This is a genomic window from Streptomyces sp. NBC_01390 (assembly GCF_045040105.1).
Lineage (GTDB): Bacteria > Actinomycetota > Actinomycetes > Streptomycetales > Streptomycetaceae > Streptomyces.
The window spans coordinates 9983938-10214623 of the sequence record NZ_CP109551.1 but is presented as its reverse complement, the minus strand read 5'-3'; the positions used below and the strand labels follow the sequence as shown (position 1 = coordinate 10214623).

Below are 230686 nucleotides of genomic sequence, written 5' to 3'. Positions count from 1 at the left end.
CGATGTGGACGGCGAACGCGAAGTACGGCGAGGGGGTGAACTTGTCCATCTTCTTGCGCAGCAGCATGGCGTTGGTGCAGAGGAAGACGTACTTCTTCTTCGCCACCAACTGCCGCACGATCTCGTCGATATGAGGGTGCATCAGGGGTTCGCCGCCCGCGATGGACACCATCGGGGCCCCGGATTCGAGCACCGCCCCGACGGCCTGGGCGACCGGCATGCGCTGCTTGAGCACACCGGCCGGGTGCTGGATCTTGCCGCAGCCCTCGCACTTGAGGTTGCAGGCGTAGAGCGGTTCGAGTTCGACGATCAGCGGGAACTTGTCCCGCTTGCGGATCTTCTGTTCAGCCAAATACGTAGCGATCTTGATGGTCTGGCGGAGCGGCATGGCCATCTGACTCACCTCCTGGGGAGCAGCAAGGAACGGTGCCATTCGACAAAAGCGGGAAGGATCGAACGAAGGACGCGGAAGGCCGATATTCCACCGCGAAGTGTGCCGATCCGGACGAGTTCATGTTCTGGAGCGTCCACGACCACCCGTACGGCCGCAACGGGGCGCACGCCTGTGCGTACGGCGCTGTGGAGCGTGGCCGCCGACTCCATGTCGACCGCGATTGCGCCGGTCGCGAGCAGCTGCGACCGTTCGTGACCACGCACGACGTGATCGGAGCCGGTGAGCGGGCCGGTGTGCACCGTCCGCCCGGGTACGGCGCGCACCAGTTCCTTGACGAGCAGTTCGGTGCCGACACAGGGCGTGACGCCGCCCGGGCCCCGGGTCTCCTCGGCGACCACCAGGTCACCGGGGTGCATACCGGGGGCCAGCCCCGCGCAGAATCCGGTGGCCAGCACGGCGGCGTCGCGCAGCGCCGGGCCGGCGAGGGCCCGGGTGACGGCCTCCGAGGCCGCCTCGGGACCCATTCCCGTGCGCAGCACGGTCACGGCCGCGTCGCCGCGCCCGCCCCGGCGCAGGGCGAGCCGTTCGATGCCGAGCGCGCAGGCGATCAGCAGCGGGGCCGGCTCGGGCTGAGCGTCCATCAGTCCCCCTTGACGTCTGCGAAGGGCTCTCCGTTGACGTACCGGCCGAGGGCGGTGAGCGGGAAGACCAGGCGGTAGAGGTGGTAGTTGATGGAGAAGTCCCAGGGGAAGCCGGTGCCGGTGAAGTACGGCTCGTCCCAGGAGCCGTCCGGCAGCTGGGTCGCGGCCAGCCACTCGACACCTCGCTCGACGGCCTTCGAGTCGTGCTCCCCCGCTGCCAGCAGGGCGAGCAGGGCCCAGGCCGTCTGGGACGGGGTCGAGGCGCCCCGACCGCTCCAGCCCGCACTGTCCTGGTAGGAGCGCAGATCCTCGCCCCAGCCGCCGTCGTCGTTCTGGACCTTCTCCAGCCAGCCCACCGCGCGCCGGATCGCCGGGTGCGCGGCGGGCAGGCCGGCGGCGGTCAGCGCGGGCACCACCGAGCCGGTGCCGTAGACGTAGTTGACGCCCCAGCGGCCGAACCACGCGCCGCCCGGCTCCTGTTCGGCGAGCAGCCACTCGATGCCGCGCCGGGTGCGCGGATCGTGGGACATGCCCTCGACGGCGAGCATCTCCACGACATGCGCGGTGACGTCGGCGGACGGCGGGTCGATGACCTCCCCGAAGTCGCAGAACGGCAGCTTGTTGGGGAGCGTGCTGGTGTTGTCGACGTCGAAGGCGCCCCACGCGCCGTTCTTCGACTGCATTCCGAGGTTCCAGCGCACCCCGCGACCGATGGCCTTCTCGACCCGCTCCGGATCGTGGTGCCGGACGCGGCGCAGGGCCAGGACGACCTCGGCGGTGTCGTCGATGTCGGGGTAGTTGTCGTTGTGGAACTCGAACGCCCAGCCGCCCGGGGGCAGTTCGGGCCGGCGTACGGACCAGTCGCCGGGCCGGACCACCTGCTCGCCGAGCATCCAGTCGGCCGCCTTGACGAGTTGGGGGTGGTCGGCGGGCAGGCCCGCGTCGGCGAGGGCGATGACGGCGAGGCAGGTGTCCCACACCGGCGACTGGCAGGCCTCGATCATCCGGGCGCCGTCCTCACGCCACACCGTGAAGCGGTCCAGGGACTCCAACCCCGCCCGCATGACCGGGTGTTCGAGGTCGTAGCCGAGCAGGTGAAGGGCGATCACCGAGTAGACGGCGGGCGGCTGGATGCCTCCCCAGCACCCGTCGTTCTCCTGGCGCTCGATGATCCAGCGGGCGGCGGCGTTCATGGCCGCCTTGCGCAGCCGGCGCACCGCGACCTTGCGGTAGCCGTGCAGGACCCTGTCGAGACGCTGGAACGCGCCGTCCCAACTGGCCAGCGGCGCAAAGGACTTGCCGGGGTTCGGCAGGTCGGGGTCGGTGTGCAGCTCGTCGAGCGGGAACGGCGCCGGGCGGACCGGCCGCTTCGCGCTGACGATGGTGAGCGGCACGATGGTCTGCCGGGCCCAGCAGCCGAAGTCGTAGATGTTGAGCGGCATCCACTTCGGGAAGTAGATGAGTTCCGGCGGGAGTTCGGGGAGGTCGTCCCACTTCCACCAGCCGAACAGGGCCAGCCAGATCCGGGTGAAGACCCGAGCGGCGGCGATGCCACCCCGGTCACGGATCCAGGCGGACGCCCTCGCCATGTGCGGCGCCTCGGGTGCGTCCCCGGCCAGCCGCAGGGCGACGTACGCCTCGACGGTGGCGGAGAGGTCGGCGGGTCCCCCGTGGAAGGTGGCCCAGGTGCCGTCGTCGCTCTGCTCGCCGCGGATGAACAACGCGGCCGCCCGGGTGGTCTGTTCGTCGCGGATGCCCAGGAACTGACGGAGCAGCAGATCCTCCGCGTCCATCGTCACGTTGGTCTGGAGGTCGCCCTTCCACCAGCCCTGGGCGTCCTGCCGCGCGAGCAGGGAATCCGTGGCGCGCCTCATGGCACGCTCGGCGGCATCCTGAACCCCTGCCGCCACTGGGGTGTTGGTGTCGGTGTCGCTGGCCGAGGCAGCGCGAGGCGGCAGTGCCCCGGTGCTTCCGTCGGTCGTCGCTGTCATGGCTTCCCCTTCGTGCAGTGAGTGTCAATGTCTCTGCTGATTGGGTCCGCCGTCGGCCGGTGCGCCACTGAACGCGACGCCGGCCGGCGACTACGCGAGGCTTATTCGACCGATAGTGATCATCTCTTTCGTACGACGACGAAGTCGGCGAGCGCCGTGAACTGCGCGCGCACCCGGTCGGGCATGTCGATGGCGCTCAGTGCGTCGACGGCGATGGTGTGCTGCCGGCGCGCCTCCCCGGCGGTCCATTCCCGGCCGCCCGCCTGCTCGATCAGGGCGGCGCGAGCGGCGAACTCCTCCTCGGAGAAGTTCTCGAAGTCGCTGCTCTTCGCGTCGGCGGCGAGCAGTTCACCGAGCCGCTCGGCGGCCGGGCCGCTCGCCGCGAGAGCGGCGACCACGGGCAGGGACTTCTTGCGCTGACGCAGATCGCTCCACGTCTGCTTGCCGGTGGCCTCCGGGTCGCCCCAGATGCCGAGGAGGTCGTCGACGGCCTGGAAGGCCAGGCCGAGGTGGTAGCCGTACTTCTCGAGGGTGTCGGCGGTGCGGTCGTCCGCGCCGCCGAGGACCGCGCCGATGGAGCTGGCGCAGGCGAGCAGGGCGCCGGTCTTGTTGCCCTCCATCTCCAGGCACTCCTCGACGCTCACGCGGTCGCGGTGCTCGTAGGAGATGTCCTGCGCCTGGCCGTCGATGAGGGCCCGGGTCGCGGTGGTCAGCCGGCGGGTGGCGCGGCCGGCCTCGACGGTGCCCAGTTCCAGGAGGATCTCGTTGGCCAGCGCGAACAGGGCGTCGCCGACCAGGATGGCCTGGGCGGGACCGTGCACCTTCCAGACGGTGTCGCGGTGGCGGCGCTGTTCGTCGCCGTCCATCAGGTCGTCGTGCAGCAGCGAGAAGTTGTGCACGAGTTCGACGGCGACCGCGCCGGGGATGCCGACCTCGGGTGCGGCGCCGGTGACCTCGGCGGACAGCACGGCGAGCGCGGGACGTACTGCCTTGCCGCCGTCGCCCTCCGCAGGCCTGCCCTGGGCGTCGATCCAGCCGAAGTGGTAGGCGGAGACGGTGTCCATGGGTGCCGCGAGACGGTTGATCGCCGCCCGCAGTACCGGGGTGGCCAGGGTCCGGCCGCGCTCCAGAAGCACGGTCACATCCACGGCGTCGGCGGCTTTCGGGGCCGGGGGCACAGTGGGCACAGTCTCTCCTCTTGTTGCGGTGCTGGGGGTGCGGGGACCTGCCGTGTGCCGATGGTCGAGCATCAGGCCGCCTCCTCGACATCGAAGAGATGGTGGCGGGGCCGGCCCAGGGCACTCAGCGCGGCACCTGCCGCACCGACTCCGCTGCGGACCGCACTCTCCATGGTCGCGGGCCACCCGGTGGCGGTCCACGAGCCGGCCAGGTACAGGCCGGGGGCGTTGGTGCGGGCGCCCGGCCGCAGCCGACCGACGCCGGGGGTGGGGGCGAACGTCGCTGTCCGCTCCCGGGTGACGAAGAAGTCCCGTACGGCGGCGCCCCGCGCGCGGGGCAACAGCCGCTCCAGCTCCGGCAGATACCGCTCGCGCAGCGCCGCCACGGGCTCGTCGATCTCGTCGTGCGCGGCCGACTGCGACAGCGCCAGATACTGGCCGTCGCCATCGAGTCCGGACGCCTCGGTCCGGTCGAAGACCCACTGCACCGGACTGCCGAGCGCCGCGACGAACGGCGTGTTCAGCACCTTCCGGTCGTACACCACATGCACGTTGAGGATGGGCGCGGTGCCGATCTCCAGCAGCCGTTCGGGGGCGTCCAGCGCACCCTCCGGCAGCAGTTCGTGGGCCTCGCGCTGGGCCACGGCGAGGACGACGGCGTCCACGTCGAGGGTCTCGCCGGGAACCGATACGGTCCAGCGGCCGTTCTCGTTGTGTCGGACGGAGGTGACGCGTGTACGGACTTCGGTACGCACGCCCGCGGAGTCGAGCGCCTTGCGGGCCAGAGTGTCGTGCAGTTCGCCCAGCGGGACACGCGCCCAGCCGATGTCGGCCGCGCCCGGGTCGGACAGCAGACCGGTCTTGAACACCATCGCGGCGAGCCCCAGGGACGAGTCCCCGGCCACCGCGTTGAGGGTGGCGACCCCCACCAGGTCCCACAGTGCCTCGACGGCACGCGGCGACTGACCGTGCGCGGCCAGCCAGCTGCCGAAGTTCTGCGCGTCCAGCGCCGGGTCGGCGAGGTCCAGCGCCTTGAGCGCGAGCGCGGCGCGTCCCACTGAGGCGCGCTCTGCGAGCGAGAGATGCGGATAGGTGGCCAGGCTGCGCCCGAGATGCAGGGGTACGGGCAGCGCGTCGCGCCGGAGTCTGCCCAGGCGCCGGCCGGCCGGCCTCGCCACGTCGACGACAGGTACGTCGAGACGGGCCTGCACGGGTGCGAGCGCGGCGGCGTCGATGCGGTCGAGGAACCAGCGGTAGGCGGTGCAGCAGCGCAGGTACACGTGCTGCCCGTTGTCGACGGTCAGTCCGCCGCGCTGGAAGGAGAAGGCGAGGCCGCCGAGACGTGGCCGGCCTTCGAGCAGCGTGACACGGACACCGGCGTCGGCGAGCGAGAGTGCCGCGGTGATACCTGCCAGCCCACCGCCGACCACCACTGCGCTCTTCTCACCGCGGTGTCCCGGATGTTCCCCGGGCCGGGTGCTCCCGCTCATCGCGCACTCCCCCCTGCACACCCGTCGCGCCGGACGAACGCCGCGCGGCAGGCCGTTGAAGTCAGGGACGCCGTCCCCGACCGGAGGGTTGCGCGCCGGTTCGCCGCGGGCGCGTCACGTTGGACCGAATCGTCCATCAGGCCCGCCTCCTGACGGTCCGCCGGGAGACGTGCCGGGCGTCCAGGCCGGACAGACCGCGCACCGCGACGTACGCCTTCTCGCGTCCGGGCAGGGAGACCCGGCCGCGCAGCACGGCCTCCGGCTCGCGCTCGATGCGGTCGAGGAGCCGTCGGTAGATGCCGGCCATGGCGGCGACACAGGCGCCGCTGCGCCGGTCGAGCATGGGCAGCAGACGGTAGCCCTCGGCGAACAGGGTGCGGGCGCGCCGTACTTCGAAGTGGACGAGGCCCGCGAAGTCGGAGCCCTCCGGCGGGTTCGGACCGCTGAACCCGGCCGAGCAGCCGAACTTGGCGAGGTCGTCGGCGGGCAGATAGGTCCGCCCGCTGTCGGCGTCCTCGCGGATGTCCCGCAGGATGTTGGTGAGCTGGAGGGCGAGCCCCAGCGTGTCGGCGTACTCGAAGGCGCGTTCAGAGCCGCGCGCGCCCCGTTCCGTACCGAACACGCCCAGGGACAGCCGTCCGATGGCCCCGGCCACACAGCGGCAGTAGACCTTCAGGTCGTCCCAGGTCTCGTACGTCTCGCCGTGGACGTCCATCACGACGCCGTCGATGAGTTCGTCGAGGCCGCCGAGCGGGATCGGGAACTGTGTCCCCGCGTGGCTGAGGGCGACCGCGACCGGGTCGGTGTCGTCCTCGTCGACCGCGCCCTCACGCACCCGGGCGAGCAGGGCTCTGGTGTCCTCCAGCCGTGCCGCCTTGACCTCGGGGGCCAGCGGGCCGTCACCGATGTCGTCGACGCGGCGCGAGAACGCGTACAGGGCCGACATCGCGCGCCGCTTCGACGTCGGCAGCAGTCTGATGCCGTAGGCGAAGTTGCGGGCCTGCTGCCCGGTGATGGACTCGCAGTAGCTGTAGGCGGCGAGTACCGGTGCGGACACGTGTGGTTCCGACTCCACGCTCCGGATCACCCCTCTCCTCGCAGGGTTGTGCCCACCTCACGCAGCAGCTGGATCCTGCCGGGCTTGGGCGGGCCGGGAAGTACGTCGTATTCGGCGGCGGCGATCGCCTGGATCGCCGCCTTTCCCCCCGCCACGAAACCCGCGAGCAGCAGCTTCAGCCTGCCGTGGACGCTACCCACGAGGGGGGTGCCTTCATTCAGGAGGCGGCGCGCGCGTTCCGCTTCGTATGCGATCAGTGCGCGCACCGACGCGCCCGCGGTGGGGGCGGCGAGGTCCGTCTCCTGGACATCGAAGCGCTTCAGGTCCTGGGCGGGCAGATAGATCCGGTCGCGGCCGAGGTCCTCGGCGACGTCCTGGAGGTGCTCGACGATCTGGAGGGCGGTGCACACGGCGTCGGAGCGGCGGATCCGCTCGGGCGTCGCGGTGCCGGTGACGGCGAGGACGAGGCGGCCGACGGGATTGGCGGACAGCTCGCAGTAGGCGACGAGGTCGTCGTACGTCTTGTACCGCTTGACCAGCTGGTCCTGGCGGTTGGCGGCGATCAGGCCGAGGAAAGGTTCGGGGGTGAGCGAACGGCCTCGGACGGTCGGCTGCAGCCGGCGCAGCAGGGGGTGGCGCGGGGTGCCGTCGAAGACCCTGCGCAGGTCGGCCTCGAACGCGTCGAGGAGGACGAGCCGGTCGTCGGCCTCCGCGGGGGCGACGCCCAGCAGACGGGCGTCGGCGCCACCGGGGGCCAGATCGCCGTCGCCGATGTCGTCGACCAGGCGGGCGAAGCCGTAGACGGCCATGAGATCGGTGCGCCAGGCCTTGGGCAGGAAGAACGGTGCCACGGGGAAGTTCTCGTCCGCGGCCTTGTCGAGTGTGCCGCGCGCCGGATCGTCGGTCCGCGTGGGACCGGTTGCCGTCACTGTTCGCTGCCCGGGGCGGGGACGGCGCACGCTGTGGGGAGCTGGGGAGTTTCCGTAGCCATCGCCGTCACATCTCCCGTTCTACACTGCGGACCCAATGGGCACTATTTCGGACACGCCGCCCAGCCGTCCACGCGGCGGTCCTATGCCGGGTGTCGCGTGTTATCGCCCCACTTGCCGCGATTCAGCACTGGTACAGCTTACGTTGTACAACGCGCCATGGTCCGTCGGGGTGTCCCGCGCATCACAAGAACGCACCGATTGGCGTCAAGATTCCTAGGACGCCTCGGAGTTGACGTTTCCTTTGCAGACGCGGGGCCCCGCCGGAACAGTTCCGGCGGGGCCCCGATTCGCCCGGTTGATCACCGGTTCACCGCCCGGCTACTTGCCGGTGAACTTCTCGTACTCCTTGAGGACCTCGTCCGTCGGCCCGTCCATGCGCAGTTCGCCGCGTTCCAGCCACAGGACGCGGTCGCAGGTGTCGCGGATGGACTTGTTGTTGTGACTGACGAGGAACACCGTGCCGGCGTGCTTGCGCAGCTCGCGGATCCGGTCCTCGGAACGCTTCTGGAAGGACCGGTCGCCGGTGGCCAGGGCCTCGTCGATCATCAGTACGTCATGGTCCTTGGCGGCGGCGATGGAGAACCGCAGCCGCGCCGCCATACCCGAGGAGTAGGTGCGCATCGGCAGGGTGATGAAGTCGCCCTTCTCGTTGATGCCGGAGAAGTCGACGATCTGCTGGTAGCGCTCCTTGATCTCCTCGCGGGACATACCCATCGCGAGGCCACCCAATATGACGTTCCGTTCGCCCGTGAGGTCGTTCATCAGGGCGGCGTTGACGCCGAGGAGGGAGGGCTGCCCGTCCGTGTACACGTAGCCGCTCTCGGCGGGGAGCAGACCGGCGATGGCGCGCAGCAGGGTCGACTTGCCGGAGCCGTTGGAGCCGATCAGACCGACGGCCTCACCCCGGTAGGAGACGAACGAGACGCCCCGTACGGCGTGCACCTTGCGCACGCCCGGGGAGTCGCCGCGCTTGATGATGCGGCTGAGGGCGGAAGTGGCGCTGCCCTTGCCGGTCTTGGCGCCGTTGACGCGGTAGACGATGTGGAGTTCGTCCGCGATGACTGTGGGGATCTTGGCCCCGGGAATCGGGTCAGCCACGGCCGTACCTCTCCTCCGACTGCCAGAAGTACACGAATCCGCCGACGGCGAAGAGCGCGGCCCAGGCGCCGGCGACCGCCCAGACGTGCGGCGGCAGGTTCTCCGGGCCGTAGCCGTCGATGAGCGCGAAGCGCATCAGGTCCATGTAGATGGCGGCCGGGTTCCACTGCAGGGCGTCGGCGACCCACTGGGGTTTGTCGGCGAGCATGACCGGGATGGAGAACATCACGCCGGACGCGTACATCCACGTACGCATCACGAACGGCATCAGCTGGGCGAGGTCCGGGGTCGCCGAGCCCCACCGGGCCATGATCAGCGCGAGGCCGGTGTTGAACAGGAACTGGAGTGCCAGCGCCGGGACGATCAGCAGCCAGGACGCCTTGGGGTAGCTGCCGAAGCCGATCGAGACCACGAACAGCACGAGCATCGAGAAGAGCAGCTGCTGGAGCTGTTGCAGCGCGAAGGAGACCGGCAGGGCGGCGCGCGGGAAGTGCAGGGCGCGCACCAGACCGAGGTTCCCGGAGATCGCGCGGACGCCCGCCATCACCGAGCTCTGCGTGAAGGTGAACACGAAGACGCCCGTGACGAGGAAGGGGATGTACACCTCGCGGGGCATGCCTCGGTCGGCTTTGAGGATCACGCCGAAGATGAAGAAGTACACGGCCGCGTTCAGCAGCGGTGTGGCCACCTGCCACAGCTGGCCGAGTTTGGCCTGGCTGTACTGGGCGGTCAGTTTCGCCTGCGAGAAGGCCAGGATGAAGTGACGCCGTCCCCAGAGCTGGCGGACGTACTCGACGAGTCGGGGGCGGGCGCCGCTCACGGCGAGCCCGTACTTCGCGGCGAGTTCGGCCGCGGAGAGGCCGTCGTCGGGTGACGGTCGGTCGCTCACAGCGACACCGCCGTCATGCGTTGTCTCACTCACAAATGGAAACTTTCGTCTTCAATATGCGCAGCTGAACGGGACAGAGCGCGAGCCGGGTCCATGGTCCGACCGGCCCGCGGGGCTCTCATGGAGAGCTTGTCAGATCACTGGGGGGCGGCCCAGTCGGGTCAGCCGCCACACCGTACGCCACCGGATGGGCCGGCGGGGTCCGCACGGGGTGGTCAGCCCCTCCTTGAACCCGCCCCACCAGGCTCTGAGCGCCGGGCGGGAGGGTCGGCGGAGAAGTGTGAGGAGCAGCCAGTCCCCCAGGTAGACCGGAACCAGGGGGGCGGGGAGGTTGCGGCGGGCCAGCCAGACGCGGTTGCGGGCGACCATGCGGTGGTAGACCGCGTGCCGCGAGGGCGCGGTCGCCGGATGGTAGAGCAGCATGTCGGCCCGGTAGTCGATCATCCAGCCCGCGTCGAGGGCCCGCCAGGCGAGGTCGGTCTCCTCATGGGCGTAGAAGAACTCCTCGGGGAGGATGCCCACTTGGGCGAAGACCTTCGTGCGGACGGCGTTGGCGCCGCCGAGGAAGCTGGTGACGCGGGAGCTGCGCATCGGGTCCGTGGTGCCCGGGCGGGGCACGTGGCGGCGCTGGGTGAGGCCGGTGTCGGGGTCGGCGATGCGGAAGCTGATGATGCCCAGGCGGGGGTCGGCGGTGAAGGCCCGGCGGCACAGTTCGGCGGTGTCCTGGTGGCCGAGGAGGCCGTCGTCGTCCAGGAACATCAGGATGTCGACGTCTCGGCCGGCCGGGCCGAACGCCTCGATGCCGACGTTGCGTCCGCCGGGGATGCCGAGGTTCTCGGGCAGCTCGATGCTCCGTACGCCCTCGGGGAGGTCCGGGACGGGTGCGCCGTTGCCGACCACGACGACCTGGACCGGGTCGCCCTCCTGCTTGACGATCGAGTCGACGAGGGCGCGCAGTTCGTCGGGGCGGTTGCCCATGGTGATGATCACCGCGCCGACTCTCATCCCGGTACTCACCGCAACCTGCTCGACGCGAGGATGGACACGAGGTGCAGCACGGTCTGCAGGATCGCGATGCCGGCCAGGACCGCGATGCCCAGGCGGGTCCAGAACAGGTCGCCGCCGAAGGCGTCGAGGACCGCCACGAAGAGGATGAACAGGCTCGCCTCGATGCCGCCGATCAGCCGGTGGAACTTGAGCGCGGCGGCGGCCTTGCGGGCCAGGGCGAGCCCCTCGGAGCGCGGCACCGACAGCTCCTCCTTGGCGGCGGCCAGACCGCTGCGGGACCGGGCCACGTCCACCAGGTCGGTCTCCGCCTTGATCAGGATCGCGCCGAGCGCGGCCAGGGTGCCGAGGAACGCCCACAGCCACTCGGGGCTCCCCGAACCGTCCCACAGGTCGGCGCCGCGCAGCCCGAATCCGATCAGCAGGGCCGCCTCGGAGAGGTAGTGGCCGACGCGGTCGAGGTACACGCCGGTGATCGAGGTCTGGTTGCGCCAGCGGGCGAGTTCCCCGTCGACGCAGTCGAGGAGCAGGTACAGCTGCATCAGTACGGCGGCCAGGACCGCGCCGGTGAGGCCCGGCACCAGGAGTGCCGCGCCCGCCATGGCGCCCGCGACGACCATCAGGTACGTGAGCTGGTTGGGCGTGATCCTGGTGTCCACCAGGTAGCGGTCGACCCGCAGGGACACCTCGCGCATGTAGAGGCGTCCCGCCCAGTGCTCGCCGCTGCGCCGGTCCTTCACCCCTTCGGGGTGGACGACGGGGCGTAGTTCAGCTACCGATGGCCTTGACATAGTCCGCGTACGTGTCCTTGATCTGGTCGTTCGTGAGGTCGAGGTGTTCCAGGATCGTGTAGCGACCGGGTCTGGTCTGCGGGGCGTACTCGACGACCCGTACGAACTCGTCCGTGGTGAAGCCGATCTCCTCCGGCAGCACCGGCAGCCCGTGCCGGCGCAGCACCTCGGCCATGTACGCGGCCTCCTCGTGCGCGCCCCGCAGGTACATGGCGAAGGCGGCGCCGAGGCCGCACTGTTCGCCGTGGCTGGCGGCACGCTTGGGGTACAGCAGGTCGAAGGCGTGGTTGATCTCGTGACAGGCGCCGGAGGACGGGCGGGAGTCGCCCGACACCGACATGGCGATACCGGTGAGGACGAGGGCCTCGGCCAGTACCTGGAGGAACGCGTTGTCGCCGACCCCGCCGGGGTGGCGCAGGACGGCTTCTCCGGCCTGGCGGGCCATCGCGGCGGCGAGACCGTCGATCTTCTCGCCGTTGACCCGGCAGGCCAGCTCCCAGTCAGCGACCGCGGAGATGTTCGACATGGCGTCGCCGATGCCGGAGCGCACGAACCGTGCCGGGGCCTCGCGGATCACATCGAGGTCGATGACGACGGCGATCGGGTTGGGTACGCCGTACGAGCCGCGCCCCGCGTCGTTGTCGAGGGTGGCGACCGGGGAGCAGAGACCGTCGTGCGCGAGGTTGGTGGCGACCGCGACGAGGGGCAGCCCGACGCGGGCGGCGGCGAACTTGGCGCAGTCGATGATCCGGCCGCCGCCGAGGCCGACCACGGCGTCGTAGTGGCCGGACTTGATGGCGTCGGCCAGCCGGATCGCGTCGTCGATGGTTCCGCCGGCGACCTCGTACCAGGTGGCACCCGGCAGCGCCGGGGTGAGCCGGGCGCGCAGCTTGGCGCCGGAACCGGCGCTGACCGCGACGGCGATCTTCCCGGAGTGGGAGATCCGCTGGTCGAACAGCACGTCCGACAGGTGGTCCAGGGCCCCCCGGCGGATGTCGACGACGACCGGCGAGGGGATCAGCCTCGTCAGTACCGGCACGCGATCTCCCGTCCTCGGGCGAGATCGTCGTGGTTGTCTATCTCCACCCACGGGACCTCGCCGATGGGTGCCACGTCGATGCGGAAACCACGGTCGACCAGTTCCTGGTAACCGTGCTCGTAGAACTGCTGGGGGTCGGTCTCCCACACGGTCTTCAGGGCGTCGGCCAGGTCGGCCGCGGCGGCGCCCTCGATGAGGGTGACGCCGATGTACTCGCCGGTGGCCTCGGCCGGATCCATCAGCTTGGTGATCTTCCGCACGCCCAGCTCCGGGTCCACGATCACCTTCATCTCCTCGTCGGCGAGATCCTTCACCGTGTCGAGGGCCAGGATGATGCGCTTCCCGTCGCCGCGCGCGGCGAGCAGCGTCCGCTCGACGGAGACGGGGTGCACGGTGTCGCCGTTGGCGAGGATGACCCCGTCGGCGAGGACGTCCCGGCCGCACCAGAGGGAGTAGGCGTTGTTCCACTCCTCGGCGCGGTCGTTGTCGATGAGGGTGAGCTTCACCCCGTACTTCTTCTCCAGGTCCGTCTGCCGCTCGTACACGGCTTCCTTGCGGTAGCCGACGATGACCGCTGCCTCGGTGAGGCCGATCTCGGCGAAGTTGGCGAGGGTGAGGTCGAGGACGGTGGGGCCGTCCTCGTCGCCCGCGGGGCCGACCGGCACGAGAGCCTTGGGCAGGCTGTCGGTGTAGGGGCGCAGACGCCTTCCGGCGCCGGCCGCCAGCACGAGGCCGATCATGCGGGTACTCCTTCGTCGTGTACGGCGGGGGCGCCGCCCTTGTGGGCGGTCACCCAGTAGCCGATGCTCTCGACGAGCACCAGCAGGGCCACGGCCACGGCGAGGACCGTGAGCGCGACCACGAACTGCGAGGCGGTGAGCAGCGCGGCCAGTACGACGACCAGTAGTGTCCGGCCCTCGTGCCCTCCGCTCGCCCGTACCAGCCAGTGCGGGGGCGCTCCGGCGTTGCCACGGATGCGGTACACCGTGTCGTAGTGATGGTAGGCGACGGCGGCCACGAGGCCGAAAGCTGCGGGAAGTGCTCCGTTTACCTCCGCTTTGCCCGCGAGAAGGAGAACTGTGCCGTATTCGGCTGCCCGGAAGAGCGGGGGGACGAGCCAGTCGAGGCGGCCGGAGAGGGGTGCGGCGACCGCGCTGCCCGCGCAGAGCACGTACAGCACGGTGAGGACGGCGGGGATCGGGCTGCCGTAGGAGCACACCGATACGGCGAAGGTCAGCACCGCCGTGCCTTCCAGCGCGACGAGGAGGCGCGAACCGCCGGGATTGCGCCCGGGAATACGTGCCACGAGCTCGGCGAGGGGCCCGCTGTCCGCGAGGTCCGCCAGGGCCTGCGTCGCCCGTCCCGTCCGCTGGGCCCTTCGGGTGAGTGAGCGCAGGACGCGGCCCGCCGTGGTGTACGTGGCCGCGAAGGCGCAGCCGACGAGCAGCACGGTGAAGGTGGCCCGAGGGGTGGTGAGGGCCGTGAGGACGGCGATCAGGGCCCAGCGCTCGCCGATCGGCAGGACGATCATCCGTCGCACCCAGACCGTCCAGCCGACGCCGTCGAGACGGTCGGAGAGGGCGGCCGTCGGACTGGTGTTCGCCGTCGCGGCCGGGTCTCCGGCGTTCGCCTCGTTGAAGGCGAAGTCGACGACGTGCCGGCAGCTCTGGAGGACCATCGCACCGAGGGCCAGTGCCCATACGTCGTCGCCGCCGCGTGCCGCCCCGAGTGCGAGGCCCGCGTAGAAGGCGTACTCCTTGGCGCGGTCGAAGGTGGCGTCCAGCCAGGCGCCGAGCGTCGAGTACTGGAGGGAGTAGCGGGCGAGCTGGCCGTCCGTGCAGTCCAGGACGAAAGAGACCAGGAGGAGCACGCCTGCCACGACATAGCCGCCGCGGGTGCCGGTGGCCGCGGAGCCGGCCGCGATCAGCGCGGTGAGCAGCGAGGCGGTGGTGACCTGGTTCGGGGTGAGTCCGCGGCGGGCGCACCAGCGGGCCAGATAGCGGGAGTAGGGGCTGACGCAGAAGGTGGTGAAGAAGCCGTCCCGGGACTTCACGGCCGACTTCAGGCGTACGGCCTCGTCGTCGACGGCGGCGACAGCCTGCCGTGCCTCGTCGCGGGCCTCGGGGCCGGCGGGGACGGTGGCGGTCAGACTGCCCAGAGCGGGGCGGTGGACGCCGGGGCCGTCCGTGTCCAGAGCGAGGGCGATGCGGTCGGCGAGGCTGTCCACGGCGACGGCGGGGCCGGCCGTGCCGGGGTTCGCCGGGGCGTCGCCGCTCGTGGAGATCTCCCGGGCCAGTACGCGGGTCAGGGCGGTGCGGCCGGGGCCGGGCTGTGCCGTCAGGGCGCCCGGTACCGCGGCGAGCGGGAAGCGGGGGTCGGTGAGGCCGAGGCGCAGCGCGTGGAGGTGGCCGACGAAGCGGGCGTCCACGACGGCGACCCGTTCGTCACAGGGTGACTCGGCGAGGAGGGTCTCGGTGTCGGCGACGTCGGTCGCGCTCCGCACGTCGAAGCCGAGGGACCGCAGATCGCCCTCGATCGACGATCCGGGAACCGGCTGACCCGTGAGGATGGCGGTCGGCAACCGAACTCACTCCCTGGACACCGACGCGTGCACGCCGGTCCTGTACATGATGGTGGGGGAACCCTGACCCACGGTGGCCGGGCAGCATGTCGGCAGAGGCTATCGGATGGGGCCTCGCCCGTGCTCACCGGCTGTTCAAGGTCCGATTCCGGCGGACCGGCGGCCACCGGCGACCCGGTCGTCATGGGCGAGCCCACCCGCCGCGCACAAACCGTCGGCCCGGCGAGCGGCCAGGGTCTCCGCACCTCTTGACCAGGGTTTCGTTTCCGCAGGTCAGGGCACATGACAACGGTGTTCAGTGCCGCGTTGCCACATACCCCCCACCCGTAGTTCACTGATCCCGGGACGGGGCTCGGCACGAACACCAGGAGGCGGCTTCCATGGGGGCTGGGCACGACCACGGACACGCGCACGGCGCGCCGACCACGGGTACGGCGGCAGCGGCGTACCGCGGGCGGCTGCGTTTCGCGCTGGCCATCACGCTCACCGTCATGGTCGTCGAGATCGTCGGCGGGCTCGTCGCCGACTCGCTCGCGCTCATCGCGGACGCGGCGCACATGGCGACGGACGCGCTGGGTCTCGGCATGGCGCTCCTCGCGATCCACTTCGCGAACCGCCCGCCGAGCGGCAACCGCACCTTCGGGTACGCCCGCGCCGAGATCCTCGCCGCGCTCGCCAACTGTCTGCTGCTGCTCGGCGTCGGTGGCTACGTCCTGTACGAGGCGATCCAGCGGTTCGTCACGCCCGCGGAGACCGAGGGCGGGGTGACCGTCGTCTTCGGTCTGATCGGCCTGGTGGCGAACATGATCTCGCTGGCGATGCTGATGCGCGGCCAGAAGGAGAGCCTGAACGTGCGGGGCGCCTTCCTGGAGGTCGCCGCGGACGCGCTGGGCTCGGTGGCGGTGCTGATCTCGGCGGCGGTCATCATGGCGACGGGCTGGCAGCGGGCCGACCCCATCGCCTCGGTCGTCATCGGTGTGATGATCGTCCCACGCACCTGGAAGTTGCTGCGCGAGACGCTGAACGTGCTCCTGGAGGCGGCGCCCCGGGACGTCGACATGGCGGACGTGCGGGCCCACATACTGGCGCTGCCCGGCGTGGAGGACGTACACGATCTGCACGCCTGGACGATCACCTCGGGGATGCCGGTGCTGTCGGCGCACGTGGTCGTCAGTTCGGAGGTGCTGAGCGGGATCGGGCACGAGAAGATGCTGCACGAGCTCCAGGGCTGTCTGGGCGACCACTTCGACGTGGAGCACTGCACCTTCCAGCTGGAGCCCGGCGGGCACGCCGAGCACGAGTCGAAACTCTGCCTCTGAGCCCGTCCGACGTGCGCCGTCGACGGAACACAGCCGTCCGGCGCGCGCCCGCATGCCCTCCTTCGAGCCCCCCTCGCGGGCGGTTCCCCGACCGGGCAACTGGGCACGATGGACAATCACGTCACCGTCGGGCCGCTTTCGCGCCGGGCATGCGGGGGGCGCCGCGAAGTGCCGGGAGTGCCGGATTCGTACGGCAGACTTGGGGCTCGAAGACCGAGGCGAAGGATGGGTATGCCGATCACACCTGCCACCGCGACGCACAACAGTTCGTCGAACGGCACAGCAGAAGCGATCTTGCTCGAACTGGTCGACGAGAACGGCACGACGATCGGCACCGCCGAGAAGCTCTCCGCCCACCAGCCACCAGGCCTGCTGCACCGGGCGTTCTCCGTCTTCCTCTTCGACGAGCAGGGCCGACTGCTCCTCCAGCAGCGTGCGCTGGGCAAGTACCACTCCCCCGGCGTCTGGTCCAACACCTGCTGCGGCCACCCCTACCCGGGCGAGGCGCCCTTCGCGGCGGCGGCACGGCGGACTTACGAGGAGTTGGGCATCTCCCCGACGCTGCTCGCCGAGGCGGGCACGGTCCGCTACAACCACCCCGACCCGGAGTCGGGTCTGGTGGAGCAGGAGTACAACCACCTGTTCGTCGGCATGGCGCAGTCGGCGCTCGCGCCGGATCCGGAGGAGGTCGGGGACACGGCCTACGTCACCGCGGCCGAGCTGGCCGAGCGGCATGCGAAGGACCCGTTCTCGGCCTGGTTCATGACGGTGCTGGACGCGGCGCGCCCGGCGGTCCGGGAGCTGACGGGTCCGTCGGCCGGCTGGTGAGGGCCGCGGCTACGGCCGCACCTGTACGGGGGTGAGCGGCAGGGCCGCCCAGACGACCTTGCCGCCGCTCGCCGTGTGCTCGATGTCGCAGACCCCGCCCGCCTCCCTGGTGATCTCACGGACCAGAAGCAGCCCGCGACCGCCGGTCCGGCCGTGGTCGGTCTCCAGGGCGCTGGGGCGGTAGGGGTGGTTGTCCTCCACCGACACCCGGACCCACTCGGCGCCGACGGCGACCTCCACGGCGAGGGTCGGGGAGAGGAGCGCCGCGTGCCGGACGGCGTTCGTCGCCAGTTCCGAGACGATCAGCAGCAGCCCGTGCACCACGTCCGGTGCGGCCGGCACTCCCTGCCGGTACAGCAGGTCCCGGACGGCGTGCCGCGCCTGCGGGACGGAGGCGTCGACGGCGGGCGCGGTGAACCTCCATACCCCTTCGTAGGGAAGCGGGTCCGGGGGTCTGCGCTCCGCCTCCGTCGGCCCACCGTCGTCCGCTGGGCGTGAGCCGGACTCGCGCCCATGGTCATCCATCGTTCGGTCGCCGCCCTCGCGCTCGATTGTCACCACGGGACGAGTGTTGGTAACGAAGGGTCGCCACCGGTGAACTGAACAGAAGTCAGCACGTATCGAACGCTTCCGACTGATCCAGCACGCCATGAGCCCGCATACGACCGAACCTGGTCATGCGGTGTCGACTTCGTGAACTATTCGGGTTGTACGGGTTTGCTGCCGCCGCCGTCAGGGCGCCCGGATCCGGCGGATACCATCCGGCCCATGGAGCCGCAGCTGACACACAGTGCCGCCGACGGGATCGCCACCGTCGTCATCCGCCACCCGGCCAAGCGCAACGCCATGACGGCCGGCATGTGGCGCGCGCTGCCGCCGCTGCTCGCCGGCCTGGCCGCCGACCCGGACGTCCGCGTCCTGGTGCTCACGGGAGCGGACGGGACGTTCTGCGCGGGCGCGGACATCTCGACACTCAAGGGTTCGCCGGAGGAGGCGCAGCGGCTGGCCGTACGGGCGGAGGACGCCCTCGCGGCATTTCCGAAGCCGGTCCTCGCGTCGATTCGCGGGCACTGTGTGGGCGGCGGCGCACAGCTCGCGGCGGCCTGCGATCTGCGGTTCGCGGAGGAGGGCGCGCTGTTCGGGGTGACTCCGGCGAAGCTGGGTCTCGTCTACCCGGCGTCGTCCACCCGGCGCCTGGCGGCCCTGGTGGGTCCGGCGACCGCCAAGTACCTGCTGTTCTCGGGCGAGTTGATCGACTCGGAGCGCGCGTTGCGCACCGGGTTCCTCGACGAGGTGCTGCCCACGGGTGAACTCGACAAGCGGGTCACGGAGTTCGCCCGCATCCTCACCTCACGCTCGCGGCTCACCCAGGCGGCGGCGAAGGAGTTCACGGCCGGCCGCACCGACCGGGACGCGTACTGGGCCGAGCAGGCGCGGGAGAGCGCCGAGGCAGCAGAGGGGGTCGCCGCGTTCCTGGAGCGCCGTCCCGCGGACTTCTCCTGGACGGGGTCGACGTCGCCTACCGCACGGTGAACCGGCTGCGGGAGCGCAGGAGTTCGACCAGGCGGGCGGGTGCCTTGTGCGGGGCGCCGGCGTCGTAGGGCGGCTGCGGGTCGTACTCCGTCGCGAGCTGTACGGTCCGGGCGTGCTCGTCGCCCGCGATCCGACCGGTCAGAGTGAGGGCCATGTCGATGCCGGAGGAGACCCCGGCCGAGGTGACGTACTTGCCGTCGGTCACGACCCGCTCCCCCGTGGGTTCGGCGCCGTACTGCCGGAGTTCGTCCAGGGCCAGCCAGTGCGAGGTCGCGCGGCGCCCGGCGAGCAGGCCGGCTCCGGCCAGGAGCAGCGAGCCGGTGCACACGGAGGTCGTCCAGGTGCTGGTGGTGTCGACGGCACGCAACCAGCCGAACAGCGCCTCGTTCTCCATCTGCGCGGACTGCCCCGGCCCGCCGGGAACGACCACGATGTCGGGATGCGTCACGTCGGCCAGGGCGCGGTCGGCGGTGAGCGCGAGGGTGCCGTCGTCGTTGCGGACGGGCCCGGCCGCCTCGGCGACAAAGACGGTCTCCGCGTCCGGGAGCCGGCTGAGGATCTCGTACGGGCCGACGACGTCCAGGGCGGTGAAGCGGGCGAAGAGCAGCAGGGCGATCTGCAAGGCGGGCCTTTCGGTGCGGTGCGTGCGGGTCAGCCGGTGGGTGCGGGGTGGAAGCGGCGCCGGTACTCCGCCGGGGCCGTGCCGAGGCTTCTGACGAAGGCGCGGCGCATGGCCTCCGGGGTGCCGTAGCCGCTGGCGCGCGAGATCCTCTCGACGCCGTCGGAGGTGTCCTCCAGGAGTCGCCGGGCGTGTTCGAGGTGGACCCGGTCGACGAACCGGCCGGGGGTCATGCCGGTCTCGGTGCGGAAGGCTCGGGCGAAGTGGCGGGGTGAGAGACGGGCGCGGGCGGCGAGGGACTCGACGCTCAGATCGTCGTCCGGGTGTTCGGATATCCAGTGCTGGACCTCGCGCAGCGGCTCCCGCCGGGCGGTCTGTACGGTGAGCTGGGCGCTGAACTGGGCCTGGTTTCCCGGTCGGCGCAGAAAGACGACCAGATGGCGGGCGACGGCCAGCGCGGTGTCGCGGCCGAGGTCCTCCTCCACGAGTGCGAGGGCGAGATCGATCCCGGCGGTGACACCGGCGGACGTCATCACCCGGCCGTCGCGCACGTAGATGGGCTCAGGGTCGACCTCGACGGCCGGATGGTCGCGGGCGAGTCTGTCGCAGTACGCCCAGTGGGTGGTCGCGCGCAGCCCGTCCAGGAGACCGGCGGCGGCCAGCAGGATCGCTCCCGTGCAGACGCTCACCAGCCGTTCGGGGCGCGGCCCGTGCTCGCGAAGCCAGTCGACCAGGCGCGGGTCGGCGGCGCGGGAGCCGGGGCCGCCCGGGACCAGGAGGGTGTGCGGTTCGGGTGCGTCGGCGAGCGGCCCGTCCGGTACGACGGTGAGGCCGCTGGAGGTGCGTGTCGGCGCTCCGGTCAGTGAGGCCGTATGGATGCGATAGCTGCCCGGGTGCCGGGTGGAGGCCTGTGCGAGCACCTCGACAAGGCCGGTGACATCGAGGCTCTGGACGCCGTCGAAGAGGACGACGAGGACGGTTCGCTGCGCCATGCCCCGATTCTTGACGGGTGCCCGGATGGCTGCAAGGACAAGTTCCCCACCTTTCCTGCCATCCCCGGTGTGAGGCGGCCCGATGGCCGGTGAGCGGTGGGGTGTGTGGCGCCCTGCTCCCCGGATGTCGGTGCCACCTGCCACAATTGCCGCGCAACCTCAGTGGAGAAGGCGGTACGGGATCGTGACGACACCCCTCGTAGGGTCCATCGAAGGCAGGATCGCCGAGGAACTCGGCGTACGGGAGCGGCAGGTGCGGGCCGCCGTCGAGTTGCTCGACGGCGGGTCGACGGTGCCCTTCATCGCCCGCTACCGCAAGGAAGCGACCGAGATGCTCGACGATGCGCAGCTGCGCACGTTGGAGGAGCGGCTGCGCTATCTGCGGGAGCTGGAGGAGCGGCGGGCCGCGATCCTCGAGTCGGTGCGCGAGCAGGGCAAGCTGACGCCCGAGGTCGAGGCGCAGATCCGCGGCGCCGAGACGAAGGCGCGCCTGGAGGACATCTACCTGCCGTTCAAGCCGAAGCGGCGGACGAAGGCCCAGATCGCGCGCGAGGCGGGCCTCGAACCGCTGGCCGAGGGGCTGCTCGGGGACCCGTCCGTGGATCCGCTCGCCGCGGCCGCGGCCTTTGTCGACGCCGACAAGGGCGTCGCCGATCCGCAGGCCGCGCTGGACGGCGCGCGCTCGATCCTCACCGAGCGGTTCTCCGAGGACGCCGACCTGATCGGTGAGGTGCGTGAGCGCATGTGGGTGCGCGGGCGGCTGGCGGCCAAGGTCAAGGAGGGCAAGGAGGAGGCGGGCGCCAAGTTCGCCGACTACTTCGACTTCGCCGAGCCCTTCACCGCCCTGCCCTCGCACCGCATTCTCGCGATGCTGCGCGGCGAGAAGGAGGACGTGCTCGACCTGGTCCTGGAGCCGGAGGAGCCGACGGAGGGTCCTTCCTCGTACGAGGGGATCATCGCCCACCGGTTCGGGATCGCCGAGCGCGGCCGTCCCGGCGACAAGTGGCTCAAGGAAACGGTGCGTTGGGCCTGGCGGACCCGGATCCTGGTGCACCTCGGCATCGACGTGCGCCTTCGGCTGCGTACGGTCGCCGAGGACGAGGCGGTCAACGTGTTCGCGGCGAACCTGCGCGACCTGCTGCTTGCCGCCCCGGCCGGCACGCGCTCGACGCTGGGGCTGGACCCCGGTTTCCGGACGGGCGTCAAGGTGGCCGTGGTGGACGCGACGGGCAAGGCTGTCGCCACGGACGTGATCTATCCGCACGTACCGGCGAACAAGTGGGACGAGGCGCTGGCCAAACTGGCCCGGCTCGCCAAGGAGCACTCGGTCGACCTGATCGCCATCGGCAACGGTACGGCGTCCCGTGAGACGGACAAGCTCGCCGGTGAACTCATCGCCAAGCACCCGGAGTTGAAGCTCACCAAGGTGATGGTGTCCGAGGCGGGCGCCTCGGTGTACTCGGCGTCGGCGTTCGCCTCGCAGGAGCTGCCGGGCATGGATGTGTCGCTGCGCGGGGCGGTGTCGATCGCCCGGCGGCTGCAGGACCCGCTGGCCGAGCTGGTGAAGATCGACCCGAAGTCGATCGGGGTGGGGCAGTACCAGCACGACCTGTCCGAGGTGAAGCTGTCGCGGTCGCTGGACGCGGTGGTCGAGGACTGTGTGAACGGTGTCGGTGTCGACGTCAACACGGCGTCCACGCCGCTGCTCTCCCGGGTCTCCGGCATCTCCTCCGGGCTCGCGGAGAACATCGTGGCGCACCGTGACGCGAACGGGCCGTTCACGTCACGGTCCCAGCTGAAGAGTGTCGCGCGGCTCGGGCCGAAGGCGTACGAGCAGTGTGCGGGCTTCCTGCGGATCCGGGGCGGGGACGATCCGCTGGACGCGTCCAGTGTGCACCCGGAGGCGTATCCGGTGGTGCGGCGGATGGTGAAGTCGGCGGGGGGCGCGGTAACTTCGCTGGTCGGGAACACGGCGGTGCTGCGGTCGCTGCGGCCCGACGACTTCGTCGACGAGAAGTTCGGTCTGCCGACGGTGACGGACATTCTGCGCGAGCTGGAGAAGCCCGGGCGCGACCCGCGGCCCGCCTTCGCGACGGCCACGTTCAAGGAGGGGGTCGAGAAGATCGGCGACCTGGCCTCCGGGATGGTGCTGGAGGGTGTGGTCACGAACGTGGCGGCGTTCGGGGCGTTCGTGGATGTCGGCGTCCACCAGGACGGACTGGTGCATGTGTCGGCGATCTCGAAGACGTTCGTCAAGGACCCGCACGACGTCGTGAAGTCCGGTGACATCGTCAAGGTGAAGGTGCTCGACGTCGACATTCCCCGGAAGCGGATCTCACTGACGCTGCGGCTGGACGACGAGGCGGTGGCCTCCGGCGAGGGGCAGCAGCAGACGGGCGGGGGGCGGCCTCAGCGTGGGGGACGGCCGCCTCAGCCCCGGCAGCGGCAGGGTCAGGGCCAAGGGAGTGGAGCGGCTCGGCAGGCGGCGCCCGCGCCGGGGAACAGTGCGATGGCGGATGCGCTGCGGAAGGCGGGGCTGGTGGATCCCAAGCGGCGGTGAGTTCTGGTGCCGGGTGCCCCCTGCTGTGAGGGCACCCGGTGCTGGTGCTGACGGCGGGCGGGGTCGCGCAGCCCGGCGCTGACGGGGTGCCGCCTGCGCCCACCCGTGGCGCCCCCAGCGGCACGCATGCCCGCAGGCTGGGCGGGTTGGACGGGTTGGACGGGCGCGGAGCGCCCTCCCAGGGGCGCGGGGAACTGCGCGGCCAGCCCCCACTGGGCCGCAGCCCTGCCTGCTACCCCAGCTCCGACACCTTGCCGTCCGCCACCTCGAAGCTCCGCGTAACCCGTACCGCGTCCAGCATTCTGCGGTCGTGGGTCACCAGGAGCAGCGTGCCCTCGTAGGAGTCGAGGGCCTGTTCCAGTTGTTCGATGGCCGGGAGGTCGAGGTGGTTGGTCGGCTCGTCCAGGACCAGGAGGTTCACGCCCCGGCCCTGGAGCAGCGCCAGGGCGGAACGGGTGCGCTCGCCCGGGGACAGGGTCGCCGCCGGTCGTAGCACGTGCTCCGCCTTCAGGCCGAACTTGGCCAGGAGCGTGCGGACCTCCGCAGGTTCCGTGTCGGGTACCGCCTCGCAGAACGCGTCCAGCAGCGCCTCGGGGCCGTGGAAGAGCTTGCGGGCCTGGTCCACCTCACCGACCACCACACCCGAGCCGAGCGTGGCGTGCCCCTCGTCCAGCGGGATCCGGCCCAGCAGCGCGGCCAGGAACGTTGACTTGCCGGCGCCGTTCGCGCCCGTGACCGCGATGCGGTCCGCCCAGTCGATCTGTACGGTCACCGGGCCAAGGGTGAAGCCCGCGCGGCGCACCTCCGCGTCCCGGAGGGTCGCGACCACCGAGCCGGATCGCGGCGCCGCCGCGATCTCCATGCGCAGTTCCCACTCCTTGCGCGGTTCCTCGACCACATCGAGGCGCTCGATCATGCGCTGCGTCTGGCGGGCCTTCGCCGCCTGCTTCTCACTGGCCTCGCTGCGGAACTTGCGGCCGATCTTGTCGTTGTCGTTGTTCGCCTTGCGCCGGGCGTTCTTCACGCCCTTGTCCATCCACCCGCGCTGCATCTGGGCCCGGTCCTGGAGCGCGGAGCGTTTGTCGGCGTACTCCTCGAAGTCGTCGCGGGCGTGCCTGCGCGCGACGTCCCGCTCTTCGAGATAGGCCGCGTAGCCGCCGCCGTACAGCTTGATCTGCTGCTGGGCGAGATCCAGTTCGAGGACCTTGGTGACCGTGCGGGTGAGGAACTCGCGGTCGTGGCTGACGACGAGCGTGCCGGCGCGCAGGCCCTTGACGAAGCGCTCCAGGCGTTCTAGGCCGTCGAGGTCCAGGTCGTTCGTCGGCTCGTCGAGGAGGAAGACGTCGTAGCGGGACAGGAGCAGGGAGGCGAGGCCCGCCCTCGCCGCCTGGCCGCCCGACAGGGACGTCATCGGCTGGTCCAGGTCCACAGTCAGGGCGAGGGAGCCGGCGACCTCCTCCGCCCGCTCGTCCAGGTCGGCGCCGCCGAGGTCGAGCCAGCGTTCCAGGCTCACCGAGTACGCGTCGTCCGCGCCCGGCGCTCCGTCCACGAGCGCCTGCGTCGCCTCGTCCATCACACGCTGCGCCTCGGCCACGCCGGTGCGGCGGGCCAGGAAATCGCGGACGGTCTCGCCCTCCCGGCGCTCCGGCTCCTGCGGGAGATGGCCCACGCTCGCGCTCGGCGGGGAGAGGCGCAGTTCGCCCTCCTCGGGCGGCAGCAGCCCGGCCAGCATCCTGAGCAGGGTGGACTTGCCCGCGCCGTTGGCACCGACGAGCCCGATCACGTCTCCGGGCGCGACGACGAGGTCGAGCCCGGCGAAGAGGGAGCGGTCGCCGTGGCCGGCGGCGAGGTTCTTGGCGACGAGGGTGGCAGTCATCAGAACGCCGATCCTAGCTGCCGTCCACAGTGCCCCGCGTCCGGGATTTCACCGGGCCACCGGCTCCACCAGCACGGTTCCCGACGTACGCGCCACGATGAACGACTCCCCCTTCACCGCCCTCGCCTCCAGCGGGATGCGGTGCCGGCCGGGTTCGAGGATGCCGTCGAAGACCTCCAGTTCATGGGTGCGGGACAGACGGTCCAGCCGGTACGCGGTGAGATGGACGCGGCAGGTGGAGGTGACCTCTATGCCCGCCTCGCCGGCGGCGGCGACCAGGCGGGTGAGCCGGCGCTGCACCGGCGGGCTGCGGTCCAGGGCGTGCTCGATCTGGGCGACGAGGAGCGGGACGATCGGGGCGAGACCGTCGACGTACGCCACTTCGACGCCCGCACGTTCGAAGGAACGGCGTACGGCGGCGCGTTCCTCCTCGTCGATCGCGCGGCCGAAGGCGACGGCGCCGTAGCCGCGCAGTTCGTCGGCGGGGACGTCCGTGGCGTCCCGGGTGATGTCCGCGCCGATGCCGATGGTGCGCAGCGCGGCGGCGAGCTTGGCGAGCACCGCGACCCGGGCGCCGATCAGCAGGACCCGTCGACGGGCCGGAGCGGAGTCGACGGAGCCCACCGCCTCGGCGGCTCCCGCGGTGTCGAGGAGGGAACCGAGGGTGTCCCGGTATCCGGCGCCCGGGAAACGGAAGGGCCCGATGCCGTGGTAGCCGTTGAACTCCAGGTCGGCGTGGGTGTCCGTCTGCCAGGCGAAGTCGCGCCACACGTAGTCGTCGCCGTCCCGCTCGATGGCCGCCGTCACGGCGCCGCACGCCAGGTCGGCGCACTCGGGACAGCCGTAGATGATGTACCGGCCGCCCGCCAGGGGTGCGTCGGCCTCCAGGAGCAGACTGCGGACCTGCGCGGTGAAGATCGCGGGCGGGACGTCGGAGGCGAGCGGGGAGACCGCGTCGAGGTCGGAGAGCTGGTGGAGGAGGGGGCGCCCGTCGACGATGAAGTCGAGGAAGTCCCGGTGGACCTGGTAGTCACCGTTGGCCAGGACTCCACCGGCACGTATCGCCGGTGCCAGGCCGAAGGTCGCATACTCGGCAGACATGCTGTGAGTATCCCCAGACCGGGACCGATCTGAGCACGGCATGACATATTCCGCTACGGTCCCCGCGTGGAGACGCGACAGAGTGGTGAAGTGATCGTGGTCGGTGGCGGGGTCATCGGCCTGACGACGGCGGTGGTGCTGGCCGAGCGCGGCAGGCGGGTCCGGGTCTGGACGCGGGAGCCCGCCGAGCTGACGACCTCGGCGGTTGCGGGTGCGCTGTGGTGGCCGTACCGGATCGAGCCGGAGGCGTCGGCCGGGGAGTGGGCGCTCGCGTCGCTGTCCGTGTACGAGGAGTTGGCGAAGCGGCCCGGCGCGACGGGCGTACGCATGGTCGAGGGTGTACAGGCCGGGTTGCGGCTGGACGAGCTGGGGCCGTGGGCGGCTCGGGTACCGGAGTTGCGGGAGACGGCTGAAGGTCTTCGGGCGCGGCTGCCGTTGATCGACATGCCGGTCCATCTGGGGTGGCTGCGGGAGCGGTTCCTCGCGGCGGGCGGGGTCGTGGAGGAACGATCCGTCAGGGATCTTGCCGAAGCCGTCGAGTCCGACGCGGTGGATGCGGTCGTCAACTGCACGGGGATCGGTGCGCGCGAGCTGGTGCCCGATCCGGCGGTGCGTCCCGTGCGGGGGCAATTGGTCGTCGTGGAGAACCCGGGGATCACCACGTGGTTCACGGCGGCGGGGCACGCCGACGCGAAGACCACGTACTTCTTTCCGCAGCCGGGCGGGCTGATCCTGGGTGGCACGGCCGAGGAGGACGAGTGGTCACTCGTGCCCGATCCGGCGGTGGCGGAGGAGATCGTGCGGCGCTGTGCGGAGGTACGGCCGGAGATCGCCGGGGCACGGGTGCTCGGCCATCGCGTCGGGCTGCGACCCACCCGCGACTCGGTGCGTCTGGACCGTGAACTTCTGCCGGGTGGGCAGGTGTTGGTGCACAACTACGGGCACGGCGGCGCCGGCGTCACGGTCGCGTGGGGGTGCGCGGAGGACGCTGCGCGGCTTGGCGGGGGCTAGGACCTGTCCGGCCGATCATGCCGCGGACGCGGGGTGTGGCACGCACTCCCCCGGAGGGGGGACCCCCAGCCGCGTTGTCGTCAGTTGCCGACTCCCCCAGTCTCGACTGCGCTCGACCGGGGGGACCCCCATCGCGTCGACGCCTTCCTCCGCCTTGCAGCTGCACGCACCACACCCCGCTCACCGGCGCTGAACAGGCACCGTCGTTTTCCCGCGACTTGATCGGCCGGACAGGTCCTAGGCGCTGCGTCGGTCGGACAGTTCGTTCGCCGCGGGCCGGTGGGGGCTGGTCGCGCGGTTCCCCGCGCCCCTGACGGGGCGCAGGGCGCGCCCGGCTTCGATCACGACCGCCCGACCGACAGGGGGGCGGGGCCGGTCGGCCCGGCCTGTTCAGCAGGCCGTGACCGGCTCCCCCGCCGTCAGGTGGTACGGCGCCCGTTCGTCGAGCAGCAGCGGTACGAGGGCGCGCAGCGACTGGCGCAGGGGAACGTAGGCCCCGGCCCCTGTCCCGTCCACGTCGGTGGTTCGCCGTACCCGCACTCCGTGCAGCGCCAGTTCGTCGGCCACCTCCGCGTACTGGTCGCCGGTGAGCCGGTAGCCGCATGCCGGGTTCTCGATCACCTCGGCGGGTTCGGCGGGGTCGTTGTCGGCGCCGCCGAGGTAGACCGGCCCGGTGTCCCGGTACCCGGCCAGCCGCGCGGCGCCGGTGGCCGCGTCGACCTGTCGGCCCCGCTCTCCGGCGAAGCTGAACAGCCCCTTCAGTGCGGCGAGTTGGGAGTTCACCCGGCGCCGGTTGTTGTCCGGCTCCGGGGTTCCTGCCGTCAGCGGCTCGACCCGGCTCTCGATCAGCAGCCCGACCGAGTGCTTCACCCCGGACATGTTCCGCAGGATGCGCTCCTGACCGTCCCCGGCGACCTGCCGGATCGGGTCGCCGGTGACGGGGTCGGTCCAGATGCCGTACGTGCCGGTCGTGAACCCGGCGCTCCGGGCGGCCGGCCGTACGTACGTCTGCGACAGGGTCTGTGCCTCGTTGTGCACGGCCGCGTCGGTGTTGAGGTTGCGCGGCCAGAGGTCGAACAGGTCCTTGTCGTAGTACGGGGGTGTGGCCCCGTATTCGTGCAGGTCGTAGACGACGTCGGGCTTGCGGTCGCGCAGTACCGCCGCCATCGCCCGCGCCTCCGCCGTCCGCAGGGCCAGATGGTCGCGGTTGATGTCGACGCCGTCGCTGTTGCCCCGGGTGTCGGCGGCCCGCCCGTCGGGGTTGGCGGTGGGGACGACGAGCAGGGTGGTGTGCGACAGGAACGCCTTTGTCCGCGCGTCCTTCGCGTACGCCAGGTCACGGATCGTGGTGAGACAGGCCTCGCGGCCGGACGGCTCGTCGCCGTGCTGGCTGCAGATGAGCAGCACAGCGCGGGTGGTGGGGCGTTCGCCGACGCGTACGAGTTGCAGCGGGCGGTTCTGCTGGGTGGTGCCGATGCGGGTGAGCGTCACACGGGCGCTCCCCCGGTCGACGGCCGCCAGGAAGTCCTGTTCCTCGGGCTGACTGGTCCAGCGGGCGCCGTTCGTCTGCTCGAATCCCGTGCGTGGAGGCCCGCTTGGGCCCTCGGCCGCGTAGGCGGGAGCCGACAGCAGGGGCGCGGCGAGGGCAGCGGCGAGCACCGCGGTCAGGCGCGGTTTCATACGGCCCCCGGTATCCGGCGGGCGGCACGCGGGTCGCGGACACCGTCCAGGAGGGACGCGCCCGGGGTGGCCGCGACGGCGCCCGCCGTGGCCCGCGCGAACGCGCCCGCACCGCCGACGAGCGGGACCCTGGCCGTCGTACGGGACAGGTCGAGCGTCAGGGTCGGGGTGGTCGACGGGGGGTCGATGAGGTCCTTGTCCGTGCCCGCGACGATCAGGGCGAGGCGGTGGCCCGCCGGGATCACGTGGTCGCCGGCGTGCAGGGCGAGGGTGATCGTGTAGGGCTTGCCCGGGGTGAGCGGGACGCCCTTGGTGGCGGAGGCGTGGTTGCCCAGGTCGGCCCAGCCTCGGCTGAAGATCGTGTAGTCGACGGCCGTCGTCTTGGCCTGCGTCGAGCGGAAGCAGGAGCTGTCGCCGGTGGTGCTCGGGCCCCAGCAGGTGCGGTCGGTGAGCGTGGTGATGCCCTCGGCGCCGTCGGCGTAGTCCCGGATGGTGTCGGGGCCGAGGTCGACCAGGACGGCGGTGAGGTGGGCCGTGGTGGTGCTCGGGGTGGCCGTCACGGTCACCGTGGACGAGCCGGACACGCGCAGGCCCTTGGTGAGGGGCTTGGTGATGAAGCCGGCCTTGCCGGGTGTCGGGCTGTCGATCTGCGCGGACCAGTCGGTCTCGCTCAGGCTCGGGTCGTCGGTGAACGTCGCCGTGCCGGACTGCCCCCGCAGGCCCAGGGTGCCGACGCCGGGCTGTGCGCCGGTGCCGGGGCGCAGGCTCACTGTTTGCGTGGAGCGGGGCGGCCAGGTGGTCGAGGTGACCCACTGGTCGGGGTGGCGTTCGATGTCGGCCATGGGCTCACGGTCGATGCCGTTGTCGTAGCCGAGGAGTTCGTGGTCGAACCAGCGGTGCAGGGTGTCGACCCAGGAGGCGCGGCGGAAGTCGAAGGGGTCGACGTGGCCGGTCTGGGAGAGCCAGATCTTGCGCTCGACGCCGTGCTTCGCGAGGGCGTCCCACCACTGACCGAAGTGCTTGGGGCGGACGTTGAGGTCCTGCTGACCGTGGACGACGAAGACGCTGGCCCTGACCTTCCGGGCGTCCTTCGCGTAGTCGCGCTCGGTCCAGAAGGAGGTCAGGTCGCCGGTACGCGGAGCCCCGTCGACGATCTTCTGCTGCACGGCGGCGCACTTGGCGCGGGCGGCGGGGCTCTCCACGTAGTCGGACAGCCAGTCGGGGCCGGAGTCGTAGAGGGGGGCGCCCTGGGCGAAGTAGTAGTCGTACCAGGAGGAGATGGCGCTGATCGGGACGACCGTCTTCAGGCCCTTGACCCCGGTGGCGGCGACACCGTTGGCGATCGTGCCGTCGTAGCTCTTGCCGATCATGCCCGTTCTGCCGTTGGTCCAGGACGCCTTGGCGCGGCTGGTGCCCGTGCGGCTGGTGTAGCCCTTGGCGCGGCCGTTCAGCCAGTCGACGACGGCCTTCGCGGACTGGACGTCGGAGCGTCCGCCGACGTCGACACAGCCGTCGGAGCGATTGGTTCCGGCCAGGTCCACGCCGACGAAGGCGTAGCCGCGGGGCACGAAGTAGTTGTCGTAGAACAGCGGCATCTGGACAACGTTGCCGCTCGCGTCGTAGGTCTTGCGCTGGCTCTCGTTGCCGCGTCCGCAGCAGGAGTAGTAGGGGCTGGCGTCCATGATCACGGGTATTTTGCGGCCCTGCGCGGCGGGTTCGCGCGGCCGGACGATGTCGACGGCCACCCGGTCGGTCTTCCCGTCGCTGTCACCGTCGAGTCCGGTGTCCACCCAGACGGCCTCGCGGATCGCGTTGTCGTAGGAGTAGACGGGTCTGCTCTCCCGTGGGGCGCTGTGTGCGACGGCCGGGGTGAGCAGGGCGGCCGTGAGGGCGACGGTGGCCGCCGTGGCGAGCGTTCTCCAGGCCGTGAGGCGCGTGCGTATCGGCATGCGCCGGACGGTACCTCGGTCAACTCCCGTACAGAAGAGGGCAGCTGAGGGGCGCGAGGGTGTGAAGGGGCCATGGGGTGGCTGTAAATCGCCTGTGCGGAGGGTGGTTCGTGGCGGCCGAATGGCGATCGTGTGACACCGGTGACCATGGACACGCGTGGGGGCACAGCGAATGAATAGGCTCGGGACAGCTTCGCCTTCCCCCACGACTACGACTGTCTCTACGACTTGGAGCTCTCGTGCACCGCAGACTCATCGCCCCCGGCGCCCTCACCGCCTCCCTGCTGCTCGCGATCCCCGCGTCGGCCGCGAGCTACGTCCCTGGGGCGCCGGGCATCGGCGACCCCTACTACCCGGCGTACGGCAACGGCGGATACGACGTCTCGCACTACGACCTGCGGCTCAAGTACCAGCCGGCGACGGACGAGTTGGAGGGTACGGCGACCCTCCTCGCGACCACGACTCAGGATCTGTCACGGTTCGACCTGGACTTCCTGCTGGACGTCAGCGAGGTCCGTGTCAACGGCGCTCAGGCGGCCTTCGCCACCTCCGGCGAGCACGAACTGGAGATCACTCCGCGCACTCCCCTGGCCAAGGGCACGGCGGTCACCGTCGTCGTGCGGTACAGCGGAGTGCCCTCGTCGAAGCAGGCCTACGGCTTCACCAGTTGGCATCGCACCCCGGACGGCGGCGTCGGGGCCAATGAGCCCGAGTCCGCGTGGTGGTGGTTCCCGAGCAACGACCACCCGCTCGACAAGGCCACGTACGACATCTCGGTGCTCGTCCCGGACGGCTCGCAGGCGATCTCCAACGGCACACTCCAGTCGACGAGTTCACGCCTCGGCTGGACCCGCTACAACTGGCGCTCCAACAAGCCGCAGGCCACGTATCTCGCCACACTCGCGGTCGGGAGGTTCGACCTCACGACCGGCACGACCGAGAGCGGCATCCCGGTGATCAACGCCTACAGCAAGGACCTGGGCGACAACTACGGGGCCGCGCGGGCGAGTGTCGAGCGGACCGGGGAGGTCGCCGACTGGCTGGCGGGGTACTTCGGCCCCTACCCCTTCAACGCGCTCGGCGGGTACGTCCCGAACACGAACACCGGCTACGCGCTGGAGACGCAGACGCGCCCCTTCTACAGCCCCCGCCAGTTCGCGAACGGCACGAACGTCTCCGTCGTCGTCCATGAGCTGGCCCACCAGTGGTACGGCGACGAGGTGTCCGTCGCCGGCTGGAAGGACATCTGGATCAACGAGGGGTTCGCGCGGTACGCCCAGTGGCTGTGGTCCGAGCACGAGGACGAGGGCACGGCACAGGAACTCGCCGACTACGTGTACGCCGTCCACCCGGCCGACGACCCGTTCTGGACCGTGAAGCCGGGCGACCCCGGACCCGAGAACCAGTTCGACCTGGCCGTCTACGACCGGGGCGCGCTGGCCCTTCAGGCACTGCGCAACGAGATCGGCGACGCCGACTTCTTCGCGGTCCTGAAGGGGTGGCCCACGCGGTTCGCGTACGGCAACGCGTCCGTCGCGGACTTCCAGGCGTACGCCGAGCAGGTGTCCGGGGAGTCGCTGGGGGCGCTGTTCGACACCTGGCTGTTCCAGGCGTCGAAGCCGGGTGCGCCGGCGGTGCGGGCGTCGGCGGTTCCGGTGCCGCCGAAGTCGTGGAGGGAGATCGCGGCGACCAATTCCGTGCACGCCGGGTGAGAGTGGGCGTCCCCGCAGCCCGGGCCGTGTTTCCCACCCACCCGTTTCCGGCCCGACTACTGGGCACCGTCGAACTTCCCAGCGCCAGGCCGGCCTCCAACGGTCTCCCCACCCCCACAGCCCTTCCAGCGCCGGCCCGCATATCCAGCCCGTCTGGGGGTCCCCCCTCTGGGGGAGCTTGAGGACAAGGCCCCTTCAGGGCCGATGCGGGGGTCTGGGGGCGGCAGCCCCCAGGCACCGGGGCCGGGAAACCTACCCGTCCCCGAACCCCTCCCCCTTCGCCGCCTTCTCCACCAGCAGCGCCGGCGGAGCAAACCGCTCCCCGTACCGCTCCGCCAGCTCACGCGCCCGCGCCACGAAGCCCGGCAGGCCGCCCTCGTAGCCATTGACGTACTGCAGGACACCCCCCGTCCACCCCGGGAACCCGATCCCGAAGATCGAGCCGATGTTGGCGTCGGCGACCGACGTCAGCACGCCCTCCTCCAGCAGCCTCACCGTGTCCAGCGCCTCCGAGAACAGCATGCGTTCCTGCATGTCCTTGAAGGGGATCCGCGCACTCTCCGCGCCCTGACGCGTGAAGTGCTCCCGCAGGCCCGGCCACAGCCCGGCCCGCTTGCCGTCCTCCCCGTACTCGTAGAAGCCCCCGCCGCCGCTCCGCCCGGTGCGGCCGAACTCGTCCACCATGCGGTCGATCACCGCCTCCGCGGGGTGCGTCGTCCACGTACCGCCGGCCTCTTCCACCGCCCGCCTGGACTCCGCCCGGATCCTGCGCGGCAGCGTCAGCGTCAGTTCGTCCATCAGGGACAGCACCTTCGCGGGGTAACCGGCCTGCGCCGCCGCCTGTTCGATCGACGCGGGCTCGATGCCCTCGCCGACCATCGCCACGCCCTCGTTGATGAAGTGCCCGATCACCCGTGAGGTGAAGAAGCCGCGCGAGTCGTTGACGACGATCGGGGTCTTCCTGATCTGGCGGACCAGGTCGAAGGCCCGCGCCAGCGCCTCGTCCCCCGTCCGCTCGCCCTTGATGATCTCGACGAGCGGCATCTTGTCGACCGGCGAGAAGAAGTGCAGTCCGACGAAGTCTGCCTGGCGTTCGACGCCTTCGGCGAGGGCGGAGATGGGCAGCGTCGAGGTGTTGGAGCACAGCAGGGCGTCCGGTTCGACGAGGTGCTGGATCTCCTGGAACACCTTGTGCTTCAGGGCCGGGTCCTCGAAGACCGCCTCGATGACCGCGTCGCAGCCGGCCACGTCCTGCGGATCCGCGGTCGGCGTGATGCGCGCAAGCAGCGCGTCCGCCTTCTCCTGGGTCGTACGTCCCCTGGAGACGGCCTTCGCGCACAGCTTCTCGGAGTAGTTCTTCCCCCGGGCCGCCGCTTCGGCCGACACGTCCTTGAGGACGACGTCGATGCCCGCGCGGGCGCACGAGTACGCGATGCCCGCGCCCATCATCCCCGCGCCGAGGACCGCCACCCTGCGAACCGGACGCGGCTCGACGCCCTTGGGGCGGTTCGCGCCCGAGTTGACGGCCTGGAGGTCGAAGAAGAACGCCTGGATCATGTTCTTCGACGTCTGTCCGGCGGCCAGCTCCACGAAGTAGCGGGCCTCGATGACCTGCGCGGTCTCGAAGTCGACCTGGGCGCCCTCGACGGCCGCCGCGAGGATGGCGCGCGGAGCGGGGTAGGGCGCGCCGTTCGTCTGCTTGCGCAGGTTGGCGGGGAAGGCGGGCAGGTTCGCCGCGAACCTGGGGTTGGCCGGGGTGCCGCCCGGAATGCGGTGGCCGGGCTTGTCCCACGGCTGCTGCGACTCGGGGTTGGCGTCGATGAAGGCGACGGCCTTGGCCATCAACTCGTCCTGGGTGGCGGCCACTTCGTCGATCAGGCCGTTCTTCAAGGCGCGCTGAGGGCTGTACTGGGTGCCCTGGAGGAGCACCTTCAGCAGCGCGTCGGCGATGCCCAGCAGACGTACCGTACGGACGACCCCGCCGCCTCCGGGGAGCAGACCGAGGGTGACCTCGGGGCAGCCGATCTTCGTACCCGGCGCGTCGAGTGCGACCCGGTGGTGGCAGGCCAGCGCGAGCTCGTAACCGCCGCCCAGGGCCGCGCCGTTCATCGCCGCGACCACCGGCTTGCCCAGGGTCTCGATGCGGCGCAGGTCGCGCTTGATGGCGAGGCCGGCCTCGAACAGCTCCTGGGCCGTTTCGGGGGTGACCCGGATCAGGTCGCGCAGGTCGCCGCCGGCGAAGAACGTCTTCTTGGCGGAGGTGAGGATGATGCCGCGGATGGTGTCCTTCTCGGCCTCCAGGCGGTCGGTGACCACCGCGAGTGAGTCGCGGAACGCCTGGTTCATGGTGTTCGCGGACTGGTTCGGGTCGTCGAGGACGAGGGTGACGAGACCGGTGCGGTCCTGTTCCCAGCGGATGGTGGTGCTCTGTGTCATGACGGGGATCTCCGTAGAAGCTCAGAAGTCTCTTGGTGCCGTCGAAGCCGGGGCGGTCAACGACTCGCCCGATTCGGCCGACTCACCCGGTTCGGCCGACTCTGCTGATTCCGCCGGGAGGTCAGAGCCGCTCGACGATCGTCGCGATGCCCATCCCGCCGCCCACGCACAGCGTGGCGAGGCCGTACCGCTTGTCCTGGCGCTCCAGTTCGTCCACGAGTGTGCCGAGGATCATCGCGCCGGTGGCGCCCAGCGGGTGGCCGAGCGCGATGGCTCCGCCATTGACGTTGATCTTGTCGAGGGACAGGCCCATGTCGCGTGCGAAGCGCAGGACGACGGCTGCGAACGCCTCGTTGATCTCGACGAGGTCGATGTCGTCGATGGTCAGCCCGGCCTTGGCGAGCGCCTTGCGGGTGGCGGGCGCCGGGCCGGTGAGCATGATGGTGGGCTCGGAGCCGGAGACCGCGGCGGAGACGATCCGCGCGCGCGGACGCAGCCCGTAGCGCTCGCCGACCTCCTTGGAGCCGATGGCGACCAGCGAGGCTCCGTCGACGATGCCGGAGGAGTTGCCCGCGTGGTGGACATGGTCGATCTTCTCGACCCAGTGGTACGTCTGGAGCGCCACGGCGTCGAAGCCGCCCAGGTCGCCGATGTCCGCGAACGACGGCTTCAGCCGGGCCAGGGAGTCGGCCGTGGTGCCGGGGCGCAGGTGTTCGTCGTGGTCGAGGACGACCAGGCCGTTCCTGTCCTTCACCGGGACGAGGGACCGCTCGAAGCGACCCTCCTTCGTCGCCGTCGCGGCGCGCTCCTGGGAGAGGGCCGCGTACTCGTCGACGTCGCGCCGTGAGAAGCCCTCGATGGTGGCGATGAGGTCGGCGCCGATGCCCTGCGGCACGAAGTTGACGGCGAGGTTGGTCATCGGGTCGTTGAACCAGGCGCCGCCGTCCGAGGCCATCGGCACCCGTGACATCGATTCGACGCCGCCCGCGAGGACGAGGTCCTCCCAGCCCGAACGCACCTTGGCGGCGGCCATGTTGACGGCCTCCAGACCCGACGCACAGAAGCGGTTCTCCTGGACGCCGGCCACGGTGTCGGGCAGCCCGGCGACGACCGCGGCGACCCGCGCGATGTCGGAGCCCTGGTCGCCGACCGGTCCGACGACACCGAGCACGACGTCGTCGATCGCGGCCGGGTCGAGGTCCGGGAAACGGTTCCTGATCTCGTGGATGAGGCCGACGACGAGGTCGACGGGCTTGGTGCCGTGCAGGGATCCGTTCGCCTTGCCGCGTCCGCGCGGGGTGCGGATCGCGTCGTACACGTACGCTTCGGTGCTCACTGGTGGACCTTTCGGGGAGGGTGGGCGAGCGGGCGGCGACCGAGGTCAGCCACCATCCTTCAGGAGTCGGGGCACGTCCCAGTCGCGCGCCACGTCGGCCGTGTCGGCGCCCGGCCGGGCCGGGCCGCTGTGGATCGACGTGTGGCTCACGGAGAAACGGGGCGCGGGGGCGGGCTGGGTGATGCCGCCGTGGTCGGTGAAGGTGCCGCGGGCGGCCAGGTGCGGGTGGTGCGGGGCCTCGCGCAGGGTGAGGACGGGCGCCACACAGGCGTCGGAACCCTCGAAGACGGCCGTCCACTCGTCCCTCGTACGGGTGGCGAAACGGGCGGTGACGGCCTCGCGCAGGTCGTTCCAGCGGGTGATGTCCTTGCGGGCGGCGGCGTGTTCCGGGAGGCCGAGCAGATCGAGGAACTCCTCGTAGAACTGCGGTTCCAGCGCGCCGACCGCCATGTAGCGGCCGTCGGCGGTCTCGTACGTCCCGTAGTACGGGCAGCCCCCGTCGAGGAGGTTGGCGGCGCGCCGGTCCTGCCAGCCGCCCGCCGCGAGCATGCCGTGGATCATCGTGGCGAGGTGGGCGGCACCGTCGACGATCGCGGCGTCCACGACCTGGCCGACACCCGTCGCGCGCGCGTGGTGGAGGGCGGCGAGCACACCGACGACGAGGTAGAGGGAGCCGCCCGCGAAGTCACCGAGGAGGTTGGCCGGGACGGGCGGCGGTTCCTGAGGCCTGCCGATCATGCCGAGAATGCCCGTCGGGGCGAGGTAGGCGATGTCGTGCCCGGCGCGGCGGGCCAGCGGTCCTTCCTGGCCCCAGCCCGTCATCCGGCCGTAGACGAGCCTCGGGTTGCGGGCGTGACAGCTCCCGGGGCCGATACCGAGGCGCTCGGCGACGCCGGGGCGGTAGCCCTCGACCAGGATGTCGGCGCGGGCGGCCAGGTCGAGGACCCGGGAGGGGCCGTCGGCTGCCTTGAGGTCGACGATCACCGACCGTTTGTTGCGGTTGGTGACGTCGTACTCGGGGTCGATGGCGAGTCCGGTACCGCCCGGGCGGTCCACCCGGACCACGTCGGCGCCCAGGTCGGCGAGGAGCATCGCGGCGAACGGTCCGGGCCCGATGCCCGCCAGCTCGACCACGCGCACTCCGGTGAGCGGACCGCTTCCCGCCGTCCCCGCCACTGACATCGCGCCCCCGTTCCCGTGACCCAACCGATGCGACACTCGCGATGCTAGGAACGCGTTCCACTCCGCACAAGGCTTTGCCGGGCAGAGATTAAGCAAGCGCTTGGCCAAGCAGCCCGTTCCGGACACCGCCCGGCCGCGAGACTCCACTCCCCCTCACGCTAGCCTCGACCACCGACAACGGCGTGGGACGCGCGATGAGGGGTGTCATGAGCAGGTCGAGCAGGGTGGAACGTCCGTACGACATCGTGCTGTTCGGAGCCACGGGCTTCGTCGGCACACTCACCGCCGAATACCTCGCCGCGCACGCGCCCGAGGGTCTGCGCTGGGCGGTCGCCGGCCGCAGCACGGACAAGCTGGAGCGGCTGCGCGAGCGCCTCGCGGGCGTGGGCGGGGCGGCCGAGATCGGGGTGCTGCGGGCGGACGTGTCCGACCCGGACTCGCTGCGCGCCCTCGCGGGGCACACGCGCGTGCTGGCCACGACGGTGGGCCCCTATCTGACGTACGGCGAGGAACTCGTCGCCGCCTGCGCGGACGCCGGCACCGACTACCTCGACCTCAGCGGTGAGCCCGAGTTCGTCGACCTGATGTACGTCCGGCACGACACGCGCGCGCGGGAGACCGGCGCCCGACTGGTGCACGCCTGCGGATTCGACTCGATCCCCCACGACCTGGGCGCGTACTTCACCGTGGCCCAGCTGCCCGAGGGGGTGCCACTGACCGTGGACGGCTTCGTGCGCTCCGACGCGATGTTCTCGGGCGGTACCTTCGCCTCGGCACTCAACCAGTTCTCCCGGGGACCCCGGATGCTGGCCGCCGCACGCGACCGGCGGCGCCATGAGCCGCGGTTGCTGGGCCGCCGGGCGACCGCCCCCGCGGGTGCGCCCCGGTTCGCCGGGGAGGTCGATGCCTGGGCGTTGCCGCTGCCCACCATCGACCCGCAGGTCGTGGTGCGTTCGGCACGTGCGCTGGAACGCTACGGCCCCGATTTCCGTTACCGCCATTACGCGGCGGTACGGCGGCTGCCCTTCGCGGTGGGCGGGGTCGCCGCCGTCGGCGCGGTGTTCGCGGCGGCCCAGGTGCCGCCCGCGCGGCGCTGGCTGTCGGGGCGACTGCAGCCGGGTGACGGGCCGAGCGCGCAGCGGCGGGCGAAGAGCTGGTTCTCCGTGCGGTTCGTGGGCGAGGGCGGCGGACAGCGGGTGTTCACGGAGGTCGCGGGCGGCGACCCCGGCTACGACGAGACGGCGAAGATGTTCGCCGAGTCGGCGCTCTCCCTGGCCTTCGACGACCTCCCGGAGACGGCCGGGCAGGTCACCACCGCCGTGGCGATGGGCGACGCGCTGATCGAACGCCTGCGCAAGGCGGGGATCACGTTCCGGGTCGCGGCCGCCAGGTGACCCCGGGTCCCCGGCAGGCTCGGCACGCCCGGAGTGCTCCCGGGGCTTACTGGGCCCAGCCCGTGACCGTGTAGATCATGCCGGCGATCCAGGCGAGTCCCGCCAGTACGGCAACGACCAGTGCGGCCGTGACGGCGCGCTCGACGGGCTGGGCGGGGCTGGTGAGGGGCTTCGGGGCTCTGTGCGTGGTCATGGGCACAGCCTGCCGACAGCTCGGGCCCGCCGACATCCGTACAAGTACTCAGATCGCATACTCAGATGATCATTTGATCCCGTCGGACGAGTCCTGCTTCCAGGCGGTCGGCACCTTCAGGCGTTCGACACCTTCAGGCAGTCGCTTCCTTCAAGGCACGTCTGCACAGGGCGTCCGCCTGGCGAGTCGTCTCCGGAAGGCGGTAATCCGGGGTGAGCGCGAGGGTATGGGCGCACGCCGTGTCGAGGGAGGTGCGGTGACCGACCGAGACGAACACCGGTTTGACCGCGTCCCGGGTGCGTAGGGCGCGGCCCACCTCCTCCGCGCCCGCCAGGAGCGGTGCCGCCGAGCCGCGCCGGGCACCCGGCTCCTCGTAAGTGAAGGTGAACGGGTTCTTCGCGACGCCGATCGTGGGGAGCCCGGTGAGGACGCCCAGATGGGCGGCGAGGCCGAAGCGGCGGGGGTGGGCCAGGCCGTAGCCGTCGCAGACGACGAGGCCGGGCGGGACGGGCAGCGCCTCCAGGGCGGCCAGGACGGCCGGGATCTCCCGGAACGCGAGCAGACCGGGCACGTACGGGAACGGGACGCGCCCGGCGGCCGTCGCCTCGGCGACGACATCCAGGCTCGCCGCGTCGAGGACGACCGCGGCGGCCACGACGAGGTCGCGCTCGTCGTCGTAGGCGACGTCGACACCCGTGACGTGCCCGGTCTCGGGCGGCGGGCCCGGCTCGTCCAGGACCACCCGCGACCGCAGCTCGTCCTGGACCGCGCGGGCCCGCTCCTCGGTCGTGGGCCAGCCCGCCGGAACGGATACGTTCGTCGTCATCGCCATGGTGACGACGAGCGTACGGGCCCGCCGGTTCGGGTCTCGCACAGCCTCACTTGTCGCCGAGGGCCCTCTTCAGCTGTGCCTTGTTCATGTCCGAGCGGCCCTGGACGTTCCGCTTCCTGGCCTCCTGGTAGAGCTGGTCGTACGTCGGCCCCTGGGCGCCCTTGTGCGAGTGCTGCCCGCCGCGCCTGCCGGACGACATGTCCTGGGTGGACGTACGACTGGCCGTCTTGGACTCGCCGGAGCGGGCGCGTTCCTTGTTGACGGTCCGCGCGGCGATCTCCTCGGCGCGCTTCTCGCTCTCGCCCCGGTCCAGCGCGCTGTCCTTGATGTGCTCGTACTGACGTTCCCGCTTGGGGCTGGCGCCGCGTGGCATGACCGTTCACTTCCTTCGCTCGTGCGTCCTCTCGTTCCGTGCCGTGAACGGGTACCCACGCCTCACGATTCGAGCCGTGCCACCCGCCCCTTCTCACCGGCGGCCCAGCAGCCGAGGTCGGGGGCGCAGTCCACGGTGTCGTACGAACCCGTGTCGACGGTCTTCCAGGTGCGCCCCGCGTCCGTGGTGAGGTCGGTGCCCGTGGGGCCGACCGCGAGAGCCACTGTGCGGCTGTACGGGAGCCAGGCGACGCCGGAGCGGTAGGCGGGCGGGGAGGTGGCGGCCGTCGTCCAGGTGCGGCCTGCGTCCACGGTGACCGCCCCCGCGCGCGGTGAGGTCTGGTCGGCGCGGTAGTCACCGCCGACGGCGAGTCCGTGCGTCCGGTCGCGGAAGGCGAGCGCGAAGACACCGCGGGCCGGGTCGCCCGCCGGTATCGGCGTGTCGGAGGCCGTCCAGGTGAGCCCGCGGTCGGCGGAGTGCAGCACACGCGCGCGTGCACCCCCGCCGGTGGCCAGCCACACATCACGCGGACCCGAACTCACCAGGCACTGCCCGCTCGCCGCGAAGCCCGCCTCGCCCTCCAGGGCGGCCGGCATACCGGCGCTGGGCAGCACGGTCCAGGAGCGTCCGCCGTCGCCGGTGGAGAGGATGCGGAACTTACCGTCCACCGGGTCGCTCATCGCCAGGCCGTGGCGGCTGTCGAAGAAGGTGAGGCAGTCGTAGAACGCCCTGGCGTCGGTGTTGCGGAAGGACTCGGTCCAGGTCTCGCCGCCGTCGTCGGTGCGGTAGACGCGGGAGTCCTCTCCCTCTCCGATGGCCAGGACCACGGCGCGCCGCGCGTCGAACGCCTCGATGTCCCGGAACTGGAGTTCGGCCGCGCCCGGCGGAGAGACGTTTCGCCAGCTCCTGCCGCCGTCGGTGGTACGCAGAACGGTGCCCTGGGTACCGGCGAGCCAGGCGGTGCCCCGGCTGACGGCGGACAGTCCGCGGAAGCGGACGTCGGTGGTGCCGCTGTCCTTCGGCGCCCAGTGCGGCGCCCGGTGTCCGGCGCCCGAACCCGCGCCCTCGAAGGCCGGTGCGGCCTGCGCCGGGGCCGCCAGTCCGGCGGCGACGGCGGCGAGTGCGGCCCCGCAGGCCCCGGTCATCATCGCTCGCCGCATCCGACTCGCACGCCTGTTCTGTCGCTGCATCCCCATGATCCTCATGGCGGGCGACCGTAGCAGTGAATGAACTCGGTGACAGAGGTCACTAGAAATTCAGGTGCACTGATTGGCTCATTCCAGCGTCTCTCTCAGTGTGCGGACCGTTCCATCCCGGAGTCCGGCCAACCGTCACAAGGGAGCAAGGCGTTGTTCACCGTCATCGAGCAGCTCGTAGATGCCCGTCTCGTCGCCGCAGCACCGCGGGTGACGAGCATTCCCGCGACACTCACCTACGACCGGAGCGACCCGTTCGCGGTCCGGATGACCTTCCCCGCGCCGGCCACGCTGGAAGGCGTGGAGGTCTGCTGGACCTTCGCCCGCGAACTCCTCGCCGACGGCCTGCGGGAGCCGCAGGGCCATGGTGACGTGAGGGTGCGGCCCTACGGCTACGACCGCACGGTCCTGGAGTTCCACGCCCCCGAGGGCACCGCGGTCGTGCATGTCCGCTCGGGCGAGCTGCGGCGCTTCCTGGCGGCCACCACCGAGCTGGTGCCCGTCGGCCTCGAGCATCTCCAGACCGACCTGGACCGCGACCTCGCGGAGCTGATGCGCGACGCCCTGTGAGAGCCCTGTGAGGGGTGTTCCCTCCGCCACAGCGGTGGGCCGGCCCTAAATGCTCTAAATGCTTTGACAGCCTGAAACGCCTCTTCCTACGCTTGCAGCGGTCCTGTTGCCGTCGAATGGAGAAGGACGTTGCTCTACTGAGGTCTTGAGACACCGCGCCGCACACCCTCCAGTGGTGTGTCCGCGCAGCGTGCGACCTCGGTGTTCGAGCCGTCCGTTCCTCCCTCCGGAACAGGGCCTTTCTCGTGCCTCCAAGATTCCCCCGCCTGCCGTCGGTGTCTCGACACGCGTTTGCCCCCACCGAATCAAGCAACCGCGAGGCCACATGTCAGCCACCACTTCCGTCGCCGTCACCTCCCTGTCCTTCGCCTGGCCCGACGGCACCGTCGTCTTCGACGGTCTCGACGTCGCCGTGGGCCCCGGCCGCACCGGGCTCGTCGGTGTCAACGGATCAGGGAAATCAACCCTGTTGAAGCTGATCGCCGGACAGCTCCGGCCCGCCAACGGCACCGTCCGCGTCGCGGGCGACGTCGGCTACCTCCCACAGTCCGTCACCCTCGACACCGCGCTGCGCGTCGAGGACGTCCTCGGCATCTCCGCCAAGCGAGCCGCGCTGCACGCCATCGAGACGGGCGACGTGGCCGAGGAGCACTTCGAGACGATCGGCGACGACTGGGACGTGGAGGAACGCGCCCTGGTCACACTCGGCGAACTCGGGCTCGGCCACATCGACCTGGACCGCACGGTCGGCGAGGTCTCGGGCGGCGAGGCGGTCCTCCTGCGACTGGCCGCGCTGCTCCTCGACCGCCCGGACGTGCTCCTGCTCGACGAACCGACCAACAACCTGGACCTGTACGCGCGCCGACGCCTTTACACGGCCGTCTCCGCCTGGCCCGGCGTGATGATCGTGGTCAGCCATGACCGCGAACTCCTGGACCTGGTCGACCAGATCGCCGATCTGCGCTCCGGAGAGGTCACCTGGTACGGCGGCAACTTCTCGGCGTACGAGGAGGCTCTGGCCACCGAACAGGAGGCGGCCACGCGCATGGTGCGCGTCGCCGAGGCCGACCTGAAGCGGCAGAAACGCGAACTGGCCGACGCCCAGCTCAAGTTGGCGCGCCGTAAGAAGTACGGGCAGAAGATGTTCGAGCAGAAGCGTGAGCCGAAGATCGTCATGGGGGCGCGCAGGCGGGCCGCCCAGGAGTCGGCGGGCAAGCACCGCATCATGCACGAGGAACGGCTCGCCGACGCGAGGGAGCGGCTCGACGAGGCGGTGGACGCCGTACGGGACGACGACGAGATCCGCGTCGACCTGCCGTACACGGCCGTACCGCCCGGGCGCACCGTACTCACGCTCCTGGACCTGGAGTTGGCGTACGGGGCGAGCGCCGGCTCCTTCGATCTGCGCGGGCCGGAGCGGATCGCGCTGGTCGGGCGCAACGGGGCGGGAAAGACGACCCTGTTGCGGACGATCGCCGGGCAACTGGCGCCGGTCTCCGGGGAGGTGAGGGCGCATGTGCCGCCGCGATTTCTGCCGCAGCGGCTCGATGTGCTCGACGACGAGCTGACGGTCGCGCAGAACGTGGCCCGGTTCGCCCCGGGCGCCACCAACAACCGGGTCCGCGCCCGGCTGGCCCGCTTCCTTTTCCGGGGTGCCCGCGCCGACCAGCGGGCGGCGACCCTGTCGGGCGGCGAGCGTTTCCGCGCCGCCCTGGCCGCCCTGATGCTGGCGGAGCCCGCGCCCCAGCTCCTGATGCTGGACGAGCCGACGAACAATCTGGACATGGCGAGCGCGCGCCAGCTCACCACGGCTCTGGACTCGTACGAGGGCGCACTGATCGTGGCCAGCCACGACCTGCCGTTCCTGGAGTCGATCGGGATCACCCGGTGGCTGCTGCTGGACGGGGAGCTGAGGGAGATCGATCCGGAGGAGGTGGGGTGATCGACGAAGGGGTGCGGACCCCGGTCTGACCTCCGGGGCTTTTGTCCGCACAGGCCCGCCCTGCATGATGTGCGCGGACGCCCCCTTCCGATACGGAGTTCCCCTCGTGCCCAGCAAGAAGGCCCTGATACGTCGCCCCAGCCCTCGCCTGGCCGAGGGCCTCGTCACGCACATCGAGCGCGAGGCGATCGACGCCGACCTCGCCGGCCGGCAGTGGGAGGCGTACGCGGAGGCGCTGCGCACGCACGGCTGGGAGACCGTCGAGGTGGATCCGGAGGACGACTGCCCGGACTCGGTGTTCGTCGAGGACGCGGTGGTCGTCTACCGGAACGTCGCGCTGATCGCGCGGCCCGGCGCCGAGTCCCGGCGCGGTGAGACCGGCGGTGTCGAGGAGGCGGTGGCCCGCCTCGGCTGTTCGGTGAACTGGGTCTGGGAGCCGGGCACCCTGGAGGGCGGCGACGTCCTCAAGGTCGGCGACACCCTCTACGTCGGCCGGGGCGGGCGGACCAACGCCGCCGGGGTGCAGCAGCTCAGGGCCGTGTTCGAACCGCTCGGCGCCCGGGTCGTCGCCGTGCCCGTGAGCAAGGTGCTGCACCTGAAGTCGGCGGTCACCGCGCTGCCGGACGGGACCGTCATCGGGTACGCGCCCCTGGTGGACACCCCGTCCCTCTTCCCGCGCTTCCTGCCGGTGCCGGAGGAGTCCGGGGCGCACGTGGTCCTGCTGGACGGCGGGAAGCTGCTGATGGCGGCGAGCGCGCCGAAGACCGCCGAACTGCTCGCCGACCTCGGGCACGAGCCGGTGCTCGTCGACATCAGCGAGTTCGAGAAGCTCGAAGGCTGTGTGACATGCCTCTCGGTGCGACTGAGGGAGCTGTACGCCTGACAGGTGACGGCGATACTCGTTCAGCCCTTGACCTGCGGGTCCGGAGACCCCCCTTGCCCTGGCATGAACCCGCTGATCAGGGATCTTTACAACGGTCTTAACCTACGGTGGCGTAACCTACGGGAACGTAGCCTACGATGCCGTAGGTCCAGTCACCCGCAGTCCGCGTACCCCGCTCGCACGTCATTCTGGAGCATTCATGACGATCACTTCTCCGCACCTCGGCAGCCCGTCCAGCGCCTGGACCGACGCTCGACTGCTGTACGCCCTGGAAGAAGTGGTCGAGACGGAACTCAACCGTCACCTGAAGGTCGCCAAGGACTGGATGCCGCACGAGTACGTGCCGTGGAGCGACGCCCGCAACTTCCCCGGCATCTTCGAGGACGGCGAGGCCTGGGACAAGGAGCAGTCCAAGGTCACCGAGCTCGGCCGGATCGCCCTGGTCGTCAACCTCCTCACCGAGGACAACCTCCCCAGCTACCACCACGAGATCGCCAGCCTGTTCGGCCGCGACGGCGCCTGGGGCACCTGGGTGCACCGCTGGACGGCCGAGGAGGGCCGCCACGGCATCGTGATGCGCGACTACCTGCTCGCCTCCCGCGCAGTCGACCCCGACAAGCTCGAAGCGTTCCGTATGCAGCACATGGCCGAGGGCTTCGAGTCGGACAACCGGCACTCCATGCTGCACTCGGTGGCGTACGTCGCCTTCCAGGAGCTGGCCACCCGCGTCTCGCACCGCAACACCGGTCACCAGTCCGGCGACCCGGTCTGCGACCGCATGCTGGCCCGCATCGCGACCGACGAGAACCTGCACATGGTCTTCTACCGGAACCTGCTGAAGGCCGCCTTCGAACTCGCGCCCGACCTGACCATGCAGGCCGTACGGGACGTGATCGTCAACTTCCGGATGCCCGGTCACGGCATGCCCGGCTTCGAGCGGGCCGCCGCGCAGATGGCGATCGGCGAGGTCTACAACATGCGCATCCACCACGACGACGTGCTCCAGCCCGTCCTGCGCCACCTGAAGGTCATGGACATGGGCGACCTGGGTCCCGAGGGTCTTCAGGCCCAGGAGGAACTGGGCATGTACATGGGGGGCCTGGACGCGGAGGCCTCCAAGTTCGACGCCAAGCTCGCGGCCCGCAAGGCTCGCATGGCGGCCCGCGCCGCCGGCTGACCCACCGCCCCCGGAACACCACTCACCGGTCTCACTCGTACGCCGTCACCTCGGCCCGCACCGCGTCCCGCACGCCGGCCCCGGGTGGCGGCGTGGCGCTGTCCCCTCCCCGCGCCGGACGTCAGTGCGTGGTGTCCGAGGTGCGTCGGAGGTGGAGCCGCTCCTTCTCGGAGAGGCCGCCCCAGACGCCGAACCGTTCGTCGTTGCTGAGCGCGTACTCCAGGCAGGCGGGACGCATCTCGCACATCCCGCAGATGCGCTTGGCCTCACGGACCGAGCTGCCCGGCTCGGGGAAGAAGAAGTCGGCCCCGGTCTGCGCGCACAGGGCCTGCGCCTGCCAGGCGCTGTCCATCGGGCTGATCGTCTCGTAGTACATGCACGAGAGCGTGTCGGACGGTGAAAAACGTTCGCTCAACGTCCGATCAACGGCGACCACCGGGCCGCCGGGCGAACGGCCCGCGATCTCCCGGCGGTTCGCCCGATGATGCTCCCGCCGTAGGCACGAGCGCACGGCGGCGCGCGGAGCGTCCTGGAACCAGGCGCGGCTGCTCCCTCACTCACGGTGACCACAGGCGGCGCCCGGCCGCCAGAAGCGCTACGGCAGCGATTGTCAGTGGGCGGTGCGAGACTCGGCAGAGCAGGCAACGGGTCCCTCGCAGAGGGCGGGGCCCACGAAGGAGGGCAATGATGCTCACCACCCGTTTCGTGACCGGCGCTCCGAACTGGATCGATCTCGGCACCCCCGACATCGAGGGCGCCACCACCTTCTACCGGGCGCTCTTCGGCTGGGACTTCCGGTCGGCGGGCCCCGAGGCCGGCGGGTACGGCTTCTTCCAACTGGACGGGCGGACCGCCGCGGGCGGCATGCAGATGGCCGAGGGCCAGGGTCCCCCGTCCTGGACGGTGTCCTTCCAGACCCCGGACGCCGACGCCACCGCCAAGGCCGCCGCGCAGGCCGGGGGCGGCACACCGGCGCCGCCCATGGACGTCATGGACGCGGGCCGGATGGCCATCCTCACCGACACCACCGGCGCCGTCTTCGGCCTCTGGCAGCCCGGCAGGATCAAGGGGCTCGAGGTGGCCGGCGACCCCGGTTCCCTGTGCTGGGTGGAGCTCTACACGACGGACGTGCCCAAGGTCGCCGCGTTCTACGCCGCGGTGCTGGGCCTGGAGACCTCGGCGGTGCCGTTCCCCGGCGGCACGTACACGTGCGTGAATCCGGCGGGTGCGGGGGACGACGGGATGTTCGGTGGCGTCGTCGACGTGGACGAGGACCCGACGGGCATCGAGACCACGCCGTACTGGCTGCCGTACTTCGAGGTCGCCGACACCGACGCGACGGTGGCGACGGCCCAGGAACGCGGCGGGCAGGTCCGGCTGCCGGCCACGGACATCGAGGGCGTCGGCCGCGTCGCCAGACTGACGGACCCGTACGGTGCACGGTTCGCGGTGATCAGGAGCGCGTCGGCACAGACGTGAGGGGCGCCCCCTCAGGGACGTGGGGGCGCGCGACCAGCCGTCTCGGACCGCGCGACCAACCTGCCTTCTGCGGCTCGCGGCACTCGCTACGACCGAACGTGAACCGCCCGTCCCGCGAGCGCTACGCCGAGGCGCGGCGGACCAGGGTCGTCGGCAGGACCAGCCCGGGCGGCGCGTCCGCCGGGGCGGCCCTGCCCGCGGGGCCGAGGTCACGCAGCAGCAGACGGGCCATCAGCCTGCCCATCTCCTCGATGTCCTGGCGGACCGTGGTGAGCGGCGGGTCGGTCTGCTCGGCGATCGGCAGCATGTCGTCGAAGCCGACGACGGCGACGTCCTCGGGCACGCGCCGTCCGCGTTCGCGCAGGACTCGCAGGGCGCCCGAGGCGGTGAGGTCGTTGGCGGCGAACACGGCGTCCAGGTCCGGGCACCGGTCCAGGAGTTCGCGCATCGCCCGTTCCCCGCCCGCCGGCGTGAAGTCGCCTTCGGCGATCAGTCGCGGGTCGGCGTCGGGCACGACGTCCCGGAACCCGTCGAGCCGGTCCGCCGCCGAGGTCTGGTCGAGGGCGCCGGTGATGTGCGCGATCCGGGTCCGCCCCAGGTCGACGAGATGCCGTACGGCCGTCCGGGCACCGCCCCGGTTGTCGCTGTCGACGTACACGGCGTCGCGGGTGCCGTCGCTCCAGCCGGGCCGGCCACCGAACACGGTGGGCACGCCCGCGCCCCGGACCAGATCGGGCAGCGGGTCGTCGAGGTGCAGGGAGAAGACGAGGGCGCCGTCGACATGTCCACCGGCGAGATATCGGCCGACACGGGTGTGGTCGTCGCGGCCTTCGGTGAGCAGCAGTACGAGTTGGGAGTCGTGGGCGGTCAGTTCCTTGCTGATGCCCCGGAGCTGGAGGGCGAAGAAGGGGTCGGCGAAGACCCGGGTCTCCGGTTCGGCGATGACGACGGCGATGGCGTCGTGCCGTCTCGTCACCAGGGAGCGGGCGGCCTGGTTGGGCACGTAGCCGAGTTCCTCGACGGCCTGTCTGACTCGTTCGACGAGGGGTTCGCGCACACCGTCCCCGCCGTTCACGACGCGTGACGCGGTGGCCCGGGAGACTCCGGCCCTCGCGGCCACGGCCTCCAGGGTGGGACGCGACGCGGTCTCGGTCACTTCGGGGCTCCTCATCCGGCGGTTGCCGATCAGGATAGTCCCGGCCCGGCACCCGATGAGAGCGCTCTCCGATCCCGTCAGTGCCCGTGCGACGACTGCGCCTCTCCCGTCCCGCTCACACCGTGCGGCTCGTAGCCCGGAATCGTCCCGTCCGCCCTGCGCACCAGGAAGAGACCCGCCATTCCCATGTCCGAGTGGCTCTGGACATGGCAGTGGTACATCCACGCGCCCGCGCCGACCCCCTCTCCCGCGATCACCTGGAAACCGAAGGAGTCCGCCGGACCCACGATCTTGTTGTCGAGGACCTGGCTCGGATCGTCGGGGCCGGTGAGCAGGCCGGTGCGGTTGTCCGCCCAGCGGTGACCGTGCATGTGGAAGGTGTGGTAGTACTCGCCGTGCGTGATCATCACGAACTCGACGCGATCGCCCACCGTGGCCTCGAAGTTCGGGCTCTGGTGGCCGGGCCGGTTGTTTATCGTCATGTCGTTGAAGACGATCGTGTACGTGGTGTCCGGGAGGATGTCCCCCTTGCGCCGGACGATCACCGGCCCGTAGAGCCCCTTGCGGATGCCGCCGGTGCCGTGTTCGGTGCCGACGACATGGTCGTGGTAGTGCCAGTAACCGGCGCTCCCGGCCCGCCAGGTGCCGTCCGCGCGGCGGCCCGGGGCGTGGGTGCGCCAGGTGTACGTGCGGGTGCCGCCGGGTTCGACCTCGCTGCGGCTCAGTTTGGTGCCGTCGCTGGAGATCTCGTAGTCCAGGCCGTGGACGTGCAGGCTCACGGCCACGTCCGTCGTGTTCTCCAGGGTGATGTGCGCCGTGTCGCCCTCGTTCAGCTCGATCAGCGGGCCGGGAACCGATGCCGTGCCCCTCGCGAAGCCGTAGCCCATCTGCCCGTCGGGGAGTCGCTCGGCGTACAGCTGGAGGTGGCGCACCTCGCCGCCGGCCGGGGCGGTCTTCGGGGGCGCGGCGGTGGCGGCGGTCGCGCCCCCGGCCTCCGGGGCCATGGACAACGATGTCGCGACGACCGCGCCGCCCAGCAGCACCCGCCGGTTGAAGTCACGCCTGTCCATGCCGAACTCCCCAGTCTGGTACGGAAGATGCGCAGCGGGAACGAGAGGAACCGGTGAGACGGTAGCGGCACGGAGCCCGTTTATCCACACCCAGGACAAAGTTCGTACCATCCCGGTCATACCTCTTGGCGAGCCACCCAAAGGGGTCTAACTTCCTTTGCGTTTGCTGTGACCGAGGAGGGGTGGGTGGCCACGTGCGGTTCACATCGCATCAGGAGTCCAGGCGTTTACGGGAGTTGAGCGCGAGGAGCAGAGGAAGGAACGGGAGCGGACGGAGACGGGCCTGGGCGGCCACGGTCGCCGCGTCGGTCGTCACCGCCGGGTTGCTGTCGGGGCCCGCCGCGAACGCCCGGCCGGCACCCGACCCATCCGCGACAACGATGTCCGTCACATCCCCACCCGGTGGCAGCGGTGTGCGCGTCCTGGTCTTCCACGGTTCGGCGGCGGCCGGGGACGAGTCGCCGGTCGTCAATGCCGGGATCGAGGCGATCGAGCGGATCGGGCTGTCCGGTCCGGTGGAACAGCGCTTCGACGTCGAGGCGACGGACGACGCCGCCGTGTTCACGGACGGGCCCCGGCTCGGGACCTACAACGCGATCGTCTTCCTGACGGGGGGCGGTGACGTCCTCGATCCGGAGCAGGAGGCCGGGCTGGAGACGTACATGGAGGCCGGCGGCGGCTTCCTCGGGATCCATGACGCTGCCCGGGCGGAACCGTACTCCGACTGGTTCACCGGTCTGGTGGGCGCCCGGCCTGCGGCCACCAGCCCGACGGCCGTACAGCGGGCCACCGTTGAGGTCGGCGACCGGCGGCACCCGGCCACCAGGGAGCTGCCCGTCCAGTGGAAGCGGCCGGACCAGTGGCTGAACTGGGTGAAGAACCCCTCCGGCGACGTACACACCGTGGCCCGGGTGCGCGAGTCGACGTACAAGCCCGGTGCGAGCGCCAACGGCTGGGACCACCCGGTGAGTTGGTGCCGCGACTACGACGGCGGACGTTCGTTCTACACCGGCATGGGCGGCACGGTGTCGTCGTACGACGAGACGGACTTCCGCGCTCATCTGCGCGGGGCGCTGCTGTGGACGACCCGGCTGGCGCAGGCCGACTGCAAAGCCACCATCAACGCCAGTTACCAGGCGGAGCGGCTGACCCTGCCCAACCAGCCGGGGCGGAGCGACCAGATCGGTGAGCCGCACGGGCTGGTGACCGCGCCCGACGGGCGGGTGTTCTACATCGGGCGGGGCGGCGCCGACTCCTCCCAGCCGGTGGTCACGGACTGGAACAACCCGGCCGTCGGCAAGGGCACGGGCCAGATCCACGTCTACGACCCGAGGACCAGGAAGGTCACTCTGGCGGGCGAGTTGACCGTCTTCGGCAACAAGGGCGGCGGGGACGAGCTGATCAAGGTCGAGGAGGGGCTGCTCGGCATCGAGCTGGATCCGTCCTTCGAGCGCAACGGCTGGGTGTATCTCCACTACACGCCCCACTCGCGGATCAACCGCGACACGCGAATGGCCGAGCGGTACGTCTCGCGCTTCACGCTCGACCTCGCCACCAACCGGCTCGACCTGAACAGCGAGAAGGTGCTGCTCAAGTGGCCGGTGCAGATCCACAGTTGCTGTCATGCGGGCGGTGGGATGGCCTGGGACTCCAAGGGCAACCTGTACATCGCGACCGGTGACAACAACTCCAGCCAGTTCAGCGACGGTTACTCCGGCAACAACCCCCAACCCGCCTACAAGGGCGTGTCGTTCGCGGACGCACGGCGCACCGCAGGCAACACCAACAACCTCAACGGCAAGATCCTGCGCATCCACCCGGAGTCCGACGGAACGTACACGCTTCCCGAGGGCAACCTCTTCACGGGCCGGGAGACCGACGAGGGCGGCGGCAAGACGCGCGGCGAGATCTATGTGATGGGGGTCAGGAACCCGGCCCGTATCTCCGTCGACAGGGCGACCGACACCCTGTACGCGGGCTGGGTCGGACCGGACGCGAGCGCGCCCTCGACGACCTGGGGGCCGGCGAAGTACGACACGTTCGCCGTCATCACCCGGGCGAGCAACCGGGGTTGGCCGTACTGCATGGGCAACAAGCAGCCCTATCGGGACCGCAATCTGCCCGATCCCACGAAGCCGCTGGGCTGGTACGACTGCGACCACCCGAAGAACGAGTCGCCGAACAACGACGGTCTGGTCAACCTGCCGCCCGTCACCGGCAACAACATCTGGTACTCGCCCCAGGGCGGCGCCCCGGACTTCCCTCGCGACGCGAACGGCATCCCGTCCTACAAGCAGGCCGAGAGCACCTATCTGCTGCCGTGGCTGAAGGGCGGCGGTCAGGCCGCGATGAACGGGCCGGTGTACCGCTACGACGCCGCGAGCGCGAGCACCACCAAGTGGCCGGCCTACTGGGACGGCAAGTGGTTCGTCGGCGACTTCTACGACGCCGACCAGCCTCGCAACGCGGTGCTCACCGACCCGAAGACCCAGGGCGACGGCGGACTGCCCATCCACTCCGAGTCGTTGAAGAAGATCGTGCCGATCGGCAACGACGGCATCAAGAACCTCATGGACTGGAAGTTCGGCCCCGACGGCGCGCTCTACGTCCTCGACTACGGCCGGGGCTTCTTCACCTCGGACGCCAAGTCGGCACTGTGGCGGATCACTTACACCGGCGGCGGCCCCACGCCCGCGGCCGGCGACCTCGCGAGGGGAGCGAAGTAGTGCGCAGACGCAGGCAGCTCTGGACGGCCCTGTTGGCGTCCCTGTTCATGGTCCTCGGACTGACGTCGGCGGCAGGGGCGCGCGGCTCCGCCGAACCCAGCGCCGAGCCCGCCGCCGCGCCGGCCGCCGCTCAGGTGCTCACCTGGACGGCGGGTGACGACATCACCAAGTACGCCTCCGTACCGGCCACGGCGGTGGCGGGCGCGACGACGATCGTCTTCGAGAACAGTGCGGCGACCGGCAACACCATGGGAATGCCCCACACGTTGACGTTCGACGTCTCCGACCCGGAGTACAACAACGACGTTCCGCTCAACATCCTCGCCAACCCGAACGACGACCAGGGCGGCCGGCACACCGCCGAGGTCACGCTCGCTCCCGGCCGCTACCGCTACCACTGCACGATTCCGGGCCACGGCCAGATGCAGGGCATCCTCGTGGTGACCGAGGGCGGCGGCGCGGACACCACGGCCCCGGAGACCTCGGCGACCGTCACCGGTGCGCAGAACTCGCAGGGTGCGTACGTCGGTTCGGCGAGCGTGGCAATCGGCGCGAGTGACGAGGGTTCCGGCGTCGACCGGGTCGAGTACGCGATCGGCACGGACGGCGCCTGGCAGCCGTTCACCGCACCGGTGGTGATCGACCAGGTCGGCAGTCATTCGGTGCGCTACCGGGCGTTCGACAAGGCGGGCAACGCGGCTGCCGAGAAGAGCGTCACGTTCACGGTCGTCGCGCCGCCGACGGACGACACCGCGCCGCCGGAGACCTCGGCGACGGTGAGCGGCGAGCAGAATCCGGCCGGGGCGTATCTCGACATGGCGACGGTCACCGTCTCCGCGTCGGACACCGGGTCCGGGGTCAACACGGTCGAGTACGCGGTGAACAGCGGGAGTTGGCAGCCGTACAGCGGGCCGGTGATGGTGCATCAGGTCGGCAGTCACAGCGTCCGCTACCGTGCCACCGACAAGGCGGGCAACGTCTCCCCGGAGAAGAGCGTCGCGTTCACCGTGGTGGCACAGCCCGCCGAGGACACCGTTCCGCCCGTGACTGGGGTGACCGTCGAGGGCACCCGGAACGCGAACGGCGCCTATGTCAACAGCGCCAGGGTGACCGTCAGCGCGACGGATCACGGCGGCTCGGGTGTCGCCACGGTCGAGTACTCGCTCGACGGCGGGCCCTATCTGGCGTACACCGCGCCAGTGGTCGTCGACCGGGCGGGGGCGCACACCCTGACCTACCGGGCGAGCGACAAGGCCGGCAACAGCAGCGACGCGCGTTCGGTGAGCCTCACGGTCGTGGCGGGTGGCGGGGTTCCGGCGCCCAACTGCCCGGAGTACGACGAGCGGTTGACGGTGATCGTCGGCACGGTCGACTCGGGCGTCGCCAACCGGGTCACCAACAACCGTTGCCGGATAGGCGAGTTGATCGAGGACGAGCGGGAGTGGACGTCCCACGCCCTGTTCCTCAAGCATGTCCGGACCGTCCTCGACCGGCTCTTCAAGGACGGCGCCGTCGACGAACGGGAGGACGCGGCGATCGAGGAGGCGGCCCGAGCGTCCGGTATCGGCAGGCCGGGCCAGACCGAGGGCTACCGCACGATCCTCGACGGTACGGCCGCGTCCTTCGCCAAGTGGCAGCAGGTGGGCGGCGGTTCGTTCACGCCGAACGGCGACGGGTCGATCACCAGCAGCACGACGGTCGCGGGGATGGGCATGCTGTGGTTCCCGGAGCGGAAGTACGGCGACTTCTCGCTGAAGCTCCAGTGGCGTGACGACGCGCCGGGCACGGGCAACGCCAACGCCGGTGTGTTCGTGCGGTTCCCATGGGTCCACGACCACCCGGAGGAGACGCGGCCGGAGTGGGTCGCCATCAAGTACGGGCACGAGGTGCAGGTGCTCGACCGGCCCGACGGCGACATGTACAAGACGGGCTCGGTCTACGGCTTCGACCGGGTGGGACTCGCCGGGGCCGGCGTCACCCAGAAGGGCACCTGGAACGACTACGAGATCCGCGTGGTCGACCAGCACTACTCGGTGTTCCGCAACGGCGTGCTGATCAACGAGTTCGACAACACCGGCGGCCAGGACTTCACCCCGCCGCGCTCGGACGACCCGGGCACGGACGGGCGGCGGTTCGCGTCCGGCTACCTCGGGCTCCAGGTGCACGGCACGACCGATGTGGTCTCGTACCGGGACGTCCGGATCAAGGAACTGTCCTGAACAGGGGGTCACCTCCCGTCCGGTGGATCAACCGCGCCGAACGGGAGGTGACCCCACCGGGTCGGTCAAGTCACTCCTTGCGGGCCCGACTTGGCTGTACACGCTTGGGCTCGCCAGGCATCTTCGGGTACTCGGGGGGATACGGCAGATCACCGAGTCCGTGCTCGTGTTCGTCACGGCGGGCGAGTTCCAGGAGGGTGTCGAGGGAGAACGCGTGGTCGTCCATGTCCGCGTGGACGTCGCCGAGTTCGGCGAAACGGCCGGGCATGGTCGCGAGGTCGAAGTCGAGTGGCCGCGCGTCCGCGACCTCCTCCCACGTCAGCGGCGCCGAGACGGGGGCGTGCGGCCGGGGCCGGACGGAGTAGGCGGAGGCGATGGTGCGGTCGCGGGCGGTCTGGTTGTAGTCGACGAAGATCCGCTCCCCGCGTTCCTCCTTCCACCACTTGGTGGTCACCTGCTCCGGCATCCGCCGTTCCAGTTCCCGCCCGACGGCGATCGCCGCCCGCCGGACCTGAGTGAACGTCCATCGCGGTTCGATCGGCACGAAGACGTGCAGCCCCCGCCCTCCGGAGGTCTTGGGCCAGCCGCGCAGACCGCCGAACTCGTCGAGCACGGCGCGCAGTTCGTGGGCGGCGCGCACCGCGTCGGCGTAGTCCGTGCCGGGTTGCGGGTCGAGGTCGATGCGCAGTTCGTCGGGGTGGTCGACGTCGGCGCGGCGCACCGGCCAAGGATGAAAGGTGAGGGTGCCGAACTGGGCGGCCCACAGCACGGCGGCGACCTCGGTCGGACACATCTCGTCGGCACTGCGACCGCTGGGAAAGGTGATGTGGGCCGTCGGGATCCAGTCGGGCATGTTCTTGGGCGCCCGCTTCTGGAAGAAGTTCTCGCCGGTCACCCCGTCCGGACAGCGCTCCAGGGTGGTAGGCCGGTCGCGCAGCGCACGCAGGATGCCGGGGCCGACGGCGAGGTAGTACTGGGCGAGGTCGAGCTTGGTGAAACCGCGCTCCGGAAAGAAGACCTTGTCCGGACTGGACAGCCGCACCGTCCGGCCGAACGCTTCCAGCTCCACCGCTTCGCCCATGCGAGCCACGGTAGGCGTATCGCGCGAAGCTCGCACACCGGGCGATCACGGTCATGGACGCGCAGAATCGAACCATGGATCTCCCGGTCATGCCCCCCGTGAAGCCCATGCTCGCCAAGTCCGTGGCGCGGATCCCCCCGGACATGCAGTACGAGGCGAAGTGGGACGGTTTTCGGGCGATCGTGTTCCGTGACGGGGCCGAGGTCGAGGTCGGCAGCCGGACCGGTAAGTCGTTGACCAGGTACTTTCCCGAGCTGGTGGCGGCGCTCCGGGAGCGGTTGCCCGAGCGGTGTGTGGTGGACGGCGAGATCGTGATCGCGCTCGGCGGGCGCCTCGACTTCGACGCGCTGACGGAGCGCATCCACCCCGCCGAGTCCCGGGTGCGGACGCTGGCCGAGCGGAACCCGGCCTCGTTCGTCGCCTTCGACGTACTGGCGCTGGCCGACGAGTCGCTCGTCGACGTCCCGCTGGCTGACCGGCGCGCGCTGCTCACCATGGCCCTGTCCGGCGTAACCCCGCCTGTTCATGTGGCGCCGGCGACCACCGACATCGAGGTGGCGCGGCGATGGTTCGAGCAGTACGAGGGGGCGGGCCTCGACGGTGTCATCGCCAAGCCGCTCACCCTGCGTTACCGGCAGGACGAGCGGGTGATGTTCAAGGTCAAGCACGAGCGGACGGCGGATGTCGTGGTCGCCGGGTACCGCCTGCACAAGAGCGGGCCGGTCGTGGGCTCACTGCTGCTCGGGCTGTACGACGCCCGGGGCACCCTCCAGCATGTCGGGGTGAGCGCGGCGTTTCCGATGAGGCGGCGGGCCGAACTCGTCGAGGAACTGGAGCCGCTACGGCTGGCGGACGTGGGCGAGCATCCGTGGGCCGCCTGGACGGACGAGACGGCGCATGAGTCGGCGCGGCTGCCGGGGGCGCCGAGCCGCTGGTCCACGAAGAAGGACTTCTCGTGGATCCCGCTGCGGCCCGAACTGGTGGCCGAGGTGGCATACGACCACATGGAGAACGGGGCGCGCTTCCGGCACACGGCCCGTTTCCGCCGCTGGCGCCCGGACCGCACGGCCGACAGCTGCACGTACGACCAGCTGGAGGAGCCGGTGGGGTACGACCTCGCGGAGATTCTCGGGCCGCAGAACTGAGGTCACCCTTGGACCACCTCCTCCGTGGGCCGTTCGGCCCCTGGTCCGCGCGCGATCAGAACCGATCGGGTATGGCCACCAATGACCCGATAAGCGCACAATCGTTGACACGGACTTGGTGGCGACGGTGGGTATGCGACGGATGACGCGAACGACACGGACGTGGCGGCACGGAACGGCCGCGGCGGCACTGGTGACCGCCACCGTGACGGCCTCTCTGATGGCCGGCTGTACGAGCGGTGACCGCCCCTCCGACGACGGACGCGGACAGACCCACAGCGAACCCGGCCACCCCGAGTCGCCCAACCCGACGAGCTCCGGCCCGGTCCTCGCCGTGAAGATCGACAACGTCCCGGCGGCCCGCCCCCAGACCGGCCTGGAGGCGGCGGACCTCGTGTACGCCGAGCAGGTCGAGGGCGGTCTGAGCCGGCTGATGGCGATCTACGCGACCCGGCTGCCGGAGGCCGTCGGGCCGGTGCGCAGCGCACGCGAGTCCGATCTGGAGCTGCTGGGTCAGTTCCACGAGCCGACGCTCGCCTTCTCCGGGGCCCAGCGCAAACTGCTGCCGCTGATCGACCGGGCACCGCTGACGGCCGAGCCCCCTCCGTCGGCGGCCGGCGCCTACTACCGGGCTACGGACAAGGCGGCGCCGCACAACCTGTACCTGCGGCCGCGGAAGCTGGTCGCCGCCGCCCCGGGAGCGGACGCGCTGACCACCGGCTTCCGCTACGGCGCCGCGCCCGGGGGCGGCACACCGGAGAAGTCGCGCACCGTCCGCTTCCCGTCGGCGCACTTCACCTTCACCTGGTCCGCCGACCGGCACGGCTGGCTGGTGTCGATGGACGGCACCCCGACCGTCGCGGGCGACGGCAGGCGGATCGCCGCCGCGACGGTCGTCGTGCAGTACGTGAAGGTGCGCGAGTCGCGCTTCCACGACGTGCTCGGCAACAACTCGCCGTACACCCAGTCCGTGGGGTCGGGCCGGGCCCAAGTACTGCGCGACGGGCGCGCGTTCGACGTCAGGTGGAGCCGCGCGGCGGCCACGGACGGAACGGCCTTCACGACGGCGGACGGTACGCCCGTGAACTTCGCGAAGGGGCAGGTGTGGGTGCTGTTCGCGAAGGCCTGACGAGGCAGCCTGTCGCCCCGTGCACGAAGCGGCGCCCGGACCGGCCGACCCACCGGAGTCCCTTACATCGCCCGACGGCACCGAGCACGCCACCAGAACGTCCACGACGCCCGACGGGCAGCGGCACACCACCATGCCCGCGCGGGCGCGACCCCCTCCAGTGGACCCCGGGTCGAACAATGCGGCCGGTGGAGCCCTCCTCATGCCTCGAACGGCAGCCCGGCCCGTGCCAGTTCCCCCGCCGCCTCGCGCAGCGCCTCCGCGAACCGCGTCACCCGCTCGGGGGTGAACCGCGTACTCGGCCCGCCGAAGGACAGCGCGGCCAGCACCGTCCCGCCCCCGCTCCGCACCGGCACGGCCACCGCCGACAGCCCCTCCTCGCGTTCGCCGTGACTCACCGCGTACCCGTGGTCCCGGGCCTCCTCGATCCAGGTCCGGAGGGTCGCCAGATGTCCGGCCCCGTACGGTGAGGCCTGCGCGACCCGCAGCAGCAGCCCGTCCGGGGCGTCCAGCAGCAGCGCCTTGGCCACGCCGCCCGCCCACAGCGGGAGTTCGTCGCCCACCCGCACGACCTGGCGCAACGCCTGCGGACCCTCCTCCTGCGCGATGCAGACGCGGTGGATGTCCCGGCGCACATACAGGTGCACGGTCTCCTTGTGCTCGGCGGCGAGGTCGCGCAGCAGCGCCCGGGCGGCGGCCGGCAGCCGCCAGGCCTGCTCGGCGAGCCGGGACCAGCGCAGCAGGGCGGGGCCCGCGAGGTAGCGGCCGTGCTCGTCGACCCAGAGCAGCCCGTTGAGCCGCAGGGTCTGGACCAGTCGCAGCACCGTGGTCTTGGGCAGCCCGGATGTGCTGACGATCTCGCGGAGGGACAGCGCGGGCCGGAGCTCGTCGAAGAGCCCCAGGATGTCGATGGCCCGCTGGACGGTACGCATCCCCGCGGGTTCGGACTCGGCCGGGCCTCCTGCCCCGGATCCGCCGGCTGCCATCCCTGTTCCTCCTCGGCTCCGGACCGCCCCACCGTCCGGGCTACGGTCTCGCCCCGCACGGTATCCGCTCCGGGTCCGCTGAGCGGACCCGGCCTGCCGCGGAAGTGCGGTCAGCGCGGAGAGCTGGGGGAAGTGAGGGGTTCCACCGGGTTGCGCAGCCCTTCCGCCGCGTCGGCCACCCGCTGGATGAGGTCGAGGAAGACGGTCTGTTCGCCGGCGGAGAGCGGGGCCAGGAAGACCTGGTTCATCCTGGCTGTCCGTACGGTCAGCTTGCGGTGTGTGCGCACCCCTTCGCCGGTGGGGCGCAGCAGGGAGCGGCGACCGTCCTCCGGGTCGCGCACCTTGTCGATGAGGTCGCGGCGGCCGAGCCTGCTGACGACCTCGGCGACCGTGGACCGGTCGAGGCCGACCCGCTCCCCGACGGTGCGCTGATCGAGGCCGGGTTCGGCGACCAGGGCGTTCAGGACCGCGAACTGCGGTGAGGTGATCTCCTCGGAGACCATCGTGTTCCACAGCAGGTAGTGCGCCTGCTGCAGGCGCCGGGCGAGGTGCCCGGGGTGGGTGGAGAGGTCCGCCGCGGCCATGTCCGCTCCCGGTGTCGTCTGCTTCGCGTCGAAGTATCGAATATTTCGTGACCGCATTATTCGTCTGTGTACTGAGGATACCGGCCCGACGTCACCCTGTCTCCCGTCCGGACGCATCGCCTCCACCTCACAATTCCTGCCACCTATTGACGACATGACCGGCTAGTGGCAGCGTGAGGGAAACCTTGCTGAAATACTCAGTGCCCTGAGTAATAGCGCGTCGGCATCGGCAGAGATGGGGCTACACGGATGGACAAGGTGGTCGCCACAGCCTTGGAGGCGGTGGCCGATGTGCCGGACGGTGCGTCGCTCGCGGTGGGTGGTTTCGGGCTCAGTGGAGTTCCGAACGTGCTGATCGGGGCGTTGTACGAGCGTGCGGTCTCGGGGCTGTCGGTGGTGTCCAACAACTGCGGCGCCATGGAGTCGGGCCTCGCGGTGCTGCTGGCGGCCGGCCGGGTCGCCCGCGTCACCGGCTCGTACATCGGAGGGAACAAGGAGTTCGCCCGCCAGTATCTGGGTGGTGAGCTGGAGGTCGAGATGATCCCGCAGGGCACGCTCGCCGAGCGGCTGCGCGCCGGCGGGGCCGGTATCCCCGCCTTCTACACGCCTGCCGGGGTCGGCACCCAGGTCGCGGAGGGCGGTCTGCCCTGGCGGTACGACGGCTCGGGCGGTGTGGCTCTGGCGTCGCCGCCGAAGGAGGTGCGGGAGTTCGACGGCACGCAGTACGTGCTGGAGCGGGCCATCCGTACCGACTTCGCGCTGGTGCGGGCCGCCAGGGGCGACCGGCACGGCAACCTCGTCTTCAACAAGTCCACCCGGAACTTCAACCCCCTCGCGGCCATGGCCGGCCGGATCACGATCGCCGAGGTCGAGGAGCTGGTCGAGCCCGGCGAGATCGACCCGGACGCGGTGCATCTGCCGGGCATCTTCGTGCAGCGGGTGATCGCACTGACGCCCGAGCAGGCGGCCGACAAGCGGATCGAGCAGCGGACGGTGAGCAGCTGATGGCCTGGACCAGGGAAGAGATGGCCGCCCGGGCCGCGCGTGAGCTGCGCGACGGGCAGTACGTGAACCTGGGCATCGGTCTGCCGACGCTGATCCCCAACTACCTCCCCGCCGACGTCGAGGTGATCCTGGAGTCGGAGAACGGCATCCTGGGCACCGGCCCCTATCCGACAGAGGACCAGGTCGACCCCGATCTGATCAACGCGGGCAAGGAGACGGTGACCGTCCTGCCGGGCGCCTCCTTCTTCGACTCGGCGATGTCCTTCGGGATGATCCGGGGCGGGCACATCGACGTCGCCGTGCTGGGCGCGATGCAGGTGTCCGCCGGGGGCGACCTGGCGAACTGGGCGATCCCGGGCAAGCTGATCACCGGGATCGGCGGTGCCATGGACCTGGTGCACGGCGCCCGTACGGTCATCGTGGTCATGACGCACACCGCGAAGGACGGCTCCCCGAAGATCCTGGAGCAGTGTGAACTGCCGCTCACCGGCAAGGCATGTGTGAACCGGGTCATCACCGACCTGGGTGTTCTCGATGTCACCGACGACGGGCTGGTGCTGGTGGAGACCGCGCCGGGCGTCACCGTCGAGGAGATCGTGGCGAAGACCGCCGCGAAGGTCCGTACCCCCGAGGAGATCCAGCCGTGAGCCGTCTCAAGGACGTCTACATCGTCGACGCCGTACGTACCCCGATCGGCCGCTACAACGGCGCCCTGGCCGGGGTCCGCCCGGACGACCTCGCCGCCCACGCCATCCGCGAGCTCCTCGCCCGTACGCCCGGCCTGGACCCCTCCCGCATCGAGGACGTCTACTTCGGCAACGCCAACGGCGCCGGTGAGGACAACCGCAACGTCGCCCGTATGGCAGGTCTCCTCGCCGGACTGCCGACCTCGGTACCCGGCGTCACCGTCAACCGGCTGTGCGCCTCGGGGCTGGAGGCGGTGATCCAGGCCGCCCGTGCCATCGCGGTCGGCGACGCCTCCATCGCCCTCGCGGGCGGTGTGGAGTCCATGACCCGCGCCCCCTACGTCCTGCCCAAGAACGACCGGCCCTTCCCCGCCGGGCACACCGAGCTGTACTCGACGACGCTCGGCTGGCGCATGACCAATCCGAGGATGGACCCGCAGTGGACCATCCCGCTGGGCGAGTCCGCCGAACTCATCGCCGACAAGCACAAGATCACCCGCGAGCAGCAGGACGAGTTCGCCCTCACCAGCCACCGCAAGGCCGCCGCCGCCCAGCAGGCGGGCCTGTTCGACGCCGAACTCGCCCCCGTCCCCGTCCCCCAGCGCAAGGGCGAGCCGGTCGCCTTCGCCGCCGACGAGTCCGTACGCGCCGACGCCTCCCTGGCAGCGATGGCCAAGCTCAAGCCGTCCTTCCGCACGGACGGCGGCACCGTGACGGCCGGAAACGCCTCCCCCCTCAACGACGGCGCCGCCGCTCTCCTCCTGGTCGACGAGGAAGGCCTGAAGGCCACCGGCCGCGAGCCCCTCGCCCGTGTGTCCGCCACCGGCGTCTCCGCGATCGACCCCGACTACTTCGGTCTCGCCCCCGTCGAAGCCGTCAACCGGGCACTCGCAAAGGCGGGCAAGGGATTTGACGACCTGTCGACTCTCGAACTGAACGAGGCGTTCGCCGCCCAGGTCCTCGGCTGCGTCGCCGAATGGCCCGAGTTCGACCCGGCGGTCCTCAACCCGCAGGGCGGTGCGATCGCCCTCGGCCACCCGCTCGGCGCCTCCGGCGCCCGGCTCGCCGGGACCGTAGCCCACCAACTCGCCCGCAAGGGCACGGGAGTCGGCGTCGCCACCCTCTGCATCGGCGTGGGCCAGGGCCTCGCCCTCGTCCTCGAACGCTAGGAACTCCCCATGTCTCTCTCCCAGTCGGACATCGACATCGAGGTCAGTGACCTCCAGGACGCCTACGACAAGGCGGTCGCCGAAGGCGCCCCCGTACAGAACCATCCGCCGCGCGACTACGCCCCCTACCGCAGCTCGGTGCTGCGGTACCCGAAGCAGCCGCTGGTCGCGGTGAGCGGTGGGGACCCGGAGACGGTCGAGCTGTCGGGACCGGTGTTCGGGGTCACCGACATCACCGAGATCGACAGCGATCTCACGATCCAGCACCAGGGCGAGCCGCTCGGCGAGCGCATCACCGTCTCCGGCCGGCTCCTCGACCGGAACGGGCGCCCCGTGCGCGGTCAGCTGATCGAGCTGTGGCAGGCCAACGCCTCCGGCCGGTACGCGCATCTGCGGGACCAGCACCCGGCGCCGCTCGACCCCAACTTCACCGGTGTGGGACGCCTTCTGACGGATGATCAGGGACGGTACCGGTTCACCACGATCAAGCCGGGCGCGTACCCGTGGCGCAACCACACCAACGCCTGGCGCCCCGCGCACATCCATTTCTCCGTCTTCGGCACGGCCTTCACCCAGCGCCTCGTGACCCAGATGTACTTCCCGAACGACCCGCTGTTCCGCTACGACCCGATCCTGCGCTCGGTGACCGACGAGGCCGCCCGGGCCCGTCTGGTCGCCGCATACAACCACGACCTGTCCCAGCCCGAGTTCTCACTCGGCTACGAGTGGGACATCGTCCTCGACGGTCCCTCCGCCACCTGGATCGAAGAAGGCCGCGACTGATGAGCGTCTCCCCCGCCTCGCCCCTCTCCCCGGCGAACCTTCTCCCCACCCCGTCCCACACCGTGGGCCCCTTCTACGGCTACGCCCTCCCCTTTCCCGAGGGTGAGCAGGTGGCGCCCAAGGGGCACCCGGACACGATCACCCTCCACGGTCACGTCCTGGACGGCGAGGGGAACCCGATCCCCGACGCCCTGCTGGAGTTCTGGCAGGCCGCGCCCGACGGCTCCCTCACCGGTGCCCCCGGTTCCCTGCGCCGCGACCCGGTGACGGGCGGCTTCCTGGGCCGCAACGGCACCGACTTCACGGGCTTCGGGCGGGTCGCCACCGACGCCGACGGGCACTACGCGCTGTACACGCTGCCGCCGGGCAACTCCGGGCTGCCGTACATCAGCGTGTGCGTGTTCGCGCGCGGCCTGCTGACCCACCTGTACACGCGCGCGTATCTCGCGGACGGCGCAGACGCACTGCTCGACTCCCTGCCGGCCGAACGGCGCGCCACGCTGGTCGCCGCCGAGGGCGAGCGGCGCACGTACCGTTTCGACATCCGCCTTCAGGGCGAGGGCGAAACGGTCTTCCTGGAGTTCGAGTGACACCACCTGCCGATGCCGAGTCCGATGCCGACACCGGCCTGCTCTCCCCCGGGTGGGCCGGTTCCCCGGCGGCCTTCGCGACGAGCGACACCGCCTATCTGCGGGCGCTGCTCGACGCGGAGGCCGCGCTGACCCGTGCGCAGGCCGGGCTGGGGCTGGTGCCGGAGGAAGCGGCCACGGCGGTCGGCTCGGCAGCGGGTGACGACTCCGGCTTCGACGTCCGGTCGATCGCGCTGCGCGCCCGGTCCGGCGGCAATCCGGTGATCCCGCTGGTCGCGGACCTGACGACTGCGGTGGGCGCGCGGTACGGGCCGTACGTCCACCGGGGTGCCACCAGCCAGGACATCCTGGACACGGCGACGATGCTGGTCGCCTCCCGCACCCTGGACCTGATCCGTACGGACCTCGACCGCACCGCACGGGCGCTCTCCCGCGCGGCAGCCGTCCACCGCGACACCCCGATGCCGGGCCGCACGCTCACCCAGCACGCCGTACCGACGACCTTCGGACTGAAGGTGGCCGGCTGGCGCTCCCTGGTCCTGGACGCCCGGGACCGTGTGACAGCCGTACGCCACAGCCTCCCGGCCCAACTCGGAGGCGCCGCCGGGACCTTGGCCGCATTCACCGTGTTCGGCGCGGGTGATGCTCCGGTCGACACCCGGGCCCTGGTCGCCGCCTACTCCCGTGAACTCGGGCTCGCCGAACCCCTGTTGCCCTGGCACACCCTGCGCACCCCGGTCGCGGATCTCGCCGGAGCGCTCGCCTTCACGGCCGGCGCCCTCGGGAAACTCGCCGCCGATGTGCTGACGCTGGCCCGGACGGAGATCGCCGAGGTCTCCGAGGGCAGCGGCGGGGGTTCGTCGGCGATGCCGCACAAGGCCAATCCCGTACGGTCGACGCTGATCGCCGCCGCGGCCCGGCGGGCACCGCAGCTCGCGGCCACCCTGTACGGCGCGCTCGTTGCCGAGGACGAGCGTCCGGCGGGTGCCTGGCACGCCGAGTGGGAGACGCTCAGGGAGCTGCTCCGGATCGCCGGGGGCGCGGCCCGGGACGCCGTGGAGCTGGCAGAGGGGCTGCGCGTGCACCCGGATGTCATGCGTCAACACCTGGGCATCACACACGGGTTGATCGTCTCCGAGCGGCTGGCCGCCGAACTCTCGCCCGTACTGGGCCGCGCCCGTGCGAAGGAGCTGCTCACCCAGGTGGCCGCCCGAACCCACGCCGAGGGCCGGACACTCGCCGAACTCCTGGCCGAGGAGCCGGAGTTGCGAGACCTGCCCCTCAACGACCTGACCGAACCCGCCCGTTACACCGGCTCCGCCGGAGCCCTCACCGACCGTGCTCTGGAGCGACCGTGACCGACAGACTGCCGCACCACCGTGTCGAGGGCTCCGCCACCGCTCCCCCGCTGCTGCTCGGGCCCTCGCTCGGAACGTCGTACGCCCTGTGGGACAAGGTGGCACCCGAGCTGTCCGTCACCCACCGGGTGGTCCGCTGGGACCTGCCCGGGCACGGGGGTTCGGCGCCCGGGCTGATCGGGCCGGGGGCCACCGTCGGTGATCTGGCGGCGCTCGTGCTGGCGCTCGCCGACTCGCTCGGCATCGACCGATTCGCCTACGCGGGCGTGTCGTTGGGCGGTGCGGTCGGCCTGTATCTCGCCGTCCACCACCCGGAGCGGGTGTCGTCGCTCGCCGTCCTGTGCTCCTCGGCCCACTTCAACGGCAGCAAGCCGTGGGAGGAACGGGCCGCGCTGGTACGGAGCGAGGGGCTTGCCGGGCTCGCGGAGAGTGCCGACGCCCGCTGGTTCACGCCCGGGTTCACCGTGCCGGAGCTGGTCGCGGATCACCGGAGCGCCGACCCGGACGCGTACGCCGCCTGCTGCGACGCGCTCGCCGCCTTCGACCTGCGTGACCGGCTGGCCGAGATCGGCGTGCCCACACTGCTCGTCGCCGGACGACGGGACCCGGCCACTCCCCCGGCCCACCTGCGGGAGATCGCGGACGCCGTGCCGGGTGCCACGCTCGTCGAACTGCCGGGCGCCTCGCACCTGGCCGTCGCACAGTGCCCGGAGGCAGTGCTGGCCGCGCTGCGCCCGCACTTCGGGGTGGCTCCCCGGCGGGGCATGGAGGTGCGCCGGCAGGTGCTCGGCGACACGCACGTGGACCGGGCGCAGGCACGGCAGACGCCCTTCACGGCCCGCTTCCAGGACTTCATCTCGCGCTATGCGTGGGGCGAGATCTGGACCGACCCGACGCTCACCCGGCGTGAGCGCAGCATGATCACGCTCACCGCGCTGGTCGCCCACGGCCACTACGACGAGCTGGCGATGCACGTCCGCGCGGCCCGCCGTAACGGGCTGACCCCCGAGGAGATCGGCGCGGTACTGCTCCAGACGGCCGTGTACTGCGGAGTCCCGGCGGCCAACTCGGCGTTCGCCGCGGCGCAACGCGTCCTCGCGGAAGAGGACGACACGGCGGAGTGACCCCGGTGGTCGTAGGTACGACGACCGGGCGCCCCGCCGGTCAGCGCAGTCCCCGTCCGCCCTCCAGGACGTCCCGCGCCTGGGCGACCAGGCCGTCCGCGCCGCACGACTTGGCGAGCGTCAGGCCGCGTTGGATCTCGGCGATCGAGCGGGCAGCGATGCCGTACTCGACACGGGCCGCGGCGTGTTCGTACTGGCAGGGTGAGGACTCCAGGTAGGCGACCGCCTGGTGGGCCAGGCGTACCGCCCGCTGGCCGGTCTCCAGGGCCGCCGCGCAGCGCAGGGCCTCGCCGATGGCGGTGTCCGTGCCGAAGCGTTCGGCGTACCGGCGGGCGTCGGCCGCCAGCACGGCGGCCCGGAGCGGGTCCTCCGTGGCCAGCGCCCGGGCGAGGTCGACAGCCCAGGTGGCGAGCACCGGGTTGTGGAACCCGCGCCCGGTGGCCGCCTTCTCCGCGGCCTCCAGTTCGTTGATGCCCTCCTTCTTGCGGCCGACGGCGATGAGCAGCCTGCCGCGTACGGCACGGGGTTCGGGCAGCACGATGGTGGAGGGGTAGGGCGGGGCGAACCCGTACTGCTCGGCGACCGTCCAGGCCTCCTGGACATGGCCGCGGGCGAGCAGCGTGTCGACGAGGTTGCAGGTCGCCGACCAGTACAGGGGCAGGCCGCGCCCGACGCGTTCGGCCAGCCGCAGGGACTCGCGCAGCGATGTCTCGGCCTCTCTGAGCCGGCCCCGCCTGCGGTGTCCCAGACCGACGTACGCATGGGCGAGGGAGAGGTGGCCGCCGCTCCAGCCCGCCGTCTCGTAGGCCCGCAAGGCGTCCATGTAGAGCGCCTCGGCGCGGTCGAGCCGGTCGGTGTAGGCGTAAGCGCAGGCCAGCATCATCGGCAGCTCGATGCCCCACTCGGGGTCGGTCCAGCCGAGTCCGGGAGCGAGACGGCCGTTGACGAGGGCGCGGTCGCACACCTCGACGACCTCCTCCGCGTTCTCGCCGCGCGACATGGCGTCGAAGCCGCGCAGCATGAGCAGCGCGCGCTCGGAGTTGTCCCGGCCGGTGCAGGGGCGGGCGAGGTCGGCGAGGCGCTCGGAGCGGCCCGGCACCGTCACATCGCCGCCGAGGAGGCCCTCCATCATGAACTGCACGCCCTGCAGACGCATCCGGGCGGGGCCAGGCTGATGCCGTGCGGCCTCCGCCTCGACCGTACGGACGGCGTCCTCCGACTGGCCGTTGTGCAGCAGGGCCTGCGAGAGCCGGACAATCGCGTCGACGCGCAGGTCACCCTCCAGGCCGGGCATCGAGAGAGCGGTCTGGAGGTGCCGGATCGTGGTGGCGGGCGCGGTGAGGAGGGTCGCGCAGCCCAGTTCGAAGAGCACGTGCGCGTGGCTCTCGGGCCGGGGCGGTTCCAGTAGGGCCCGCTCCAGACAGCGACGGGCCGCGTCCGGGGCGCCGACCGCCTGGTGCTCGCGGGCCGCCTCGCGCAGCTGGTCGACGAGTTCCTCGTCGTCGTCCGGATAGACGTGGAGCAGATGGTGGGAGGCCGCGGCGGCGCCGAGCCCCGACTCGGTGACGACCTGGGCGGCGATGCCGTGCATGGCGGTGCGCATGCCGTCCGGGATGGAGTCGTAGACGGCGGTGGCGATCAGGGGGTGGACGAACTCCAGCTCGCTGTCGGTGACCTGACCGGCCATCAGATGGGGCTCGGTGAGGATGCGGGCGCCGCACAGGAGGTTGGCGCAGCGGTAGGCCTCGTTGGAACTGAGGGTGGCGAGCCGGGCCACGAGGTCCACGGAGATGCCCGTGCCGAGAATGGCCGCCGCCCAGGCAAAGCGGGTGGCTTCGACGCCGAGGTCCTCCAGGCGAGCGACGAGGCCACCGCCGCGTGCCGCGTTGTTGAGTTCGCGCAGCCGGCCGCAGGATGCCTCGACCGGGGCGAGCCGGGCGTCCTGGACCTTGGCGAGGAGTTCGACGGTCTCGTACGGGTTGCCACCGGTGACCGCCCACACCTCGCGGCAGAACGGGGCGTCCGCGTGTGGGCCGAGGGTGGTGCGGGTGAGACCGGCGGCGGCTGTCGGGGTGAGCGCGTCGAGCGTGGCGACGGGTCCTGCCGCCCGGGCGATCGCTGCCAGGTGGTCGGCGCGGGCGCCGGTGGCCTCGCCTGGCCTGCGGGCGACCACGACGAGGACGGACAGGTCGTCGAGCCGCTCGGCGAACGCGGACAGCCAGCGCAGGGTCTCCTGGTCGACCCAGTGCGCGTCGTCGATGAGCAGGACGAGCGGCCAGTCCCGCTTGGCGAGCCGTCGTACGGCCGCGACCAGGCCGTCGATCACACCCTGCGGGTCGGCCTGCCGGTCGCCGGGTTCCGTGATGCCGAGGGCGGGGCCGGCGATGTCGTACCAGTCGCCGAGGTACTCGCGGGCCTCCTCCGGCATCAGGGACACCAGAGCGGGCTGGAGCAGCTGCCGTACGACGTTGAAGGGGACAGACTTGAGTGTCTCGCCGCCGCGTGCCGACCACACCGTGCAGTTGCGCCGCTCGGCGATGCGCCGGGTCTCGGCCATCAGCGCGGTCTTGCCGAGGCCCGCCTCGGCGGTGAAGAGCAGCAGATTGCCCGAGGAGGCGCTGTCGGCGCGCAGGGCGTCGATCGCCCGGTCGACGGCGGCGACTTGTGTGTCGCGCTCCCACAGGGCGGCAGAGCCGGCCGTCCCGGGCCGTTCCTCCGTCATCCCGCTACCTCCCCAAGTCGCCTGAACGACGTACAGAACCCGAGAGTAGCCGTCCGACTGTCGCGGTGGAGGCGGGTCCGTCCAGGTAGTGCCGGGACGAGTGACAAGGAGGGCGGCAGGGCGACGCGGCGGGCCCGCCACCAGCCGTCGTCGAGGTGATGGACCGTCAACATCCTTTGATACGGGGCTGGTTTGCCATCCCCGGGCAAGTGCGCCTTCGAGGGGCTGTGCCTCTGCGGGCCGCCCTGTCCGCACCCCTGGAGAGGATCACCGGGATGCTCCCCTCTTCACCCCGACGGGGGCGGCGCGACGGAGAGGCCGACGCGGACGCCACCATCATTCGCACTGGCATTCCCCTTCGGTCCGCGTGGCAGAGGGCGTAGGGCCCTGACCTCTCGTATCCCGCTTTCTCGGCATCTCGGCCCGCCATTCCGCGCCTTTCCCGGCGGAAAGGCCACTCCTCTCATCCGCCTTTCACTCTGGCCTCATACGGTGGGGGCATGACGCAGGAGACTCCCCCCGGCTGGTATCCCGACCCCGGGCAGACAAGTGACAGCCCCGCCACCGAGCGCTGGTGGGACGGCAGGACATGGACGGAACAGACCCGTCCCGAGGGCTCGGCCCCCGCCTGGGGTCCACCGGTGCTGGCCACCGGCGGGGCCTATCCGGCGTACCCGGAGCATCCGCCGACGGGCGCCCGGCGCGGGTTGCGTACCGGCATAGCCGTCGCGGTGGCGATCGCCGTCCTCGCCGGCATAGGCGGCGGCGTGTACGCGCTGACCAAGGACGACGGCGGCAGCGATGTGAGCTCACAGGTGCCGGGCGGCCCGGGCGGCACCGGCGGACAGAACGGCGGGGGCCAGAACGGCGGCGGTCAGAACAGCGGCGGCCAGGGCGGTCCCGGTGGTGGCACCGGCGGCGGCCCGGGCGGCCAGACGCCGGATCCGCAGCAGTCCGAGCCCTCGGAGAGCCCGAAGATCGACAGCGGTTCCGTGCCCGACGCGACCAACGGGATCAGCATCCCGATCCCCGACGGCTGGTACGGCCAGCAGATCGCCGTGGGCGGCCAGGTCACCTCGGACAGCTCCTACAAGTGCCCGGGCGACACGACGAAGTCGTGCACCAAGGGCGGGGCGTACTCGGCGCCCGCGCTGGCGCTGGGCACCTCGGGCAGCACGGCCGAGGCGGTCGCCAAGGCGGACATCTCGGCGAACGCCGAGGAGTCCTACGGCGGCACCACCTACGGGAAGATCACCTCGCACGACGTCCTGGCCTCCAAGGCGGTGACCGTGGCCGGGCAGAAGGGCTATCTGGTCCGCTGGAAAGCGGTCACCAGCAAGGGCGCCGACGGCATCGTCGAGTCGCTGGCCTTCCCCGCGCCGGCGAACCCCCGGCAGATCGTCGTCGTCCGCTTCGGCGTCGACGCCGACCAGAAGGAGGCGGTGATCGACCAGATCACCGCCGGTATCAAGGTCTCGACGGGCGGCGGCAGCGGGACGAACGTCTGATCCGCCGGTCCGCGCTCCGGACAGCCGTCCGGACGGCCACGAGGTGCGGGTGGAGGTGGATCGGCCGGGTGGGGCGCCTCTCCGCTCAAGAGGAACCCCACCCGGCCGGGGGGTGCGCGCCGCCCCCGTCCCCACGGGTCGGCGCGGACAGGTCACCGTCCGGGCGTGCCACGGACGGCGGCCTGCGTCTCAGGTGACGCCGAGTGCGGGGAGCACCGCGGCCTCCACGAATCCGACGAGGTACTCCGGGTCCGCGTACCGGCCCTCCAGGACCGGGCGGACCCGCAGGACGCCTATCATCTGCGCCGGTACGTACTCCAGCGCCGGATGGTCGGCGGCGACCTCGCCCCGCTCGACCGCGCGGCGGATCATCTCGCGGTACGCGGCCAGCTCCGGTTCGACGATCGCCTCGCGCAACGCCTGCTGGAGCTCGGGGTCCTGCATGGCGGCGTGGCCGAGAGCCTGCATCAGCTGGGTGTCGCTGCCCGAGGACGCGCCGGTGGCCCGCGCCGCCGCCCGCAGGTCCCCACCGAGGGACCCGGTGTCGACGGCGAAGCGGGCGCGCCGGTTGGCGCGCAGCGCCGCGGCCACGAACTGCGGTTTGGTCTTCCACTGCCGGTAGAGCGTCGACTTGCTGCACCGCGCGCTGGCGGCGACGCCCTCCATGGTCAGCGCGTCGTATCCGCACTCGCGGATCTGGACGAGCACGGCGTCGAAGTACTCCTGCTCACGCTCGGGCGTGATCCTGGAGCGGCGGGAGGCGACGACCGGTTCCGGTCCCTCCGCGGCCTGCGACGTCATGACTGCGCTCCCTTTCCCTGGCGGTGCTGTCGTTGTTGTCGGGGTTGTCTGATTGTCGGGCTGCTCTGTGGCTTATTCCCGATTCCAGTGTGTCGTAAGTCCATCGATACGCCAGTGTACCGGTACGGATTCGTTTCGGTACACTCTCGTATCGGTACACCAACGTATCGATGAGACGAGCGCCCGTACAGACGAGTTCCCGCCCATCACGCAACACGTGCGCAGACGCGCCACTCAGGGAAAGGGCCGGGGGATGAAAGCCAGCACCGAGCCTGCCAAGGCGGAGCCCACCGGCATACGACGGCCGCCGCTCGTCCGTGAACTCCTGCTGGTCGCAGGGCTGTTCCTCGTCTACAAACTCGGCCGGCAGCTGGCGACCGGGCACACCGCCGAGGCCTTCCACAACGCGCACCGCGTCTGGGACTGGGAGCGGGCGCTGCATCTCCCCGGCGAGGGCGCCGTGCAGTCGGCGCTGCTGCACAACGACACCGCTGTGCACGTCGCGAACACCTACTACGCGACCGTGCACTTCCCGGCCACCGTCGCCTTCCTGGTCTGGCTCTATCTGCGGCGCCCCGCGCACTACGTCTGGGCCCGCCGGGTCCTCGCCGCGGTCACCGGGGCTGCCCTGGTGATCCATCTCACCTTCCCGCTGGCCCCGCCGCGACTGCTCGGCGAGGCGGGCCTCGTCGACACCGGCCAGGCCTTCGGACCGACGGTCTACGGCGCCTCACCCGAGGCCGACACCCTGTCCAACCAGTTCGCGGCCATGCCGTCGCTGCACTTCGGCTGGGCCCTGATGGTGGCGATCGGCCTGATCGTCGCGACCCGCTCACGCTGGCGCTGGCTGTGGCTGCTGCATCCACTGGTGACGCTGCTGGTGATCGTCGGCACGGCGAACCACTACTGGCTCGACGCGATCGTGGCCTCGGCCCTGCTGGGCATCGCCCTCGCCGTCGTCCACCTGCCCCACCGCACCCGGTCGACCGCCAGCCACAGCAGCAGGCTCACCCCGGTCGACGAGCCCGTCCTCGTGGGAGCGGGACGATGAACGCCGCCACGCTCGCCGCCGTCGCCCTCTCCCTGTTCTCCGCCGTCGCCTACGCCGCCGCGGCCGTCGCCCAGGAACGGCTCGCCTCACGCAATGCCGACGCGGGGATCGGCCGGTTGCTGGCGTCCGGTGCCTGGTGGGGCTCGGTGCTGCTCAACGCGGGGGGCGCGCTGCTGCACGTGGTCGCGCTCAAGTACGGGCCGCTCACGGTGGTCCAGCCGCTGGGCGCGCTCACGCTGGTCGCCGCGGTGCCGCTGGGCGCGCGGGTCGCCGGCCGGCGGGTCACCGCGGTGGAGTGGCGCGGTACCGCGCTGACGCTGCTCGGCCTCGCGGCCATCCTGGTCACGGCGTCCGGTCCGGCGCCGGACCACATCCTGAGCCTCCCGGAGGCCCTCGCGGTCGCCGGTACGACGATGGCCCTGATCGGGGTGCTGGCCCGCCCCGGCGCCCGGCCCGGCCTGCGGCACGCGAGCGCGTCCGGGATCGCGTCCGGGGTTGCCTCGGCGCTCACCCAGACCGTCACGGTCGCGGCGACGGACAGCTCGGGTCCGCTGCTCGGCTGGCAGGTGATCGGGGTGGCACTGCTGGTCGCGGCGTTCGCGGCGGGCGGCCTGATCCTGTCCCAGACCGCCTACCGGGGCGGCCTCGGCGGTCCGCTGGCCCTGGTGACGCTGGCCAACCCGGTCGCGGCGGCGGTGATCGGCCTGACGCTGCTCGGCGAGCGGCTCCAGGGCGGCGCGGCCGGTCTGCTCCTGGCGCTGGTCGGCGCGGGGCTCGCGGGGTGGGGTGTGGTGACCCTGTCGCGGGCGACCCCGGCCCCGGTCACGGAGCCGGTCCCGGACACGGCGGTCGCAGTGTCTCCGGAGCGCATCGTGATTCCGTCATCGGCATCGGCGGCGGCATCGGCACAGGCATCGGCGGCTTCGGTCCTGGACGACGAGGAGCATCCGGTGGTGTCGGTCCTCGCACTGGAGGCCCACCCGGCGCCCGTCGAACCGTCGTTGATGCCCCGGCAGCCGGGACACCTCACGTCACTGTGAACCGCGTGAACCGCCCGGCCCCTGTGAACACACCTGTGAACAGGGGCTTCGGCCGGTCTCTGTGAACCGACCCGCCCACTGTGAACCGACCGGTCAGCCCAGGCCTCGTGAATCCTGCTTCAGCGCCGTGTCGACGGTCAGCGCCGTCGCCACCACAAGGCTCAGCAGGGGCTCGGGCAGCTGGTAGTGGATCTGCAGGACGTAGTTGTCCGCGGTCGTGAACATCGTCTTCGCCAGACCTTCCCAGGTCTTGGTGATGCGGGCGACCTCGTTCTCCGCGTGGTCGACGATGCTGAAGTTCCAGGCCCGCCAGTTCTCCGCCTTGATGGCGCCGACCTGCTGCCCACCCGCGTTGATCGCGAAGTTGATCTTCCCGATCATGTTCTGCTGGACGATCTCACCGACCGGCGAACCGTCCGGACGCTGCACGATCACCTTCGACTTGATGAACTTCCGGGGGCGCGTCAGCAGCAGCACCGGCTGACCGTGGGCGTCCCGGATCTCCAGCTTGTGCGTCATGTACTGGTCGAGGCTGGAGACCACGCGCAGGATCTTCTTCAGGACGCTCTGTCCGACCTGGACGACCGAGCCGAGGTCCCGGCCCTGCTGGTCCATGACCTTGTACTCGTTGGTCACCTCGATCAGCTTGGCCTTCTGGTTCACCACCAGCACCGGCTCGGTGAACAGCGTGCCGCCGCCCGCCCCGCCCCCAGCGACCCCGGCCTGCTGCTGAACCTGCTGCTGCACCCGCGCATCGGCACCGGGAGCCGCCGGCTGCGGAGCGCCGAAGCCCTTCTGGAGCTGGCCCTGAGGCTGACCGAATCCCTGCTGCGGCAGCTGAACCGGCGCCGCCTGCGGCTGCTGGGCCTGGGGCTGCTGCGCCTGCTGCTGGTCGGTGTTGGTGTGGTCGGTCCACTGGGAACCGTCCCAGTACCGGAGCGTCTGGGGCGCTCCGTGCGGATCCGCGTACCAACCTGCAGGTATGTTCGATTGCGTGGTCACCGGGGCACACTACCGTGACGTGGCTGGATGACAACCATGTACCGGTCAAGGTGTACCCCGGGCCCCGTACCGCCCGTCAGCAGGTCACGATCGCCGGATCACTCACACCCGCCCGGCCGTTCTCCACGTGCCCGGCGAACCGGCGCAGGAACGACGCGTCGCCCTCGGAGGTGACCGTCAGGTCGTACCACCGCTTGCTGGCACCCAGGTCCACCCGGTGCTTCACGACCGCGCCGGCCCGCACCCGGATCGTGCGCGCGTGTCCCCCGTACCCGCTGCTCAGCTTCAACTCGACTGCCTTGGCACCCTTGTTGGTGAGGGTCAGTTCAAGGTCGTCGCCGACGTGCCGTGCGGTCACCTCGGGTCCGGCGGCGCCCTTTCCGTGCCCCTTGAAGACGCGCAGGAAGCCGTTCGGGCCGTGCACCGTCAGGTCGTAGGCGTCCTTGGAGTACGCCGAGTTCCAGGTGTCGGAGAGGGTCTTGCCGGCTCCGGTGGTGTACGCCCACGGACCGTCGGTGCGGTTGCCGGAGGTCACCAGGAAGGAGGCGCCGGCGTGGGCGCCGGAGGCGAAGGACAGCGTGAACTTTCCGGCCGCCAGGTCTGCCGAACCGTCCACGTACGGGGCGTACTTGAGCGGGCGGGCCGGGCGTAGGCCGCGTTCCTGCCGGGGCAGGACCGGGTTGGCGGGCGGCGTCGGGACGTAGTCCGGGTGGCGGTTCTTGTCCGGCGGCAGGTAACCGTCGGTGCCGGGCAGGGCGACGGGCTTGACGTCCTTGCGGGAGAAGTCGAAGGCGGCCGTCAGATCGCCGCAGACCGCGCGCCGCCAGGGCGAGATGTTGGGCTCGTGTACCCCGAAGCGGCTCTCCATGAACCGGATGATCGACGTGTGGTCGAGCGTCTCCGAGCAGACGAACCCGCCCTTGCTCCAGGGGGAGACGACCAGCATCGGCACCCGCTGCCCGAGCCCGTAGGCACCGGCCGCGTGCTTGCTGTCACCCTTGAAGAGGTCCGGGCCGACGTCGACCGTCGACCTGCCCTGTGCGGCGGAGCCGGGCGGGAACGGCGGCACGAGGTGGTCGAAGAAACCGTCGTTCTCGTCGTACGTGATGAACAGCGCCGTCTTCGCCCACACCTCGGGGTCGGAGGTGAGCGCGTCCAGGACCTGGGCGATGTACCAGGCGCCGTAGTTCGCGGGCCAGTTGGGGTGCTCGGTGAAGGCCTCGGGGGCGACGATCCAGGAGACCTGCGGCAGCTTGCCCCCTGACACGTCGGCCTTGAGCTGGTCGAAGAAGCCCTCGCCCTTGCGCGCGTCGGTGCCGGTGCGGGCCTTGTCGTAGAGGGGGTCGCCGGGCTTGGCGTCGCGGTACTGGTTGAAGTAGAGCAGCGAGTTGTCGCCGTAGTTGCCCCGGTAGGCGTCCTGGATCCAGCCCCAGGAACCGGCCGCGTCGAGCCCGTCACCGACGTCCTGGTAGACCTTCCAGGACACGCCCGCCTTCTCGAGGCGCTCCGGGTACGTCGTCCAGCCGTATCCCACCTCGTCGTTGCCGAGTACGGGGCCGCCGCCCAGCTCGTCGTTGCCCGTGTAGCCCGTCCACATGTAGTAGCGGTTCGGGTCGGTGGAGCCGATGAACGAGCAGTGGTAGGCGTCGCAGACGGTGAAGGAGTCGGCCAGCGCGTAGTGGAACGGAATGTCCTCGCGGTTCAGATAGGCCATCGTCGTCGACGACTTGGCCTCGATCCACTTGTCGTACTTGCCGTTGTTGAACGCGACGTGCCCGTCGCTCCAACTGTGCGGGAGGTCCTGGATGAAGGCCAGTCCGAGGTTGTCGGCGTCCGGGTGGAAGGGGAGCACGTCCTTGGTGCCGTCCGACTGGTGCCAGACCGACTTGCCGTTCGCCTGCGTCACCGGATGCGGGTCGCCGAAGCCCCGGACGCCGCGCAGGGAGCCGAAGTAGTGGTCGAAGGACCGATTCTCCTGCATGAGGACGACGACGTGCTCGACGTCTTTGATCGTCCCGGTGCGATGGTTCGCGGGGAGGGCGGCGGCACGCTCGATGCTGTTGGAGAGCGCGGTGAACGCCGTGGTCGCGCCCGCGAGTTGGAGGAAGCGGCGCCGGTTGACTTCGGGCATGGGGGAATGGCCTCTCGTCCTGATGACGGCATTGGGTGGAACGTGACGGAATGCGCGCCTGGAGTTTCCCAGGGGTACCGAACGGCACGGAAGGGTCCGGTGGCATCCGTGTGAAGGTCGTCGGTACGTGAGATGAGGGATGGGCCAAGGCCGGCCCAAGAGCTCCCCACGGTCTCTCCCCCGCCGCGCCCACCGTCGGACGGCGTCCCGGGTCGCCGGAGGAGAGCCTCCGGCGACCCGGGACGGGACGTCCGTGCGTCAGCAGGTCGGGACGCCGTCCAGCCAGGCACCGCCCTTGATGTAGATGTTCGTCATCCAGGAACCGTTCGTCAGCTTGGCCCAGGCGTCGTTGGTGTAGCCCTCGGCCGTCACCGTCTGGGCGTGCGCCTGGCAGACCACGTTGACCGTGGTGGGCTGCGCGAAGTAGTCGACCACCCCGGCGTTGACGTTCGGCTCGCTGTGCGTACGCACCCCGGTGCCCCAGGTCTGGAACGGCTTGCTGCCGCTCGACGGCGGCGGGGTGCTGCTGCCGCCGCAGTCCGGGATGCCGGGCAGCGACGCCGGGCCCTTGATGTAGATGTTCGTCATCCAGGAACCGTCGGCCAGCTTGGACCAGATGTCGTTGGTGTAGCCCTCGGCGGTCACGCTCTCCGCGTGCTGCTGGCACTGGACCGACACCTGGGTCGGTCCGGCGAAGGTGTCGACGACCGCGCCGCCCACGCTCGGCGTGCGGTGGGTGCGCACCCCCGTGCCCCAGGTCTCGAAGGTCGTACCGCCGTTCGCGGGCGGCGGAGTGGGAGTGCCCGAACCGTTGATCCGGATCGCGCCCGCGTAGTCGCCGCCGGTGCGCACGGGCGCGACCCTGATGTGAGTGCCCGACTCGTACGCCTCGACCATCTGCCCGCCGCCCAGGTACATGGCGACGTGGTGAATATGCCCGCTGCCCCAGAACATCAGGTCGCCCGGCAGCAGCGGGGCGCTGCCCTGCGAGGCGGAGAAGCGGGCCGAGGCCTGCGAGCTGTTGAACTGGTCGTTCGCCGTACCGTTGAGCAGGTCCCTGCCGGTGGCCTGGGCGTACGCGTAGCGCACCAGGCCGGAGCAGTCGAAGCCCTTGCGCTCGTTGTCGTGGAGGCTGTCCGGGTCCGAGCCGTCGTAGTAGCCGTAGCTGGCCCCCGGCGACGCTCCGTGCCCGCCGCCCCAGCTGTACCAGACGCCGATCTGCGAACAGGCGGCGTTCACGGCTGCCTGCGCGGTGGCCGAGGCGCCCGGAGCGAGGACGCCGCAGGTGGCGTCCTGCGCGGCGTGGGCCGGCGCGGAGAAGAACGCGGACAGGGCGAGGACCGAGGCCCCCAGGAGCGCGCCGCTGGTCCGGCGGCGCGTGCTGCTGATCATCAAGGAACTCTTCCTTCTAAAGAGGTGCCGTCACCGGCCGGGCCGGAGACGTCGGTGGTGTGGGTACGTGCCGCTCCCCCACCCCCGTGGAGGGAGCGGCACGAGTCAGCTGCCGAGCGCGTCGCGCATCTTGGCCAGGCCCCGCATCCGGTTGCGCTGGACCGTTCCGCGGTGCGCGCCGAGCCGTTCTCCGGCCGTGTCGTGGCTGAGTCCCTCCAGGTCCACGAGGATCACCGCCGCGGCCTCCTTCTCGGAGAGCACACCCAGCAACGCCAGCGTGGTCTCGGAAGCCTCGTAGGAGGCCAGCCCGCCGTCCCAGCCGGTCTCGGGCAGCCGGTCGGTGGACTGTTCGCGGCGCGAGGGACGCTGCCAGGAGTCACGGAGCAGGTTCAGGGCGACGGTGCAGGTGTAGGCGTACGGGTGCTGCTGGTGCGTCAGGTTCTGGGCGCGGGCCCTTCTGAAAAGCCGTAGATAGGTCTCCTGCACCAGGTCGTCGGCGTCGTGCGGGTTGCCCGTCAGGGCCAGCAGCCGTCGGCGCAGGCGTGGCATGTCCGCCGCGAAGGAGGCGTCGAAGTCCTTCGGGCTCATCCGGTCGCCGTCCTCGCGAGGCGGTGGCGGACAGGCGTAGGTGCTGGTGTTCACAACTGTTCCCCTCGTTCGTACGCGCGGTCGTACGGTCGTGTCGCGTCGTGTCGTGTGCGCCAGGCGGCTGGTCAGGCCGTCGGGTTGGGCGGGGCGGCGGGGCCGTAGCGGGCGGCCGGTGCCTGACGCAGCAGCGCCCAGTACCGGTCGCCGTACGACCAGTGCCACCATTCGGTCGGGTAGTTGACGAAGCCGGTCGCGCCGAGGGCCCAGCCCATCAGGGCCCGGTTGGCACGCGCCTCGGCGCTGATCCCGGGCGCCTCGGTGCGGCAGGCGCCCTCGCTCTCCTCCGGGGTCGCGTTGACCTCCGTGCCCAGTGCCAGCTCCCGGCCGTCCTGGTCGCACAGCGTCAGGTCGACGGCTCCGCCGCTGACGTGCGGTGCCACCTCCGGCGGGGAGATGTACGCGCTCGCCAGTTCGCGGATCCGTTCCGGCGAAGCGTCCGGGTGGGCCAGGCGCATGGTTCGCGCGTACTGCTCGAAGTAGCGGCGCTGCAGGTCGGGCGGCCGGTACCCCTCCACCACCAGGAACCTGACCCCGGCCGGCAGCAGGCGCTGGGCCCGCACCAGCCGGCGCAGCGCCCCGGACCGGAGGTGGGCGTAGTGGCCGTCGTCGTCGGCCTGCCGGTGGTCGAGCCACAGGTGGCCCGTCCCGCGCAGGTCGACCAGCGACTCACCGCAGTCCTTCTGCGCGACCGCGGCGACCCGGGCGTCCGAGAGCGTGATGATCTCTGTCACGCTCAAAGAGTCCCGGACGGCGCTGCAGATCCTCTGCAAGTTGTCTGCAAGCGGCCCACAGGGATGCCTGCAGACGCCCACCAGGATGGTCCGCGGACGGTGCGGACTACTCGGCGTCCGCCGCCGGCTCTGCCGTCCCGCAGCCCAACTCCCGGAAGACCGCGTGTGCTTCGGCCCGGGCCGAGCGCGCCGCCGCCGGGTCGCCCTGCGCCTCCCACACCTCGGCCAGATCCCGGACGGTACGTGCCCGCCACAGCGGCAGCCGCAGGGTCTGCCAGGCCGACAGCGCCTGCTCCAGGGGGTCCCGGGCGCCGTCCGGATCACCGGCCGCCAGATGCCACTCGCCCAGGGTGCGCAGGACGAGGGCCTCACCGAACCTGTCCTGGCGTTCGCGGGCGATCTCCAGGCACCGGCCGAGCCGCTCGCGTGCCTCGTCGAGACGCCCCAGCCGCAACTCCGTCTTGGCCAGCGACTGTTCGGTGTACATCACGCCGAAGGTGTCCCGCAGACCGGCGAAGATCCGCAGCGCCTCGTGCAACAGCCGCTCGGCGTCCGCGAGTCGGCCCTCGGCCCGGTGGCACAGGGCCAGCGATCGCAGGGTCAGCGCCTCACCGTTGCGGTCGCCCTCCGCGCGGTACAGCTCCAGCGCCCGCGCGAGCACCTGCCGGGCCTGCTCGCCCCGTCCCTGCTCCCGGTGCACATAGCCGATGCCGTACAGCACCCGGGCCCGGGCGCCCCGCTCGCCCGACTCCCCGTACAGGCCGAGTGACGCGTTCAGCAGCTCCAACGCCTCGGCGTACCCGGCCTGTTCGCGCCGGGCCGTCCCCATCCCGGCCAGCGCGAGAGCCGCGCCCTCCGGTACGTCGCCGCGTGCCTCGAACAAGCGCAGGGCCTTGCAGAAGTAGGAGTACGACTCCTCGAACTCGTCCTGTTCGTAGCGCAGTTGGCCCAGCCCCGCGAGCAGCCACGCCTCGCCCTCGCCGTCCCCGCTGCGGTGTACGGCGGCCATGGCCGCGGCGTGCGAGCGGGTCCAGGCGTCGAACTGGTTGTACAGCGCGGCCGAGCTCGCGATCAACGCGCCGGCCAGGTCGCGGGCGGCACGGTCCATACCGTTGTCCGCGCAGTACTCCACCGCCGCGAGCAGACAGGCCTGTTCGGCGGCGAACCAGGACGCGGGGCGCCCGAGCAGCTCTTCCTCCGTCTCCGCGTCGAGGGCCCGTACGGCGGCCGGCTCGGGGAAGTACCGGCCGGCCGCGCCCGGGCCCAGGGCCGCCGCCTTCCTGGCCAGCCCCAGCCAGGACGCCACCAGCCGCAGCACGGCCGCCCTGCGCTCCTCGGCGCTCTCCTCGGACAGACAGTGTTCCCGCGCGTGTTCCCGGGCCAGGTCATGGATGCGATACCGGCTGCGCCCCGTGTCGTCGACGCCGATCACGTCGATGAAGTGGCAGTCCACCAGCCGCTCCACCGCCTCCTCGGCCTCCAGCGTGCCGATGTCCAACAGAGGGGCGGCGATCCAGGACGCGAAGTCCGGCAGGTCGAACAGGGCCAGCCGACGCAGCGCCTGACGCTCCGACAGATCCAGGTCGGCGTATCCGAGCTCAAGGCTGGTGCGCAACTCCAGGTCTCCGGCGCGCAGTTCGTTGAGCCGGCTGCGCTGGTCGCGCAGTCGTCGGGCGAGTCGGCCGGGCGCCCAGTGCGGACGGGCGGCCAGCCGGGCGCCGGCGATGCGCACGGCCAGCGGCAGCCGCCCGCACAGCGAGACGATCTCGGCGGCCCGCTCCGGTTCGGCGTCCGTACGGTCGGGGCCGGCGACCCTGCGCAGCAGTTCGAGCGCCTCCGCCTGGTCGGGCACGGCCAGGTCCAGATGGGCGGCGCCCTCCAGCGCCACCAGCCGGCGTCTGCTGGTGACGAGCACCGCGCAGCCGGGGCCCGGGGGCAGCAGAGGCCGTACATGCGCCTCGCCGGCCGCGTTGTCCAGGATCAGCAGGACGCGCCGGTTCCCGATGAGCGTGCGGTACAGCCCCGTCAGCTCCTCGACCGAGGTCGGCAGGTTCTCGGGGTCGGCTCCCATGGCGCGCAGCAGCCTGGCCAGGGCGTCGGCGGGCTGCAGCGGGGCGGTGTCCCCGGCGCGCAGGTCCACGAACAGACGGCCGTCCGGGAAGAGCGCGGACATCCGGTGGCCGACGTGTACGGCGAGCGCGGTCTTGCCTGTTCCGGAACGGCCGGAGAGCACGCCGATCGGTGAGGCGGTGCGGCCGGTCTCGTCGACCTTGCTCAGCAGCGCGGAGGCCCAGTCGATCTGCTCGGAGCGGCCCACGAAGTCGGCTATGTCCGGCGGGAGATGTGACGGCGCGGGTCTCGGCGGGGCGCTGGACGCGCCGCGCGCCGCGCCCGGCGACGGCTTCGGGAGCCTCGGCTGCTCCCGCCCGGTGCGCTGCGGCCCCGGGTCGCCCGACAGCTTCGCGTCGTTGGTCAGTACCGCCTGGTGCAGGGCCCGCAGTTGAGGCCCGGGATCGATGCCCAGTTCCTCGCGGAGGATCGCGCGGCCCTCCTGGTACGTGCGCAGGGCGTCGGAGACCCGGCCGGTGCGGAACAGCGCGGTCATCAGCTGGCCGCGTGGCCGCTCCCGCAGTGGGTTGGCGGCGACGTGCGCGAGCAGGGGGGCGATCGTCCGGTCCGCGCCGCCCAGGTCGAGGCGCAGGGCGAAGGACTCCTCCTGGGCGATGAGCCGCAGTTCCGCCAGCCGGGCGGCCTCGATCCGGGCGAACGACTGGGCGAGCCCTTCCAGTGCCTCCGGGCCGCGCCACAGCCCCAGCGCCTCGGACAGCAGGTCGGCGGCCTCCTCGGGTCGGCCGTCCGCGGCCGAGGCCCGGCCCGAGGCGAGGAGATCCTCGAAACGGCGGGCGTCGATCTGCGACGGTTCGAGCTCGGCGACATAGCCGGGCGGTCGTGTGCGGACGACCGCGGCCGGGGTGACCTGGGCCAGTGCGCGACGCACGGCGGAGACATGCGTGGCCACGAGAGCGCCCGCGGTGGCCGGTGCCCGCTCGTCCCAGACGCAGTCCACGAGCCGCTCGGTGGAGAGCACCTCACCGAGGTGGACGACCAGCGCCGACAGGACCGCGAGGGGTCTGACACCGCCGAGCGGAGCCCGCCGGTCGCCCTCCCACACCTCCACCGGACCGAGCAGCCGCACTTCGAACATCGCTCCCCGATCGCCGTACCGTCCGCCCCGCGGAACAGGGTAAAAGATATCGGCGATCACGCGTTCGGCACGGCGGCGGCCGGACCGCCGTGACCGGATCCGGTCGCTGCGGCCAACCGGTTCCGTTCCCCAGCGATCACGCGGCGGACAGAGCGTGTCGGCGGTGCCGCCGACAGAGTCGACGCGCCTCCCTTCTGCCATCAGTTGGCTGGATTCCGACGCTCGGTGAGGCGCGTGGCGTGCAGGAAGGACGGCTCGCCCGACGTCGCCGTATGACCGTCGGAGAAAGATCGCCGAAAGAAAAGAAACCCGAGTTTCGAGCGCATACGGATGGGGCCCGTGAGGCGTCAACGGGTCGAGAAGAACACGTTCGTTCGACAGGAGCCCCGGGAGGCGCCGCATGCACCGCTGGACCTTGGCCCTGCTGACCGCCGGTCTGCTGGCCGCGACGGCCACCGGCTGCGCGGGTGGCACCGCGGCGGTCCCCGGTGCCGCCGATCCCAGTACGGCAGTTCCCAGTACGGCCGTTCCCGGTGCCGCCGACGCCGGCCCGCGCCGGACCACGGGCGACCCTCGGGAGACGCTGGCGCTCGCCGAGCAGCTCCTCATCAAGGAGTGCATGGAGAAGCAGGGGCACGAGTACTGGGTCGAGCCGTCCAGGCCCGACGACGTCTCGACCCGGTTCCCCTACGTCGTGGACGACCCGGCATGGGCCAGGGCCCACGGCTACGGCACCGACCTGCGGCGCGACCGGGAGGCCGAGGCCCGGCGCAACCCGAACCAGCGGTACTTCCACTCCAGGCCGGCGAAGGACCGGGCCGTCCTGGTGAGCGCCCTCAACGGGGCGCGGCCACAAGGGCTTTCGGCGCGGCTGCCGGGCGGCATGCAGGTCTCCCACAGTGACCAGGGCTGCCAGGCCACCGCCGAACGCAAGCTGTACACCGACCTCCAGGCCTGGTTCCGGGCCACCCGGGTCACCGACAGCCTGGCCGGGATGCGCGTCGGCCTCGTGACGAACGACAAGCGCTACCGGGCAGCCGTCGAACCGTGGGCCCGCTGTATGCGCGACCAGGGGTACGCGTACCCGGGCCCCGCGGAGGCCCGCGCCGCGGCCACCCAGCCGGCCGATCCGTGGCCGCACACCAAGGAAGTACGGCTGGCCTCGGCCGAGGCGGCCTGTGCCGCCTCCAGCGGCCTGTCGACCGTGGCGAAGTCCCTGGACACCGAGTACCGGGACAAGCTGCGGCGGCGCTACCCCGAGGAGACGGCCGATCTCGCGCGTCTCAGGCGCGAGGCACTGCCCCGGGCCCGCGGGATCGTCGCCCGCGGCGACTGAGCCGGCCCGCTCCCCCAACAGACCCCCCACGGCCGCCGAGCCGTGGGCGAACCACCCCGCTCACCACAGAACAACTAACCAACGAACCAACAAGCCAACGAAATTGAGGAACACCATGTCCGTCAAGCGTCTCTTCACCGTCGCGGCCTCCGCCGCCGCCGTCGCCGCCCTCTTCTCCCCGTTCTCCAGCGCCAGCGCACTGGACGCGGGATCGCAGGGCACCAAGTCCGCCCAGCTCGCCTCCTCGGACGGCTTCCTGCACGTCTACACCCAGCCCAACGGCCGCGGCCGGGAGTGCAAGTGGGACGGCAACTCCGACAACTGGGGCAGCTGCCGCAACCTGACCTCCGACATCTGGAACAACGGCTACGCGGGCTTCCTGGACGCGGTCGACCTGTACACCGCCCCCAACGCCGGCGGCGCACACGCCTGCATCAGCCAGGGTGACCGCTGGTCGGACACCACCACCGGCAACTACCGCTTCACCTACGGCGCGGGCCTGTCCCAGTTCGGCGCCAGCGTCAACAACAACATCTCCTCGCACCGCTGGGTCGACTACTGCAGCCAGGGCTGAGGATCGACGAGCGCGCCCCGGTACTCCCGTTGACGGGCGTACCGGGGCGCTCGGACGTCCACTGACCAGCCCGGTCACACCGGCGCCTACGCCTGGCAGAAGCCGCCTCGGGCGGTGATGGCGTCGCCCAGGGCCAGGAACCGGTGGTCCAGCCGGCGCACCTGTCCGACCTGCCCCAGCCTGCGGATCTCGTCCGGCAGCGAGTTGAGGCCGACGTTCACCGTGGTGTGCCGTATCCGTGGATCCCCGGGATGACGAGCTCTCCTCCCGTCTGTCCGGCCTGGTCGATGTCGGCGTCGTCCAGGGTGAGCTGCAGCTTGAGGCCGAGTTTCCCGACCGTGTCGAGGAGCCACTCCGGCACGGTGTCGGGGGTGAGGTGCAGTCGCAGGACGGACGGCACGGGAAGGCCTTCGACACCGGAGACCGTGCCCGTCAGGCTTTCGACGTACATGGTGATGCGGTCACCTTTCAACGTGGACGTCGAGCCGGGCCCACCGTCGATGTGCTGAACCTCCGGGCCGACGGGCACCGCCATCTTCAGGTCCCGGATCGTGACGTCCGCCGCGGAGAACTTGAGCACCCGCTTGGGACCTGCGGCCGTGTCCACGGTCACCACACCGCCGAAGACGACGTCGTACAGGGCGACACGGCTCCCCTTCATGTTCCACGACTCGGCGGCGAACGGACCGGCAGCGTTGTCCTCGGGGGCCTCGAGATCACCGATGTCACAGGTGCGGTCGGCTTCCCCGGTGGACTCCGGCCGGGGCGGGCCGGGCGAGGGCTCGGCGGGCCGGTGGCCTGTGGCAGGCGATGCGTGGGGCGAGGGCAGCAGTGGGTCGGACGGTGCCGTGGCCTCCGACGTCGGAGAGGTCGGGCTCGGAGAGGTCGGGCTCGGCGAGGGGCTCGCGTGGGGTTCCGACGTCGGCGAGGGGCTCGCGTCCGGTGCCGGGCTCCGCTGCGCGCTGTTGTCGCCGAAGAGGGTGCCGATGATGCCCGCGAGACCGGAGGCGGTGGAACTCGCGCTCGGAGAGAGAGTGGGGGTGGGAGTGGGGGCGGCGGCCGGAGCCTCGACCGGCCCCGTTCTTTCCTCGGCCACGGGCTCCGACGGCTTGACGGGCTCGTCGCCCTTGGGAGCGCTGGACGCGCGGCGGGCGGCCGTCGGAGTGGGGCTCACGGAAGCCGCCGCGGCAGAGGCTGACGAGTCGTCGGGACGGGCGCAGTCGACACCGGCCCCCGCCTCCTCCTCGGAAACGGAGTGAGCCACGGTGGCGGTCGTGTCGGCGGCGGGCAGACCTCTGCTTCCGAGCACGAGTGCGGTCGGCAGTGCGGTCAGCGCGAGAGCCTTCCCGAGCGGCAGGCGCAGGCGCGTCAGCGCGGGCGTACGGGGAAAGGCGTGTCGGCCTCTCGACGGCTGGACGGAGCGAGGCTCTACGGCCTCGCCGCGGAGGTCGGGCGAGTGGTCAGGCATTCTCCGGCTCTCCCTCCGAGCCGTCGGTGCCGGCGGGTATGTCCTCGTCCACCGGACCCCACGCCAGGGCGAGGAGCCCGCCCGTGGCCGCGAACAGCGTGCCGAAGAAGAACCCGCCGAAGTTGGAGATGGGAAGCGAGAGCACACCGAGGAAGATGGCGACGCAGCCGGCGAAGAACCTGATGACCGGCTGGGACCAGAGAAGTCCGGCGAGGACGATCAGCGTCAGGCCGATGACCAGGGACCCGGCCCCCGCGGTGGTGGACATCGCCACCGACAGGCCACCCAGGGAGAGGTTGAAGTAGGGGAAGTAGATGATCGGCCCGGCGGCGAGCAGGACCAGCAGGCCGGCCCAGAACGGGCGGGTGCGCCGCCAGGCCCGGAAGTCCCGGCGAGTGCGGGCGAAGCCGCTGTCACTGTAGGGGTGCGCGGATGCGCCTGCACTCGTCATGTGGAAGTTCCCAAATCGTGAGCGGGGTGGGGGGAAGCGAGGTCAGAAGCAGTCGTGGCGGCCGGCCGAGATGCCCATGTGCAGGCCCGCCAGTTCGAACGTCCCCGCGGTCGAGGCCCAGACCGTCTGGCGGGCGTCGATGATCTTGACCGTGTCCGCCTCCTGGGCGTAGCCGTTGGGGTCGACATGGTCCTTGGGGTTGACCTGACCCTTGGTCATGGAACCGGTGGCGACGCCGATGTCGATGTTGGTGAAGGTGCCGGACTTGGCCTGGAGGTCGGTCATGTCGAGGTACAGGTCCTTGGCCCTGACCGGCGTGCCCTCCCCGCCGGCCTTGAGGGTCATCGTGTACGTCCCGAGCACGGGAATGTCCACCGGGACGGACTGGCACATGTCGACGACCTTGGCGTTCTTGATCGACGAGACGGCCACGGGTACGTGCTTGCCGTTCTTGGTGACGTCCACCGTGGCGTAGTTGCCGAATCCGGTGCCGCTCAGGGAGGCGGCCGAGACCTTGAAGTCGGAACCGGAGATGCTGAACGAAGCGGCCAGTGCGCCCTGGGCCATGGAGACGGCGACAGCCGCCGTGGCGGCCACCGTCGGCACCACGCCGATGGCGAAACGCTTCCAGTGGGTTTTACCGATTCGCTGGGACATGGTGGGGTTCTCCGTTGTCGAGGCGTACGGGACGACCGGGCCGAGGACCGACTGGCCGGCCCGGACCCGGGCGGGGGGAAGAGCTACGGCCGGGTGCGAAAGCGGGCACACCGAGGACGCGCTCGATATCTCAACTATCGAGTGGCTGATAGTGGCACTATCGAACCCACGGGGGCAACCCCCGGTAACGCGATACTGGTGGGACAGTTGAGCGTGAGGGAGCGCATGAGGATTTCAGAGCTCGGCCGACGGTCCGGGGTGCCCGTGGCGACCATCAAGTACTACCGAAGGGAAGGACTGCTCCCCGAGGGCCGCGCACTGAACCCGACCACGGTCGAATACGGCGAGGAGCACATCCAGCGGCTCCGTCTGATCCGTTCGCTCATCCAGCTCGGCGGGTTGTCCGTCGCGCGCACCCGCGAGGTACTCGAAGCCGTCGACCGTCCACTGGACGCGTTCGAGACGCTGGGCGTCGTCCACCACGCACTGCCCGCCCCCTCCGCAGAGGCGAAGGTGAAGAACAGCGGCGCAGGCGACGGACCGGACAGCGCAGCCGATGAGGCGGTGTCAGGTGCTGCCGCCGCGAGGGTCGAGGCGCTCATCGAAGACATGGGCTGGGAGATCTCCGAGGCGTCACCGCACCGCCCGGCACTCGCCGAGAGTCTCGCGGCGCTGAGCCGCCTCGGCACCGACTACACGGCCGAGGACCTGCTCCCGTACGCACAGCTGGCCACCTCCACCGCGAACCTGGATTTCGCGCAGTTCGACGGGATCGAGGACCGCATCGCCCTCGCCGAACGGGCGGTCACCCTCACCGTGCTGTTCGAGCCGGTCGTCATGCTCCTGCGGCGACTGGCCCAGGAGGACGCGAACCACCGCCGTCATGATCGCCGCGCGTGTACGCGGGAGGCGCATCCGGCCGAGTGAGTCCCGCGCGGGGTGCCGACGCGTCACGCGCCGAGCAGAAGCAACCCGCCAGTGGGACTTGCATGCGAAAACCGATCGGTTTACAGTGGCGAAACTGACCGGTTTCTCGCTGTCGGGGCGAGCCTCGAACCCGCATCCCTAGGAGCATCGGATGACTGGCGCGCGCGACACCGAGGGGCAGGTGACCGAGGGGCGATCGGCGGAACCCAGGCTCCCTGCGAAACTGGCGGCCCACCCCTCGGTACAGGCCGTACTCGCCCGGCAGAGGGCCGCCGACGCGACGAGCCCGCCGCCGTTGATCGACGCGACCTGGCTGCGCGAGCTGTGTCTGGCGGCCGGTGCGGACGACGCGGCCGCGGTCAGCCTGGACCACCCCGATCTGGCCGGCGAGCGCGAGTACGCACAGTCCGCGCTGCCCGGCACCCGCACCCTGATCGCGATGGCGGTCCGGATGAACCGCGACAACTGCCGCTCCCCCGCCCGCAGCGTGGCCAACCAGGAGTACCACCAGACCGACGAGCAGGCCAACCATGCCGCCCGCACTGTCACTCGGGCCCTGCAGGACGCCGGCTACCGCGCGCTCAATCCGTCGGTCGGCTTCCCCCAGGAGATGGACCGTTTCCCCAGTGAGCGGATCTGGGTGGTGGCGCACAAGACGGTCGCCGTGGCCGCGGGGCTCGGCGTGATGGGCCTGCACCGCAACGTCATCCACCCGAAGTTCGGCAGCTTCGTGCTGCTGGTCACCGTCCTGGTGGACGCGGAGGTGAGCGAGTACGGGCAGGCGCTGGCCTACAACCCCTGCATCGACTGCAAGTTGTGCGTCGCCGCCTGCCCGGTCGGCGCCATCGCCAAGGACGGGGCCTTCGACGCGCTGGCCTGCACCACGCACAACTACCGCGAGTTCATGAGCGGGTTCACCGACTGGGCCCAGACCGTGGCCGACAGCGAGGACGCCACCGACTACCGCTCCCGCGTCACCGATTCCGAGAGCGCCTCCATGTGGCAGAGCCTCAGCTCACCCCCGGGCTACAAGTCCGGCTACTGCCTCGCCGTCTGCCCCGCCGGCGAGGACGTCCTCGGCCCCTACCTGGACGACCGCAAGACTTTCATGGACACCGTGCTGCGACCGCTCCAGGACAAGAAGGAAACCCTCTATGTCCTGCCGGGCTCCCACGCGCAGGAGTACGCGCGGCGCCGCTTCCCGCACAAGCCCGTGAAGGAAGTCACCGGCGGCTGGCATCCCCCGGCGAAACGCTCCGAACCCCACTGACGCCGTCCGCCCCCCTTCCCTTCACCCTGCACCTTTGTTGTCAAGACCGGAGTAAGTCATGACCCGGAGTAAGCCATGAGTGCCATTCCTCCCTTCCGCGTACTGCGCGCGAAACCCTTGTGGATCGCCAACGGCCTCATCACAGGCGTACTCGCGCTGCTGTTCACCGTGTTCTACGTCGGCGCCAACATCGATCCGGCCGGTCACCTGGAGAAACTGCCCGTCGGCCTGGTCAACGCCGACAAGGGAGCCGCTGTCGACGGCAAGCAGGTCAACCTCGGGGCTCGGATCACCGGTGCGATCAGGAAGTCCGCCGCAGGCGGGGACAAGATCGACTGGAAGGTGATGAACGAGAGGGAGATGAAGGAGGAGCTCGGCAAGGGCAAGCTGTTCGGCGCACTCGTCGTGCCCGCCGACTTCACCTCCGCCACCACCGCGCTGACCGGCACCGCAACCACCCAGACCCCGGGCCGCCCAACGCTGACGGTGCTGACCAACCAGTCCGCCGGCAGCATCGGTTCCAGCATGGCCCGGACGGCCACGACACAGGCCGCCGAGAACGCCTCGCTCCAGCTGGGCAAGGAACTGACCGCGCAGACCTCGGCCCAGCAGGCGAAACTCCCCGCCGCGGCACGCGTTCTCCTGGCCGATCCGGCCGCCGTCACGGTCGAGGACGGCCATCCGCTCGGCTCCCACAGCGGCCTGGGCATGACGGCGTTCTACTACGCCCTCGCCCTCGTGGTCTGCGGCATGCTCTCCGCCAACGTCATCACCGGTCAGGTCGACCACGCCCTGGGCTACACCCACAACGACATGGGCCCACTGCGCCTGCACCGCCCGCTGATCAGGGCGACCCGCGTGCAGACCCTCGCCATCAGCAGCACGCTCATGGCCGGTCTGTCCGTGCTGATGGGAACCCTGGTCATGGCGGGCGCCGTCGGCATCATGGGCATGGACGCCTCCCACCTTCCGCTGCTGTGGCTGTACTCGGTGTGCGCCATCGCGGTGGCCGGAATCGGTGCGCTCTCCCTCCTCGCCGTCTTCGGCACCCCCGGCATGCTGCTGGTCACCCTGTTCTTCATCGGGATGTCCGTGCCGACGGCCGGCGCCACCACCCCGCTCGAGGCGCTGCCCGGCTTCTACCGCTTCCTCGCGGAGTTCGAGCCCCTGCGCCAGATCACCGGCGGTATCCGCTCGATCCTCTACTACGACGCCCAGAGCGACGCGGGCCTGACCCGGGGCTGGGTGATGCTGGCCGTCGGCCTCGCGGTGGCCGTGCTCTTCGGCTTCGGCGTGCTGAGGTGGTACGACCGCAAGGGACTGCACCGCATCCCGGTCGAGACGAAGCCCGAGAAGACCGCCGTCCCTGCCTAGCGGAATTAGCAGGAGCAGACCGTCGACCGCGTCATGGCAACGCCCGTCAGGAACGGCGACGCCCCCGCCGCCGTCGCCAAGGCGATCGGCTCGGCAGCCACCGCTGCCGAGCCGAAGCTGCGCTACCCCGCCGGTCCCCTGGCCGGACGCGCGCACGTACTGCGCCGCGTCGCCCCGGCCGGGGCCTTCGGCAAGCAGATCCGCACGCTGTTCGCGGCGGTGACAGACCTGCCCGGCGCCTCTTTCGTGGGCCCAGATGGTCCGGGTGAACGACGTGGCAACCCCACTCTGATCGGCCGTTCCGCCCGCGCCAGTGACACGGACGCAGCCGTGCGCTTGTGGACCGCCTCCGAGGAACTCACCGGTGTCGCCTTCCCCGAGCAACTGAAGGCAGCGGCCGGCCACCGATGAGCGGGGCCGCGGAAAGGGTGCGTACGAATCCCCCAGACAGAACAGGGGTCTGACCAGCTACTTCACAGAAGCCCTTCCGCCTGGCAGAAGCTCCCTTGCCGAGCCGATGCGAGCCTCACGACCCTGGTTCCAACCACGGCACGCGGGGCGACGGCGCCCCGCCGACAGGGACGGGAACGCCATGCCTCACACCACCGCCTTCGCCAGGAACCAGTGGTACGTCGCCGCCTACAGCCACGAGGTGGGGCGGGACCTGCTCGGCCGGACCATTCTCGGTGAGCCGCTCGTCTTCTACCGCACCGAGGACGAGGGAACGCCCGTCGCCCTGGCCGACCGGTGTGTGCACCGGCGCTACCCGCTCTCCGAGAGCGGACTCGACGGCGACCGGATCGTGTGCGGCTACCACGGCTTCACCTACGACACCACAGGCGCGTGCGTGTACGTACCCGGGCAGAAACGCATTCCGCGCACCGCTCGCGTCGCCTCCTACCCGGTGGTCGAGCAGGACGCCCTGATCTGGGTGTGGATCGGTGACCCGGCCCTCGCCGACGCCGACACGATTCCGCGGGCCCGGCACCTCGACTCCCCCGGCTGGGTCACCGTCAAGGGCATGGAGCCGATCGACGCCGACTACGGTCTGCTCGTCGACAACCTCCTCGACCTCTCCCACGAGACCTATCTGCACGGCGGCTACATCGGCACCCCCGAGGTCGCCGAGACGCCGATCAACACGGAGGTCGACGAGGGCGCGGGCATCGTACGGGTGAGCCGGCACATGGACGACGCCGAGTGCCCGCCGTTCTACGCCAGGTCGACCGGCATCGAGGGGCGGATCACGCGCTGGCAGGACATCGAGTACCACGCGCCGTGCCTGTATCTGCTGCACAGCCGGATCGCGCCGGTGGGTGTTGTGCCCGAGGCCGACGGCAGTGACCCGAACGGGTTCCACACCGAGATCACGTACGCCATCACACCGTCTGCCGACGGCAAGGTGTACGACTTCTGGATGGTCTCCCGCGACTGGGCCACGGACGACGACGAGGTCACTGAGTTCCTGCGGGGCAACAACCACACCGTGGTCATGCAGGACGTCGACGCGCTCAACCTCCTTCAGCGGACGCTGGGTTCGGAACGCTCCGGGTACCAGGAGCTGAGCATCAACATCGACACCGGCGGTCTCGCCGCCCGCCGGATCCTCGCCCGGCTGGTCGAGGAGGGCGACAAGCCGGTGGAGAAGGTCCTGTGAGCGGCAGCCCCACGGGGGAGATCTACCGCATCGCCTGGCTGCCGGGCACGGACGTCCTGCACGGCACCTGCCACTGCGGCCGTGAACACAGCTCGCAGGACCCGATCGAGATGTGGGAGTGGATGCTCGCCCACCCGCAGGGACACGAACCTCAGCCGGACCAGGCACAGGGAAGCGGCTCATGAGCGTCTACGAAGCCGAACTCGTCGTGGCACAGCGGGAGTCGGCGGCGGACGGGGTGCTCGCGCTCACGCTGCGGCATCCGCTGGGCGAGGAGCTGCCGGGCTGGGAGCCGGGCGCCCACATCGACGTCGTGCTCGGGCCCGGCCTTGAGCGGCAGTACTCGCTGTGCGGCGACCCCGCCGACCGGTCGACCTGGCGGATCGCGGTGCTGCGCGAGCCGGACGGTCGCGGTGGATCGGCGTACGTGCACGGGCAGTTGGGGCTGGGCGACAAGGTGCGGGTACGCGGGCCCAGGAACCACTTCGCCCTCAAGCCGGCCCCCCGGTACCGCTTTGTCGCGGGCGGCATCGGCATCACACCGATCCTCCCGATGCTCGCCGCCGCCGAGGCGTCGGGCGCCGAGTGGACGCTGCTGTACGGCGGGCGCACCCGTGACTCCATGGCGTTCACCGAGGAGTTGGGGCGCTACGGGGACAGGGTCACGTTCGCTCCGCAGGACGAGACCGGGCTTCTGGACCTCGAAGCGGAGGTCGGGCGGCTGCCGGAGGGCACCCTGGTCTACTGCTGTGGCCCCGGGGCCCTTCTCGACGCGATCGAGACGGTCTGCCCCGCCGGTGCGCTGCACGTCGAGCGGTTCGCGCCCAAGACCGGGCAGGGCGGCGCCGACAGTGAGTTCGAGGTGGTCCTGCAGCGCAGCGGTCGTACGCTGACCGTGCCCGTCGAGGTGTCCGTGCTGGACGTCGTGCGCGGCGCGGGGGTCGAGGTGCTCTTCTCGTGCACCGAGGGCACCTGCGGGACCTGTGAGACGGACGTACTCGAAGGCACTCCGGACCACCGGGACTCGGTGCTCTCGGACGAGGAGCGGGAGACGGGCGAGACGATGCTCATCTGTGTGTCCCGCTGCCGTGGCCCACGGCTCGTCCTCGATCTCTGAGACCTCTGAGCCACCACTACGGACAGGGCGGTGGCCCCGGTGCCGTCGACGACCTGAACGCCGACGGTTCCGGGGCCAGGTCCCGTCTCACGCCTCCGGGGCCGGCACCACGCTCAGGTGGCTCGCCGAGCGCCGCGGGCGGCGTGGTCCGCGTGAGGTGTCCGCCGGGCGCCGCGTCTCGCGGAGCACCAGCGTCAGCCTCGTATAGCCCAGGTCCGCAAGAGACCTGGGGGTCTCGCCCACGACCCGGCACTCGGTGGCGCCCCAGCGCGGATCGGGGTGCAGCAGCGGGCGCAGTGCCCCGTCGTGCTGGACGGCCTCCGCACCGACCGCCCGGATCCAGTGCGGCAGGCCCTGCCGGTAGGCGGCCTCCATGAGCGGGTCCTGGGCGATGTCGCGGCGGATGGCCTGGAGACCGCGGTCCTGGGCGTGCCGCTCCATCGCGGCGGCGAAGTGCGCCAGCATCGGCAGACACCAGCTCGACTCGTGCTCGCCGAGGACCGTGCCCGCGTCCGGATGGAAGAGGACGAAACGGAGGAAGTTGTCGCCGGGCATGGCCGTGGGATGCGGGCCGACGGCGCGGAAAAGTGTCTCGAACGCGGTGTTGGAGAGGACCACGTCCCAGCGGTGGTCGAGGACGACGGACGGAAAGGTCACGGCCTCGACGAGTGCGGCGTAGTCCCGCAGATACGCCTGGGCCTCGGGACTCTCGGGGACGGGCCGCGGCGCCGGCCGCTGCCCTCCTGCCTGAAATGCCATCGGGAGGTCACCCCTCTTGCCTATGCGGCCTTCACGCGGCGCCCTGATCCTGCTGCCCTGGCAGGAGCCGTGTCAACTATCGTGGCATTTCATGCCTGTTGACGGCTGAATCTGGCCACAGATGTGGCGAGCGCTGGATGTGAGTTCGAACAACCCGCTACTCTCTCCGGGCAGTTCACGGCGACCGACGAAGTCGCGGCAGAGGTACGTAGACGTACGGGGACGCGAAGACCTGCGCGACCCACATACACAGAAGACGGTAGGAGATCTGTCGGTGACGGATGGCTACGAGGTTCCGGGCGCCACGGCGACGGTTCTGCTGTCCGCCGTCGTGGCCCGGGTCACCGCGCTCGCGGACCGGCTCGGAGTGGCGCACGCCGAGGTCTTCCGGACCGGGCGGCTCTCCGCCGCGTCCGGCGTCCCGGAGAGCGTCGTCAAGGCCCTGCTGAGCGGGCAGAGCGCCGGCGAGCCCGATCTCCAGGCCCGTTTCCTTCAGCGGCTGGGCCTGCTGCGCCGCACCCGGCTGAAACCGAACGGCCGCAAGTACACCCAGCAGGAGATCGCCGACGGCGCCGGCATGTCGCGCCAGCAGGCGGGCGCGCTCATCAACGGCGACCGGCGCCCCACCATGGAGCACTGCGACGCCATCCAGCGCTTCTTCAGAGTGCACGCCGGTTTTCTCACCGCGGAGGATCCCGAGGCACTCGCGGGCGCCCTCCAGGCTTGTGAACAGGAGCTTCTCCAGCAGCTCGCCGACCGGGAGCGCGAAGCGGCGAAGGCCGCCGACGACCCGCTGCAGCGGCTGCTGCAGGACCACGGCGTCCGCGGCATCGCCTGGCGAGCCGCGCAGCTGCCCTCCGACCAGCATCGCGACAAGGTCGCCGAGTGGCTGGACATGCTTCTGGAGAGCGTCAAGCGGCCGGAGTCGTGATCCGAGGGATGACTGTGAACATCGGCAAGGAAATGCGCCGCCTGTGCGGCGAGCTGGTGACCGAGCTGAAGCTCCCGGCACCGGCCGAACCCGCCGACCTCTACGCGGCGCTGTGCGACGCCATGAGCAGGCGCCGGGGCCGTCCCGTCGTGTTCCGAGCCGCCCCCTTCCCACCCGGCACGGCCAGCGGGCTGTGGCTCGACATGGCCGACCAGGACCTCATCGTGGTCGAGGAACGCACCGCGCCCGACCACCAGTTGGTGATCCTGGGCCACGAGCTGTGGCACATGCAGGCCGGGCACTGCGGCCACCATGTCGAGGGCGCGGTGGTCGCCGCCCGGCTGCTCAGCGACACCGCGGACCTCCAGGCGACGGTGCGCAAGGTGGCCGCCCGCACCCGCTCCGACCTCGCCGACGAGCAGGCCGCCGAGAGCTTCGGTCTGCTGCTGGCCAGCAAGTGCCGTACGTGGCTCGCCGGTTCGGCGCGCCGGCCGGTGCGGCGCGACCAGCTCGCGGGCCGTATCGAGGCCTCCCTCGGCTATCGCGGGCCGCAGAGCTGAGGCGGCGCCCGCCGTGAACGACTCCAGTTACTACGTGCCGTCGGCCGCGATGGTGATCGTCCTCCTCCTCAAGGGCCGGGCGGTGCTGCGCGCCTGGCGCGACCCGCTGCTGCGGTCGGTGTACGCGCTGCTCCTGCTGTCCGTGCTGGTGTTCCTCTTCGCGGCCCCGCCGACCATCGCCCGGGTCAACCGGATCACCGCTGTCCCGAACTTCTCGGCGCCGCTGGTGTACTGCCTGCTGAGCGCCTTCAGCGCCTCCTGCCTGGTACTGATCATCAACTGGCGCGGCGGCCCGCCCGAGGCCACCCGGCGCGCCTCGCACCGCTGGATCGCCGGGTACGCCGTCGTGATCGTGGCGACGGCGGCCCTGTTCGCCCTCGGGGACACGCCCGAGCAGCGTCTGCGCGACTTCGACACGTACTACGCGAACACCCCGTTCGTCCGCGAGATGATCGTGCTGTACCTCGTCGCGCTGACGGTCGCGAACATCGCGATGAACATGGTCTGCTGGCCGTGGGCGCTGAGGGTGCACGGCTGGCTGCGGGTGGGGCTGCTCGTCATCGTGGCCGGTTTCTTCTGCAACATCGCCTTCGCGGCCACCAAGCTGACGGCCGTCGTCGCCCGCTGGAACGGCGGAGACCTCGACTACCTGAGCACCTATGTCGCCCCCGCGCTGGCCGCCGCCGCGGAGGTCGTCACCGCGGCCGGCTTCTGCATCCCGCTGGCCTGCCAGCGCGTCGAGGACGTGTGGAGCACCTGGTCGACGTACCGCCGGCTCAGCCCGCTGTGGCGCGAGCTCGCCCCGCTGTCGGACCACGGCGACCACGCGGTCCGTATCGCCTGGTGGTCGTCTGCCGAACTCCAGGTCACCCGACGGGAGTCCGACATCCACGACGGCATGCTCAGTCTCTACCCGTACTTCGACGCGACCGTCCGGACCCGGGCCTACGAGGCCGCCCGCGCCGCGGGTTCCTCCCCCGACGTCGCCCGCGCCGAGGCGGACGCGGCCATGGTGACGGCGGCCTTACGGGCCCGGTCGGCGGACCCGGACGGCAGAATCATCACTGCGGCGACGCCGGAGAACGGCGGCCCGCCATCGGCCACGGAGACCCCCCGCGACCTGGTAGCCATGTCCCACGCCCTGCGCCGGTCCCCGGTGGTCGCAGCGGTGCGAGAAGAAGCGGCGGCTTGGCGGTAGGCGCTGATGCTTTCAGGGGCGCGGGGAACTGCGCGACCAGCCACAGCGAGCCCGCAGCCGAGACACTACGTAGCGCTACGTTCGCTGACCTCACGCAAGTCCCGTTCCACCGCCCGCCCATGGACATCGCAGGGCCGCCCGTCGATCAACAGCTCCCGCCAGTGCTCCCGACTCCAGTCGGCCGGCGCACTCCCCCCGGTGAACTCCTCGACCAGCGCCACGAACCGCGCCGGATCACCGTGGAACGGAAAATGCCCCGCCCCCTCGAAGATCTCCAGCCGGCTGCCCGGCATCGCCTCGTGCGCCCGGTACGCGTGCCGCACCGGCACCACGCTGTCCCGGTCCCCCCACAGCAGCATCGTCGGCATGCCCTCGGTGAGATAGCACCGGTCGAGCATCGTCACGACCTGCCCGCGCCAGTCGACGACCGCGCGCAGGGTGCGGATGAAGGCGTTGCGGGAGGTCTCGTCGGGCAGCGCGTCGACGAGGGTGAGCAGTTCCTGCGCGTCCTGGCCCAGATCGGTGTCCAGGAGCTTCATCAGCCGTACGGCGAGCCCCACTTGGAGCCGCATCCCGGGCAACCGCAGCGCGGAGAGCGCGAGATGGGCGCCGGGCACCGACACCGCGCGCAGGACCGGGTTGACCTCGCGGCCCACACCGCCCGCGCTGACCAGGATGAGCCGCTCGGTGCGCTCGGGGAACTGGTAGGCGAACTGCATGGCCACCCCGCCGCCGAGCGAGTGTCCGACGAGCGTCGCGGACTCGATGCCGAGGCTGGTGAGCAGATCGCGCACACCGTTGGCGTAGGCGGCCACCGAGTAGTCGGCGCGCGGCTTGTCGGAGGCGCCGTGACCGAGCAGGTCGGGGGCGATCACGGTGTGGTTGCGGGCGAGGTCGGGGATCAGCTCGGCCCAGGTCTCCGAGGAGTCCCCGATGCCGTGGATCAGGACGAGGGCCGGGCCCTCGCCGGCCATCCGGAAGGCCCGGCGGTAGCCGTGCACGACGCGGTACCGCAGCTCCAGCTCACCGTCGCCGACCGGTCGCAGCCGTACCGCGCGCGCCGGTCCGTGACGCGGGATGTCCGCCACACCGCTCACCTCCCCGCTTCCTGTGCCCGAACCCCTGAACCTCTTGCCGAAAACCCTTTCCATCCAGCGTAGAACCCCATTCTCACGAGGCGTTTCGAGAAGGTTTCGCCTCCGCTAAGCGAGCGAACCGACGTGTACGGAACCGGGATTGTCAGTGGTGGGCGGCAAGCTGGGAGGTGCACCACTGAACAGAGATGACGCAGAGATGACGCCGACATGGGGAGAGCCGTCCGATGCCGACCGCCGTACTGACCGACCGTGAGCGCACCGCCGTACAGGCCTACTTGCGGCTGCTGCACACCGTCCGCGCCGCCTTCGACGTGCCGCAGGGCAGCCACCGGCCACCCGTGGTGCCACCGGCCGTCCTCGCGGAGGCGGAGGCAGCCCTGGCGCAGGCGGGGCTGACGGGCAACGAGGAGAGATTCTTCCGGTTGCTCAGGCAGGCTGGTGCGGCACACTGACCGCCGTCGCCAACAGCCCTCGCCGCACGGTCCAGCGCCCGTCGAAGTACCCGAGTTCCCGGCCGCCGACGACCGGTCCGGGCACCAGCAGACGGGCCCTGAAGGTGCCGTACGGGTGCGGGCCGGGCACCGCCGTGAACTCGATGTCGGCCTCGCTGAAGTCGAGCCACCTGCCGGTGAGGGGGAACCACGCCTTGTAGACCGACTCCTTGGCGCTGAACAGCAGCCGGTCCCAGTGCACGGGGTCTCCGGACGCGTTCGCCGTCAGTGCGCGCAGGTGTACCCGCTCGGCGGGCAGGGACACGGAGTCCAGGACGCCCTCGGGCAGTGGCTGGTGGGGTTCGGCGTCGATGCCGACGGAGGCTAGGTCGTCCGCGCGGACCAGTGCGGCGGCGCAGTAGCCCTCGCAGTGGGTCATGCTGCCGACCAGGCCGGCCGGCCACTGCGGGGCGCCCCGCTCACCGGGGAGCACGGGCTGCGGCGGCACGCCGAGCTTCTCCATGGCCCGGCGGGCGCACGCGCGTACGAGGGTGAACTCGCGGACGCGCTTGGGCACCGCCCGAGCCACGAGCGCCGCCTCCTCGGGATACAGCGTCGCGCCCCCGGGCCCGCCGGCCCCGTAGGCGCTGTCGGCCCACTCGTCACCGTGCGTCTCCACGGCCACCACCGTGGCCGGAAGCAGCTCCTCGATCACCGGATCCGACCTCCATCGGCAGTATGCGGCGCAGCCGTCCCGGGTCTCCCGGGCGCTTCTGCCATTCGCGGGGGTAGCCCACGGACACTTCTTCGAAGCGGACGCCCTCGTGCCAGGTGGTCCGAGGGATGTGCAGATGGCCGTAGACCATGGTCGCGACGCGGAACCGGCGGTGCCAGTCGGCGGTCAGCGTGGTGCCGCACCACATGGCGAACTCGGGGTGCCACAGCACGTCCGTCGGATGCCGGTCCAGCGGATAGTGGTTGACGAGCACCGTCGGCAGGTCCTCGGGCAGTTCGGCGAGCCGCCGCTCGGTCTCCGCGACGCGGGCCCGGCACCAGGCCTCGCGGGTCGGGTAGGGGTCGGGGTGCAGGAGGTACTCGTCGGTGCAGACGATGCCGGTGCCGTGCGCGTACGCCAGTCCCTCCTCCTTGGTCGCGGAGCCCCGCGGCAGGAAGGAGTAGTCGTAGAGGAGGAAGAGCGGCGCGACGACCACGGGGCCGCCGGGGCCCTCCCACACGGGGTACGGGTCCTCTGGCGTCGTCACACCCAGCTCGCGGCACAGCTCGACCAGGTGTTCGTAGCGGGCGACCCCACGGAGAGTGACCGGGTCCTTGGGGTGTGTCCACAGCTCGTGGTTGCCGGGGGCCCAGACGACCTTGCGGAAGCGGCCGGCGAGGGTTTCGAGGACCCAGCGGATGTCGGCCACCGACTCCGACACGTCGCCGGCGACGAGCAGCCAGTCGTCGTCCGTCTCGGGGCGCATCTGTTCGACCAGGGCGCGGTTCTCCGGGTAACCGATGTGCAGATCACTGATCGCCAGCAGCTGTCCGGCACCACCGGCCGTCGTCTCCACCCCAGCCCCTTCCGCATCCGAACTCCGCCCCCGCGGGCGCACGTTCGGACCCACAAGAACACATCACCGGCAGCCGGACAAGTACGGCTCCCCGCCGTCCGGCACCCCTCCCGGCGCAGCTCACCGGACGGGCCGAAGATCATTACAGGGGACCACTGTTGGTACACAAGGAAACACACGGGGTACTGCTGTCAATTCCGTAACACGCGCGTAGCAGGAACAGGGTCTGCGGAGCCTTATGATCGCCTCAACACTTCCGCCGAAAATCCGGTTCGCACCCGGGTGGCTTGTCGTGTTCCCAACTCTCCCCTGGCCGGGCTCGGCCTTGTTTTGACGTGTCGCCGCGCCCGTGAACCTTGAAAGGTGGCCCTGCATGGTCTCTCGCGTACGCGTCTGGCTGAACCGCACGTACGCGGAGAACGTGTTCTTCATGGAACAGCTGAGGAGAAATCCCAGCGACCGCGCCGTCGAGATCCACGCCACCCACGGGGACGCCGACTCCCCCGTCCTGGCCGCCGCCGACACCGCCGCCATGGAGCCCGAGGGCCTGTCCCCCGCCGCGTACGTCGAGTACGCGCTCGACCAGTGCGACCGTCGCGAGATCGACGTGTTCGTACCGCGGCTGCACCAGGACGCGATCGTCGGGCACCGCGCGGACTTCGAGGCCGTCGGCACCAAGCTGCTCGCGCCGACGCCGGAGGCCGTGGCCGTCTTCCAGGACAAGGCGACCGCCTACCAGGCCGTCGAGGCCGTCGGCGTCCCTGTGCCGCCCTGGTGGCGGGTGCGCAGCGCCGACGAACTCGTCGTCGCCGTCGAACAGTTGGAGGCGGACGGCCACAAGGCGTGCTTCAAGCCGGCGGCGGGCGCGGGTGGAGTGGGCTTCCGCATGATCACGCGCGCCCCCTTCTCGATGTCGCACCTCAACGGGTTCCCCAGCCCCTACGTCCAGTTGGACATGGTCCTCGACGTGCTGCGGAACACCGACGAGGACATCGACTGGCTGGTGATGCCCCGTCTGGAGCAGCCGGAGGTGTCCGTCGACTGCCTCACCGGCCCCGACTCGCGCATCCGGATGGCGATCGGCCGCACCAAGAACGGCCGGCGGCGCGGCTTCACCCTCGACGAGGCCTGGCTGGAGCCTGCGCGGCTCATCGCCGAGGGCTTCGGACTGCACCACCTGAGCAACATCCAGTTCCGGATGTACGAGGACCGGCCGGTCCTGATGGACGTCAACACCCGGCCGGCCGGCGGTCTGCACCAGCTCTCACTGTGCGGCATCAACGCCCCTTGGGCGGCAGTGCAGTTGGCGCTCGGCGAGGACCCGGGCGACCTGGTGCCGCCGTTCCTCGGGCAGGACTACGCGGTGATCTCCGCGCCGCGTCTGGTGCGTACCGTGTCGGCGACCGCGGACGAGGTTCCGGAGCCCACGTCCCAGCTTGCCGCCGTACCGGCGACGGCGCCCGCCGAGGAGCCGGTCTCGGCGGCGGACGCGTCCGCGGGAGCACCGGCGGCGGCCACCGCGTAACCCCCTCGTCAACCGGACACACCCACCGGACTCACCCTCATCGGTCTGGACCAATCGGCGCTCAGTCTCTTGACAGCCCGACTGGTCCAGACCAACTTTGTTGCGCACCCCTCTGCATCTTCGTGCAGAGCTCTGCACTCCCGAACACCCCCACCGCTTCAGGGAGATCGCGTGCGCTTCACACTCACCAGACACCGACTGCTCGCCCTGCTCGGCTCCGCCACCCTGGCCCTGGCCGGGGCGGTAGCCCTGCCCGGCACCGCCCAGGCGGCCAACGTCCTGGCCAACCCCGGCTTCGAGTCGGGTTCCCTCTCCCCCTGGTCCTGCACCGGCAACCTCGGTCAGATCACCTCCTCCCCCGTCCACGGCGGCACCAAGTCCCTTGCCGGGGCGGCCAGTTCGAGCGACAACGCCCAGTGCACCCAGACCGTCACCGTCCGCCCCAACACCGCCTACACACTCAGCGGCTGGGTGCGCGGCTCATACGTCTACCTGGGCGTCGACAGCGGCGCCTCGACCTGGACGACGTCCCCCTCGGCGTACGCCCAGCTCTCCGTCTCCTTCACCACGGGAGCCGCGCAGACCACCGCCACGGTCTACACCCATGGCTGGTACGGCCAGGGCACCTACTACGCCGACGACATCAGCCTCGACGGCCCGGGCGGTGGCGGCTCGGACACCCAGGCACCGACCGCGCCCGGCACCCTCCGCTCCACGGCCAAGTCCTCCTCGACGGTCTCCCTGGCCTGGAACGCCTCGACGGACAACGTCGGCGTCACGGGGTACGACATCTACCGCGGCGCGAACCAGGTGCAGAGCGTGTCCGGCACGACGGCCACGGTGAGCGGGCTCTCGCCGAGCACCGCGTACTCCTTCTCGGTGAAGGCGCGCGACGCGGCGGGCAACGTCTCGGCGGCCTCCAACTCCGTGAGCGTCACGACGGACGCGGGCGGGAGCACCACCGGGTTCAAGCAGGCGGCGCCCTATCTCTACCTCGGCTGGGGCGACCCGCCGAGCGCGACCTCGGTGATGAGCGCGACGGGCGTCAAGTGGTTCACGCTGGCGTTCATCCTGTCCTCCGGCGGCTGCAACCCGGCCTGGGACGGCACCCGGGCGCTGACCGGCGGCAACGACCAGAGCGTCATCAACTCCATCCGTGCGGCGGGCGGTGACATCGTCCCGTCGATCGGCGGCTGGAGCGGCAACAAGCTCGGCCCGAACTGCTCGACGCCCGAGGCACTCGCGGGCGCCTACCAGAAGGTGATCGACGCGTACGGGCTCAAGGCGATCGACGTCGACATCGAGAACTCGGACGAATTCGAGAGCGAGGTGGTGCAGGACCGCATCCTGGGCGCCCTGAAGATCGTCAAGGCGAACAACCCGGGCCTGCGCACGATCCTCACCTTCGGCACGTCGACCACCGGCCCGACCTACTGGGGCAACCGCCTCATCGAGCGCGCGTCGGCCCTGGGCGCCAACATCGACGTGTTCACGATCATGCCGTTCGACTTCGGCGGCGGCGCCGACATGTACACCAGCACCGTGAACGCCACGGAGGGGCTCAAGACGAAACTGCGGTCCACGTTCGGCTGGGACGACGCGACGGCGTACGCCCACATCGGGATCTCCGGCATGAACGGTCTGTCCGACCAGCAGGAACTGACCAGCCCGACGACCTGGACGCAGATCCGCGACTGGTCCAACTCCCACCACATCGCCCGCCTCGCCTACTGGGCGGTCAACCGCGACCGCCCGTGCCCCGGCGGCGGAGTGGTCAGCAACTGCTCGGGCATCAGCCAGAACACCTGGCAGTTCACCTCGATCACGGCCGGCTTCACCGGCTGAGCAGCCGTTGAAAAAGGGGCGACCCGGCCCGCGAAGAGAGGCGGGCCGGGTCGCATCGACAGGAACGGGCGGGGCCGCAAGAACACGGCCCCGCCCGTCCCACCCAAGGGGCGCGGGGAACTGCGCGACCAGCCCCCCACCGGCCCGCAGCCAAACAACCGCCTGACCGGCGGAGCCGTCAGCCGACAGCCAGTCGCAACGTCAGCACCTCGAACGGCCGCAACGACACCGCCACCGAGTCACCTTCCACCGCAGCCTCCGACAACGGCCGTTCCAACAGGTCGGTGACCTTGGCCCCCGCCAACGGGAACCCCGTGCACAACACACCCTCCGCCCGACCACCACGCGACTCGTACAGACGCACGACGACATCGCCGGACGCGTCATCGGCAAGCTTCACCGCCTCGATGGTCACCCCGTCGCCGTCGGCCCAGACAACCGGCTCCGACGTACCCGCCGCGTCCGCGACACGCAACGGCAGATTCAGCGAGTACCCCTCGGCGACCGCGTCCTCGATGCTCGCGCCGGGCAGCAGCGAGTACGTGAAGCGGTGCTTGCCCTGGTCGGCCCCGGGATCGGGGATGCGCGGGGCGCGCACCAGCGACAGCCGGACCGTGGTCGTCGTACCGCCGTCCTCGCGGACCGTGCGGGAGACGTCGTGGCCGTACGTCGAGTCGTTGAGGACCGCGACGCCGTAGCCGGGCTCGGCGATGTGCACCCAGCGGTGGCCGGAGACCTCGAAGCGGGCCGACTCCCACGTGGTGTTGGTGTGCGTGGGCCGCTGGACGTGGCCGAACTGGATCTCCGCGCTGGAGTGCGCCGCGCGGACGTCCACCGGGAAGGCCGCCTTGAGGATCTTCTCGGCCTCGTGCCAGTCGATCTCCGTCTCGAAGTCGATCCGGGGACTCCCGGCCCGCACGGTGATCGTCTGGACGATCTTCGAGCCCTTGCCGAAGTCGCGCTCCACCCGGATGGCGCTGAGGAGCGGGTCCTCGTCGGTCACCGTGACGGAGGTCGTCTCCAGCAGGTCCGTGTAGCGGTTCTGGTAGTGCTTGTCGATGTCCCAGGCGTCCCAGTAGTTCGGGAGGTCGGTGTGCAGGCGGAGCAGGTTGCCCTTGTCTGCCAGGACTTCGCGGTTCGCCTTCAGGTCGCGGACCGAGGCCAGCGTGCCGTCCTCGGCCAACTCCACCCGGACCAGGCCGTTGTCGAGGATCCGCCCGTCGGTGACCGTCACCGGCCGCGGGGGCTCCGCGACGGCCAGCGGGGCGCTGCCGCTCGCCGGGACCTCCACGTACATGGGGACGCCCGTCGAGGTGCGGACCACCTCGGCCCGGTCGTACGGGCTGGTGTTGAAGGCGCGGGACTCGCCGCCGCCGAGCGCGGCCACCGCCTCGGCGGTGAGCGCCTCCAGCTCCTCGGCCACGCGGGCGTATTCGGCCTCCGCCTCGCGGTGCACCCAGGCGATGGACGAGCCCGGCAGGATGTCGTGGAACTGGTGGAGCAGGACCGTCTTCCAGAGGCGGTCCAGGTGCTCGTACGGGTAGGCGTAGCCCGGCGCGTGCAGCGCGGCCGTCGTCGCCCACAACTCGGCCTCGCGCAGCCGGTGTTCGCTGCGCCGGTTGCCCTGCTTGGTGCGGGCCTGGGAGGTGTACGTGGCCCGGTGGAGCTCCAGGTAGAGCTCGCCGACCCAGACCGGGGCCTCGGGGTACTCCTCGCGGGCCTTGGCGAAGAAGTCGTCGGGGTGTTCGATCTCGACGGTCGCCGAGCCCTCCAGGTCGGCGAGCCTGCGCGCCCGTTCCATGATCTCGCGGGTGGGGCCGCCGCCGCCGTCGCCCCAGCCGAAGGGGGCCAGCGAACGCGAAGCGGCGCCCTTCTCCTGGTAGTTGCGCGACGCGCGGGACATCTCCTCGCCGCTGAAGCGGGCGTTGTAGGTGTCGACCGGCGGGAAGTGCGTGAAGATACGGGTGCCGTCGATGCCCTCCCACCAGAAGGTGTGGTGGGGGAACTTGTTGGTCTGGTTCCAGGAGATCTTCTGGGTGAGGAACCACTCGTTGCCGGCGAGCTTGGCGAGCTGCGGGTAGGCCGCGGTGTAGCCGAAGGAGTCCGGCAGCCAGACGCCCTTGGTCTCGACGCCGAAGTGCTCGATGAAGAACCGCTTGCCGTGGATGAGCTGGCGGGCCATCGCCTCGCCGCCGGGCAGGTTGCCGTCGGCCTCGACCCACATGCCGCCGACCGGCGCCCACTGGCCCTTCTTCACCGATTCCTGGATGCGGGCCCACACCTTGGGGTAGTTGTCGCGCACCCACTCGTACTGCTGGGCCTGCGAGCAGGCGAAGATGAAGTCCTCGTACTCGTCGGCCAGCGAAGTGACGTTCGAGAAGGTGCGGGACGTCTTGCGCTTGGTCTCACGGATCGGCCACAGCCACGCCGAGTCGATGTGCGCATGGCCGACGCCCGAGATCTTGTGGGCGCTGGCGTTGGCCGGCTTGGCCAGCGCGGGCGCCAGGGCCGCTCGTACCGCCGCCGCCGAACCGGCCACGTCGTCCAGGTCGAGGAGGTCGAGGGCGCGGTCCAGGGTGTGCGCGATCTCGTGGCGGCGCGGGTCGTGGTCGTCCAGCTCCAGCATCAGCTCGCGCAGTACCTGGACGTCGAGGTCGAGGTGGAAGACCTCCTCGTCGAGGATGGCGAGGTCGGCGCGCTGGAAGGTGTAGATCGGCTTGTCGCCGGCGGTGAGGATGTCACCCATGGGGGTGATCTTGGAGAAGTTGTCGGCGAGGATGTCGGGGTTCGAGGCCGCCTCGACGAGGTAGTCGATCTCCTCGCCGCCCAGGGCCGGGTTGGCGATCGGCACGTACTGGTTGAGGGGGTTGACCGCCTTCAGCGGGGTCCCGTCGGTGAGGTGGACCAGGGCCTCGGCCTGGTTGCCGGGCCAGTCGCCGACGAAGCCGAGGTCGATGACCGCCTCGACGCGCCGCCCGGCCCACTCGGCGGGCACCCGGCCGCGCATCCGGAACCAGGTGGTGCCCCAGGGCGGGCCCCAGAGGGTGTCCATGGCGAAGGGCGCGTACTTCGCTGCCGCCGCCTCCTCGAAGGAGACCGGCTCGCCCGGCGCCTGCCAGGCCTCGACCTCGAACGGAACCGTGGCAGCGTAGATCGCCGCCTTGATGCGCTGGTCGTGGAGGCGCTGGACGCGCTCCTCGATCCGCCGGCGTTCGTCGTGCATGAGAAGTCTCCAGACCAGATACGAGCAGACCAGATGTGAGCAGACCGGGGTGAGCGACCCCGGACACAAGCAGACCGGACAAGGCCGGGAAAGCGCTTACTTAAGGTACGCCAGGCCAGGGTGGACCGAGGTGTACCCGTCGACCAGTCTGCGGGCCACGTTCACGGAGTCGACGAGCGGGTGCAGGGCGAACGCCTTGACCGCCGTCGCACGGGAGCCGGACTCGGCGGCGGCGAGCACCTCGCGTTCGACCGCCTTGACCGAGCAGACCAGGCCGGAGGCGTGGTCGGGCAGCGGGTCGACGGCGACGGGGTGGGCGCCGTTGGCGTCGACCAGGCAGGGCACCTCGATGACGGCCTCGGAGTCGAGGACCGAGAGCGTCCCGCGATTGCGGACGTTCAGGATCAGCGTGGTGCGCTCGTCGCGGGCGATGGCCCGCATCAGGGCGAGGGCGACCTTCTCGTAGCCCCCGGACAGGTCGTCGGCGTCGCGTTCGCCCGCGCCCGCCGTCTCGCGGGCCTCGGCCATGTAGGTCGCCTCGCGCTCGGCGCGGGTACGGTCCCAGGCGGTGAGGGCGGCGGCGTCCGGCCGCTTCATCTCGTCGTAGAAGCCGGCCTGCTGGTCGCGCAGGAAGGCGCCGCGGGTCTTCTCGGCCTCGCTGTAGGCGCGTACGGCCTCGCGGTTGAAGTAGTAGTAGTGCAGGTACTCGTTCGGGATGGCGCCCAGGGACTGCAGCCAGTCGGTGCCGAAGAGCTTGCCCTCCTCGAAGGAGCCGAGGAGGTCGGGGTCGGCGAGCAGTCGCGGCAGTTCGTCGCGGCCGTTGATCCGCAGCCCGCGCACCCAGCCCAGGTGGTTGAGGCCGACGTAGTCGATCCACGCCTCGCCGGGGTTGGCGCCGAGCACCCGGGCGATCCGGCGGCCGAGGCCCACCGGGGAGTCGCAGATGCCGATGACGCGGTCGCCGAGGTGGCGGGACATGGCCTCGGTGACCAGGCCGGCCGGGTTGGTGAAGTTGATGACCCAGGCGTCGGGGGCGACCCGCGCGACGCGACGCGCGATGTCCTCGGCCACCGGGACCGTGCGCAGGCCGTAGGCGATACCGCCCGCGCCGACGGTCTCCTGGCCGAGGACTCCCTCGGCCAGTGCCACCCGCTCGTCCTCGGCCCGGCCCTCGAGACCGCCGACGCGGATCGCGGAGAAGACGAAGTCGGCGCCGGTCAGCGCCTCGTCGAGGTCGGTCGTGGCGCTCACCTCGGGGGCGTCGGGCACCCCCGCCGCCTGTTCGGCCAGGACCCGGGTGACCGCGGAGAGGCGGCCGGCGTCCAGGTCGTGCAGGACGACATGCGTCACCCTGCCTTCGGCGTGGTCGCCCAGGAGCGCCCCGTACACGAGCGGGACGCGGAATCCGCCGCCGCCCAGAATGGTCAGCTTCAAGGTTGCACCTTTCCTGCCGTGATGATCTGCACCCCGGCCTCCTGCAGAGCGGACTGCGTCGCCGGGTCCACCGGCGCGTTCGTCACCACCATGTCCAAGTCTCCCGGGCCACAGACCTTCGCCATGCCCGTGCCCGGGAACTTGGCGCGGTCGGCGAGCAGCACGACCCGGTCGGCGGCCTTGATCATGGCGCGCTTGACCGGCACCTCGACCACCGTGGTGTCCATCACCTGGCCGCCGGGCCGGACGCCGCTGGTGCCCAGGAAGACCCAGTCGGCGTGCAGCTGGCGCAGGTTGTCCTCGGTGAGGAAGCCGACCAGGGAGCGGTACTCGCGCCGGACCATGCCGCCGAGGAGCACCAGTTCGATGCCCTCGTCGTCCACCAGCTCCTCGAAGACCACCAGGTTGCTGGTGATCACGGTGAGCCGGCGGCCGTGCAGCTGCCGGGCGAGCCGGTAGGCGGTGGTGCCGATGTCGAGCAGCACGGACTGCCCGTCCTCGACGAGGGAGGCGGCCTTGGCGGCTATCGCGTCCTTCTCGGCCACGCGCACCTCGGCCACCTCGGCGAAGGGCTGGTCGCCCTCGTCCGCCACGGCGCCGCCGTGTACACGTGTGAGCAGGCCTTCCTCCTCCAGTCTGACCAGGTCTCGCCGGACCGTGGCGGGGCTCACGCCCAGCTGCTCGGAGAGATCGGTCACGGCTGCGGGACCCCCGGAGCGCAGGGCCCGCAGGATGAGTTGATGTCGTCGTTCTGCCAGCACGCGACGAACAGTACTCGTCATCTTCAATCATTTCTATGCTTGCTTCTGCTCGACTCTTGCCAAATCCCCGGAAGGCGCGCACGATTCCGGTCATCAAATGACGAGTTTTGACGAGAGGATGCACGCGTGGACGACGAACGGCCCGATGTGCTGCTGACCGGGCTGCTCTTCTTCGACCTCGTCCTCACCGGCCTGGGCCAGCCCCCGACGCCCGGCGAGGAGATCTGGACGTCGGGGATGGGCACCAGCCCCGGCGGGATCGCGAACCTCGCCGTGGCCGCCGCCCGGTACGGTCTGAAGACCTCCCTGGCCACCGTCTTCGGCGACGACGCGTACGGCGCTCACTGCCGTGCCGTCCTCGCCGGCCAGGAGAACGTCGACCTCTCGCTCTCACGCACCGCGGACGGCTGGCACACCCCCGTCACCGTCTCGCTCGCCTACGACGGCGACCGCGCCCTGATCACCCACGGGCAGCCGCCCCCGTACTCCCAGGAAACCCTGCTGGGCGACCCGCCCGAGGCGCGTACCGCGCTGGTGCACCTGGAGGCCGAGCCCCACCGCTGGCTGGCCAAGGCGGCGGCGAACGGCACGCAGATCTACGCGGACGTCGGCTGGGACCCCACCCAGGTGTGGTCCTCCGACCTTCTCGACCAGCTCGCCCTGTGCCACGCCTTCCTCCCCAACGAGACCGAGGCGATGGCCTACACCCGCACGGACACCGCGGTCGCCGCGCTGGGCACACTCAGCGAGCTGGTCCCGGTGGCCGTCGTCACCCGGGGCGGCGACGGCGCGATCGCCGTGGACCAGACGACCGGCGAGTACGCGGAGGTGCCGGCCCTGCCGGTGGACGTCGTGGACTCCACCGGCGCCGGGGACGTGTTCGGCGCCAGTTTCGTCGCCGCCTCGCTCGGCGGCTGGCCGCTGGAGGAGCGGCTGCGGTTCGCCGTACTGGCCGCCTCCCTCTCCGTACGGCACCACGGCGGGGCGCTCGCCGCACCCGGCTGGTACCACATCCACCGCTGGTGGCACTCACTCCACGACCCCGAACTGCGGCGCACCTACGGCTTCCTGGCCGACCGGCTGCCGGCCGACCCGGGACCGCCGGTGCGGTTCGCACCTGTCACACCCTGAGACCTGTCACCCCCGAGCCCCCACTTGAGACCTGCCTCCCTCTGAGACCCGCCCTCCCCCACTGCCCTGTCCCCCTTACTCGCCCCCCACTGGCGTTTCCCCTTACGCACGCACCGAACATCCGAAAGGCGGTGGGAGCTGTGCAGCTCTCACGAAGAGGCCTGCTGCGCGCGGGTCTGGCCGGCACGGCCGCCACAGCGCTCGGCGGCCTGGCGACCGGCTGCGCCGTTCCGACCGGCTCCACCGGGCGCAACATGGTCCTGTGGTACTGGAGCGGCGGGCTGAGCGACACCGTCGTCAAGAACGCGAAGGCCCGGTACGACAGCTCCGTCGACCTCCGGGCCATCCAGATCGGCGGCCAGTACCGCTCCAAGCTCATCACCACCATCACCGGCCAGGCCCACATCCCCGACATCGCGGGGCTCAAGGGCGAGGACATGGCCGCCTATCTGCCGAACGCCGACCAGTTCATCGATCTGCGGACGCTGGGCGCGGAGAAGTACAGGAGCCAGTACCTGCCCTGGAAGTGGGACCAGGGCATCGCCGACGACGGCACGATGGTCGGCTTCCCGATCGACTGCGGGCCGGTCGCGCACTTCTACCAGTACGACGTGTTCCGCAAGGCGGGCCTGCCGTACGAGCCCGCCGACGTGTCGGAGGGTCTGGACACCTGGGAGAAGTACTTCGCCGCGGGCGAGCAGCTCGCCAAGCGGGTGTCGGGGGCGAAGCTGCTCACCGACGTCAACGGCGTCTTCGAGAACGTCGTACAGCAGGGCGCGAAGCGGTACGTCGACAAGGACCGTCACTTCATCGGCGACCAGGAGCATGTGCGCCGCGCCTGGGCGCTCGCCGTCGAGGCCAAGCAGCGCGGGATCGTCTCGGACCTGGTGAGCGGCACCCCGGACCAGCTGTCGGCCATCCAGGACGGCAAGCTGCCGAGCCAGCTGAACGCCTCCTGGGCCAGCTTCGACATCAAGAACGGCGTGCCGAAGACCAAGGGCAGATGGCGGGTGGCGCAGATGCCCGTGCGGCCCGCCAACAGCGGCGGCTCGTTCCTGTCGGTCACCAAGGCCTGCCGGGACCCCGAGGAGGCGTTCCGGATCATCACCTGGATCCTCGACGCGGCCAACCAGGCTCAGGGTTACGTCGACGCGGGTCTCTTCCCCTCCACGCCCGCCTCCTACGGTCTGAAACAGATGCGGGAGCCCGACCCCTTCTTCGGCGGTCAGGTCACCACCGACGTCTTCGGACCCGCCGCGCAGCAGATCGTGGTCGCCTACAACAGCCCGTTCGACATCGCGCTCGGGACACCCCTCAGGGACGAGATCAAGAACGTCGGCGTCCTCGGCAAGGACCCGAAGAAGGCATGGAGTGACGCCATGAGCAAGTGCCGTCGCATCGCGAAGCACCTGGGGGTGAGCTACTGATGGCTGTCATCGAACAGACCCCGCCCGTGCTGACACGGCCCGCCCCGACGCAGCCCAAGAAGGGCCTGCGCAAGTACTGGCACCTCTACGCCGCCATCTCCCCCTTCTATCTGATCTTCCTCGGCTTCGGACTGTTCCCGGTCGGCTTCTCGCTCTATCTGTCCTTCCACCGCTGGGACGGCCTCGGCTCGATGGAGTGGGCCGGGCTCTCGCAGTACCAGTACCTGCTGAGCGACAGCGACTTCTGGAACTCGATCGGCAACACGATCATCATCTGGGCGCTGGCCACCTTCCCGATGATCATCCTGGCGATGGTCACGGCCGTGATGCTCAACTCGGCGGTCCGGTTCAAGAGCCTCTACCGCGTCGCGTACTTCCTGCCGAACGTCACCTCGGTCGTCGCCATCGCGATCGTCTTCGGCTCGATCTTCTCCACCAACGCCGGCATGGTGAACGCCGTCCTGCACCTGGTGGGGATCGACCAGGTGGCGTGGCTGAACACACCGTGGGGCATCAAGGTCACCATCGCGGCCCTGATGACCTGGCAGTGGACCGGCTACAACGCCATCATCTTCCTCGCCGGGCTCCAGACCGTCCCGAGCGAGCTGTACGAGGCGGCGCGCATGGACGGCGCCGGCCCCGTCCAGACCTTCTTCCGCATCACGCTGCCGCTGCTGCGGCCGACTCTGCTGTTCGTGCTCGTCGTGTCGACGGTCACGGGCCTGCAGAGCTTCTCCGAACCGCAGGTCCTGCTGCAGACCTCGTCGAACGACTCGACGTTCGCGGGCGGGCCGGGCCACTCGGGCCAGACGATGGTCCTCTACTTCTTCCAGCAGACCTTCGACAACAACGACTTCGGGTACGGAGCCGCGGTGGCGTGGGGCATCTTCCTCGTCGTCGTCCTCTTCTCGATCATCAACTGGCGCCTCGTGCAGCGCCGGGGCGACTAGGAAGGGCGCGCATCATGGCATCCATCAAGGGTTCTCGCCGCAGAGGGATCGCGCTGCACCTCCCGCTGATCGTCGGCACGCTGGTCTCGGCCTTCCCGTTCTACTGGGCCGTGATCATGTCGACGCACAGTTCGACGGAGATCTTCTCGTACCCGCCGAAGCTGCTGCCCGGCACGCACTTCCTGGAGAACGTCCGCAACCTGTTCGACGCCATCGACTTCTTCGGGTCGATGTGGAACTCGCTGCTGGTCGCGACGTCGGTGACCTTCCTGGTCCTGCTCTTCGACTCCCTCGCCGCCTTCGTCTTCGCCAAGTTCGAGTTCCCCGGCAAGGGGCTGCTGTTCGGGCTGCTCATGGTCATCTTCATGGTTCCGGCGCAGCTGTCGGTCATCCCGCAGTTCGTCGTCATGGCGAAGATCGGCTGGATCGGCTCGATGACCGCGCTGATCGTGCCGGCCGCCGCCAACGCCTTCGGCATCTTCTGGATGCGCCAGTACATGAAGACGGCCATCCACGACGAACTGCTCGACGCCTCCAAGCTCGACGGCGCGAACTTCCTGCGCCAGTACTGGCACGTGGCGCTGCCGGTGGTCCGCCCCGGTCTCGCCTTCCTCGGCATCTTCACCTTCATGGGCCAGTGGAACGACTTCGCCTGGCCCCTGATCTCCCTCACCAACCCCGACAACGTGACCCTCCAGGTCGCGCTGTCCCAGCTCAACGGCACCCACGGCACCACCGACTACGGCATCGTGATGACCGGCGCCCTGCTCGCCCTCGTCCCCCTGCTGATCGTGTTCGCGGTCGGCGCCAAGCAGATCATCGGCGACCTCGCGAAGGGAGCTGTCCGCGGATGACCAGTGATCCGCTGCTGGCGCTGCGCCCCTGGGAGTCACCCGAGGTGACCTCCTGGGGGCGGCTGCCCATGAACGCCGTCGACCGGCGTGCCCAGGCACGCTCGCTGGACGGCGACTGGCGTTTCCAGCTGCTCCCGACACCGGCGGCCCAGGTGGGCGACGACTGGTCCTCGGCCCGGGTCCCCGGCGCCTGGACCCTCCAGGACACCGACGACCTGCCCTGGTACACCAACGTGCGGATGCCGTGGCCCGACTTCCCGCCCGCGTCCCCCGCGGCCAACCCGACGGGTGTGTACGAGCGTGAGTTCGACATTCCGGCCGAGTGGACGGGCCGGCGGATCGTGCTCCAGGTCGGCGCCGCCGAGAGCGTGCTGCTCGTGCACGTGGACGGGCGGCCGGTCGGCATCTCCAAGGACTCCCATCTGGCGGCCGAGTTCGACCTCTCCGACGTCGTGTGGCCGGGCGGGTCCGCGACACTGCGGCTGACGGTCGTCAAGTGGTCCGACGCCACCCACATCGAGGACCAGGACCAGTGGTGGCACGGCGGTATCACCCGCTCGGTGCTGCTGTACGCGACGGACCCGCTCCATCTCGCGGACGTGACCGTGCGGGCGCCCGCCACCGGTGAGCTGCGCGTGGACTGCCGGGTGCGGGACGCCGGCGGCGCGCTGCCCGCGGGGTGGTATGTCACCGGTGAGATCGACGGCCAACTGCTGCTCCAGGACGCCGAGTTCGACCGCCTCAACGCCGAGGACGACCGTGTCTCCGACTTCCTCGGCGAGCCCCGGCTGAGCGCACAGGTGTCCGACGTACGCACCTGGACCGCCGAGACACCCGAGCTCTACGACCTGACCGTCCGGCTGCACCACGCCGACGGAACGGTCGCCGACACCGCGCAGGCGCGCGTCGGATTCCGGGACGTCGAGATCGTCGGCCGCGACCTGCTCGTCAACGGGGAGCGGATCTACGTCCGGGGCGTCAACCGGCACGACTTCCATCCGCTGACCGGACGGACCGTGTCGTACGACGACCAGCGCGCCGACCTCGTACTGCTGAAGCGGTTCGGGTTCAACGCGATCCGCACCGCGCACTATCCGAACGACCCGGCGCTGTACGACCTCGCGGACGAGCTGGGTTTCTACGTGGTCGACGAGGCGGACATCGAGTCGCACGACCACGCCCACGAGATCGCGGACGACCCGCGCTATCTGAACGCCTTCGTGGACCGGGTCTCGCGGATGGTCCTGCGGGACAAGAACCACCCGTCGGTCATCATCTGGTCGCTGGGCAACGAGTCCGACTACGGGGCGAACCACGACGCGGCGGCGGGCTGGCTGCGCCGGCACGACCCGACCCGGCCGCTGCAGTACGAGGGCGCGGCCAAGCTCGGCTGGGCCGATCCGGCGGTCGCCTCCGACATCGCCTGTCCGATGTACGCGCCGCTGGAGGACTGTGTCGCGCACGCGATGTCCGGCGAGCAGACCAAGCCGCTCATCCAGTGCGAGTACTCGCACGCCATGGGCAACAGCAACGGCACGCTCGCGGACCACTGGGCCGCCATCGAGTCAACGCCGGGACTTCAGGGCGGGTTCATCTGGGAGTTCTGGGACCACGGAATCCTTCAGTCCGTGAACAGCGGCAGACCGGTCGGGCGCGTGGGCGCCGGGCTCTATGACAACGGTGTCGCCGCCCCCGGCCTGCGCTGGGCGTACGGCGGCGACTTCGGCGAGACGATCCACGACGGTGCCTTCATCGCCGACGGTGTCGTCTTCCCCGACCGGACCCCCAAGCCCGTCATGTACGAACACCGGGAGATCGCGGCTCCGGTACGTCTGGAGGCCTTCCGGCACGAGGGGCTCGTGGTCGCCAACCACCAGTGCTTCCGGGGCCTGGACTGGCTCGCGGGCACCTGGGAACTGGCGCTCGCGGACGGCCGTACGCTCACCGCGCCCGCCGAACTGCCGGATCTGCGACCGGGTGAGACGGCGGCCGTGCCGCTGCCCTTCGAGTTGCCGGCGGACGGTGGCGAGGCCTGGCTGACCCTGCGGGTGACGACGGCCGGCGACGAGCCGTGGGCACCGCGCGGCACCGAGATCTGCGTGCCCCAGCTGCTGCTGCGGGCCGCGCCGGACGTGCCGGAGGCGGCGGTCGCGGGACCGCGTGTCCAGGTCGACGGCGACGGCCTGCTGGTCCACCCGCTGCTGGCGTCCGCGCCCGTGCTGTCCCTGTGGCGGGCCCCGACCGACAACGACGAGCTGGGCGGCATGGCCGCCCGCTGGCAGGCCTGGGGCCTCGACACCCTCGTCCGCAAGGCGGTCGACGTGCGGCGCAACGGCGGGAGCGTCACCGTGCTCGCCGAGTACGCCGCGAACGCGGGCGTGATCCGCCACGAGCAGGTGTTCACTCCGGTCCAGTGCGGCATCCGCGTCGAGGAGACCGTCGAACTGCCCGACGCCTACGACGATGTGGCGCGGGTCGGTTCCGTGTTCGAGACGGTGTCCGGGCTCGACCTGCTGGAGTGGTACGGGCAGGGCCCCTGGGAGTCCTATCCGGACCGCGCCGCCGGAGCACCCGTCGGGCATCACTCTGCGCCCGTGGACTCCCTGTTCACCCCCTATCTGCGACCGCAGGAGAGCGGCGGACGGCACGGTGTACGACGGTTCACGCTGTCGGCGCCGGACGCCACCGGTCTCTCGGTCGTGCTGGACCGGCCGCGCCAGGTCTCCGTGACCCGGTACCGCGCCGAGGATCTGGCCGCCGCCGCACACCACGACCAGCTGACGCCACGGCCCGGCTGTGTGGTCCACATCGACGCGGCACACCGGGGGCTCGGCACGGCGTCGTGCGGCCCCGACACCTTCCCCTCCTATGTCCCGCAGCCGGGCACCCACCACTGGGCCTGGACTCTTCGCACGCTCTAGCTCCCCCCACACACCTCTTCTCACCTCACAGAACCTCTTACGGAGTCAGTTGTGTGCACCTCGCACGAGTCCGGGCACGAGCCTGCCCTCGAAGCACCTCAGGCGGGCGCCGGACGGCGTAGTTTCCTGCGGGCGACCGCGCTGATCGGGGCGGCGGCGACCACGTCCGTCGCCCTGCCGACGGCCGCCGAGGCCGTGACGGACAAGGCACGTTCGTCGTGGCGGCCCGACACCGACAGCCGCCGGTTCACGCTCGCCGTGATGCCCGACACGCAGTACCTCTTCGACGGGCCGAGCATCAACCCCGCGCCGATCGAGGCCTCGCTGCGCTATCTGCTGGAGCACGGCAGGGACGAGAACATCGTCTTCCTCACGCATCTGGGCGACATCACGGAGAACGGCGCACAGGCCGAAGTCGACGCCGCGGGCAAGGCGTTCGAGCTGCTCGACCGGCGCGGAGTGGGCTACAGCGTCCTCGCGGGCAACCACGACATCCGCTCGTCCACCACCGACCAGCGCGGGCCGACCCCGTACCTCGACGTCTTCGGACCCGAGCGCTTCCGGTCCAAGCGAACGTTCGGCGGAGCCTCGGCCGACGGCTACAACACCTTCCACGTCTTCAAGGCCGCCGACCGCGAGTGGCTCGTCCTCGCCCTGGACTGGCGGCTGTCGGACAAGGGGTACGCCTGGGCCGAGAGTGTCCTCGCCCAGCATCCGACCCTGCCGGTCGTCCTCACCACGCACGAGCTGGTGTACGAGGACGACACGCTCTCCGCGTACGGGCAGCAGCTGTGGGACAAACTGGTCAAGAACCACGACCAGATCTTCCTCACCCTCAACGGGCACTACTGGCCCGCCGCCCGCGCCACCCGCAAGAACGCGGCCGGCAATGACGTCCATCTGCATCTGACGAACTATCAGAACCGTTACTACGGTGGCGCGGCGATGATCCGCCTCTACCACTTCGACCTCGACCGGGACACCATCGACGTCGAGACGGTCTCGCCGTGGATCCTGGGCCGGGCGGCCAAGGGGCTCAACGAGCTGGAGCGCGAGGAGATGGAGCTGTCCGGTGACGCGGACCGCTTCTCCGTGGACATCGACTTCGAGCAGCGGTTCTCGGGCTTCGCAGCGGTGGCGCCGCGACCGGCCCGGCCGGTGAAGAAGATGCTGGTTCCCGGGACCGTCGCGTACTGGCGCTTCGACGGACAGCAGGACGGCGCGGCCGTGACGGGCACGGTCCGCGACCAGTCGGGCCACGGCAACGACCTGAGCCTGGTCACGGTCGGCGCGGCCGCCCTCACCTGGTCGTCCGACCACCACCCGGACCAGCCCGGCCACGGCAGCCTGGAGTTCCAGGGCTACAAGTCCCCCTTGAGGGGCGCGTATCTGCGCACGGTTGACGGAGCGCCCCTCAACTCGGCCACCTTCAAGGCCGGTTACACCATCGAGGCGTTCTACCGTCTGCCCGCCGACTGGGACCCCGCGCACCATGCCTGGGCCGGACTGGTCAGCCGTACCGGCACGGGCGGGGCCGCGGGCAAGACCGCGGACGACCCGGACGAGCCGCTGGCCACGCTGTCACTCTCCGACGGGCCCGGCCCGCAGTGGGCGGTCCGGCCGCTCAACCAGCAGGGCATCGCCACCAACTGGGGCGACGAGACCGCCCGGGAGGTGTGGTGGCACGTGGCCGTGGTCAACGACGGCCGGCACACCACCCTGTACGTCCAGGGCTGCCCGGTGGCCCGCAATCCGCACGCCACCGCGGTCGGACTCACCTCGGTCGGCCTGCCGTGGCTGCTCGGCGGCTACGAGTACGCCGGGAAGATCGACCAGATCCTGCACGGCCGCCTCGGTGACGTACGGATCGTCGAACGGGCGCTGCCCGTCAGCTCGTTCATGAACCACTGACGGACATCACTGACAGACACCCCTCACACACACCGTCTGGCTCCGCCAAGCCTCCTGGACACCACACCTCTCCAGATCGCAAGGGACCCACAGACCATGACAGAGCAACAGCTGCCTGCCTGGGCCGACCCCGATGTCTCCCCCGCCGGCCTCGACGCCCAGGGCGTCTCCCGGCGTCAACTCCTGCACCGGGCGGGCCTGTTCGGCGCCGCCTTCGCCGCCGGGTCACTGGCGACACCCGCCGCGGCGGCATCCGGCCCGCATCGGCTGGGCGGCAGCGACCCGCGGCTCGCCTACCTCGTCGGCGACCATCACATCCACACCGTGTACAGCCACGACGCCAAGTACACCTTCTCCCAACTGGCCGCTGCGGGAGAGAAGTTCGGCCTCGACTGGATGGTGTTCACCGAGCACTCCAACTTCGGGCACGCCCAGTACGGCGCCCCGCTGGAGCACGCCGAGATCCTCAAGGCACGGGCGGAGAACCCGCGTCAGCTGATCTTCCAGGGCCTGGAGTGGTACATCCCGGGCGCCGAGCACTGCACGGTGTTCTCGCCGCCCGGCAAGCACGAGGTCGATCTGCTCACCAAGTTCGAGAGCGCCTACGACGGCAAGCTCCTCGGCTACACCGACGGCTCGGCCGGCGGCGCGAACACCGCCCGCAACGAGGCACACGCGGTCAACGGCATCAAGTGGCTGGCCGAGCAGCGCCGTACCGGATACGTCGACGACGTACTGGTCCTCGCCAACCACCCGATGCGCCTGGGCATCGACTCGCCGCACGAGATGCGGGCCTGGCGGGACGCGGCCCCCGAGATCATGATCGGCATGGAGGGCGCGCCCGGCGCCCAGGGCGCGGCCATCCCCGGCTGGCGCGGGGCCACCTCGATCCGCGGCGAGTACGAGAACAAGCCCTCGGCGCAGTCCTGGCAGGGCTATCCGGCGGACGGGTATCTGACGTACGGCGGCTTCGACTGGGCGACCGCGACGGTCGGCGGTCTGTGGGACTCGATGCTGGCCGAAGGCAGCCTGTTCTCGATCACCACGAACTCCGACGCGCACCGGATCGTCTTCGACACCTGGAAGAACGGTGACTGGCCGGCCGGGCAGAACTTCGACAACACCGGCAAGCTGCCCGACCCGGTGAACACCGACACCCCGCAGCCCGGCAGCGACTTCTGGCCCGGCCAGTTCAGCCGCACCCACGTGGGTGTCACGCGCTACGGCTACCGCGCGGTGATGGAGGGTATGCGCGCGGGCCGGGTCTGGCTGGACCACGGCCATCTGCTGGACGGCCTCGACGTGCGGCTGACGCGTGACTGCGACTTCGGCCGCGGGGTCACGCTGGGCGGCCGCATCCGGGTCCGCCGGGGCGAGAAGCTCACGCTGAACATCACCGTGACCACCGCCTCCCGTCTCAACCCGCAGGGAATCCTGCCCGAGTTGGCCCACGTCGACGTGATCCGGGGCGCGGTGCGCGGTCCGGTCGCCGACCGGGACACCTGGCAGGCGCCGGACACCAGGGTCGTGAAGTCGAAGGACGTGACGGGACGCACGGGGACGTACACCCTGCGCGTGCCGCTGACCGCCGGTGACGAGTCGTTCTACGTCCGGCTGCGCGGCAGCGACGGCAACCGGCACGGTGCCGGTTACCTCGGCGCGTCGGTCGACCCGCACGGGCCGATCGTCCACGCGCCCGGAAACGGTGACCCGTGGGCCGATACGTGGTTCTATTCGAACCCGGTGTTCGTCGACGTCGTAGGTGGCTGACTGATGAAGCGTCAACTCCTGTCCCTCAGCGCGTTATTAGGCCTGGCCGGAGCGCTCGCGCTCGGCGGCGGTGGCACGGCGTCCGCCGCCGACCCGCAGTGGACGGAGACGGGTTCCGCCCAGGTCGACTCCCTGGGCGGCGGTCAGGGGCTGGCCTCCCGCGCGGACGGCACGCTCCTGTACCGCGGGCTCGCGTCGATCCCGCTGGACCTGCGTATCGCCGGCTGGAACCACATCGGTGACCCGGACATCACAGACGGCTATGTGTTCGACGCCTACCAGGGCTCGGACACGGCCACGTCCAAGATGTTCGCGGTCACCACCCCGGCGGGGCAGCGGTACCAGTATGTGCACCAGCTCGACTCCGGGGAGAAGCTGAACAACTCCTTCGCCACCGTCTCGCCCGACAACCAGTGGCTGGTGTCGGGCGAGTGGGGCGACCAGGGGCGCCTTCAGGTGTTTCCGGCCCCGCTCCTCAACGCGTCCACCCCCGCCACGGGCGGCGCGCTGACGCAGGCCGGGCAGATCACCCTGGACAGAACCGTCCGGGACATCCAGGGCTGCGACTTCGTCACCGCGACCCGGCTGCTGTGCGCCTCGGACGACGACTCGGGCACCCTGTTCCCCGAGGTCCGCCCCGTGCTCCAGGTCGACCTGTCCCGCGCGGTGGACGGCAAGCCGGTCACCGGGCACGTGACAAGCCTGTTCGCCCTTCCGCAGCGCAGCGCCTGCACGGGGACGGCGTACGAGGCGGAGGGCGTCGACTACGACACGAACACCGGCACCCTGCGCGCCGAGGTCGTCCAGCCGGGCATCTGCGCACTGGCGACCACCGTCTACTCGTACCGGCAGGTCACGGGCTGACGTACTGATCGCCCGGGCGCCCTGGAGCGGGTCAGGCGTAGAAGCGGGACAGGCTCTGCAGCACGGCCGCCGGCTTCGGGGCGCCCTCGATCTCGATCGTGCCGTCGACGGTGATCTGCACCCCGCCCGGTACCTCCTGCACTTCGGCCAGCCTGCCGACCAGCCGGATCTTCGAGCCGACCTTCACGGGCGAGGGGAAACGCACCTTGTTGAGGCCGTAGTTGACCTTCGTGGTGACGCCCTGGACGTCCAGCAGCTCGGTGAAGAGCGGGATGAACAGGGAGAGGGTGAGGTATCCGTGGGCGATCGGGGCGCCGAAGGGGCCCGCGGCGGCCTTCTCCGGGTCCACGTGGATCCACTGGTGGTCGCCGGTCGCGTCGGCGAAGGTGTTGATGCGCTCCTGCGTGACCTCGATCCACTCACTGGTGCCGAGGTCGCTGCCGGCGAGCTTCTTGAGTTCGTCGATGCCGTTGACCGTGATGCTCATGTCGCGTTCCTTAACTGGTAGTTGAGCTGGTAGTTGATGAGGGAGCGGGCCGGGGCACGGGTTACCGACCCGCCCCGTACGCCTTGCGCACCCGGGCCTTGAGGAGCTTTCCGGAGGCGGTGCGCGGGAGTTCGTCCGCGATGACGACCGACTTCGGGATCTTGTACTTGGCGAGCCGCCCGGCCAGCGAGGCGAGCACCTCGTCGGCGTCCAGGACCGCGCCCTCGCGGGGTACGACGACCGCGCGCGGCACCTCGCCCCACTTCTCGTCGGCGACGCCGATGACCGCGCACTCGACGATGTCGGGGTGGGCCAGGAGGAGATCCTCGATCTCGGCGGGGTAGATGTTCTCCCCACCCGAGATGATCATGTCCTTGATGCGGTCGACGACGAAGACATAGCCGTCCTCGTCGATCCGCGCGGCGTCCCCGCTGCGGAACCAGCCGTCCGTGAAGGAGGCGGCCGTCTCCTCGGGCAGCCCCCAGTAACCGGGCATGACGTGCGGCCCGCGGACCACGATCTCGCCGGGCTCGTCGACCTCGGCCGGTGTCAGGTCGGGCCGTACCACCCGTACGTCGCTGAAGAAGTGCGGTACGCCCGCCGAGCCGGCCTTGCTGACCGCGTGCTCGGCGTCCAGGAACAGTGTGCCGGGCGAGGCCTCGGTCATGCCGTAGCCCTGGAGGAAGGTGAGCCCGCGCTCCTGGAACCGGGCGATGAGCGGGGTAGGCACCGGTGAGCCGCCGCAGGAGAGCATGCGCAGGGACGACAGGTCGGCGTCGGCCCAGCGCGGGTGTCTGGCCACCTGGTCGAACATGGTCGGCACCCCGAACATGAAGGTGATCCGGTGCCGTTCGATCAGGTCGAAGGTCTCGTCCGGGGCGAAGGCCTCAACCAGGACACAGGTACCGCCCTTGAGCAGCACGGGCAGGGTGAGCATGTTCAGCCCGGCCGTGTGGAACAACGGGGCGGAGACCAGGGCGCGTTCGTCGGTGATGACGTCCTGGTCGACGAGCACGTTGACGGCGTTCCAGGTGAGGTTGCCGTGCGTGAGCATGGCGCCCTTGGGCCGACCCGTCGTGCCCGAGGTGTACATGATGATGCAGGTGTCGTCGGCCGTGACCGGCGCGTCGATCGGTTCGGCCAAGGCACCGGCGAGCGCGTCCTCGTACTCGGCGCCGACCTCGACGTACGTCCGCACGTCCGTGTTGCCGGGCAGGCCGGCGACGAGACCCGCGTGCGAGGGGCCGTAGACGAGGGCCTTGGCGCCGGAGTCGGCGAGCTGGTAGGCGATCTCCGGGCCGGCGAGGCGGATGTTGAGCGGGACGAAGACCGCGCCGAGTGTGCCCGCCGCGAACAGGGTCTCCAGGTAGGAGGGGTGGTTCGGGCCGAGATAGGCGATCCGGTCGCCACGGCGCACTCCCCGCTCGCGCAGGGCGTGCGCGAGCCGGGTGGTGCGTTCGTACAGCTGTGCGTAGGTGAGCGTGGTGTCGCCGTGGATCAGGGCGGTGCGTTGGGGGGTCTTGCGGGCCCGGCGGGCGGGCCAAGACCCCAGTCCCTCGTTGCGCATCGTTGCGCCCCTCTACGAGTAACAAGACAGGTGACTGGACTTCCAGGGCTTATGGCTTCGTGAGTCCGAGCAGTCGGGCCGCGTTCTCCTTGAGGATCTTCGGCCTGACCTCGTCCTTGATCGGCAGCTTCTCGAAGTCGGCGAGCCAGCGATCCGGGGTGAGCACCGGGTAGTCCGAGCCGAAGAGGACCTTGTCCTTGAGCAGCGTGTTGGCGTACTGCACGAGCTGCGGCGGGAAGTACTTCGGTGACCAGCCGGACAGGTCGATGTGCACCCCCGGCTTGTGCGTGGCGACGGCGAGCGCCTCGTCCTGCCAGGGGAACGACGGATGCGCCAGGATGATCTTCATCTCGGGGAAGTCGGCGGACACGTCGTCGACGTGCAGCGGGTTGGAGTACTTGAGCCTGATCCCGCCGCCACCGGGGACCCCCGCGCCGATGCCCGTCTGGCCGGTGTGGAAGAGCGCGATGGTGCCGGTCTCCTCGATCACCTCGTACAGCTCGTACGCAACCGAGCGGTCGTTGGGGAAGAAGCCCTGGATGCTGGGGTGGAACTTGAAGCCCCTGACCCCGTACTCCTCTACCAGCCGGCGGGCCTGCTTGACGCCCGCCCGGCCCCGGAAAGGGTCGATGGAGGCGAAGGGGATGAGCACGTCCGGGTTGGCCGCGGCGGCCTCGGCGACCTCCTCGTTGGGGACGGGCTCGGTGCCGGTCGCGGACTCGGCGTCCACGGTGAAGATGACGGCGGCCATCTTCCGCTCGCGGTAGTACGCGGCGGTCTCCTCCAGGGTCGGCTTCCGCTTGCCCTCGACCTTGAAGTAGGCCGACGAGGCGTCGTGGAGGTCGTCGTCCAGGGACGAGGTGCCCTTGGAGGAGATCTCGGCGTGGGTGTGGACGTCGATCGCGACGAGTTCCTCGACGTTGAGGTTCGCCATGGTTACGCCTCCGGGAACTTGGGGGCGGGGATGCCCACCGACTGGAGCTCGGCGCCGACCGAGGTGGACCAGGCGTCGGCCAGGGCCTCGGGGGTCCAGCCGCCGTCGGCGTACGCCGTCCTGATCTCCTGCGGATGCGACCAGAGTGCCACCTTGTCGCCGCCGATGCCGATGGCCTGGCCGGTGATGCCGCGAGCGGCCTCGGAGGCGAGGAAGGGGACGAGGCCGGCGCAGTCCTCGGGGGTGCCGAAGCCCTCACCTTTGCGCAGGAAGGCCGGGAACGGCACACCGTTCTTCAGCGCCTCGACGTACGGCGCGAAGGCGGGGATGGTCTCGGTCATGGCGGTGGCGGCCACCGGCACGATCGCGTTCACGGTGATGTTCGCGCGGCCCAGCTCCATCGACCAGGTGCGGGCGAAGGCGGCGATGCCCGCCTTGGCCGCGGCGTAGTTCGTCTGCCCGAAGTTGCCGCGCTGGCCGGCCGGGGAGCCGACCAGGATCAGCGTGCCGCCCTCGCCCTGCTCGCGCATGCGTACGGCGGCGGCGCGGGCGCAGGTGAAGGTGCCCTTGAGGTGGGTGGTGATCACCGCGTCGAAGTCGTCGTCGGTCATCTTCCACAGCACCTTGTCGCGCAGGATGCCCGCGTTGGTGACCAGGATGTCGAGCCGCCCGAACTCCTCCACGGCGCGGTTCACGAGCCGCTCGGCGGCCTCGGTGGTACCGACCGGGACCACCTCGGCCACGGCGTTGCCGCCCGCCGCGGTGATGGACTTCACGGCCTGCTCGGCCACGTTCTCGTCGATGTCGTTGACGACCACGGAGGCGCCGGCGGCGGCGAGAGCGTGCGCGTAGGCGAGGCCGAGGCCACGGCCACTGCCGGTGACGACGGCGACCTTGCCGGTCAGATCGATGCTGGGCACGAGGGAGGTCCCTTCACAAGACGACAGCTCAAGACGACAGCCTCAAGTCGACAGCCCAAGGCGACTGCTTGAGATCGAAGCTAAGAGCAATAATTGTTGACGTCAATAGTTGTTGCCGCCAGATGGGTGCGCCATGCTGGAATCTGTACATGGATCCGCCCCGCCCGGGGCCACGACGAGGGAGCCCGCCATCGCCCGCCAGCAGGACGTCCAGAACCCCGCCCCGATCGACGCGCACGAGCCCTGGATGCGCGGCCTGCACGCGGACACCGGGTACCTGCTGTACCGGCTGGGCCTGCGCTCCGGCCAGTTGTTCAACACCTTCCTCCAGGAGTCGGGGCTACGGCTGCGCCACTACGCGGTGGTCCGCTTCCTGGCCACCTCGACGGGCGCCCTGCAGCGCGAGCTGAGCACCGCGCTCGGCTACGACCCGAGCGCGATCGTCGGCCTGGTGGACGACCTGGAGAAGCTGGGCTTCGTCGAACGCCGACCCTCCCCCGACGACCGCCGCAGCCGGATCGTCGCCCTCACCGAGCACGGCCGCGCCTTCCTCCGCGACACCGACGAGGCAGGCCAGCGCGTGACCAACGAGCTGCTGAGCCCCCTCGACCCGGCGGAGCGGGAGTCCCTGCACACCCTGCTCCAGCGGATCACGGAGGACGGACCCCGCTGACCTTGGAAGTTGTGCAACTTCTTGACTGCCGCTTGATTGGTGCCTAACTTCACCCAGGCACCGGTGCGATCCCCCCGACCGGTGACGTCCCCCACGGCATCGGCATCAGGGAGCTTCCCGTGCAGCCAACCCGCCCGTCCTCCGGCTCGTCCCCCCAACTGAACCCGGATACAAGGGAGTTGCGCCGCGTCGCACTCTCCGGACTGCTCGGCACCACCGTCGAGTTCTATGACTTCCTCGTGTACGGCACGCTCGCCGCGCTCGTCTTCGGCGACCTGTTCTTCCCCCAGGCCGACCCCACGGTCGGCACCATCGCCGCCTTCGGCACCTTCGCCGCCGGCTATGTCGCCCGACCGCTCGGCGGCATCGTCTTCGGTCACTTCGGCGACCGGCTCGGCCGCAAGTCGATGATGCTGCTGACGATGACCCTGATGGGCTGCGGCAGCTTCCTCATCGGGCTGCTGCCGACCTACGACGCGATCGGCGTCTGGGCCCCGGTCCTGCTGGTCGCCCTCCGGGTCGTCCAGGGCCTCGCGATCGGCGGCGAGTGGGGCGGCGCGACCCTGATGGTCGTCGAGCACGCCGAACGCACCCAGGGTTCCCGGCGCGGCCTGTGGTCCGGCTTCACCCAGCTGGGCGCCCCGCTCGGCTCCGTGCTCTCCGCCGGAGTGGTCACCCTCGTCTCCACCCTCCCCGACGACCAGTTCCGCTCCTGGGGCTGGCGCATACCGTTCCTGCTCAGCTTCGTACTGCTGGGCGTCGGGCTGTTCGTCCGGCTGCGGATCGCGGAGAGCCCGCTGTTCGCCGAGGTCAAGCGGCAGGGCACCCGGGAGACCTCCGCCAGGCCGCCGATCCTCGAAGTGCTGCGCCGCCCGAAGCCGGTGCTGCTGGCCTGCTGCGTCGGCATCGGCGCCTTCACCGCCCAGTCACTGCTGACCGGCTTCATGATCTCCTACGCCACCGACAACGGGTACAGCCGTCCCCAGGTGCTCACCGCCGTGACCGTCGCCTCCTGCGTGGCGCTGGTCGTCCTGCCCACCGCCTCGGCGCTCACCGACCGCGTCGGCCGCCGCCCGGTGGTCCTCGCCGGTGCCGTCGCCTCGGCCGCGCTCGCCTTCCCCGTACTGTGGCTGGTCGACTCCGGTTCGCCCGGACTGCTGATCCTCGCCCTCGTCCTCGGTCACGGCATCGCCCAGTCCACGATGTACGGGCCGCTGGGCGCCCTCTTCTCCGAGATGTTCGGCACGAAGGTCCGCTACACCGGCGCCTCGCTCGGCTACCAGGCGGCGACCCTGGTCGGCGCCGGGTTCTCCCCGCTGATCGCGACCAGCCTGCTCGCCTCGAACGGCGGTGGCAGCACGCCCGTGTCGCTGCTGCTGTGCGGCGGCGCCCTGATCACCGCGGTCACCGTGTGGCGGATGCCCGAGACACACACGGACACGCTCGACTCCCCCGTCCCCGCCCCCCGGCAGTCCCCCGCCGCCGAAAGGATCCACCCGTGAACTCCCGCGCTCTCGCCGTCCTCGCCACGCCCTTACTCGCCACCCTCTCCACGCCCACGCTGTCCGCCCAGGCCGCCACCACCGCCGCTCCCGCCCAGCGAGTGGAGGGCCGGCTCCCCTCCGGCGCGACCTACCTGATGGACGTGCCGGCGGACTGGAACGGGACGGTGCTGCTGTTCAGCCACGGCTACCGCGACGCCGCCCGCGGACCCAGCGCCGCCGAGGACGCGCCGACTCCGGAGGTGCAGGGGCAACTGATCGACGCCGGATACGCGCTCATCGGATCGTCGTACGCGACAACCGGATGGGCGGTCACCGAGGCCGTGCCGGACCAGTTGGCCACGCTGGACGTGTTCACCGAGAAGTTCGGTGAGGCCCGGCGCACGATCGCCTGGGGCCGGTCCTACGGTGGCCTGGTGACGACCGCCCTGGCCGAGCGGCATGCCGACCGCTTCGACGGCTCGCTGTCGATGTGCGGTCTGGTGCAGGGCGGGGTCGCCAACTGGAACAGCACGCTCGACCCGGTCTTCGCCCTCCGTACGCTCCTCGCCCCGGACTCGGACATCCGGCTCACCGGATTCACCGACCAGGCCACCGCCCTGTCGGCCGCGAACGCGCTCGCCGCGAAGGTCACCGACGCCCAGCAGACCCGGGAGGGCCGGGCCCGCATCGCGCTCGCCGCCGCGCTGCACAACATCCCCGGCTACAACAACGCCACGCAGCCCGTCCCCGGCCCCACCGACTGGGACGCCCAGCAGGCCAACCAGTACACGGCGGTCACCGGCCTGATCATGAGCCCCGCGTTCAGCCGGCGCCAGGAGGCGGAAGCCCGGGCCGGCGGCAACCCGTCCTGGAACACGGGCGTCGACTACACCCGGATGCTGCACCGGTCCTCGGTATACAAGGAGGTGACCGAGCTCTACAAGGAGGCGGGACTCTCGTTGCGCGACGACCTGAAGGCACTGAACGGCGCCCCCCGGATCAGCGCGGACCCCGGCGCCGTGGCCTGGATGAGCGGGACCAGCAGCTTCACCGGCCGGCTCACCGCTCCCCAGCTGAACATCCACACCACCGGCGACCCGCTGATCCCCGTACAGGCCGAGAGCGCCTACCGGCGGGCGGCGACCGCGAGCGGCTCGGGCAGGCTGCTGAGCCAGGCCTACGTCGACGCTCCCGGACACTGCACGTTCACCACCGGAGAGACGGTCGCCGCCCTGCACACCCTGGAGCACCGCCTCGACACAGGCCACTGGGACACCTCGGCGACCACCCTCAACTCCCGTGCGCAGGAAGCGGATCCGACCACCTCCGCACGCTACGTGACCTACCGCCCGACGCAGTACCCGCGCCCCTACGACCTGGCCCGGACCCACACCTCGACGCCCCCGGGAGCTGCCCGCCCATGACCACCCGCTCCGCGCCCGACCGACTGCTGTCCGTGCTCAGCGCCTTCGACCACGAGCATCCGGCGCTGACCCTCACGGACATCAGCCGGCGGGCCGGGCTGACCCTCACCACCACGCACCGCCTCGTGGGCGCCCTCACCGAGTGGGGCGCGCTGGAGCGGGACGAGGCCGGCGTCTACCACGTCGGCCTCCGACTGTGGGAGGTCGCGGCGCTCGCCCCGCGCGGGCTGGCGCTGCGGCAGATCGCGCTGCCGTATCTGGAGGACCTGTACGAAGCGACGCACGAGAACGTGCAGTTGGCGGTACGGGACGGCGGCGAGGTCGTCTACATCGAGTGGCTGTCGGGCCGTTCGGCGGTCGGGGTGCACATCCGGGTCGGCGCCCGCTGGCCCCTGCACGCCACGGGCGTCGGCCTCGCCCTGCTCGCCCACAGCGACCCGGCCCTCCAACAGGAGTACAGCGAGGGCCCGTTGGCCGCCTTCACCCCGCACACGATCACCGACCCGGCCGCACTCCGCCGTGTTCTGGCCGAAGTCCGGCGCACAGGCGTGGCGGTGAGCAGCCGTCAGGTCACCGACGACGCGCTGTCGGTGGCCGCCCCGGTGCACGGTCCGGGCCGTTCGGTGATCGCCGCGGTCTCGGTCGTGGTGCCCCGGACAGACGCCCAGGTACCGGTGCTGGTGCCCGCAGTACGACTGGCGGCGCGGGGCATCTCACGGGCCCTGGGGTGGCAGCCGGAGCGGCACTGAGAAGAACCACGCGACAGCGTCCTCAGCGGAATCTCAGACACCAGACCCCCGCACAGTGCACCAAGCCCCCATCCGGCCGCCGGGGCAGAGGCCTGACCTTCCTGCCCCCCGAGCGATATGAGGCCCTCGAAGAGGCCCGCCGGGCCCAGGACACCGACGAGTGGAAGGCCCGCTACAAGGTCCGGGCCGGCGTCGAGGGCACGATCTCCCAGGCCGTGCGTGTCACCGGGATCCGCCGCACCCGTTACCGCAATCTGCCCGCAACCCGCCTTGGGCACGTCTTCGCCGCCACCGCGATCAACATCGTCCGCCTCGACCGATGGCTGACCGACACTCCGCTTGGCGGCACCCGCACCTCCCGCCTCGAAGCCCTCATGCTCGCGGCCTGACAAGCCGATTCGCGGATTTCTCAACAGAGTCCTTCAGAGTGGGGGTGATGGCCATCCTTGGTTCGGAGGCGCGAAGCGTCGGAGTGCTCTGTGTCTTCGGGGTTGCGGTCAGACGGGGCGCTGCTGGTTTTCGATGTACTGCTTGATGACGGTCAGGGGTGCCCCGCCGCATGATTCTGCGAAGTAGGAGCCGGACCAGAAGTGTCCGCCCCACAGGTACCGGCGGACGTGGCTGTCGTACTCCTGGCGGAGCCTGCGTGAGCTGACGCCCTTGAGGGAGTTGACCAGCTTGGAGAGCTGGACTTTGGGCGGGTAGTGCACGAGCAGGTGGACGTGGTCCTGTTCGCCGTTGAACTGCTTCAGCTCGGCCTCGAAGTCGGCGCAGACCTCCCGCATGATCTCTTCGGTGCGGGTCAGCATGGCGTCGGTGAACGCGTTCCGCCGGTACTTCGTGACAAAAACCAAGTGAACGTGCAGGTTGTAGACAACATGGCGACCGGTTCTGACATCGGGATGAGGGTTCCAGCGGGGTGACATAAACCAATGCTAGGTTCTGGATCATGAGTCACGACACCCTGGTCAAGCGGCAGTTCGGGCACCGTGCCCGGCTTGCGCTGTCGCCTGCCGAGGTGCTGAAGGCGGACGACCAGGCGCACGCCGCCCGCACGATGTGGAACCTGCTGCACGCGTGGTGGCAGATGATGCCGAAGGAGAAGCGGACACTCGGACACGCGGACGCCGCGATCCGGCAAGCCCGTCAGGAGATCGACTTCCTGGCCGTTCTCCCCGCCCAGGCCGCCCAAGCGGTACTCAAGACGTACTTCCAGGCATGGAAGAACTGCTGGGACGGGCGCGCCCACGCCCCGAACTTCAAGGGCCGGTTTCGCACGGTGATGTCCGTGGACATCCCGCAGGGCCGTGATCTGAACATCACCCGCGTGCACCGGCGCTGGGGCATGGCCAACATTCCCAAGGTGGGCCGGGTCCGCTTCCGCTGGATCAGAGACTTGCCGGTGGGCAGGCGTGCGGGCGCGGAGAACCGGATCACCGGGGCACGGCTGATCAAGGACGCACTCGGCTGGCACATCGCCTTCCGTGTCCTGACCCTTGAGGCCAAGCCCGATCCCCACCAGGGGCCGGACATCGGAATCGACGTGGGCGTCACCGTGCCCATCGCCCTCTCGGACGGCGAAACCTATGAGCACGGCGAATGGCTGACCGGCAAGGAGAAGGCCAGGCTCCTGCACCTGGAGCAACGCGCCGCGCAGCGCAAGCGGCACCGCAGGCCCGGCGAGCGCACCAGCCGCCGACTGCACCACACCTACGACCAGATCGCAGGACTGCGCGCGAAAGCCAAGCGCCGGGCCCTGGACTGGCAGCACAAGACCACCACTCACATCGCCCAAACGTACGGCGCGGTCGTGGTCGAAGCACTCAGCATCACGAACATGGTCAAGTCTGCCAGGGGAACCGCCGAGGAGCCGGGGAAGAACGTCACCCAGAAGTCCGGACTGAACCGCTCCATCAGCGGGGAGGCATGGGGCCGCACAGTCACCTTGCTGACGTACAAGACCGCCCAGCTCGGCGGCACCTTGGTCAAGGTCCCGGCCCCCGGCACCTCCCGGCGCTGCTCCGCGTGCGGCTGCACCACGCCCGGGAGCCGGGAGTCCCAGGCCGTGTTCGTGTGCAAGAACCCGGACTGCGGCTGGTCGGGCAACGCCGACCACAACGCGGCCCGCAACGTCCTGCATCTGTACCGGACGGGCCTCGCGCTCATCCCGGCTGCCGGGAGGGCAGTCGTCAGGCGCGCGAAGCGCGTCAAACCCGCTGCCGCAAGGTAAGCAGGAATCTCCCGGCCTCAGCCGGGAGAGCACTTCAAGACAGCTCCATGCTCGGGGACGTGGTGATCGTCAGGAACTCGGGCGAGGTGACGGTGGACCCGGCCAACGGGCTCAAGGGCTGGAACCTGAACTGGGCGGACTGGAAGGCGGGCAGCGCGGTCTAGGACCTTCCAGAACCCCTTCGCCGTTACCACATTCATGTCTTCATCGGGTGAACTCACCTGTGACGAAAGGAAATTCTGGGTTTCACCTCTTGACGGCCGGAGTCACCGGGAGCACATTGGGCCCACTTTGAGAGCGCTCTCACGCTTTCTCGAAGGCGCCCCCGCACCCCCACCCCGTACCCGAAGAGGCACCCATGAGGGACACTTCAGGCACTTCACCCACTCCGCTCGCTTCGGGCCCACCTGCCACACGCGGCCCCCTCCGGCGCGTGCTCGTCGCCGTCGGCGCCGTCCTCAGCCTCGCGGCCGCCGCCGTGTCGGTGGCACAGGCGGACGCGCCGACACCGCCGACCGGCTGGACGCAGGTCTTCCTGGACGACTTCAACGGCACCGCCGGGACCGGCGTCAACACCACCAACTGGCAGTACGCGACCGGGACCTCGTATCCCGGCGGTCCCGCCAACTGGGGCACCGGCGAGATCGAGACGATGACGAACAGCACGAGCAACGTCTCGCTCGACGGCAGCGGCAACCTCCGGATCACCCCGGTGCGCAACTCCGCCGGCGCGTGGACCTCGGGCCGCGTCGAGACCAACCGCACCGACTTCCAGCCCCCGGCGGGCGGAAAGCTGCGCGTCGAGGCCCGCCTCCAGGTACCGAACGTCACCGGCGCGGGAGCCCTCGGCTACTGGCCCGCGTTCTGGATGCTCGGGGCGCCCTACCGGGGCAACTACCAGAACTGGCCGAGCGTCGGCGAGCTGGACATCATGGAGAACACCCAGGGTCTCAACACCATCTGGGGCACCATGCACTGCGGCACCAGCCCGGGCGGCGCCTGCAACGAGACGACCGGTATCGGCTCCACGACCAGCTGCGCCGGCACCACGTGTCAGGCCGGCTTCCACACGTACCGCATGGAGTGGGACCGCTCGGTGAGCCCGGAGGCGATCCGCTTCTACGTCGACGGCACCAACTACCACACGGTGACCGCGAACCAGGTCGACGCGACGACCTGGGCCAACGCGACCAACCACGGCTTCTTCATCATCCTGAACGTGGCGATGGGCGGCGCCTTCCCGGCCGCGTTCGGCGGCGGCCCGGACGCGAACACAGTCTCGGGGCGCCCGATGGTCGTCGACTACGTGCAGGTGCTCCAGTCGACCACCGGCGGCGGCACGACCACACCTCCGCCGACCGGGACCCGGGACGCGTACGGCGCGATCCAGGCGGAGTCCTACAACAGCCAGTCCGGCGCCAGCACGGAGACCACCACCGACACCGGCGGCGGACAGAACATCGGCTCGCTCGCGGGCGGCGACTGGGCGCTCTACCAGAACGTCAACTTCGGTTCCACGGCCGCCACCCAGTTCGTCGGCAGGGTCGCGAGCGGGGCCGGCTCGGGCGTGAGCGGACTGGTCGAGGTGCGCCTCGACAGCCGTACGAGCACCCCGGTCGGCAGCTTCTCGATCGGAAACACGGGCGGCTGGCAGAGCTGGCGCACGGTTCCGGCGAACATCAGTTCCGTCACCGGCACCCATGACGTCTATCTGACCTTCACCAGCGGCCAGGCGCAGGACTTCGTGAACGTGAACTGGTTCAACTTCGGTCACTGACACGGACGTTGCCGATGCCCCGCGAGACCTTCCGGGCCTCGCGGGGCATCTGTGCGCGCGGGCACCGGCCGCTCGGCGCAGTTCCGGTCGCAGCCGAGGGGACCGATCCGCGGGAAGTCCGGTCATGACAGTGGCCACTGGGGAAGGATGTCGCTTCATGACAGTCGACGCCGTCGGGCGCATGTCGCCCATGTGGCCGATTTGGAGAGAAGGATTGCAGATGCGGTGATCGGCCCCCGCTCTCCGGCCCCCGCACGCAGACTGCGGCGAGGGGCGCTCGGCGTGTACGCGAATTCAACAGCAGCCGAGCCCCGGTTTCGGCCATTGTGACCGAAGGGGTTTCAACTCACAGACTTCGGGAGCGAGTTACCGCACTCGCCCCTACAATCAGCCCAACGTCACGGCCGTCGCACCGCCGTGCTGCGTCACTGGAGAACCGCGTCCGACGGGGGCCGCACGTCACCCCTGTTCGTCGCGTTCGTGAACGGGGGTTCTTTGCCATGTCCGGTGTCGACGACGACGGCGGAACGCTCTTCGCGCTGCCCCTGGTCGTGCCCCGCTCCACGGAGTACAGCCGCCTCGGCGTGCCGCCGGAGGCGACGGCCGACGAGATCCGCGCGGCAGCCGCGCGCTACGACGCCCTGCTCCAGGCACGGGGAGCGAGCGAGGACGAGGTCGCCGCCGCGCACGCCGTCAACCTGGAGAACGCCGAGGCCCGCGCCGCGCACGACGCCCGCCATCCCCCGCTCCCGCTGCTCCGTCTCGAACCGACCTGGGAGCCGGTGCTCGACGAGCGGGACGTCGGACTGACCGTGCTGCGCAGGGAGTTGGAAGTCTTCCTCGCCGCCGCCGGCGAAGAGGTCCACCACCCCACGGACACCACCCGGACCGACTTCACCGGCGATTTCACCCGCACTCACCTTCTCGACGGCTTCGCCGACGAGTGAACCCCGGAGGAACTCCCCATGGATGACCAGCTGCACCGGGTCGTCGGCATCGACCTCGGCACCACCTACTCGGCCGTGGCCGCCTACCACCCGGACGACCTCGCCCCCAGGATCCTCGCCGACCCCGAACGCGAGGGGAACAGCGCCGTGGCCACCCCCTCGGTCGTACGCTTCGACCGGGCCACCGGCGCGCTCGTCGTCGGACACGACGCCAAGGACGCGATCAGCGCGGACGGTCCCGGCACCGGCGACACGCTCGTGGAGATCAAGCGGGAGATGGGGGCGGTGTTCACCCCGGAACTGCTGGAACACTTCGGCGCGACCGGCGTCCACAAGGAGGGCGACCCGGTCCGGGCCCGGCTGGGCGGTGAGTGGCTGCGCCCGCAGGAGATCAGCGCCCTGGTGCTGATGCGGATGAAGCGGATCGCCGAACAGGCCCTGGGCGGCGAGATCCACGACGCCGTGGTGACCGTACCGGCGTACTTCATGGAACGGCAGAAGAAGGCCACCGAGGAGGCGGCCCTGCTGGCCGGTCTCTACCCCAGGCAGCTCATCCCGGAGCCCACCGCCGCCGCCGTCGCCTACGGCGTGGACCGCGCCGAGTCGGAACGGCAGGTCTACCTGGTGTTCGACCTGGGCGGCGGCACCTTCGACGTGTCGATCATCGAGACCAGGGACGACGAGATCGAGGTCATCGCCACCGCCGGCGACCAGCGTCTCGGCGGCGGCGACTTCGACGACGCCGTCGTGGACTGGATCGTCCGGGAGCTCGGCGACGCGCTGCCGAAGGGCACCGAGCGGCTGCGGATCAAGGCGGCGGCGGAGGCAGCCAAACGCGAACTGTCCCTGCGGAACACGACGACGATCGACCTCGGCGGCGGCATCCCGGCCCTGGAACTGGACCGCGACACCTTCGAGCGGGAGATCCAGCCGATCCTGCAGCGGTCCCTGCACCAGGTCGACGAGGCCCTGCGCTTCGCCAGAAGCGCCAAGGGCGTGGAGCGCGAGGACGTCAACGCAGTACTGCTCGTGGGCGGTTCCACCCGTATCCCGCGGGTCCGGCGGATGCTGCTGGACCACTTCGACCAGGACGAGGACTTCGTCCGCGGCGACGCCAACCCCGACACGCTGGTCGCCCGGGGCGCGGCCATCGTCGCCAACCGGTTCGAGCCGACACCGGCCTTCGACCTCGCGACCCGCCCCACCGCCGAACGCTCCGCCGACGACCAGGACTACACCGTCACCCTGATCACCGAGCACACCCTCGGCGTCGGCGTCCAGCAGGGCCGGTTCAACACGCTGATCCCACGCGGCACGAAGATCCCGGCCCGCCAGGCGAAGACGTATGTGAACCCGGAGCAGGCCAACCGTATCGAGGCGGCCATCTACCAGGGCGAGGGCGAGTACATCTACGACAACACCCTGATCGGCACGATCCACCTCGACGACATCGAGCCCCGTCCCGAGGGCCATCACCAGTTCGAGGTCGAGTTCTCGCTCGACGTGAACGGGCTGCTCGGCGTGCAGGTCACCCACACGAACACGGGTCGGGAGTACCAGGCGACCTTCGACCAGAGCACGACCATCGGGAAGTTCGACGAGCTGGTGGAGCGGCGCGCCGCCCTGGTGCGGCTGTTCGCCGAGGGCTCGCCCCGGACCCCGGCTCCGTCCGGACCCGGCGCCGGATCCCCGCGGATCACGATCCCCGGACCGGTGACCGCGTCGGTGCCGGACCCGATCACCGTCCCGGCTCCGGCAGCCGCGCCGCTGCCGGAGTTCGACGTGGCCGAGGTCCCCGCCGAGTACCGGCGCACGGTCAAGAAGGCCCTGCGTTCGGCGCAGGAGGGCCCGGAACGGCCGCCGCTCACCGAGGCCCTGCGGGTCTTCGTGAGCGCGGTGCGCACGGGCGCGGACGAGGACACCCTGGACGAGCTCGCCGACCGGCTCGAAGGCGAGCTGTGACGACAGCCGTCGAAGAGGAACTCGACGCCGAGTACGCCGGCGCCGGCTGGTGGGGCTCGCTGTACCGCGCGCCCCGGCGGCGCCGCTGGTTCCGGCTCATCCCGAACGAGGAGATCAGCGGGGAGCAGCGGTCCGAGCTGGTCGCCTGGCAGACCCGGCCGCGCCGCCGTGAGCTGGTCCCCGTGGTGAAGGGCGCCGGGGGCGAGCAGCGGCAGTTCGGCGGCCGCTGGTTCCAGGTCGTCAGTTACGAGACCGACGCGCGGCGCAGCCTGGCCGACGCCCTCGAATCCCCCGATCCGGCGCACCGGGTGGCGGCCCTGGCCACCGTGCTGAAGGCGTACCCGGGGTGGCGCGAGGCTGTCGGACCGGGGCTGGTGGCGCTGCCCGCCGACATCGTGCTGGCCGGGGACCGCGGCCCGCTGCTGCTTCCGCTGCCGCCGTGGGGCGCGCCGTCCCTGGAGCAGCTCGCGGGCGCGCCGGCGCGGATTGCCCACCTCACCCCGGAGGCGGCGCGCGGTCTGGTGCCAAGGGACCGTGACCCCGGTCTGCACGCCCTGGCGGTCGCGGCCCGCGGCTGTTTCGAGAACCTGCCGGACGGCGACACCGACCGGCTGCTCCAACGCGCCGCGTGCGCCGCCGTGTTCACCGAAGGGCAGCGCGAGGGGAGGCTGCCGTCCTGGATGCGGCGTGTGGAACCGGTACGCGGTGTGCGCGAGCGGCTGCGCGATCTCACCGGGCCGCGCGCCACACGGTGGAGCGACACGGAGGCCGGGCAGCTGGCGGACGCCCTCGACGAGGCGTGGCGCGCGATGAACCCGTTGAGGGCCGTAGAGAAGCTGCGTGAGGCGGGCAGTCCGCGGCTGGCCGTGGGGCTCGCCCAGGCGGCGCTGGTCGACCGGCCGAGCTACGACCTTCTGATTCTCGCCGCCAAGATCGCCCGGCGGGACCTGAAGGAACCCCTGGAGGCGCTGTCCCTGCTGGAGCGCGCGGTGCAGGCGGACCCGGGGCGGTCGGAAGCCTACGCCGCGCAGTTGTCGATCATCGGCGGGCTCTGGTCGGTCGTCCAGGGCGGCCTCGCCCAGGCCACCGACGGCTCGTTCGCGCAGCGGCTGAACGACACGGCCCGCACGGCCTTCAAGCGGCTGCCGGCGGAGCAACAGCGCGAACACGCCCATGAGATGGCCACCTGTCTCATCGGGCAGCGCGCGTACGACGAGGCCAACCGCCATGTGTACACGTGGCTGCACGACAGCCAGGACACGCTGATGTGGTGGCGTCTCGACCTCATGCTCGACTACGCCGAGACCTTCGAGGGGCTCAAGCACTTCGACACCGCCGCCCAGGTGGCCGATCAGGTCAGGACCGGTCTGGGCAGGCTGCGGGCGACCCGCCAGATGAGCGCTTCCGAGATCCACGAGCACGGCATGCGACTCGCCGCGCTCGACCGACGGCTGCTGGAGGGCAAGGGATGACCACGTTTCTGCTGGCGGTCGTTCTACCGGTGCTGTTCCTCACGACCGTGGCGAGCGGGGCGTACTTCCTCGTGGTGCTGCCCGGTCGCTGGCGTGTGCCGTACGAGGAGGCCCTGGCGCTGCTCGACAGTGACGACCGGGACGAGCTGGAGCGGGCCGAGAAGCTGCTCGGGCAGGCCGTCAACGCCGGGCCACGGGGGCGGGCACTGAACCGGACCCGGTTCGCGCAGGCGCAGGTCCGGGCGATGCTGGGGACGTACGAGCCGGCCCGCTACGGCGCCGCCGCGACCGTGCTCGACGAGCTGATCGCCGCCGAGGGCCGCACGGAGCACTCGGCGTGTCTCGAACTGTGGCTGCAGGCGCGACTGGAGAACCACAACCGGGTCACCGACCTGTACACCGAGCACCGGCTGTTGCTGGACTCCCGCCCCGACAGCCGCCGTATCGCCGCCGTCTCCCACCTCCAGCTGGCCCTCACCCACTGGCGGCGCCGGGAGACCGACGGGGCGCTGCACCACTTCGACCGGGTCCGGGAACTCGGTGAGCTCACCGACCACATTCCGGCCGAGCTCAACGAACTCCAGCTCGCCAAGGGCGTCCAGGCGGTGTTCGACGGGCGGACGGACGACGCGCGCGAGGCGTTCGGCGCGGCGCGGGGGCGTATGGAGGGGGAGCAGTTGTCCACCGTGGAAGCCGAGTTGGGGCTTGTGGTGTGCGACTGGCAGGACGGCGATCCCCGGCAACTGGGCGACTGGCTGGGACAGTTGGCGGAGCAGTTGGAGCGACGACCGCCCGACAGCGAGGCCACCGCCGTGCGACTGCGCTCAGGTGTCGCCCTGTTGAGGCTGCTGGCTCTGCTGCGCGAGTGGCTGGGCAGGTCCGAGCCCGGGGCGCCGTCGCCGGACGACTTCGCGGAGTTCCAGCGGCGGGTGGACGCGGTGCGCGAGGCCGACCCCGACCTGGGGGACGCCGACCTCGTCGAGGGGCTGGTCCGCTACTACTTCGCCTCGAGCCAGCCCGAGCGCGAAGAGGCGCTCACCGTGCTCGACGCGGGGCAGCGCAGGGCCAGGGCCGTTCTGCTGCCCGAAGTTCTGGAGCTCATCGAACGCGAGCGGGAGTTCGGTGGCGAGGGCAACGCCTTCTCGCGCTATCTCGTCCTGCTCGGGGAGTTCCTGGCCGATCCGGGCCGCTCCGCCGAGGACCGGGCCCAACTCCTGCGCCTGAAGGAGAAGTTCCAGCGGTTCGCGACGGCGGACGACCTCGACGACCAGGCCGTGCCCCACCAGCGTGCCCCGCTGGACGATCTCAAGCGCCGCTCGGCAGCGCTGCGCCGCCGGGTCGAACTGATCGTCTTCCCGAGGATCCGGGACCTGCCGGCGGACGACCCCGCCAGGGACGCCCTGCGCCGGCTGCTGGCCGAACTCGACCACGCCGTCGACACGGCGGCCGACGGCGCCGGGGTCCTGCACCGGGCCGAGCTGGACCTCGTCACCAGGACGGCCCAGACACTGCTGCCGGAGGAGACCCCGTGACCCGATATCTGCCGACGCTCGGGTACCGCACGCCTCGCCGTCGTACGGCGGACGACGCGGCGCTCCTCGACCGGCTCCCGCCCATCGAGCACAGGCCCGCGCCGGACCAGGACCAGCTCCTCGAACAGGCCTCGCTCGCCCGGGTGTTGCTGCTCATGGCGCGGGTCGACCAGGAGTCCGAGTACCGGCTCTGCCGGGAGCTGGCCGAACACGCACTGGGCGAGGTGCCCGAACCGGGCGAGTAGGTCCGAGGCCCTCGTGTCCCCCTGCCGCCTCCCCCGCCACGTCCCGTCTCAAGCACCGGAAGAGGACCCGTGACCGGCACCGGCCGTGACCACACGTTCCACGAGATCCGTCCCGTACAGACGCTGCGCACTCCGGCCTTCGAGCTCAGGGAGGGCAGGGGGCACGGGGACTTCGCCGATCACGACCGGCGGCTGGAGGAGATCGCCCGCGAGGCCGCCGCCGCCGACACCTCGCGTACCGCGCAACTGCTGGCACCCCCGGTCGCCGCCCTCAGCGAGCTGTCCCTGCATCTCGGCGACGACGGCGAGGACCTGCTGGAGGACGCCAGGGCGAACGTCGGCAACGGCGAGTACCAGACCGCCCTGGAGCTGCTGACGGAGTTCCTGGAGACCTCCCCGGAACACCAGGAGGCCCGTTATCTGCGCGCCTTCTGCCTGTTCCACCTGGCCGGCGGGAACCGGACCCAGGCACTGCGCGTCCTGCGCCCGCTGCGCGACGAGCCGCTCCCGGAGGACCTGCGCCCACGGGTGAGCGAGCTGCGCCGCGAACTGCGCCGCCTGCTGACGCCGGTCGAGATCACCGCGTACGCCGAGACCTCCCGGTCCGATCCCGAGGGCGCCCTCGAACGCGTCGAGGCCTTCCTGGAGCTGGCTCCGGAAGAGGGCAGCCTCTCCTATCTCCTGGCCGTCGGGCAGGCCCGCGCCGGGGATGTGGAACTGGCGCTGGAGACCGCCGAGCGGGGTGCCCGCGAGGCGGACACCGACAAGGAGGGTGTCGCGGCCTACGCCCGCCGGCTCAGGCTCGTCGTCCTGATCCCGCACGCCGCGCGGGCCGTGGCGGCGTTCAAGGACGGCGAGCCGCGCCGGGCCCGCCAGGAACTGGCCGCGATGGCCCCCCACTGGCGGCGCGCCGTCGTCCTCGACGACTTCGAGGCCCACCTCCGCCTCGTCGTCAAGCACGGCGAGCGAACCCCCTACCCGGAGCCACGGCTGAGCGAGGACCGCGCCGAGGACCTCTACACGCTGCTCGCGGAGGCCGACACACAGCGGGCCGCCAGCCTGCTGTCGACGGGCCGGGTCGAGGGGGCGAAGCGGCTCATGGACAACCTGCTTCCCCTCGTCCCGGGCTTTCGCTGGCTCAACTTCCTCTACGCCGCCTGCCTCCTGAGCCTGGGCCAGGACCCCGACCGGGCCGCCGCCTGCGCCGAGATCGCCCAGCGCGACCCGACCCTCACCCAGGCCCCGGAGCTGCTCCGGGCGATCCGGGACTGGCAGGAGGCCGCGGCCGTCAATCCCGTGGCCAAGGAGTACGTCGACATCATGGAGTCCGTCCGCGGCGGTGTCGTCGACGCCGCCGGTCTGGCGGTCGTGCGCACCCGGCTGACCAACCTCCAGCGCCGGCTCCCGCAACTGCGCGGCCGGACGCGGACCGAGGTGGGCGGACAGGTCGTCCGCCAACTCGACGAGGCGATCGTGGAACGGCTGGGGGAGATCGAACAGGCCGGGGCCTCCATGGCGGTCTCCGATCTCGTGGGGCGGTTCAACGCACTGGCACAGCAGGTGCGCGGAGCGAGCCCGCACACCATGCGTGCCCAGCTGAGCGGGATCCTCCAGGACGCCCGGCGGCTGCGGAAGGACCACGCGCGCACCCTGCCCGCGGAGTCCAGGAAACTGCTCGACGAACTGATCGGGACGATCGCGAGGGCGCTGGGATGACGACGGAGCGGGCCGCCGACCAGTGGGACGTGTTCATCAGCTACGCCCGCGAGGACTACGTCCAGGCCAAGGACCTGCACGACGCGCTGCTGGAGTGCGTGACCGAGCGCGGCGGGACACCGAGGGTCTTTCTCGACCTGTCCCGCACCGGGATGCCCGCCGGCGCGGACTGGCAGAGCTACCTGGAGGAGGCCCTGCGCAACACCCGCCATGTCGTGGCGCTGTACTCGCGGACGTACTTCGAGAAGGACGTCTGCCAGTGGGAACTGCACAAGGCGTACGAGCTGCGGCTGACCGAGGCCGGCCGGTTCATCCCGCTGCTGATGGATCCGGGAGCCGCCAAGAAGGTGCCGTACGTCGTGAACCGGATCAACTGGATCCCGGCGACGCGGCCACGCTGGATCGACGAGGTGCGCCAGGCGCTGGGGCTGAGCACGACCGTGGCGCGCCCTGCGCTGCGTTTCGACGCGCCGGCCGGGGACGCGGTCGTGGGCCACACTCTCCCGCCGCTGACCGTGCGCGTCTCCTCGCCGAAGGGCGCGCCGGCCTGGCCGGAGGGTGGCATGGTCTCCCTCTCCGCGCAGCCGTCCGACGCCGGGCTGACCGGCACGCTCGCCGTGCCGGTCACCGGAGGCGCGGCGGTCTTCGGTGACCTCGCGTTCGGGGCCCCGGCGGCGGAGGCGGTGCTGGTTGCGGCGGCCCCCGGGTGCGAACCGGTCGCCACGGCGCCCTTCGCGGTGCGGGCGCCCCGGGAGCAGTCGTCGTGGGATGCCGTCGACCGGCCGGTTCTCGCCGCGCGGGGCCGCCCGGTCTTCTTCCCCGACGGCCGTACGCCGGCCGATCTGGACGGGCGGACGTTGACGGTGCACGCGCTGACCGGGGCGGGGTACGAAGCTGTCGGCACGGCGGAGTTGAGGGAGCGGCCCCGGCTGTGGGCGCACGGGCGACGCCGGCTGGCCGTCGCCGACTGGTCGGGGCGGGTCGTGGTGGCGGACCCGGACGGCACGACGCGCGCGCACGACCTGCCGAGCCCGGAGGGCGCGCGGCTCAACGTGCCGGGGGCACTGGCCTTCGACGGGGACGACGCCCTGTACGTGGGCATGTGGTCGGGGCAGGTCTGGCGCCTGTCCCGGGACGCCGAGGAGCCGGAGCCGGTGCTCAACCATCCGGCCGGTGTCCAGGTGCTGGCGGCCGACGGCGAACGGCTGCTGGTGGGCGGGCTGGACGGGCGGCTCACCGAGTACATGGGGCGCCGCATCGCGGCGGAACACCTCCTGGAACCCGTACTGCTCGGCATCACCCGGGTGCGGGACTTCGCTCTGGTCGTCGGCGAACAACGCGTCCACCGACTGAATTTGACGGGACGTCAACTCCTGCAGGTGACCCAGCCGGTCACGGCGGTCACCGGTGTCCTGGCGGGCGGGGACCTGACCACGATCGTCGACGCGAAGGGCCAGGGTGTCTGTTTCGACGGGGAGTTGGCCGTCCGCGTCGGCTTCCGCACGGTGCCCGGCGCCCGGCCGGTGGGCTCCGCGCTCGGCGGCCGGCTCCTCGTACTGGAGCATCCCGACGGGTCCCACGCCCTGGTCCGTGAGGGCCGGACGACCTACGTCTGCGGGCACCCGCTGGCCGTCTCCCCGGACGGCAGTCTGGCGGCGGTCTCGGACGGGCGGCGGCTGCTGATCCTGCCGGTGGCGGAACTGGGCGGAGAGGAGACGCGGGCATGACCCCTCGTACCGGGCTGGAGAACCGGCCCCTCACCCTGTGGCGGCTGGCCCAGCCGCTGTGGTCCCGGATCGAGGAGGGAGAGCGGCTCACCCAGGGCCAGCTGGACGCGGTCGTCGAGGCCTTCTTCCGGATCGGCGTCCATCCGGGCACGGACCCGGTGACCGCGCTGAACCTGCTGGCCCGCGCCCATCGCCTCGACAGCACCAACCCCAAACACCCGTACCACGTCGGCCTGCTCTATCTGCGTCACGGGCGCCCGGAGGCGGCGGTCCGCTGGCTGACCGCCGCCGCGACGCTGTCCCCCGTCAACCACCGTGTCTGGGCCCATCTGAGCCTCGCCTACCGGGGACTGGACGAGCAGCGGTCGGGCACTCCGGGCTACGACGGCGAGCATCGCGCCCGGGCCGAGGAGATCGGCGCCACGATCCGGGACGGCCACGACGACTTCGACCCGGAGGCCGGGGAGCCGCCGCTGCCCCTGCTGTGGCCCGGAGTGTGCCGGTGGACGGGGGTCCACGACATGGCGGCCGACGGCCGGCTGCGCGGCCGGACCGCCGAACGGACGAGGGACACGCTGCACGCCGATCTGGAGGCTGTCGCCGGACTCGTGGACGGCCGGCGGGGCGGCGCGGCCTCGTTCACCGTCCTCGCCGTCCAGTGGATGGTGTACGGCTATCCGCCCGCGACCGTGCGCCGTCTGATGAAGCAGCTTCCGCCCGACGACGGTGCGGCCGGCCGGGTGCTGTCCCTGGTCTGTGATCTCTTCGAGGCCGACCGTGCCGAGCTGCCGGCCCGGCTCGCGGTCTGTCTCTCGATGCGTTCCCTTCCCGACGTCCTGGTCGCGCTGATCCACCGGCAGCGGCTCTTCTGGCGTCCCCTGCGGTTCCCGGACCTCGGCGCCCACGCGGCGGCCAGGGCGTTCACCGACGGCGACCCCGCCCGGCACGAGAAGGCCCTGGCCTCGGCCTGGCGGTCGCTCGCCGAGGAGCCCCCGAACCCCATGGCGGATGTACCGCTCCCGGAGGGCACCGAGGAAGCGCCGACGGCCGGTCCCGACGAGCGGCTGGCGGTGTTCACGGACACCGCGGCCACCCTGAAGAGCCTCCGCGAGGACGCCCAGGCGCACGCGAAGGACCTGGCCCAGGGGGCGGTGACGGACGCCGCCGACCACGCGCGGACCTCGGGGGACAGGGACGTCCTGACGGAGCTGGTGGACCGTCTGGAAGCCGTGCGGCTGTCCTGGGTCGAGGAGTTGCGCCGCTTCAAGGGCGCCGAACCGGCTGGCCTGGTCATGCCGTTCTCGGAGTTCCAGCGCCGACTGGAGGCCTGCGAGGCGGAGTTCCAGGAGCCCCTGGGCAGTGTGCGGGCCGTCCTCAAGAAGCGGGTCGACCGCAAACTCGCCAAGTACCGGGGCGAGTTCGCGGCGGACGGCCCCACGCCCTCGCCGGAGGCGCTCGCCCTGTCGGCACGCCTCACCGCACTGGAGGGGCCCGCCGCCGAGGAGTCGTCCGGCGCTTCGACGGCGACGCCGGCGCCCGGCTCGGCGCCTTCCGCCCGGCGCCCCGCCGCTCCTCCCCCACCGCCCGTGGACGCCGACGCGCGGGCGCGGGTCACACACGCCCTCGCCATGGCCGAGGACCGCCTGCGCACCAACTTCGCCGAGGCCCGCACCACACTGGAGGCGTATCCGCCCGAGTCCCGGCACCGTGAGGCGGTCACGCTGCTGCGCGCCTACCTGGGCGGACAGCAGGCCGAGGCCGAGCTGCGGCTGGGCCGGACGACCGACGCCCGGCGGTACTGGAACAGCATGCTCGCCGACGATCCGCTGCACCCCGGGGTCCTGCGCAACCTCGCGGTGGCGCACACCTCGGCCGGTGACCTGGCACACGCGGGACTGGCGTGGCGCCGCTGCCTCGAAGCCCTGTATCTACGGGATCTGCTGCACGGGGACATCCGCCGCGGCGCCGCCGAACGGGCCGATGTCCACCGCGTACTGGCCGGTTCCTTCGGCACCGCCCCGCTCGTGCAGGGCCTGACTCCCCGCAGCGAACTGGAGGAGGACCCCCGCCAGATCCCGCCCGTCCTGGCCGGGAAGGGAAAGGTGGGGACGGCTGTGGCCCATCTGCGCCTGGACGAGCTCAACCACGTCCTCACCCACCGCAGTCCGACCCTCCTGCTGGGCGTCGGCCGCTCCGTGGACGAAGCGGAACTGGCCGCCGCCCGGGGCCGTCGCAGGGCGGCCGTCACCACGGCCGTGGCCGCGCTTCCCGCCCGGGTGCGGGGGCCCTTCGAGGAGGCGTGCGTCCGGTTGATCGACGAGGCCCACGCGGAGGCCTCCCGGACGAAGGGCCGCACCCGCAGGCCCGGGGACGAGGCGGAGGAACAGGCGCACCTGGCGTGGGCGCGGAGCCGTGTGCTGTGGAAGCTGGCGATCAACAAGGCCGTCGTACAGGACGCGGAGGCCGACTGGGCGCTCACCGAGTACTCCGGCGACGTGCTCGGAAACCTGCGCCTCATCGACGCGCTGCCGCTGGACCCGACGGACGACATGGTGCTGAGCAGCGTCCGGCAACTGGGCCTGCAGGGCGATGCCGCGGTGTTCGTACGGCAGCTCAACAAGCTCGGCGAACTCGCCTGCGAACGCGCGGTGTCCCGGGTCTTCGAGGTCGCCGCGGAAACCACGTCCGGCGGCGCGGACCGCTTCCCCGACCGGTTCAGGCGCATCGGCCGGTCCTGGGTCCGCAACTCCGTGCCCGACCGGTACCTCGACTTCCTGAACGATCCGCAGGGGCTCTACTTCCCCTCGATCAGGTCGGCGTTCTCCATCCTGAACACCTCGGGTACGCCCGCCGACGACCACGAGCGCAAGGTCGTGGCCGCCGCCGTGACCGCGCTGGAGCGCTGGATGCGGCGCCTGCCCGGGGCCACCGGCCCGGCCGTCGTGCTGGCCCGGCTGCTGAGCAGCCTCGACCGCTACGACGAGGTCGAGGCGGTGCTGTCCAGGGCGGGGGCCGAGGCGTTCGACGAACGAGGACGGCAGAAGCTGACGCCGGCCTACATCCGCCTCGACATCGACCGCGGACGGTACGCCGGGACCGTGCCGCGCATCCGGACGCTGCTGGCGGCCGAGCCGGACGACGACCAGCTCCGCAGTCTTCTGGTCTACGCGTACGACCGCTGGATCGATTCCGGGAAGAGCGTGCCGTCGACGCGGACCGTCGCCGAGGACTTCGCCCGGTGGACGGACGAGGAGACCGTCGAGCTACGACGGCGTCTGGTCCTGAGGGCGGCGATGGCCGCGTACCGGTCCCGCCACGAGGCGGGCGGAACGGGCCCTCTCGTCGCCGAACTCGGGGATGTGTGCCTCCGGGACCCCGGCGACACCCAGGCCCTGTACCACCTCGTCGAAGCGCTGCACAAACACGCCTTCGAGCTGCGCGGGGAGATGCAGGGCACCTCCGGCGAGCGGCGCAGGGCCCTGCGCACGGAGCTCAAGAAGCTCAAGGTGACGTGCCAGGAGCACGCGGCCGCACTCCTGAGCGGCAGTGAGATCAACGAGGAACAGCGCGCGAGACTCCGGGAGATCATCCGCAACCTCCGCCCCGAGTGACCTCAGCTCAGCTCGGCCCGGAACGCCACCGGGGTGGCCCCGGTGTGCAGTTGGAAGAACTTGGAGAAGTTCGCCGCGTCGGGAAAGCCGACGGCCGCGCCGACGCGGCCGATCGGCAGGGTGGTGTGGGCCAGCAGTCGCTTGGCCTCCAGGATCACCCGCTTGTCGATGAAACCCTTGGGCGTCTCACCGGTCGCCGCCCGCACCGCGCGGACGAGGGTGCGGCGGGAGTAACCGAGGGCGTCGGCGTACGCGCTGACGCTGTGGTTGGTGGCGAAGCCCTTCTCCACCGCGTCCCTGAAGAGGGTGAACGTGGTGTCGGCCTGCCCGCGCGCCGCCTCCGCCGAACTCGTGGCGAGGTGGGACAGCCGCAGCAGGAACGCCGTGAGCGAGTGGCGCAGCACGGAGGTGTGCAGGCCGATCGGGAGGGTGGCCGTGTCCTCGTACTCGCGGCCCAGCTGGGCCAGGGCCGCCCGCAGGCCCGCGAGTTGGGGCCCGTCCGGGCGCAGCAGCGGGGGCAGGTCGTAGTGGTAGAGGCCGGTCGCCTCGACCGTGGTCCGGGGCAGGAAACCGGGTTGCATGGTGAGGACGGTGCCGCGGTACTCGCTGGTGCGTGAGAAACGGTGCACCTGGCCCGGGCGGATCCACAGCAGGTCGCCCGCTGTCGCCTCGTACTCGGCGAAGTCGATCATGTGGGTGACCGGGCCGTCGTCGAACAGCAGCACGACGTGGAAGTCGATGCGGTGGACGCGTTCCAGGGGCGCCTCGTCGTGCCAGGTGCGGTCGGGCGACATCGGCCCGACCTGCATGCCGACACCCAGGACGCTCAGATCGACCGGGAAGGGAAACGTCCTGATGGCGTCTCCGTCCCGCAGGGCCTCTTGGATGGTTCTGTCCGCCATGTCCTTCTCTTGCCGTCGGTCCCCGCCGTCCGTGTCCCACTTTCACCAAAGGGTGACACACAGGCACCTGGCCCCGTAAAAGTCAGACTTTTAAGTTCGAACACGTCAGAGCAGTTACTCCACCTCTACCGAGGACTTCTTGAAGATGAGTACGCAGACATCCGACAGCCTCCAGTGGACCGATCTCGACCGGCGTGCCGTCGACACGGCCCGTGTACTCGCGGCCGATGCCGTGCAGAAGGTCGGCAACGGCCACCCCGGCACCGCGATGAGCCTGGCGCCCGCCGCGTACACGATCTTTCAGAAGGTGATGCGACACGACCCCGCGGACCCCGAGTGGACGGGCCGTGACCGCTTCGTCCTCTCCCCCGGTCACACCTCGCTGACCCTCTACACCCAGCTGTTCCTGTCCGGGTACGAGCTGGAGCTGGACGACCTCAAGGCGTTCCGCACGCACGGCTCGAAGACTCCGGGCCACCCCGAGTACGGACACACGGCCGGCGTCGAGACCACCACCGGCCCGCTCGGCCAGGGGGTCGCCAACGCGGTCGGCATGGCGATGGCCGCCCGTTACGAGCGCGGCCTCTTCGACCCCGAGGCGCCCGAGGGCACCTCGCCCTTCGACCACACCGTCTGGGCGATCGTCTCCGACGGCGACCTGGAGGAGGGCATCTCGGCCGAGGCCTCCTCGCTGGCCGGTCACCAGAAGCTCGGCAACCTGGTCTTCGTCTACGACGACAACCACATCTCCATCGAGGGCGACACGGCGACGGCGTTCTCCGAGGACGTGCTGAAGCGGTACGAGGCGTACGGCTGGCACGTGCAGCGCATCGAGCCCGAACTCGGCGGCGACATCGACATCCACGCGCTGTACACGGCGCTCGAGGAGGCGCGGGCCGAGACCGCGCGCCCCTCCATCATCGCGATGCGCACAATCATCGCCTGGCCGGCCCCGAACGCCCAGAACACCGAGGCGGCCCATGGCTCCGCGCTCGGCGCCGACGAGATCGCGGCCACCAAGCGCGTCCTCGGCTTCGACCCCGAGCAGACCTTCGAGGTCGCCGACGAAGTCCTCGCGCACGCCCGCCAGGCCCTCGACCGGGGCGCCGAGGCACACGCCGCCTGGGACAAGCGACTCACCGAGTGGCGCACGGCGCAGCCCGAGCGGGCGAAGCTGTTCGACCGGGTCGTGGCAGGTCAGCTGCCCGAGGGCTGGGAGGACGCGCTGCCGGTGTTCGAGGAGGGCAAGTCAGTCGCCACCCGCGCGGCCTCCGGCAAGGTGCTCCAGGCCCTGGGCCCGGTCCTGCCCGAACTCTGGGGCGGTTCCGCCGACCTGGCCGGCTCGAACAACACGACCATCGACAAGACGTCCTCCTTCCTCCCGGCGGACAACCCGCTGCCGGAGGCGGACCCGTACGGCCGTACCGTCCACTTCGGCATCCGCGAGCACTCGATGGCCGCCGAGATGAACGGCATAGCCCTGCACGGCAACACCCGTGTCTACGGCGGCACCTTCCTCGTCTTCTCCGACTACATGCGTAATGCCGTACGTCTGGCGGCGCTGATGCAGCTGCCCGTGACGTACGTCTGGACGCACGACTCCATCGGCCTGGGCGAGGACGGCCCGACGCACCAGCCGGTCGAACACCTGGCCTCCCTGCGCGCCATCCCGGGCCTGAACATCGTCCGCCCGGCCGACGCCAACGAGACGGCCGTCGTCTGGGCCGAGATCCTCAAGCGGCACGCCACGAACCCCGCCCCGCACGGACTGGCCCTCACCCGGCAGGGTGTCCCGACGTACGCCCGCGACGAGAACGCCGCGAAGGGCGGTTACGTGCTGCGGGAGTCCTCCACGGGTACCCCGGACGTCGTCCTGATCGCCACCGGCTCCGAGGTCCAGCTCGCCGTCGCCGCGCGCGAGGCGCTGGAGTCCGAGGGTGTGGGTACGCGGGTGGTGTCGATGCCGTCCGTGGAGTGGTTCGAGGAGCAGCCGGCCGAGTACCGCGCGAGTGTCCTTCCGCCGTCAGTGAAGGCGCGCGTGGCGGTCGAGGCGGGTATCGGTCTGACCTGGTACCGCTACGTCGGTGACGCAGGACGCATCGTCTCCCTCGAACACTTCGGTGCCTCCGCCGATGCCGAGACGCTGTTCGCCGAGTACGGCTTCACCGCCGAGAACGTGGCCCGGGCCGCGCGGGAATCCCTGTCCGCCGTCCGTGGTTGATCCGCACGCCAGAAGGAAGATGATCACAGTGACCACCGAAACGATTCCCACCACGGGAACACCGCTCAAGCGCCTCTCCGACGAGGGCGTCTCGATCTGGCTGGACGACCTCTCCCGGGGCCGCATCGCCTCCGGCAATCTCGCCGAACTCATCGACACCCACCACGTGGTCGGCGTGACCACCAACCCGTCGATCTTCCAGGCCGCCATCGGCTCCGGCGAGGGATACGAGGAGCAGCTCGCCGACCTGGCCGTGCGCGGCGTCACGGTCGACGAGGCCGTACGCATGATGACCACGGCCGACGTACGCGCCGCCGCCGACGTCCTGCGCCCGGTGTACGACGCCACGGCCGGGCGGGACGGCCGGGTCTCGATCGAGGTCGACCCGCGTCTCGCCCATGAGACGGCGGCGACGATCGCCGAGGCCAAGCAGTTGGCCTGGCTGGTCGACCGCCCCAACGTGATGATCAAGATCCCGGCGACAAAGGCGGGCCTGCCGGCGATCACCGAGGTCATCGGCCTCGGGATCAGCGTCAATGTCACGCTGATCTTCTCGCTGGAGCGCTATCGCGAGGTCATGGACGCGTACCTGGCCGGCCTGGAGAAGGCGCAGGCCGCGGGCATCGACCTGGCGACCATCCACTCCGTCGCCTCCTTCTTCGTCTCCCGCGTCGACTCCGAGATCGACAAGCGCCTGACGCTGCTCGGCACGGACGCGGCGCTCGCCCTCAAGGGCCGGGCAGCGCTGGCCAACGCACGGCTCGCGTACGAGGCCTACGAAGAGGTCTTCGGAGGTGACCGCTGGACCGCCCTGGGCGGCGCCCACGCCAACAGGCAGCGTCCGCTGTGGGCCTCGACCGGCGTGAAGGACCCCGCGTACAAGGACACCCTGTACGTCGACGAGCTGGTCGCGCCCGGCACCGTCAACACGATGCCGGAGGCCACCCTCAACGCGACCGCCGACCACGGTGACATCCACGGCGACGCGGTGACCGGCGGCTACGCCCAGGCCCGCGCCGATCTCGCGGCCGTCGAGGGGCTCGGCATCTCGTACGACGAGGTCGTGAAGCTGCTGGAGGACGAGGGCGTCGCGAAGTTCGAGATCGCCTGGAACGACCTCCTGAACGCGGTCACCAAGTCGCTGGACAGCAAGGGAGTTGACGGGGAATGAGCGACGAAGCGACTCTGCCGGCGGCCACCGCCGAACCCGGGACGGTGTCCGAACCGGACCTCGGCGGCGACTTCGGGGCCGAGTGGGACAACCCGCTGCGCGATCCCGGCGACCGCCGTCTCCCCCTGATCGCCGGCCCGTCCGGGCTGGTCATCTTCGGGGTGACCGGTGACCTGTCCCGCAAGAAGCTGATGCCGGCCGTCTACGACCTCGCCAACCGCGGTCTGCTCCCGCCGGGCTTCTCGCTCGTCGGCTTCGCCCGCCGGGACTGGGAGGACGAGGACTTCGCGCAGATCGTCCACGACTCGGTGCGCGAACACGCCCGTACGGAGTTCCGCGAGGAGGTCTGGCAGCAGCTCGCCGAGGGCATGCGGTTCATCCCGGGCGACTTCGACGACGACGCGGCGTTCAAGCAGCTGCGCGCGGCCGTCGACGAGCTGGACGCGTCCCGGGGGACGAGCGGCAACTACGCCTTCTACCTCTCCGTACCGCCGAAGTTCTTCCCGAAGGTCGTCCAGCAGCTGAAGAAGCACGGGCTGGCGAACGCGCCGGAGGGTTCCTGGCGTCGCGGGGTGATCGAGAAGCCGTTCGGGCACAACCTGAAGAGCGCGCGTGAGCTGAACCGGGTCCTGCACGATGTGTTCGACCCGGAGCAGGTCTTCCGGATCGACCACTACCTCGGCAAGGAGACCGTCCAGAACATTCTGGCGCTCCGCTTCGCCAACCAGATGTACGAGCCCATCTGGAACCGGTCGTACGTCGACCACGTGCAGATCACGATGGCCGAGGACATCGGCATCGGCGGCCGGGCCGGCTACTACGACGGCATCGGCTCCGCGCGTGACGTGATCCAGAACCACCTTCTCCAGCTGATGGCCCTGACTGCCATGGAGGAGCCGATCGCCTTCGACGCCGAGTCGCTGCTGACCGAGAAGCTCAAGGTCCTCAAGTCCGTGAAGCTGCCCGAACACCTGGGCGAGCACACCGTGCGCGGGCAGTACGCGGCGGGCTGGCAGGGCGGCGAGCAGGTGTCCGGCTACCTCGAAGAGGACGGCATCGACCCGAAGTCGAGCACCGACACCTACGCGGCCGTCAAGCTGGAGATCGACAACCGCCGCTGGGCGGGCGTCCCCTTCTATCTGCGGACCGGCAAACGGCTCGGGCGGCGCGTCACGGAGATCGCGGTCGTCTTCCAGCGCGCCCCGCACTCCCCGTTCGACTCGACGGCCACCGAGGAGCTCGGCGCGAACGCGATCGTCATCCGCGTCCAGCCCGACGAGGGCATGACCGTGCGCTTCGGTTCCAAGGTCCCGGGTACCTCGATGGAGATCAGGGACGTCACGATGGACTTCGCCTACGGCGAGTCCTTCACGGAGTCCAGCCCGGAGGCGTACGAACGGCTCATCCTGGACGTCCTGCTCGGCGACGCCAATTTGTTCCCCCGTCACCAGGAAGTGGAAGAGTCCTGGAAGATCCTCGACCCGATCGAGGAGTACTGGGGCACGCACGGCAGGCCCGCGCAGTACGCCTCGGGCAGTTGGGGCCCGGAAGAAGCCGACGAGATGCTCGCACGAGACGGACGGAGCTGGCGCAGGCCATGAAAATCGACCTCACCGACACCACGGCAAGCAAGATCAACAAGGCACTGGTGAAGGGGCGGCGCGCCATCGGCACCCCTGCCGTGGGCATGGTCCTGACGATGGTGATCGTCACGGACGAGGAGAACGCCTACGACTCGATCAAGGCGGCGGAGGATGCCTCGCACGAGCATCCCGCGCGCACCCTGGTCGTCATCAAGCGGCACGCCCGCAGCCCGCGCGACCGCACCAAGTCCCACCTCGACGCCGAGGTCAGGGTCGGCGCGGACGCCGGCACCGGCGAGACGGTCGTCCTGCGGACGTACGGCGAGGTGTCCGACCACGCCGACTCGGTGGTCCTGCCACTGCTGCTGCCGGACGCGCCGGTCGTCGTCTGGTGGCCGGTGAACGCCCCCGAGGTGCCCGCCAAGGACCCGCTGGGCGCGCTGGCCCAGCGCAGGATCACCGACATGTACGCGGTCGAGCAGCCGCTCGTCGCGCTGGAGGCCAGGGCGCGCTCGTACGCGCCCGGCGACACCGACCTGGCGTGGACGCGTCTCACCCCGTGGCGCTCGATGCTGGCCGCTGCCCTCGACCAGGCCCGTACGAAGATCATCTCGGCCGCCGTCGAGAGCGAGGCCGAGAACCCGAGCGCCGAACTGCTGGCCCGGTGGCTGGGCGCCCGCCTGAACGTGAAGGTCGACCGCGTCGTCACCGCGGGCCCGGTCGTCACGGCGGTCCGCCTCGGCACCGACAAGGGCGAGATCGTCATCGACCGCCCCGAGGGCCCGCTCGCCACGCTGACCCTGCCGGGCCAGCCCTCCCGCACCCTCGCGCTGAAGGTGCGCCCCACCTCCGAACTCATCGCCGAGGAGCTGCGGCGCCTCGACGCCGACGAGATGTACGCGATCGCTCTGCGGGGCGACGGCACCAAGGAGACCCCCCGTCATGTCTGACTCCCCCAGGCTCACCCAGCGCCCCGAGTGGACGGCGCTGGAGGACCACCAGGCCGGTCCGCTCAACCGGCCGCGGCTGCGCGAGCTGTTCGCCGCCGATCCCGGGCGCGCGGAGCGGTACGTCGTGCGGGTGGGTGACCTCCACATCGACTACTCCAAGCACCTGATCACGGACGAGACCCTCACCCTTCTCCAGGAACTCGCCGCCGCCACTGGTGTGTTCGGGCTGCGGGACGCCATGTTCCGGGGTGAGCGGATCAACATCACCGAGGACCGGGCGGTGCTGCACACGGCGCTGCGGGCGCCGCGTGACGCGGTGGTGGAGGTCGACGGGGAGAACGTCGTGCCGGCCGTGCACGCGGTCCTGGACCGGATGGCGGGCTTCGCGGACCGGGTGAGGTCCGGCGAGTGGACCGGGCACACCGGCAGGCGTATCCGGAATGTCGTCAACATCGGTATCGGGGGCTCGGACCTGGGCCCGGCGATGGCCTACGAGGCGTTGCGGGCGTTCACGGCACGGGAGTTGACGTTCCGGTTCGTGTCGAACGTGGACGGCGCCGATCTGCACGAGGCGGTGCGGGACCTGGACCCCGCCGAGACCCTCTTCATCGTCGCGTCGAAGACGTTCACGACGATCGAGACGATCACGAACGCGACCTCGGCCCGTTCCTGGCTGCTGGCGGGGCTGGGTGACGAGAAGGCGGTCGCCCGGCATTTCGTGGCGCTGTCGACGAACTCCGGGAAGGTCGCCGACTTCGGCATCGACACGGACAACATGTTCGAGTTCTGGGACTGGGTCGGCGGACGCTACTCCTTCGACTCCGCGATCGGGCTGTCGCTGATGATCGCGATCGGGCCGGAGCGGTTCCGGGAGATGCTGGACGGCTTCGCGCTGGTCGACGACCACTTCCGCACGGCTCCGGCGGAGGCCAACGCGCCGTTGCTGCTGGGCCTGTTGGGCATCTGGTACGGCAACTTCTTCGGCGCGCAGTCGCATGCCGTGCTGCCCTACTCGCACTATCTGTCCAAGTTCACCGCCTACCTGCAGCAGCTGGACATGGAGTCCAACGGCAAGTCGGTCGACCGTGACGGCAACACCGTGCAGTGGGAGACCGGGCCCGTGGTCTGGGGCACACCGGGGACGAACGGCCAGCACGCCTACTACCAGTTGATCCACCAGGGGACGAAGGTCATCCCGGCGGACTTCATCGGGTTCGCCGAGCCGGTGGGCGAACTGAGCGGCGAACTCAAGGGCCAGCACGACCTGTTGATGGCCAACTTCTTCGCGCAGACGCAGGCGCTGGCGTTCGGCAAGACCCCGGACGAGGTACGGGCCGAGGGGGTGCCGGAGGAACTGGTCGCCCACAAGACGTTCCAGGGCAACCACCCGACGACCACCGTCCTCGCACGCGAGCTGACGCCCTCCGTCCTCGGCCAGTTGATCGCGCTCTACGAGCACAAGGTGTTCGTGCAGGGCGCCGTCTGGAACATCGACTCGTTCGACCAGTGGGGCGTCGAGCTGGGCAAGGTGCTCGCCAAGCGCATCGAGCCCGCGCTCACCACCGGGGCCGACGTCCCCGGTCTCGACTCCTCCACCGCCGCCCTCGTGGCCACGTACCGCGCTCTTCGTGACGCTCAGGAAGTGAACTGACATGCAGATTGGTCTGATCGGTCTCGGCAAGATGGGCGGCAACATGCGCGAGCGCATCCGCCGCGCCGGCCACACCGTCATCGGCTACGACCGCAACCCCGAGGTCTCCGACGTGAGCAGCCTCGCCGAACTGGTCGACAAGCTCGAAGCGCCGCGTGTGGTCTGGTCGATGGTCCCGGCCGGCGCGGCCACCCAGTCCGTCGTCGACGAACTCGGCGGCCTGCTGTCCGCCGGTGACACGGTCGTCGACGGCGGCAACTCGCGCTGGACGGACGACGAGAAGCACGCCGAGGAGCTGGGCACCAAGGGCATCGGCTTCGTCGACGCCGGTGTCTCCGGCGGTGTGTGGGGCCTGCAGAACGGCTACGCCCTGATGGTCGGCGGCGACAAGGAGCACGTCGAGCGGCTCCACCCGATCTTCGAGGCGCTCAAGCCCGAGGGCCCGTACGGCTATGTCCACGCGGGCAAGGTGGGCGCCGGGCACTTCTCGAAGATGGTCCACAACGGCATCGAGTACGCCATGATGCAGGCCTACGCCGAGGGCTGGGAGCTGCTGGAGAAGGTCGACTCCGTCACGGACGTGCGCGAGGTCTTCCGGTCCTGGCAGGACGGCACCGTCATCCGCTCCTGGCTCCTCGACCTGGCGGTCAACGCCCTCGACGAGGACGAGCACCTGGAGCGGCTGCGCGGGTTCGCGCAGGACTCCGGCGAGGGCCGCTGGACGGTCGAGGCGGCCGTCGACAACTCCGTCCCGCTGCCCGCGATCACGGCCTCCCTCTTCGCCCGGTTCGCGTCCCGGCAGGACGACTCCCCGCAGATGAAGATGATCGCGGCGCTGCGCAACCAGTTCGGCGGCCACGCCGTCGAGTCCAAGGAGTAGAAAACCGTGGGTGACCTTCTGCTGGTCCGCCACGGCGAGACGGAGTGGAGCGCGTCGGGACAGCACACCAGCTGGACCGACCTGCCCCTCACCGCGCACGGCGAGGAACAGGCCAAGTCCCTCGTTCCGCTCCTCGCCGGACGGACCTTCGCCCGAGTACTGACCAGCCCTCTCACCCGCGCGGTCCGCACCGCCGAACTCGCGGGCCTGTCCGGGGCGTTGACCGACCCGGACCTGCACGAGTGGGACTACGGCGGCTACGAGGGCGTGACGACCGCCGAGATCCAGCGCACCCGGCCCGACTGGTTCCTGTTCACGGACGGGGTGGTACCCGGCCCCGACGGACACCCTGGCGAGTCGCCCGAGGAGGTGGGCCGGCGCGCGGACCGCGTGCTGGCCCGTATCGCGGACGCCCTCGGGGAGGGTGACGTGATCCTGGTGGCGCACGGACACTTCCTGCGTGTGCTGACGGCCCGTTACCTCGGGCTGCCGCCCGCCGACGGGCAGCTGTTCCAGCTCGCGACGGCCACGGTCAGCAGGCTCTCCACGGAGCACGACCGTCCCGTGATCACGGAATGGAACTCCCGCTGGGAAGCGGCGAGTTGAGCCGCCCGCCCAGGGCGGGCAACTGAAGTGCCAATCGGGTCCGGGGCTTTGTCCCCGGACCCGATTGACATGAGTGCCGAAGGCGCGTCAGAGTCGCCCCGATGGAGATCAACGAGCTGACGGCGGCCGAGGAGCGGGTGTGGCGGGCCTTCCCCAGGGGCGAGCCCGTGGACTTCCGCGAGGGTGACGCGGAGGCCGACAATCCGGCTCTCGGCTCCGACTGGGGACCGGAGCGGACGGTACGCGCCGCTGTGCTGCGGGCCCTGTTCCTCGGCGCAGCGCGGGAGGACGGCGAGATCCCCACGCTCCGGTTGTCGGGAGCCCGTGTCACGGGGCAACTGAAGCTCGCGTACGCGGTGGTGGACCACCCCATCCATCTGCGCTACTGCCACTTCGACGAGTCGCCCGATCTCTACGGCACCCGGCTGCGTCAGCTGAACCTGCGTGGCTCGGTGCTCCCCGCGGTCAACCTCGCGAGTACGCGGATCGACGGCCCGCTCCGCATGACCCTCTGCCGAGTGCGCGGGACGGTGCGGCTGGCCGGCGCCGAGATCGCCGGCGCGCTCTTCATGGACGGCGCCGAACTCACCACGTCCGACCCGTCCGTGGCGGTGCTCCAGCTCCATCAGGCCGTGCTCGGCGACGGCTTCGCGGCACCCGGGCTACGGGCGCGGGGCAAGGTGTTGCTCGACGGTGCCACGGTGGGCGGGTCGATCTCGCTGGACGACGCCGAGTTGACCAACCCCGGCGACCACGCCCTGTGCGCGCGGTCCCTCGAAGTGCGGGCCGACATACGGGCACGGAATCTGCGCACCCAGGGCGGCATCGACCTGCGCGGCTCCCGGATCGCGGGCTCTCTCGACTTCACGGGCGCACGGCTGTCCAACCCCGGCGGTACGGCTCTGCGGGCCAGCAGTTGCGTCATCGGGGAGCTGTGGCTGTACCGGTGCGCGCCGATCGAGGGCAGGCTGCATCTGCGCCGCTCCCGGATCGACGTACTGGGCTTCGAGTCGGAGGTCGCGCCGGGCGAGGTGCTCTTCAACAACCTCAGCTACACGGCACTCAATCCGACCGAGCCGGCCCACCTCCGCCTGCCCCTGCTGGAACGGGACGGCGACGGCTATGTCCCGTACGCCTACGAGCAGTTGGCCGCCGCGTACCGGCATGTCGGCGACGAGGGCGCGGCTCGCCGGGTCCAGCTCGCCAAGCAGCGCCGGCACCGGGCCACCCTGCCCTGGATCGGCCGGGCCTGGGGCCATCTCCAGGACACCACCGTCGGCTACGGCTTCCGTCCGCTGCGCGCCGCCGTCTGGCTGCTGTCACTGCTGGCGGCCGGCTCGATCGCGTACGCCCTGCACCACCCGCAACCGCTCAAGGCCGACGAGGCCCCGCAGTTCAACCCAGTCTTCTACACCCTCGACCTGCTCCTCCCGGTGATCTCCTTCGGCCAGGAGGATGCCTTCGCGCCGACGGGCGGGTACCAGTTCCTGTCGTACGTCCTCATCCTGACCGGCTGGATCCTGGCCACCACCGTCATCGCCGGTGTGAGCAGGAGCGTCACCCGGTAGTCGGGACCGGCAGTGGTGACTCCCGTCAGTGAAGCGGGTGTTGTGCGTGCTGGGCGGCGAGCCGTACCGGTGCGTTCTGGGCGCCGTAGCCCTGGTAGCCACCGTCGCGCTGGACCAGTTCGAAGAAGACGCGGCCCACGGTCCGGGTGTAGCAGTGCCTGAACTCGCCCTGTGCGTCACGGTCGTAGAGGATGCCGAGTTCGCGGTAGGTCGCCAACTCGCCCTCGCCGAACTCGTAGCGGGCGGCGAGGTCGTCGTAGTAGTTCGCGGGCATCGGCAGGAGTCTCCCGCCGGCTGCCCGGAAGCGCCGGGCGGCGGCGATCACGTCGTCGGTGGCCAGCGCGATGTGCTGGGCGCGGGTCTCGCCCTCGCTGGGCGCGGGACCGACGGCGAGCGCGATACGTACGCTGCCACCGGAGTTGGTGACGGCCCTGCTGCGGAAGAGCCCGTACGGGTCGGCGACGTCGACGCTCTCCTGCCCGTGCAGCCCGAGGACACTGCGGTGGAAGAGGGCGGCCTCGTCGAAGTGGTGCCAGGGCTGGGTGAGGGCCAGATGGTCGATGCGGCCGACGCCGCCCTCAATGTTCCCGGCGGTGCCGGTGGTCTCGAAGTCGGCGCGCCAGTTGGGGAGTTCGGGGCGGTTCGTGGCGCAGAAGAAGAGTTCCGTGCCGTCGGGGGCGGCCACCGCGTCGAGCGGGGTGTCCTGAGAGGCGCGGCGGCGGGGCAGGACCGGGGCCAGGAGCGCCTCCGCCCGGCGGGCGGCGCCCGCGGGGTCCGGTGACTCCAGGCCGACGGCGGCCAGACCGGTGCCCTCACGGCGGGCGGCCGGGCCGGTGTTGACGAGGATGCGGGCCGCACCGCACTCCCAGAGGTCCACGGGCTTGCTGCGGTGGCGTGCCGTACGGGCGAGGCCGAGCGCGCCGAGGACGGTCGTGACGGGTTCGGCGTCGGAGGTGACGAGTTCGGCGAAGGCGATCTCGGTGGGGACGACGGGCTCGGGCAGCGGGGCGAGGCCGATGCTCTCCTGGAGGACGAGGAGTGAGCGCCGGGCGTCGACAGCGGTGGGTCCGGCCTCGGACTGCCGGAACACGTCGTTGAAGACCTCCAGGGACAGTGGACCGTCGTAGCCGGCCCGGACGACGTGTCGTAGGAGGCCCGCGATGTCGAAGCCGCCCTGTCCCGGGAAGCAGCGGTAGTGGCGGCTCCACTGCAGCACGTCCATGGCGAGCAGCGGGGCGTCGGCCAGCTGGAGGAAGAAGATCTTCTCGCCGGGGATGTCCGCGATGCCTTCGAGGTCCTTCGGTTCCGAGCTCCGGGAGAGGATGTGGAAGCTGTCGAGGCAGGTGCCGAGCGCGGGGTGGTCGGCCGCCTCGACGATGCTCCAGGCGTGGTCGTACGTACTGACGTGCCGTCCCCACGCGAGCGCCTCGTAGGCGACGCGGACGCCGAAGTCCTGTGCCAGGTCGGCCAGTTCGCCCAGCTGGGCGGCGGCGAGGGCGTCGTCGTCGAGGGCGAGCGGGGAGACGCTGGAGCAGACGAGGACGGTGTCGGTGCCGAGGCGGCGCATCAGCTCGAACTTGTGCCGGGCGCGGCGCAGGTTGCGGGCGAACTCGTCGTCGGGCACGGCCTCGATGTCACGCATCGGCTGGTAGAGGTCGATGGTGAGGCCGAGGTCGGCGCAGCGGGCGCGGATCTCCTCGGGGGTGAGGGGGCTGGCGAGCAGGTCGTTCTCGAAGATCTCGACCCCGTCGAAGCCGGCCCGGGAGGCGGCCGCGAGTTTCTCGGTCAGGGTGCCGCTGAGCGACACGGTGGCGATGGACGTACGCACGTCGGTACCTCTGCCTTCTCGTTGCCTCGACGTCACTGCTACTTCGGTGCCGGGAGCGCGCCCGCCAGTTCCGCGATGTCGGCCAGCATGCGCGCGGTGTCGGGTTCGCGGCCGGTGAAGAGACGGAACGCGTCTGCGGCCTGGAAGACGGCCATGCCACCACCGTCGAGCGTGGCGCAGCCCAGCGCACGGGCCGTACGCAGCAGCTCGGTCTCCAGCGGGCGGTAGACGACCTCCGCGACCCACAGACCCGGGTGCAGCAGTTCGGCGGGGAGGGGCAGGCCGGGGTGGGCGGCCATACCGGTGGGTGTCGCGTGCACCAGTCCGTCTACACCGACACCGACACCGACACCGTCGGACCGGCCGATCAGCGCCGCCAGCCGGTCGGGCGTCGTGGCCGTCGCCCGGCCCTCGCCGAAGTGCCGGTTGAGGGACGCGGCGAGGTCGGCGGCCCGGTCGGGCAGCGCGTCGACGACGGTGACCTGGCCGGCGCCGAGGGTGAGGGTGGCGTGGGCGACCGCGGCGCCCGCGCCGCCGGCCCCGAGCTGCACGACCCGGTCCAGCGGGGCGTCGGGCAGGCCGCGGGCGAAGGAGGCGGCGAAGCCGGTCACGTCGGTGTTGTGACCGATCGCGCGGCCGTCCTCGAAGACCACGGTGTTGACAGCGCCGAGCGCCTCGGCCTGCGGATCGAGGTCATCGAGGTGTTCGATGACGAGCTGCTTGCACGGATGTGTGATGTTCAGCCCGTCGAACCCGAGGTCGCGGGCGGCCCGTACGAGATCTCCCACCGCGTGTGCCTCGACGCCCAGCGTCTCGATGTCGATCAGCCGGTACAGATAGCGCAGCCCCTGCCGGTCGGCCTCCCGCTCGTGCAGCGCGGGGCTCAGCGACGGGCCGATGCCGGAGCCGATGAGCCCGACGAGAAACGAGTCCTTGGCCACGGCCGACCTCCATTAATGTACGAACTAGTACGTTAGCTATATCAGCACCAGAGGGCCACAGGGAAGCCCCCGGGGATGCTTCGGCGGTGCTTCTAGAATCACGGGACAGGCCCCTCGCCCGAAGGAACCCGATGACCAGCGTCGAAGAACCGGTACACACAGGCGGGCGCATTCGCGACGCCGCCCGGACCAGGGCCGAGATTCTCGACGTGGCCACCAAGGAGTTCGCGCGGGCCGGCCTGGCGGGGGCCCGCGTGGACGAGATCGCCGCGCTCACCCGTACCACCAAGCGGATGATCTACTACTACTTCGGCGGCAAGGAGCAGCTGTTCACAGCCGTCCTGGAGCACGCGTACTCCGTGATCCGGCAGGCCGAACAGGACCTCGACGTCGAGCATCTGGACCCGGTCGCGGCGATCCGGCGGCTGGCGGAGCTCACCTTCGACCACCACGAGGCGCACCCGGACTTCATCCGCCTGGTGAGCATCGAGAACATCCACGAGGCCGAGCACATCGCCGCCTCCGAGCAGCTGGGGAAGATCGGTTCGCCCGCGTTGGAGGTGATCCGCCGGATCCTGGCGTCGGGTCGCGCGTCGGGCCTGTTCACCGCCGAGGTGGACGCCGTGGACCTGCACGCCATGATCAGCTCCTTCTGCTTCTTCCGGGTGGCCAACCGGCACACCTTCGGCGCCCTGTTCGGCCGCGACCTGACGGCTCCGGACCAGCGGGAGCACTACCGGGCGATGCTCGGCGACATGGTCATCGCCTATCTGACGGCGGACCGTACGGCCTGACGAGGGCAGGACGGAGCCCGCACGGGTCGGCGAGGGCAAGATCCTTCGCCGCGACCTCTTGACACCCGGGAAACGTGGGCGCAACATCCGTAGCCACCGCTACTAACTACCCAGTGGGTTAATTAGCCGGGTCGCTCCCGGCACAGCCGTCCCGTCACCCCAGGGGTCCGGCACCTTCCCCCCTCCCTCCCCCTCCGCTCACTCCACCATGGGTGGAGTACCCCCGAAGGAGCATGCCGTGGCGGATTCCGTCGCACCCCGCGACCCCGCAGCACCCCTGGACGCCCCAGCCGGCGGCCAGCCGAGGAAGGCCGCCACGGCCGCCTGGATCGGCAGCGCCCTGGAGTACTACGACTTCTTCATCTACGGCAGTGCCGCCGCCCTGATCTTCCCCAAGGTCTTCTTCGACGAGTCCGACCCGGCCACCGCGACCCTGCTGTCGCTGGCCACCTTCGGTGTCGCGTACGCCGCCCGCCCGGTCGGCGCGCTCTTCCTCGGTCACTTCGGCGACCGGGTCGGCCGCAAGAAGATCATGGTCTTCACGCTGATCCTGATGGGCCTGTCGACGTTCCTCATCGGCTGTCTGCCCACCCGCGGCCAGGTCGGCACCCTCGCTCCGGTCCTGCTCGTGCTCTGCCGTGTCCTGCAGGGCATCTCGGCGGCCGGTGAGCAGGCGAGCGCCAACTCCATGACGCTCGAACACGCCCCGCCGGGCAGGCGCGGCTTCTTCACCAGTTTCACCCTGAGCGGCACCCAGGGCGGCCAGCTCCTCGCCACCCTGGTCTTCATCCCGATCGCCGCGATGCCCGAGGACCAACTCCTGTCCTGGGGCTGGCGGATACCGTTCTGGCTGAGCATCGCGGTCGCCGTCGTCGGCTACGTCATCCGCCGCAACCTGCAGGAGACCCCGGCCTTCGCCCAGCAGACCGCCACCGAGGGCGTCGTGAAGCTGCCGCTGCTGATCCTGCTGCGTGAGCACTGGGCGGACGTCCTGCGGGTCGTCGCGGGCGCGCTGGTCGCCTCGGTCTCCACGATCTTCACGGTGTGGGCGCTGGCGTACGCGACCAGCGACGCGGTCGGCATGGACCGCACGTCGATGCTGTGGGTGGCCGCGCTTGCCAACGTGGTCGCGCTGGCCGCGATCCCGCTCTGGGCCACACTGTCCGACCGCATCGGCCGCCGCCCCGTGTTCCTGATCGGCGCCGCCGGCAGCGCGGTCATGATGTTCCTCTACCTGTGGGCGATCTCCACGGGCTCGTACCCGCTGATCATGGGCCTGGGCATCGTCACCTTCGGTGTGCTCTACAGCGCCGCGAACGGCACGTGGCCCTCCTTCTACGGCGAGATGTTCTCGACCCGGGTACGGCTGTCGGGCATGGCGATCGGTACGCAGATCGGTTTCGCGGTCGCCGGTTTCGCGGTCACCTTCGCCGCGGAGATCGCCGGTCCCGACGGGGACGACTGGTCCTCCGTCGCCCTGTTCACGGCCGCTCTGTGCATCCCGCCGATGCTGGCCGCGATCACGGCGCGTGAGACACACCGGGTGCCCACCGAGCGACTCGGTGAGCGCGACGCCGAGAACGTGGCGAAGCGCGAGGCCGTGTCGGCCTGAGCCCCACCCTCGCTCCCGCCCAGGTCCCCGACAGCGATGGGCTGTTCGGGGACCTGGGCGGTCGCGGCCGAGTCGGCGGGGATTCCTCCGCCCCGGGGCCAGGGGGTGACCGCCGGGACCGGCTGCCACCCCCGCCGCTCACTGCCCGTACGCGACCAGCAGGCTGGTGGCCGGAACGACCACGAGCCCGCCGCCCGCACCGAGACCGGTCAGCGGCTGGGACACGTTGTGCTCGTCGGGCTCCTCGATCGACGCGCCGACGTCGGTGGACCAGACGGACTGACCGGTGGCGCCGTTGAGCGCCCACAGCCGACCGCTTCGTGAGCCGACGTAGACGTAACCGTTGACGACGATCGGCGCCGTACTGATCTGGCCGTCACCCTCGAACTTCCAGCGGCTGGCCAGCGTGCGGCTGTGCCGCTCCTGAAGGACACCGTTGTCGACGAAGTAGCCCTGGCGGCCGTCGAACGCCGGTGCCGGCGACCAGCCCGTGGCCTCGTACGTGCCACGGACCTGCCCGTCGGCGGCGCCCAGGACCGTGGGGGTCATCCCTGCGTCGTCGCGAATCCAGACACCGCCGTCGGCGACGACGGGGGTGCGGCCCCCGCCGCCGGAGCACTCCGTGTCGTGGTGCCACAACGGGTCGCCCGACTTGGGGGCGAAGGCGTACGTCTGCTCGCAGGCGTACGAGACGTAGACCCCGTTCGCCGTGACGGCGGGCGAGCTGTTGTCCCCGTTCGCGACCGGCCGGGTCCAGAGCACCGCACCGCTGGCCGCGTTCACCGCGTACAGGGTGCCGCCCGAGCCGGCGCCGCCCGTGTACACGACGCCGTCGGCGAAAGTGGGCGGAGAGGTGAAGGAATACTGCCCGGGCAGCGAGACGGTCCAGAGCTTCTTTCCACTGGCCGGGTTGAACGCCGTCAGCTCGCCGTCGTAGTTCTGCGCGTAGAGCCGACCGCCCCCGTAGGCGAGCGCGGACCACCAGTAGGTGCCGCCGAGGTCGACGGGCGCCCAGGCGTCCTTGCCCGTGGCCGCGTCGACGGCGTAGAGGACGGTGCCGTACCCGCTCGGCGAGGAAGCGGTGGCGAAGACGCGCCCGCCGGCCACGACGGGGTAGGAGACGTCCCCACCCAGGTCGCGGGACCACTTCTGGCTGAGCGGCGGCGCGCCCACGGCGGTGTCGACGAGACTGCCGTCGTGGCGTGCGTTGATCTGGTAGGTGGTCGTGACGCCGGTCGTGACCGATTGGGCGCCGGCCGGTGTCACGAGCCCGAGAACCGACAGCGCCACGCCTAACAGGACAGTGATGGTTCTTCGAAGATTCACTCAGACATCCCTCGTCCTCCGGCATCGCCGCAGCGATGCGCGCGGGTGCATCAACTTCGTCGGGTGCGGTTGCCCCCTGGCGGGTCTCATAGTCCTTCAAGGACGAAGAAGCGTGGGGAGGCCGATGGTCCGGACCGGCGCGCGGAAGTGCCGGCGAGGGCGCCCGGGGTACGGCCACCAGGACCCTAGCGGCGGGGCAGGCCGTACGCCCTTTCCACCCTGATCCGCAGTACGAGCCGCCCGTCCCGGACCATGGCCGCGCGGTAGTCGTCCCAGTCGGGGTGCTCGCCCCGTACGGCCCGGTAGAGCCGGACCAGTTCCTCGACGGTTTCGTCGTGCGGGTCCTGTGCCACGGGCGTCAGATCGGCCACGCCCTCGACCACGGTGTACGCCCAGCGGTCGTCGCTGGTCACATGGTAGGAGACTCGCGGGTCCCGGCGCAGGTTGCGGGTCTTGGCGCGGGAGTCCGTGAGGGAGATGCGTACGGTGCGTTCATCGGGTGCGTAGGTGTGGTTGACGTTCGAGAGCTGGGGGCGGCCGTCGGCCTTGATGGTCGTCAGCACTCCGCCGTCGTACTCGGAGAGCAGCTTGAGGAGCGGGTCCTGCGCGTCGTCCTGAGTCATGTCTCGCTCAACGCGCTTCGGGGGTCCGCCATTCCGATCCGGGCCGCTCCGGTCCTTCCAGTCCCCCCGCTTTCCCGAAACGCGGTAGACAGTGTCTACCGACTTCCTGTAGACACTGTCTATGAATGATTCGCTGCGTACCCGGCTCATCGACGCCGGCGTCGACCTGGTGACCTCGGAAGGTGTCCACGCGCTCAGCCTTCGGGAGATCGCCCGCCGGGCCGGCGTCTCGCACGGCGCCCCGCGTCGGTACTTCCCGACCCATCTGGAGCTGCTGTCCGCCATCGCGCGCCGCGGCTTCGCCGAGCTGGCGGCCAGGGGATCAGCGGCGATCGAGGAGAGCGGGCCCGCTGCGGCCCCACGGGAGCGGATCGCGACGCTCGGACGCGTGTACCTGGACTTCGCGCTCACCAACCGGGGCATGCACGAGCTGATGTTCCGTCACGACCTGCTGGAGAGCAACACGTTGGGGCTGCGCGAGGCCAGCCTGCCCGTCTTCGGCCTGCTGGTGGAGCTCGTCGGACAGGCCCGGCCGGACGCCGACGCCCGGCTCGTCGCGGGGGCGCTGCTGGCGAACCTCTACGGCATCGCCCAGCTGTGGGCCTGGGGCAGTCTTCAACTCACCACCGGCGCCGACGACTTCGCGCCCCTGCTGCACACGGCCCTCGAAGCGCACCTCGGTCCGGAGGAGCGGTGAGCGCTCATCGGAAGGTTGCTCTCGCGAGCAGTGTGATCGGGGCGGTGGTCGTCGCACTCGACGGCACCGTGCTGACCATCGCGCAGCCCACCCTGCAACGGGAGCTGCACGCCTCCTTCGCCGAGGTCCAGTGGACGAGCACCGGGTATCTCATCGCGGTGGCCGGTCTGCTGGTGTTCGCCGGGCGGCTCGGCGACCGGTACGGGCACCAACGGCTGTTCACCATCGGGATGTTGGGCTTCGGAGCGGCGTCGGCAGGCATCGGGTTCGCGTCCGGGGTGCGGTGGGTGATCGCGCTGCGGGTCGTCCAGGGGGTCTTCGGCGCACTGCTGCAGCCCGCCACGCTCGGAATGCTGCGGGCCGCGTTCCCGCCCGACCGGCTGGGGATGCCTATCGCGCTGCGGACCAGCGCGATCGGAGTCGCGGCGGCGGCCGGCCCGCTGGTGGGAGGCGTCCTGGTGACCCAGCTGGGCTGGCGGGCGGTGTTCTTCCTCAATGTCGTACCGGCGCTGGTGCTGGGCGTACTCGCATCGGCCGTCCGGGCTCCCCACCCCGGTCCGCTGCCCTCGGCCGGACCCGCGCGGCTCGATCTCCCCGGTGCCGCACTGCTCGCAGTGACCCTCGCCTGTCTCGTGCACACGCTCGTCGGTGTCCCCGGGCACGGCTGGAGTCCGTCAGCCGTCCTCGGGCTGCTCACAGCGGTGGGCGCGGGCCTCGTCCTCGTACGCCACGAACGGCGTACCGGTGACCCCCTGCTGCCGCCCGAGGTGCTCGGATCGCCGGTCGTGGGTGCCGCGCTGGGCATTCTCGTGCTCGCGTCGGCTGCGATGTTCGGCACACTCTTCGTGGCCAGTTACGTGCTCCAGAGTGAGCTGGGCATGGACCCGCTGCGCACCGCTCTGGCCGCGCTGCCGGGCGGCGTCGCGATGGTGCTGGGAGCGCCGTGGGCCGCCGTACTGATGCGTCGGTACGGGGCCCGGCGGACGACCGCGGCCGGTCTGGTCCTGCTCGCGCTCGGGGTGTCCGTCCTGTTCCGGGCGGCCGCAGCCGTGCCGGTCGGCGGTGGATTCCTGCTGCTCGGAGCGGGTTTCGCCGCCGTGATGGTGACCGCGACGGCCGTCGTCGTACGGCATGCCCCGCTCGGGTCCGCCGGGGTGGCCGGCGGGTTGCAGCAGACGGCGATGAACGTCGGGCCGGTCCTCGGGGTGGCCACGGCGGCGACCCTCGCCACCATGACCGACGGGCTACGGACCGCGCTGCCCGTGCTCGCGTGTACGGCCCTTGTGGGTGTGCCGGCCGCACTGAGGCTGCCGGACATGGGTGAACGGAGGGCGACGCCTGCCGGGTCCCTGCGACACCATGGGGGGTCGTAGGCCTGTGGTGATCCTTTCGGGGTATGACAGCACGGCACTTCGAACGACCGGAGGGGAACGATGGCACTGCTGCGACAAGAGGTCGAGCCGGGCGAGGCAGGACTGGACGCGAAGGCGCTGCACCGCCTCGACCAGCACTTCGCCCACGTGGTCGACGAGGGACACCTTCCCGGTTTCCTCGTGTCCGTGGCCCGCGCCGGCCGCGTCGCACACCTCACCACGTACGGCCGGCGCGACGTGGCGGCCGGGCTGCCGGTCGAGGCCGACACGCTGTGGCGGATCTACTCCATGAGCAAACCGGTCACCTCGGTGGCCGCGCTGATCCTCCTGGAGGAGGGCCGGCTCTCCCTCACGGACCCCGTCTCCCGTTTCCTGCCGGAGTTCGCCGACCCGCGGGTGTACGTGAGCGGTTCCGGCAGCGACCTCGGCACCCGGCCCGCCCAACCTCTGCTGCTGAGGCATCTGCTGACCCACACGGCGGGCCTCACCTTCGCCTTCTACCACTCGCACCCCGTCGACGCCCTCTACCGCGCCGCCAACCTGGAGTCGTCGGTGGTGCCGGGTTCGACCCTGGCGGAGACCTGCGCGGTGTACGCGAGTCTGCCGCTCCAGTTCGAGCCGGGCACCCAGTGGAACTACTCGGTCGCCACGAACGTCCTGGGCCGGGTCATCGAGGTGGCGTCAGGCCGACCGCTGGACGAGTTCGTCACCGACCGTGTCCTCGGCCCGCTCGGTATGACGGACACCGGTTTCTGTGTGACCGACGAACAGGCGGACCGGCTGGCCGAGTTGTACGGGGAGACGGAGGACGGCGGCATCGAGCCGACCCTCGGCCTGCCGCTGAGGGGCCGCCCCCGGTTCCTGTCCGGCAGTGGCGGTATGGTCGCCACCGCTCACGACTACCACCGGTTCATGGAGATGCTGCGCCGGGGCGGCGAACTCGACGGCGTCCGTGTCCTGTCGGCCGACACCGTGGCCCTGATGACCTCCAACCACCTGCCGGGCGGCGCCGACCTGCGGACCTTCGGTGCCCGACCGCACGACGAACCCGGCAACGCGGGTGTCGGATTCGGCCTCGGGGTCTCGGTGGTGATCGACCCGGACCGCACCCTGGCCCCGGCCGGCCTCGGCACGTACGGCTGGAGCGGGGTGGCGACGACGACGTTCTGGGTCGACCCGGGCCGTGATCTGACAGTGCAGTTCATGACCCAGGTGCGACACAGGACCAGCCGGCCGTACTGGCAGGACCTCAAGCGTCTGGTGCACGAGGCGGTCGTCACCGGATAGAGACGACCCCGACAGTTGTCGAAAGGCGGGGAGCGCTCCGCCGTCAGCCGACGGTGAGCCTGAACTCCAGTCCCTCCCCGCCGAGTTCAGCCAGCCACTCGTCCGATCGCCGTGCCGTCTCGGCGGCGCGGCTCAGGCCCGGCGGCAGCGAACCGTCGAGGATGTGCCCGACACCCAGGGCCAGCGTGCGGGAGACGCAGCGGGCCATCGCGCTCTCGGCGGCGTCGCCCTCCAGGTCGAGGAGATAGCGGCCGGACCAGCTTCGCCGCCGCCCGGAACCACCGTCCCCGTCTCCGTCGCCGCCCCCATCCCCCTCCGCGTGTTCATCCGCGTCCACCTCAAGGGACACGGCGAGGACCACTCGGTCGCGGTCGGCGTCGGTCGTCGGGTAGCGTGCCGCCAACTCCCTTGCCAGCGCGCCGATCCGCTCGTCGTTGCCGCCCTTCAGCTCCTCGAAGACGCTGTCCCAGGCGGTGAGCCAGCCGTCCAGGCGCAGGGTGCCCCGGACGAACGCCCGCGCCTTCCATGCCGTCGGCAGCTCGTACTGCTCGACGAACGGCACGCTGTCCCGGTTCGGGTACACCTCGAAGGTCTCCCCGTCGATCACATGCGGACGGGTGACCTCCCAGGGCCGGTCGGCGACCGTCTCGGCGCCGTCCTCGATGTAACGGGCGGGTGAGCGAAGGGCGTTGAGCACTCCTGCGGGCGCCCAGCTGAACCGGTACCTGAAGTCGTTGGGCACCGCGGGGATGCCTCCGCAGTACGACGTGAGGCGGTACGAGGCCGGTGTGCCGGTGCCGATGGCGTGCTCGGCGCGGGTGACCAGGCTGTGCGCGAAGAGGTGGTCGATGCCCGGGTCGAGCCCGCACTCGGTGAGGACGACCAGACCGGCCGCCTCGGCCGCCGGAACATGTTCGAGCACCGCCTCCGACACATAGCTCGAACACGCGAAGTGGGCGCCGCCGAGGACGCAGGCGGCCAGCAGCGGGGCGTGCTCGGGCGCCGGGAGCATGGAGACGACCACGTCTCCGGGAGCCAGTTCGGCGCTGAGCGCGGGGAGGTCGTAGGCGCGGGGTTCGGCGCGGCCGGTGAGCCCCAGGTGGGCGAGGGCCTCGGCCGCGCGGTCCTTGGTGCGGTGCCACACCCGTACCTGTCGCACGGCGTCGCTGTCGCAGAGCGCGGCCAGTCCGCCGCCCGTGGACAGACCCACGCCGATCCAGTGGACGGTACCGCTCGCGGGAACCTTGTCCGTCATGCGCCCACTCCCCCTTCGCTTCCCGACTCGCCCTTGACCAGGCCGAGTTCACGGCATGTCTCGTCGAACCGTGCCAGACAGCGTCCCCAGGCGCCGCCCACCTCGAAGTCGAGCAGCTGGGGCACCAGGGCGGCCGAGAAGTCCGTGCTGGCCTCGCGAGGCAGCAGGGAAGGCAGGTTGTCGATGGCGATCAGGTCGAGCGGCGGCTCGTCCCGCAGCCTGCGCACGGGGTCGTCCCAGGTGGTGGCGGTGTCGTACACCGGGAGGAGGTTCATGGGCGAGCCGACGTCGACGGTGACGTCCGAGAGGGTACGGAGGCGGCGGCCGGGGGTCTCCAGATCCTCGTCGGTCAGGAAGGGCGGGACCGGGCTGGTGGTGAGGACGGTGTTGACCAGCAACTCGTGGGCCAGCAGGGCCGGTCGGTCCAGGTTCCGAGTCTCGGCCAGGTCCCAGCAGGTCGGCTCGACGCCGGCCTCGGCGAGCGCGACACGCGCCCCGCGTCCGCTGCGGCCCAGGGCGCCGATCACCAGTGCGCTCAACTCCCCCGTACTGGAACGGAGTTCGGAGGCCAGCTCCTCCTGGGTGGTCGGTCGCAACGGAGTCGCGAGCCTGCCCCGGTGCTGGAGCACGGCGAGGGCCGCCCCCAGATATCCGGCCCAGTAACCGAAGGCGGCCAGCCTGCGCCCCTGGTCGTCCGCCAGATACTCCAGGTCCAGCAGCGCCCCGCCGCCGGCGACGAAGCGGCCGAGCAGCTCGGCCGCGCCCGGCTGGCCCTTGTAGGCGTGCCCGAAGAAGATGTGCCGGTGGCGCAACTCGCCCGGCCGGTCGGGGAGTTCCTTGAGGCCGACGATCACCGCGTCCGAGGGGGCGGAGACCCAGGACCCGGCGTCGGCGGTGCCGCAGCCGACAGCCTCGTACTCCTCGGTCGGGAAGATCCGCTGCGGGGACTCCTCGACGGTCAGGCGCACCCCCTGTTCGACGAGCCGGCGGGCGTCGGAGGGGACGACGGGGGTGCGGCGTTCGGTCGTACGGGTCTCGTGGCGCAGCCACAAGTGGAGCTCGGTCATACGAGGTTGACCTCCGGGCGCAGGGCATCGGCCGCGAAACGGCCGGCGTTCAAGGGGCTGATGTCGACGAAGGGTACGCGGCCGAGGTACAGGTCACGGACCACCTCGCCGACCGCCGGTCCCTGGAGGAATCCGTGGCCGGAGAACCCCGTCGCGTAGAGGAACCTGGAGGGTGAACTCGCCTCCCCGATCAGGGCGTTGTGGTCCGGCGTGATCTCGTACAGGCCCGCCCAGCCGCCTGTGCGGCGCAGGTCGAGCAGGGCGGGCGCCCGGTGTTCCATCGCCTCGTACAGGCGGGGGATCCAGCGGTCGTGGGTGTCGGTGGCGAAGCCGGTCGTCTCGTCGGGGTCGGACATGCCGAGGAGCAGGCCGGGTCCCTCGGTGTGGAAGTAGAGGCTGCTGCTGAAGTCGATGGTCATGGGGAGCGTAGGCGGCAGTCCGGGGACCGGTTCGGTGACCGCGATCTGGCGGCGCAGGGGGTCGACGGGCAGGTCGACGCCCGCCATCGCGCCGACCGCCCGTGACCAGGCGCCGGCCGCGCAGATCACGGTGCCGGTGGCGATCCTGCCCTGGTCGGTGACCACGGCCGTGAGGGTGTCGCCGTCGCGTTCGATGCCGGTGACCTCGGTGTGGCGCAGGACGGTCGCGCCGTGGCGTCGGGCGGCGGCGGCATAGCCGTGGACCACCGCTTCCGGCGTGCAGTGGCCGTCGTCGGGCGAGTAGGCCGCCGCCAGCAGGCCGTCGGTGGTGATGAGCGGGGACAGCCGGTGTGCCTCGGCGGGGGTGAGCATCCGGCTGGGCACGCCCAGGCCGTTCTGCAGCGCGACGCCCGCCTCGAAGGACGCGACGTCCTCGGGCGTGGAGAGGAGGAAGAGATAGCCGACCCGGTGCAGTCCGATGTCGTGCCCGATCTCCTCCCCGAACCGTCCGAACGCCTCCAGGCTGCGCGCCCCGAGCTGGATGTTGAGCTCGTCGGAGAACTGCGCCCGGACCCCGCCCGCGGCACGCGAGGTGGACCCGGAGGCCAGTTCGTCGCGCTCGACGAGAACCACGTCCCGCACTCCCGCCCGAGCCAGGTGGTAGGCGATGCTCGTACCCATCACCCCACCCCCGATCACGACCACGTCGGCCCGTGTCACGGTCATCGCCCCTCCCCGCATGCCGCGTAAGCCGCCACGTCCCACATGCACAGCCCGACGCGGCCTCGGAGGGCCGTTCCGCCGACGCCCGCACAGGTGGTCGCCGCGCCCGAGCCCACACCCGGCCGCCGCCGACCACAACCACAGCCGCCTCCCGAAGCACACTCATCGCGCCGCACCCCGCGTCCCGCGCAGGACAGGCCAGGCCACCGCCGCGTCCCGCACTGCGACCCCGACTCCGTGGCAGAAGACCATGCCGCCGGCGCCCGGGCAGACAGTCACCGTGCCCGTACCCACCACCGACCACAACCACATCCACCCGCCGAAGCCCCCTCATCGCCCCGCCCCCCTCGCCGCGTGGATGACAGCCCAGGCCGCCGCCGCGTCCTGTACACCCAGCCCGACGCTGTTGTAGAAGACGATGTCGTCGGGGCCCGTGCGGGCGGTGCGTGCGCCTGTGAGGACCTGCCCGAGGCCGATCAGGTCCTCTCGGGACAGCAGGCGGTCCCGGAGAGCGTCGACCACCGGTCCGGCGTGTTCCGCCGCGGTCGCCGGGTCGTCGACGACGACGGCCGCCGCCCGCCGTACGACCCCGGCGTCCACCTCGCTGCGAGCCGGCTCGAACGACCCGACGCTGACCACCGTGCACCCGGGCGCGAGCCACGCGCCGCGCACGACGGGGGTGGTGCTGAGGGTGCAGGCCGCGACCAGGGACGCCCCGGTCACCGCCTCCCGGGGGGTGCCGGTCGCCTCGGCGGCGATGCCGAGTTCGGCCGCGAGCAGCTCCGCCGCCCGTGCGCGCCGCTCCGGGTTCGGGCTCCACACCCGGACTGACTTGAGGTCACGTACCCGGGCGACGGCCCGTGCGTGGGCGAGTGCCTGGGTGCCCGAGCCGATCAGGGCCAGTTCGGCGCTGTCGGCGGTGGACAGCGCGTCGAAGGCCACGGCGCTGGCGGCGGCCGTACGCAGGGTCGTGACGGCCGTGCCGTCCATGACGGCGACGAGTTCGCCCGTCACCGGGTCGAGGGCGGTGATGACGGCGTGCACACTCGGCAGGCCGGCCGCCGCGTTGCCGGGGTTGACGCTGCCGAACTTCGCCACCGCGCCGGTGTCCCGGGACAGCCGGGAGACGTACGCGAAGACCACACTGTCGTCGAAGCGGCTGGGATGCATGATCTTCCCGGGCAGATCGGGCTGACTGGCGCCACCCGCGCCCAGCGCGCCGAACGCCGCGCGCTGCGAGGCGATCGCCGTGTCGGCGTCGAGGAGGGCCGTCACCCGGTCCCGGGAGAGGAAGAGGACGTCGTCGGTCATTCCCTCTTCCTTTCCGGAATCGGGGCTTCTGGCACCCCCCGCGCGCATCCGAATGACACGCGCCCCCTGATCGGGACTCCCGGCCGGCTCTCGCGGTCAGACGATCAGACCGTCAGCCGGGTCAGGACCAGTGCGCCACCGCGTCCAGGTGCGGCAGAACGTGGTCGAGACGCTCACGCTTGGTCCGCAGGTACGTGATGTTGTTCTCGCACGGCGGGATCAGCAGCGGTACGTCTTCGGCGATCTTGATGCCGTGGTGGACCAGCGCCTCACGCTTGCGCGGGTTGTTGGACATCAGGCGCACCGAACGCACCCCGAGGTCGTGGAGGATCTCCGCGGCGACGCCGTAGTCACGGGAGTCCACCGGCAGACCCTGCGCCAGGTTCGCCTCGACGGTGTCCAGGCCCTCCGCCTGGAGCTGCATCGCGCGCAGCTTGGCGAGCAGTCCGATACCCCGGCCCTCATGCCCTCTGAGGTAGACGAGAATGCCGCTTCCCTCGGCGACTATCGCGCGCAGCGCGGAGTCGAGCTGGTCCCCGCATTCGCAGTGCTGGGAGCCGAAGGCGTCGCCGGTCAGGCATTCGGAATGCAGCCTGGTGAGAACGTCGTCCTCGGCGATCTCGCCGTAGACCAGCGCCACTTGCTCGTCACCGCGATCGTGGTCCATGTATCCGACCGCCTGGAAATCGCCGTACACGGTGGGCAACGGCGCATTCACCACGCGTTCCACTCCCGAGGCCTGGGAGGCTTTGCCGAGTACGCCAAGTTTTTCTGTCATGATCTGGTTCCTAAGCAGAGACGAAAGGCCGGGAGAACATGGATGAATCGGGAATACGGTCGACGGCGTCCGTAGCGTTGCCGACCGGCGGCCTGTTGCCGGTGGACACTACGGAAGACGTACGGACACGAGCCGCCGGCGTCTCAACGCAGGTCGCCGTTCTTCCGGTCGGGAGCTTCGAACAGCATGGTCCCTTCCTTCCGTTGACGACCGACACCCTGGTCGCCTGTGCCATTGCCCGGGAGATCGCAGCCGCATACCCGGTGCACCTCCTTCCTCCGGTGACCATCGCCTGCTCGCACGAACACGCCAAGTGGCCGGGAACCGTCAGCATCTCCTCCGTGACCCTTCACGCGGTAGTACGGGACATCGCCGACTCGCTGCGCCGCTCGGGCGTGGAGGCCCTGGTCGTCGTCAACGGACACGGCGGAAACTACGTACTGGGCAACGTCGTTCAGGAATCCTCCGCGCGCGGTGAGCGCATGGCGCTGTTCCCGGCCGGGGAGGACTGGGAGACGGCGCGTGAGCAGGCCGGAGTGGTGACCTCGCTGCTCACGGACATGCACGCGGGGGAAATCGAGACCTCCGTCCTTCTGCACGCTCATCCCGAATTGCTCCGTCCCGGTTATGAAAGCTCTGATTTCGTCGCCGACGACCGCCGGCATCTCCTCACCCTCGGCATGGCCGGTTACACCGATTCCGGTGTCATCGGACGCCCTTCACTGGGTTCCGCCGAAAAGGGGAAGGCGTTGCTGGCGAGCTTCGCCGATTCCTTCGGGGCGTATTTCTCGATGCTCACCGATGCCGATGCGGGTGCCGATGACGCCGGTTCCGCAGGCGCTGCGGGCTCCGCAGGCGACCAGAAGTAGCGGACGACCAGGACGACCGCGCCGGGCAGGGCGGCCACGAAGCTCAGCACGCCGTACACGACGGCGACGCTCAGCCCCATGCTGGCGCCCAGCCCCGCCGCCCCGAACGCCCAGGCGGTGACGCCCTCGCGGGGGCCCCAGCCGCCTACGTTCAGCGGCAGACCCATCGCCAGCAGCGCCAGTACGGCTATCGGCAGCAACTGGGCGACGGAGGCCGAGGATCCGGCGACCCGGGCGGCGACCACGAACATCCCGAGGTGTCCGGAGAGGACGACCAGGGACGAGAGCGCCACGCCGGGCAGGTTCTCGCGGGAGAGCAGGGCGCCACGGGCCTCGGTGAGCACGGCACGCAGGGCCCGGGTCCGGCGGGCGGCGGCGCTCGGGGCGCGGTTCATCCGGACGGCGACGAGGACGGCGACGGCGCCCACGGCGGCGAGGGCCGCCATCAGGGCGAACCGGCGGGCATCGGCCAGTGCCGGTGACGGCAGCGTGAGCAGTACCGTTCCGCCGACGACGATCAACGCGACCTGTCCGGCGGCCCGTTCGAGGACGACCGCACGGACCCCGCGCCCCATGTCACCGGCGCTCCTGCCGTGCCGTACCGCGCGGTGCACGTCTCCGAGGACGCCGCCGGGGAGGGCCGCGTTCAGGAACAGTGAGCGGTAGTAGTCGGCGATCGCGGGGAGAAGGGGCAGCCTGAGCTGCAGGCGCCGGGCGACCAGTGCCCAGCGCCAGGCGCTGAACCCGGTGGTGAGCAGCCCGATTCCGAGGCCCACCAGCAGTGTCGTCGCGTCGATGCGGCGGAGCCCGTCGAGGAAGACACCGGTGCCGAGGCGCCAGAGCAGCACGCCGAGAATCGTCACTCCGGCGATGGTGCCGAGGTGCGGGCGCAGGGCACGAGTCGCGCGGCGGAGCCGGCTCGGGGTGGCGGCCGGCTGGGCGGCGTCCCGGGGCCCGACGAAGCCGATGACTCCGGCGCGGCCCGCCGAGGCGGAGTGCGCCCGGGCAGGCGCTGCTCGTTCGGTGCGGGCCGGCGGGGGCCGGTGGTCGAGCCCCGCGGCGGAGCCGCTGACCGACACGGTCCCGTGCGCGACCTCGCCGAGGCCGCTGAGCACGACCTCCGCCGCTTCCACCGTCTGGACGGTCATGACGTCGTCCCGCCCGTCGGCCTGGCCAGGGCCAGGAGGTCGCTGTGATGAACCTCTACGCGCAGCTCGCCTGCGGCGCAGGCCTCCAGGCGCTCGGCGAGGTATTTGTCGGCGCGGTCCCGCAGCGCCGGGCGTTCCTCCACCGCTGCCGCGACCCAGCCGCGCAGCCACTCCGCGGTGAGCGGGGCCTCCACGGGGCCGAGGTGCCAGGCACTCGGGTGGACCCGGACCGTGGCGCCCCGCTGGTCGAAGGCTTCGCAGGCCGCCGTGACCGCGTCGGGGCCGAGCATTCCCGATCGCCGCTGATGGGCGTTGAACGCGTCGGCGAGGTCCCCGTCCAGCGGGTCGGGGTCGGCGAATTCGACGCGGCCGGCCACGGACAGGGTCAGCAGGGCCGGGCAGCCGGCGCCCGCGCAGGCGGTGGCAAGGGCGTCTACCTCCGCACGGGTGAGGACGTCCAGCAGGGCGGAGGCGGTGACCAGCGAGGCGCCGGCCAGCGCGTCGGAGGTCAGCCGGGCGACGTCACCGCGTCGCGTCTCGACCGTCACGCGGCTGCCGTCGGCGGCGGCGCGCGGCGAGGCCACGGCGGCGAAGTGCAGCAGGTAGGGGTCGCGGTCGTGCAGGACCCAGTGCTGGGCGCCGTCGAGCCGGGGCGCGAGCCAGCGGCCCATGGAGCCGGTGCCGCAGCCCAGGTCGTGGATGACGAGCCCGCCCGGCTTTCCGGGCAGGTTGGCCAGCCGGATGCGCAGCGGGTCGAGCAGTTCGACGGCGCGTGCGGCGGCGTCGGGGCCCTCGCGCAGCTCCAGCCAGTCGGGCGCGTACCGGGGCGGGTCGTCGGGGCCGGCCTCGCGCAGCCGGATCGTGCCCCGCTCCACCGGGCCCACCGGCCCGGCGCCCGCCTTGACGTCCCGGTGCGTCGGCTGGGCCGGAATCCCGGCGGCGGGCTCGGCATTGGCGTCCACCGGAGTCACCGGTCCTCGTCGCTGGATCTCCGACGCCGCCGAAGTCGTGATGGTCGTCGTCTTCTTCATGCCGCGCTCCTTGCTTCCCGGGCAGTCCGCCCCGACACCGCCACGAGACTCCGCAGGGCGGCAGCCCCACGCCCCGGAGCAGCCACCGGCCCGTCGCCGACGCGCACAGGCGTCACCGACCCGGCCGAAATCACCACCGCCACCGACTCCCTCATACCGCGCTCCCGACTTCCCCGGCAGCGCGCCCCGACGCCCCCACGAGACTCCGCAGGGCGGCGACCCGAAGTCCCCGAGCGGCGACCGGCTCGGCGCCGATGCGCACGGGTGCCTCCGACCCGGCCGAAGCCGTGGTCGTCGCGTTGTTTGCGCTGCCCGAGGGGATCCGTCCCCGTACTCCGACGGCACCGCGCAGCGCCGCCGCCCGGAGTCCCCGGGCGGACACCGGCGCGAGGCCGGCGCCTATGAGCGCCGCCGGAGCCGTCGTCGTCGACTCGCTCATGCGGCCCTCCGAGGTTCCCAGGGGATCCGGCCCAGTACGCCGGCCAGGCTCCGCGCCGTGGCCGCCCAGCCGTCCAGGGCTGCCCGGCGGCCCCGGGCCGCCGCCTTCAGGCGTCGGCGGACGTCCGCCTCGCCGAACCAGCCGCGCAGTTCCGCCGCGAGCGCCGCCGGGTTCTCCGGCGGTACGAGGATGCCGGGGACCCCGCCGTCGGGCGCCCGCCCGACCGCCTCGGGCAGGCCGCCCACGTCCGTGGCGAGGACGGGGATGCCGCGCGCGAGGGCCTCGGTGACCGCCATGCCGTAGGTCTCCGCGTAGGAGGTGAGGACCATCAGGTCGGCGGCGGCGTAGCTGGCGTCGAGCTGGGCGCCCGCCTGGGGGCCGGCCAGGTGCAGCCGGTCCTCCAGTCCGTGCCGCGCGATCAGGGCGCGCAGTTCGGCGACGTACTCGGGATCCTGTTCGAGCCCGCCGACGCAGACGCAGCTCCACGGCAGGTCGGTCACCGCTGCCAGCGCCTCCACCAGCCGGTGCTGGCCCTTGCGGGGGGTCACCGCGGCCACGCAGAGGAGGCGGGAGACGCCGTCGGTGCCGGAGGCGAGGGGGGCGATGTCGGCGCCGGGGGCCGCCATGTGCACGCGTTCCGGGGCGAGTCCGTGGTGGGAGACGAGGCGTCGTACGGCCCAGTCGCTGGTCGCGATGACCGCCGGCACCGCCCTCAGGGTGGTCCGCTCCAGGGCGTCCAGCTCCGCCGCGACGACCGGGTCGAGGCCGGTCTCGTCGCCCAGCGGGAGGTGCACCAGCACGGCGAGGCGCAGGCGTTCGGCCTCGGGGACGATGATCTCGGGGACCCCGCAGGCCACCAGGCCGTCCAGCATGACGACGGTGCCGTCCGGCAGCTCCCGCAGCGTCCGCGCCAGTTCCGCGCGGGCGTCGGCACCGGGCCGGGGCCAGTCACCGTCGACGGCGTGCTTGTGGACCTGCCAGCCGAAGCCGGGCAGGTCGAGGCTGATCCGGCGGTCGTAGGCGTTGCCGCCGCTCGGCTTGGCCGGGTCGTCGACGCCGCCCGGCATCACGAAGTGCACGGAGCGCAGGGACATGGGGATGATCGCCGCGTTCTTGAGGGCCGCGTTCTGCACGGGCACGTAACTGAGCGTGGTCTGCACGGGAGCCTGTACCTGTACCTGAGCCGGGGCGGCCGAAGGAGCCGCCGGGGAAAGGGGAACCGCGCGGTCGAGGGTCGTGTCGGTCACAGGGCACGCTCGTAGCTCGCCCAGGCGACGTGCGACTCGTGCAGGGTGACCGTGAGGCCCGCCAGGCCTCGGGCGCCCTCACCCAGGGCACCCTTCTGGATCCGTGCGGCGAGCCGGTCGGCGATGATCTTGGCCAGGAACTCCGTGGAGGTGTTGATGCCGGCGAAGTCCGGCTCGTTGTCGAGGTTGCGGTAGTTCAACTCGCTCACCACGGCACCGAGCTCCTGGGTGGCCAGGCCGATGTCGACGACGATGTTGTCGTCGTCCAGCTGTTCACGGCGGAACGTGGCGTCGACGAGGAACGTAGCTCCGTGCAGGCGCTGCGCGGGCCCGAAGACCTCTCCGCTGAAGCTGTGGGCGATCATGATGTGATCGCGAACGGTGATGCTGAACAACGGACGACCCTCCAGGTGCGGCGCGTCTTGCCTCGTGCTGATCGCTGCCGGGGCATGCCGACTAGTACGGCTACCCACGGCGGCTTGTTCAACGACTTGTTCATGTGCCGGATTTCCTGTGCCGGTCCCCTGCTCGGAGACCGGCACATTCGTCACTCCGCGTCCGGATAACGGACGCGATGGCAGAGTGCCGGCGTCTCCCCGGAGGCGAGCCTCGGCAGCACGTCGGGGAGTTCCTCGAAGGCGCACTCACCGGTGACGAGGGCGTCGAGCGCCGGGTCGGCCAGCAGGTCGAGGGCCAGGGCGAGCCGGTCGGCGTAGGAGCGGCCGGGCCGCGCGGCCGGGGACACCGTCCCCACCTGGCTGCTGCGGACGGTGAGCCGCCGGGAGTGGAACGCCTCGCCCAGCGGCAGACTGACGCGCCGGTCGCCGTACCAGCTCAGCTCGACGACCGTGCCCTCGGCGGCGAGGAGTTCGAGCGAGCGGGCCAGTCCCGCCTCCGTGGCACTGGCGTGGACGACCAGGTCGCACTCCCCCAGGGCGTCCCCGGGCAGCGCGAAGTCGACGCCGAGTGCCTCGGCGGTCTTCGCCCGCCCGGGATCGGCGTCCACCAACTGGACGCGCACGCCGGGGAACCGGGCGATCAGGGCGGCCACCGAGCAGCCGATCATCCCGCCGCCGACCACCGCGATCCGGTCGCCGGCCAGCGGCGCCGCGTCCCAGAGGGCGTTCACGGCGGTCTCCACCGTCCCGGCGAGCACCGCGCGTTCGGCGGGCACCGAGTCCGGCACCAGGGTCACCGCGTCCACCGGGACGACGTAGCGCGTCTGGTGCGGGTAGAGGCAGAAGACCGTACGGCCGACCAGCGCGTCCGGGCCCTCCTCCACCACGCCGACGTTGAGGTAGCCGTACTTGACCGGACCGGGGAAGTCGCCCTCCTGGAACGGCGCCCGCATGGCCGCGTACTGGCTGACCGGGACCCCACCCCGGAAGACGAGCGTCTCCGTGCCCCGGCTCACCCCGGACCACAGGGTGCGGACCAGTACCTCGCCCTCGCCGGGCGCCGGCAGTTCGACGTCACGGATCTCTCCGTGGTCCGGCGAAGCGAGCCAGAACGCTCGTGCGGCGAGCTTCATCGGAGTTCCTCCTGAACGCTTGGGAAGTTGCTCACGTACTGCGAGGTGCACAGTCCGCGCACAGTACGCGGCATGATCCACTCTGTACATACGGCGGAGGACTCGCGGTGGCCCTGAACAACACGTACGAAGCGAGGCTGGTTCAGCAGGAGACCGCGCTGGGGGCGGGCCTGCAGGTCCTGTTGCTGGCCCTGCTCGGCTCCGCGATCGGCCTGGGCCCGGCGGGCTGGCTGACCGGACTGGCCTTCGCGATCGCGACCTGGGCCGTGCTGTCCCGCGCGTTGCACCGATCCGGGTCGAAGTCGTTCGGCCCGGCGAACCGTGTGACCCTGGGCCGGGCGACGCTGGTCGGCGGGGTGACGGCCCTGGTCGCGGACTCCTACGTGAGTTCGCCGCCCGTCACCCTGTTCGTCGGCCTGACGGCCGTGGCCCTGCTCCTCGACGGCGTGGACGGCAAGGTCGCCCGGCGCACGGGCACCTGCTCGACGCTGGGGGCGCGTTTCGACATGGAGGTCGACGCGTTCCTCATCCTGGTGCTCAGCGTGTACGTGTCGATGTCGCTGGGCCCGTGGGTCCTGCTGATCGGCGGCATGCGCTACGCCTTCGTCGCCGCGGCCCGCGTCCTGCCCTGGCTGAACGCCCCGCTCCCCCCGAGCACCGCCCGCAAGACCGTGGCCGCCCTCCAGGGCATCCTGCTGCTGCTCGCGGCCTCCGGGTACCTGCCCCTCGTTGCGACTCAGGCGGTGGCCGCGCTGGCCCTGGGGACGCTGGTCTGGTCGTTCGGCCGGGACATCCTGTGGCTGTACCGCACGTCCCGTCCCCGTACGACGGCGCCCGTCGCGTCGGTCGCCTCGGTCGAGCGGCAGCTGCGCGCCCTGGTGCCGGAGTCCGTGTCCCGCTGAACCGCGGCCCGCCCGGCGTGGCACGGACCGCGGTTCACGGCGACCGACTGCCGTACTTCCTACGGCTGTTCGGCTGTTCGGCTACGAGCGGGCGGTCCGGGTCCTGACCAGCGTGAACGCCGCCGTGGCCAGGCCCAGTACCCCCACGATCAGCCCGGCGATCCCCAGTCCGCGAGCCGTCGAGTCACTGGCCGAACCCGAGTCCTGAGCGGCTTCGCTCTTCGGGGAGGCCACTGCGGAAGGCGCCGCCGCCGCTGCCGCCGTCAGTTTCAGTGTCGGTGCCGGGTTCTCCGGCTCGTCCTGGCCCGCCTGAGCGGTCTCGATCCAGCGGACGACGTTGCCGTCGGAGTACGTCTGCAGGGTCTTGAAGGCCAGCTGGTCCGTGCTGTCGGGGAGTTGACCGAACGCGACGTCGAAGTCCTCGTACTCCCCCTGCCGGATCCTGCCGCCGGACCAGGTGATCTCGGAGACGGCGTCGGTGATCGTCCCGTCGTCCGTCTTGATCGGCGTCTTCAGCTTCGTGGTCGTCACCTTCGCCGTCCAGCCCGCCTCCGGGGTGACGAGAACGCCGAGGACGGGGTGGTCGGTGGGCAGGAAGACCTGGACCTTCGTGGTGGTCGCGCTGTCCTCCTCGTTGGGGACCCGGAAGCTCAGGACGCCGTCCGTGGCGCCCTTCGGGTAGCTCTCGGGGTGCACGGTGACGTGTGCGAAGGCGGCACCCGCCGCGGCGAGGACACCGGCGGCGGTGAGACCGGTGACGACGCCGGCGCGGCGCAGGGTGATGCGTGTCGGGAACATGGCAAAACTCCGTACTGGTGACTGGTGACTGCTGTCGAGGAACTTCAGGGCGTGTACGGAATCCCTGTCGGCGGTCCTCGACCGCTCACCGCGTACCGCAGGAGAAGCCGGCGCGGCCGGACGTCCGGCGACGACGCGCGTCCCGGGGCCGTGCGGGCCGGTCCGAGGGGCGCGTCCCGCCACCAGGCGGCGAGGCCCGGCACGAGGGCGACCGCCCAGCGCAGCAGCGACCACAGCGCGGCCTCACCCCGCCGCAGGCACCAGGAGGCGACCAGCGCGGCCACGACGTGCGCGGGGACGGCGTGGCCGCTCAAGGCGTTCATCGTGTTCGCGGGGCCCAGCTGGGCGTGGGACATCCGCATCCCGTGCATGCCAAACATCCCGTGCATCCCGTGCATCCCCGGGTGATGCGCGTGCGCCATCGCCCGTGTGCGCACCGACCCGAACGCGCCGAACGCCGCGTGCAGCCCCGCCTGGGTGACGAGCATCAGGGCGCCGATCCCCGGCAGCGACCGTTCCCGGCCGCCGAGCAGCCACCCGGCGGCGAACACCGCGGCAAAACCGGCGCCTTCCGCCCCCGCCGACGGCGCACCCCCGGTCGCCAGAGCGTGCGCGGCGGCGGCCAGCAGCACACACACCGCGGCGAACACCGCCGCGCGCAGACTCCGTACCGCCGGGGAAGCGCTCATCGTGCCGGGATCCTCCCACGGCAGCTCCCCGGCACGATGCGACGGGTCACCTCAGGCCGTGCGCCGACCTGACCGTCCAGCCCGTCCGGCGTTTGAGGACGAGCGCGTTCAGCGCGACAGGGGGGTCTGGGGGCGCAGCCCCCGGATGGGGACCGGGGTCATTCGGCCCCGCCGGTCTCCTCGCCCTCCAGCGCCGCCCGGCACCACCCAGCCCGTCCGGCGCTTGAGGACGAGCGCGTTCAGCGCGACAGGGGGGCCTGGGGGCGCAGCCCCCGGATAGAGACCGGGGGTCACTCGGCCCCACCGGTCTCCTCCCCCTCCAGCTCCTTCGCCAGGCGGCGCAGATGCGGCCCGTACTCCGGGTGGTTGAGCGCTGCCGCGAACTGGGCGGTGAGGTAGGCGAGCGGGTTGCCGGTGTCGTACCAGCGGCCGTGGATCACCTGACCGTAGACGGCCCGGCTCGCGGCGTAGGCGTTGATGGCGTCGGTGAGGTAGACCTCGCCGGTGCGATGGTCGTACCAGCGTTTGGTCTGGTCGCGCAGTTCGTCGACGATGCCGGGCGTGATGACGTAGCCGCCGATGGCCGCGTACGAGGAGGGCGCGTCCTGCGGGCGGGGCTTCTCGACCAGGCCGGTGATACGGAGCAGACCGTCGTCGAGGTCCTCCTTGACGACGGGGACGCCGTAGCGCTGCGAGTCGCCCGGGTCCATCGGCATCAGGGCGAGGACCGGGGAGTTGGTCGCCTCGTAGGCCTTGATCAGCTGCTGGGCACGCGGGACCTCGGCGACGAACACGTCGTCGGGCCACAGCACGAGCATCGGCTCGTCGCCGAAGTTGCGGGCGGCGTTGAGGACCGGGGTGCCGTTGCCGTACGGGCCGTGCTGGTCGAGGTAGGTGATGTGGCCGAGCCTGGACAGCTCGCCGACCTCCTCGACGGCGTCCGCGTAGGCGGCCTTGCCGTCGGCACGCAGTTGGTCGACCAGGGCGGGGTTCGGCCGGAAGTGGTCCTGGATGAGGCCCTTCCCGCCGGACACCACGATGGTGATGTCGGTGATGCCGGACGCCACGAGCTCCCGGACGGTGTGCTCGATGACGGGCTTGTCACCGACGGGCAGCATCTCCTTCGGTGTCGCCTTGGTGAGCGGCAGCAGCCGGGACCCCAGTCCAGCTGCGGGAATGACTGCCCTGCGAATCGTGGCCATGGGCCCCCCTGTACGAAAGCGCGACGCGTATCTGCGGTCGTGGTGCGCTGTGCGTGGTCGTGGTGTGCGTGGTCTTGCTCGGTGGTCTTGCTCGGTGGCGCTGCTCAGTGGTGCTGCTCGGTGCTCACCCGTGCCTGTCGGCGCGAGTGGTGTGACGCTACCAATTCGGCATGCCCCACGGCCGTGCCCCCCAGACCCCCTGAGTGCTTCCCCGGCCACGGTTCAGGCTCGGCGCGGCAGTACGGCGATCGCCGCCAGGGGTACGGCGGCCAGTATCAGCCACGGCACGGCCGCGGGCAGCCCGGTGTCGAGAAGGGTGCCGGTCAGTGAGCTGCCGACCAGCACGATCAGGCCGGAAACCGACGACAGGGCGCCGGTGTAGAGGCCGAGCCGGCCCTCCTCGGCGAGGTCGGGCACCCAGGCGCGGGCCACGGGCGCCACCAGCATCTGGCCGAAGGTGAGCAGAACGACGAAGCCGGCCGCGGGCAGCAGCCCGGCGCTGCCGGTCCACCCTGCGGGCCTGGCCAGCGCCACCACCGCGAACCCGGCGGAGATCAGCAGCATCCCGGCGACCATCGAACGGCGCGGGGCGAGCCGGTCGCCGACCAGGCTGGTGACCGGCAGTTGGGCAGTCACGACGAGCAGGGAGGACAGGGCGAACAGCCAGGCCAGCGCGGTCTGCGAGCCGGTCGCACGCTCCACCTCGTCGGGGAGCGCCAGATACAGCTGGTTGTACGCGAGGAGATAGGCACCGTACGCGCCGCAGAGTGCCAGAAATCGACGGTTGCGCAGCAGCCCGCGCACGCCCCCTTTCGCGCGTACGCGCTCCCGGCCGGCTATGTGCTGCGGGAGCAGCCAGGCGTGTCCGGCGAGGACGAGGACGAAGATTCCGGCGCCCGCGAGGCACACCACCCGGAAGTCGACGGACAGCAGGAGTCCGCCCAACAGCGGCCCGACGAAGGCGCCCGCCTGTCCGGCGACGGTGAACAGCGCGAGGACCCGGGTGCGTGAGCCGTTGCCCCGTTCCTCCCAGACCACCGCCTGCCGGGCCACCTCGGACTCGACGGCGGGCGAGAACAGCGCGGCGGCGAAGCCGATGAGGAGGACGGCGCCGATGACGGTCGCGGTCGAGTCCGCGTAGCCGAGCCAGGCGAAGCCGGCGATGCGCAGGGCGCAGCCCGCGAGCACCACCGGCCGGATGCCGTACCGGTCGGCGAGCGCGCCGCCCACCACGAACAGCCCCTGCTGGCTGAAGGTGCGCAGCCCGAGAACGAACCCGACGAGCCACCCCGCCATGCCGATCGCCTGTCCGAGGTGCTCGGCGAGAAAAGGCAGGACGGCGAAGAAGCCGATGTTGAAGGCGAGTTGGGTCAGGATCAGCAGCCGCAGCAGCGGCGTGAGCCGCATCCGGGCGGGCAACGCCTCGTCCCCGACGACGGTCGCGGGCACGGACCCGGTCACTGGAGCACCAACTCCCCTGCCCCCGAGCGCGGTTGGGACGCCCGCCGCACGGGCTTCCGCCGTTTCCGCCGGACAGTGAGGCCCGCGGCGGTGACGGCCAGGGCGCCGAGCAGGGCGAGTACGGCGGCGGGGGCGAGGACCGCCCAGGGGGCGCGTTCGGCGTACGGCTGGTTCTCGGCGAGGAGCAACCCCCATTCCGGGGACGGCGGTTGGGCGCCGAGGCCGAGGAAGCCGAGGGCGGCCAGGGCGAGGGCGACACCGGGCAGCCGCAGCAGGGCGTGCCGGGTGACCGGGGGCAGTGCGGCGGGCAGGAGTTCGTGGCGCAGGACGTACCAGCGGTCGGCGCCGAGGGCCCGGGTGGCCGTGACATGCAGAGTGGCCCGTTCCTGGCGCAGCAGGGCGGCGGTGTGCGCGGCCAGCGGCGCCCAGGCGACGGCGGTCACGGCGAGCGCGGGGGTGGCCCCGCCACTGCCCACGACCGCCGTGACCAGCAGCGCGGCGAGTACGGGCGGTATCGCGTTGACGGTGTCGACGAGCGGTCCGGACAGCCGGGGCACCAGCCCGAGGGCCAGGCCGATGAGAAGGGCGGCGGCGCTGATCGCGGTGGCGAGCAGCAGCGTGTCGAGGGCGCCGTGCCCGAGGCGGGCGAGGACGTCCCGGCCGAGGGCGTCCGTGCCGAACGGGTGGGCCCAGGAGGGGGGTTGGAGCCGGGCCCGGGTGTCCAGCGCGAGAGGGTCACGCGGCAGCCCGAGGGCGACGACGCCGAGCAGCACACCGGCGTACAGCAGGGGCGGGGTGCGGCGGGCGGGCGGCGCGGGCCGGTGCAGGGAGGAGAGTCCGCCGTCGCGCAGGGCGGGGCCGATGAGCAGCCGGGCCGTGACCCGGGCCGCGCCCGCGGCGACCGCTGCCAGCAGGACGAGGGCGAGGGTGCTGGCCTGGAGGACGGGCAGGTCCTGGGCGATGGCGGCCTGGAGGGCGGTGCGGCCGAGGCCGGGGATGTCGAAGATCTGCTCGACGGCGACCGAGCCGCCGGTCAGTCCGACGACGAACAGCCCGGCGTTGGGGAGCAGTGCGGGCAGACAGCGCCGCACGGCCTGGCTCGCGATGCGCCGGGCCGGGATACCGCGCGCGGCGGCGGCCAGCGCCCAGGGCTCGGCAAAGGCGCCGGGCAGGAGATCGTCGAGGAGGCGCCCCAGGAGCGCACCGGCGGGCAGGCCGAGGGCGAGGCCGGGCAGGATCGTCCACTGGAGTCCGTACCAGCCGAGGGCCGGCAGCCAGCCGAGCTGGACGCCGACGACGGTGGCCAGCACGGACGCGGTGAGGAACTCGGGCAGCGCGGCGACCATCGCCGACCCGCTGCCGCCGCTCCGACGCCCGTCGCCGCCGCACAGCGTCCGGACGCACACCAGCGCGGCGACCAGAAACGCGATGGTCAGCGCCACAGCCATCAGCAGCAGCGAGGCGCCGAGCGCCGCCAGCACATCCGGCATGACCTCGGCACCGGAGATCCAGGACCGCCCGGCGTCCCCGCGCGGCAGCCCGCCGAGCCAGTCCCCGAGCAGCCGCAACGGCCCCGCGTCCAGGCCGAGTTGGCCCCGGATGTCGGCCAGTACGGCCGGGGTGGCCTCGCGCTCCGCCGACCGTGCCTTGAGCACGGTGAACGCCGGGTCGGTGCGGGTCAGCCAGGGCAGCAGGCCGATCCCGCACACGAGCAGCGCGGCGAGGAGGGCACGCCACAGCAGCGTGCCCGCACGTCCCCGCACGGGGTCAGCGCCGCGTTCCGGTACCGACCAGCGTGCGCTCGTACGGATCGAGGAGCACGCCCTGTACGTCGGCGTCGACTCCGGTGATGATCCGCTGGTGGACCAGCGGGACGACCGCGTCGTCACCGAGGATCAGGGCCTCCGCCGCCATGGCCGCGTCCTGGCGCTCGGCGGTGTCCTCGATGCCCTCGGCCTTGGCAACGGCCCGGTCCACCTTCTTGTCGCAGAGCAGGGAGAGGTTGTTGCCGCCGTCGCAGGTGTAGTCGCTGGCGAGAACCGACACGGGGTCGCCGGTGTCGAGCATGGTGTTGCGGGCGGCGACGGCAGCGTCGAACTTCCCGGCCAGCAGGTCGCTTTCGAGGCGCGAGTACTCCCTCACCTCCAACTTCACCCTGAACCCGGCCTTCTCCAGCTGCTGCTTCAACACCTGTGCTGTTTCGGGGAGTTCGGGCCGGTTGTCGTACGTGGCCAGGGTGACGGAAGTGCCGTTGGGCGCCGTCGCCTTCGCGCGCCCGGTGGGCTGGACGCGCTTGCCCTCGGCCCAGGTGAGTGCCGGGCCGTAGATGCCCTGTCCGGTGTCGGCGTGGCCTTCGTAGACACCGTCGGTGAGGGCGGAGGTGTCCACGGCGGCGCGGGCGGCGGCCCGCAGTTTCGCGTCCTTGAAGACGCCGGACCCGGTGTTGAGGTGCAGGTAGGTGGTGCGGGCCGTGGCGGTCTCGCGGCGGGTCGCCTTGTCGAGGGAGGCGGCCTGGGCGACGGGGATCGACTCCGCGATGTCGACCTGGCCGGTGCGCAGGGCGTTGGCGCGGGCGGTGCCGTCGGCGATGAACCGGGCGTCGATCCCGGCGGCCTGGGCGCGTCCGCCCCAGTAGTCGTCGAAGCGGTCGAGGGTCGCCGCGGTGGACCCGGTGGTCTTCGTCAGCTCGAAGGGCCCGGTGGCGGTGCCGACCGGGTCGACGGCGCCCTTCTTCGCGAACGCCTTCGGCGCGAGGACGACGAGGCCGGGGCTGGACAGGCGCAGCGGGAGGACGGGGTCGGGCTCGGCGGTGGTGACGGATATACGTCCGTCGGCGGCGGCCTTCGCCGTGAGGGTGACGCCGGTGAGGGCGGCGGGCTCGGGCTCGGCCCGGGTCGCGCGGGTGAGGGCGGCAGCGACGGTGGCGGCGGTGACGTCGGTGCCGTCCTGGAAGCGCGCATCGCGCAGCGTGAACAGCCAGGTGCGGTCGTCCTCGCGGGTCCAGGACTCGGCGAGGGCGGGCGCGGCGGAGCCGTTGGCGTCGAGGACGGTCAGGCCCTCGGTGACGCCGAGGCGGCTGAGGAGGGTGGCGTCGGCACCGTACGGCGAGAGGTTCTCGGTGGACGGGAAGGCGAGCGCGACCCGCAGCCGGGAGCCGGACCCGGCGTCGGACGACGAATCGCTGCCGTCGTCACCGCCGGAGGCGAAGCAGCCGGTGAGCAGCGGGGAGAGCAGCAGTCCGACGAGCAGTCGGCGACGGCGGGGGGTGCGCATGGTCCTCGGTTCCGTAAGAGAGGTGGGGCGGGCGATGGGTGGGTGAGGTGGGTGGGGTGGCGCGACGAGGGCCGCACAGAATCGGGAGACTACATGATAATCATTTCCAATAGCTAGCCCGAGAGCCGACCCGATCACCCATCGATCACGGGGTCAGCGGAACCTCGAAATGCACGACGCCCGGCCCACCACCCGCACCCTCACCCTCGCGCTCGTCGTGCACGACCTTCCCCAGGGACCGCCAGAACCCCTCGGCGCCGGCGACCGCCGGGTCCGTGTGCAGATACACGGCGCGATAGGCGCCGTCAGCCGCCGCGAAGGCCAGCAGTTCGGTCACGAGCCGCCGGGCCAGACCACGCCTGCGGTGCTCGGGGCGGACGTACACCCGGCGCAACTGCGCGGTGGCGCCGGAGGGATAGCGCTCGGCGACATGCAGCGGGTTCGGCGGATGGAGGGGGCCGCGCGAGTCGAGCGCGGCGGTGGCCACGACATTCGCGTCGCGCTCGTCGACCGCGACCAGGAGGGTGTGACGGGCGGGCGCGAGATAGACGGACACCGGGTCGATGATGTCGCCGTGCCAGCGAGGCACGTAGCCCGTCCCGAAGTCGCGGTAGACGGTGTCGAGCATGACGGCTCGCGCGCCGTCCAGGTCGCCGGGGGTCGCAGCCCTGATGCAGTAGTTACGCACCTGCACATCATATGCATTTAGGTTCATCGAACAAGCGGTTGCCAACTGCACATCACCGCAGCCCAGTTGAGGGCGAGGCGATTTGACAGAGCCCCGGGAGCCGCATAAAAACTTGCCACATGACATTCATTTTCAAAACAGCTCGTGAAGAGCCTCGTGAAGAGCCTCGTGAAGAACGAGGAGCGGCCCGGTAATGCGCGTCGCGTTCGTCGGCAAGGGCGGCAGTGGCAAGACCACGCTGTCCGCCCTGTTCTCCCGTCATCTCGCACGCTCCGGCGCACCCGTGGTCGCCATCGACGGCGACATCAACCAGCATCTGGCCGAGGCGCTCGACCCGGTCGGCGGTGAGGCCTTCGCCGCGCCGCCGCTCAGTGCCCACCTCGGTGACATCAAGGACTTCCTGCGCGGCACCAACCCGCGTATCGCGTCGCGCGAGGCCATGGTCAAGACGACCCCGGCCGGCCGGGGCTCACGGCTGCTGCGCCCGCTCGGCGACGACGAGATCCACACCCGGCACGTCGAACGGGTGGGCGGCGTACCGCTGATGGCGACCGGCGCCTTCGCGGAGAGCGACCTGGGCGTGGCCTGCTACCACTCCAAGCTGGGCGCGGTGGAGCTCTATCTCAACCATCTCGTCGACGGTCCCGGCGAGTACGTCGTCGTCGACATGACCGCCGGCGCGGACGCGTTCGCCTCCGGACTGTTCACCCGGTTCGACATGACGTTCCTGGTCGCCGAACCGACCCGCAAGGGCGTCTCCGTCTACCGCCAGTACCGCGACCACGCCCGCGAGTTCGGGATTCCGCTCGCGGTGCTCGGCAACAAGGTCACCGGCGAGGACGACCTGCTCTTCCTCAAGGAGGAGACCGGCGACGACCTGCTCACCCACCTCGTCCAGTCCAGTTGGGTGCGTGCCGCCGAACAGGGCCGTGACCAGGGCGAACTGGAGCCGCAGAACCTGCACGCACTGAACCTGCTCCGGGAGGCGGTCGACGCCCGCCCCAAGGACTGGGCCACCTTCCAGCGGCACGCCGTCGAGTTCCATCTGCGCAACGCCCGGGCGTGGGCGGACCGGGCGACGGGGCTGAACCTGGCCGAGCAGGTCGACCCGGAGTTCGTCCACGGGCCTGCCGCGCTCACCTGATCCAGCCTCGGCCGCACCACCCGCGAACACGCAGGACACCCGAACGCACCAACGCACCAACTCACCAACCCGTGAACGCGTGAACCCACTAACGCGCGAAGACCAGAGAACAGGACACCCCCCATGTCGCTCGACGTCTCCCCCCAGCTCCTCGCCGAAGCCGAGCAGGGTGACATCCGCGAGGACGACTTCATCGAAACCGTCCGCACCTCGCTCCCCTACGCCTACCAGCTCGTCGCCGACCTCACCTCCGAACTCCAGGGCGGCACAGCAGAGTTCGCCGACAACCAGACCCCGCCGCCCTCCGACAAGGAGCGCGGTCAGCTGCTGCGGGCGCTGGCCAGTGACGCGATCCGGAGCAGCCTGGAGCGGCACTTCGGTGTCGCGCTCGCCTTCCAGAACTGCCACCGGGTCGCGGCCTTCCACCCCGGCGCGCGGAACGGCGCGACCTACGCCCGCTTCACCTCGCTGCGTTCGCAGATCCTCAACCAGTCGCCGGAGTTCCGCGACTGCTGACGCACGTGCGCCCAGAACGCCCGACAGTGATTTCCCGGGGACGGGGGAACCGGAATCCCCGGGGAATCACCGGCGAATCCCCGAGGCGCACACCGCCGGCCCCGTGGCGGGTTCGGCGGTGGCCGGGTGATTGCCCGGGGGACTCCGGAACACGAGGGGGTCGTCCCTCGTTCTCCTAAGGGGACGTTCCCGCGTGCACTCCTGGAGAGGAAGTGAGCACGATGGCGACCGATACCGAGGTGACCGACGTGTTCGACCCGGCCACCGAGGACGAGAGCGATGCTCCCCTCCCCCGGCTGACCACCACGGGAGGATCGGTCGACCAGGTGCGGGACTACCTCCGACTCATCGCCCGGGTCCGGCTCCTCAGCGCCGAACAGGAGGTCGACCTCGCCAAACGGATCGAGGCCGGACTGTACGCGGAGCACAAGCTGCTGGACGACCCGCCCGAGGACCCCGTCCGCCGCCAGGAGTTGACGATCCTCGCCGAGGACGCGGAGCGCGCCAAGTCCCACCTCATCGAGGCGAACCTCCGTCTGGTCGTGTCCGTCGCCAAGCGCTACACGGGCCGCGGACTGCTGTTCCTGGACCTGGTCCAGGAGGGCAACACGGGCCTGATCAGGGCCGTCGAGAAGTTCGACTACACAAAGGGCTTCAAGTTCTCGACGTACGCGACCTGGTGGATCCGCCAGGCGATCTCGCGCGCGCTCGCCGACCAGGGCCGGACCATCCGTATCCCCGTGCACCTGGTCGAGGTCATCAACCGGGTGGCCCGCACCCGCCGCGAGCTGATCGAGGACTTCGGGACGGAACCCACTCCGGAGGAACTGGCGGACAAGGCCGGCGTCCCGGTGGAGCGCCTGCCCGAACTCGCCGCCTACACCAGGGAGCCCGTCTCGCTGCACACCGCCCTCGGCGAGGACGGCGACGGCGAGTTCGGTGACCTGATCGAGGACAGGGACAGCGTCACCCCCACGGACATGGTCACCTTCCTGCTCCTCCAGGAGACCATCCAGGCCATCCTCGCGGAGATGACCCCGCGAGAAGCCGGCATCATCTCCCTGCGCTACGGCCTGTTCGGCGGCCGGACCAGAACCCTGGAGGAGATCGGCCAGGTGTACGGCGTGACCCGCGAACGTATCCGCCAGATCGAGTCCAAGACGATGTCCAAGCTGCGCCACCCGTCCCGTTCCCAGGTGCTGCGGGACTACCTCGACGCCATGTGACCCGGCCGGCGGGTTCCGGATCACGAGGAGGGACGGGGTCGGGGTCGGGGTCGGGTGGCGCCAGGGTGTACCGAATACCGTCCTCAAGCCGCCGATCGATTGCCCGGCGCCGTGGCTTCGACGGCTTCGGCGGCGCGGGCCACACAGCCTCTCCTACGGCCTCTCACTGCGCCCACGCGGCCGACAACCGGCCCTGCCCAGTGGTCAGTTGCGAGCGGCGGCTTCCGACTGCGCGGTGGCCGTCCCGGCAGCGGCGCGGGCGGAGCCGAGGGGTTTGTCGCTGCGGGCGGACGGTACGAGGAGGGCTGCCAGGGCGGCGGCCAGGCACAGGAGGGCCAGCAGCGCGAAGGCGTGGGTGTAGCCGGATTCGTACGGCAGGCCCGACGACTGGACGCTGCTCGTCACCAGGAGGCTGGTGAGCGCCGCGCCGACGGAGCCGCCGATGGTGCGGACGTTGGCGTTCATGCCGGTCGCCGCGCCGGTCTGCTCGGGCGGGACGCTGCCGACGATCAGGTTGGCCATCGAGGCGAAGGCCAGTCCGATGCCGAGGCCGAACACGCCTGCCACAAAGCCGACCTGCCACTTCTCGTCGTGCCAGAGGGTGAGGAATCCGCAGGCGAAGGCGCCGAGCGCGGCACCGGCCGTGAGCAGTTTCCTGGCGCCCAGGACCGGAGTCAGCCGGCCACCCAGCACGCCCGAGACGAACATCGCGATCAGCATCGGCAGCATGAGCAGTCCGGCGGAGGTGACACTCGCGCCGAAGCCGTACCCGGCCGAGCTGGGCGTCTGGACGAAGCCGGGGAGGAAGGACCAGATCGAGTACATGCCCGCGCCGAAGAGCAGCGCGGCGGTGTTCGTCGTCCGCACGGTGGGCAGGCGCATGATCTTGAGGTCGATGAGCGGGTTGCGGGAGCGCGCCTCGGTGAACAGCCAGAGTACGAACAGGAGCACGGCGGTCACGAACAGGCCGACGGTCCGCCCCGAGTCCCAGCCCCATCGGGTCGCCTGGCTGAGCGGCAGCAGCAGCGCGACCAACCAGGCGGACAGCAGCACGGCGCCGAGCCAACTGACGCGCCCCTCGGCCCTGTTGGGCGATTCGGGGACATAGCGGAGGGCGATGAGCGTGGTGACGGCGACGACGGCGACGGGCAGCCAGAACAGCCAGCGGTAGTCGAGGGCGGTCACGATCGGCCCGGCGGCCACCATGCCGACACCTCCGCCGGCCGCGATCACGGCGGACAGGTTGCTGATACTGCGGCTCACCTCACCCGGCGGGAACTCGTCACGGATGATGCCGAACGACAGCGGGAACAGCGCACCGCCCGCGCCCTGGACGACCCGGGCGAAGATCAGGACGCCGACGTTCGGCGCGAGCGCGGCGAGCAGACAGCTCAGTGTCACGACCACGAGTACGGCGACGAGGGTGCGTTTCCTGCCGACCAGGTCACCGACCCGGCCGAGGATCGGGGTGAAGACGGAGGCGGACAGCAGGAAGGCCGTCATCACCCACGTCACGGTCGACTGCGAGGTGTGCAGGGCGTGTTGAACGGTCGGCAGGGCCGGCGCGATCAGCGACTGGAGCATGGAGAACACACCGGCCCCGGTCGCGAGGACCGCGAAGGTCAGCCGGGTGGAGCGAGTGGATGTGCGGGGCATGGAAAAACTCTCCGAACAGAGGTGGCGGAGTCTTCGAGGGGTAGGGGCGGCGTTCGCGCACGTCGGTGACGCGACGGACGGCCGTACGCGTCGAGGCATCAAGACTTCAGGACTTCAAGGCATCGACGTGTCCCCCATGACGCGTGACGCGTCGCAGGGGGAAGGCACCCCGACTGCTAAAGTGGAGGTACGCCTCCACTCTAGCGGAGGCACACCTCCGCTTCAAGAGCGGAGGCTCCCATCCGCTTCGATCGTGCCCGGCATCAGCCCCACACCCCGCCACGCCAGGGAGGCATCCATGACGGCCCACCCGTACCCCGTCAGCGATTTCGTCGCCGCCCGACGCCCGCACCGCAAGGACGCCGCACGCAACTACGACGCCCTGCTGTCCGCCGCGCGCGAGGCGTTCGCGGAGCACGGGTCGGCGGCGTCGCTGGAGGACATCGCCCGGCGCGCGGGCGTCGGCATCGGCACGCTGTACCGGAACTTCCCCACCCGCCGCCATCTCTTCGAGACCGTCTACGCGGACGAGGTGGACGCCCTGTGCCGGTACGCCCTGGAGGTCGCCGACCTGCCGCCGTGGGAGGCGCTCACGGCGTGGCTGCACCGCTTCGTCGGCTACACGGTGACGAAACAGGCTGTCCGGGAGGCCCTCGACCACGAGGCGGAGATCTTCCTCACCTGCCGGGAGTCGATGTACCTCGCGGGCGGCCCACTGTTCGAGCGCGCGCAGCAGGCCGGGGAGGCGCGTACGGACATGAGCTTCGACGACCTGCTGCGCATGCTCGCCGGCATCACGTCGACGAGCTTCCTCGACGACACCCAGCGCGACCGCATCCTGGCGGTGGCCCTCGACGGCGTCCACCTGCGCGTCGCCCGGTAGTTGTCCGTTCGTCGTCTCCGCTTCGGCGAGTCGCTCGTGCGGCCGAGCGCGCGTACGCAGGATCCTGAGCCGGGCGGACGCTGGTCTTCCGGTATCCAGCCGAAAAAATGACCATCATCCATACAGTCACGCCCCGTCCTGCCATTCTTGCCCTGTCCTGCCCCTCCAGGAACCACCGGAGCACCATGCCAGCCGACGACAGCACATCGACCAGCGATCCGTCCGACGGTACGTCCAGCACATCGAATGCATCCAATACATCGGATACATCAGACACTTCGGGTACGTCGAGCACGTCGAGTACGTCCGAATCCTCGCCCCCCGTCCCCGGTACGCAGGCGCGTGCCGCCGCACTGCTGGGCCGGCCCAAGTTGTGGCTGCTGCCCACCGTCCTGACCGGGCTGCTGGCCCTGTTGCTGTCGCTGCTCTACATGGGCGGCATCGTGAGCCCCAACCGCGACCTGCACGACCTCCCGATCGGCATCGTCAACGCCGACCGGGGCGCGCCGCTGCCCGGGCAGAAGGCGAACCTGGGCGCCCAGATCGTCCAGGCGGTCACCACCGACACCTCGGGCGGCGACAAGGCCGAGTGGCGTGAACTGAGCCTCGCCCGGGCCCAGGACGAGCTGGACTCGGGCAAGCTCTACGGCGCGCTGGTCGTACCCGACGGCTTCACCGCCTCGGTCGCCGCGCTGACCGGCACGAACGCCACCGCCCGTCCGGCGCTGACCGTGCTGACCAACCCCGGCAAGGGCAGCCTCGGTTCGTCCCTCGCCAGTCAGATCACCACGCTGGCCGCGCACCAGGCCTCGCAGACCATCGGCGAGCAGCTGACGGCGAGCGCGAAGGGGGCGAGCGCGACCACGAAGCTACTGCTGGCCGACCCGGTCGCGGTCACCCCCCAGGTCGGTCACCCCATCGGCACCCACAGCGGCCTGGGCCTGAGCACCTTCTACTACACGCTGCTGCTCGTGCTGGCCGGATTCCTGGGCGCCAACGTCATCAGCAATGGTGTGGACACCTCCCTGGGTTACGCCGACAACGAGATCGGCCCCTGGCACACGCGCCGACCCACCGTGCCCATCACCCGCACCCAGACCCTGCTGCTGAAGATGGGCATGACCGCCGGGATCACGCTTCTGAGCGTGTCCCTGATCATGGTCGCCACCGTCGGCATCCTCGGCATGGACGCCGACCACCTGCCCCTGCTCTGGCTGTACTCGTACTGCGCCACGCTCGCGGTCGGCCTCGGCGTCCAGGCGATCAACGCGGCGTTCGGCGGGATCGGGCAGCTCGTGTCGATGTTCGTGTTCATCGTCCTGGGCCTGCCGTCGTCCGGTGCCACGGTCCCGCTGCAGGCGGTCCCGGGCTTCTACCGCTTCCTGTCCGTCTTCGAGCCCATGCGCCAACTCGGCGACGGGGCCCGCGCGATCCTCTACTTCGACGCCCGTGGGGACGCCGGACTGACCCGCGCCTGGATCATGATCGCGATCGGCGCCTCGCTCGCGCTGCTCTTCGGCTTCGCGATGGCCCGCTACTACGACCGCAAGGGCCTCGAACGCCTCCGGCCACAGGCTTCGTGAACCTTCCTGAACTCTCCTGAGCCGCTACCTGGGCCGAAGTGGCCGCCAATCGTTGTCCGTTCACCCTTCCGGGCGGCGGCCTCGGGCTGACAGACTCGGCAGGGTGCCCGACTTCGACATGCTTGTCATAGGATCCGGCCCGGGCGGCCAGAAGGCTGCCATCGCGGCGGCCAAGCTCGGCCGCCGGGCCGCCGTCATCGACCGCCCCGACATGGTCGGTGGGGTCTCCATCCACACCGGCACCATCCCCTCCAAGACGCTGCGCGAGGCGGTGCTCTATCTCACCGGCCTCACCCAGCGCGATCTGTACGGCCAGAGCTACCGGCTCAAGGAGGACATCACCGTCGCCGACCTGACCGCGCGCACCGAGCACGTGGTCGGTCGCGAGGTCGACGTCATCCGCAGTCAACTGTCCCGCAACCACGTCTCCCTGTTCGCCGGCACCGGCCGCTTCGTCGACGACCACACCGTGGCGGTGCACGAAGTCAACGGCAACGAGAAGCTGTTGACCGCCGAGCACATCGTCATCGCCACCGGGACCCGCCCGGCCCGTCCGGGCACGGTCGAGTTCGACGAACGCACGATCATGGACTCCGACAACGTCCTCAACCTCGAGGGCGTGCCGCGTTCCATGGTCATCGTCGGGGCCGGGGTGATCGGCATGGAGTACGCATCCATGTTCGCGGCCCTGGGCAGCAAGATCACGGTGGTCGAGAAGCGCCCCGCGATGCTCGACTTCTGCGACGTCGAGGTGATCGAGTCGCTGAAGTACCACCTGCGGGACCTGGCCGTCACCTTCCGCTTCGGGGAGACGGTCGCGGCGGTGGAACGCCACTCCCGGGGCACGCTCACCATCCTGGAGAGCGGCAAGAAGATCCCCGCGGACGCGGTGATGTACTCGGCGGGCCGCCAGGGCCTCACCGACGAACTCGACCTGGACAAGGCCGGCTTGTCCGCCGACCGGCGTGGCCGGATCACGGTCGACGAGCACTACCGCACCGAGGTGCCGCACATCTACGCCGTCGGCGACGTCATCGGCTTCCCGGCCCTCGCCGCGACCTCGATGGAACAGGGCCGGGCGGCGGCGTACCACGCGTGCGGTGAACCGGTCGACGGGATGCACAACACCCAGCCCATCGGTATCTACACGATCCCCGAGATCAGCTTCATCGGCCGTACGGAGGACCAACTCACCGAGGAAAGCATCCCGTTCGAGGTGGGCATCTCCCGCTACCGCGAACTGGCCCGAGGCCAGATCATCGGCGACTCCCACGGCATGCTCAAGCTGCTGGTCTGCCCGGAGACCCGCAAACTCCTCGGCGTCCACTGCTTCGGCACGGGAGCGACCGAACTGATCCACATCGGCCAGTCCGTGATGGGTTGCGGAGGCACGGTCGACTACCTGGTCAACGCGGTCTTCAACTACCCGACGCTCGCGGAGTCCTACAAGGTGGCGGCCCTGGACGCGACGAACAAGCTGCGGCAGATCGACCGGTTGCGGGACTGAAGGAGACTGCTCAGTCCGGAAGAGACCCCGCGTGAAGCGGGGTCTCTTTCGCGTGTCGGCTCAACAGCAGCAACTGACAACGGAGTTCATCAGCGGCGGGCCTCACATCGGGGTAACGGAAGGGAAGTTCACCGCGTGCGCCGTTCACGCCGGTTGCCGGAGCGGTGAGGCGGCGCGGGAGTGCGGGCCCGTCCGCGGGTTGCCTCGGGGTGCCGTGTGACGGTCGCGAGGCATGAAGACGCCCCTTTCGCGCGGTTCCCGAGGGGCGGCCGGAGCTGTTTCGCTTGACATGCGGCGCGTACTGCCAAGTTGCCCGGACCTCACGAGGTTGCCGTCCGGGCGTGCGTTCCTCATCCGGTCTTCTGACAGCAGGTCAGGTCCGCGCGGTCCGCGTTCGCGTCCTTCTCGAGTACCGGCCTCCGTGGCATCCCCGACTCCCGCCCTGTCTCAGCCATGTTCGTGCGCGTCCACTCACGTCCCCCCTTGCCTTGGGAGAATTGTGTCCGCTCCGGAAAACCTCCCCGAAAGCGCCGTCGAACCCACCGACGAGCAACGGTTCACCAGTCTCAGCACCCAGGCGGCGCGTCAGCTCGCCACCACCACCAAGTCCGCACCGCAGATGCAGGCCATCACCTCGCGATGGCTGCTCAGGATGCTGCCGTGGATCGACGTCAAGAGCGGCACCTACCGGGTCAACCGCCGCCTTCAACTGCGTGTCGGCCGAGGGCGGGTGCAGTTCGAGCACAACGGCGCCGACGACATCAAGGTCATCCCGGAGACCCTGACCGAACTGCCGGCCCTGCGCGGCTACTCCGACACCACGGCCCTGAGGGAGATCGCCCAGCGGTTCCGGGTACGGGAGGTACGCGCCGGCCAGGTCCTCTTCGACGCCGGGCAGCCCGTCTCGGAGGCCTATCTCGTCGTCCACGGCCGGTTCACCCGCTACACCAACGGCAAGTACGGCGAGCAGGAGATCCTCGGGGTCGTCACCGACGGCGACGGAATGGGCGACGAAGCCATCGGCCACGCCGACCCCCTGTGGCTCAGCTCGGTACGGGCCGAGACCCCGGGAGTGGTGCTGGCGCTCAACTGGGACACCCTGATGCAGTTCCTCGAACGCACCCCGTCCCTCGCTGCCCAGCTGGCCGCCTTCGCGGAGCAGCAGAACAAACCCATGAACCGCAAGGGCGAAGCCGATGTCCCCCTCCAGGCCGGCCACGTGGGAGAGGCGGCCCTCTCCGGCGGCTTCGTCGACTACGACCTCGCGCCGCGCGAGTACGAACTGTCGCTCACCCAGACGGTGTTGCGCGTCCACACCCGGGTCGCCGACCTCTACAACCACCCCATGAACCAGACGGAGCAGCAACTCCGCCTGACCATCGAGGAGATCCGCGAACGCCAGGAGTGGGAGCTGTTCAACAACCGCGAGTTCGGGCTGCTGCACAACGTCGACTACAGCCAGCGCATCAGCACCTTCTCCGGTCCCCCGACGCCGGACGACCTCGACGAACTGCTGTCGATGCGCCGCAAGACCCGGCTGTTCCTGGCCCATCCGAAGGCGATCTCGGCCTTCTTCCGGCAGTGCAACCGGCGCGGCCTCGTGCCGGGCACCGTGAACATCGAGGGGCACGAAGTACCCGCCTGGCGTGGCGTTCCGATCTTTCCGTGCGGCAAGATCCCGATCAGTCCGCAGCACACCAGCAGCATCATCGCGCTGCGCACCGGCGAGCAGGACCAGGGGGTCATCGGCCTCCACCAGACCGGCATCCCCGAGGAGTACGAGTCCGGCCTGAACGTGCGGTTCATGGGCATCGACGCCACCGCGATCATGAGCTACCTGGTCACCGCCTACTACTCGATGGCCATACTCGTCCCCGACGCCGCGGGAATCCTGGAGAACGTCCAGGTCGGGTGGGTGCCGGAATGAGCGTGCCGTCTCAGACGACAGCCGGTTCGACCAGCTCGGCCGACTCGGCCCGCTCGGCCGGGACGTCGTACGGACCGCGGCTCCCCGGTCCGCCCGGCCCGAGCCTCGCCCGTACGGCGCACGCCCGGCGAAGTGGTTCCATTCCCGGGCTGCGGCACCGGCCCGCCGTCCCGGCAGACCCCGCGAAGGTCGAGGAGATCGAGCGCAGGCTGGAATCCTGGGCCCGTCGGCTCGACCTGTTCCCGCCCGCGTGGACGGAGGACTTCTCGAAGTCCCGGTTCGGGCTGGCCGTCGTACTCTCGCATCCGGGCGCCGCCTCCCTCGAACACCTCACCGCAGCGGGCAAGTTGCTGGTGGCCGAGCATCTCGTCGACAACTGCTACTGCGAGGTGGACGAGGACAGGGGCGGTTCGCCGCGCGGGCTGGGCGGCCGGCTGCTCATGGCCCAGTCGGCGCTCGACCCGTTCCACGGCACCCCCGAGCTGGAGGACGAGTGGCGGCACGGCATGTGGGCCGACGGGCCGCTGCGCTCCTACCGCTCCGCCCTGCGGGACTACGCCGTACTCGCCACACCCAGCCAGACCGACCGCCTACTGCACGACCTGGCCCGGCTACACCTGGGCTATCTCGGCGAGGCCGGCTGGGCCGACATCCGGTACATGCCACAGGTGTGGGAGTACCTGGTGATGCGGCAGTTCAACAGCTTCCGTCCCTGCCTGGCGATCATCGACGCCGTGGACGGCTACGAGCTGCCCGAAGCCGTATACGCACGGCCCGAGATCCAGCGGATCACCGCCCTCGCCGGCAACGCCGCCACGCTGGTCAACGACCTGTACTCCTTCACCAAGGAGCTGGCCGCTGATCCGAACCATCTCAACCTGCCCCAGGTCATCGCCGCGAACGAGCGGTGCGGGCTGAAAGCCGCCTTTCTGAAGGCAGTTGAGATCCACAACCGGATCATGCAGGCGTTCGAGGAGGAGTCCGCCGCCCTGTCCGCCACTTCACCCCTGGTAGGGCGCTACGCCCAGGGCCTGGCCGCCTGGGTGGCCGGCAGCCACGAATGGCACGCCACCAACACCCACCGCTACCAGCTGCCCAACTACTGGTGAAACGACCAGAACTGACTGATCGTCATATGCATCACCAGCACGAGGAGTCACCGTTGACCATCACCCCCGACGCCTCCACGCCAACGGCACCGGTGCCGACGCACTCCACGTACCAGACCCGGGTCGCGGACTACTGGAACACCGAGGAGAACCCGGTCAACCTCGAACTCGGCAGGATCGACGACCTCTACCACCACCACTACGGCATCGGCGCCGCCGACCGGTCAGTACTCGACGAGCCCGACGCCGGCCTGCGCAGGGAGCGGATCACCACCGAACTGCACCGCCTGGAACAGGACCAGGCCGATCTCCTCGCCACCCACCTCGGCCCTCTCTCCCCCGTCGACCGCGTCTTCGACGCCGGTTGCGGACGCGGCGGTGGCAGCGTCGTGGCGAACCTGCGCTACGGCTGCCACGCAGACGGCGTCACCATCTCGGCCAAGCAGGCCGAGTTCGCGAACGAACAGGCCCGGAAGCGGGGCATCGAGGACAAGGTGGCCTACCACCATCGCAACATGCTCGCCACCGGCTTCCGGACGGGCGCGTACGCGGCGTCCTGGAACAACGAGTCCACCATGTACGTGGAACTGGACCTGCTGTTCGCCGAGCACGCCCGGCTGCTGCGCCGCGGCGGACGCTATGTGACGATCACCGGCTGCTACAACGACGCCTACGGGCGGGCCTCTCGCGAGGTGTCCCTCATCAACGCCCACTACATATGCGACATCCATCCCCGCTCGGAGTACTTCCGCGCCATGGCCCGCAACCGGCTGGTCCCCGTCCACGTCGAGGACCTGACCGCCGACGCCCTCCCCTACTGGCAACTCCGCAAGGAGGCAGACCACTTGGTCACGGGTATCGAGGACACGTTCATGACCGCGTACGAGAACGGCAGCTTCCAGTACCTGCTGATCGCGGCCGACCGCGTCTGACAGCCAGCTGAGGAGCCGACGCAGACCGGCGGAGGGGGGGTGAAAAAGGCCCGGCCGGTCTGCGCCGTCCGCCACAGCTGGAGCAGTAGCCGACGCCTATTTCGTCGCGACCGGTCCAACCGGCACGCGGGGCCCGGCGGGACCCAAAAGGGAACCAACCACCCTCGGCATACCGGACGCCAGCACGCAAGATCTTCTGAGCGCCACGCGCACGCCGCTCCGCTCAGGCCCCAGCCGCGAACCCTACGAACCGCGACCACTCGTCACACGCGACGGCAAAGTGCGGGCGAGTCACGTCCTTGGAGTCCCGTACGCAGATGGCCTGTTCGGTGACGGCGACCTCCACGCAGTCGTCGCCCTGGCTGCCGCTGTAGCTGGACTTGAACCAGGCGAGTTCCGTCGTGCTCATAGCTCTCCTCGCAGTCTCTCCAACAGACCCCGCGAGTCTTCGGGGTTCAGGGCCTGAGAGCGCAGTGTGTCATAGCGCTGTTGAAGGAGGCTTACCTCTTTCACGTCAGCAATCAGCCGCCCGTTCTGCTGCCCTTCGGAGTACGCGAACCGCCGTCCCTCCAGAGTTTCCAGTAGCCGTACGGGCCCATCCAGGCACGCGTGCAACCCCGCTTCCAACGGAACGACCTGAAGCGTCACGTTGCGCGGCGCGCTGTGCTCCAGCACATGGTCGAGCAGCTCCCGCATCTGTTCCACGTTCCCGAACCTCCGCCGGAACACGTGCTCCTCGACGATGAAGCTGAACGGCACGGTCGGCCGCTCGTACAGCATCCGCTGCCTCTCCATCCGTACGGCGAGCAGGGTCTCGAGCTCCTCGTCCGTGATCACCGGAATCGTGCCCTCGAACACCGCCCGCGCATACCCCTCCGACTGCAACAACCCAGGGACCAGCCTGCACTCGTACGTACACAGGCTCACCGCCACCTTCTCCAGCCTGGCCCACCGCCGGAACCACGCCGCCAACCCCGCTTCACCTCGCGTCAGATGCCCTGCCGCCTTCCGCAGGGCACCCGTGTTCCCCGTCGCCTCCTCCGCCCGTTCCACGAGCGCCTCGTCGGGCATCCGGCGCCCCAACTCCACTGACTCCACGGTGTGTTTGGAGAACCGTACGAGTGCCGCGAACTCGATCCGGCTGAGCCCCGCGTGCTCGCGCAGGGCCTGGACGACGGCCCCGAAGGTCCGCAGACTGTCGGAAGGGTCGGGCTCGCGCTCCCAGTCGCAAGCCGTCACGTCGCTGCTGTCCGTCATACGCGGCCACCTCCAGGTGCGTACGTCCTCTGCGGCATCCCCGCGATCGACAGCACCCACAGTGACGGCAAGATCCCCGTACTGTCCACAAAACGTGTCCGTACACTGACGCAGCGTACGGGCCGCGCTACTGGAAAACGCCTCCGCACGCACGCCACGGTTTCCCCATGAACGCCTCCACGCCCCAAGTCTGCGCTGCCGTACGTACGTTCGCGCAGCAACTCTCCGCCACCCGCCGTGGCGCCCGACTTGCCCGGCTCCTGGCCATGGAGCGGCTGACCGCCTGGGAGTTGTCACCCGCAGTCATCGAGCGAGCGGAACACGTCGTCGCGGAGCTGTCGGCGAACGCGGCGCTGCACGGCCGCGTTCAAGGTCGCGACTTCCTGCTGGCTCTGACGCTGGACGAGGCGGTCGGCACCCTGCGCATCGCGGTCAGCGACACCCGGGGCGAATGTCGCCCCACGATCCACCAAGTGCAGGGCCCGGACGACGAGTCGGGGCGCGGCCTGCTCCTGGTCGACACACTGGCCGACCGGTGGGGCACGGAGTCCCGGCCGCCCTCCGGTAAGACCGTGTGGGCGGAGTGCGCCTTGTCACCTTGCAACGCTGAAGTGCCAGGTCACAGGCTGGTTCAGGGGTGGGCAAAGCCTTGGTCCTCGGGCACTGCAACGTGATCGAATAGGGGATGACATCGTTCTGGACGGGCAAGCGAGTATGTTTACGCGGCATCGAGCCCGACGACTGGACCGCGTTCATGCGCTTCGCCGTGGACGAGGAGCGGTTGGGGGACCTACTGCAACCACCCCGGTCCGCCGAGGGTTTCCGTACCTGGGCGAAGGAACAGGCCGTTGCCAAGTCCGACGGCGATTGCTTCATGTTGGGTATCGAAGCCGTCGACACGGGGGAACTGGTCGGCAGTATCGGCTCCCACCACGCCGATCCGCGTGCGGGCTGGTTCGAGTACGGCGTCACGGTGGGCGCTGATCATCGGGGCAGGGGCTACGCCACGGAAGCAGTGGTGATGCTGCTGCGCTTCATGTTCGCCGAGCGGCGCTATCACAAGTGCCAAGCGCGGATCTTCGCCCACAACGAAGCATCGCTGGTCCTTCACCGTCGGCTCGGCTTCGTGGAGGAGGGACGCCTTCGCGATCACGTGTTCTTCGCCGGCCTTCACCACGATCTCGTCATGACGAGCATGCTCGCTGACGAGTTCGCACAGCTGCATTCGATGAGTGCGCATCGGGATTTCGCGTCGAACGTATCTCGATCTTGAGCTGCACTTTTGCAGTTCATGCACTACGCGCCGTTCATCGAGCGCCGCCGCGACGGCATCCCGACGACCAGAGGACCAGCTGTGCCCGTACCGCACGACATCGCCGCCGAGACCGAACTGTGGGACGCGTACGCCGAGTCCGCGTTCAAGGACGACGCCGAGCCGTCATTCTGTTGGACCCAGTACGCCGGCCACGGCCCCGGCCCCGAACTCCTCGGCAGCCCGAAGTCCGTGCTGGAGATCGGATGCGGAACCGGCCGCGCCCTCGCTCACCTCGCACAACAAGGCGTCAAGGCCACCGGGGTCGACCTGTCGCCGCGCATGGAAGCGCTCGCGGGCTGGCGTTCTGGGGCTGGTGGTCGTGGTGGCCGCGTCGGCGCACGAGAACGCCGTCGGCATCGCGCTGTTGGACAAGGCCGCCTCCCGCTGCGGGCCCGGCAGGTGTGCGAGGCGATGGATGTGGCGGTCGCGCCCAACAACATCAACAGCGTCCGCCTCAAGCTCAAGAGGCCCGTCCAGGTCCTGGCCGAGACCGAGCAGGGGCTGTTCACCCTGCCACGGCCGTAGCCCCTACGGCGGGCCGCAATCAGCCTGCTCAGCCCAACCGGGCATCACCTCGGGTGCCGCCCTCTGGGGCGGTCGGTCGCGCCGATGAGCGGACACGTCGTTCTGCCGACCCGCCGAGAAAACCCGTTGCGAGTGACCCGCATCGGATATCTGATTGATCGGCCACCGATCAGGGGAGGGAACACTTGAGTATGTCGCTGCCCACCCCCTCGTTGCAGACCTCTCGCCTTCGACTGCGTGCCTTCGAAGACGCGGACGCGAACGACCTTTTCGCGCTGCAGAGCAACGCCTACGTGCTGCGCTACTGGGACGATCCACCGTGGACCGAACGCGCGCGAGCCGAGAAGTTCATCACCCGTTGCCGAGAGATGGAAAAGGAAGGCACCGGGGCGCGGCTGGCCGTGGATCGTGTCTCCGACGGGGCGTTCATCGGCTGGTGCACCCTGAACAGGTGGAACCAGGACTTCCGCAGCGCGTCGCTCGGCTACTGCTACGACGATGCAGCGTGGGGCCACGGCTACGCGACCGAGGCCGCGCGCGCTCTGCTTCGGTGGGCATTCGACACGCTGGACCTCAATCGCGTCCAGGCTGAGACCGATACGCGCAACTTGGCTTCTGCCCGCGTGCTGGTAAAGCTCGGCTTCGTGCGTGAAGGCACGTTGCGGGAAGACTGCGTCGTCAACGGCGAGGTCTCTGACTCGTGGGTCTACGGGCTGATCAGGCGGGAGTGGCAGCCGTCGTCCGAGCCGGTTCCCGCCCACTGAGTTCCGTCGCTCGGCACCCGATATCGGCTAACCCCAAGCAATCGACCACTGCGCCTCGTCCACACACAACGGTGAACCGAACAAAGAGCTACATACCGTCCTCTGAGGTTTTCTCAGCGATCGTTTGATGGGTTGTTTCAGCTGGCGATGGCGGCTTTGGCGAGGTCGGCGAGGATCTGGTCCACAGTCTCGGCGGGCGTTTGGTGCGACGTGTCCAGCCAGAGCCCGCGGCGCGGAGTCCGGCTGCGTAGGGCGTCGTCGAGGATGTCGACTGTCCAGGGGCCGCCGTAGCCGTTCTTGGGGCGGTCCGCCTCACGTGCCGCGACGGCTTCGGGTGTCGGGGCGAGCACCACCAGATACAGAGGCCTGGTCGTCACGGCGTTGAGGTAGTCGTCGAGGTGCCCGCCGAGGACGACATCCTGGACGACGACGGTCCATCCCGCCTGCGCGTACAGATCCGCGACCGCGGCGGAGGCCAGGTAACGCAGTCGCAACTGCGCCGTCGCCTCGGCGGTTGGCTGCGGAGCGAACTCCTCGCGACCGGACACGATCATCCGCCGGAACCCGTCGCCGCGCAGATGCACGGAGCGCGGGAGCCGCTCGGCCAGGAGTTGGGCGACGGTGGACTTCCCGGACGCCATGACACCCGTGATGAGCACGACTGCTGAACCGAGCTCCTGCACTGTGGGCCCCCATCATGGTGCACCTGAGTCAGAGCGGCCGTGAAGCCGACGGTGATCGTCCGCCCTCAGCCCGGCGGCCACACACATCGCGTCGTCCGAGTCGGCAGTACTGCCTTCCTCCCGACGGACGCGAGAACGTCTCCACGAGCCTCGCCCCAGTAAGCGACCGGGACATCCACACGCACCCTACCCACCGGATGGGCGCTGGCGACGAGGCCCCTCAATGCCGTGGAAGCAACCACTCGCCACCATGTAGAACGAGTAGTACGGTGGGAGGATGAGTGACAGCGCCGAGGTCCCGCTGAGGGAGCTCAACCAGCAGACATCACGGGTTCTGGCCCGCGTGGCGGCCGGGGAAACAGTGACCATCACCAAGGACGGGGTCCCGATAGGGGACATAGTTCCCCGCGGTGCGGTAACAGGCCTGCCCGCCTACCCGTTCCGCACCGATCCCATGGGCGCCCTGGACCTTCCGGATCTGGGCGGCCCCGTGCTGGACGACGACGAGATCGACGCGACCCTGCGCGGCATGGGCGCAGCCGCCGACACAGCGGGGACCGATGACTGACATTCCGGTCGCCATCGCCGGCACCAACGCCCTGTACCGGCTGTTCACACCCAAGGACCCCCGCCACGCGGCTCACCGAGAGGCCCTCGGCCGGACGGGCCATCTCGTGGTCTCGGCAATGGTGCTTACGGAACTCGACTATCTGCTGACGTCGCGGATCGGCCCCGCAGCGGCCATGAACGCACTCGACTTCATCGCCGGGCAGACGGAAGCCCGCCGGTTCGAGATCCCCGATACCGCACCACATCTCCGCAGCGCCATGGCCGTGATGCGGAGGTACGCGGACGCGGACGGCGGGGCGGGAGTGGGGCTCGCCGACGCGATGAACGTCGCCCTGGCGTCAGCCTTCCGCACGGCGGACATGTTCACAACGGACAGCCATTTCCGCATCATGCGACCACTCACGGGTCAGCCCGCCTTCCGGCTGCTCCCCGACGATCTGTGAAGCTTCCCAGGTCGTGGCCTGTCGCTGCCCGTACGGCTCGGGGCCGTTGACAGGGCGAGCTTCTCCTGCGCGAAAACACGGATGGCGCCGACCATTTCCTGGTCGGCGCCATCCGTCTACATAAGAAGCTGTGTCCGAGGGGGGACTTGAACCCCCACGCCCGATAAAGGGCACTAGCACCTCAAGCTAGCGCGTCTGCCATTCCGCCACCCGGACCAGGTGTCTGCCGCGACCAGGGGTGTTTCCCGGCGGCGACATGACCAACAATACCAAGCTTTCGGACCTGCTTTCACCTGCATATCTCTCACCCCGAGCGACCGGGCAGCTACGGGATGCTCAGGTCCGGGGTCAGGAGACCGGGGCTACTTCTCCCGTTCGTGGTACATCTTCCGCGTGTGTTCCGTGTGCGCCCGCATGACCTCGGTCGCGCGCCGCTCGTCGCGGTCCGCGATCGCCGCTATCAGCTCGCGGTGCTCGATCCAGGACTGCCGGCCGCGCTGCCGGGCGACCGGCGTGTAGTACCAGCGCACCCGGCGGTCGACCTGTGCCGCCAGCTCGGCGAGGACCGTGTTGCCGGCCAGCTCCATGATCTTCGCGTGGAGCCGGGCGTTCATGGCGACCGCGGCGTCCACGTCGTCGGCGGCGACCGCGCGCTCACCCTCGGCGCACATCTCCTCCAGCACCGCGATGGCCGAGGCACCCGCGTTGGCCGCCGCGAGCCGGGCCGCCTCGGCCTCCAGCAGGGTGCGTACGGTGAGGAGTTGGTCCGCCTCCGCCTCGGTCGGTTCATGCACGAAGGCACCCTGCGCGGGCCGCAGATCGACCCAGCCGTCCGTGTTCAGCCGCTGGAGCGCCTCGCGCACCGGCTGCCGTGAGACCCCGAGGTGCCCGGCGAGTTCGCTCTCGACCAGATGCTGCCCGGGCTGCAGGGCACGGGTGGTGATCAGTTCGAGCAGCGCCTCGTACACCCTGTCGCGCAACGGGCCGGGGCGTTCGAGCTTCGGCACCGCGCCCTGCGGCAGTCCATTCGTCGACAACATCGCAGCCCCTCCTCCGCAGCGTCGCCGCTACGCGTGTGAGAGCCAAGTATGAATTGGCTTTCGCCTACAGTCTACGGCGCACAAAGACCCGGAAACCCAGCTCACGCCGCGCAGGTGGGCGCACGGGTGGCCTCGCGGACCCCGACTCAAACCCTTGCTGGCAGCAACTCCATCCTGTAGACAATATTTCGTCGACACTATTCGACAGTTCCGCGGTACACCCTCGACCGAACGGAGCGCCACCAGTGAAAGTCGCCATCCTCGGCGCCGGAGCCATCGGCGCCTATGTCGGCGCCGCCCTGCACCAAGCAGGCGCCGACGTCCACCTTGTCGCCCGTGGCCCGCACCTCGCGGCCATGAGGCGACACGGCGTACGGGTGCTCAGCCCACGCGGTGATTTCACCGCCCACGCCCACGCCACCGACGACCCCGCCGACATCGGCCCCGTCGACTACGTCTTTCTCGGGCTCAAGGCGAACTCGTACGCGGCGTGCGGGCCACTCATCGAGCCCCTGCTCCACGGGTCCACCGCCGTCGTCGCCGCCCAGAACGGCATCCCGTGGTGGTACTTCCACCACCACGGCGGACCTCACGACGGCCATCACATCGAGAGTGTGGACCCCGGCGGCGCGGTCAGTGCGGTGCTCGCGCCGGAGCGGGCCGTCGGCTGCGTCGTGTACGCGGCGACCGAACTGGAGGGGCCGGGCGTCGTCAGGCACCTGGAGGGGACCCGGTTCTCCATCGGCGAACCGGACCGCACCCTTTCCCCGCGCTGCCAGGCCTTCAGTGAGGCCATGCAGGCCGGCGGACTGAAATGCCCCGTCGAGCCCGATCTCCGTAACGACATCTGGCTCAAGCTCCTCGGCAACATCTCCTTCAACCCCATCAGCGCGCTCGCTCGCGCCACCATGCGTCAGATGTGCCATCACGGCGGTACCCGTCAGGTCATCCAGACCATGATGGAAGAGACCCTCGCCGTGGCCGAAGCGCTCAACTGCCGCATCGGCATCTCCATCGAACGCCGCCTGGCCGGCGCCGAACGCGTGGGCGACCACCGCACCTCCACCCTCCAGGACCTCGAACGGGGCAAGCCCCTCGAACTCGACGTCCTTCTGACCGCCGTCATCGAGCTCGCCGACATCACCGGCGTCGACGTCCCCACCCTCCGGACCGTCCACGCCATCAGCGACCTCCTCGCCCTGGGGACCGCCGCGTGATGCCGGAATAGATTCCGGAATAGAGGTCGACGCGTCGGCGCACGGAACGCCGGCAAGGAGGGGGCCTCCGGCTGCGGAAGTCCCGTCCTTGCCAGGCCGGTTGCTTGTATGGATCCTGTATACCATCCACCTGTATACTGTCGCTTGTATGCGTTAGCTGTCCAACTGCCCCAGCGTGGAGGCGACATGGAAGATCTGGATCCCGACGTGGTGCTGGGAATGGCCATCCAGGCGCCCGACGGCATAGTGATCATCGACGGCGAAGGACTGATCCGCTTCTGGAACCGGGGCGCTGAGCGCATCTTCGGGTTCTCGGCGGGCGACGCGGACGGTCGCAGTTTGGACGTCATCATCCCCGAGCGGCACCGGAAGCGTCACTGGGACGGCTTCCAGGAGGCCATGGACCGAGGGACGACCAAGTACGGGGACGCGGACCTGCTGAATGTTCCCGCGCTGGCGGCGGACGGCCGCAAGCTGTCCATCGAGTTCAGCGTGGTGCTGCTGCCTGCCCCTGACGGCAGCACGTACGTCGGGGCAGTCATCCGGGACGTCACCGCTCGTCGCGAGCGGGAACGGGAGTTGATGCGGCGGCGGGCCGAGGCCGAGGCGACGGCCTGAACTCGCCGGAGAGACGCGGAAGCGGCCGTGGCCTTCGGGCCACGGCCGCTTCCGTCTCTGTAAGCCTGCTCAGACGATGACCCCGCTCTCCTTCAGCCGGCCGATGGTCTCCTCGTCGTAGCCGAGTTCGACCAGGACCTCGGAGCTGTGCTCGCCCAGCAGCGGGGCGCCGGCGATGTCCGGCTTGAAGGAGGAGAACTTCACCGGGCTGCCGACGGTCAGGTACGTGCCCCGGCCCTTCTGCTCGACCTCGACGACCGTGCCGCTCTTGCGCAGGTCCTCGTCGTAGGCCAGCTCCTTCATGCTCATGACCGGGGCGCAGGGGACCTCCCACTCGCGCAGGATGTCGACCGCCTCGTACTTGGTCTTGTCAGCGAGCCACTTCTCGATCTCCTCGAAGATCTCGAAGATGTGCGACTGGCGGGCGCGCGCGGTGGCGTACTGCGCGTCCTCGGCCCACTCGGGGCGGCCGATCACCTCGGCGGTGCGCTTCCAGTTCTGCTCCTGGACGGTGAAGTAGATGTACGCGTTCGGGTCGGTCTCCCAGCCCTTGCACTTGAGCACCCACCCGGGCTGCCCGCCGCCGCCCGCGTTGCCGCCGCGCGGTACGACGTCGGTGAACTCGCCGTTCGGGTACTGCGGGTACTCCTCCAGGTGGCCCACCCGCTCCAGTCGCTGCTGGTCGCGCAGCTTGACGCGGCAGAGGTTGAGGACGGCGTCCTGCATGGAGACGGAGACCTTCTGTCCCCGGCCCGTCCTGCCCCGGTCGATGATCGCGGTGAGGATGCCGATCGCCAGGTGCATCCCCGTGTTGGTGTCGCCGAGGGCGCCGCCGGAGATGGTCGGCGGGCCGTCCCAGAAGCCGGTGGTGGAGGCGGCGCCGCCCGCGCACTGGGCGACGTTCTCGTAGACCTTGAGGTCGTTCCAGGACGAGTCGTCGTTGAAGCCCTTGACCGAGCCGAAGATCAGGCGCGGGTTGAGTTCCTGGATTCGCTCCCAGGTCAGGCCCATGCGGTCCAGGGCGCCGGGGGCGAAGTTCTCCACCAGTACGTCGGCGCCGGTGATGAGCTTCTCCAGCACCTCCAGCCCCTCGGCGGTCTTGGTGTTGATGGCGAGGGAGCGCTTGTTGCTGTTGAGCATCGTGAAGTACAGCGCGTCGAGGTCCTCGATGTCCCGCAGCTGATTGCGGGTGACGTCGCCGCCGTTCGGGCGCTCCACCTTCAGGACGTCGGCGCCGAACCAGGCGAGCAGCTGTGTGCAGGCGGGACCGGCCTGGACCCCGGTGAAGTCGATCACCTTGATTCCGGCGAGCGGCTTTTCACTCATGTCTGCATCCTTTTCGTGAACGTACGTGTACGGAGCGGGAGTTCGAGACACAGCAGGGGCAGGGTCACTTCTTCGCGGCCGTGATGTTGCCGACGGTGATGCCCTTGGGGTTGAGGTGCGAGATGTGGCCGCTCTCGGTGCCGGCCGAGGGGTCGATCACGCAGTCGATGAGGGCCGGGCCACCCGCGGCCAGTGCTTCGGTGAGGGCGGCGGTGACCTCGGCGGGTGTGGTCGCGCGGTAGCCCTTGCCGCCGAACGCCTCGATCAGGAGGTCGTGGCGGGCCGCGCCCATGAGGGTCGTCGGCGAGGGCGCGTCGTCGTACGGGTTGACGTCGTCGCCCCGGTAGACACCGCCGTTGTTCATGATCACGGTGACGACGGGCAGGTTGTAGCGGCAGATCGTCTCGATCTCGATGCCGCTGAAGCCGAAGGCGCTGTCGCCCTCGACGGCGATGACCGGTGCGCCGCTCTCGACGGCTGCGGCGATCGCATACCCCATCCCGATGCCCATGACGCCCCAGGTGCCGCTGTCGAGGCGGTGGCGCGGTACGTGCATGTCGATGACGTTGCGCGCGATGTCCAGGGCGTTGGCACCCTCGTTGACGATGTACGTCTCCGGGCGTGCGCGCACGACATCGCGTACGGCTTTCAGCGCGCCCATGAACTGCATGGGGTGCGGGTCGGCTTCGAGGCGCTCGGCCATCTTGGCCACGTTCTGCGCCGAGCGCGCCCCGAGCTCCTCCCGCCAGGCCGAAGGGGCCGTGATCCGGCCGGACTTGGTCCGTTCGGCGAGTGCTTCGAGCACCGAGTCGATGTCACCGACGAGCGGGGCGGCGATGGGCTGGTTGCTGTCGATCTCCTTGGGGTCGATGTCGATCTGAATGAACTTGGCTTCGGGGTTCCAGCCCGTCCGGCCGTGGCCCAGCAGCCAGTTGAGACGGGCGCCGATCAGCATCACGACGTCGGCCTTCTTCAGCGCCAGGGAGCGCGCGGTGGCCGCCGACTGCGGGTGGTCGTCGGGCAGCAGGCCCTTGGCCATCGACATCGGTACGTACGGGATGCCGGTGGACTCGATGAACTCGCGGACCCGGTCGTCGGCCTGCGCGTACGCGGCGCCCTTGCCCAGGACGACCAACGGCCGCTCGGCGCCTGCCAGTAGCTCGATCGCGCGGTCCACGGCCTCCGGCGCGGGCAACTGGCGCGGGGCGGGGTCGACGAGACGGCTGAGCGTCTTCGCGCCGTCCGCGGCGGGCATGATGGCGCCGAGCACGGCTGCGGGAATGTCGAGGTAGACGCCGCCGGGGCGCCCGGAGATCGCGGTGCGCAGGGCGCGGGCGATGCCCCGGCCGATGTCCTCGACGCGGCTGACCCGGTAGGCGGCCTTCACGAAGGGCTGTGCGGCGGCGAGTTGGTCCATCTCCTCGTAGTCGCCCTGCTTGAGGTCGACGAGGTGGCGCTCGCTGGAGCCGGAGATCTGGACCATCGGGAAGCAGTTGGTGGTCGCGTTCGCCAGGGCGACCAGGCCGTTGAGGAAGCCGGGCGCCGACACGGTCAGTGCCACGCCGGGTTTCTTGTTGAGGTAGCCGGCCGCCGCCGCCGCGTGTCCGGCGTTGCTCTCGTGCCGGAAGCCGATGTAGCGGATGCCCTGTGCCTGGGCGAGGCGGGCCAGGTCGGTGATCGGGATGCCGACCACTCCGTAGATGGTGTCGACGTCGTTCATTTTCAGCGCGTCGACGACCAGGTGGTACCCGTCAGTGAGCTCGGTCGGAACGTCGGCTGCTGCCGCGGTCTCCAGGGGCGAGGGGGCGGTCATGGTCCGAGGTCCTCCTTGGGCAGGTCCTGCCGGAGCGGCTACTTCTCTCACCATCCGCAGCGCGTCCGCCCGCGTCCAAGACCCATCGGCGACCAGCCGATAAACAGCGTCTATCGACCGCCGGTGGAGGCGTCGCCAACTCCCTTGATAGATGCCTGCTATCGGCCGTTCACCAGTGCGTATTGGACGCCGGCCGTGGGGCGCCGCAGGCTCGCAGAGGACTGCTTCATCGGATCTGGCGCGAGGGGGGTGGGGTCATGGCGGTCCCGGCCGCGGCATCCGTGCGCGACACGAACCGGTACCGGCCTCCGGCGGTCACGGGCCTCGTCGACCTCCTCGACCGGCAGGTACGGGAACGCCCGTACGCCCGGGCTCTGGTCGTCACCGGCGAACGCGTGCACCTCTCCTACCGCGGCCTCGCCGCGCTGGCCGACGACGTGGCTGCCCGGCTCGCCCGCACCGGGCTGGGGCGGGGTGACGCGGTCGGTCTGCTCTGTGCCAACACGGCGGAGTTCGTTGTGGCGTTGCTGGGTGCGGCGCGAGCCGGAGTTGTGGTCGCCCCGCTGGACCCGGCGCTTCCCTCGTCTCAACTGGCAGCGCGCATAGAGGCGTTGGGTGCGCGGGCGGTGCTGGTCGGGCCGTCGGTGTCCGACGCCGTGCTGCCGGTTCCCGTGTGGCCCCTGCGGGTGGACGCCTCCCGGGCGGGCACGGCGACGGTCATGCTCGACACCAGTGCGGCTCCCGAAGTGCCGGGCGTGGCGGGCGAGTTGTCCGAGCGGGACGCCCTCGTCCTGTTCACCGCGGGCACCACCGACCGGGCGAAGATGGTGCCGATCAGCCACAGCAACGTGGCCGCGTCCGTCCAAGGTATCTGTGCCACCTACGAGTTGAGCCCTGCCGACGCGACGGTGGCGGTGATGCCGTTCTTCCACGGCCACGGGCTGTTCGCGGCGCTGCTGGCCTCCCTGGCCAGCGGGGGATGCGTGCTGCTGCCCGAGCGGGGGCGGTTCTCGGCGGGTACGTTCTGGGACGACATGCGGGCCGTGACCGCCACCTGGTTCACCGCGGTGCCGGCCATCCACGAGATTCTGCTCGACCGTTCGGAGCGGGAGTATCCGGGGCCGCAGGGGCCGCCCCTGAAGTTCGTACGGAGTTGCAGTGCTCCCCTCAACACGGCCACGCAGCGGGCGTTGGAGCGTACGTTCGGCGCGCCTCTGCTGTCCGCGTACGGGATGACCGAGTCCTCGCATCAGGCGACCAGCGAGCCGCTGCCCGAGCGGGGGGCGCTGAAGCAGGGGTCGGTCGGGCGGCCGACCGGGGTCGAGGTGCGGGTCGTCGACCGGAGCGGGCGGGCGTGCCCGGTGGGCGTCGAGGGCGAGGTGTGGGTGCACGGTCCCACCGTCGCCCGTGGATATCTCGCCGACCAGGACGAGTCGGCGTACACCTTCGTCGACGGGTGGCTGCGTACCGGTGATCTGGGCACGCTGGACGCGCAGGGGTATCTGTCGCTGACCGGGCGGATCAAGAACGTCATCAACCGCGGCGGGGAGAAGATCTCGCCCGAGCATGTCGAGGACGTCCTCGCCGGTTGCCCGGGGGTCGCCCAGGCGGCCGTGTTCGCCGTACCAGACGCGGTGTACGGGCAGCGGGTCGGCGCCGCCGTGGTCGTGCGGGCGGACGAGAGCGTGGAGGCCGCGGAGATCCTGCGGTACTGCCGTGACCGGCTGGCCGCGTTCGAGGTGCCCGACCGGCTCGACGTGGTCGCCGCCCTGCCGTACACCGCGAAGGGGGGCCTGGACCGGAAGGCGGTGCAGGCCCGGTACGCGCCCTGACGACAGGGCCGGCGGGCGCTCAAGGCAGTGCTCCAGGCGGGACCAGACCCGTCGCGACCGGTACGGATCAGAAGACACCGCCGACCCGACACACGCCCCCCGCCCGAAGCTGGCGCACGCGGGGCGCTCAACCGCCGGGCGGCGGGCAGCCAGGCGCGCCAAGCAGTCGTCCAGCTGGGGCCTGTCACGGCGGGTCCACACCGCAAGGCACCGCCCAGCCGACACACGCCCCCGCCCGAAGCCGGCGCACGCGGCGCTCAACCGCCGGGCGGCGGGCTGGCAGGCAGGCGGAGTGGTCGTCCCGGTGAGACCCTCTCGCGTCCACGCCCGACCGGCAGCTCCGCCGACCCGATACGCGCCCCCGGACGGGCTCAGCGCACGCGGTGTTCGGACGTCGGTAGCGGGCGGGCGAAGAGGTCGTCCAGGGACAGACCTGTCGCGGCGTTGACGAACGCGCGGGCGGCGACCGAGCCGGGGGTGGCCGCGTGGATCGCCACCGAGACCTGGGCGCCGGCCTCCGGGTCGACCAGGGGCAGCGCGCGGGTCCGGCCGACGACCGGCATGGCGCGCAGCCAGGTGTGCGGGACGATGCTCGCCCAACCGCCGCCGCCCACATGGGCGTAGAGGGAGGCGATGGAGTCCGTCTCGACCTGCGGGGTCACCACGAACCCCTTCTGTGCGAACACCGTGTCGACGATCTGCCGGATCCGCATGTCGGGTGTCAGCAGCGCGAGCGGCAGTTGGGCCGCGTCCGTCCAGGTCACGGTGGCGGACTGGGCGACGAGTTGGTCGTCCGACACCAGCAGCATGTACCGCTCCTGGTAGAGGGGGACGACCTGAAGGCCCTCCTGGTCGCCCGGGTCGAAGTGGGCGATCGCCACGTCCAGTTCGAAGTCGCGCAGTTGGCGGTGGAGTTCCTTCGTGGAGAGGCGGGAGCGGACCTGCACCTTGGCCAGTGGGTGTGCCGCGCAGAACGCGGCCACGGGAAGCGCCAGGGTCGTGGACGCGGTGGGGTCGGTGCCCAGGCGCAGTGTTCCCGTGATGCCGGACTGGACGGCGGCCACCTCGGCCTTGAACGCGTCCTGTTCGGCGAGGATGCGCTTGGCCCAGACGACGAGGCGTTCACCTTCCGGGGTGAGGCCCTGGTAGTTGTGCCCGCGGTTGATCAGAGTGACGTTCAACTCCCGTTCCAGCTTGGCGATCGCCGCCGAGAGTGCCGGCTGGGAGACGTAGCAGGACTCCGCCGCCCGGGCGAAGTGCCGTTCCCTCGCCACCGCCACGAAGTACTCCAGCTGCCGGAACAGCATGAACGGCTCCTCTCTGTCCGGGGCCGCCCCAGCGTACGCGGCGCCTCCCCCGCGATGATCTACAGGGGAGGCGTCGCGAGTCCGACCCGGCGGGTCAGCGCAGGAGCTTCACCGCGGCGACGACGAGCGGGTCGAGACCGTCCGCTCCGGCGTCGACGAACTCGTACAACCGCGTACGCATGCGCGGGTCCCAGAACCTGTCCACGTGCCCGGCGATGGCCTTCGCGGCGACGTCATCCGGCAGATGACCGTGGTTCGCGGCGATGTCGTTGGCCATCCGGCGCTCCGGTGGTACTGCGGCTGCGGCCATCTCAGTCCACCACCATGACCATGTCGTCCGCCGCCGGTTCGGCTTCGGCCGCCCGCGTGGGGCGGGCGAGGCCGACCTGTACGGCGGTCACCTTGTACTCCGGGCAGTTGGTCGCCCAGTCGGAGTTCTCCGTGGTCACCACGTTGGCGCCGGTCACGGGATGGTGGAAGGTGGTGTAGACGACCCCGGTGGGCATCCGGTCGGAGATCTCCGCGCGCAGCGACGTCTGCCCGACCCGGCTGGCCAGGGTGACCATGTCGCCGTTCTTGATGCCCCGGTCCTCGGCGTCGTGCGGGTGCAGTTCGAGGACGTCCTCGGGGTGCCAGGCGACGTTGCCGGTACGGCGGGTCTGCGCGCCGACGTTGTACTGGCTGAGGATGCGTCCCGTGGTGAGGACCAACGGGAAGCGCCGGGTGCTGCGTTCGCTGGTCGGTACGTAGGAGGTGACCACGAACCTGCCCTTGCCGCGCACGAATTCGTCGACGTGCATGACGGGCGTTCCCTCCGGCGCGGCCTCGTTGCACGGCCACTGGATGCTGCCGAGCTTGTCAAGGAGCTCGAAGGAGACGCCGGTGAAGGTGGGGGTGACCGAGGCGATCTCGTCCATGATCTGGCGCGGATGGTCGTACGCCATCGGATAGCCCATGGCGGTGGCGATCTCGCTGACGATCTCCCACTCGTGTTTGCCCGTCTTCGGCTTCATCACGGCGCGCACCCGGTTGATCCGGCGTTCGGCGTTGGTGAAGGTGCCGTCCTTCTCCAGGAACGACGCGCCGGGCAGGAAGACGTGCGCGAACTTGGCGGTCTCGTTGAGGAACAGGTCCTGTACGACGACCAGTTCCATCGCTTCTAGGGCGGCGGTTACGTGTTTGAGGTTGGGGTCCGACTGGGCGATGTCCTCGCCGTGGACGAACAGGCCCCGGAAGGTGCCGTCGATCGCCGCGTCGAACATGTTCGGGATACGAAGTCCCGGTTCGGCGAGGAGAGTTCCGCCCCAGAGGTTCTCGAAGACGGTACGCACCGCGTCGTCGGAGACATGGCGGTAGCCGGGGAGTTCGTGCGGGAACGAGCCCATGTCACAGGAGCCCTGCACGTTGTTCTGGCCGCGCAGCGGGTTCACGCCGACGCCGTCCCGGCCGATGTTGCCGCACGCCATCGCGAGGTTGGCCATTCCCATGACCATGGTCGAGCCCTGGCTGTGCTCGGTGACGCCGAGGCCGTAGTAGATGGCTCCGTTGGGGGCGGTCGCGTACAGCCTTGCGGCGGCCCGGAGTTCGGCGGCCGGTACGCCGGTGATCGGTTCGACCGCCTCCGGGCTGTTCTCGGGGCGGGCGACGAACTCCGCCCACGCGTCGAAGTCCTCGCACCTCGCGTCCACGAAGTCCCGGTCGAACAGGCCCTCGGCGACCACCACATGGGCCATGGCGTTCACGACGGCGACGTTGGTGCTCGGCCTGAGCTGGAGGTGGTGCGAGGCCTCGATGTGCGGCGAGCGTACGAGGTCGATGCGGCGCGGGTCGACGACGATCAGCTTGGCGCCCTCACGCAGCCGGCGCTTCATCCGGGACGCGAACACCGGGTGCCCGTCAGTGGGGTTGGCGCCGATCACCATGATCACGTCGGCCTCGGCCACGGAACGGAAGTCCTGGGTGCCCGCCGACTCGCCGAAGGTCTGCTTGAGGCCGTATCCCGTCGGGGAGTGGCAGACGCGGGCGCAGGTGTCGACGTTGTTGTTGCCGAAGGCGGCGCGCACCATCTTCTGTACGACGTACACCTCTTCGTTGGTGCAGCGCGAGGAGGTGATGGCGCCGACCGAACTCGTGCCGTACCGGTCCTGGAGCTCGCGCATACGGCGGGCCACTGTGCCGATCGCCTCGTCCCACTCGACCTCGCGCCACGGGTCGGTGATCTTCTCCCGGACCATGGGCCTGAGTTGGCGGTCGGGGTGGGTGGCGTAGCCGAAGGCGAAGCGGCCCTTCACGCACGAGTGGCCCTCGTTCGCCCCGCCGTCCTTGTACGGCACCATGCGCACCAGTTCGTCGCCGCGCAGCTCGGCCTTGAAGGAGCAGCCGACGCCGCAGTAGGCGCAGGTGGTCACAACTGACCTGGTGGGCATGCCGAGTTCGACGACCGAGCGTTCCTGGAGCGTCGATGTCGGGCAGGCCTGGACGCAGGCGCCGCAGGACACGCACTCGGAGTCCATGAACGTCTCGCCGGCGCCTGCCGAGACCTTGGAGTCGAAGCCGCGCCCCTCGATGGTGAGCGCGAAGGTGCCCTGGACCTCGCCGCAGGCCCGAACGCAGCGGGAGCAGGAGATGCACTTGGACGGGTCGAAGTCGAAGTAGGGGTTGGAGGTGTCCTTCTCGGCTTCGAGATGGTTGGCCCCCTCGTAGCCGTAGCGGACCTGCCTGAGCCCCACCACGCCTGCCATGTCCTGGAGTTCGCAGTCGCCGTTGGCCGGGCAGGTGAGGCAGTCGAGGGGATGGTCGGAGATGTAGAGCTCCATGACGCCCTGGCGGAGCTTCTCCACCTTCGGCGTCTGCGTGCTCACCTTCATTCCGTCGGCGCACGGTGTGGTGCAGGACGCCGGGGTGCCGCGCCGGCCGTCGATCTCGACCACGCACAGCCGGCAGGAGCCGAACGCCTCCAGGCTGTCGGTGGCGCACAGTTTGGGGATGTCGACGCCGGCCTGCGCGGCTGCGCGCATCACCGAGGTGCCCTCGGGGACGGTCACCGGCAGGCCGTCCACCTCCACCGACACCGTTGCCGGGCCGGGCCGTTGTGGGGTTCCGAAGTCGGGTTCCTTGAGGAGTGTCATGCCGTTCCCTCCGTCCTCACGCCGTTCGCCTGTACGGGTTGGTTCGCCCGGACCGGTTGGATGTCCAGGAGTCGACGGACGCCGAGGAAGTCGTCGGGGAAGTGGGTGAGGGCGCTGCGTACGGGCATCGGGGTCAGCCCGCCCATCGCGCACAGCGAGCCGTCGGTCATCAGGTCGCAGAGGTCGTCGAGCAGGGCCAGGTTCTCGTCCCGGTGCGTACCGGCCACGATCTTGTCGATCACCTCGACGCCGCGCACCGAACCGACCCTGCACGGTGTGCACTTGCCACAGGACTCCTCCGCGCAGAACTCCATCGCGAAGCGGGCCTGCGCCGCCATGTCGACGCTGTCGTCGAAGACGACGATCCCGCCGTGCCCGAGCATCGCGCCGGCCTCGGCGAACGCCTCGTAGTCCATCGGCAGGTCGAACATCGACGTCGGCAGATAGGCGCCGAGGGGGCCGCCTACCTGCGCTGTGCGCACCGGGCGGCCGGTTCGGGTGCCGCCGCCGTAGTCCTCGATCAGTTCGCGCAGGGTGATGCCGAAGGCGGTCTCGACGATGCCGCCGCGCTCGATGTTGCCGCCGAGCTGGAAGACCTGGGTGCCGCGCGAGCGGCCGACGCCGAGGTCCTGGTAGGCCTTCGCTCCGTTCGCGAGGACGACCGGGACGGTGGTCAGGGTGAGGACGTTGTTCACCACGGTCGGTTTGCCGAACAGGCCCTCGATCGCCGGGATCGGCGGTTTCGCCCGGACCGTGCCCCGCTTTCCCTCCAGGCTCTCCAGCATGGAGGTCTCCTCGCCACAGATGTACGCGCCGGCCCCGACGCGGACGTGCAGGTCGAAGTCGAGTGCGGAACCGAGGATGCCCTTGCCCAACCATCCTTGTTCGCGGGCGAGTTCGATCGCCTCGCGCATCGTGGCGATGGCGGCCGGATACTCGGAGCGGATGTAGAGGTAGCCCTCGCTCGCACCGACCGCGTGCGCGGCGACGGTCATGCCCTCGATGAGCAGGAACGGGTCGCCCTCCATGACCATGCGGTCGGCGAAGGTCCCGCTGTCGCCCTCGTCGGCGTTGCAGCAGACGAACTTCAGCTCGTCGGCGCAGTCCAGCACTGTCTTCCACTTGATGCCGGCCGGGAATCCGGCGCCGCCGCGTCCGCGCAGTCCGGACGCGGTGACCTCGGCGACCACGTCGGCGGGCGCCATGTCCAGGGCGGCGCGCAGTCCGGCCAGTCCGCCGTGCTCGACGTAGTCGCGCGTCGACAGGGGGTCGGTCACGCCGACTCTGGCGAAGGTGACGCGTGTCTGGCGGGCCAGCCAGGGGAGTTCGTCGACGAGGCCGAGCCGCAGTGGGTGGTCCGCGCCGTCCAGCAGACCGGCGGCCAGGAGTCCGTCCACCTCCTCGGGGGCCACCGGACCGTAGCCGACGCGGCCTCGCGGGGTGACGACCTCGACCATCGGCTCCAGCCACAGCATGCCGCGTGACCCGTTGCGTACGACGTCGATGGCGAAGTCCCCACGCATGGCGGCCTGTTGCAGGGCACCCGCCACCTCGTCCGCGCCGACGGACCTGGCGGCCGAGTCGCGGGGGACGTAGACCTTCGCCGTGCCGTGCGAGGAGTCGCTCATGAGGAGACCGTCCCGCCGAGCGTGGCGTTGAGCGTCTCGTTCGGCGTCCCGCTCAGGAGGGAGCCCAGTCGGGCCGGGCTCACTCGCCCGTACAGTCGTCCGTTCGCCTCCACCGCCGGCCCCAGTGCGCAGTTGCCCAGGCAGAAGACCTGCTCGACGGTGACCGAACCGTCCGCCGAGGTCTCCCCCAGAGTCAGTCCGCTCTCTCGCGCGTAGCTCACAAGACGGTCGGCGCCCAGGGCCTGGCAGGCCTCCGCGCGGCAGATGCGCACGGTGTCGCGGCCGGCTGGCTCCCGGCGGAAGTCGTGGTAGAAGGTCACCACTCCATGGACGTCCGCCCGGGAGAGGTTGAGCTCGTCGGCCAGCACCGGAATCGCCTCCTGCGGCACATGACCCAACTCGGCCTGGACCGCGTGCAGTACGGGCAGCAGCGGGCCGCGCTGATCCCGGTGGTCGGCCACCACCCTCCGGACCACGCTCTCGACCGACACATCACTTCCGCTGGTCGTCATGATCGCTCCGCCTTCCGTCACACGGGTCCCCCGGCGAGGGTTGCAGCAGACTGAGACGATACCCCATACAGACTTCTGTATACAGACGACAGTTGTAGAAGTCCCGTAGGTCTTACCTGGAGTAGCCCGGACAGCCCGGCAAGCCTTACAGCCGTCGCCATGTTGCATACCAAAACCTGTATCCTGCAGCCGTCGTCGGCGACCCTCACGGCGGCAACCTTTGGCGAAGCCGTCGGTCGGCGGCAGAACGGGACAACCATGCGCGAGGCACTCACGGCCGCGGCCTCCCGGCGCGTCACCCGCCCGGCACCACTGCGCCAGGCCGTGTACGACGCCCTGACCGAACTGATCGTCAACGGCTCCCTCAAGCCCGGTCAGCACCTGGTCGAAGCAGAGCTCGCCGAGCATCTCGGGGTCAGCAGGCAGCCGGTCCGCGAGGCCCTGCAGCGCCTCCAGACCGCCGGCTGGGTCGACCTGCGGCCCGCGCAGGGTGCCTTCGTCCACTCCCCCACCGAAGAGGAGGCCGCCCAACTCCTGGGCGTCCGCTCGGTGTTGGAGACCTATTCGGCCCAGCTCGCCGCCGCGAACGCGAAGCCGGAGGACGTCGACCACCTCTGCGAGCTCCAGATGCAGGGCGTCGACGCCCTCGCCGCCGACGACGCCGATCGCCTGGTCGCGGCGAACACGGCCCTGCACGCCTACGTCACCTCGTTGGCCGCCAACGACGTCCTGGCCGAGATGCTCTCGCAGGTGGGCCAGAAGGTGCGCTGGTACTACACGCCCATCGCCAAGCCGCGCGGCAAGGAGGCCTGGAACGAGCACACCCAGCTCATCAAGGCCATCGCCAAGGGGGACGCGGTCCGCGCCGGCGAGGTCATGCGCAAGCACACCGAACGTACGACCGACTTCTACCGCAGGCAGATCGCCGCCGGGGCGGGCCAGGGCTGAGTCGGGAGCGGCCGTCCGCGCGCCGGAGTTCAGGAGTTCAGGAGGCCGCGAGGGTTACCGCAGGCCGGGCCGCCGCGGCCGTGAAGGGGTGAGCCCGCGCATCGGCGGCAGCCCTCAGTTCGAGCAGCCACGGCAGGATCGTGCGCAGTACGATGTCGCGCCCGCCGCCGTCCGCACCGAGTCCCGCGTCGGCAGGCACCAGCACCGGGTCGGCGAACACCGTGGACGTGCCGCTGCCCGGCGGTCCGGCACCATCGGGCCGAGCGGGCACGAAGAGGTCGGGGGCATGCGCGGGCACCCCCCAGAGGCTCACGCCGTCCGGTACACCGAGCGACCTGGCGGACCATACGTAGCTGTCGGCCTCCCCCGCCGCGACCACCCGGCACTTACGAGCACGCAGGGCGACCACACCCCCGGAGCGAACGGCTGTGCCGCGCGGCGCGAGCAGGTCGGCCTCCGTCTCCTGCGCGCCGGTGTCGTCCTCGACGAGGGCGAGGCTGCTGAGATGGCGTCCAGCGGCGATCTCGCCACGCACCCAGGGACTGCCGTACGACTCGATGACGGCGACCGCCGTGTAGTGGGACCGGAGTACTGCCGCCGTCGCCGGACAGACCCGCGCGGTCCGGGCCACCACCTCGGCGGCTTCCGCCAGGCCCAGTCCGGCGCCGCCGAACTCGGTGGAGACGGTGAGCCCCAGCAGTCCCGTGGCCCCGAAGGCCGTCACGGCACCACGGGGGAACCTGCCTTCCGTACCCGCGACTTGGGCGCATGGTGCGACGGCACGGGCCAGGACTTCCGCGAGAGCTGTGCGGTACGAGCGGTACGACACGGAGTTACCCCCTTGAGAGCGTGGTGTGCGGGTCGATACGGACGTCCACGAAGGCCACGACCGCCACGCGCGGCACCGGGCGGGCCCGGGCGCCGCCCGGTGGCCGGTCACGGCATGAGTTGGTACTCCGGGAAGTTCCCGGGCAGCCGCTCGCCCGCCGGTCCCTGGGTCACCGCGCGCACCAGCAGCTCGCCGCCGACGAACGCGCCGCGCCAGGACGCGCCGAACCCGCCGAACAGCTCGTCGCGGTCGCCCCGCGAACGCGGCTTGCCGTGGCCGACCTTGAAGGCGCGGATCTGCGGGGCGAGCCGGTCGTAGGTCGCCCGGTCGTCCGTGGACAGGGTGGCCACGAGGGCGCCGTTGGAGGCGTTCATCGCGGCGAGCAGCTCCGCCTCGGTGTCGACCAGGACGATGGTGTCGACCGGCCCGAACGGCTCGGCGTGGTGCAGCGGAGAGGAGGGCGGGGGCGCCAGGAGCGTGACCGGCTGGACGTACGCCGAGGTGTCCTGGCCGGGCAGGAAGCGGGAGTCGGTCTCACTGGCGCGGTGCAGGGGGACGGCGCCACGGGCGATGGCCTCGGCGACCTGGTCGTGCAGCTCCTTCGCCTTGGCCGCGTTGATAACGGGCCCGAAGTCCAGTGCCGGGTAGGGGTCGTCGGCCTTCTCGACGGCGAGCGGGTGTCCGACGCGCAGGGTGCGTACCGCCGGGAGGTACGCCGTCAGGAACTCGTCGAACAGTTCCCGTTGGACGACGAAGCGCGGGTACGCCGTGCAGCGCTGTTTGCCGTAGTCGAAGAGCTTGGGAACGACGGCCTTGAAGGCGTCCCAGTCCGAGTGGTTCCAGATGCCCCAGGTGTTGAGACCTTCCTGTTCGAGGACGTGGCGTTTGCCCAGGTCGGCGACTGCCGTGGCCACCGCCGCGCCGGTGTCGCGACCGCCCACGAAGGAGACGCAGCCGATCTCGGGCGCCCGGACCAGCGCCTCGGAGAGTTCGCTCCCGCTGCCGCTGACCAGGGTGACGGGAATCCCCTCACGGGCGGCGAGCGCGCAGGCCAGGGTCAGACAGGCGACACCGCCGTCGGTCGGGGTCTTGGCGATGACGGCGTTGCCCGCAAGTGCCTGTACCAGCATCGCGTGAACGAGCACGCTCATCGGGTAGTTCCAGCTGGCGATGTTGGAGACGGGGCCGTCCAGCGGCACCCGGTCGGCGACCATCGGTTCGATGCCGTCGACGTACCAACGGACGCCGTCGATGGCCCGGTCGACGTCCGCCTGGGCGAGCCGCCAGGGCTTGCCGATCTCCCAGACGAGCAGAAGTGCGAGGAGTTCGCGATGCTGGGTGAGGGCGTCGAGGGTGGCCGCGACGCGGGCGCGCCGTTCGGCGAGCGGGACGTGCCGCCAGGCGCGGTGCTGGTCGAGGGAGGCGCGTACGGCCTGGTGGGCGGTGTCCCGGTCCAGGCGCGGCGGGCCGGCGATGGGGCTGCCGTCGACCGGGCTGGTGGCGGGCAGGGCCCGGCCGTCCGCCTGCCAGGCGGAGTTCCAGAGGTTGAGGACGCGGTCGTCACGGAACGCCTCGGGGGCGACGGCGAGGCAGCGCTGCCAGGCGGCGGTCCAGGACGTGCCGGACTTCAGCACGAGGTGGGTGGATCGGGTCGTGTTGAGGGTCGCGGTCATACGGTGTCTCCGCTCTCGGTGCACAGTCGGGGGCGGGGGTGTGAGGGAAGAGTCCGCGGGCTCGGTGCTCGTGCAGGTCCATGATTCGGCTCACGTCTTAAAAGTGCTGCACGCCCCCTGGACATCACCCATCGGATGCGGGATAACAATCTTCATACAGTATTCGTCGACTGTATGCAATGTGCCAAGCAGTACCCAAGAACGGTTTGTGACCAGGGAGCTCGAAGCAACGGACAAGCGAGGTGGCCTGTGGCGACGAAGGCTCTTGAGGGGATTCGTGTCCTGGACATGACGCATGTGCAGTCGGGTCCGTCGGCGACGCAGTTGCTGGCGTGGCTGGGTGCGGATGTGGTGAAGGTGGAGGCGCCCGGTGGTGACATCACGAGGCGTCAGTTGCGGGATGTTCCGGATGTGGACTCCCTGTACTTCACGATGCTCAACTGCAACAAGCGCAGTGTCACCCTCAACACCAAGTCCGAGCGGGGCAAGGAGATTCTGACGGAGTTGATCCGCCGGTCGGACGTGCTGGTGGAGAACTTCGGGCCGGGAGCGGTGGACCGGATGGGGTTCACCTGGGACCGGATCAAGGAGATCAACCCCCGGATGGTGTACGCGTCGATCAAGGGTTTCGGGGAGGGCCCGTACACGGACTTCAAGGCGTACGAGGTGGTCGCCCAGGCCATGGGCGGCTCGATGGCCACCACCGGTTTCGCGGAGGGGCCGCCGATGGCGACGGGGGCTCAGATCGGCGACTCCGGGACCGGTATCCACTGTGTGGCGGGCATTGTGGCCGCCCTGTTCCAGCGCGAGCGCACGGGGCGGGGGCAGCGGGTGAACGTGGCGATGCAGCACGCGGTGCTGAACCTGTGCCGGGTGAAGCTGCGTGACCAGCAACGGCTGGCCCGCGGTCCGTTGGCCGAGTACCCGAACGAGGACTTCGGGGACGAGGTGCCCCGTTCGGGCAACGCCTCGGGTGGCGGCCAGCCCGGCTGGGCGGTGCGGTGCGCGCCGGGCGGCCCCAACGACTACGTGTACGTCATCGTCCAGCCGCCCGGCTGGAGTCCGCTCGCCGCGCTGATCGGCCGGCCCGAACTCGCCGACGATCCCGAATGGGCCACCCCCGAGGCACGGCTGCCGAAGCTGGCGAAAATGTTCCAGCTCATCGAGGAGTGGACCATCACGCTGCCGAAATGGCAGGTCCTGGAACGGCTGAACGCATACAACATCCCCTGCGGGCCGATCCTCTCCACCAAGGAGATCATCGAGGACTCCTCACTCGCCGCCAACGACATGGTCGTCACCGTCGAGCACCCCGAACGCGGTCACTTCACCACGGTCGGCAACCCCCTCAAACTCTCCGACTCCCCCACCCACATCACCACCCCACCCCTCCTGGGCCAGCACACCACCGACATCCTCATCGGCGAACTGGGCCTGGGCGACGAGGAGTTGCGGCTGCTCAGGGCGAGCGGGGTGATCTGACGTGAGGAACTCGGAGCGCACCACAAAGGTGCGGCACCTCCCGGCAATTGGGGGGCGGTTCATGACGTAACCCGGCGAAGGGGGCGTCCGACGGTGCGCGTCGGCCGGCTCCGGGACCCAGGCGCGCACGAAAGGCATTTGGACAGGGGGCGCTGGCCAGATCTTTCGACGCAAGGAGTCTTGACCAAGATGACAGCCATCGACTACTCGACGTCCGTCCCGTACCGGGAGGTGACGGACCACAACGGCCGCATGTACCGGGTCGGTGAATCCGATGTCGACATCATGGGCCGCAGGCGCAGGTGGATGGTCATCCTGCCCTGGATCGGCATGATGGGCATCAGCTCCGCCGAGTACGCGTTCACGTCCGCGGAGGACACCCTCCACGAGGCCCATCTGTGGGACAGCGGACACATCTTCTGGCTGATGGGCGTCTGGGTGTTCTTCCAGGCGGCCGTGGCCTTCCCCGCCGGTCAGCTGCGGGAGAGCGGCAGACTGCCCGCCCGTACGGCGATGATGATCGGCGCGGTCGGCACCATGCTCGGCTACCTCTCGCTGGCGTACGCGCCCAATGTGCTCGTGGCCTACTTCGGCTTCGGCATGTGCAGCGGTATCGGCGCCGGTCTCGTCTACGCGACCTGCGTGAACATGGTCGGCAAGTGGTATCCGGAGCGCAAGGGCGGCAAGACCGGGTTCGTCAACGGCGGTTTCGCCTATGGGTCGGTGCCCTTCGTGTTCCTGTTCACGTCGTACATGGACCTGAGCAACTACCAGACCGTGCTCGCCTGTGTCGGCGTCGGGCTGTGCCTGGTCGTGGCGTCGGCCGGCTGGTTCTTCAAGGACCCGCCGAAGAACTGGTGGCCCGCGCATGTGGACCCGCTCAGGGTCACCGACGACCCGAAGATCCGCCGGGCGCTGGAGAAGAACCCGCCGGCCGTCAAACAGTACGTCCCGAGGGAGGCCGCCCGTCAGCCCGTGCTGTGGATGATGTGGTTCTGCCTGCTGTGCACAGCGGGGATCAACATCTTCGGTATCGCCTTCCAGGTGCCCTTCGGCAAGGACATGGGTTTCGCGGGCGGGATCGTGGCCACGGCGATGTCCCTGAAGGCCATCGTCAACGGCACCGGCCGCGGTGTCATCGGCTGGATATCCGACCGCTACGGGCGACGCCACACGCTGATCATCGTCTGTCTGGTGCTGGGCACGGCCCAGTTCGGTGTGCTGGTCTCCGGCCAGATGGGCAGCATGCCGTTCTTCCTGTTCTGCTCCATGGTCTCCGGCTTCGGCGGCGGGGCGATCTTCCCGCTGTTCGCAGCCATGACCGCCGACTACTTCGGTGAGAACAACAACGCCTCCAACTACGGAATGGTCTACAGCTCGAAGCTCATCTCCGGTCTCGTCGGCTCCGGAGTCGGCGCGATCGTCGTCGACCACTGGGACTACGAGGGCGCGTTCGTCCTGGCCGGGTCCATCGGACTGGCCTCCGCCGTACTGGCGGTGTTCCTGAAGGCGCCGGGCAGGCCGGCGGCGAACCGCCGGGTCTCCCCCAATCCCCAGCCGCTCGGCGAGGAAATGGCCTGACACATCAGCAAGGGAAACGGTCTGACACGGAGGCATTGGCCTGACATGACGGCAGATCCCATCGCGAAGAACAGCTCGTCGACCCACCCCGAAGCCGCACACCGTCCCTACCGAGAAGTGACCGACCCCCGCGGCCGCGTCTACCGCGTGGGCGAGACCGACCGGGACATCCTCGGTCACTCCCGCAAGCTCATGGTGTACCTGCCGTGGATCGCCATGATGGCCATCAGCGTCTTCGAGTACGCGTTCGGCTCGGCGGAGGACACCCTGTCCCACGCCCACGGCTGGACGCAGAGCAACACCTTCTGGATCCTCAGCGTCTGGGTCTTCTTCCAGGCCGGCATCGCCTTCCCCGCGGGCTGGCTGAGGGAGCGGGGCCTCCTGACGGCCCGTAAGGCCATGTACATCGGCTCGGGTCTGTGCGCCCTCGGGTTCCTCGCCCTGTCGCATCTGGGCAACGTCTGGCTGGCGATCCTGGGCTTCGGCGTCGTCGGAGGCATCGGCGCCGGCCTGGTCTACGCGACCTGTATCAACATGGTCGGCAAGTGGTTCCCAGAACGCCGGGGAGCGAGAACGGGGTTCGTCAACGGCGGGTTCGCGTACGGGTCGCTGCCGTTCATCTTCATCTTCAACTACGGCTTCGACACCGCGAACTACCACCGGGTCCTGGACCTGATCGGCTGCTACATCATGATCGTGGTCCTGGCGTCCGCCTTCTTCTTCAAGGACCCCCCGAAGAACTGGTGGCCCGCGGACATCGATCCGCTGACGTTCGCCGGCGACGAGAAGAACGCCACGAGCCTCGCCAAGAACCCTCCCGCGGTGAAGCAGTACACGCCCAAGGAAGCCATCAGGACCGGCATGCTCCCCCTGATGTGGCTCTCCATCGTGCTGACCGCCGGCGTGTCGATCTTCGGCATCTCCTTCCAGGTCGACTTCGCCAAGGAGGTGGGTTTCGGTCCGCTGGTGGCCGCCTCGTCCATGGGTGTCATGGCGGTCATCAACGGCATCGGCCGCGGTGTCGTGGGCTGGCTGTCCGACAAGTGGGGCCGCAAGCCCACCCTGGTGTTCGTCATCGTCGTCCTGGGCCTGGCCCAGTTCGGGGTGATCTGGGCGGGCGACACGAAGAGCGAGGCACTGTTCCTGTTCTTCGCCTTCCTCTCCGGCTTCGGCGGCGGCGCGTTCTACCCGCTGTTCGCGGCGCTCACCCCGGACTACTTCGGGGAGAACTACAACGCCTCCAACTACGGGCTGGTGTACAGCGGCAAGCTGGTCAGCGGTCTGTTCGGTGGCGGTCTCGGCTCCATGGTGGTCGCGGCCTGGGGCTATGACGGCGCGTACGCCCTGGCCGGCGCCGTCTCCATGGTGGCGGCGGTGATCGCCCTGCTGCTGCGTCAGCCGGGCCGCACCACGGCCGCCCGGACCGTGGAGACACAGCCCGCCGGGTGACGGCACGCGCGCGTGAGGAGGCTCTCCCGGAATTCCGGGAGAGCCTCCTCACGCGTACGGGGCCTCATGTGTACGCGGCTGCGTCAGCACTTCTCGCGCAGGGAGTGGAGGTACTCGCTGGAGCGGCGCGCGAAGGTGAAGGACTCGGTCGGGTTGTCGTGCTCGGCCTGCCAGTGGTGCGCCAGGCGGTGGCCGTGCAGCCGGGTGACGCCGGAGATGAACCGCTGGTAGTCGATGTCACCGTCGCCGACGTCGGTCATGCGGTAGCCGTACTGGTTGCCCGGGTCGCTCACGCCGTCCTTCACATGGAAGAGCGGGTAACGGTCGGGCTGCCTGAGGACGTAGTCGAGGGGCTCGAAGGGCGCCGGTGTGCCGTCGGGCCGCTTCGAGAAGCGGAACTGGCCCGAGTACGCCCAGAAGATGTCCATCTCCAGGTACACGAGCTTGGGGTCGGTCTCGGCGAGCAGGACGTCGTAGAGCCGGACCTTCGGGTTGTCGGTGGCGAAGGAGAACTCCTCGGAGTGGTTGTGCTGGTAGAACTTCATGCCGCGTGCCCTGGCCGCCGCGCCGTACGTGTTGAACTCCTCCGCCGCCCGCTTCCAGGCGTCGACGGTGGAGCCGTAGCGGAACGGGCCGGAGGCGGTGCCGATGTGCTTGAGGCCGAGGGCCTGGGCGTCGTCGAGAACCTTGTCGAGGTTCTGCGCGAAGGTGTACGCGTTCGGGTCGTCGGCGTAGTAGCCGACGTGGCTGCCGATCGGGTTCAGGCCGTTGTCGCGGGCGAGCCGCCTGAGCTGGGCGAGGGTGATGGGGCCGGCGGAGCCCTGGGTGTATCCGGCGAACTCCACCTCGTCGTAGCCGTACTTCTTCAGTTCGGCGAAGACGGGGGCGAAGCCCAGCGTGGAGACCTTGTCCCGCAGGCTGTACAGCTGGATGCCGAGTCGGCCGGGCGGCAGGACGGGACGGCCTCGGCCGGCGCCGGCGGTCTGTGTCGTGGCCGCGGTGGCCGGGGAGGCGGCCCCGAGGAGAGCGGCGGCGGTGGCGCCCGCGGCCACGCCGAGCATGCCTCTTCGGCTGAGGCGGTGGGCGAGTTCGGGGTCCGTGTGCTGAGTGCGGCTCATGCCTGGAGCTCCTCTGGGTGAAAGGGCGTCGAAAGGGCCGTAGAAGGGCCGTTGTCAGTGGTGGCTGCTTCACTGGTGATCAGTCAGGAGAGACCGGTCGGTCGGAGCGGGGGTGCTTCTACGTCGGTGGCCGAGTGGTGGCCGTCGACGGCACGGGGGGGTACGGGGGTGGAGCGGACGGGGGCTTCGTCGGCGGGGCGGGGACTCATGGCAGCTCTTTCAGGCCCAGGTCGGTCAACAGGTCGCGGGCGAGGGTGAGTTCGGCGGCGATGCCGTCGGCGAGCTGGGCGCGGGCGCGGGGCCGTAGCTCGGGTGGGAGGGCCTGCCAGGTGTAGGTCTCGACCTCCAGGTGCCGGGTGAGGGGGTGGGGGCCGCCGACGAGCCGGGTCAGCGCGGACCTGAGTACGGGGAGCGTGGAGGTGAGGGGTGCGGCGGGGGCCGCGTGGAGCGGGACGTGGAAGTGGGCGCGCCATGGGGAGGCGTCCGGCA

At 70.6% G+C, this 230686-nt stretch carries 199 protein-coding genes, 1 tRNA gene and 2 pseudogenes (2 of these 202 running past the window's edge); 101 read left to right on the top strand and 101 right to left on the bottom strand.

Annotation, left to right across the window (positions count from 1 at the left end):
• From hpnH to OG241_RS45615, 15 genes are all read right to left on the bottom strand, one after another.
• Positions 1–394: the start of an adenosyl-hopene transferase HpnH gene (hpnH, locus tag OG241_RS45685; RefSeq protein ID WP_405824479.1), read on the bottom strand. 629 nt of this gene lie to the left of the window's left edge; the window shows 394 of its 1023 coding nt (coding positions 1–394); the start codon lies at positions 392–394; the stop codon falls past the left edge of the window.
• A gap of 5 nt (positions 395–399) precedes the next feature.
• Positions 400–1035, bottom strand: coding sequence for a 1-hydroxy-2-methyl-2-butenyl 4-diphosphate reductase (locus tag OG241_RS45680; protein WP_405824477.1), 636 nt, complete (start codon positions 1033–1035; stop codon positions 400–402).
• Complete coding sequence (gene shc, locus OG241_RS45675) at positions 1035–3026, bottom strand: squalene--hopene cyclase (protein ID WP_405824475.1); 1992 nt, start codon at positions 3024–3026, stop codon at positions 1035–1037. Before shc ends, OG241_RS45680 begins: the two co-directional genes overlap by 1 nt.
• Positions 3027–3145: 119 nt before the next feature.
• Positions 3146–4213 carry a polyprenyl synthetase family protein gene (locus OG241_RS45670; protein WP_405824473.1) on the bottom strand — a complete coding sequence of 356 codons (1068 nt, stop codon included), beginning with the start codon at positions 4211–4213 and terminating at the stop codon, positions 3146–3148.
• Between the two features lie 62 nt (positions 4214–4275).
• Positions 4276–5694: a hydroxysqualene dehydroxylase HpnE gene (gene hpnE, locus OG241_RS45665; RefSeq protein ID WP_405824471.1), complete on the bottom strand. Its 1419-nt coding sequence runs from the start codon at positions 5692–5694 to the stop codon at positions 4276–4278.
• Positions 5691–5831 (bottom strand): DUF6380 family protein, encoded by a 141-nt coding sequence (locus tag OG241_RS45660; RefSeq protein ID WP_405824469.1) that lies wholly within the window; start codon positions 5829–5831, stop codon positions 5691–5693. The genes hpnE and OG241_RS45660 overlap by 4 nt, the downstream gene beginning before the upstream one ends.
• Positions 5831–6781, bottom strand: a complete 951-nt coding sequence (gene hpnD, locus OG241_RS45655; RefSeq protein ID WP_405824467.1) for a presqualene diphosphate synthase HpnD — start codon at positions 6779–6781, stop codon at positions 5831–5833. Before hpnD ends, OG241_RS45660 begins: the two co-directional genes overlap by 1 nt.
• Positions 6778–7680 (bottom strand): squalene synthase HpnC, encoded by a 903-nt coding sequence (hpnC, locus tag OG241_RS45650; RefSeq protein WP_405824465.1) that lies wholly within the window; start codon positions 7678–7680, stop codon positions 6778–6780. The genes hpnD and hpnC overlap by 4 nt, the downstream gene beginning before the upstream one ends.
• A gap of 381 nt (positions 7681–8061) precedes the next feature.
• Positions 8062–8841, bottom strand: coding sequence for an ABC transporter ATP-binding protein (locus tag OG241_RS45645; RefSeq protein WP_405824463.1), 780 nt, complete (start codon positions 8839–8841; stop codon positions 8062–8064).
• Complete coding sequence (locus tag OG241_RS45640; RefSeq protein ID WP_405824461.1) at positions 8834–9763, bottom strand: ABC transporter permease; 930 nt, start codon at positions 9761–9763, stop codon at positions 8834–8836. The genes OG241_RS45645 and OG241_RS45640 overlap by 8 nt, the downstream gene beginning before the upstream one ends.
• 99 nt (positions 9764–9862) lie before the next feature.
• Complete coding sequence (locus tag OG241_RS45635; protein ID WP_405826796.1) at positions 9863–10735, bottom strand: glycosyltransferase family 2 protein; 873 nt, start codon at positions 10733–10735, stop codon at positions 9863–9865.
• A gap of 8 nt (positions 10736–10743) precedes the next feature.
• Entirely contained in the window at positions 10744–11526 is a 783-nt protein-coding gene (locus OG241_RS45630) for a CDP-alcohol phosphatidyltransferase family protein (protein WP_405824459.1), read from the bottom strand.
• Complete coding sequence (locus tag OG241_RS45625) at positions 11504–12565, bottom strand: iron-containing alcohol dehydrogenase family protein (protein WP_405824457.1); 1062 nt, start codon at positions 12563–12565, stop codon at positions 11504–11506. Before OG241_RS45625 ends, OG241_RS45630 begins: the two co-directional genes overlap by 23 nt.
• On the bottom strand, positions 12553–13305 hold the full coding sequence (locus tag OG241_RS45620; RefSeq protein WP_405824455.1) for a sugar phosphate nucleotidyltransferase: 753 nt from the start codon (positions 13303–13305) through the stop codon (positions 12553–12555). Before OG241_RS45620 ends, OG241_RS45625 begins: the two co-directional genes overlap by 13 nt.
• On the bottom strand, positions 13302–15146 hold the full coding sequence (locus tag OG241_RS45615; protein WP_405824453.1) for a DUF5941 domain-containing protein: 1845 nt from the start codon (positions 15144–15146) through the stop codon (positions 13302–13304). The genes OG241_RS45620 and OG241_RS45615 overlap by 4 nt, the downstream gene beginning before the upstream one ends.
• Before the next feature lie 380 nt (positions 15147–15526).
• Here OG241_RS45615 and OG241_RS45610 point away from each other — a divergent pair, with 380 nt between their 5' ends.
• On the top strand, positions 15527–16465 hold the full coding sequence (locus OG241_RS45610) for a cation diffusion facilitator family transporter (protein WP_006383714.1): 939 nt from the start codon (positions 15527–15529) through the stop codon (positions 16463–16465).
• Positions 16466–16696: 231 nt separating this feature from the next.
• On the top strand, positions 16697–17293 hold the full coding sequence (idi, locus tag OG241_RS45605; protein WP_405824450.1) for an isopentenyl-diphosphate Delta-isomerase: 597 nt from the start codon (positions 16697–16699) through the stop codon (positions 17291–17293).
• Between the two features lie 9 nt (positions 17294–17302).
• Here idi and OG241_RS45600 read toward each other — a convergent pair whose 3' ends face one another.
• On the bottom strand, positions 17303–17818 hold the full coding sequence (locus OG241_RS45600; protein WP_405826794.1) for an ATP-binding protein: 516 nt from the start codon (positions 17816–17818) through the stop codon (positions 17303–17305).
• 243 nt (positions 17819–18061) lie between these two features.
• Between OG241_RS45600 and OG241_RS45595 the strand changes: the two genes are divergently transcribed.
• The gene (locus OG241_RS45595) at positions 18062–18826 is read left to right on the top strand and encodes an enoyl-CoA hydratase/isomerase family protein (protein ID WP_405824448.1); all 765 of its coding nucleotides are present in this window, start codon (positions 18062–18064) and stop codon (positions 18824–18826) included.
• On the opposite strand, the gene OG241_RS45590 is transcribed toward OG241_RS45595, so the two are convergent.
• Together OG241_RS45590 and OG241_RS45585 are read right to left on the bottom strand one after the other, a co-directional pair.
• On the bottom strand, positions 18813–19448 hold the full coding sequence (locus OG241_RS45590; RefSeq protein WP_405824446.1) for a DJ-1/PfpI family protein: 636 nt from the start codon (positions 19446–19448) through the stop codon (positions 18813–18815). The two genes, OG241_RS45595 and OG241_RS45590, sit on opposite strands and share 14 nt — an antisense overlap.
• A 29-nt stretch (positions 19449–19477) precedes the next feature.
• Positions 19478–20437 (bottom strand): GlxA family transcriptional regulator, encoded by a 960-nt coding sequence (locus tag OG241_RS45585; protein ID WP_405824444.1) that lies wholly within the window; start codon positions 20435–20437, stop codon positions 19478–19480.
• A gap of 184 nt (positions 20438–20621) precedes the next feature.
• Here OG241_RS45585 and OG241_RS45580 point away from each other — a divergent pair, with 184 nt between their 5' ends.
• Positions 20622–22997 carry a Tex family protein gene (locus OG241_RS45580; protein WP_405824442.1) on the top strand — a complete coding sequence of 792 codons (2376 nt, stop codon included), beginning with the start codon at positions 20622–20624 and terminating at the stop codon, positions 22995–22997.
• 232 nt (positions 22998–23229) lie between these two features.
• On the opposite strand, the gene OG241_RS45575 is transcribed toward OG241_RS45580, so the two are convergent.
• Positions 23230–24873, bottom strand: a complete 1644-nt coding sequence (locus OG241_RS45575; RefSeq protein WP_405824440.1) for an ABC-F family ATP-binding cassette domain-containing protein — start codon at positions 24871–24873, stop codon at positions 23230–23232.
• Between the two features lie 48 nt (positions 24874–24921).
• The gene (locus tag OG241_RS45570) at positions 24922–25974 is read right to left on the bottom strand and encodes an oxidoreductase (protein ID WP_405824438.1); all 1053 of its coding nucleotides are present in this window, start codon (positions 25972–25974) and stop codon (positions 24922–24924) included.
• 90 nt (positions 25975–26064) lie between these two features.
• On the opposite strand from OG241_RS45570, the gene OG241_RS45565 reads away from it, so the two are divergent.
• Complete coding sequence (locus OG241_RS45565; RefSeq protein WP_405826792.1) at positions 26065–26985, top strand: FAD-dependent oxidoreductase; 921 nt, start codon at positions 26065–26067, stop codon at positions 26983–26985.
• Between the two features lie 390 nt (positions 26986–27375).
• Here OG241_RS45565 and OG241_RS45560 read toward each other — a convergent pair whose 3' ends face one another.
• Together OG241_RS45560 and OG241_RS45555 are read right to left on the bottom strand one after the other, a co-directional pair.
• On the bottom strand, positions 27376–28665 hold the full coding sequence (locus OG241_RS45560; protein WP_405824436.1) for a M14 family metallocarboxypeptidase: 1290 nt from the start codon (positions 28663–28665) through the stop codon (positions 27376–27378).
• The gene (locus OG241_RS45555) at positions 28662–30614 is read right to left on the bottom strand and encodes a Xaa-Pro dipeptidyl-peptidase (RefSeq protein ID WP_405824434.1); all 1953 of its coding nucleotides are present in this window, start codon (positions 30612–30614) and stop codon (positions 28662–28664) included. The genes OG241_RS45560 and OG241_RS45555 overlap by 4 nt, the downstream gene beginning before the upstream one ends.
• Positions 30615–30853: 239 nt before the next feature.
• Between OG241_RS45555 and OG241_RS45550 the strand changes: the two genes are divergently transcribed.
• A complete protein-coding gene (locus OG241_RS45550; RefSeq protein ID WP_405824432.1) occupies positions 30854–32326 on the top strand; it encodes a M1 family metallopeptidase in 1473 nt (490 codons plus the stop codon).
• Between the two features lie 252 nt (positions 32327–32578).
• Here OG241_RS45550 and OG241_RS45545 read toward each other — a convergent pair whose 3' ends face one another.
• From OG241_RS45545 to OG241_RS45535, 3 genes are all read right to left on the bottom strand, one after another.
• On the bottom strand, positions 32579–34762 hold the full coding sequence (locus tag OG241_RS45545; protein WP_405824430.1) for a 3-hydroxyacyl-CoA dehydrogenase NAD-binding domain-containing protein: 2184 nt from the start codon (positions 34760–34762) through the stop codon (positions 32579–32581).
• A gap of 121 nt (positions 34763–34883) precedes the next feature.
• Positions 34884–36098 (bottom strand): acetyl-CoA C-acetyltransferase, encoded by a 1215-nt coding sequence (locus OG241_RS45540; RefSeq protein WP_405824428.1) that lies wholly within the window; start codon positions 36096–36098, stop codon positions 34884–34886.
• A gap of 45 nt (positions 36099–36143) precedes the next feature.
• Complete coding sequence (locus OG241_RS45535; RefSeq protein ID WP_405824426.1) at positions 36144–37280, bottom strand: CaiB/BaiF CoA transferase family protein; 1137 nt, start codon at positions 37278–37280, stop codon at positions 36144–36146.
• A gap of 206 nt (positions 37281–37486) precedes the next feature.
• On the opposite strand from OG241_RS45535, the gene OG241_RS45530 reads away from it, so the two are divergent.
• Positions 37487–38674, top strand: a complete 1188-nt coding sequence (locus tag OG241_RS45530; protein ID WP_405824424.1) for a saccharopine dehydrogenase family protein — start codon at positions 37487–37489, stop codon at positions 38672–38674.
• Between the two features lie 46 nt (positions 38675–38720).
• Here the strand turns inward: OG241_RS45530 and mmpA are convergent, their stop codons facing one another.
• The 4 genes from mmpA to OG241_RS45510 form a co-directional block, all read right to left on the bottom strand.
• On the bottom strand, positions 38721–38867 hold the full coding sequence (gene mmpA / locus OG241_RS45525; protein ID WP_319091227.1) for a morphogenic membrane protein MmpA: 147 nt from the start codon (positions 38865–38867) through the stop codon (positions 38721–38723).
• A gap of 133 nt (positions 38868–39000) precedes the next feature.
• Entirely contained in the window at positions 39001–39699 is a 699-nt protein-coding gene (locus tag OG241_RS45520) for an endonuclease V (protein WP_405826790.1), read from the bottom strand.
• A gap of 46 nt (positions 39700–39745) precedes the next feature.
• Positions 39746–40072, bottom strand: a complete 327-nt coding sequence (locus OG241_RS45515) for a plasmid stabilization protein (RefSeq protein ID WP_405824422.1) — start codon at positions 40070–40072, stop codon at positions 39746–39748.
• A gap of 62 nt (positions 40073–40134) precedes the next feature.
• A complete protein-coding gene (locus OG241_RS45510) occupies positions 40135–41220 on the bottom strand; it encodes a WD40/YVTN/BNR-like repeat-containing protein (RefSeq protein ID WP_405826788.1) in 1086 nt (361 codons plus the stop codon).
• Positions 41221–41421: 201 nt separating this feature from the next.
• Here OG241_RS45510 and OG241_RS45505 point away from each other — a divergent pair, with 201 nt between their 5' ends.
• From OG241_RS45505 to OG241_RS45490, 4 genes are all read left to right on the top strand, one after another.
• Entirely contained in the window at positions 41422–41838 is a 417-nt protein-coding gene (locus OG241_RS45505) for an SsgA family sporulation/cell division regulator (protein ID WP_405824420.1), read from the top strand.
• Between the two features lie 325 nt (positions 41839–42163).
• Positions 42164–43780 carry an ABC-F family ATP-binding cassette domain-containing protein gene (locus OG241_RS45500; RefSeq protein WP_405824418.1) on the top strand — a complete coding sequence of 539 codons (1617 nt, stop codon included), beginning with the start codon at positions 42164–42166 and terminating at the stop codon, positions 43778–43780.
• A gap of 106 nt (positions 43781–43886) precedes the next feature.
• Positions 43887–44663 (top strand): dimethylargininase, encoded by a 777-nt coding sequence (gene ddaH / locus OG241_RS45495; protein WP_405824416.1) that lies wholly within the window; start codon positions 43887–43889, stop codon positions 44661–44663.
• 199 nt (positions 44664–44862) lie between these two features.
• Positions 44863–45840 carry an acyl-ACP desaturase gene (locus tag OG241_RS45490; protein ID WP_405824414.1) on the top strand — a complete coding sequence of 326 codons (978 nt, stop codon included), beginning with the start codon at positions 44863–44865 and terminating at the stop codon, positions 45838–45840.
• A 121-nt stretch (positions 45841–45961) separates the two neighbouring features.
• On the opposite strand, the gene OG241_RS45485 is transcribed toward OG241_RS45490, so the two are convergent.
• Positions 45962–46216, bottom strand: coding sequence for a WhiB family transcriptional regulator (locus tag OG241_RS45485; protein WP_405824412.1), 255 nt, complete (start codon positions 46214–46216; stop codon positions 45962–45964).
• A 311-nt stretch (positions 46217–46527) separates the two neighbouring features.
• Between OG241_RS45485 and OG241_RS45480 the strand changes: the two genes are divergently transcribed.
• Positions 46528–47319 carry a VOC family protein gene (locus tag OG241_RS45480; RefSeq protein ID WP_405826786.1) on the top strand — a complete coding sequence of 264 codons (792 nt, stop codon included), beginning with the start codon at positions 46528–46530 and terminating at the stop codon, positions 47317–47319.
• Between the two features lie 121 nt (positions 47320–47440).
• Here OG241_RS45480 and OG241_RS45475 read toward each other — a convergent pair whose 3' ends face one another.
• The 3 genes from OG241_RS45475 to OG241_RS45465 all read right to left on the bottom strand — a co-directional run bounded on the left by OG241_RS45475 (position 47441) and on the right by OG241_RS45465 (position 49936).
• Positions 47441–48475, bottom strand: coding sequence for a LacI family DNA-binding transcriptional regulator (locus tag OG241_RS45475; RefSeq protein ID WP_405824410.1), 1035 nt, complete (start codon positions 48473–48475; stop codon positions 47441–47443).
• Positions 48476–48552: 77 nt separating this feature from the next.
• Complete coding sequence (locus OG241_RS45470; protein WP_405824408.1) at positions 48553–49545, bottom strand: multicopper oxidase domain-containing protein; 993 nt, start codon at positions 49543–49545, stop codon at positions 48553–48555.
• 211 nt (positions 49546–49756) lie between these two features.
• Complete coding sequence (locus tag OG241_RS45465; protein ID WP_405824406.1) at positions 49757–49936, bottom strand: hypothetical protein; 180 nt, start codon at positions 49934–49936, stop codon at positions 49757–49759.
• Between OG241_RS45465 and OG241_RS45460 the strand changes: the two genes are divergently transcribed.
• Both OG241_RS45460 and OG241_RS45455 read left to right on the top strand, forming a co-directional pair.
• Positions 49926–52271, top strand: coding sequence for a ThuA domain-containing protein (locus OG241_RS45460; RefSeq protein ID WP_405824404.1), 2346 nt, complete (start codon positions 49926–49928; stop codon positions 52269–52271). The two genes, OG241_RS45465 and OG241_RS45460, sit on opposite strands and share 11 nt — an antisense overlap.
• A 47-nt stretch (positions 52272–52318) precedes the next feature.
• Positions 52319–54490, top strand: a complete 2172-nt coding sequence (locus tag OG241_RS45455; RefSeq protein ID WP_405826785.1) for an OmpL47-type beta-barrel domain-containing protein — start codon at positions 52319–52321, stop codon at positions 54488–54490.
• Positions 54491–54560: 70 nt separating this feature from the next.
• Here OG241_RS45455 and ligD read toward each other — a convergent pair whose 3' ends face one another.
• Positions 54561–55571, bottom strand: a complete 1011-nt coding sequence (ligD, locus tag OG241_RS45450) for a non-homologous end-joining DNA ligase (RefSeq protein WP_405824402.1) — start codon at positions 55569–55571, stop codon at positions 54561–54563.
• 74 nt (positions 55572–55645) lie between these two features.
• Between ligD and OG241_RS45445 the strand changes: the two genes are divergently transcribed.
• Complete coding sequence (locus OG241_RS45445; protein WP_405824400.1) at positions 55646–56716, top strand: ATP-dependent DNA ligase; 1071 nt, start codon at positions 55646–55648, stop codon at positions 56714–56716.
• A 142-nt stretch (positions 56717–56858) separates the two neighbouring features.
• A complete protein-coding gene (locus OG241_RS45440) occupies positions 56859–57845 on the top strand; it encodes a DUF3048 domain-containing protein (RefSeq protein ID WP_405824398.1) in 987 nt (328 codons plus the stop codon).
• A gap of 200 nt (positions 57846–58045) precedes the next feature.
• Here OG241_RS45440 and OG241_RS45435 read toward each other — a convergent pair whose 3' ends face one another.
• Both OG241_RS45435 and OG241_RS45430 read right to left on the bottom strand, forming a co-directional pair.
• Entirely contained in the window at positions 58046–58831 is a 786-nt protein-coding gene (locus OG241_RS45435; RefSeq protein WP_405824396.1) for an IclR family transcriptional regulator, read from the bottom strand.
• Between the two features lie 110 nt (positions 58832–58941).
• Complete coding sequence (locus OG241_RS45430) at positions 58942–59415, bottom strand: MarR family winged helix-turn-helix transcriptional regulator (protein WP_405824394.1); 474 nt, start codon at positions 59413–59415, stop codon at positions 58942–58944.
• Positions 59416–59664: 249 nt separating this feature from the next.
• Here OG241_RS45430 and OG241_RS45425 point away from each other — a divergent pair, with 249 nt between their 5' ends.
• Genes OG241_RS45425 through pcaD form a run of 7 tightly spaced genes read left to right on the top strand, consistent with a single transcriptional unit; the run spans position 59665 to position 66130 of the window.
• Positions 59665–60420: a CoA transferase subunit A gene (locus OG241_RS45425; RefSeq protein WP_405824392.1), complete on the top strand. Its 756-nt coding sequence runs from the start codon at positions 59665–59667 to the stop codon at positions 60418–60420.
• Complete coding sequence (locus OG241_RS45420) at positions 60420–61067, top strand: CoA transferase subunit B (RefSeq protein ID WP_405824390.1); 648 nt, start codon at positions 60420–60422, stop codon at positions 61065–61067. The genes OG241_RS45425 and OG241_RS45420 overlap by 1 nt, the downstream gene beginning before the upstream one ends.
• The gene (locus OG241_RS45415; protein ID WP_405824388.1) at positions 61064–62275 is read left to right on the top strand and encodes a thiolase family protein; all 1212 of its coding nucleotides are present in this window, start codon (positions 61064–61066) and stop codon (positions 62273–62275) included. Before OG241_RS45420 ends, OG241_RS45415 begins: the two co-directional genes overlap by 4 nt.
• A 9-nt stretch (positions 62276–62284) precedes the next feature.
• A complete protein-coding gene (gene pcaH, locus OG241_RS45410) occupies positions 62285–63058 on the top strand; it encodes a protocatechuate 3,4-dioxygenase subunit beta (protein WP_405824386.1) in 774 nt (257 codons plus the stop codon).
• Positions 63058–63648, top strand: coding sequence for a protocatechuate 3,4-dioxygenase subunit alpha (gene pcaG, locus OG241_RS45405; protein WP_405824384.1), 591 nt, complete (start codon positions 63058–63060; stop codon positions 63646–63648). The genes pcaH and pcaG overlap by 1 nt, the downstream gene beginning before the upstream one ends.
• A complete protein-coding gene (gene pcaB / locus OG241_RS45400) occupies positions 63645–65006 on the top strand; it encodes a 3-carboxy-cis,cis-muconate cycloisomerase (protein ID WP_405824382.1) in 1362 nt (453 codons plus the stop codon). Before pcaG ends, pcaB begins: the two co-directional genes overlap by 4 nt.
• The gene (gene pcaD / locus OG241_RS45395) at positions 65003–66130 is read left to right on the top strand and encodes a 3-oxoadipate enol-lactonase (RefSeq protein WP_405824380.1); all 1128 of its coding nucleotides are present in this window, start codon (positions 65003–65005) and stop codon (positions 66128–66130) included. The genes pcaB and pcaD overlap by 4 nt, the downstream gene beginning before the upstream one ends.
• Positions 66131–66170: 40 nt before the next feature.
• Here the strand turns inward: pcaD and OG241_RS45390 are convergent, their stop codons facing one another.
• On the bottom strand, positions 66171–68852 hold the full coding sequence (locus OG241_RS45390) for an ATP-binding protein (RefSeq protein WP_405824378.1): 2682 nt from the start codon (positions 68850–68852) through the stop codon (positions 66171–66173).
• 500 nt (positions 68853–69352) lie between these two features.
• Between OG241_RS45390 and OG241_RS45385 the strand changes: the two genes are divergently transcribed.
• Complete coding sequence (locus OG241_RS45385) at positions 69353–70360, top strand: DUF2510 domain-containing protein (protein WP_405824376.1); 1008 nt, start codon at positions 69353–69355, stop codon at positions 70358–70360.
• Between the two features lie 189 nt (positions 70361–70549).
• On the opposite strand, the gene OG241_RS45380 is transcribed toward OG241_RS45385, so the two are convergent.
• Positions 70550–71161: a TetR/AcrR family transcriptional regulator C-terminal ligand-binding domain-containing protein gene (locus OG241_RS45380; protein WP_405824374.1), complete on the bottom strand. Its 612-nt coding sequence runs from the start codon at positions 71159–71161 to the stop codon at positions 70550–70552.
• A gap of 253 nt (positions 71162–71414) precedes the next feature.
• On the opposite strand from OG241_RS45380, the gene OG241_RS45375 reads away from it, so the two are divergent.
• Positions 71415–72212: a phosphatase PAP2 family protein gene (locus OG241_RS45375; protein ID WP_405824372.1), complete on the top strand. Its 798-nt coding sequence runs from the start codon at positions 71415–71417 to the stop codon at positions 72210–72212.
• Complete coding sequence (locus OG241_RS45370; protein WP_405824370.1) at positions 72209–73252, top strand: hypothetical protein; 1044 nt, start codon at positions 72209–72211, stop codon at positions 73250–73252. The genes OG241_RS45375 and OG241_RS45370 overlap by 4 nt, the downstream gene beginning before the upstream one ends.
• 93 nt (positions 73253–73345) lie before the next feature.
• Here the strand turns inward: OG241_RS45370 and OG241_RS45365 are convergent, their stop codons facing one another.
• The 6 genes from OG241_RS45365 to OG241_RS45340 form a co-directional block, all read right to left on the bottom strand.
• Positions 73346–74254, bottom strand: a complete 909-nt coding sequence (locus OG241_RS45365) for a phospholipid scramblase-related protein (RefSeq protein ID WP_405824368.1) — start codon at positions 74252–74254, stop codon at positions 73346–73348.
• Positions 74255–74330: 76 nt separating this feature from the next.
• Positions 74331–76385, bottom strand: coding sequence for a phosphocholine-specific phospholipase C (locus tag OG241_RS45360; protein WP_405824366.1), 2055 nt, complete (start codon positions 76383–76385; stop codon positions 74331–74333).
• 258 nt (positions 76386–76643) lie between these two features.
• A complete protein-coding gene (locus tag OG241_RS45355) occupies positions 76644–77780 on the bottom strand; it encodes a C40 family peptidase (RefSeq protein WP_405824364.1) in 1137 nt (378 codons plus the stop codon).
• A gap of 102 nt (positions 77781–77882) precedes the next feature.
• The gene (locus OG241_RS45350; RefSeq protein WP_405824362.1) at positions 77883–78419 is read right to left on the bottom strand and encodes an RNA polymerase sigma factor; all 537 of its coding nucleotides are present in this window, start codon (positions 78417–78419) and stop codon (positions 77883–77885) included.
• Positions 78420–78490: 71 nt separating this feature from the next.
• Complete coding sequence (locus tag OG241_RS45345; protein WP_405824360.1) at positions 78491–79156, bottom strand: M15 family metallopeptidase; 666 nt, start codon at positions 79154–79156, stop codon at positions 78491–78493.
• A gap of 106 nt (positions 79157–79262) precedes the next feature.
• Complete coding sequence (locus OG241_RS45340) at positions 79263–82361, bottom strand: AfsR/SARP family transcriptional regulator (RefSeq protein WP_405824359.1); 3099 nt, start codon at positions 82359–82361, stop codon at positions 79263–79265.
• A 400-nt stretch (positions 82362–82761) separates the two neighbouring features.
• Between OG241_RS45340 and OG241_RS45335 the strand changes: the two genes are divergently transcribed.
• Together OG241_RS45335 and OG241_RS45330 are read left to right on the top strand one after the other, a co-directional pair.
• Positions 82762–83697, top strand: a complete 936-nt coding sequence (locus tag OG241_RS45335; protein WP_405824357.1) for a hypothetical protein — start codon at positions 82762–82764, stop codon at positions 83695–83697.
• 115 nt (positions 83698–83812) lie between these two features.
• Positions 83813–84271, top strand: coding sequence for a hypothetical protein (locus OG241_RS45330; RefSeq protein WP_405824355.1), 459 nt, complete (start codon positions 83813–83815; stop codon positions 84269–84271).
• A gap of 86 nt (positions 84272–84357) precedes the next feature.
• Here OG241_RS45330 and OG241_RS45325 read toward each other — a convergent pair whose 3' ends face one another.
• Genes OG241_RS45325 through OG241_RS45310 form a run of 4 tightly spaced genes read right to left on the bottom strand, consistent with a single transcriptional unit; the run spans position 84358 to position 86847 of the window.
• Positions 84358–84492: a hypothetical protein gene (locus OG241_RS45325; RefSeq protein ID WP_405824353.1), complete on the bottom strand. Its 135-nt coding sequence runs from the start codon at positions 84490–84492 to the stop codon at positions 84358–84360.
• Positions 84489–85739 carry a hypothetical protein gene (locus OG241_RS45320; protein ID WP_405824351.1) on the bottom strand — a complete coding sequence of 417 codons (1251 nt, stop codon included), beginning with the start codon at positions 85737–85739 and terminating at the stop codon, positions 84489–84491. The genes OG241_RS45325 and OG241_RS45320 overlap by 4 nt, the downstream gene beginning before the upstream one ends.
• The gene (locus OG241_RS45315; RefSeq protein WP_405824349.1) at positions 85732–86190 is read right to left on the bottom strand and encodes a DUF6114 domain-containing protein; all 459 of its coding nucleotides are present in this window, start codon (positions 86188–86190) and stop codon (positions 85732–85734) included. Before OG241_RS45315 ends, OG241_RS45320 begins: the two co-directional genes overlap by 8 nt.
• 42 nt (positions 86191–86232) lie before the next feature.
• Entirely contained in the window at positions 86233–86847 is a 615-nt protein-coding gene (locus tag OG241_RS45310) for a DUF6230 family protein (RefSeq protein WP_405824347.1), read from the bottom strand.
• A gap of 225 nt (positions 86848–87072) precedes the next feature.
• Between OG241_RS45310 and OG241_RS45305 the strand changes: the two genes are divergently transcribed.
• The 7 genes and pseudogenes from OG241_RS45305 to OG241_RS45275 all read left to right on the top strand — a co-directional run bounded on the left by OG241_RS45305 (position 87073) and on the right by OG241_RS45275 (position 93192).
• On the top strand, positions 87073–87774 hold the full coding sequence (locus tag OG241_RS45305) for a MerR family transcriptional regulator (RefSeq protein WP_405824345.1): 702 nt from the start codon (positions 87073–87075) through the stop codon (positions 87772–87774).
• A 151-nt stretch (positions 87775–87925) separates the two neighbouring features.
• Positions 87926–89044 carry a (4Fe-4S)-binding protein gene (locus tag OG241_RS45300; RefSeq protein ID WP_405824343.1) on the top strand — a complete coding sequence of 373 codons (1119 nt, stop codon included), beginning with the start codon at positions 87926–87928 and terminating at the stop codon, positions 89042–89044.
• A gap of 75 nt (positions 89045–89119) precedes the next feature.
• Positions 89120–90418: a DUF3533 domain-containing protein gene (locus OG241_RS45295; protein ID WP_405824341.1), complete on the top strand. Its 1299-nt coding sequence runs from the start codon at positions 89120–89122 to the stop codon at positions 90416–90418.
• A 204-nt stretch (positions 90419–90622) separates the two neighbouring features.
• Positions 90623–90829, top strand: a pseudogene (locus OG241_RS45290) (oxidoreductase); the annotation flags it as partial.
• A 181-nt stretch (positions 90830–91010) separates the two neighbouring features.
• Positions 91011–92075, top strand: a complete 1065-nt coding sequence (locus tag OG241_RS45285) for a Rieske 2Fe-2S domain-containing protein (RefSeq protein WP_405824339.1) — start codon at positions 91011–91013, stop codon at positions 92073–92075.
• Entirely contained in the window at positions 92072–92260 is a 189-nt protein-coding gene (locus OG241_RS45280; protein WP_405824337.1) for a hypothetical protein, read from the top strand. Before OG241_RS45285 ends, OG241_RS45280 begins: the two co-directional genes overlap by 4 nt.
• Positions 92257–93192 (top strand): PDR/VanB family oxidoreductase, encoded by a 936-nt coding sequence (locus tag OG241_RS45275; RefSeq protein ID WP_405824335.1) that lies wholly within the window; start codon positions 92257–92259, stop codon positions 93190–93192. The genes OG241_RS45280 and OG241_RS45275 overlap by 4 nt, the downstream gene beginning before the upstream one ends.
• A gap of 87 nt (positions 93193–93279) precedes the next feature.
• Here OG241_RS45275 and OG241_RS45270 read toward each other — a convergent pair whose 3' ends face one another.
• Entirely contained in the window at positions 93280–93951 is a 672-nt protein-coding gene (locus OG241_RS45270) for a hypothetical protein (protein ID WP_405824333.1), read from the bottom strand.
• 274 nt (positions 93952–94225) lie between these two features.
• On the opposite strand from OG241_RS45270, the gene OG241_RS45265 reads away from it, so the two are divergent.
• Genes OG241_RS45265 through OG241_RS45255 form a run of 3 tightly spaced genes read left to right on the top strand, consistent with a single transcriptional unit; the run spans position 94226 to position 96640 of the window.
• Positions 94226–94882 carry a helix-turn-helix domain-containing protein gene (locus tag OG241_RS45265; protein ID WP_405824331.1) on the top strand — a complete coding sequence of 219 codons (657 nt, stop codon included), beginning with the start codon at positions 94226–94228 and terminating at the stop codon, positions 94880–94882.
• 32 nt (positions 94883–94914) lie between these two features.
• Entirely contained in the window at positions 94915–95442 is a 528-nt protein-coding gene (locus OG241_RS45260; protein ID WP_405826783.1) for a toxin-antitoxin system, toxin component, read from the top strand.
• Positions 95443–95455: 13 nt separating this feature from the next.
• Positions 95456–96640: an MAB_1171c family putative transporter gene (locus OG241_RS45255; protein ID WP_405824329.1), complete on the top strand. Its 1185-nt coding sequence runs from the start codon at positions 95456–95458 to the stop codon at positions 96638–96640.
• 65 nt (positions 96641–96705) lie between these two features.
• Here the strand turns inward: OG241_RS45255 and OG241_RS45250 are convergent, their stop codons facing one another.
• On the bottom strand, positions 96706–97728 hold the full coding sequence (locus tag OG241_RS45250; protein ID WP_405826781.1) for an alpha/beta fold hydrolase: 1023 nt from the start codon (positions 97726–97728) through the stop codon (positions 96706–96708).
• A 233-nt stretch (positions 97729–97961) separates the two neighbouring features.
• Here OG241_RS45250 and OG241_RS45245 point away from each other — a divergent pair, with 233 nt between their 5' ends.
• Complete coding sequence (locus OG241_RS45245; protein ID WP_405824327.1) at positions 97962–98189, top strand: hypothetical protein; 228 nt, start codon at positions 97962–97964, stop codon at positions 98187–98189.
• Here the strand turns inward: OG241_RS45245 and OG241_RS45240 are convergent.
• Both OG241_RS45240 and OG241_RS45235 read right to left on the bottom strand, forming a co-directional pair.
• Complete coding sequence (locus OG241_RS45240; RefSeq protein ID WP_405824325.1) at positions 98164–98883, bottom strand: 4'-phosphopantetheinyl transferase; 720 nt, start codon at positions 98881–98883, stop codon at positions 98164–98166. The genes OG241_RS45245 and OG241_RS45240 overlap by 26 nt on opposite strands.
• Positions 98831–99739: a metallophosphoesterase family protein gene (locus OG241_RS45235; RefSeq protein ID WP_405824323.1), complete on the bottom strand. Its 909-nt coding sequence runs from the start codon at positions 99737–99739 to the stop codon at positions 98831–98833. Before OG241_RS45235 ends, OG241_RS45240 begins: the two co-directional genes overlap by 53 nt.
• Before the next feature lie 373 nt (positions 99740–100112).
• Between OG241_RS45235 and OG241_RS45230 the strand changes: the two genes are divergently transcribed.
• Positions 100113–101264: an ATP-grasp domain-containing protein gene (locus OG241_RS45230; RefSeq protein ID WP_405824321.1), complete on the top strand. Its 1152-nt coding sequence runs from the start codon at positions 100113–100115 to the stop codon at positions 101262–101264.
• A gap of 171 nt (positions 101265–101435) precedes the next feature.
• A complete protein-coding gene (locus OG241_RS45225) occupies positions 101436–103109 on the top strand; it encodes a carbohydrate binding domain-containing protein (protein WP_405824319.1) in 1674 nt (557 codons plus the stop codon).
• Positions 103110–103287: 178 nt separating this feature from the next.
• Here the strand turns inward: OG241_RS45225 and OG241_RS45220 are convergent, their stop codons facing one another.
• From OG241_RS45220 to OG241_RS45210, 3 genes are all read right to left on the bottom strand, one after another.
• Entirely contained in the window at positions 103288–106332 is a 3045-nt protein-coding gene (locus tag OG241_RS45220; protein ID WP_405824317.1) for an alpha-mannosidase, read from the bottom strand.
• Between the two features lie 96 nt (positions 106333–106428).
• Positions 106429–107766, bottom strand: coding sequence for a 6-phospho-beta-glucosidase (locus OG241_RS45215; RefSeq protein ID WP_405824315.1), 1338 nt, complete (start codon positions 107764–107766; stop codon positions 106429–106431).
• Positions 107763–108527, bottom strand: a complete 765-nt coding sequence (locus OG241_RS45210) for a DeoR/GlpR family DNA-binding transcription regulator (RefSeq protein ID WP_405824313.1) — start codon at positions 108525–108527, stop codon at positions 107763–107765. The genes OG241_RS45215 and OG241_RS45210 overlap by 4 nt, the downstream gene beginning before the upstream one ends.
• Positions 108528–108653: 126 nt before the next feature.
• On the opposite strand from OG241_RS45210, the gene OG241_RS45205 reads away from it, so the two are divergent.
• The 8 genes from OG241_RS45205 (at position 108654) to OG241_RS45170 (ending at position 120355) form a co-directional block, all read left to right on the top strand.
• Entirely contained in the window at positions 108654–109658 is a 1005-nt protein-coding gene (locus OG241_RS45205; RefSeq protein WP_405824311.1) for a carbohydrate kinase family protein, read from the top strand.
• Between the two features lie 140 nt (positions 109659–109798).
• Positions 109799–111085 carry an ABC transporter substrate-binding protein gene (locus OG241_RS45200; RefSeq protein ID WP_405824309.1) on the top strand — a complete coding sequence of 429 codons (1287 nt, stop codon included), beginning with the start codon at positions 109799–109801 and terminating at the stop codon, positions 111083–111085.
• Positions 111085–112035, top strand: a complete 951-nt coding sequence (locus OG241_RS45195) for a carbohydrate ABC transporter permease (RefSeq protein ID WP_405824307.1) — start codon at positions 111085–111087, stop codon at positions 112033–112035. Before OG241_RS45200 ends, OG241_RS45195 begins: the two co-directional genes overlap by 1 nt.
• 14 nt (positions 112036–112049) lie before the next feature.
• Positions 112050–112889: a carbohydrate ABC transporter permease gene (locus tag OG241_RS45190; protein ID WP_405824305.1), complete on the top strand. Its 840-nt coding sequence runs from the start codon at positions 112050–112052 to the stop codon at positions 112887–112889.
• Positions 112886–115810, top strand: coding sequence for a glycoside hydrolase family 2 TIM barrel-domain containing protein (locus OG241_RS45185; protein ID WP_405824303.1), 2925 nt, complete (start codon positions 112886–112888; stop codon positions 115808–115810). The genes OG241_RS45190 and OG241_RS45185 overlap by 4 nt, the downstream gene beginning before the upstream one ends.
• Before the next feature lie 51 nt (positions 115811–115861).
• Positions 115862–117721 (top strand): LamG-like jellyroll fold domain-containing protein, encoded by a 1860-nt coding sequence (locus OG241_RS45180; protein ID WP_405824301.1) that lies wholly within the window; start codon positions 115862–115864, stop codon positions 117719–117721.
• Between the two features lie 96 nt (positions 117722–117817).
• Positions 117818–119491, top strand: coding sequence for a PHP domain-containing protein (locus OG241_RS45175; RefSeq protein WP_405824299.1), 1674 nt, complete (start codon positions 117818–117820; stop codon positions 119489–119491).
• 3 nt (positions 119492–119494) lie between these two features.
• Complete coding sequence (locus OG241_RS45170) at positions 119495–120355, top strand: hypothetical protein (protein ID WP_405824297.1); 861 nt, start codon at positions 119495–119497, stop codon at positions 120353–120355.
• A gap of 31 nt (positions 120356–120386) precedes the next feature.
• On the opposite strand, the gene OG241_RS45165 is transcribed toward OG241_RS45170, so the two are convergent.
• From OG241_RS45165 to OG241_RS45150, 4 genes are all read right to left on the bottom strand, one after another.
• Positions 120387–120842 carry a MaoC family dehydratase gene (locus OG241_RS45165; protein WP_405824295.1) on the bottom strand — a complete coding sequence of 152 codons (456 nt, stop codon included), beginning with the start codon at positions 120840–120842 and terminating at the stop codon, positions 120387–120389.
• Between the two features lie 61 nt (positions 120843–120903).
• The gene (gene menE, locus OG241_RS45160; protein WP_405824293.1) at positions 120904–122409 is read right to left on the bottom strand and encodes an o-succinylbenzoate--CoA ligase; all 1506 of its coding nucleotides are present in this window, start codon (positions 122407–122409) and stop codon (positions 120904–120906) included.
• 49 nt (positions 122410–122458) lie between these two features.
• Positions 122459–123343, bottom strand: coding sequence for an amidohydrolase family protein (locus OG241_RS45155; protein WP_235473674.1), 885 nt, complete (start codon positions 123341–123343; stop codon positions 122459–122461).
• 2 nt (positions 123344–123345) lie between these two features.
• Positions 123346–124263, bottom strand: a complete 918-nt coding sequence (locus OG241_RS45150) for an SDR family oxidoreductase (RefSeq protein WP_405824290.1) — start codon at positions 124261–124263, stop codon at positions 123346–123348.
• A gap of 133 nt (positions 124264–124396) precedes the next feature.
• Here OG241_RS45150 and OG241_RS45145 point away from each other — a divergent pair, with 133 nt between their 5' ends.
• The 5 genes from OG241_RS45145 (at position 124397) to OG241_RS45125 (ending at position 128982) form a co-directional block, all read left to right on the top strand.
• Positions 124397–124936 carry a MarR family winged helix-turn-helix transcriptional regulator gene (locus tag OG241_RS45145; protein ID WP_405824288.1) on the top strand — a complete coding sequence of 180 codons (540 nt, stop codon included), beginning with the start codon at positions 124397–124399 and terminating at the stop codon, positions 124934–124936.
• 179 nt (positions 124937–125115) lie between these two features.
• The gene (locus tag OG241_RS45140) at positions 125116–126438 is read left to right on the top strand and encodes an MFS transporter (protein WP_405824286.1); all 1323 of its coding nucleotides are present in this window, start codon (positions 125116–125118) and stop codon (positions 126436–126438) included.
• Positions 126435–127844 (top strand): alpha/beta hydrolase family protein, encoded by a 1410-nt coding sequence (locus tag OG241_RS45135; protein WP_405824284.1) that lies wholly within the window; start codon positions 126435–126437, stop codon positions 127842–127844. The genes OG241_RS45140 and OG241_RS45135 overlap by 4 nt, the downstream gene beginning before the upstream one ends.
• Complete coding sequence (locus tag OG241_RS45130; RefSeq protein WP_405824282.1) at positions 127841–128593, top strand: IclR family transcriptional regulator; 753 nt, start codon at positions 127841–127843, stop codon at positions 128591–128593. The genes OG241_RS45135 and OG241_RS45130 overlap by 4 nt, the downstream gene beginning before the upstream one ends.
• Positions 128572–128982: a transposase gene (locus OG241_RS45125; RefSeq protein WP_405824280.1), complete on the top strand. Its 411-nt coding sequence runs from the start codon at positions 128572–128574 to the stop codon at positions 128980–128982. The genes OG241_RS45130 and OG241_RS45125 overlap by 22 nt, the downstream gene beginning before the upstream one ends.
• A 108-nt stretch (positions 128983–129090) precedes the next feature.
• Here OG241_RS45125 and tnpA read toward each other — a convergent pair whose 3' ends face one another.
• Complete coding sequence (gene tnpA / locus OG241_RS45120; protein WP_405824278.1) at positions 129091–129519, bottom strand: IS200/IS605 family transposase; 429 nt, start codon at positions 129517–129519, stop codon at positions 129091–129093.
• Between the two features lie 23 nt (positions 129520–129542).
• Here tnpA and OG241_RS45115 point away from each other — a divergent pair, with 23 nt between their 5' ends.
• The 10 genes from OG241_RS45115 to OG241_RS45070 all read left to right on the top strand — a co-directional run bounded on the left by OG241_RS45115 (position 129543) and on the right by OG241_RS45070 (position 145812).
• A complete protein-coding gene (locus tag OG241_RS45115; protein ID WP_405824276.1) occupies positions 129543–130823 on the top strand; it encodes an RNA-guided endonuclease InsQ/TnpB family protein in 1281 nt (426 codons plus the stop codon).
• A gap of 358 nt (positions 130824–131181) precedes the next feature.
• The gene (locus OG241_RS45110) at positions 131182–132600 is read left to right on the top strand and encodes a glycoside hydrolase family 16 protein (protein ID WP_405824274.1); all 1419 of its coding nucleotides are present in this window, start codon (positions 131182–131184) and stop codon (positions 132598–132600) included.
• Positions 132601–133100: 500 nt separating this feature from the next.
• Positions 133101–133547, top strand: coding sequence for a hypothetical protein (locus OG241_RS45105; RefSeq protein ID WP_405824272.1), 447 nt, complete (start codon positions 133101–133103; stop codon positions 133545–133547).
• Between the two features lie 18 nt (positions 133548–133565).
• Positions 133566–135509, top strand: a complete 1944-nt coding sequence (locus tag OG241_RS45100) for an Hsp70 family protein (RefSeq protein ID WP_405824270.1) — start codon at positions 133566–133568, stop codon at positions 135507–135509.
• Complete coding sequence (locus OG241_RS45095; RefSeq protein WP_405824268.1) at positions 135506–136981, top strand: hypothetical protein; 1476 nt, start codon at positions 135506–135508, stop codon at positions 136979–136981. Before OG241_RS45100 ends, OG241_RS45095 begins: the two co-directional genes overlap by 4 nt.
• Complete coding sequence (locus tag OG241_RS45090; protein ID WP_405824266.1) at positions 136978–138513, top strand: hypothetical protein; 1536 nt, start codon at positions 136978–136980, stop codon at positions 138511–138513. Before OG241_RS45095 ends, OG241_RS45090 begins: the two co-directional genes overlap by 4 nt.
• Positions 138510–138758, top strand: coding sequence for a hypothetical protein (locus OG241_RS45085; protein ID WP_405824264.1), 249 nt, complete (start codon positions 138510–138512; stop codon positions 138756–138758). Before OG241_RS45090 ends, OG241_RS45085 begins: the two co-directional genes overlap by 4 nt.
• Before the next feature lie 69 nt (positions 138759–138827).
• Positions 138828–140474 (top strand): tetratricopeptide repeat protein, encoded by a 1647-nt coding sequence (locus OG241_RS45080; RefSeq protein ID WP_405824262.1) that lies wholly within the window; start codon positions 138828–138830, stop codon positions 140472–140474.
• On the top strand, positions 140471–142201 hold the full coding sequence (locus tag OG241_RS45075; RefSeq protein ID WP_405824260.1) for a TIR domain-containing protein: 1731 nt from the start codon (positions 140471–140473) through the stop codon (positions 142199–142201). The genes OG241_RS45080 and OG241_RS45075 overlap by 4 nt, the downstream gene beginning before the upstream one ends.
• A complete protein-coding gene (locus OG241_RS45070; protein WP_405824258.1) occupies positions 142198–145812 on the top strand; it encodes a hypothetical protein in 3615 nt (1204 codons plus the stop codon). Before OG241_RS45075 ends, OG241_RS45070 begins: the two co-directional genes overlap by 4 nt.
• A 2-nt stretch (positions 145813–145814) precedes the next feature.
• Here OG241_RS45070 and OG241_RS45065 read toward each other — a convergent pair whose 3' ends face one another.
• Positions 145815–146714 carry a helix-turn-helix domain-containing protein gene (locus tag OG241_RS45065; RefSeq protein ID WP_405824256.1) on the bottom strand — a complete coding sequence of 300 codons (900 nt, stop codon included), beginning with the start codon at positions 146712–146714 and terminating at the stop codon, positions 145815–145817.
• 145 nt (positions 146715–146859) lie between these two features.
• Between OG241_RS45065 and tkt the strand changes: the two genes are divergently transcribed.
• The 8 genes from tkt (at position 146860) to OG241_RS45025 (ending at position 157344) form a co-directional block, all read left to right on the top strand.
• The gene (tkt, locus tag OG241_RS45060) at positions 146860–148935 is read left to right on the top strand and encodes a transketolase (protein WP_405824254.1); all 2076 of its coding nucleotides are present in this window, start codon (positions 146860–146862) and stop codon (positions 148933–148935) included.
• A gap of 19 nt (positions 148936–148954) precedes the next feature.
• Complete coding sequence (gene tal / locus OG241_RS45055) at positions 148955–150106, top strand: transaldolase (RefSeq protein WP_405824252.1); 1152 nt, start codon at positions 148955–148957, stop codon at positions 150104–150106.
• Positions 150103–151707, top strand: a complete 1605-nt coding sequence (gene zwf / locus OG241_RS45050; protein ID WP_405824250.1) for a glucose-6-phosphate dehydrogenase — start codon at positions 150103–150105, stop codon at positions 151705–151707. Before tal ends, zwf begins: the two co-directional genes overlap by 4 nt.
• Positions 151704–152639, top strand: a complete 936-nt coding sequence (gene opcA / locus OG241_RS45045; protein WP_405824248.1) for a glucose-6-phosphate dehydrogenase assembly protein OpcA — start codon at positions 151704–151706, stop codon at positions 152637–152639. Before zwf ends, opcA begins: the two co-directional genes overlap by 4 nt.
• Positions 152632–154290 (top strand): glucose-6-phosphate isomerase, encoded by a 1659-nt coding sequence (gene pgi / locus OG241_RS45040; RefSeq protein WP_405824246.1) that lies wholly within the window; start codon positions 152632–152634, stop codon positions 154288–154290. The genes opcA and pgi overlap by 8 nt, the downstream gene beginning before the upstream one ends.
• 1 nt (position 154291) lies before the next feature.
• Positions 154292–155170: a phosphogluconate dehydrogenase (NAD(+)-dependent, decarboxylating) gene (gene gnd / locus OG241_RS45035; RefSeq protein ID WP_405824244.1), complete on the top strand. Its 879-nt coding sequence runs from the start codon at positions 154292–154294 to the stop codon at positions 155168–155170.
• Between the two features lie 6 nt (positions 155171–155176).
• The gene (locus tag OG241_RS45030; RefSeq protein ID WP_405824242.1) at positions 155177–155776 is read left to right on the top strand and encodes a histidine phosphatase family protein; all 600 of its coding nucleotides are present in this window, start codon (positions 155177–155179) and stop codon (positions 155774–155776) included.
• A gap of 101 nt (positions 155777–155877) precedes the next feature.
• On the top strand, positions 155878–157344 hold the full coding sequence (locus OG241_RS45025; protein WP_405824240.1) for a membrane-associated oxidoreductase: 1467 nt from the start codon (positions 155878–155880) through the stop codon (positions 157342–157344).
• 25 nt (positions 157345–157369) lie between these two features.
• Here OG241_RS45025 and OG241_RS45020 read toward each other — a convergent pair whose 3' ends face one another.
• On the bottom strand, positions 157370–159172 hold the full coding sequence (locus OG241_RS45020; RefSeq protein WP_405824238.1) for a TIM barrel protein: 1803 nt from the start codon (positions 159170–159172) through the stop codon (positions 157370–157372).
• 38 nt (positions 159173–159210) lie between these two features.
• The gene (locus tag OG241_RS45015) at positions 159211–160113 is read right to left on the bottom strand and encodes a shikimate dehydrogenase (protein ID WP_405824236.1); all 903 of its coding nucleotides are present in this window, start codon (positions 160111–160113) and stop codon (positions 159211–159213) included.
• Positions 160114–160244: 131 nt separating this feature from the next.
• Here OG241_RS45015 and OG241_RS45010 point away from each other — a divergent pair, with 131 nt between their 5' ends.
• Both OG241_RS45010 and OG241_RS45005 read left to right on the top strand, forming a co-directional pair.
• A complete protein-coding gene (locus tag OG241_RS45010; protein ID WP_006373511.1) occupies positions 160245–160907 on the top strand; it encodes a TetR family transcriptional regulator in 663 nt (220 codons plus the stop codon).
• A 238-nt stretch (positions 160908–161145) separates the two neighbouring features.
• Positions 161146–162519: an MFS transporter gene (locus OG241_RS45005; RefSeq protein WP_405824234.1), complete on the top strand. Its 1374-nt coding sequence runs from the start codon at positions 161146–161148 to the stop codon at positions 162517–162519.
• 138 nt (positions 162520–162657) lie between these two features.
• Here OG241_RS45005 and OG241_RS45000 read toward each other — a convergent pair whose 3' ends face one another.
• The gene (locus tag OG241_RS45000) at positions 162658–163809 is read right to left on the bottom strand and encodes a PQQ-binding-like beta-propeller repeat protein (protein ID WP_405824232.1); all 1152 of its coding nucleotides are present in this window, start codon (positions 163807–163809) and stop codon (positions 162658–162660) included.
• A 221-nt stretch (positions 163810–164030) separates the two neighbouring features.
• Positions 164031–164468, bottom strand: a complete 438-nt coding sequence (locus OG241_RS44995) for a PPOX class F420-dependent oxidoreductase (protein WP_405824230.1) — start codon at positions 164466–164468, stop codon at positions 164031–164033.
• A 121-nt stretch (positions 164469–164589) separates the two neighbouring features.
• Between OG241_RS44995 and OG241_RS44990 the strand changes: the two genes are divergently transcribed.
• From OG241_RS44990 to OG241_RS44980, 3 genes are read left to right on the top strand one after another with little or no spacing between them, the layout of a single operon-like run.
• Complete coding sequence (locus OG241_RS44990) at positions 164590–165165, top strand: TetR/AcrR family transcriptional regulator (RefSeq protein ID WP_405824228.1); 576 nt, start codon at positions 164590–164592, stop codon at positions 165163–165165.
• Complete coding sequence (locus OG241_RS44985) at positions 165162–166538, top strand: MFS transporter (RefSeq protein ID WP_405824226.1); 1377 nt, start codon at positions 165162–165164, stop codon at positions 166536–166538. Before OG241_RS44990 ends, OG241_RS44985 begins: the two co-directional genes overlap by 4 nt.
• A 60-nt stretch (positions 166539–166598) precedes the next feature.
• Positions 166599–167825, top strand: coding sequence for a serine hydrolase domain-containing protein (locus tag OG241_RS44980; RefSeq protein WP_405824224.1), 1227 nt, complete (start codon positions 166599–166601; stop codon positions 167823–167825).
• A 43-nt stretch (positions 167826–167868) separates the two neighbouring features.
• Here the strand turns inward: OG241_RS44980 and OG241_RS44975 are convergent, their stop codons facing one another.
• The 5 genes from OG241_RS44975 to ribA all read right to left on the bottom strand — a co-directional run bounded on the left by OG241_RS44975 (position 167869) and on the right by ribA (position 173378).
• Entirely contained in the window at positions 167869–169080 is a 1212-nt protein-coding gene (locus OG241_RS44975) for a saccharopine dehydrogenase family protein (RefSeq protein WP_405824222.1), read from the bottom strand.
• The gene (locus OG241_RS44970) at positions 169077–170147 is read right to left on the bottom strand and encodes a saccharopine dehydrogenase (protein WP_405824220.1); all 1071 of its coding nucleotides are present in this window, start codon (positions 170145–170147) and stop codon (positions 169077–169079) included. Before OG241_RS44970 ends, OG241_RS44975 begins: the two co-directional genes overlap by 4 nt.
• Positions 170144–171292, bottom strand: coding sequence for an NAD(P)/FAD-dependent oxidoreductase (locus OG241_RS44965; RefSeq protein WP_405824218.1), 1149 nt, complete (start codon positions 171290–171292; stop codon positions 170144–170146). The genes OG241_RS44970 and OG241_RS44965 overlap by 4 nt, the downstream gene beginning before the upstream one ends.
• Before the next feature lie 327 nt (positions 171293–171619).
• Positions 171620–172600, bottom strand: coding sequence for an ornithine cyclodeaminase family protein (locus tag OG241_RS44960; protein ID WP_405824216.1), 981 nt, complete (start codon positions 172598–172600; stop codon positions 171620–171622).
• 121 nt (positions 172601–172721) lie between these two features.
• Positions 172722–173378 carry a GTP cyclohydrolase II gene (gene ribA, locus OG241_RS44955; protein WP_334587273.1) on the bottom strand — a complete coding sequence of 219 codons (657 nt, stop codon included), beginning with the start codon at positions 173376–173378 and terminating at the stop codon, positions 172722–172724.
• Between the two features lie 38 nt (positions 173379–173416).
• Here ribA and OG241_RS44950 point away from each other — a divergent pair, with 38 nt between their 5' ends.
• Entirely contained in the window at positions 173417–174247 is an 831-nt protein-coding gene (locus tag OG241_RS44950) for a creatininase family protein (RefSeq protein WP_405824214.1), read from the top strand.
• 80 nt (positions 174248–174327) lie between these two features.
• Here OG241_RS44950 and OG241_RS44945 read toward each other — a convergent pair.
• The 6 genes and pseudogenes from OG241_RS44945 to OG241_RS44920 all read right to left on the bottom strand — a co-directional run.
• Positions 174328–175395 (bottom strand): annotated as a pseudogene (locus tag OG241_RS44945) (lysylphosphatidylglycerol synthase domain-containing protein); the annotation flags it as partial.
• Complete coding sequence (locus OG241_RS44940; RefSeq protein WP_405824212.1) at positions 175392–176426, bottom strand: trans-aconitate methyltransferase; 1035 nt, start codon at positions 176424–176426, stop codon at positions 175392–175394. The gene OG241_RS44940 and the pseudogene OG241_RS44945, both read right to left, overlap by 4 nt.
• A gap of 151 nt (positions 176427–176577) precedes the next feature.
• Positions 176578–176865 (bottom strand): hypothetical protein, encoded by a 288-nt coding sequence (locus OG241_RS44935; RefSeq protein ID WP_405824210.1) that lies wholly within the window; start codon positions 176863–176865, stop codon positions 176578–176580.
• A complete protein-coding gene (locus OG241_RS44930; protein ID WP_405824208.1) occupies positions 176862–178112 on the bottom strand; it encodes a glycosyltransferase family 4 protein in 1251 nt (416 codons plus the stop codon). Before OG241_RS44930 ends, OG241_RS44935 begins: the two co-directional genes overlap by 4 nt.
• Complete coding sequence (locus tag OG241_RS44925; RefSeq protein WP_405824206.1) at positions 178109–178507, bottom strand: 6-pyruvoyl trahydropterin synthase family protein; 399 nt, start codon at positions 178505–178507, stop codon at positions 178109–178111. The genes OG241_RS44930 and OG241_RS44925 overlap by 4 nt, the downstream gene beginning before the upstream one ends.
• Positions 178508–178659: 152 nt before the next feature.
• Positions 178660–179643 carry a dehydrogenase gene (locus OG241_RS44920; protein WP_405824204.1) on the bottom strand — a complete coding sequence of 328 codons (984 nt, stop codon included), beginning with the start codon at positions 179641–179643 and terminating at the stop codon, positions 178660–178662.
• A gap of 107 nt (positions 179644–179750) precedes the next feature.
• On the opposite strand from OG241_RS44920, the gene OG241_RS44915 reads away from it, so the two are divergent.
• Positions 179751–180545: a CDP-alcohol phosphatidyltransferase family protein gene (locus OG241_RS44915; protein ID WP_405824202.1), complete on the top strand. Its 795-nt coding sequence runs from the start codon at positions 179751–179753 to the stop codon at positions 180543–180545.
• 81 nt (positions 180546–180626) lie between these two features.
• On the opposite strand, the gene OG241_RS44910 is transcribed toward OG241_RS44915, so the two are convergent.
• From OG241_RS44910 to OG241_RS44880, 7 genes are all read right to left on the bottom strand, one after another.
• The gene (locus tag OG241_RS44910; RefSeq protein ID WP_405824200.1) at positions 180627–181343 is read right to left on the bottom strand and encodes a YcnI family protein; all 717 of its coding nucleotides are present in this window, start codon (positions 181341–181343) and stop codon (positions 180627–180629) included.
• Positions 181344–181387: 44 nt separating this feature from the next.
• Positions 181388–182032 carry a hypothetical protein gene (locus OG241_RS44905; RefSeq protein ID WP_405824198.1) on the bottom strand — a complete coding sequence of 215 codons (645 nt, stop codon included), beginning with the start codon at positions 182030–182032 and terminating at the stop codon, positions 181388–181390.
• A gap of 290 nt (positions 182033–182322) precedes the next feature.
• Positions 182323–183234: a UTP--glucose-1-phosphate uridylyltransferase gene (locus OG241_RS44900; RefSeq protein WP_405824196.1), complete on the bottom strand. Its 912-nt coding sequence runs from the start codon at positions 183232–183234 to the stop codon at positions 182323–182325.
• A 222-nt stretch (positions 183235–183456) separates the two neighbouring features.
• Positions 183457–184641 carry an MDR family MFS transporter gene (locus OG241_RS44895; protein ID WP_405826779.1) on the bottom strand — a complete coding sequence of 395 codons (1185 nt, stop codon included), beginning with the start codon at positions 184639–184641 and terminating at the stop codon, positions 183457–183459.
• Between the two features lie 50 nt (positions 184642–184691).
• Positions 184692–186458: an ABC transporter permease subunit gene (locus OG241_RS44890; RefSeq protein WP_405824194.1), complete on the bottom strand. Its 1767-nt coding sequence runs from the start codon at positions 186456–186458 to the stop codon at positions 184692–184694.
• Positions 186459–186462: 4 nt separating this feature from the next.
• On the bottom strand, positions 186463–187968 hold the full coding sequence (locus tag OG241_RS44885) for an ABC transporter substrate-binding protein (protein ID WP_405824192.1): 1506 nt from the start codon (positions 187966–187968) through the stop codon (positions 186463–186465).
• 145 nt (positions 187969–188113) lie between these two features.
• Positions 188114–188656, bottom strand: a complete 543-nt coding sequence (locus OG241_RS44880) for a GNAT family N-acetyltransferase (RefSeq protein ID WP_405824190.1) — start codon at positions 188654–188656, stop codon at positions 188114–188116.
• A 193-nt stretch (positions 188657–188849) separates the two neighbouring features.
• On the opposite strand from OG241_RS44880, the gene OG241_RS44875 reads away from it, so the two are divergent.
• From OG241_RS44875 to OG241_RS44865, 3 genes are all read left to right on the top strand, one after another.
• Entirely contained in the window at positions 188850–189800 is a 951-nt protein-coding gene (locus OG241_RS44875) for an ATP-binding protein (RefSeq protein WP_405824188.1), read from the top strand.
• 123 nt (positions 189801–189923) lie between these two features.
• Positions 189924–190316 (top strand): SCO5389 family protein, encoded by a 393-nt coding sequence (locus OG241_RS44870; protein ID WP_405824186.1) that lies wholly within the window; start codon positions 189924–189926, stop codon positions 190314–190316.
• A 221-nt stretch (positions 190317–190537) separates the two neighbouring features.
• On the top strand, positions 190538–191542 hold the full coding sequence (locus OG241_RS44865) for an RNA polymerase sigma factor (RefSeq protein ID WP_405824184.1): 1005 nt from the start codon (positions 190538–190540) through the stop codon (positions 191540–191542).
• 204 nt (positions 191543–191746) lie between these two features.
• Here the strand turns inward: OG241_RS44865 and OG241_RS44860 are convergent, their stop codons facing one another.
• Positions 191747–193198, bottom strand: a complete 1452-nt coding sequence (locus OG241_RS44860; protein WP_405824182.1) for an MFS transporter — start codon at positions 193196–193198, stop codon at positions 191747–191749.
• A 298-nt stretch (positions 193199–193496) separates the two neighbouring features.
• On the opposite strand from OG241_RS44860, the gene OG241_RS44855 reads away from it, so the two are divergent.
• The 6 genes from OG241_RS44855 (at position 193497) to OG241_RS44830 (ending at position 201139) form a co-directional block, all read left to right on the top strand.
• Positions 193497–194081, top strand: a complete 585-nt coding sequence (locus tag OG241_RS44855; RefSeq protein ID WP_405824180.1) for a TetR/AcrR family transcriptional regulator — start codon at positions 193497–193499, stop codon at positions 194079–194081.
• Positions 194082–194266: 185 nt separating this feature from the next.
• A complete protein-coding gene (locus tag OG241_RS44850) occupies positions 194267–195664 on the top strand; it encodes a YhgE/Pip domain-containing protein (RefSeq protein ID WP_405824178.1) in 1398 nt (465 codons plus the stop codon).
• A 103-nt stretch (positions 195665–195767) separates the two neighbouring features.
• Entirely contained in the window at positions 195768–197171 is a 1404-nt protein-coding gene (gene sthA, locus OG241_RS44845; RefSeq protein WP_405824176.1) for a Si-specific NAD(P)(+) transhydrogenase, read from the top strand.
• A gap of 499 nt (positions 197172–197670) precedes the next feature.
• Positions 197671–199098 (top strand): family 2B encapsulin nanocompartment shell protein, encoded by a 1428-nt coding sequence (locus OG241_RS44840; protein ID WP_405824174.1) that lies wholly within the window; start codon positions 197671–197673, stop codon positions 199096–199098.
• Positions 199095–200207 (top strand): family 2 encapsulin nanocompartment cargo protein terpene cyclase, encoded by a 1113-nt coding sequence (locus OG241_RS44835; protein WP_405824172.1) that lies wholly within the window; start codon positions 199095–199097, stop codon positions 200205–200207. The genes OG241_RS44840 and OG241_RS44835 overlap by 4 nt, the downstream gene beginning before the upstream one ends.
• Positions 200208–200233: 26 nt before the next feature.
• Positions 200234–201139: a geranyl diphosphate 2-C-methyltransferase gene (locus OG241_RS44830; RefSeq protein WP_405824170.1), complete on the top strand. Its 906-nt coding sequence runs from the start codon at positions 200234–200236 to the stop codon at positions 201137–201139.
• Between the two features lie 223 nt (positions 201140–201362).
• Here OG241_RS44830 and OG241_RS44825 read toward each other — a convergent pair whose 3' ends face one another.
• Positions 201363–201548: a DUF397 domain-containing protein gene (locus tag OG241_RS44825; protein ID WP_405824168.1), complete on the bottom strand. Its 186-nt coding sequence runs from the start codon at positions 201546–201548 to the stop codon at positions 201363–201365.
• A complete protein-coding gene (locus OG241_RS44820; RefSeq protein WP_405824166.1) occupies positions 201545–202396 on the bottom strand; it encodes a Scr1 family TA system antitoxin-like transcriptional regulator in 852 nt (283 codons plus the stop codon). The genes OG241_RS44825 and OG241_RS44820 overlap by 4 nt, the downstream gene beginning before the upstream one ends.
• Positions 202397–202563: 167 nt before the next feature.
• Between OG241_RS44820 and OG241_RS44815 the strand changes: the two genes are divergently transcribed.
• From OG241_RS44815 to OG241_RS44800, 4 genes are all read left to right on the top strand, one after another.
• Complete coding sequence (locus tag OG241_RS44815; protein ID WP_405824164.1) at positions 202564–203070, top strand: ATP-binding protein; 507 nt, start codon at positions 202564–202566, stop codon at positions 203068–203070.
• An 11-nt stretch (positions 203071–203081) separates the two neighbouring features.
• Positions 203082–203669 (top strand): GNAT family N-acetyltransferase, encoded by a 588-nt coding sequence (locus OG241_RS44810; RefSeq protein ID WP_405824162.1) that lies wholly within the window; start codon positions 203082–203084, stop codon positions 203667–203669.
• Between the two features lie 81 nt (positions 203670–203750).
• Positions 203751–204236, top strand: coding sequence for a class I SAM-dependent methyltransferase (locus OG241_RS44805; RefSeq protein WP_405826777.1), 486 nt, complete (start codon positions 203751–203753; stop codon positions 204234–204236).
• 191 nt (positions 204237–204427) lie between these two features.
• Positions 204428–205000, top strand: a complete 573-nt coding sequence (locus tag OG241_RS44800; protein WP_405824160.1) for a GNAT family N-acetyltransferase — start codon at positions 204428–204430, stop codon at positions 204998–205000.
• A gap of 137 nt (positions 205001–205137) precedes the next feature.
• Here OG241_RS44800 and OG241_RS44795 read toward each other — a convergent pair whose 3' ends face one another.
• Positions 205138–205683: an AAA family ATPase gene (locus tag OG241_RS44795; RefSeq protein WP_405824158.1), complete on the bottom strand. Its 546-nt coding sequence runs from the start codon at positions 205681–205683 to the stop codon at positions 205138–205140.
• Positions 205684–205960: 277 nt separating this feature from the next.
• Between OG241_RS44795 and OG241_RS44790 the strand changes: the two genes are divergently transcribed.
• Together OG241_RS44790 and OG241_RS44785 are read left to right on the top strand one after the other, a co-directional pair.
• Positions 205961–206251 carry a type II toxin-antitoxin system Phd/YefM family antitoxin gene (locus OG241_RS44790; RefSeq protein ID WP_405824156.1) on the top strand — a complete coding sequence of 97 codons (291 nt, stop codon included), beginning with the start codon at positions 205961–205963 and terminating at the stop codon, positions 206249–206251.
• Positions 206244–206696: a PIN domain-containing protein gene (locus tag OG241_RS44785; RefSeq protein WP_405824154.1), complete on the top strand. Its 453-nt coding sequence runs from the start codon at positions 206244–206246 to the stop codon at positions 206694–206696. Before OG241_RS44790 ends, OG241_RS44785 begins: the two co-directional genes overlap by 8 nt.
• 131 nt (positions 206697–206827) lie before the next feature.
• Here the strand turns inward: OG241_RS44785 and OG241_RS44780 are convergent.
• Together OG241_RS44780 and OG241_RS44775 are read right to left on the bottom strand one after the other, a co-directional pair.
• Positions 206828–206912: transfer RNA gene (locus OG241_RS44780), tRNA-Leu, on the bottom strand.
• A gap of 146 nt (positions 206913–207058) precedes the next feature.
• A complete protein-coding gene (locus tag OG241_RS44775) occupies positions 207059–207736 on the bottom strand; it encodes a GntR family transcriptional regulator (RefSeq protein ID WP_405824152.1) in 678 nt (225 codons plus the stop codon).
• 245 nt (positions 207737–207981) lie between these two features.
• Between OG241_RS44775 and OG241_RS44770 the strand changes: the two genes are divergently transcribed.
• Both OG241_RS44770 and OG241_RS44765 read left to right on the top strand, forming a co-directional pair.
• Complete coding sequence (locus tag OG241_RS44770; RefSeq protein ID WP_405824150.1) at positions 207982–208953, top strand: 2-dehydropantoate 2-reductase; 972 nt, start codon at positions 207982–207984, stop codon at positions 208951–208953.
• 186 nt (positions 208954–209139) lie between these two features.
• The gene (locus OG241_RS44765) at positions 209140–209571 is read left to right on the top strand and encodes a PAS domain S-box protein (protein ID WP_405824148.1); all 432 of its coding nucleotides are present in this window, start codon (positions 209140–209142) and stop codon (positions 209569–209571) included.
• Between the two features lie 69 nt (positions 209572–209640).
• Here OG241_RS44765 and frc (OG241_RS44760) read toward each other — a convergent pair whose 3' ends face one another.
• On the bottom strand, positions 209641–210897 hold the full coding sequence (gene frc / locus OG241_RS44760; protein ID WP_405824146.1) for a formyl-CoA transferase: 1257 nt from the start codon (positions 210895–210897) through the stop codon (positions 209641–209643).
• 64 nt (positions 210898–210961) lie between these two features.
• On the bottom strand, positions 210962–212710 hold the full coding sequence (oxc, locus tag OG241_RS44755) for an oxalyl-CoA decarboxylase (RefSeq protein WP_405824144.1): 1749 nt from the start codon (positions 212708–212710) through the stop codon (positions 210962–210964).
• 257 nt (positions 212711–212967) lie between these two features.
• On the opposite strand from oxc, the gene OG241_RS44750 reads away from it, so the two are divergent.
• Entirely contained in the window at positions 212968–214542 is a 1575-nt protein-coding gene (locus tag OG241_RS44750) for a FadD7 family fatty acid--CoA ligase (protein WP_405824142.1), read from the top strand.
• Positions 214543–214913: 371 nt separating this feature from the next.
• On the opposite strand, the gene OG241_RS44745 is transcribed toward OG241_RS44750, so the two are convergent.
• The 5 genes from OG241_RS44745 to OG241_RS44725 form a co-directional block, all read right to left on the bottom strand.
• On the bottom strand, positions 214914–215849 hold the full coding sequence (locus OG241_RS44745) for a LysR family transcriptional regulator (RefSeq protein ID WP_405824140.1): 936 nt from the start codon (positions 215847–215849) through the stop codon (positions 214914–214916).
• A 94-nt stretch (positions 215850–215943) separates the two neighbouring features.
• A complete protein-coding gene (locus tag OG241_RS44740) occupies positions 215944–216126 on the bottom strand; it encodes a formate dehydrogenase subunit delta (protein ID WP_405826776.1) in 183 nt (60 codons plus the stop codon).
• Between the two features lie 34 nt (positions 216127–216160).
• Positions 216161–218977, bottom strand: coding sequence for a formate dehydrogenase subunit alpha (gene fdhF, locus OG241_RS44735; protein WP_405824138.1), 2817 nt, complete (start codon positions 218975–218977; stop codon positions 216161–216163).
• The gene (locus OG241_RS44730; protein ID WP_405824136.1) at positions 218974–220605 is read right to left on the bottom strand and encodes a formate dehydrogenase beta subunit; all 1632 of its coding nucleotides are present in this window, start codon (positions 220603–220605) and stop codon (positions 218974–218976) included. Before OG241_RS44730 ends, fdhF begins: the two co-directional genes overlap by 4 nt.
• Positions 220602–221117 carry a formate dehydrogenase subunit gamma gene (locus tag OG241_RS44725; RefSeq protein WP_405824134.1) on the bottom strand — a complete coding sequence of 172 codons (516 nt, stop codon included), beginning with the start codon at positions 221115–221117 and terminating at the stop codon, positions 220602–220604. Before OG241_RS44725 ends, OG241_RS44730 begins: the two co-directional genes overlap by 4 nt.
• Positions 221118–221375: 258 nt before the next feature.
• On the opposite strand from OG241_RS44725, the gene OG241_RS44720 reads away from it, so the two are divergent.
• On the top strand, positions 221376–222065 hold the full coding sequence (locus OG241_RS44720; protein ID WP_405824132.1) for a GntR family transcriptional regulator: 690 nt from the start codon (positions 221376–221378) through the stop codon (positions 222063–222065).
• Positions 222066–222102: 37 nt separating this feature from the next.
• Here the strand turns inward: OG241_RS44720 and OG241_RS44715 are convergent, their stop codons facing one another.
• Both OG241_RS44715 and OG241_RS44710 read right to left on the bottom strand, forming a co-directional pair.
• The gene (locus tag OG241_RS44715; protein ID WP_405824130.1) at positions 222103–222894 is read right to left on the bottom strand and encodes an acyl-CoA dehydrogenase family protein; all 792 of its coding nucleotides are present in this window, start codon (positions 222892–222894) and stop codon (positions 222103–222105) included.
• Positions 222895–223001: 107 nt separating this feature from the next.
• Positions 223002–224567: an aldehyde dehydrogenase family protein gene (locus OG241_RS44710; RefSeq protein WP_405824128.1), complete on the bottom strand. Its 1566-nt coding sequence runs from the start codon at positions 224565–224567 to the stop codon at positions 223002–223004.
• Between the two features lie 249 nt (positions 224568–224816).
• Here OG241_RS44710 and frc (OG241_RS44705) point away from each other — a divergent pair, with 249 nt between their 5' ends.
• The 3 genes from frc (OG241_RS44705) to OG241_RS44695 all read left to right on the top strand — a co-directional run bounded on the left by frc (OG241_RS44705) (position 224817) and on the right by OG241_RS44695 (position 229079).
• On the top strand, positions 224817–226049 hold the full coding sequence (gene frc, locus OG241_RS44705) for a formyl-CoA transferase (RefSeq protein ID WP_405824126.1): 1233 nt from the start codon (positions 224817–224819) through the stop codon (positions 226047–226049).
• 189 nt (positions 226050–226238) lie between these two features.
• A complete protein-coding gene (locus tag OG241_RS44700; RefSeq protein WP_405826774.1) occupies positions 226239–227630 on the top strand; it encodes an OFA family MFS transporter in 1392 nt (463 codons plus the stop codon).
• A 45-nt stretch (positions 227631–227675) separates the two neighbouring features.
• Positions 227676–229079, top strand: coding sequence for an OFA family MFS transporter (locus OG241_RS44695; protein ID WP_405824124.1), 1404 nt, complete (start codon positions 227676–227678; stop codon positions 229077–229079).
• 83 nt (positions 229080–229162) lie between these two features.
• Here OG241_RS44695 and OG241_RS44690 read toward each other — a convergent pair whose 3' ends face one another.
• The 3 genes from OG241_RS44690 to eboE form a co-directional block, all read right to left on the bottom strand.
• Positions 229163–230197 (bottom strand): sugar phosphate isomerase/epimerase family protein, encoded by a 1035-nt coding sequence (locus OG241_RS44690; RefSeq protein ID WP_405824122.1) that lies wholly within the window; start codon positions 230195–230197, stop codon positions 229163–229165.
• Between the two features lie 83 nt (positions 230198–230280).
• The gene (locus OG241_RS44685; protein WP_405824120.1) at positions 230281–230406 is read right to left on the bottom strand and encodes a hypothetical protein; all 126 of its coding nucleotides are present in this window, start codon (positions 230404–230406) and stop codon (positions 230281–230283) included.
• Positions 230403–230686, bottom strand: partial view of a metabolite traffic protein EboE gene (gene eboE / locus OG241_RS44680; protein ID WP_405824118.1) — the 3' portion only. Its footprint extends 886 nt past the window's final position; 284 of the gene's 1170 nt are visible here — the last part of the coding sequence; the start codon falls outside the window, past its right edge — the gene reads right to left on this strand; it ends in the stop codon at positions 230403–230405. The genes OG241_RS44685 and eboE overlap by 4 nt, the downstream gene beginning before the upstream one ends.

What these genes read in the sequence shown, in the direction of transcription:
- OG241_RS45680 (WP_405824477.1), bottom strand. Translation starts at nt 1,035, where the DNA reads ATGGACGCTCAGCCCGAGCCGGCCCCGCTGCTGATCGCCTGCGCGCTC.
- shc (WP_405824475.1), bottom strand. Translation starts at nt 3,026, where the DNA reads ATGACAGCGACGACCGACGGAAGCACCGGGGCACTGCCGCCTCGCGCT.
- hpnE (WP_405824471.1), bottom strand. Translation starts at nt 5,694, where the DNA reads ATGAGCGGGAGCACCCGGCCCGGGGAACATCCGGGACACCGCGGTGAG.
- OG241_RS45660 (WP_405824469.1), bottom strand. Translation starts at nt 5,831, where the DNA reads ATGGACGATTCGGTCCAACGTGACGCGCCCGCGGCGAACCGGCGCGCA.
- OG241_RS45635 (WP_405826796.1), bottom strand. Translation starts at nt 10,735, where the DNA reads ATGAGAGTCGGCGCGGTGATCATCACCATGGGCAACCGCCCCGACGAA.
- OG241_RS45630 (WP_405824459.1), bottom strand. Translation starts at nt 11,526, where the DNA reads ATGTCAAGGCCATCGGTAGCTGAACTACGCCCCGTCGTCCACCCCGAA.
- OG241_RS45620 (WP_405824455.1), bottom strand. Translation starts at nt 13,305, where the DNA reads ATGATCGGCCTCGTGCTGGCGGCCGGCGCCGGAAGGCGTCTGCGCCCC.
- OG241_RS45610 (WP_006383714.1), top strand. Translation starts at nt 15,527, where the DNA reads ATGGGGGCTGGGCACGACCACGGACACGCGCACGGCGCGCCGACCACG.
- idi (WP_405824450.1), top strand. Translation starts at nt 16,697, where the DNA reads ATGCCGATCACACCTGCCACCGCGACGCACAACAGTTCGTCGAACGGC.
- OG241_RS45600 (WP_405826794.1), bottom strand. Translation starts at nt 17,818, where the DNA reads ATGGATGACCATGGGCGCGAGTCCGGCTCACGCCCAGCGGACGACGGT.
- OG241_RS45595 (WP_405824448.1), top strand. Translation starts at nt 18,062, where the DNA reads ATGGAGCCGCAGCTGACACACAGTGCCGCCGACGGGATCGCCACCGTC.
- OG241_RS45585 (WP_405824444.1), bottom strand. Translation starts at nt 20,437, where the DNA reads ATGGCGCAGCGAACCGTCCTCGTCGTCCTCTTCGACGGCGTCCAGAGC.
- OG241_RS45575 (WP_405824440.1), bottom strand. Translation starts at nt 24,873, where the DNA reads ATGACTGCCACCCTCGTCGCCAAGAACCTCGCCGCCGGCCACGGCGAC.
- OG241_RS45570 (WP_405824438.1), bottom strand. Translation starts at nt 25,974, where the DNA reads ATGTCTGCCGAGTATGCGACCTTCGGCCTGGCACCGGCGATACGTGCC.
- OG241_RS45560 (WP_405824436.1), bottom strand. Translation starts at nt 28,665, where the DNA reads ATGAAACCGCGCCTGACCGCGGTGCTCGCCGCTGCCCTCGCCGCGCCC.
- OG241_RS45555 (WP_405824434.1), bottom strand. Translation starts at nt 30,614, where the DNA reads ATGCCGATACGCACGCGCCTCACGGCCTGGAGAACGCTCGCCACGGCG.
- OG241_RS45545 (WP_405824430.1), bottom strand. Translation starts at nt 34,762, where the DNA reads ATGACACAGAGCACCACCATCCGCTGGGAACAGGACCGCACCGGTCTC.
- OG241_RS45535 (WP_405824426.1), bottom strand. Translation starts at nt 37,280, where the DNA reads ATGTCAGTGGCGGGGACGGCGGGAAGCGGTCCGCTCACCGGAGTGCGC.
- OG241_RS45530 (WP_405824424.1), top strand. Translation starts at nt 37,487, where the DNA reads ATGAGCAGGTCGAGCAGGGTGGAACGTCCGTACGACATCGTGCTGTTC.
- mmpA (WP_319091227.1), bottom strand. Translation starts at nt 38,867, where the DNA reads ATGACCACGCACAGAGCCCCGAAGCCCCTCACCAGCCCCGCCCAGCCC.
- OG241_RS45520 (WP_405826790.1), bottom strand. Translation starts at nt 39,699, where the DNA reads ATGGCGATGACGACGAACGTATCCGTTCCGGCGGGCTGGCCCACGACC.
- OG241_RS45515 (WP_405824422.1), bottom strand. Translation starts at nt 40,072, where the DNA reads ATGCCACGCGGCGCCAGCCCCAAGCGGGAACGTCAGTACGAGCACATC.
- OG241_RS45510 (WP_405826788.1), bottom strand. Translation starts at nt 41,220, where the DNA reads ATGATGACCGGGGCCTGCGGGGCCGCACTCGCCGCCGTCGCCGCCGGA.
- OG241_RS45500 (WP_405824418.1), top strand. Translation starts at nt 42,164, where the DNA reads ATGTCAGCCACCACTTCCGTCGCCGTCACCTCCCTGTCCTTCGCCTGG.
- OG241_RS45490 (WP_405824414.1), top strand. Translation starts at nt 44,863, where the DNA reads ATGACGATCACTTCTCCGCACCTCGGCAGCCCGTCCAGCGCCTGGACC.
- OG241_RS45485 (WP_405824412.1), bottom strand. Translation starts at nt 46,216, where the DNA reads ATGTACTACGAGACGATCAGCCCGATGGACAGCGCCTGGCAGGCGCAG.
- OG241_RS45480 (WP_405826786.1), top strand. Translation starts at nt 46,528, where the DNA reads ATGCTCACCACCCGTTTCGTGACCGGCGCTCCGAACTGGATCGATCTC.
- OG241_RS45470 (WP_405824408.1), bottom strand. Translation starts at nt 49,545, where the DNA reads ATGGACAGGCGTGACTTCAACCGGCGGGTGCTGCTGGGCGGCGCGGTC.
- OG241_RS45460 (WP_405824404.1), top strand. Translation starts at nt 49,926, where the DNA reads ATGTCCGTCACATCCCCACCCGGTGGCAGCGGTGTGCGCGTCCTGGTC.
- OG241_RS45455 (WP_405826785.1), top strand. Translation starts at nt 52,319, where the DNA reads ATGGTCCTCGGACTGACGTCGGCGGCAGGGGCGCGCGGCTCCGCCGAA.
- ligD (WP_405824402.1), bottom strand. Translation starts at nt 55,571, where the DNA reads ATGGGCGAAGCGGTGGAGCTGGAAGCGTTCGGCCGGACGGTGCGGCTG.
- OG241_RS45445 (WP_405824400.1), top strand. Translation starts at nt 55,646, where the DNA reads ATGGATCTCCCGGTCATGCCCCCCGTGAAGCCCATGCTCGCCAAGTCC.
- OG241_RS45440 (WP_405824398.1), top strand. Translation starts at nt 56,859, where the DNA reads ATGACGCGAACGACACGGACGTGGCGGCACGGAACGGCCGCGGCGGCA.
- OG241_RS45435 (WP_405824396.1), bottom strand. Translation starts at nt 58,831, where the DNA reads ATGGCAGCCGGCGGATCCGGGGCAGGAGGCCCGGCCGAGTCCGAACCC.
- OG241_RS45430 (WP_405824394.1), bottom strand. Translation starts at nt 59,415, where the DNA reads ATGGCCGCGGCGGACCTCTCCACCCACCCCGGGCACCTCGCCCGGCGC.
- OG241_RS45425 (WP_405824392.1), top strand. Translation starts at nt 59,665, where the DNA reads ATGGACAAGGTGGTCGCCACAGCCTTGGAGGCGGTGGCCGATGTGCCG.
- OG241_RS45420 (WP_405824390.1), top strand. Translation starts at nt 60,420, where the DNA reads ATGGCCTGGACCAGGGAAGAGATGGCCGCCCGGGCCGCGCGTGAGCTG.
- pcaH (WP_405824386.1), top strand. Translation starts at nt 62,285, where the DNA reads ATGTCTCTCTCCCAGTCGGACATCGACATCGAGGTCAGTGACCTCCAG.
- pcaG (WP_405824384.1), top strand. Translation starts at nt 63,058, where the DNA reads ATGAGCGTCTCCCCCGCCTCGCCCCTCTCCCCGGCGAACCTTCTCCCC.
- OG241_RS45390 (WP_405824378.1), bottom strand. Translation starts at nt 68,852, where the DNA reads ATGACGGAGGAACGGCCCGGGACGGCCGGCTCTGCCGCCCTGTGGGAG.
- OG241_RS45385 (WP_405824376.1), top strand. Translation starts at nt 69,353, where the DNA reads ATGACGCAGGAGACTCCCCCCGGCTGGTATCCCGACCCCGGGCAGACA.
- OG241_RS45380 (WP_405824374.1), bottom strand. Translation starts at nt 71,161, where the DNA reads ATGACGTCGCAGGCCGCGGAGGGACCGGAACCGGTCGTCGCCTCCCGC.
- OG241_RS45375 (WP_405824372.1), top strand. Translation starts at nt 71,415, where the DNA reads ATGAAAGCCAGCACCGAGCCTGCCAAGGCGGAGCCCACCGGCATACGA.
- OG241_RS45370 (WP_405824370.1), top strand. Translation starts at nt 72,209, where the DNA reads ATGAACGCCGCCACGCTCGCCGCCGTCGCCCTCTCCCTGTTCTCCGCC.
- OG241_RS45360 (WP_405824366.1), bottom strand. Translation starts at nt 76,385, where the DNA reads ATGCCCGAAGTCAACCGGCGCCGCTTCCTCCAACTCGCGGGCGCGACC.
- OG241_RS45340 (WP_405824359.1), bottom strand. Translation starts at nt 82,361, where the DNA reads ATGTTCGAAGTGCGGCTGCTCGGTCCGGTGGAGGTGTGGGAGGGCGAC.
- OG241_RS45335 (WP_405824357.1), top strand. Translation starts at nt 82,762, where the DNA reads ATGCACCGCTGGACCTTGGCCCTGCTGACCGCCGGTCTGCTGGCCGCG.
- OG241_RS45330 (WP_405824355.1), top strand. Translation starts at nt 83,813, where the DNA reads ATGTCCGTCAAGCGTCTCTTCACCGTCGCGGCCTCCGCCGCCGCCGTC.
- OG241_RS45320 (WP_405824351.1), bottom strand. Translation starts at nt 85,739, where the DNA reads ATGCCTGACCACTCGCCCGACCTCCGCGGCGAGGCCGTAGAGCCTCGC.
- OG241_RS45315 (WP_405824349.1), bottom strand. Translation starts at nt 86,190, where the DNA reads ATGACGAGTGCAGGCGCATCCGCGCACCCCTACAGTGACAGCGGCTTC.
- OG241_RS45310 (WP_405824347.1), bottom strand. Translation starts at nt 86,847, where the DNA reads ATGTCCCAGCGAATCGGTAAAACCCACTGGAAGCGTTTCGCCATCGGC.
- OG241_RS45305 (WP_405824345.1), top strand. Translation starts at nt 87,073, where the DNA reads ATGAGGATTTCAGAGCTCGGCCGACGGTCCGGGGTGCCCGTGGCGACC.
- OG241_RS45300 (WP_405824343.1), top strand. Translation starts at nt 87,926, where the DNA reads ATGACTGGCGCGCGCGACACCGAGGGGCAGGTGACCGAGGGGCGATCG.
- OG241_RS45295 (WP_405824341.1), top strand. Translation starts at nt 89,120, where the DNA reads ATGAGTGCCATTCCTCCCTTCCGCGTACTGCGCGCGAAACCCTTGTGG.
- OG241_RS45285 (WP_405824339.1), top strand. Translation starts at nt 91,011, where the DNA reads ATGCCTCACACCACCGCCTTCGCCAGGAACCAGTGGTACGTCGCCGCC.
- OG241_RS45275 (WP_405824335.1), top strand. Translation starts at nt 92,257, where the DNA reads ATGAGCGTCTACGAAGCCGAACTCGTCGTGGCACAGCGGGAGTCGGCG.
- OG241_RS45270 (WP_405824333.1), bottom strand. Translation starts at nt 93,951, where the DNA reads ATGGCATTTCAGGCAGGAGGGCAGCGGCCGGCGCCGCGGCCCGTCCCC.
- OG241_RS45260 (WP_405826783.1), top strand. Translation starts at nt 94,915, where the DNA reads ATGCGCCGCCTGTGCGGCGAGCTGGTGACCGAGCTGAAGCTCCCGGCA.
- OG241_RS45245 (WP_405824327.1), top strand. Translation starts at nt 97,962, where the DNA reads ATGCCGACCGCCGTACTGACCGACCGTGAGCGCACCGCCGTACAGGCC.
- OG241_RS45230 (WP_405824321.1), top strand. Translation starts at nt 100,113, where the DNA reads ATGGTCTCTCGCGTACGCGTCTGGCTGAACCGCACGTACGCGGAGAAC.
- OG241_RS45220 (WP_405824317.1), bottom strand. Translation starts at nt 106,332, where the DNA reads ATGCACGACGAACGCCGGCGGATCGAGGAGCGCGTCCAGCGCCTCCAC.
- OG241_RS45195 (WP_405824307.1), top strand. Translation starts at nt 111,085, where the DNA reads ATGGCTGTCATCGAACAGACCCCGCCCGTGCTGACACGGCCCGCCCCG.
- OG241_RS45190 (WP_405824305.1), top strand. Translation starts at nt 112,050, where the DNA reads ATGGCATCCATCAAGGGTTCTCGCCGCAGAGGGATCGCGCTGCACCTC.
- OG241_RS45185 (WP_405824303.1), top strand. Translation starts at nt 112,886, where the DNA reads ATGACCAGTGATCCGCTGCTGGCGCTGCGCCCCTGGGAGTCACCCGAG.
- OG241_RS45175 (WP_405824299.1), top strand. Translation starts at nt 117,818, where the DNA reads ATGACAGAGCAACAGCTGCCTGCCTGGGCCGACCCCGATGTCTCCCCC.
- OG241_RS45170 (WP_405824297.1), top strand. Translation starts at nt 119,495, where the DNA reads ATGAAGCGTCAACTCCTGTCCCTCAGCGCGTTATTAGGCCTGGCCGGA.
- OG241_RS45165 (WP_405824295.1), bottom strand. Translation starts at nt 120,842, where the DNA reads ATGAGCATCACGGTCAACGGCATCGACGAACTCAAGAAGCTCGCCGGC.
- menE (WP_405824293.1), bottom strand. Translation starts at nt 122,409, where the DNA reads ATGCGCAACGAGGGACTGGGGTCTTGGCCCGCCCGCCGGGCCCGCAAG.
- OG241_RS45155 (WP_235473674.1), bottom strand. Translation starts at nt 123,343, where the DNA reads ATGGCGAACCTCAACGTCGAGGAACTCGTCGCGATCGACGTCCACACC.
- OG241_RS45145 (WP_405824288.1), top strand. Translation starts at nt 124,397, where the DNA reads ATGCTGGAATCTGTACATGGATCCGCCCCGCCCGGGGCCACGACGAGG.
- OG241_RS45130 (WP_405824282.1), top strand. Translation starts at nt 127,841, where the DNA reads ATGACCACCCGCTCCGCGCCCGACCGACTGCTGTCCGTGCTCAGCGCC.
- tnpA (WP_405824278.1), bottom strand. Translation starts at nt 129,519, where the DNA reads ATGTCACCCCGCTGGAACCCTCATCCCGATGTCAGAACCGGTCGCCAT.
- OG241_RS45115 (WP_405824276.1), top strand. Translation starts at nt 129,543, where the DNA reads ATGAGTCACGACACCCTGGTCAAGCGGCAGTTCGGGCACCGTGCCCGG.
- OG241_RS45110 (WP_405824274.1), top strand. Translation starts at nt 131,182, where the DNA reads ATGAGGGACACTTCAGGCACTTCACCCACTCCGCTCGCTTCGGGCCCA.
- OG241_RS45105 (WP_405824272.1), top strand. Translation starts at nt 133,101, where the DNA reads ATGTCCGGTGTCGACGACGACGGCGGAACGCTCTTCGCGCTGCCCCTG.
- OG241_RS45100 (WP_405824270.1), top strand. Translation starts at nt 133,566, where the DNA reads ATGGATGACCAGCTGCACCGGGTCGTCGGCATCGACCTCGGCACCACC.
- OG241_RS45090 (WP_405824266.1), top strand. Translation starts at nt 136,978, where the DNA reads ATGACCACGTTTCTGCTGGCGGTCGTTCTACCGGTGCTGTTCCTCACG.
- OG241_RS45075 (WP_405824260.1), top strand. Translation starts at nt 140,471, where the DNA reads ATGACGACGGAGCGGGCCGCCGACCAGTGGGACGTGTTCATCAGCTAC.
- OG241_RS45070 (WP_405824258.1), top strand. Translation starts at nt 142,198, where the DNA reads ATGACCCCTCGTACCGGGCTGGAGAACCGGCCCCTCACCCTGTGGCGG.
- OG241_RS45065 (WP_405824256.1), bottom strand. Translation starts at nt 146,714, where the DNA reads ATGGCGGACAGAACCATCCAAGAGGCCCTGCGGGACGGAGACGCCATC.
- tkt (WP_405824254.1), top strand. Translation starts at nt 146,860, where the DNA reads ATGAGTACGCAGACATCCGACAGCCTCCAGTGGACCGATCTCGACCGG.
- tal (WP_405824252.1), top strand. Translation starts at nt 148,955, where the DNA reads ATGATCACAGTGACCACCGAAACGATTCCCACCACGGGAACACCGCTC.
- zwf (WP_405824250.1), top strand. Translation starts at nt 150,103, where the DNA reads ATGAGCGACGAAGCGACTCTGCCGGCGGCCACCGCCGAACCCGGGACG.
- opcA (WP_405824248.1), top strand. Translation starts at nt 151,704, where the DNA reads ATGAAAATCGACCTCACCGACACCACGGCAAGCAAGATCAACAAGGCA.
- pgi (WP_405824246.1), top strand. Translation starts at nt 152,632, where the DNA reads ATGTCTGACTCCCCCAGGCTCACCCAGCGCCCCGAGTGGACGGCGCTG.
- gnd (WP_405824244.1), top strand. Translation starts at nt 154,292, where the DNA reads ATGCAGATTGGTCTGATCGGTCTCGGCAAGATGGGCGGCAACATGCGC.
- OG241_RS45025 (WP_405824240.1), top strand. Translation starts at nt 155,878, where the DNA reads ATGGAGATCAACGAGCTGACGGCGGCCGAGGAGCGGGTGTGGCGGGCC.
- OG241_RS45010 (WP_006373511.1), top strand. Translation starts at nt 160,245, where the DNA reads ATGACCAGCGTCGAAGAACCGGTACACACAGGCGGGCGCATTCGCGAC.
- OG241_RS44995 (WP_405824230.1), bottom strand. Translation starts at nt 164,468, where the DNA reads ATGACTCAGGACGACGCGCAGGACCCGCTCCTCAAGCTGCTCTCCGAG.
- OG241_RS44990 (WP_405824228.1), top strand. Translation starts at nt 164,590, where the DNA reads ATGAATGATTCGCTGCGTACCCGGCTCATCGACGCCGGCGTCGACCTG.
- OG241_RS44980 (WP_405824224.1), top strand. Translation starts at nt 166,599, where the DNA reads ATGGCACTGCTGCGACAAGAGGTCGAGCCGGGCGAGGCAGGACTGGAC.
- OG241_RS44975 (WP_405824222.1), bottom strand. Translation starts at nt 169,080, where the DNA reads ATGACGGACAAGGTTCCCGCGAGCGGTACCGTCCACTGGATCGGCGTG.
- OG241_RS44970 (WP_405824220.1), bottom strand. Translation starts at nt 170,147, where the DNA reads ATGACCGAGCTCCACTTGTGGCTGCGCCACGAGACCCGTACGACCGAA.
- OG241_RS44965 (WP_405824218.1), bottom strand. Translation starts at nt 171,292, where the DNA reads ATGACCGTGACACGGGCCGACGTGGTCGTGATCGGGGGTGGGGTGATG.
- OG241_RS44960 (WP_405824216.1), bottom strand. Translation starts at nt 172,600, where the DNA reads ATGACCGACGACGTCCTCTTCCTCTCCCGGGACCGGGTGACGGCCCTC.
- ribA (WP_334587273.1), bottom strand. Translation starts at nt 173,378, where the DNA reads ATGACAGAAAAACTTGGCGTACTCGGCAAAGCCTCCCAGGCCTCGGGA.
- OG241_RS44950 (WP_405824214.1), top strand. Translation starts at nt 173,417, where the DNA reads ATGGATGAATCGGGAATACGGTCGACGGCGTCCGTAGCGTTGCCGACC.
- OG241_RS44940 (WP_405824212.1), bottom strand. Translation starts at nt 176,426, where the DNA reads ATGAAGAAGACGACGACCATCACGACTTCGGCGGCGTCGGAGATCCAG.
- OG241_RS44935 (WP_405824210.1), bottom strand. Translation starts at nt 176,865, where the DNA reads ATGAGCGAGTCGACGACGACGGCTCCGGCGGCGCTCATAGGCGCCGGC.
- OG241_RS44920 (WP_405824204.1), bottom strand. Translation starts at nt 179,643, where the DNA reads ATGAAGCTCGCCGCACGAGCGTTCTGGCTCGCTTCGCCGGACCACGGA.
- OG241_RS44910 (WP_405824200.1), bottom strand. Translation starts at nt 181,343, where the DNA reads ATGTTCCCGACACGCATCACCCTGCGCCGCGCCGGCGTCGTCACCGGT.
- OG241_RS44905 (WP_405824198.1), bottom strand. Translation starts at nt 182,032, where the DNA reads ATGAGCGCTTCCCCGGCGGTACGGAGTCTGCGCGCGGCGGTGTTCGCC.
- OG241_RS44900 (WP_405824196.1), bottom strand. Translation starts at nt 183,234, where the DNA reads ATGGCCACGATTCGCAGGGCAGTCATTCCCGCAGCTGGACTGGGGTCC.
- OG241_RS44895 (WP_405826779.1), bottom strand. Translation starts at nt 184,641, where the DNA reads ATGCGGCTCACGCCGCTGCTGCGGCTGCTGATCCTGACCCAACTCGCC.
- OG241_RS44885 (WP_405824192.1), bottom strand. Translation starts at nt 187,968, where the DNA reads ATGCGCACCCCCCGCCGTCGCCGACTGCTCGTCGGACTGCTGCTCTCC.
- OG241_RS44875 (WP_405824188.1), top strand. Translation starts at nt 188,850, where the DNA reads ATGCGCGTCGCGTTCGTCGGCAAGGGCGGCAGTGGCAAGACCACGCTG.
- OG241_RS44870 (WP_405824186.1), top strand. Translation starts at nt 189,924, where the DNA reads ATGTCGCTCGACGTCTCCCCCCAGCTCCTCGCCGAAGCCGAGCAGGGT.
- OG241_RS44865 (WP_405824184.1), top strand. Translation starts at nt 190,538, where the DNA reads ATGGCGACCGATACCGAGGTGACCGACGTGTTCGACCCGGCCACCGAG.
- OG241_RS44860 (WP_405824182.1), bottom strand. Translation starts at nt 193,198, where the DNA reads ATGCCCCGCACATCCACTCGCTCCACCCGGCTGACCTTCGCGGTCCTC.
- OG241_RS44855 (WP_405824180.1), top strand. Translation starts at nt 193,497, where the DNA reads ATGACGGCCCACCCGTACCCCGTCAGCGATTTCGTCGCCGCCCGACGC.
- OG241_RS44850 (WP_405824178.1), top strand. Translation starts at nt 194,267, where the DNA reads ATGCCAGCCGACGACAGCACATCGACCAGCGATCCGTCCGACGGTACG.
- OG241_RS44835 (WP_405824172.1), top strand. Translation starts at nt 199,095, where the DNA reads ATGAGCGTGCCGTCTCAGACGACAGCCGGTTCGACCAGCTCGGCCGAC.
- OG241_RS44830 (WP_405824170.1), top strand. Translation starts at nt 200,234, where the DNA reads ATGCATCACCAGCACGAGGAGTCACCGTTGACCATCACCCCCGACGCC.
- OG241_RS44825 (WP_405824168.1), bottom strand. Translation starts at nt 201,548, where the DNA reads ATGAGCACGACGGAACTCGCCTGGTTCAAGTCCAGCTACAGCGGCAGC.
- OG241_RS44820 (WP_405824166.1), bottom strand. Translation starts at nt 202,396, where the DNA reads ATGACGGACAGCAGCGACGTGACGGCTTGCGACTGGGAGCGCGAGCCC.
- OG241_RS44815 (WP_405824164.1), top strand. Translation starts at nt 202,564, where the DNA reads ATGAACGCCTCCACGCCCCAAGTCTGCGCTGCCGTACGTACGTTCGCG.
- OG241_RS44810 (WP_405824162.1), top strand. Translation starts at nt 203,082, where the DNA reads ATGACATCGTTCTGGACGGGCAAGCGAGTATGTTTACGCGGCATCGAG.
- OG241_RS44800 (WP_405824160.1), top strand. Translation starts at nt 204,428, where the DNA reads ATGTCGCTGCCCACCCCCTCGTTGCAGACCTCTCGCCTTCGACTGCGT.
- OG241_RS44790 (WP_405824156.1), top strand. Translation starts at nt 205,961, where the DNA reads ATGAGTGACAGCGCCGAGGTCCCGCTGAGGGAGCTCAACCAGCAGACA.
- OG241_RS44785 (WP_405824154.1), top strand. Translation starts at nt 206,244, where the DNA reads ATGACTGACATTCCGGTCGCCATCGCCGGCACCAACGCCCTGTACCGG.
- OG241_RS44775 (WP_405824152.1), bottom strand. Translation starts at nt 207,736, where the DNA reads ATGTTGTCGACGAATGGACTGCCGCAGGGCGCGGTGCCGAAGCTCGAA.
- OG241_RS44765 (WP_405824148.1), top strand. Translation starts at nt 209,140, where the DNA reads ATGGAAGATCTGGATCCCGACGTGGTGCTGGGAATGGCCATCCAGGCG.
- frc (WP_405824146.1), bottom strand. Translation starts at nt 210,897, where the DNA reads ATGAGTGAAAAGCCGCTCGCCGGAATCAAGGTGATCGACTTCACCGGG.
- oxc (WP_405824144.1), bottom strand. Translation starts at nt 212,710, where the DNA reads ATGACCGCCCCCTCGCCCCTGGAGACCGCGGCAGCAGCCGACGTTCCG.
- OG241_RS44750 (WP_405824142.1), top strand. Translation starts at nt 212,968, where the DNA reads ATGGCGGTCCCGGCCGCGGCATCCGTGCGCGACACGAACCGGTACCGG.
- OG241_RS44745 (WP_405824140.1), bottom strand. Translation starts at nt 215,849, where the DNA reads ATGCTGTTCCGGCAGCTGGAGTACTTCGTGGCGGTGGCGAGGGAACGG.
- OG241_RS44740 (WP_405826776.1), bottom strand. Translation starts at nt 216,126, where the DNA reads ATGGCCAACGACATCGCCGCGAACCACGGTCATCTGCCGGATGACGTC.
- fdhF (WP_405824138.1), bottom strand. Translation starts at nt 218,977, where the DNA reads ATGACACTCCTCAAGGAACCCGACTTCGGAACCCCACAACGGCCCGGC.
- OG241_RS44730 (WP_405824136.1), bottom strand. Translation starts at nt 220,605, where the DNA reads ATGAGCGACTCCTCGCACGGCACGGCGAAGGTCTACGTCCCCCGCGAC.
- OG241_RS44725 (WP_405824134.1), bottom strand. Translation starts at nt 221,117, where the DNA reads ATGACGACCAGCGGAAGTGATGTGTCGGTCGAGAGCGTGGTCCGGAGG.
- OG241_RS44720 (WP_405824132.1), top strand. Translation starts at nt 221,376, where the DNA reads ATGCGCGAGGCACTCACGGCCGCGGCCTCCCGGCGCGTCACCCGCCCG.
- OG241_RS44710 (WP_405824128.1), bottom strand. Translation starts at nt 224,567, where the DNA reads ATGACCGCGACCCTCAACACGACCCGATCCACCCACCTCGTGCTGAAG.
- OG241_RS44700 (WP_405826774.1), top strand. Translation starts at nt 226,239, where the DNA reads ATGACAGCCATCGACTACTCGACGTCCGTCCCGTACCGGGAGGTGACG.
- OG241_RS44695 (WP_405824124.1), top strand. Translation starts at nt 227,676, where the DNA reads ATGACGGCAGATCCCATCGCGAAGAACAGCTCGTCGACCCACCCCGAA.
- OG241_RS44690 (WP_405824122.1), bottom strand. Translation starts at nt 230,197, where the DNA reads ATGAGCCGCACTCAGCACACGGACCCCGAACTCGCCCACCGCCTCAGC.
- OG241_RS44685 (WP_405824120.1), bottom strand. Translation starts at nt 230,406, where the DNA reads ATGAGTCCCCGCCCCGCCGACGAAGCCCCCGTCCGCTCCACCCCCGTA.